Origin of the sequence: Glutamicibacter sp. 0426, assembly GCF_001906485.1 — a bacterium.
In the GTDB taxonomy this organism is placed as follows: Bacteria; Actinomycetota; Actinomycetes; order Actinomycetales; family Micrococcaceae; genus Glutamicibacter; species Glutamicibacter nicotianae.
Genome location: NZ_MPBI01000002.1, coordinates 344,974 through 572,838 on the forward strand (window position 1 = coordinate 344,974; position 227,865 = coordinate 572,838).

219 protein-coding genes, 3 tRNA genes, 3 pseudogenes and 1 riboswitch (2 of these 226 cut by a window edge) are annotated in these 227,865 nt (G+C 61.6%); of the genes and pseudogenes, 145 read left to right on the forward strand and 80 right to left on the reverse strand.

What is annotated here, in order from left to right:
* Positions 1-676, forward strand: the 3' portion of a protein-coding gene (locus BKX98_RS07050) for a penicillin-binding transpeptidase domain-containing protein (protein WP_073706677.1). The gene continues 1,238 nt to the left of window position 1, outside the view; only the last 676 of its 1,914 coding nucleotides appear in the window; the start codon falls outside the window, past its left edge; its stop codon occupies positions 674-676.
* A gap of 16 nt (positions 677-692) precedes the next feature.
* Here the strand turns inward: BKX98_RS07050 and BKX98_RS07055 are convergent, their stop codons facing one another.
* Positions 693-1,331, reverse strand: a complete 639-nt coding sequence (locus tag BKX98_RS07055) for a GNAT family N-acetyltransferase (protein WP_158024673.1) — start codon at positions 1,329-1,331, stop codon at positions 693-695.
* Between the two features lie 46 nt (positions 1,332-1,377).
* On the opposite strand from BKX98_RS07055, the gene BKX98_RS07060 reads away from it, so the two are divergent.
* The 5 genes from BKX98_RS07060 (at position 1,378) to BKX98_RS07080 (ending at position 6,268) form a co-directional block, all read left to right on the forward strand.
* A complete protein-coding gene (locus BKX98_RS07060) occupies positions 1,378-1,929 on the forward strand; it encodes a hypothetical protein (protein ID WP_083586679.1) in 552 nt (183 codons plus the stop codon).
* 84 nt (positions 1,930-2,013) lie between these two features.
* On the forward strand, positions 2,014-2,310 hold the full coding sequence (gene gatC / locus BKX98_RS07065; RefSeq protein ID WP_038989805.1) for an Asp-tRNA(Asn)/Glu-tRNA(Gln) amidotransferase subunit GatC: 297 nt from the start codon (positions 2,014-2,016) through the stop codon (positions 2,308-2,310).
* A 5-nt stretch (positions 2,311-2,315) separates the two neighbouring features.
* Entirely contained in the window at positions 2,316-3,854 is a 1,539-nt protein-coding gene (gene gatA, locus BKX98_RS07070) for an Asp-tRNA(Asn)/Glu-tRNA(Gln) amidotransferase subunit GatA (protein WP_073706680.1), read from the forward strand.
* Positions 3,855-3,859: 5 nt separating this feature from the next.
* Entirely contained in the window at positions 3,860-5,368 is a 1,509-nt protein-coding gene (gatB, locus tag BKX98_RS07075) for an Asp-tRNA(Asn)/Glu-tRNA(Gln) amidotransferase subunit GatB (RefSeq protein WP_073706681.1), read from the forward strand.
* A gap of 312 nt (positions 5,369-5,680) precedes the next feature.
* A complete protein-coding gene (locus tag BKX98_RS07080; RefSeq protein ID WP_073706682.1) occupies positions 5,681-6,268 on the forward strand; it encodes a GNAT family N-acetyltransferase in 588 nt (195 codons plus the stop codon).
* A gap of 169 nt (positions 6,269-6,437) precedes the next feature.
* Here the strand turns inward: BKX98_RS07080 and BKX98_RS07085 are convergent, their stop codons facing one another.
* Complete coding sequence (locus tag BKX98_RS07085; protein ID WP_073706683.1) at positions 6,438-7,385, reverse strand: GlxA family transcriptional regulator; 948 nt, start codon at positions 7,383-7,385, stop codon at positions 6,438-6,440.
* Between the two features lie 73 nt (positions 7,386-7,458).
* Here BKX98_RS07085 and BKX98_RS07090 point away from each other — a divergent pair, with 73 nt between their 5' ends.
* A complete protein-coding gene (locus tag BKX98_RS07090; RefSeq protein ID WP_073706839.1) occupies positions 7,459-8,031 on the forward strand; it encodes a cysteine hydrolase family protein in 573 nt (190 codons plus the stop codon).
* Positions 8,032-8,123: 92 nt separating this feature from the next.
* On the forward strand, positions 8,124-8,663 hold the full coding sequence (locus tag BKX98_RS07095) for a GNAT family N-acetyltransferase (RefSeq protein WP_073706684.1): 540 nt from the start codon (positions 8,124-8,126) through the stop codon (positions 8,661-8,663).
* A 17-nt stretch (positions 8,664-8,680) separates the two neighbouring features.
* On the opposite strand, the gene BKX98_RS07100 is transcribed toward BKX98_RS07095, so the two are convergent.
* A complete protein-coding gene (locus BKX98_RS07100) occupies positions 8,681-9,154 on the reverse strand; it encodes a DUF664 domain-containing protein (protein ID WP_073706685.1) in 474 nt (157 codons plus the stop codon).
* A gap of 166 nt (positions 9,155-9,320) precedes the next feature.
* Positions 9,321-9,749 (reverse strand): hypothetical protein, encoded by a 429-nt coding sequence (locus BKX98_RS07105; protein ID WP_073706686.1) that lies wholly within the window; start codon positions 9,747-9,749, stop codon positions 9,321-9,323.
* A 248-nt stretch (positions 9,750-9,997) separates the two neighbouring features.
* Between BKX98_RS07105 and BKX98_RS07110 the strand changes: the two genes are divergently transcribed.
* Positions 9,998-10,909, forward strand: coding sequence for an aminoglycoside phosphotransferase family protein (locus BKX98_RS07110; RefSeq protein ID WP_073706687.1), 912 nt, complete (start codon positions 9,998-10,000; stop codon positions 10,907-10,909).
* A gap of 168 nt (positions 10,910-11,077) precedes the next feature.
* Positions 11,078-11,380 (forward strand): hypothetical protein, encoded by a 303-nt coding sequence (locus BKX98_RS07115; protein WP_073706688.1) that lies wholly within the window; start codon positions 11,078-11,080, stop codon positions 11,378-11,380.
* 169 nt (positions 11,381-11,549) lie between these two features.
* On the opposite strand, the gene BKX98_RS07120 is transcribed toward BKX98_RS07115, so the two are convergent.
* Complete coding sequence (locus tag BKX98_RS07120; RefSeq protein WP_038989797.1) at positions 11,550-12,233, reverse strand: HAD family phosphatase; 684 nt, start codon at positions 12,231-12,233, stop codon at positions 11,550-11,552.
* A 30-nt stretch (positions 12,234-12,263) separates the two neighbouring features.
* Positions 12,264-12,710 (reverse strand): MarR family winged helix-turn-helix transcriptional regulator, encoded by a 447-nt coding sequence (locus tag BKX98_RS07125; RefSeq protein ID WP_038989796.1) that lies wholly within the window; start codon positions 12,708-12,710, stop codon positions 12,264-12,266.
* Between the two features lie 114 nt (positions 12,711-12,824).
* Here BKX98_RS07125 and BKX98_RS07130 point away from each other — a divergent pair, with 114 nt between their 5' ends.
* Both BKX98_RS07130 and BKX98_RS07135 read left to right on the forward strand, forming a co-directional pair.
* Positions 12,825-14,006, forward strand: a complete 1,182-nt coding sequence (locus BKX98_RS07130) for an MFS transporter (RefSeq protein WP_073706689.1) — start codon at positions 12,825-12,827, stop codon at positions 14,004-14,006.
* A 45-nt stretch (positions 14,007-14,051) separates the two neighbouring features.
* Positions 14,052-14,882 (forward strand): aldo/keto reductase, encoded by an 831-nt coding sequence (locus BKX98_RS07135; protein WP_073706690.1) that lies wholly within the window; start codon positions 14,052-14,054, stop codon positions 14,880-14,882.
* A 60-nt stretch (positions 14,883-14,942) separates the two neighbouring features.
* Here the strand turns inward: BKX98_RS07135 and BKX98_RS07140 are convergent, their stop codons facing one another.
* On the reverse strand, positions 14,943-15,551 hold the full coding sequence (locus BKX98_RS07140) for a GNAT family N-acetyltransferase (protein ID WP_073706691.1): 609 nt from the start codon (positions 15,549-15,551) through the stop codon (positions 14,943-14,945).
* Positions 15,552-15,643: 92 nt separating this feature from the next.
* Positions 15,644-16,809: pseudogene (locus BKX98_RS07145) on the reverse strand (MFS transporter).
* Between the two features lie 114 nt (positions 16,810-16,923).
* Between BKX98_RS07145 and BKX98_RS07150 the strand changes: the two are divergent.
* Positions 16,924-17,433 (forward strand): GNAT family N-acetyltransferase, encoded by a 510-nt coding sequence (locus BKX98_RS07150; RefSeq protein ID WP_073706692.1) that lies wholly within the window; start codon positions 16,924-16,926, stop codon positions 17,431-17,433.
* An 853-nt stretch (positions 17,434-18,286) separates the two neighbouring features.
* On the opposite strand, the gene BKX98_RS07155 is transcribed toward BKX98_RS07150, so the two are convergent.
* On the reverse strand, positions 18,287-19,192 hold the full coding sequence (locus BKX98_RS07155) for a LysR family transcriptional regulator (RefSeq protein WP_073706693.1): 906 nt from the start codon (positions 19,190-19,192) through the stop codon (positions 18,287-18,289).
* A gap of 134 nt (positions 19,193-19,326) precedes the next feature.
* On the opposite strand from BKX98_RS07155, the gene tdh reads away from it, so the two are divergent.
* The 7 genes from tdh to hutI all read left to right on the forward strand — a co-directional run bounded on the left by tdh (position 19,327) and on the right by hutI (position 27,677).
* The gene (gene tdh, locus BKX98_RS07160) at positions 19,327-20,379 is read left to right on the forward strand and encodes an L-threonine 3-dehydrogenase (protein ID WP_038989792.1); all 1,053 of its coding nucleotides are present in this window, start codon (positions 19,327-19,329) and stop codon (positions 20,377-20,379) included.
* A 31-nt stretch (positions 20,380-20,410) separates the two neighbouring features.
* The gene (locus BKX98_RS07165; protein ID WP_073706694.1) at positions 20,411-21,610 is read left to right on the forward strand and encodes a glycine C-acetyltransferase; all 1,200 of its coding nucleotides are present in this window, start codon (positions 20,411-20,413) and stop codon (positions 21,608-21,610) included.
* Between the two features lie 70 nt (positions 21,611-21,680).
* Entirely contained in the window at positions 21,681-22,697 is a 1,017-nt protein-coding gene (locus tag BKX98_RS07170; protein WP_073706695.1) for a LacI family DNA-binding transcriptional regulator, read from the forward strand.
* Positions 22,698-22,831: 134 nt separating this feature from the next.
* Positions 22,832-24,190, forward strand: a complete 1,359-nt coding sequence (locus tag BKX98_RS07175; protein ID WP_073706696.1) for an ABC transporter substrate-binding protein — start codon at positions 22,832-22,834, stop codon at positions 24,188-24,190.
* Positions 24,191-24,258: 68 nt separating this feature from the next.
* A complete protein-coding gene (locus BKX98_RS07180) occupies positions 24,259-25,398 on the forward strand; it encodes a carbohydrate ABC transporter permease (protein WP_038989787.1) in 1,140 nt (379 codons plus the stop codon).
* Positions 25,395-26,342 (forward strand): carbohydrate ABC transporter permease, encoded by a 948-nt coding sequence (locus tag BKX98_RS07185; protein WP_038989785.1) that lies wholly within the window; start codon positions 25,395-25,397, stop codon positions 26,340-26,342. The genes BKX98_RS07180 and BKX98_RS07185 overlap by 4 nt, the downstream gene beginning before the upstream one ends.
* A 135-nt stretch (positions 26,343-26,477) precedes the next feature.
* Positions 26,478-27,677: an imidazolonepropionase gene (hutI, locus tag BKX98_RS07190; RefSeq protein WP_073706697.1), complete on the forward strand. Its 1,200-nt coding sequence runs from the start codon at positions 26,478-26,480 to the stop codon at positions 27,675-27,677.
* A 180-nt stretch (positions 27,678-27,857) separates the two neighbouring features.
* On the opposite strand, the gene BKX98_RS07195 is transcribed toward hutI, so the two are convergent.
* Positions 27,858-28,484, reverse strand: a complete 627-nt coding sequence (locus BKX98_RS07195; RefSeq protein WP_073706698.1) for a bifunctional 2-polyprenyl-6-hydroxyphenol methylase/3-demethylubiquinol 3-O-methyltransferase UbiG — start codon at positions 28,482-28,484, stop codon at positions 27,858-27,860.
* A gap of 98 nt (positions 28,485-28,582) precedes the next feature.
* Between BKX98_RS07195 and tpx the strand changes: the two genes are divergently transcribed.
* Positions 28,583-29,080, forward strand: coding sequence for a thiol peroxidase (gene tpx / locus BKX98_RS07200; RefSeq protein ID WP_066139500.1), 498 nt, complete (start codon positions 28,583-28,585; stop codon positions 29,078-29,080).
* 110 nt (positions 29,081-29,190) lie between these two features.
* On the opposite strand, the gene BKX98_RS07205 is transcribed toward tpx, so the two are convergent.
* Positions 29,191-30,036 (reverse strand): phosphotransferase family protein, encoded by an 846-nt coding sequence (locus BKX98_RS07205; protein WP_073706699.1) that lies wholly within the window; start codon positions 30,034-30,036, stop codon positions 29,191-29,193.
* 96 nt (positions 30,037-30,132) lie between these two features.
* Between BKX98_RS07205 and BKX98_RS07210 the strand changes: the two genes are divergently transcribed.
* A complete protein-coding gene (locus tag BKX98_RS07210) occupies positions 30,133-30,915 on the forward strand; it encodes a CPBP family intramembrane glutamic endopeptidase (RefSeq protein ID WP_073706700.1) in 783 nt (260 codons plus the stop codon).
* A gap of 97 nt (positions 30,916-31,012) precedes the next feature.
* On the opposite strand, the gene BKX98_RS07215 is transcribed toward BKX98_RS07210, so the two are convergent.
* Positions 31,013-31,657 (reverse strand): VOC family protein, encoded by a 645-nt coding sequence (locus BKX98_RS07215; RefSeq protein ID WP_038989778.1) that lies wholly within the window; start codon positions 31,655-31,657, stop codon positions 31,013-31,015.
* A 172-nt stretch (positions 31,658-31,829) separates the two neighbouring features.
* A riboswitch (SAM riboswitch) is annotated at positions 31,830-31,949 on the forward strand.
* 92 nt (positions 31,950-32,041) lie between these two features.
* Here BKX98_RS07215 and BKX98_RS07220 point away from each other — a divergent pair.
* Together BKX98_RS07220 and BKX98_RS07225 are read left to right on the forward strand one after the other, a co-directional pair.
* A complete protein-coding gene (locus BKX98_RS07220) occupies positions 32,042-33,385 on the forward strand; it encodes a bifunctional o-acetylhomoserine/o-acetylserine sulfhydrylase (protein WP_066140316.1) in 1,344 nt (447 codons plus the stop codon).
* A 2-nt stretch (positions 33,386-33,387) separates the two neighbouring features.
* Entirely contained in the window at positions 33,388-34,533 is a 1,146-nt protein-coding gene (locus BKX98_RS07225; RefSeq protein WP_073706701.1) for a homoserine O-acetyltransferase, read from the forward strand.
* A gap of 80 nt (positions 34,534-34,613) precedes the next feature.
* On the opposite strand, the gene BKX98_RS07230 is transcribed toward BKX98_RS07225, so the two are convergent.
* The gene (locus tag BKX98_RS07230; protein WP_038989775.1) at positions 34,614-35,471 is read right to left on the reverse strand and encodes an SGNH/GDSL hydrolase family protein; all 858 of its coding nucleotides are present in this window, start codon (positions 35,469-35,471) and stop codon (positions 34,614-34,616) included.
* Positions 35,472-35,538: 67 nt separating this feature from the next.
* Complete coding sequence (locus tag BKX98_RS07235; RefSeq protein WP_073706702.1) at positions 35,539-35,937, reverse strand: SHOCT domain-containing protein; 399 nt, start codon at positions 35,935-35,937, stop codon at positions 35,539-35,541.
* A 334-nt stretch (positions 35,938-36,271) separates the two neighbouring features.
* On the opposite strand from BKX98_RS07235, the gene BKX98_RS07245 reads away from it, so the two are divergent.
* The gene (locus BKX98_RS07245) at positions 36,272-36,922 is read left to right on the forward strand and encodes an alpha/beta hydrolase (RefSeq protein ID WP_038989771.1); all 651 of its coding nucleotides are present in this window, start codon (positions 36,272-36,274) and stop codon (positions 36,920-36,922) included.
* On the opposite strand, the gene BKX98_RS07250 is transcribed toward BKX98_RS07245, so the two are convergent.
* A complete protein-coding gene (locus tag BKX98_RS07250) occupies positions 36,923-37,153 on the reverse strand; it encodes an RNA-binding S4 domain-containing protein (RefSeq protein WP_073706704.1) in 231 nt (76 codons plus the stop codon).
* A 180-nt stretch (positions 37,154-37,333) separates the two neighbouring features.
* On the opposite strand from BKX98_RS07250, the gene BKX98_RS07255 reads away from it, so the two are divergent.
* The 4 genes from BKX98_RS07255 (at position 37,334) to chrA (ending at position 42,012) form a co-directional block, all read left to right on the forward strand.
* Positions 37,334-38,719: a glycine--tRNA ligase gene (locus tag BKX98_RS07255; protein WP_066139473.1), complete on the forward strand. Its 1,386-nt coding sequence runs from the start codon at positions 37,334-37,336 to the stop codon at positions 38,717-38,719.
* A gap of 6 nt (positions 38,720-38,725) precedes the next feature.
* Positions 38,726-39,655, forward strand: coding sequence for a GNAT family N-acetyltransferase (locus BKX98_RS07260; RefSeq protein WP_038989766.1), 930 nt, complete (start codon positions 38,726-38,728; stop codon positions 39,653-39,655).
* An 80-nt stretch (positions 39,656-39,735) separates the two neighbouring features.
* Positions 39,736-40,749 carry a DMT family transporter gene (locus tag BKX98_RS07265; RefSeq protein WP_198934351.1) on the forward strand — a complete coding sequence of 338 codons (1,014 nt, stop codon included), beginning with the start codon at positions 39,736-39,738 and terminating at the stop codon, positions 40,747-40,749.
* 57 nt (positions 40,750-40,806) lie between these two features.
* A complete protein-coding gene (chrA, locus tag BKX98_RS07270; protein ID WP_083586700.1) occupies positions 40,807-42,012 on the forward strand; it encodes a chromate efflux transporter in 1,206 nt (401 codons plus the stop codon).
* Here the strand turns inward: chrA and BKX98_RS07275 are convergent.
* Both BKX98_RS07275 and BKX98_RS07280 read right to left on the reverse strand, forming a co-directional pair.
* Complete coding sequence (locus tag BKX98_RS07275) at positions 42,009-43,658, reverse strand: DUF5671 domain-containing protein (protein WP_073706705.1); 1,650 nt, start codon at positions 43,656-43,658, stop codon at positions 42,009-42,011. The genes chrA and BKX98_RS07275 overlap by 4 nt on opposite strands.
* Positions 43,658-44,122, reverse strand: coding sequence for a hypothetical protein (locus BKX98_RS07280; RefSeq protein WP_073706706.1), 465 nt, complete (start codon positions 44,120-44,122; stop codon positions 43,658-43,660). Before BKX98_RS07280 ends, BKX98_RS07275 begins: the two co-directional genes overlap by 1 nt.
* Before the next feature lie 85 nt (positions 44,123-44,207).
* Here BKX98_RS07280 and dusB point away from each other — a divergent pair, with 85 nt between their 5' ends.
* The 4 genes from dusB to BKX98_RS07300 all read left to right on the forward strand — a co-directional run bounded on the left by dusB (position 44,208) and on the right by BKX98_RS07300 (position 48,790).
* A complete protein-coding gene (gene dusB, locus BKX98_RS07285; protein ID WP_073706707.1) occupies positions 44,208-45,410 on the forward strand; it encodes a tRNA dihydrouridine synthase DusB in 1,203 nt (400 codons plus the stop codon).
* Between the two features lie 77 nt (positions 45,411-45,487).
* Complete coding sequence (locus tag BKX98_RS07290) at positions 45,488-46,771, forward strand: deoxyguanosinetriphosphate triphosphohydrolase (RefSeq protein ID WP_038989762.1); 1,284 nt, start codon at positions 45,488-45,490, stop codon at positions 46,769-46,771.
* Positions 46,772-46,780: 9 nt separating this feature from the next.
* On the forward strand, positions 46,781-48,664 hold the full coding sequence (gene dnaG, locus BKX98_RS07295) for a DNA primase (protein WP_038989760.1): 1,884 nt from the start codon (positions 46,781-46,783) through the stop codon (positions 48,662-48,664).
* 53 nt (positions 48,665-48,717) lie between these two features.
* Positions 48,718-48,790: transfer RNA gene (locus BKX98_RS07300), tRNA-Asn, on the forward strand.
* Positions 48,791-48,918: 128 nt separating this feature from the next.
* On the opposite strand, the gene BKX98_RS07305 is transcribed toward BKX98_RS07300, so the two are convergent.
* Entirely contained in the window at positions 48,919-49,746 is an 828-nt protein-coding gene (locus BKX98_RS07305) for a hypothetical protein (protein WP_073706708.1), read from the reverse strand.
* Positions 49,747-49,975: 229 nt separating this feature from the next.
* Here BKX98_RS07305 and BKX98_RS07310 point away from each other — a divergent pair, with 229 nt between their 5' ends.
* From BKX98_RS07310 to BKX98_RS07330, 5 genes are all read left to right on the forward strand, one after another.
* Positions 49,976-50,785 (forward strand): DUF4352 domain-containing protein, encoded by an 810-nt coding sequence (locus BKX98_RS07310; RefSeq protein ID WP_073706709.1) that lies wholly within the window; start codon positions 49,976-49,978, stop codon positions 50,783-50,785.
* 305 nt (positions 50,786-51,090) lie between these two features.
* Positions 51,091-51,318, forward strand: a complete 228-nt coding sequence (locus BKX98_RS16790; protein WP_073706710.1) for a hypothetical protein — start codon at positions 51,091-51,093, stop codon at positions 51,316-51,318.
* A complete protein-coding gene (locus BKX98_RS07320; RefSeq protein WP_073706711.1) occupies positions 51,311-52,831 on the forward strand; it encodes an ATP-binding protein in 1,521 nt (506 codons plus the stop codon). Before BKX98_RS16790 ends, BKX98_RS07320 begins: the two co-directional genes overlap by 8 nt.
* A complete protein-coding gene (locus BKX98_RS07325; protein WP_143181051.1) occupies positions 52,828-54,387 on the forward strand; it encodes an SLC13 family permease in 1,560 nt (519 codons plus the stop codon). Before BKX98_RS07320 ends, BKX98_RS07325 begins: the two co-directional genes overlap by 4 nt.
* Positions 54,388-54,444: 57 nt before the next feature.
* Positions 54,445-55,671, forward strand: a complete 1,227-nt coding sequence (locus BKX98_RS07330; protein ID WP_073706712.1) for a glycerate kinase — start codon at positions 54,445-54,447, stop codon at positions 55,669-55,671.
* Between the two features lie 9 nt (positions 55,672-55,680).
* On the opposite strand, the gene BKX98_RS07335 is transcribed toward BKX98_RS07330, so the two are convergent.
* The 4 genes from BKX98_RS07335 to BKX98_RS07350 all read right to left on the reverse strand — a co-directional run bounded on the left by BKX98_RS07335 (position 55,681) and on the right by BKX98_RS07350 (position 58,321).
* Positions 55,681-56,055, reverse strand: a complete 375-nt coding sequence (locus BKX98_RS07335; protein WP_038989752.1) for a PH domain-containing protein — start codon at positions 56,053-56,055, stop codon at positions 55,681-55,683.
* A 104-nt stretch (positions 56,056-56,159) separates the two neighbouring features.
* On the reverse strand, positions 56,160-56,597 hold the full coding sequence (locus BKX98_RS07340; protein ID WP_073706713.1) for a 6,7-dimethyl-8-ribityllumazine synthase: 438 nt from the start codon (positions 56,595-56,597) through the stop codon (positions 56,160-56,162).
* A 355-nt stretch (positions 56,598-56,952) separates the two neighbouring features.
* Positions 56,953-57,975 carry an LLM class flavin-dependent oxidoreductase gene (locus BKX98_RS07345; protein ID WP_073706714.1) on the reverse strand — a complete coding sequence of 341 codons (1,023 nt, stop codon included), beginning with the start codon at positions 57,973-57,975 and terminating at the stop codon, positions 56,953-56,955.
* A gap of 52 nt (positions 57,976-58,027) precedes the next feature.
* Positions 58,028-58,321, reverse strand: a complete 294-nt coding sequence (locus BKX98_RS07350; protein ID WP_073706843.1) for a helix-turn-helix domain-containing protein — start codon at positions 58,319-58,321, stop codon at positions 58,028-58,030.
* A gap of 46 nt (positions 58,322-58,367) precedes the next feature.
* Between BKX98_RS07350 and map the strand changes: the two genes are divergently transcribed.
* On the forward strand, positions 58,368-59,141 hold the full coding sequence (map, locus tag BKX98_RS07355) for a type I methionyl aminopeptidase (protein WP_038989739.1): 774 nt from the start codon (positions 58,368-58,370) through the stop codon (positions 59,139-59,141).
* Here the strand turns inward: map and bioD are convergent.
* From bioD to BKX98_RS07400, 9 genes are all read right to left on the reverse strand, one after another.
* Positions 59,138-59,854, reverse strand: a complete 717-nt coding sequence (bioD, locus tag BKX98_RS07360) for a dethiobiotin synthase (protein WP_073706715.1) — start codon at positions 59,852-59,854, stop codon at positions 59,138-59,140. The genes map and bioD overlap by 4 nt on opposite strands.
* Positions 59,851-61,029, reverse strand: a complete 1,179-nt coding sequence (locus tag BKX98_RS07365; RefSeq protein ID WP_073706716.1) for a cytochrome P450 — start codon at positions 61,027-61,029, stop codon at positions 59,851-59,853. The genes bioD and BKX98_RS07365 overlap by 4 nt, the downstream gene beginning before the upstream one ends.
* Positions 61,026-62,195: an aminotransferase class I/II-fold pyridoxal phosphate-dependent enzyme gene (locus BKX98_RS07370; protein WP_073706717.1), complete on the reverse strand. Its 1,170-nt coding sequence runs from the start codon at positions 62,193-62,195 to the stop codon at positions 61,026-61,028. The genes BKX98_RS07365 and BKX98_RS07370 overlap by 4 nt, the downstream gene beginning before the upstream one ends.
* Positions 62,188-63,549 (reverse strand): adenosylmethionine--8-amino-7-oxononanoate transaminase, encoded by a 1,362-nt coding sequence (gene bioA, locus BKX98_RS07375; RefSeq protein WP_073706718.1) that lies wholly within the window; start codon positions 63,547-63,549, stop codon positions 62,188-62,190. Before bioA ends, BKX98_RS07370 begins: the two co-directional genes overlap by 8 nt.
* Entirely contained in the window at positions 63,546-64,784 is a 1,239-nt protein-coding gene (gene bioB / locus BKX98_RS07380) for a biotin synthase BioB (RefSeq protein WP_073706719.1), read from the reverse strand. The genes bioA and bioB overlap by 4 nt, the downstream gene beginning before the upstream one ends.
* A 152-nt stretch (positions 64,785-64,936) precedes the next feature.
* Entirely contained in the window at positions 64,937-65,704 is a 768-nt protein-coding gene (locus BKX98_RS07385; RefSeq protein ID WP_073706720.1) for an ABC transporter permease, read from the reverse strand.
* Positions 65,701-66,492 carry an ABC transporter ATP-binding protein gene (locus BKX98_RS07390; RefSeq protein ID WP_073706721.1) on the reverse strand — a complete coding sequence of 264 codons (792 nt, stop codon included), beginning with the start codon at positions 66,490-66,492 and terminating at the stop codon, positions 65,701-65,703. Before BKX98_RS07390 ends, BKX98_RS07385 begins: the two co-directional genes overlap by 4 nt.
* Position 66,493: 1 nt before the next feature.
* Complete coding sequence (locus BKX98_RS07395; protein WP_073706722.1) at positions 66,494-66,865, reverse strand: DUF1048 domain-containing protein; 372 nt, start codon at positions 66,863-66,865, stop codon at positions 66,494-66,496.
* 2 nt (positions 66,866-66,867) lie between these two features.
* A complete protein-coding gene (locus BKX98_RS07400; RefSeq protein ID WP_038989731.1) occupies positions 66,868-67,212 on the reverse strand; it encodes a PadR family transcriptional regulator in 345 nt (114 codons plus the stop codon).
* Between the two features lie 210 nt (positions 67,213-67,422).
* Between BKX98_RS07400 and BKX98_RS07405 the strand changes: the two genes are divergently transcribed.
* Positions 67,423-68,070 carry a maleylpyruvate isomerase family mycothiol-dependent enzyme gene (locus tag BKX98_RS07405; RefSeq protein WP_143181052.1) on the forward strand — a complete coding sequence of 216 codons (648 nt, stop codon included), beginning with the start codon at positions 67,423-67,425 and terminating at the stop codon, positions 68,068-68,070.
* A gap of 109 nt (positions 68,071-68,179) precedes the next feature.
* Here the strand turns inward: BKX98_RS07405 and BKX98_RS07410 are convergent, their stop codons facing one another.
* From BKX98_RS07410 to BKX98_RS07425, 4 genes are all read right to left on the reverse strand, one after another.
* Positions 68,180-68,752 (reverse strand): NADPH-dependent F420 reductase, encoded by a 573-nt coding sequence (locus tag BKX98_RS07410; RefSeq protein WP_073706723.1) that lies wholly within the window; start codon positions 68,750-68,752, stop codon positions 68,180-68,182.
* Positions 68,753-68,954: 202 nt separating this feature from the next.
* Positions 68,955-71,303, reverse strand: a complete 2,349-nt coding sequence (locus BKX98_RS07415; RefSeq protein WP_073706724.1) for a GNAT family N-acetyltransferase — start codon at positions 71,301-71,303, stop codon at positions 68,955-68,957.
* Positions 71,304-71,313: 10 nt separating this feature from the next.
* The gene (locus BKX98_RS07420) at positions 71,314-72,660 is read right to left on the reverse strand and encodes a lysine N(6)-hydroxylase/L-ornithine N(5)-oxygenase family protein (protein ID WP_073706725.1); all 1,347 of its coding nucleotides are present in this window, start codon (positions 72,658-72,660) and stop codon (positions 71,314-71,316) included.
* Positions 72,657-74,177, reverse strand: coding sequence for an aspartate aminotransferase family protein (locus BKX98_RS07425; RefSeq protein ID WP_233125305.1), 1,521 nt, complete (start codon positions 74,175-74,177; stop codon positions 72,657-72,659). Before BKX98_RS07425 ends, BKX98_RS07420 begins: the two co-directional genes overlap by 4 nt.
* 325 nt (positions 74,178-74,502) lie before the next feature.
* On the opposite strand from BKX98_RS07425, the gene BKX98_RS07430 reads away from it, so the two are divergent.
* The 7 genes from BKX98_RS07430 to BKX98_RS07460 all read left to right on the forward strand — a co-directional run bounded on the left by BKX98_RS07430 (position 74,503) and on the right by BKX98_RS07460 (position 80,621).
* Positions 74,503-75,756, forward strand: coding sequence for an MFS transporter (locus BKX98_RS07430; RefSeq protein WP_073706726.1), 1,254 nt, complete (start codon positions 74,503-74,505; stop codon positions 75,754-75,756).
* A gap of 42 nt (positions 75,757-75,798) precedes the next feature.
* Positions 75,799-76,872: a glycosyltransferase family 1 protein gene (locus tag BKX98_RS07435; protein WP_073706727.1), complete on the forward strand. Its 1,074-nt coding sequence runs from the start codon at positions 75,799-75,801 to the stop codon at positions 76,870-76,872.
* Between the two features lie 139 nt (positions 76,873-77,011).
* Positions 77,012-77,087, forward strand: a tRNA-Asn gene (locus BKX98_RS07440).
* A gap of 272 nt (positions 77,088-77,359) precedes the next feature.
* Positions 77,360-78,205: a phage holin family protein gene (locus BKX98_RS07445; protein ID WP_052253506.1), complete on the forward strand. Its 846-nt coding sequence runs from the start codon at positions 77,360-77,362 to the stop codon at positions 78,203-78,205.
* An 86-nt stretch (positions 78,206-78,291) separates the two neighbouring features.
* Positions 78,292-79,203 (forward strand): DMT family transporter, encoded by a 912-nt coding sequence (locus tag BKX98_RS07450; RefSeq protein WP_066139382.1) that lies wholly within the window; start codon positions 78,292-78,294, stop codon positions 79,201-79,203.
* Positions 79,204-79,257: 54 nt separating this feature from the next.
* Positions 79,258-80,445, forward strand: a complete 1,188-nt coding sequence (locus BKX98_RS07455) for a glycosyltransferase (RefSeq protein ID WP_073706728.1) — start codon at positions 79,258-79,260, stop codon at positions 80,443-80,445.
* A gap of 99 nt (positions 80,446-80,544) precedes the next feature.
* Positions 80,545-80,621: transfer RNA gene (locus BKX98_RS07460), tRNA-Ile, on the forward strand.
* Between the two features lie 165 nt (positions 80,622-80,786).
* On the opposite strand, the gene BKX98_RS07465 is transcribed toward BKX98_RS07460, so the two are convergent.
* Positions 80,787-81,320 carry a M23 family metallopeptidase gene (locus BKX98_RS07465; protein ID WP_073706729.1) on the reverse strand — a complete coding sequence of 178 codons (534 nt, stop codon included), beginning with the start codon at positions 81,318-81,320 and terminating at the stop codon, positions 80,787-80,789.
* Positions 81,321-81,716: 396 nt separating this feature from the next.
* On the opposite strand from BKX98_RS07465, the gene rpsB reads away from it, so the two are divergent.
* The 6 genes from rpsB (at position 81,717) to BKX98_RS07495 (ending at position 87,363) form a co-directional block, all read left to right on the forward strand.
* Entirely contained in the window at positions 81,717-82,541 is an 825-nt protein-coding gene (gene rpsB, locus BKX98_RS07470) for a 30S ribosomal protein S2 (protein ID WP_038989721.1), read from the forward strand.
* 145 nt (positions 82,542-82,686) lie between these two features.
* The gene (gene tsf / locus BKX98_RS07475) at positions 82,687-83,523 is read left to right on the forward strand and encodes a translation elongation factor Ts (RefSeq protein WP_038990119.1); all 837 of its coding nucleotides are present in this window, start codon (positions 82,687-82,689) and stop codon (positions 83,521-83,523) included.
* Between the two features lie 203 nt (positions 83,524-83,726).
* Positions 83,727-84,449, forward strand: coding sequence for a UMP kinase (gene pyrH, locus BKX98_RS07480; RefSeq protein ID WP_038989720.1), 723 nt, complete (start codon positions 83,727-83,729; stop codon positions 84,447-84,449).
* A 78-nt stretch (positions 84,450-84,527) separates the two neighbouring features.
* Positions 84,528-85,085 (forward strand): ribosome recycling factor, encoded by a 558-nt coding sequence (gene frr, locus BKX98_RS07485; RefSeq protein ID WP_038989719.1) that lies wholly within the window; start codon positions 84,528-84,530, stop codon positions 85,083-85,085.
* Positions 85,085-86,629 (forward strand): phosphatidate cytidylyltransferase, encoded by a 1,545-nt coding sequence (locus tag BKX98_RS07490; protein ID WP_233125306.1) that lies wholly within the window; start codon positions 85,085-85,087, stop codon positions 86,627-86,629. The genes frr and BKX98_RS07490 overlap by 1 nt, the downstream gene beginning before the upstream one ends.
* A gap of 161 nt (positions 86,630-86,790) precedes the next feature.
* A complete protein-coding gene (locus tag BKX98_RS07495; RefSeq protein ID WP_038989718.1) occupies positions 86,791-87,363 on the forward strand; it encodes a DivIVA domain-containing protein in 573 nt (190 codons plus the stop codon).
* Between the two features lie 103 nt (positions 87,364-87,466).
* Here BKX98_RS07495 and BKX98_RS07500 read toward each other — a convergent pair whose 3' ends face one another.
* Entirely contained in the window at positions 87,467-87,970 is a 504-nt protein-coding gene (locus BKX98_RS07500; protein ID WP_073706730.1) for a MarR family winged helix-turn-helix transcriptional regulator, read from the reverse strand.
* Between the two features lie 39 nt (positions 87,971-88,009).
* Here BKX98_RS07500 and BKX98_RS07505 point away from each other — a divergent pair, with 39 nt between their 5' ends.
* Positions 88,010-88,960 carry a DMT family transporter gene (locus tag BKX98_RS07505; protein ID WP_073706731.1) on the forward strand — a complete coding sequence of 317 codons (951 nt, stop codon included), beginning with the start codon at positions 88,010-88,012 and terminating at the stop codon, positions 88,958-88,960.
* On the opposite strand, the gene BKX98_RS07510 is transcribed toward BKX98_RS07505, so the two are convergent.
* From BKX98_RS07510 to BKX98_RS07525, 4 genes are read right to left on the reverse strand one after another with little or no spacing between them, the layout of a single operon-like run.
* Entirely contained in the window at positions 88,957-90,432 is a 1,476-nt protein-coding gene (locus tag BKX98_RS07510) for a cation acetate symporter (protein WP_369826770.1), read from the reverse strand. The genes BKX98_RS07505 and BKX98_RS07510 overlap by 4 nt on opposite strands.
* Positions 90,425-90,832: a hypothetical protein gene (locus BKX98_RS07515; RefSeq protein ID WP_052253504.1), complete on the reverse strand. Its 408-nt coding sequence runs from the start codon at positions 90,830-90,832 to the stop codon at positions 90,425-90,427. The genes BKX98_RS07510 and BKX98_RS07515 overlap by 8 nt, the downstream gene beginning before the upstream one ends.
* 17 nt (positions 90,833-90,849) lie before the next feature.
* Positions 90,850-91,566 (reverse strand): LytTR family DNA-binding domain-containing protein, encoded by a 717-nt coding sequence (locus tag BKX98_RS07520; RefSeq protein ID WP_038989713.1) that lies wholly within the window; start codon positions 91,564-91,566, stop codon positions 90,850-90,852.
* A 29-nt stretch (positions 91,567-91,595) separates the two neighbouring features.
* Positions 91,596-92,777 carry a sensor histidine kinase gene (locus tag BKX98_RS07525; protein ID WP_073706732.1) on the reverse strand — a complete coding sequence of 394 codons (1,182 nt, stop codon included), beginning with the start codon at positions 92,775-92,777 and terminating at the stop codon, positions 91,596-91,598.
* Between the two features lie 197 nt (positions 92,778-92,974).
* On the opposite strand from BKX98_RS07525, the gene BKX98_RS07530 reads away from it, so the two are divergent.
* Together BKX98_RS07530 and BKX98_RS07535 are read left to right on the forward strand one after the other, a co-directional pair.
* Positions 92,975-93,319, forward strand: a complete 345-nt coding sequence (locus BKX98_RS07530) for a DUF485 domain-containing protein (protein ID WP_038989711.1) — start codon at positions 92,975-92,977, stop codon at positions 93,317-93,319.
* Positions 93,320-94,945, forward strand: a complete 1,626-nt coding sequence (locus BKX98_RS07535; RefSeq protein ID WP_052253503.1) for a cation acetate symporter — start codon at positions 93,320-93,322, stop codon at positions 94,943-94,945.
* Positions 94,946-95,031: 86 nt separating this feature from the next.
* On the opposite strand, the gene BKX98_RS07540 is transcribed toward BKX98_RS07535, so the two are convergent.
* Positions 95,032-95,505: an Lrp/AsnC family transcriptional regulator gene (locus BKX98_RS07540; RefSeq protein WP_038989709.1), complete on the reverse strand. Its 474-nt coding sequence runs from the start codon at positions 95,503-95,505 to the stop codon at positions 95,032-95,034.
* Between the two features lie 150 nt (positions 95,506-95,655).
* Here BKX98_RS07540 and pdhA point away from each other — a divergent pair, with 150 nt between their 5' ends.
* The 11 genes from pdhA (at position 95,656) to BKX98_RS07595 (ending at position 111,463) form a co-directional block, all read left to right on the forward strand.
* Positions 95,656-96,771, forward strand: a complete 1,116-nt coding sequence (pdhA, locus tag BKX98_RS07545) for a pyruvate dehydrogenase (acetyl-transferring) E1 component subunit alpha (protein WP_073706733.1) — start codon at positions 95,656-95,658, stop codon at positions 96,769-96,771.
* 14 nt (positions 96,772-96,785) lie between these two features.
* A complete protein-coding gene (locus tag BKX98_RS07550; RefSeq protein ID WP_073706846.1) occupies positions 96,786-97,775 on the forward strand; it encodes an alpha-ketoacid dehydrogenase subunit beta in 990 nt (329 codons plus the stop codon).
* Positions 97,775-99,139, forward strand: a complete 1,365-nt coding sequence (locus tag BKX98_RS07555) for a dihydrolipoamide acetyltransferase family protein (protein ID WP_073706734.1) — start codon at positions 97,775-97,777, stop codon at positions 99,137-99,139. Before BKX98_RS07550 ends, BKX98_RS07555 begins: the two co-directional genes overlap by 1 nt.
* A gap of 196 nt (positions 99,140-99,335) precedes the next feature.
* Positions 99,336-100,967: an ABC transporter substrate-binding protein gene (locus tag BKX98_RS07560; RefSeq protein ID WP_073706735.1), complete on the forward strand. Its 1,632-nt coding sequence runs from the start codon at positions 99,336-99,338 to the stop codon at positions 100,965-100,967.
* Positions 100,968-101,157: 190 nt separating this feature from the next.
* Positions 101,158-102,084 (forward strand): ABC transporter permease, encoded by a 927-nt coding sequence (locus tag BKX98_RS07565; RefSeq protein WP_038989703.1) that lies wholly within the window; start codon positions 101,158-101,160, stop codon positions 102,082-102,084.
* Positions 102,077-103,099, forward strand: coding sequence for an ABC transporter permease (locus BKX98_RS07570; RefSeq protein ID WP_223308906.1), 1,023 nt, complete (start codon positions 102,077-102,079; stop codon positions 103,097-103,099). The genes BKX98_RS07565 and BKX98_RS07570 overlap by 8 nt, the downstream gene beginning before the upstream one ends.
* A gap of 3 nt (positions 103,100-103,102) precedes the next feature.
* On the forward strand, positions 103,103-104,746 hold the full coding sequence (locus BKX98_RS07575; RefSeq protein ID WP_038989702.1) for an ABC transporter ATP-binding protein: 1,644 nt from the start codon (positions 103,103-103,105) through the stop codon (positions 104,744-104,746).
* A 437-nt stretch (positions 104,747-105,183) separates the two neighbouring features.
* Positions 105,184-106,992 carry an ABC transporter family substrate-binding protein gene (locus BKX98_RS07580; protein WP_038989700.1) on the forward strand — a complete coding sequence of 603 codons (1,809 nt, stop codon included), beginning with the start codon at positions 105,184-105,186 and terminating at the stop codon, positions 106,990-106,992.
* A gap of 140 nt (positions 106,993-107,132) precedes the next feature.
* Positions 107,133-108,650 carry an ABC transporter permease gene (locus BKX98_RS07585; protein ID WP_073706736.1) on the forward strand — a complete coding sequence of 506 codons (1,518 nt, stop codon included), beginning with the start codon at positions 107,133-107,135 and terminating at the stop codon, positions 108,648-108,650.
* 51 nt (positions 108,651-108,701) lie between these two features.
* The gene (locus BKX98_RS07590; RefSeq protein WP_038989696.1) at positions 108,702-109,766 is read left to right on the forward strand and encodes an ABC transporter permease; all 1,065 of its coding nucleotides are present in this window, start codon (positions 108,702-108,704) and stop codon (positions 109,764-109,766) included.
* Complete coding sequence (locus BKX98_RS07595; protein ID WP_073706737.1) at positions 109,763-111,463, forward strand: ABC transporter ATP-binding protein; 1,701 nt, start codon at positions 109,763-109,765, stop codon at positions 111,461-111,463. Before BKX98_RS07590 ends, BKX98_RS07595 begins: the two co-directional genes overlap by 4 nt.
* Before the next feature lie 346 nt (positions 111,464-111,809).
* Here the strand turns inward: BKX98_RS07595 and BKX98_RS07600 are convergent, their stop codons facing one another.
* Together BKX98_RS07600 and BKX98_RS07605 are read right to left on the reverse strand one after the other, a co-directional pair.
* A complete protein-coding gene (locus BKX98_RS07600; RefSeq protein ID WP_038989691.1) occupies positions 111,810-112,271 on the reverse strand; it encodes a GNAT family N-acetyltransferase in 462 nt (153 codons plus the stop codon).
* A gap of 69 nt (positions 112,272-112,340) precedes the next feature.
* Positions 112,341-113,015, reverse strand: a complete 675-nt coding sequence (locus BKX98_RS07605) for a TetR/AcrR family transcriptional regulator (RefSeq protein ID WP_223308907.1) — start codon at positions 113,013-113,015, stop codon at positions 112,341-112,343.
* A 183-nt stretch (positions 113,016-113,198) separates the two neighbouring features.
* Here BKX98_RS07605 and BKX98_RS07610 point away from each other — a divergent pair, with 183 nt between their 5' ends.
* From BKX98_RS07610 to BKX98_RS07670, 13 genes are all read left to right on the forward strand, one after another.
* Positions 113,199-114,353 carry an acyl-CoA dehydrogenase family protein gene (locus BKX98_RS07610; protein WP_038989689.1) on the forward strand — a complete coding sequence of 385 codons (1,155 nt, stop codon included), beginning with the start codon at positions 113,199-113,201 and terminating at the stop codon, positions 114,351-114,353.
* A gap of 86 nt (positions 114,354-114,439) precedes the next feature.
* The gene (dxr, locus tag BKX98_RS07615) at positions 114,440-115,654 is read left to right on the forward strand and encodes a 1-deoxy-D-xylulose-5-phosphate reductoisomerase (RefSeq protein ID WP_073706738.1); all 1,215 of its coding nucleotides are present in this window, start codon (positions 114,440-114,442) and stop codon (positions 115,652-115,654) included.
* Positions 115,651-117,000: an RIP metalloprotease gene (locus BKX98_RS07620; protein ID WP_073706739.1), complete on the forward strand. Its 1,350-nt coding sequence runs from the start codon at positions 115,651-115,653 to the stop codon at positions 116,998-117,000. The genes dxr and BKX98_RS07620 overlap by 4 nt, the downstream gene beginning before the upstream one ends.
* A 23-nt stretch (positions 117,001-117,023) precedes the next feature.
* The gene (locus BKX98_RS07625) at positions 117,024-117,323 is read left to right on the forward strand and encodes a YciI family protein (RefSeq protein ID WP_038989687.1); all 300 of its coding nucleotides are present in this window, start codon (positions 117,024-117,026) and stop codon (positions 117,321-117,323) included.
* A 115-nt stretch (positions 117,324-117,438) separates the two neighbouring features.
* Complete coding sequence (gene arfB, locus BKX98_RS07630) at positions 117,439-117,861, forward strand: alternative ribosome rescue aminoacyl-tRNA hydrolase ArfB (RefSeq protein ID WP_038989686.1); 423 nt, start codon at positions 117,439-117,441, stop codon at positions 117,859-117,861.
* A 122-nt stretch (positions 117,862-117,983) separates the two neighbouring features.
* Positions 117,984-118,538 (forward strand): NAD(P)H-dependent oxidoreductase, encoded by a 555-nt coding sequence (locus tag BKX98_RS07635; protein WP_073706740.1) that lies wholly within the window; start codon positions 117,984-117,986, stop codon positions 118,536-118,538.
* Positions 118,539-118,677: 139 nt separating this feature from the next.
* Entirely contained in the window at positions 118,678-119,844 is a 1,167-nt protein-coding gene (ispG, locus tag BKX98_RS07640) for a flavodoxin-dependent (E)-4-hydroxy-3-methylbut-2-enyl-diphosphate synthase (protein ID WP_038989684.1), read from the forward strand.
* 37 nt (positions 119,845-119,881) lie between these two features.
* The gene (locus BKX98_RS07645; RefSeq protein ID WP_083586685.1) at positions 119,882-120,694 is read left to right on the forward strand and encodes a DUF4081 domain-containing GNAT family N-acetyltransferase; all 813 of its coding nucleotides are present in this window, start codon (positions 119,882-119,884) and stop codon (positions 120,692-120,694) included.
* A gap of 262 nt (positions 120,695-120,956) precedes the next feature.
* Positions 120,957-121,661 (forward strand): hypothetical protein, encoded by a 705-nt coding sequence (locus BKX98_RS07650; RefSeq protein WP_143181054.1) that lies wholly within the window; start codon positions 120,957-120,959, stop codon positions 121,659-121,661.
* Positions 121,662-121,713: 52 nt separating this feature from the next.
* The gene (locus BKX98_RS07655) at positions 121,714-122,460 is read left to right on the forward strand and encodes a hypothetical protein (RefSeq protein WP_143181055.1); all 747 of its coding nucleotides are present in this window, start codon (positions 121,714-121,716) and stop codon (positions 122,458-122,460) included.
* A gap of 362 nt (positions 122,461-122,822) precedes the next feature.
* A complete protein-coding gene (locus BKX98_RS07660; RefSeq protein WP_038989677.1) occupies positions 122,823-123,563 on the forward strand; it encodes a hypothetical protein in 741 nt (246 codons plus the stop codon).
* 473 nt (positions 123,564-124,036) lie between these two features.
* Positions 124,037-125,824 (forward strand): proline--tRNA ligase, encoded by a 1,788-nt coding sequence (locus tag BKX98_RS07665; RefSeq protein ID WP_073706744.1) that lies wholly within the window; start codon positions 124,037-124,039, stop codon positions 125,822-125,824.
* A 59-nt stretch (positions 125,825-125,883) separates the two neighbouring features.
* Entirely contained in the window at positions 125,884-126,675 is a 792-nt protein-coding gene (locus BKX98_RS07670) for a TSUP family transporter (RefSeq protein ID WP_143181070.1), read from the forward strand.
* Positions 126,676-126,680: 5 nt separating this feature from the next.
* Here the strand turns inward: BKX98_RS07670 and BKX98_RS07675 are convergent, their stop codons facing one another.
* Both BKX98_RS07675 and BKX98_RS07680 read right to left on the reverse strand, forming a co-directional pair.
* The gene (locus BKX98_RS07675; protein ID WP_121866437.1) at positions 126,681-127,022 is read right to left on the reverse strand and encodes a hypothetical protein; all 342 of its coding nucleotides are present in this window, start codon (positions 127,020-127,022) and stop codon (positions 126,681-126,683) included.
* A gap of 552 nt (positions 127,023-127,574) precedes the next feature.
* Positions 127,575-128,648, reverse strand: a complete 1,074-nt coding sequence (locus BKX98_RS07680; RefSeq protein ID WP_143181056.1) for a hypothetical protein — start codon at positions 128,646-128,648, stop codon at positions 127,575-127,577.
* Positions 128,649-128,823: 175 nt separating this feature from the next.
* Between BKX98_RS07680 and rimP the strand changes: the two genes are divergently transcribed.
* The 5 genes from rimP (at position 128,824) to rbfA (ending at position 134,449) form a co-directional block, all read left to right on the forward strand.
* On the forward strand, positions 128,824-129,390 hold the full coding sequence (gene rimP, locus BKX98_RS07685) for a ribosome maturation factor RimP (RefSeq protein WP_038989669.1): 567 nt from the start codon (positions 128,824-128,826) through the stop codon (positions 129,388-129,390).
* Positions 129,391-129,392: 2 nt separating this feature from the next.
* Entirely contained in the window at positions 129,393-130,376 is a 984-nt protein-coding gene (nusA, locus tag BKX98_RS07690) for a transcription termination factor NusA (protein ID WP_038989667.1), read from the forward strand.
* A gap of 139 nt (positions 130,377-130,515) precedes the next feature.
* Complete coding sequence (locus BKX98_RS17395) at positions 130,516-130,836, forward strand: YlxR family protein (RefSeq protein WP_052253499.1); 321 nt, start codon at positions 130,516-130,518, stop codon at positions 130,834-130,836.
* 176 nt (positions 130,837-131,012) lie between these two features.
* A complete protein-coding gene (gene infB / locus BKX98_RS07700) occupies positions 131,013-133,913 on the forward strand; it encodes a translation initiation factor IF-2 (RefSeq protein ID WP_073706747.1) in 2,901 nt (966 codons plus the stop codon).
* Positions 133,914-134,014: 101 nt separating this feature from the next.
* Positions 134,015-134,449 carry a 30S ribosome-binding factor RbfA gene (gene rbfA, locus BKX98_RS07705; protein ID WP_073706748.1) on the forward strand — a complete coding sequence of 145 codons (435 nt, stop codon included), beginning with the start codon at positions 134,015-134,017 and terminating at the stop codon, positions 134,447-134,449.
* 118 nt (positions 134,450-134,567) lie between these two features.
* On the opposite strand, the gene BKX98_RS07710 is transcribed toward rbfA, so the two are convergent.
* Positions 134,568-135,668 (reverse strand): ScyD/ScyE family protein, encoded by a 1,101-nt coding sequence (locus BKX98_RS07710; RefSeq protein ID WP_073706749.1) that lies wholly within the window; start codon positions 135,666-135,668, stop codon positions 134,568-134,570.
* A 423-nt stretch (positions 135,669-136,091) separates the two neighbouring features.
* Here BKX98_RS07710 and BKX98_RS07715 point away from each other — a divergent pair, with 423 nt between their 5' ends.
* Complete coding sequence (locus BKX98_RS07715) at positions 136,092-136,538, forward strand: YdeI/OmpD-associated family protein (protein WP_052253498.1); 447 nt, start codon at positions 136,092-136,094, stop codon at positions 136,536-136,538.
* Between the two features lie 17 nt (positions 136,539-136,555).
* Here BKX98_RS07715 and BKX98_RS07720 read toward each other — a convergent pair whose 3' ends face one another.
* From BKX98_RS07720 to BKX98_RS07735, 4 genes are all read right to left on the reverse strand, one after another.
* On the reverse strand, positions 136,556-138,040 hold the full coding sequence (locus tag BKX98_RS07720; RefSeq protein WP_038990105.1) for a molybdopterin-dependent oxidoreductase: 1,485 nt from the start codon (positions 138,038-138,040) through the stop codon (positions 136,556-136,558).
* A 198-nt stretch (positions 138,041-138,238) separates the two neighbouring features.
* The gene (locus BKX98_RS07725; RefSeq protein WP_073706750.1) at positions 138,239-139,063 is read right to left on the reverse strand and encodes an anti-sigma factor; all 825 of its coding nucleotides are present in this window, start codon (positions 139,061-139,063) and stop codon (positions 138,239-138,241) included.
* Positions 139,063-139,644 carry an ECF RNA polymerase sigma factor SigK gene (gene sigK, locus BKX98_RS07730; protein WP_073706751.1) on the reverse strand — a complete coding sequence of 194 codons (582 nt, stop codon included), beginning with the start codon at positions 139,642-139,644 and terminating at the stop codon, positions 139,063-139,065. Before sigK ends, BKX98_RS07725 begins: the two co-directional genes overlap by 1 nt.
* 170 nt (positions 139,645-139,814) lie before the next feature.
* The gene (locus tag BKX98_RS07735; protein WP_038989659.1) at positions 139,815-140,477 is read right to left on the reverse strand and encodes a fasciclin domain-containing protein; all 663 of its coding nucleotides are present in this window, start codon (positions 140,475-140,477) and stop codon (positions 139,815-139,817) included.
* Between the two features lie 258 nt (positions 140,478-140,735).
* Between BKX98_RS07735 and truB the strand changes: the two genes are divergently transcribed.
* From truB to rpsO, 6 genes are all read left to right on the forward strand, one after another.
* Positions 140,736-141,659, forward strand: a complete 924-nt coding sequence (gene truB, locus BKX98_RS07740; protein WP_073706752.1) for a tRNA pseudouridine(55) synthase TruB — start codon at positions 140,736-140,738, stop codon at positions 141,657-141,659.
* Between the two features lie 17 nt (positions 141,660-141,676).
* A complete protein-coding gene (locus BKX98_RS07745) occupies positions 141,677-142,039 on the forward strand; it encodes a hypothetical protein (protein WP_083586687.1) in 363 nt (120 codons plus the stop codon).
* 9 nt (positions 142,040-142,048) lie between these two features.
* Complete coding sequence (locus BKX98_RS07750) at positions 142,049-142,516, forward strand: hypothetical protein (RefSeq protein ID WP_174787679.1); 468 nt, start codon at positions 142,049-142,051, stop codon at positions 142,514-142,516.
* Positions 142,517-142,580: 64 nt separating this feature from the next.
* Positions 142,581-143,534: a bifunctional riboflavin kinase/FAD synthetase gene (locus BKX98_RS07755; protein ID WP_073706753.1), complete on the forward strand. Its 954-nt coding sequence runs from the start codon at positions 142,581-142,583 to the stop codon at positions 143,532-143,534.
* Positions 143,535-143,539: 5 nt separating this feature from the next.
* A complete protein-coding gene (locus BKX98_RS07760; RefSeq protein WP_073706754.1) occupies positions 143,540-144,325 on the forward strand; it encodes a class I SAM-dependent methyltransferase in 786 nt (261 codons plus the stop codon).
* 107 nt (positions 144,326-144,432) lie between these two features.
* The gene (rpsO, locus tag BKX98_RS07765; RefSeq protein ID WP_013348393.1) at positions 144,433-144,702 is read left to right on the forward strand and encodes a 30S ribosomal protein S15; all 270 of its coding nucleotides are present in this window, start codon (positions 144,433-144,435) and stop codon (positions 144,700-144,702) included.
* Between the two features lie 139 nt (positions 144,703-144,841).
* Here rpsO and BKX98_RS07770 read toward each other — a convergent pair whose 3' ends face one another.
* Positions 144,842-145,579, reverse strand: coding sequence for a type 1 glutamine amidotransferase domain-containing protein (locus tag BKX98_RS07770; protein WP_073706849.1), 738 nt, complete (start codon positions 145,577-145,579; stop codon positions 144,842-144,844).
* Positions 145,580-145,882: 303 nt separating this feature from the next.
* Between BKX98_RS07770 and BKX98_RS07775 the strand changes: the two genes are divergently transcribed.
* Positions 145,883-147,553 carry an amidohydrolase gene (locus BKX98_RS07775; protein ID WP_073706755.1) on the forward strand — a complete coding sequence of 557 codons (1,671 nt, stop codon included), beginning with the start codon at positions 145,883-145,885 and terminating at the stop codon, positions 147,551-147,553.
* A 120-nt stretch (positions 147,554-147,673) separates the two neighbouring features.
* Here BKX98_RS07775 and phnE read toward each other — a convergent pair whose 3' ends face one another.
* Genes phnE through BKX98_RS07795 form a run of 4 tightly spaced genes read right to left on the reverse strand, consistent with a single transcriptional unit; the run spans position 147,674 to position 151,473 of the window.
* Entirely contained in the window at positions 147,674-148,549 is an 876-nt protein-coding gene (phnE, locus tag BKX98_RS07780) for a phosphonate ABC transporter, permease protein PhnE (RefSeq protein ID WP_073706756.1), read from the reverse strand.
* A complete protein-coding gene (locus BKX98_RS07785) occupies positions 148,546-149,322 on the reverse strand; it encodes a phosphonate ABC transporter ATP-binding protein (RefSeq protein ID WP_073706757.1) in 777 nt (258 codons plus the stop codon). The genes phnE and BKX98_RS07785 overlap by 4 nt, the downstream gene beginning before the upstream one ends.
* 2 nt (positions 149,323-149,324) lie before the next feature.
* Entirely contained in the window at positions 149,325-150,245 is a 921-nt protein-coding gene (locus tag BKX98_RS07790; protein ID WP_073706758.1) for a phosphate/phosphite/phosphonate ABC transporter substrate-binding protein, read from the reverse strand.
* Positions 150,246-150,273: 28 nt separating this feature from the next.
* Positions 150,274-151,473 (reverse strand): TIGR03364 family FAD-dependent oxidoreductase, encoded by a 1,200-nt coding sequence (locus BKX98_RS07795; RefSeq protein WP_233125307.1) that lies wholly within the window; start codon positions 151,471-151,473, stop codon positions 150,274-150,276.
* A gap of 168 nt (positions 151,474-151,641) precedes the next feature.
* Here BKX98_RS07795 and BKX98_RS07800 point away from each other — a divergent pair, with 168 nt between their 5' ends.
* The 4 genes from BKX98_RS07800 (at position 151,642) to BKX98_RS07815 (ending at position 155,884) form a co-directional block, all read left to right on the forward strand.
* On the forward strand, positions 151,642-152,400 hold the full coding sequence (locus BKX98_RS07800; protein ID WP_073706850.1) for a GntR family transcriptional regulator: 759 nt from the start codon (positions 151,642-151,644) through the stop codon (positions 152,398-152,400).
* 28 nt (positions 152,401-152,428) lie between these two features.
* Positions 152,429-153,121, forward strand: coding sequence for a phosphonatase-like hydrolase (locus tag BKX98_RS07805; protein ID WP_073706760.1), 693 nt, complete (start codon positions 152,429-152,431; stop codon positions 153,119-153,121).
* Between the two features lie 108 nt (positions 153,122-153,229).
* Entirely contained in the window at positions 153,230-154,327 is a 1,098-nt protein-coding gene (locus BKX98_RS07810; RefSeq protein WP_073706761.1) for an alanine--glyoxylate aminotransferase family protein, read from the forward strand.
* A gap of 171 nt (positions 154,328-154,498) precedes the next feature.
* Entirely contained in the window at positions 154,499-155,884 is a 1,386-nt protein-coding gene (locus tag BKX98_RS07815; protein ID WP_158024674.1) for a plasmid pRiA4b ORF-3 family protein, read from the forward strand.
* 49 nt (positions 155,885-155,933) lie between these two features.
* On the opposite strand, the gene BKX98_RS07820 is transcribed toward BKX98_RS07815, so the two are convergent.
* On the reverse strand, positions 155,934-156,950 hold the full coding sequence (locus BKX98_RS07820; protein WP_073706763.1) for a S66 peptidase family protein: 1,017 nt from the start codon (positions 156,948-156,950) through the stop codon (positions 155,934-155,936).
* Between the two features lie 178 nt (positions 156,951-157,128).
* Between BKX98_RS07820 and BKX98_RS07825 the strand changes: the two genes are divergently transcribed.
* Positions 157,129-157,530 (forward strand): DUF4282 domain-containing protein, encoded by a 402-nt coding sequence (locus BKX98_RS07825; protein ID WP_038989647.1) that lies wholly within the window; start codon positions 157,129-157,131, stop codon positions 157,528-157,530.
* 68 nt (positions 157,531-157,598) lie between these two features.
* On the opposite strand, the gene BKX98_RS07830 is transcribed toward BKX98_RS07825, so the two are convergent.
* The 4 genes from BKX98_RS07830 to BKX98_RS07845 are packed head-to-tail and all read right to left on the reverse strand — an operon-like array spanning position 157,599 to position 161,118.
* On the reverse strand, positions 157,599-158,000 hold the full coding sequence (locus BKX98_RS07830) for a universal stress protein (RefSeq protein WP_073706764.1): 402 nt from the start codon (positions 157,998-158,000) through the stop codon (positions 157,599-157,601).
* Positions 157,997-159,583 carry a tripartite tricarboxylate transporter permease gene (locus BKX98_RS07835; RefSeq protein ID WP_038989644.1) on the reverse strand — a complete coding sequence of 529 codons (1,587 nt, stop codon included), beginning with the start codon at positions 159,581-159,583 and terminating at the stop codon, positions 157,997-157,999. The genes BKX98_RS07830 and BKX98_RS07835 overlap by 4 nt, the downstream gene beginning before the upstream one ends.
* A gap of 21 nt (positions 159,584-159,604) precedes the next feature.
* A complete protein-coding gene (locus BKX98_RS07840) occupies positions 159,605-160,108 on the reverse strand; it encodes a tripartite tricarboxylate transporter TctB family protein (RefSeq protein WP_038989643.1) in 504 nt (167 codons plus the stop codon).
* Positions 160,105-161,118, reverse strand: a complete 1,014-nt coding sequence (locus BKX98_RS07845; protein WP_038989642.1) for a tripartite tricarboxylate transporter substrate binding protein — start codon at positions 161,116-161,118, stop codon at positions 160,105-160,107. The genes BKX98_RS07840 and BKX98_RS07845 overlap by 4 nt, the downstream gene beginning before the upstream one ends.
* A gap of 239 nt (positions 161,119-161,357) precedes the next feature.
* On the opposite strand from BKX98_RS07845, the gene BKX98_RS07850 reads away from it, so the two are divergent.
* Together BKX98_RS07850 and BKX98_RS07855 are read left to right on the forward strand one after the other, a co-directional pair.
* Entirely contained in the window at positions 161,358-162,959 is a 1,602-nt protein-coding gene (locus BKX98_RS07850; RefSeq protein ID WP_369826771.1) for an ATP-binding protein, read from the forward strand.
* A 10-nt stretch (positions 162,960-162,969) separates the two neighbouring features.
* Positions 162,970-163,644: a response regulator gene (locus tag BKX98_RS07855; RefSeq protein ID WP_073706765.1), complete on the forward strand. Its 675-nt coding sequence runs from the start codon at positions 162,970-162,972 to the stop codon at positions 163,642-163,644.
* A gap of 16 nt (positions 163,645-163,660) precedes the next feature.
* Here the strand turns inward: BKX98_RS07855 and BKX98_RS07860 are convergent, their stop codons facing one another.
* The 4 genes from BKX98_RS07860 to BKX98_RS07875 all read right to left on the reverse strand — a co-directional run bounded on the left by BKX98_RS07860 (position 163,661) and on the right by BKX98_RS07875 (position 169,224).
* Positions 163,661-164,521, reverse strand: coding sequence for a prephenate dehydratase (locus tag BKX98_RS07860; RefSeq protein ID WP_073706766.1), 861 nt, complete (start codon positions 164,519-164,521; stop codon positions 163,661-163,663).
* Positions 164,522-164,609: 88 nt separating this feature from the next.
* Positions 164,610-165,617, reverse strand: coding sequence for an NAD(P)-dependent oxidoreductase (locus BKX98_RS07865; protein ID WP_073706767.1), 1,008 nt, complete (start codon positions 165,615-165,617; stop codon positions 164,610-164,612).
* Positions 165,614-168,205: an alpha/beta fold hydrolase gene (locus BKX98_RS07870; protein ID WP_073706768.1), complete on the reverse strand. Its 2,592-nt coding sequence runs from the start codon at positions 168,203-168,205 to the stop codon at positions 165,614-165,616. The genes BKX98_RS07865 and BKX98_RS07870 overlap by 4 nt, the downstream gene beginning before the upstream one ends.
* The gene (locus BKX98_RS07875; protein WP_038989634.1) at positions 168,199-169,224 is read right to left on the reverse strand and encodes a 3-oxoacyl-ACP synthase III; all 1,026 of its coding nucleotides are present in this window, start codon (positions 169,222-169,224) and stop codon (positions 168,199-168,201) included. The genes BKX98_RS07870 and BKX98_RS07875 overlap by 7 nt, the downstream gene beginning before the upstream one ends.
* Positions 169,225-169,618: 394 nt before the next feature.
* Here BKX98_RS07875 and BKX98_RS07880 point away from each other — a divergent pair, with 394 nt between their 5' ends.
* The 3 genes from BKX98_RS07880 (at position 169,619) to BKX98_RS07885 (ending at position 172,465) form a co-directional block, all read left to right on the forward strand.
* Positions 169,619-170,938 carry a YjiH family protein gene (locus BKX98_RS07880; RefSeq protein ID WP_073706769.1) on the forward strand — a complete coding sequence of 440 codons (1,320 nt, stop codon included), beginning with the start codon at positions 169,619-169,621 and terminating at the stop codon, positions 170,936-170,938.
* Between the two features lie 129 nt (positions 170,939-171,067).
* Positions 171,068-171,319, forward strand: a complete 252-nt coding sequence (locus tag BKX98_RS16800) for a hypothetical protein (protein ID WP_141357491.1) — start codon at positions 171,068-171,070, stop codon at positions 171,317-171,319.
* A 171-nt stretch (positions 171,320-171,490) separates the two neighbouring features.
* Positions 171,491-172,465 (forward strand): ADP-ribosylglycohydrolase family protein, encoded by a 975-nt coding sequence (locus tag BKX98_RS07885; RefSeq protein ID WP_073706770.1) that lies wholly within the window; start codon positions 171,491-171,493, stop codon positions 172,463-172,465.
* 21 nt (positions 172,466-172,486) lie between these two features.
* Here the strand turns inward: BKX98_RS07885 and BKX98_RS07890 are convergent, their stop codons facing one another.
* Positions 172,487-172,798: a DUF1883 domain-containing protein gene (locus BKX98_RS07890; protein ID WP_038989631.1), complete on the reverse strand. Its 312-nt coding sequence runs from the start codon at positions 172,796-172,798 to the stop codon at positions 172,487-172,489.
* 316 nt (positions 172,799-173,114) lie between these two features.
* Between BKX98_RS07890 and BKX98_RS07895 the strand changes: the two genes are divergently transcribed.
* On the forward strand, positions 173,115-173,717 hold the full coding sequence (locus BKX98_RS07895; protein WP_052253492.1) for a hypothetical protein: 603 nt from the start codon (positions 173,115-173,117) through the stop codon (positions 173,715-173,717).
* Between the two features lie 100 nt (positions 173,718-173,817).
* Here the strand turns inward: BKX98_RS07895 and BKX98_RS07900 are convergent, their stop codons facing one another.
* The gene (locus BKX98_RS07900; RefSeq protein ID WP_073706771.1) at positions 173,818-174,861 is read right to left on the reverse strand and encodes an NAD(P)-dependent alcohol dehydrogenase; all 1,044 of its coding nucleotides are present in this window, start codon (positions 174,859-174,861) and stop codon (positions 173,818-173,820) included.
* Between the two features lie 445 nt (positions 174,862-175,306).
* On the opposite strand from BKX98_RS07900, the gene BKX98_RS07905 reads away from it, so the two are divergent.
* Complete coding sequence (locus BKX98_RS07905; RefSeq protein ID WP_073706772.1) at positions 175,307-177,538, forward strand: polyribonucleotide nucleotidyltransferase; 2,232 nt, start codon at positions 175,307-175,309, stop codon at positions 177,536-177,538.
* A 98-nt stretch (positions 177,539-177,636) separates the two neighbouring features.
* Here BKX98_RS07905 and BKX98_RS07910 read toward each other — a convergent pair whose 3' ends face one another.
* Positions 177,637-178,908 carry a DUF2254 domain-containing protein gene (locus tag BKX98_RS07910; RefSeq protein ID WP_073706773.1) on the reverse strand — a complete coding sequence of 424 codons (1,272 nt, stop codon included), beginning with the start codon at positions 178,906-178,908 and terminating at the stop codon, positions 177,637-177,639.
* Positions 178,909-179,218: 310 nt separating this feature from the next.
* On the opposite strand from BKX98_RS07910, the gene BKX98_RS16805 reads away from it, so the two are divergent.
* Positions 179,219-179,518 carry a hypothetical protein gene (locus BKX98_RS16805; RefSeq protein ID WP_143181058.1) on the forward strand — a complete coding sequence of 100 codons (300 nt, stop codon included), beginning with the start codon at positions 179,219-179,221 and terminating at the stop codon, positions 179,516-179,518.
* Positions 179,519-179,739: 221 nt separating this feature from the next.
* Positions 179,740-180,914: pseudogene (locus BKX98_RS07925) on the forward strand (IS3 family transposase).
* Between the two features lie 22 nt (positions 180,915-180,936).
* Here the strand turns inward: BKX98_RS07925 and BKX98_RS07930 are convergent.
* The 3 genes and pseudogenes from BKX98_RS07930 to BKX98_RS07940 all read right to left on the reverse strand — a co-directional run.
* Positions 180,937-181,533 (reverse strand): annotated as a pseudogene (locus tag BKX98_RS07930) (ISL3 family transposase); the annotation flags it as partial.
* Between the two features lie 328 nt (positions 181,534-181,861).
* Positions 181,862-182,662, reverse strand: coding sequence for a hypothetical protein (locus tag BKX98_RS07935; RefSeq protein WP_073706776.1), 801 nt, complete (start codon positions 182,660-182,662; stop codon positions 181,862-181,864).
* Entirely contained in the window at positions 182,662-183,888 is a 1,227-nt protein-coding gene (locus BKX98_RS07940) for a toxic anion resistance protein (protein WP_073706777.1), read from the reverse strand. Before BKX98_RS07940 ends, BKX98_RS07935 begins: the two co-directional genes overlap by 1 nt.
* A 196-nt stretch (positions 183,889-184,084) precedes the next feature.
* Here BKX98_RS07940 and BKX98_RS16810 point away from each other — a divergent pair, with 196 nt between their 5' ends.
* Positions 184,085-184,393 carry a hypothetical protein gene (locus tag BKX98_RS16810; protein ID WP_143181059.1) on the forward strand — a complete coding sequence of 103 codons (309 nt, stop codon included), beginning with the start codon at positions 184,085-184,087 and terminating at the stop codon, positions 184,391-184,393.
* A gap of 53 nt (positions 184,394-184,446) precedes the next feature.
* Here the strand turns inward: BKX98_RS16810 and BKX98_RS16815 are convergent, their stop codons facing one another.
* Together BKX98_RS16815 and BKX98_RS07950 are read right to left on the reverse strand one after the other, a co-directional pair.
* On the reverse strand, positions 184,447-185,226 hold the full coding sequence (locus tag BKX98_RS16815) for a DUF4352 domain-containing protein (RefSeq protein ID WP_143181060.1): 780 nt from the start codon (positions 185,224-185,226) through the stop codon (positions 184,447-184,449).
* A 314-nt stretch (positions 185,227-185,540) separates the two neighbouring features.
* On the reverse strand, positions 185,541-186,104 hold the full coding sequence (locus BKX98_RS07950) for a purine-nucleoside phosphorylase (protein WP_073706779.1): 564 nt from the start codon (positions 186,102-186,104) through the stop codon (positions 185,541-185,543).
* 121 nt (positions 186,105-186,225) lie between these two features.
* Between BKX98_RS07950 and BKX98_RS07955 the strand changes: the two genes are divergently transcribed.
* From BKX98_RS07955 to BKX98_RS07960, 3 genes are all read left to right on the forward strand, one after another.
* Positions 186,226-186,717 carry an S-ribosylhomocysteine lyase gene (locus BKX98_RS07955; protein WP_038989613.1) on the forward strand — a complete coding sequence of 164 codons (492 nt, stop codon included), beginning with the start codon at positions 186,226-186,228 and terminating at the stop codon, positions 186,715-186,717.
* A 142-nt stretch (positions 186,718-186,859) separates the two neighbouring features.
* Positions 186,860-187,252 carry a hypothetical protein gene (locus BKX98_RS16820; protein ID WP_143181061.1) on the forward strand — a complete coding sequence of 131 codons (393 nt, stop codon included), beginning with the start codon at positions 186,860-186,862 and terminating at the stop codon, positions 187,250-187,252.
* A gap of 176 nt (positions 187,253-187,428) precedes the next feature.
* Entirely contained in the window at positions 187,429-188,799 is a 1,371-nt protein-coding gene (locus tag BKX98_RS07960; RefSeq protein ID WP_369826772.1) for a M16 family metallopeptidase, read from the forward strand.
* A 70-nt stretch (positions 188,800-188,869) separates the two neighbouring features.
* Here the strand turns inward: BKX98_RS07960 and BKX98_RS07965 are convergent, their stop codons facing one another.
* Together BKX98_RS07965 and BKX98_RS07970 are read right to left on the reverse strand one after the other, a co-directional pair.
* A complete protein-coding gene (locus BKX98_RS07965) occupies positions 188,870-189,604 on the reverse strand; it encodes an alpha/beta fold hydrolase (RefSeq protein WP_083586691.1) in 735 nt (244 codons plus the stop codon).
* Between the two features lie 92 nt (positions 189,605-189,696).
* Positions 189,697-190,107 carry a hypothetical protein gene (locus tag BKX98_RS07970; protein ID WP_038989612.1) on the reverse strand — a complete coding sequence of 137 codons (411 nt, stop codon included), beginning with the start codon at positions 190,105-190,107 and terminating at the stop codon, positions 189,697-189,699.
* 194 nt (positions 190,108-190,301) lie between these two features.
* Here BKX98_RS07970 and dapB point away from each other — a divergent pair, with 194 nt between their 5' ends.
* Positions 190,302-191,060 (forward strand): 4-hydroxy-tetrahydrodipicolinate reductase, encoded by a 759-nt coding sequence (gene dapB / locus BKX98_RS07975; RefSeq protein ID WP_038989611.1) that lies wholly within the window; start codon positions 190,302-190,304, stop codon positions 191,058-191,060.
* A complete protein-coding gene (locus tag BKX98_RS07980; protein WP_038989610.1) occupies positions 191,057-191,509 on the forward strand; it encodes a tetratricopeptide repeat protein in 453 nt (150 codons plus the stop codon). Before dapB ends, BKX98_RS07980 begins: the two co-directional genes overlap by 4 nt.
* A 60-nt stretch (positions 191,510-191,569) precedes the next feature.
* Here BKX98_RS07980 and BKX98_RS07985 read toward each other — a convergent pair whose 3' ends face one another.
* The gene (locus tag BKX98_RS07985) at positions 191,570-192,742 is read right to left on the reverse strand and encodes a heparan-alpha-glucosaminide N-acetyltransferase domain-containing protein (protein ID WP_073706781.1); all 1,173 of its coding nucleotides are present in this window, start codon (positions 192,740-192,742) and stop codon (positions 191,570-191,572) included.
* 67 nt (positions 192,743-192,809) lie between these two features.
* Here BKX98_RS07985 and dapA point away from each other — a divergent pair, with 67 nt between their 5' ends.
* Together dapA and BKX98_RS07995 are read left to right on the forward strand one after the other, a co-directional pair.
* Positions 192,810-193,721: a 4-hydroxy-tetrahydrodipicolinate synthase gene (gene dapA / locus BKX98_RS07990; RefSeq protein WP_038989608.1), complete on the forward strand. Its 912-nt coding sequence runs from the start codon at positions 192,810-192,812 to the stop codon at positions 193,719-193,721.
* Between the two features lie 19 nt (positions 193,722-193,740).
* Positions 193,741-195,447: a ribonuclease J gene (locus BKX98_RS07995; RefSeq protein ID WP_073706782.1), complete on the forward strand. Its 1,707-nt coding sequence runs from the start codon at positions 193,741-193,743 to the stop codon at positions 195,445-195,447.
* A gap of 89 nt (positions 195,448-195,536) precedes the next feature.
* Here the strand turns inward: BKX98_RS07995 and BKX98_RS17025 are convergent, their stop codons facing one another.
* Positions 195,537-195,701: a hypothetical protein gene (locus BKX98_RS17025; protein WP_158024675.1), complete on the reverse strand. Its 165-nt coding sequence runs from the start codon at positions 195,699-195,701 to the stop codon at positions 195,537-195,539.
* Positions 195,702-196,046: 345 nt separating this feature from the next.
* Here BKX98_RS17025 and BKX98_RS08005 point away from each other — a divergent pair, with 345 nt between their 5' ends.
* From BKX98_RS08005 to BKX98_RS08090, 18 genes are all read left to right on the forward strand, one after another.
* On the forward strand, positions 196,047-196,874 hold the full coding sequence (locus BKX98_RS08005; protein WP_073706853.1) for an ABC transporter ATP-binding protein: 828 nt from the start codon (positions 196,047-196,049) through the stop codon (positions 196,872-196,874).
* Positions 196,871-197,557 (forward strand): ABC transporter permease, encoded by a 687-nt coding sequence (locus BKX98_RS08010; RefSeq protein ID WP_073706784.1) that lies wholly within the window; start codon positions 196,871-196,873, stop codon positions 197,555-197,557. The genes BKX98_RS08005 and BKX98_RS08010 overlap by 4 nt, the downstream gene beginning before the upstream one ends.
* Complete coding sequence (locus BKX98_RS08015; protein ID WP_038992621.1) at positions 197,554-198,282, forward strand: ABC transporter permease; 729 nt, start codon at positions 197,554-197,556, stop codon at positions 198,280-198,282. Before BKX98_RS08010 ends, BKX98_RS08015 begins: the two co-directional genes overlap by 4 nt.
* Complete coding sequence (locus tag BKX98_RS08020) at positions 198,279-199,181, forward strand: ABC transporter substrate-binding protein (protein ID WP_073706785.1); 903 nt, start codon at positions 198,279-198,281, stop codon at positions 199,179-199,181. The genes BKX98_RS08015 and BKX98_RS08020 overlap by 4 nt, the downstream gene beginning before the upstream one ends.
* Positions 199,182-199,409: 228 nt before the next feature.
* Entirely contained in the window at positions 199,410-200,429 is a 1,020-nt protein-coding gene (locus tag BKX98_RS08025) for an ABC transporter substrate-binding protein (RefSeq protein WP_073706786.1), read from the forward strand.
* Positions 200,429-201,676, forward strand: coding sequence for an MFS transporter (locus BKX98_RS08030; protein WP_073706787.1), 1,248 nt, complete (start codon positions 200,429-200,431; stop codon positions 201,674-201,676). The genes BKX98_RS08025 and BKX98_RS08030 overlap by 1 nt, the downstream gene beginning before the upstream one ends.
* A 17-nt stretch (positions 201,677-201,693) precedes the next feature.
* On the forward strand, positions 201,694-202,779 hold the full coding sequence (locus BKX98_RS08035; RefSeq protein WP_233125309.1) for an iron ABC transporter permease: 1,086 nt from the start codon (positions 201,694-201,696) through the stop codon (positions 202,777-202,779).
* A 30-nt stretch (positions 202,780-202,809) separates the two neighbouring features.
* Positions 202,810-203,607 (forward strand): ABC transporter ATP-binding protein, encoded by a 798-nt coding sequence (locus BKX98_RS08040; RefSeq protein WP_066139158.1) that lies wholly within the window; start codon positions 202,810-202,812, stop codon positions 203,605-203,607.
* Between the two features lie 79 nt (positions 203,608-203,686).
* Positions 203,687-205,090, forward strand: coding sequence for a mycothione reductase (gene mtr / locus BKX98_RS08045; RefSeq protein WP_038992614.1), 1,404 nt, complete (start codon positions 203,687-203,689; stop codon positions 205,088-205,090).
* A gap of 55 nt (positions 205,091-205,145) precedes the next feature.
* The gene (locus BKX98_RS08050; protein WP_143181062.1) at positions 205,146-205,619 is read left to right on the forward strand and encodes a hypothetical protein; all 474 of its coding nucleotides are present in this window, start codon (positions 205,146-205,148) and stop codon (positions 205,617-205,619) included.
* A gap of 340 nt (positions 205,620-205,959) precedes the next feature.
* Positions 205,960-206,208, forward strand: a complete 249-nt coding sequence (locus BKX98_RS08055) for a hypothetical protein (RefSeq protein ID WP_143181063.1) — start codon at positions 205,960-205,962, stop codon at positions 206,206-206,208.
* Positions 206,209-206,312: 104 nt separating this feature from the next.
* The gene (locus tag BKX98_RS08060) at positions 206,313-209,303 is read left to right on the forward strand and encodes a DNA translocase FtsK (protein WP_073706791.1); all 2,991 of its coding nucleotides are present in this window, start codon (positions 206,313-206,315) and stop codon (positions 209,301-209,303) included.
* A 5-nt stretch (positions 209,304-209,308) separates the two neighbouring features.
* Positions 209,309-209,914: a CDP-diacylglycerol--glycerol-3-phosphate 3-phosphatidyltransferase gene (gene pgsA, locus BKX98_RS08065; RefSeq protein WP_038992611.1), complete on the forward strand. Its 606-nt coding sequence runs from the start codon at positions 209,309-209,311 to the stop codon at positions 209,912-209,914.
* Between the two features lie 4 nt (positions 209,915-209,918).
* Positions 209,919-210,401, forward strand: a complete 483-nt coding sequence (locus tag BKX98_RS08070; RefSeq protein WP_073706792.1) for a CinA family protein — start codon at positions 209,919-209,921, stop codon at positions 210,399-210,401.
* 196 nt (positions 210,402-210,597) lie between these two features.
* Positions 210,598-211,011, forward strand: coding sequence for a helix-turn-helix domain-containing protein (locus tag BKX98_RS08075; protein ID WP_038992609.1), 414 nt, complete (start codon positions 210,598-210,600; stop codon positions 211,009-211,011).
* Positions 211,012-211,121: 110 nt separating this feature from the next.
* Positions 211,122-211,346, forward strand: coding sequence for a DUF3046 domain-containing protein (locus BKX98_RS08080; RefSeq protein ID WP_038992632.1), 225 nt, complete (start codon positions 211,122-211,124; stop codon positions 211,344-211,346).
* Between the two features lie 241 nt (positions 211,347-211,587).
* Entirely contained in the window at positions 211,588-212,640 is a 1,053-nt protein-coding gene (recA, locus tag BKX98_RS08085) for a recombinase RecA (RefSeq protein ID WP_038992608.1), read from the forward strand.
* Positions 212,641-212,738: 98 nt separating this feature from the next.
* A complete protein-coding gene (locus tag BKX98_RS08090; RefSeq protein WP_223308913.1) occupies positions 212,739-213,539 on the forward strand; it encodes a regulatory protein RecX in 801 nt (266 codons plus the stop codon).
* On the opposite strand, the gene BKX98_RS08095 is transcribed toward BKX98_RS08090, so the two are convergent.
* Positions 213,533-213,841 carry a hypothetical protein gene (locus BKX98_RS08095; protein WP_141357544.1) on the reverse strand — a complete coding sequence of 103 codons (309 nt, stop codon included), beginning with the start codon at positions 213,839-213,841 and terminating at the stop codon, positions 213,533-213,535. The two genes, BKX98_RS08090 and BKX98_RS08095, sit on opposite strands and share 7 nt — an antisense overlap.
* Before the next feature lie 172 nt (positions 213,842-214,013).
* Here BKX98_RS08095 and miaB point away from each other — a divergent pair, with 172 nt between their 5' ends.
* From miaB to dapF, 3 genes are read left to right on the forward strand one after another with little or no spacing between them, the layout of a single operon-like run.
* Positions 214,014-215,543, forward strand: a complete 1,530-nt coding sequence (miaB, locus tag BKX98_RS08100; RefSeq protein WP_073706794.1) for a tRNA (N6-isopentenyl adenosine(37)-C2)-methylthiotransferase MiaB — start codon at positions 214,014-214,016, stop codon at positions 215,541-215,543.
* 4 nt (positions 215,544-215,547) lie between these two features.
* A complete protein-coding gene (miaA, locus tag BKX98_RS08105) occupies positions 215,548-216,450 on the forward strand; it encodes a tRNA (adenosine(37)-N6)-dimethylallyltransferase MiaA (RefSeq protein ID WP_073706795.1) in 903 nt (300 codons plus the stop codon).
* A 32-nt stretch (positions 216,451-216,482) separates the two neighbouring features.
* Positions 216,483-217,418, forward strand: a complete 936-nt coding sequence (gene dapF, locus BKX98_RS08110; protein WP_073706796.1) for a diaminopimelate epimerase — start codon at positions 216,483-216,485, stop codon at positions 217,416-217,418.
* Between the two features lie 70 nt (positions 217,419-217,488).
* On the opposite strand, the gene BKX98_RS08115 is transcribed toward dapF, so the two are convergent.
* A complete protein-coding gene (locus BKX98_RS08115; protein WP_038992599.1) occupies positions 217,489-218,094 on the reverse strand; it encodes a class I SAM-dependent methyltransferase in 606 nt (201 codons plus the stop codon).
* Positions 218,095-218,421: 327 nt separating this feature from the next.
* Between BKX98_RS08115 and hflX the strand changes: the two genes are divergently transcribed.
* The 3 genes from hflX (at position 218,422) to BKX98_RS08130 (ending at position 223,263) form a co-directional block, all read left to right on the forward strand.
* Positions 218,422-220,083 carry a GTPase HflX gene (gene hflX / locus BKX98_RS08120; protein WP_369826773.1) on the forward strand — a complete coding sequence of 554 codons (1,662 nt, stop codon included), beginning with the start codon at positions 218,422-218,424 and terminating at the stop codon, positions 220,081-220,083.
* Entirely contained in the window at positions 220,076-222,073 is a 1,998-nt protein-coding gene (locus BKX98_RS08125) for an ATP-dependent DNA helicase (RefSeq protein WP_038992597.1), read from the forward strand. Before hflX ends, BKX98_RS08125 begins: the two co-directional genes overlap by 8 nt.
* Before the next feature lie 110 nt (positions 222,074-222,183).
* A complete protein-coding gene (locus BKX98_RS08130; protein ID WP_083586693.1) occupies positions 222,184-223,263 on the forward strand; it encodes a glycoside hydrolase family 76 protein in 1,080 nt (359 codons plus the stop codon).
* 56 nt (positions 223,264-223,319) lie between these two features.
* Here the strand turns inward: BKX98_RS08130 and lexA are convergent, their stop codons facing one another.
* Complete coding sequence (lexA, locus tag BKX98_RS08135) at positions 223,320-224,039, reverse strand: transcriptional repressor LexA (RefSeq protein WP_073706797.1); 720 nt, start codon at positions 224,037-224,039, stop codon at positions 223,320-223,322.
* Between the two features lie 258 nt (positions 224,040-224,297).
* Between lexA and BKX98_RS08140 the strand changes: the two genes are divergently transcribed.
* From BKX98_RS08140 to priA, 6 genes are all read left to right on the forward strand, one after another.
* A complete protein-coding gene (locus tag BKX98_RS08140) occupies positions 224,298-224,651 on the forward strand; it encodes a LysM peptidoglycan-binding domain-containing protein (RefSeq protein ID WP_073706798.1) in 354 nt (117 codons plus the stop codon).
* 80 nt (positions 224,652-224,731) lie between these two features.
* Positions 224,732-225,838: a histidinol-phosphate transaminase gene (locus BKX98_RS08145; protein ID WP_038992594.1), complete on the forward strand. Its 1,107-nt coding sequence runs from the start codon at positions 224,732-224,734 to the stop codon at positions 225,836-225,838.
* 22 nt (positions 225,839-225,860) lie between these two features.
* The gene (gene hisB / locus BKX98_RS08150; protein WP_013348471.1) at positions 225,861-226,481 is read left to right on the forward strand and encodes an imidazoleglycerol-phosphate dehydratase HisB; all 621 of its coding nucleotides are present in this window, start codon (positions 225,861-225,863) and stop codon (positions 226,479-226,481) included.
* Complete coding sequence (gene hisH, locus BKX98_RS08155; protein WP_038993703.1) at positions 226,482-227,117, forward strand: imidazole glycerol phosphate synthase subunit HisH; 636 nt, start codon at positions 226,482-226,484, stop codon at positions 227,115-227,117.
* Positions 227,118-227,119: 2 nt separating this feature from the next.
* Positions 227,120-227,269: a hypothetical protein gene (locus BKX98_RS17115; RefSeq protein ID WP_162989234.1), complete on the forward strand. Its 150-nt coding sequence runs from the start codon at positions 227,120-227,122 to the stop codon at positions 227,267-227,269.
* A 29-nt stretch (positions 227,270-227,298) separates the two neighbouring features.
* A protein-coding gene (gene priA, locus BKX98_RS08160) for a bifunctional 1-(5-phosphoribosyl)-5-((5-phosphoribosylamino)methylideneamino)imidazole-4-carboxamide isomerase/phosphoribosylanthranilate isomerase PriA (RefSeq protein ID WP_038993701.1) crosses the window boundary here: on the forward strand, positions 227,299-227,865 show its 5' portion. It continues 171 nt past the right edge of the window; the window shows 567 of its 738 coding nt (coding positions 1-567); the start codon lies at positions 227,299-227,301; the stop codon falls past the right edge of the window.

The following is a 227,865-nucleotide window of genomic DNA, read 5'->3' on the forward strand; positions in this document are numbered from 1 at the left end:
GGTCAAATGCCCGGCAACCACGGTGGTGGACGGAAAGAGCTTCAAGAACTACGACGGCTACCCGGCGTCCGCGGTAGGCACCATCCCGCTCTCCGAGGCGATTGCCCAATCCTGCAACACGGTCTTCGTGAACCAGGGGCAGGAGATCAGCGGCAAGAAGCTGGCCGACGCCGCAACCTCGCTCGGCTTGCTGGCCGAGGACGGCACCGGTACCGGCGCCGTGTTCGGTTCGGTGCCCGAGGATTCGACAGGCACCACCCAGGCCGCGAACATGATTGGCCAGGGCGTGGTGGAAGCCTCGCCGCTGGGCATGGCCACCGTGATGGCATCTATCCAGGCCAAATCCACCGTGCAACCCAAGCTGGTGCTCTCGCCTGAACCCGAGGCGACTGCCAAGCCGGCGTCTACGCTCACCGAAAAGGAAGCCGAGCAGCTGTCGGCGATGATGGCCGAGGTCGTGGACCATGGAACCCTGAAGGATTTGAAGGGGACAGGCAGCGGCAAGATCATCGGCAAGAGCGGCACCGCAGAATACGACAGCGAGAAGAACGCGCATGCCTGGGCCATAGCCGCCCAGGGCGATCTGGCCATTGCCGCATTCGTCGAGGACGGGGACGGCGGTGCCCAATCGGCCGGACCACTGGTGAAGTCCATGCTCCAGGAAGCTGCCAAGTAGCTTCGCGGGGTGCCGCTCAGCCTTGCTGGGCGAAATATTCGCCGGAGAGCAGGCTCAGCAGCACCTGGTCGTGGAATGCCCCGTCATGGAAGTACACCTCGCGTTGGCGTCCTTCCTGGATGTACCCGGAGTTTTCATAGGCCTTGATGGCCCGCTGGTTGAAGGCGGCAACGCACAGGCTGATCCGGTGCAGCCCCAGCTCGCGGAAACCGTAGGCTGACATCAGCTTCGTGGCGCGGGTGCCGAAGCCCTGGCCGACAAAGTCCGGGCCAATCATCACCGCCAGCTCGGCCGCGCGATGCGGCAGTTGTCCGCCATGCAGCGTGATGTGGCCGATGAAGCTTCCGGTGCCGCGCTCGAAGATGCTGAAACCGGCATCGCCGCTATTCGGCTCGTTGCGGCTCCACTGGGCGAACATGTCCATGAGTCCAGTCTCGGGGCGCGGCTTGATGATCCGCTGCTGGAGCACCGCCCAAGCCGGGTCATTCCACCACCGGGCCATGGCCGCGAAGTCCTCCGGCTCGGACTCGCGCAGTTCAACGGCGGCATCGCGCAGCAGGCGCTCGCCGTACTGCTGCGCCTGCTGGAGATCATTCCACGGCTCATCGGTGTGCATGGATCCATCGTAGGAGCTTTTGCCCGGACCAAGAACCATTGCGCCAACACTTGTGCCTAATACGAGCTGTTGACAGACTATGCTCATGGGAATCGTCTACAACACCACCATGTCTCCAACGAAGACCGAGCTGGTGACCGCCTGGCTGGCCAAGCAGGAGTTCTACACCGGCCAGGGCGCCCCGAAACTTGAGAACATCGGCGGATTCCGCCTCGAAGACCCGCAGGGCGAGGTCGGCATCGAGCTGAGCTTCTACGCCGACCACGCCGACACCTCCGACGTGGTCTACCACGTTCCATTGACCTATCGCGATGCCCCTATCGAAGGCGCGGAGCAGCACCTGCTGGGCACCAGCGAGCACGCGATCCTGGGCCTGCGCTACGTCTACGATGCCGCCGGCGATCCTGTCTTCCTCGCCCAGGCCCGCGAGCTGCTGGCCGGGAACGCGGTGCCGCAGCACCGCACCGAATCCTTCACCGACGATCCGCGGATCCGAGTCAGCGGGCAGACCGCCGGCAAGCAGGCGGTGATCATCCGCAAGCCGGTGGCCGGCGAACCAGCCGAAGCAGGGGTGATCGGGTTCTGGGAGAACGCCCTCGGGCAGGATCTGAGCGGTTTGGTATTGCGCACAGCATAATGAAGGCCCCGGAATAATGCGTCGGGCCCGGCGCGCAAGGGATAGACTTGTCTATGAAACCCAACCGCCATTCTAGGGAGATACATGTCTGCCATCAGCCGTGAGGACGTTGTGCATCTGGCACACCTTGCCCACATCGAGATGAGCGACGCGGAGCTGGACAAAATGACCGGTGAACTCGACGCTATCGTCGGTGCCATCGCGTCCGTCAGCGAAGTCGCCGCCTCCGACGTCCCAGCCACCAGCCACCCGATCCCGCTGACCAACGTGTTGCGCGAAGATACGGTGGGGCAGACGCTGAGCATCGAGGAAGTTCTGCTCAACGCGCCTGATTCGGACTCGGACCGCTTCAAGGTCCCGGCAATTCTGGATGGTGAATAATCCCAGTGAATGAACTGATCAAGCTTTCCGCCACCGAGCTGGCAGCCAAGCTGCGCGCCGGCGAGGTGACCTCCGTCGAAGCCGTGCAGGCCCACCTTGACCGCATCGCCGAAGTCGACGGCGCCCTGAACGCCTTCCTGCACGTGAACGCCGACGAGGCGCTCGCCGTGGCCGCCGAGGTGGACGCCATCCGCGCCGCCGGCGGTGCCGACGCCGAAGCCCTGCACCCGCTGGCCGGCGTGCCGATCGCCATCAAGGACCTGATCGTCACCAAGGGCCAGCCCACCACCGCGGCATCGAAGATGCTCGAGGGCTGGATGAGCCCGTACGACGCGACCGTGATCGAGAAGATCCGCGCCGCCAAGCTGCCGATGCTGGGCAAGACCAACCTGGACGAATTCGCCATGGGTTCCTCCACCGAGCACTCCGCCTACGGCGTGACCCGCAACCCGTGGGACCTGAACCGCATTCCGGGCGGTTCCGGCGGCGGCTCGGCCGCAGCCGTGGCCTCCTTCGAGGCACCGCTGGCCCTGGGCACCGACACCGGCGGCTCCATCCGCCAGCCGGGCGCCGTCACCGGCACCGTCGGCGTGAAGCCGACCTACGGAGCTGTCTCGCGCTACGGCGCGATCGCCATGGCCTCCTCGCTGGACCAGATCGGCCCGGTCTCCCGTACCGTGCTGGACTCGGCCTACCTGCAGGAACTGATCGGCGGGCACGACCCGAAGGATTCCACCTCGCTGCCGAACGCCCTTGAAGGCCTGGTGGCCGCCGCCGAATCCGGCGCCGCCGGGGACCTGGAGGGCCTGCGCATCGGCGTCATCAAGGAATTGACCGGAGAGGGCTACCAGGAAGGCGTGCAGGCGCGCTTCAACGAGTCGCTGGAACTGCTCAAGGCTGCCGGCGCCGAGATCGTCGAGGTCTCTTGCCCGAACTTCAAGTACGCGCTGGGCGCCTACTACCTGATCATGCCTTCGGAGGTCTCCTCCAACCTGGCCAAGTTCGACGGGGTGCGCTACGGAAAGCGCGTGCTGCCGGAAGACGGCCCGATGACCATTGAGCGCGTCATGGGCGCCACCCGCGCCGCAGGCTTCGGCGACGAAGTCAAGCGCCGCATCATCCTGGGCACCTACGCGCTGTCCGCCGGCTACTACGACGCCTACTACGGCTCGGCGCAGAAGGTCCGCACGCTGATCCAGCGCGACTTCGACGCCGCCTTCGAGCAGGCTGACGTGCTGGTCTCGCCGACCGCGCCGACCGTGGCTTTCGAGCTGGGCGCGAACGACAACGACCCGCTGGCCATGTACCTCAACGACGTGGCCACCATCCCGGCCAACCTCGCCGGCGTCCCGGGCATCACCGTGCCTGGCGGCCTGTCCGAGAACCTGCCGGTGGGCATCCAGTTCCTGGCTCCGGCCTACGAGGACGCCCGCTTGTACCGTGCCGGCGCGGCGCTGGAAGCGCTGCTCGAAAAGCAGTGGGGCCACTCGCTGATCTCGCAGGCACCAGCCATTGACACCGCTTCGATCGCGCAGGAGGCCTAGGCACCATGAGCAACTACACCGATGAACTGGTCGACTTCGACGAGGCGCTGGACCGCTACGACCCGGTTCTGGGCTTCGAGGTCCACGTCGAGCTGAACACCAAGACCAAGATGTTCTCCGACGCCCCGAACGCCTTCGGCGACGAGCCGAACACCAACGTCACCCCGGTGGACCTGGGGTTGCCCGGCGTGCTGCCAGTGGTCAACAAGACCGCCGTGGAGTACTCCATCCTGATCGGCCTGGCGCTGAACTGCCAGATTGCCGAGAAGTGCGGCTTCGCCCGGAAGAACTACTTCTACCCGGACACCCCGAAGAACTTCCAGACCTCCCAGTACGATGACCCGATCGCCCACGACGGCTGGCTGGATATCGAGCTGGAAGACGGCGAGGTCTTCCGCGTGGAGATCGAGCGCGCCCACATGGAGGAGGACGCCGGAAAGCTGACCCACATGGGCGGCGCCGCAGGTCGCATCCAGGGCGCCGACTACTCGCTGGTGGACTACAACCGCGCCGGCGTGCCGCTGGTGGAAATCGTCACCAAGCCGATCGTGGGCGCCGGCAAGCGCGCCCCGGAGCTGGCCCGCGCCTATGTGGCGGCGATCCGCGAGATCGTGAAGAACCTGGGCGTCTCGGATGCGAAGATGGAACGCGGCAACGTGCGCTGCGACGCCAACGTGTCGCTGATGCCAAAGGACGCGGACAAGTTCGGCACCCGTACCGAGACCAAGAACGTGAACTCCCTGCGCGCTGTGGAGCATGCAGTGCGTTTCGAGATCGAGCGCCACGCTGCAGTGCTGGATTCCGGGGCCAAGATTGTCCAGGAAACCCGCCACTGGCATGAGGACACCCGCTCCACCACCTCGGGCCGCCCGAAGTCGGACGCCGATGACTACCGCTACTTCCCGGAGCCTGACCTGGTGCCGATCGTTACCACCGCCGAGTGGGTCGAAGAGCTGCGCTCACGCCTGCCGGAGCCTCCAGCCGAGCGCCGCAAGCGCCTGAAGGCCGAGTGGGGCTACGCGGACAAGGAATTCCGCGACGTGGTCAACGCGGGTGTGCTCGACGAGATCGAAGCCACCGTGGCTGCCGGCGCAAGCGCTGCCGTGGCCCGCAAGTGGTGGATGGGCGAGATCGCGCGCCTGGCCAAGGCCGCGGACAAGGACATCGCTGATCTGGGCGTCACCCCTCAAACCATCGTCGAGTTGAACTCGTTGATCGAGGGCAAGAAGATCAACGACAAGATCGCCCGCCAGGTGCTTGAATTCGTCATCGCCGGCGAAGGCACCCCAAGCGAAATCGTAGAGAAGCGCGGCTTGGCTGTGGTGAATGACGATGACGCACTGGGCAAGGCTGTGGATGACGCCATGGCCGCCATGCCTGATGTGGTCGAGAAGATCAAGGGCGGCAAGATGCAGGCCATCGGTGCGCTGATGGGCCCTGTCATGAAGGCCACCCGCGGACAGGCCGATGCCGGCCGCGTGCGCGAGATCGTGATGGAGAAGCTGGGCCTGTAAGGTCCGCATTCTTGCAGCGGCGGCCCGTATTCCCGGTGGGGAGTACGGGCCGCCGCTGTCTCGTTTGGGCTTCTTCGTCATCGGCTCCCTGCTTGCACTGCATCGAAGCTGGCCGAAGGGCCGGCATCACGGCACTGCCGGGAAGCCGAGTGCTGGTTATCAAGCCGAATGCGGCTTGGCGGCAGCACGCGGATGGATTCGGAGAGGTCGAACCCGGACTCCGGGTTCGCTAGAGTATGCGTAAGCACATGCACAGGCCCCTCCGGGGGTTGGGTCGGATGCATTGAGCTGACCGAGGCTGAAGGAATCGCAATGATCGAAATCAAACGGGTTGATGCACTGGCCGGATTTCAGCCATCGGACATTGCCGCGGTGCTCGTCGGCGGTTTCGCCGAGGACTTCGCCTATTTTTCGAAGAATCAGGAAACGTTGGCGCGGGCGTTTGCCCACATGATCATCCCGGAACGTTTTTATGTGGCGCTGGTGGACGGGGTTCCCGCCGCCATCGCGAGCCTCACCGAAGCCGATCAGGAGTGCTTCACGCCGGACCGGAGCGAATTCCAGCGCCATCTCGGAACGTGGCACGGGCTGATCAGTTATTTCATCGTCCGCACGCAGTTCCTGGGAGCTTTCAAGGGGGCTCGGCCCGGACTGGCGGAAATCGGATTCGTGACTACCGCACCCCAATACCAAGGCCGTGGGGTGGCCACGGAGTTGATGAAGCACCTGCTGGCCCTGCCGTTCGATGAATTCGTGCTCCGCGATATCAAGGACACCAATGTCGCTGCGTTGTCGCTGTACCGCAAGCTCGGTTTTAGCGAGTCGGATTCGCGCCCGGCCAGGTTCGCGAAACGTGCTGGCTTTTCGCGCTACGTTTCTATGAACAGGAAAGCCGCATAGCCATCCCTGTGCCGCGCCGGGTTCCCTGACTTCGAGCAATACGAAGTTGCCACGGTGGTCGGCCGAAGCATTGCATTTCTGGCGATTGCAGAAGCTGATCTGAAAAGGGACCGGGCCAAGAGCGTTGGCATTTGCAGCCATGGCTGCTCCAGCGGCAAGCCTCAATCCTCTACGGACGTTGCTGGCGGAAAACTGCCGCGTGGCCCGTTGGGGTAATTCCCAAGCGGGAAGTGAAATGCTTGCGCAATAGATCGTCCGAAGCAAAGCCGACCTGCTGGGCGACGGCGCCAACCGGCAGGTCACTCTGCTCAAGCAGGCGTTGGGCCTCGCGTACCCGAAGATCATTGAGCCACGTAATTGGGGTCGTCCCGACCTTGTCGGAGAACCAGCGGTGAAAAGTCCGCGTTGACATAGCACAGACTGCCGCGAGTTCCTTGACGCTCCAGTGCTGTTGGAGATCCCTGCTGACCTCCAATTGCAGTTTCTCCACTGATGGCGAGGATTTGGCAGGAAGATTTGTATCCGCGTATTGGGCTTGTGTGCCCGGCCTGAACACTGGGGTGACCATAGCCTTCGCTATGGTCTGTGCGGCGTCGGCACCCCAATCTTGGCGGACCAAATGCAAAAGGAGATCAATTCCGGCAGTAACTCCGGCTGAAGTCCACACCTTGCCTTCACCGCAATATAAATCCCGGGCGCGGACGTCGACACTGGGGTAGCGGCGGGAAAGCTCATCGGCAAAACGCCAATGTGTCGTAGCCTGGCGCCCGTTGAGCAATCCAGCAGCGGCCAGGGTGAAGGCTCCGGTGCACAACGATGCCACGAGTACTCCAGCCGCTGCAGCGCGGGCCACGACCGCGACTTCCTGACAGGATGGTTCCGAATGCGGATTGTCGCTTCCAGGCACCACAAGGATGTCGAGTTCTTCGACAGTGGAGAAGTCGTGGGTACGTCGTATTGAGTGCACGGGGTCAAGCACCGTGACGGCTTGGGCCGCGAGGAGGCGCACTGCAGGTCGGGGGAGTCCTCGATCCGAACGGTCATCGTACACCTCGCGTGCCACGGAGATATCAAAAGCGCGGCGCGCCGGACCCACCAGAATTCCCACATTCGTCATGGCGCAATCTTATCGGACTATGTCATTCATGCCACTGGCCCGGTCCCGCCAGCACTGATGAACTAGAGGCATGATGAGAAATGACAAGACGGCATTGATCGTGGTTGACATGCAGAACGGCTTCTATGACGCTTCGTGGGGCAACACGGTCAATTACCCGGGATGCGAGAACAATGTCGAGCTGTTGCTGATGGCGTGGTCCGAACGGAAGATGCCCATAGTGATCGTCAGACACGATAGCATCAATCCGAGCTCGCCGCTCTTCTCCGGTGGGCCAGGAAATGCGCTTCAAGAATCGGTGGGAGCGGTGCCCGCGGACCTGGTCGTAGCAAAGACGGTGAACTCCTCGTTCTATGGGACCCCGGATCTGGAACAGTGGCTGCGCTCTAGCGGAATTGAGCACATAGTCGTTTGCGGGATACAAACCAACATGTGCGTCGAGACGACGGCACGCATGGGTGGCAACCTCGGGTTCGACGTCATTATTCCGCTCGATGCGACGCGCACCTTCGATCTGGCAGGACCTGATGGCACCGTCATTCCAGCAACAGCGCTGATGCAAGCCACGGCAGCAAATCTGCATGGCGGAGAATTTGCTCAGGTCCTATCCACTCAGGACGTTCTGGACTGGTTGGCGAATGCATGAAACTGGCCTGTATTCGCGCAATGGCCAACGCCTGCTTGGAGAATCCACCATCCTGCAAGCCATACCTCGGTCGAAGTGGATAGGCTTGGGCCATGAATATCTCGTTCACGCCGTTGGGTCCTGAAGACAGCGATGGCATTGTCGCATTTCTGCTCGGCAACAAGTTCCCCTTCCATGTCCGTCGAGACTGGACGCAGACGGAGCTGCGGGCACTGGTTGATGGCGGAAGATATTGGAACAGCGAGAGCCAAGGTTTCTGGCTCATGGGCAATGGCGATTGCCTGGGCATGGTTGTTCTTGAAGATCTGGAAGACGACACCCCGATGTTCGACCTCCGCCTTGCGGAGGCTTATCGGGGGCAAGGATTGGGTACGCAGATACTGAAGGAACTGTGCACCAAGGTCTTCAATGAGAACCCGGAGACTGTGCGCTTCGAAGGGCAAACCCGGGAAGACAACATTGCGATGCGCAAGGTGTTCCTGAAGTCCGGCTTCCTCAAGGAAGCCCACTACCGGATGGGCTGGCCAGCTGAAGACGGCTTACGATTGGCTTCGGTCGCCTACGCCATTCTCCGCCAGGACTGGGAGTCAGGAGAAACGACCGCCTTCGACTGGAACGATGTGCAAATCTGAGTTCTACACCCAGGGTTTCAAGAAGTGGGGAGGACCAGCACGTCCCGGGTGATTTCCAGATGCCCCAAGTGCTGGCAGAGCTCCTCGAATACGTGCAGCAGGACGCCCTCGCAGGTGGCCATCCAGTATTTACTCTCGCGGCCCGGAGGGGTGGCAGCCGGAGGCAGGTGCATCCGGGTGTGGGAAAGATCCGCGATGAATGCCGTTCTGGTTGCGTCAGCCAACTTCAACGCGTCCTGCTTCTCCATCTGCGCGCTGAATTCGGCATCCCTGTCGCGGGGAACGGCAACGCCCAGGTTCATTGTTGAAGACCAGCGCCGCATCATTCCGCAACAGTGCACCAGGATCTGAACAGGGGAGTTGCTGGCCTGGGCCGGCAGCGTGAAGTTGACCAACTCATCGGGAATGCCATGAACGGTATCGACAAGCTGGTCGAATTTCTCAAGCAGAAGCTGAACTAGGACTCGCTTGCCAGGCACCGATGAATTCATGTCCTGATTCTAGCTCAGGCTGTCCGGAGTCTCTGTCGAGCTTCAAATTCGGCAGGGGCTGTCGAGCAGCTCCAGGGCATGGAAGAAGATCTTCTTCCATACCCTGGAAATTTGCTGAGCAGCCAATCACTTCACCAGGAAATCAACGCACTTCTGCGCAACCTTGCTAGGAGGCGTGCTTCCCGGCATGAGGAGCCTCCAACGTGCTTTCCGGGACGTGCATGGATTCCTTGGAGCGGAAGTGCCCAATCAAGGCCAGCACCATGCCGCCCAGTGTCCACACGCCCAGCATCCACCGCTGCTGGGCGGTGGAGGCCTCGGGGAAGTAGCTGAGTGATCGAATGAGAGAACTTGAAGCACCTGAAACCATATGCTGCCCCATCGCACCCCATGGTGCCGCCAGGAATTGCCACGGCATGGTTGCGCCCGACCGCGGATTGCTGACGAACATCGTCTCCACGGCACTAAGTCCGATGCCCGCCCGGCCGAGCAGCGAGGTGCAGCCAACGATAAAGGACTGGACTGGACGCTGGATGTTGGCCACCGCGTCCAGAACGATCTCGCCAGCGGCGAGCTTGAATTGCCTTATTCGCATGACCGGATCGAGGCTGTGGCGTTGCTGCCAGACAGTTTCAGCATTGCCTGCCTCCCAGCCCCACTCACCCTGGGCATCTGACCAGTTGCATGGACGCCTGCTCTCCGAAAACCTGAGTGGATTGGAATGTTGTCTTTCCACCAGTGTTCTGATTGCATTCGATTCGCGCTTGACTGTGCGCCATTTCGGGCAGCGTGGCTAGCAGTGCAAGGTTGAGGTCTACGAATGAGGGCGATTACGATTGAGCGATGAACCTGCCACCGGCTAAGAAGACAGCCATGCCCGATGCTGAAGTGTCCATTGATCTGGCAATGGTGCGCGAGTTGATTGCGGTACAAGCTCCGCATTGGGCCCATGAAGAAATCAATTACTTGGCTACCGGTTGGGATAACGAAGTCTATCGTCTCGGAGATACCTTGCTGATTCGCTTGCCCCGCCGACAGCTGGGGGAGGACATCGGAGTCAAGGAACGGCGCTGGCTTCCACAACTCGCGCAAGACTCCGGGGTGGACATCGACCTGGCGATCTTTGAAGGGCAACCTACTTCCAGCTACCCCTTTACCTTTTCGATCTGCCCGTACGTTCCGGGTATAAGTGCAGCTCGGCTCAATCGAAAGGAACGCGATGAATACGCGCAGGAGTTCTCTGGTTTGCTGAAGGCTCTCCATCAACCCGCAAACTCGAAGGAGCCACGAAGCGATTTCCGAGGCTGCGCGTTGTCCCAAGTTGATGAGCGGACTCGGGAGCAAATCTCGACATTGGATCTGCCACTGCAGAGCGCGGCATTGGAACTTTGGCAGGAAGCGCTGGATGCGGATGCGTACGGGGGCAGCCCAGTGTGGTTGCACGGAGATCCGCATCCATCCAACACTGTTGTAGACGGCGGAGAGCCATCCCTGACCGTTTCTCTGATTGACTACGGTGACTTATGCGTCGGCGACCCGGCATCAGATCTAGGCATGTGCTGGATGCATTTCAGTTCCGCGGGCATCGGCCAAGCCTTCGAGGCATACGGCATCGCAGTGGGCAGCCCAACGTGGAGGCGAGCGCGAGGCTGGGGTCTGCGCTACGCCATGATGACCGCAAATCTAGGCGCCGACGATCTTCTGGGCATAGTTGGGCGGGAGACCCTGAAATCACTCTTGGGTAGTTCCGTGTAGGCGCACTCCAGATCCATCCGACCTGTCTCAGTCCGTCAGCTGAGTTCCAAATGACCTTAGGAATCCTGATCGGTCCTTTTGACGATAGAACGATTTCAACGTCAATCGTAGGATTCATAATCGGAGGTCGTCGGTAACGCCGCAGGAGTGTTTCCTTAGACTTGATTCATGGAGACCAGCAAGCGCCAAAAGTACGTTGATTACTTGGTGGGTGAACACGGATATGACGCCCGGGTAACACCATGGGGTATCTATATTGAATACCCCAATTTCGACGACAACGGCACGGCCGTCGTGAATTGGCGGGTTACGGAACACGAACTTGCTGGTTTGAACGGCATTCGAATGCCGAGAGGGTTTACCGGTGGCCAACAGTACGCATTTTCGGAATTGACAGCAGCTCTTCATGCATTCACTGGTTCACGCGGGACCATGCACGGGGCAAGTATGAGAATAGAAATAGATAACTGACAACGGCTACAGAGCCAAACCTCGACCAGTTATCAAGAACGTGATTTTGAGCCGAGTGCTCGATTCCGTTCGCGTGGTTGAGCTGGCGCTCGTGCCGCAGCAACGACTTCGCTCGAGAACCGTGGGGCTGGGTTGAAGTGATGTCCGGGTCTGGGAGGCATGAGCTCAGTTAATTCTGGGTGAGAAGTCCTGGCAACTGAGCCATGTCCGTGAACACGGCGGTGGCCCCCGCGGCCAAGAGGTTTTCCCTGGTGCTGCTGATAGGTCCGCCTGGGCAGTAGCCGAAGACCGTAGCTCCGGCCGCGACGCCTGCAGTTACGCCGGTGACAGTGTCCTCGATGACCGCTGCCTGGCTCGGATCGATTCCCAAGCCAGCAGCCGCTGCCAGATAGACATCCGGAGCAGGTTTGCTCCGCGCGCACTCCATGCCGCTGTAAACATGCTCGCCGAAGAATGGTGCCATTTTCGTCAGGGACAACTGCATCTCGACTTTTCCGCGGTCAGCTCCTGTGGCGCATGCAATTATGCCGTTGTAGTTTGCGGAGATGTGCTTCACGGCATCCAGAGCACCAGGTATGGCCTGCAAACCTTCACGTAGGGCAATATCTCGACGCTGCCTGAAGGCAGCGATCCACTGCTCATCAATTCGTACACCCGTATTCACAAAGATGGGTTCCCACTGGTCTTTCAGGGCCTTGCCGATGAAGATGCTGATGCATTCTTCCTGGCTGATGTTCCATCCCAACTCAATGAGCATTTCGCGGAGCACTGCGTTGGTGATGGATTCGGAATCGACCAACACGCCATCGCAATCGAACAGGGCGGCGGAGAATTTTGGACGCGACAAGGACATGGCTGGCTCTTCCTTCAAATGTGCGATTCGCTAGACTGCGGAGAATTCGTGAAGAATGCGGGCCAGAGGCGCCAGCTCAGGCTGTTCTTCGGCCTGTTTCAGTACGCGTTCCAACGTGGCATCGTGAATGGGCTTGGCTTTTTGATACAGCTCGTGGCCTGCGGGGGTCAGCTCGGTATAGATTCCACGACGGTCATCGGCGCACAGAACTCGCGAAAGCAGGTTGCGGTCTTCGAGCCGGGTGACCAAGCGCGTGGTTGCACTCGGGCTCAAGGCGGTGGCGCGGGCGAGCTGAGCCATGCGCATATGCCACCCATCCTGCCGATTCAAGGCGTCCAATAATGTGTACTCGACCACAGAAAGGCCGACCTGGGCAGTCAGATCCTTTTCCAGTGCGGCATCGATTAATCCGTGCAATGACGCCAAAGTGCGCCATCCGCGAGCACGGATTTCGACAGCATCATCTGCGATTCCCATGGTTCCTCCAACAAATACTTGCTTGCGCCTATTAGTTGCGTGTGCAACGATATTGACTATCGCGCAATAACAAGCGTGTGCAACTAATTTGTCCAGTCTATCAGGAGTATCGCTATGCCGCTCGGCCTTATTGCGTTAGCCATCGGTGCCTTCGGCATCGGGCTTACTGAATTTGTCATCATGGGCTTGTTGCCAGATGTGGCCGCCGACTTCGCCGTCAGCGAGGCAGCAGCTGGTTGGCTCATTTCCGGATACGCACTCAGCGTTGTGGTTGGTGCACTGGGGCTTACGGCGGCAACCATCCGCTTGCCGCGCAAGCCGGTGCTTGTCGGCCTGCTGGTCTTGTTTATCGTTGGCAACTCGCTCACCGCAATCGCTTCAACTTATGAAGTGGCCATGCTCGGCAGGGTCATCGCCGCCTTGTGCCATGGTGCCTTCTTCGGCATCGGCTCGGTTGTAGCTGCCGACATGGTGCCGGCCAACAAGAAGGCCGGCGCTATTGCCATCATGTTCACTGGCCTGACCGCAGCCAACGTCCTGGGTGTACCCTTCGGAACCCTGCTCGGCCAGCACTCAGGGTGGCGCTCGACCTTCTGGGCAATCTCCGGCATTGGCGTTCTGGCGCTCGTTGGGATTCTTGCACTGGTTCCGGCCATCAGGCACGCCGCCGAGGCAATCTCGCTGCGCAAGGAAATTGGCGCATTCACCTCGCTGCAGGTCTGGCTGTCCCTGGGCGTCACCATCCTGGGCTACGGCGGCATGTTCGGTGCCTTCACTTACATCGCCTACACCTTGACCGAAATTACCGGATTCAACGCAACCACCGTGCCTTGGCTGCTGATGCTCTTCGGAGTCGGCCTCTTCGCAGGCAACTGGATCGGCGGGCGCATGGCCGATAAGAGCATCGACCGCACACTGCTCTTCTTCATCTCCGCGCTGCTGGTGGTGCTTGTCCTCTTCGGATTCTTTGCAGGCAATCAGGTCGCCACCGTACTCGCTTTGCTGTTCATGGGCGGTTTCGGTTTCGGCACCGTTCCAGGACTGCAAAGCCGCATCATGCACTACGCCGGAGACGCGCCCACCTTGGCCTCAGGCGCCAACATCGGTGCCTTCAATGTTGGCAACGCCCTAGGTGCATGGGCCGGAGGACTCGGCATCGCGGCAGAACTCGGATACACCTCTCCGATCTGGATTGGTGCACTGATCACCCTCGTTGCGTTGCTCGTTATCGTTCTGGCCATGATCTTGGCCAAGAAGGCTTCAGTCGCATCGCCCCAGCTGGTCGCAGTCGGCTAATCCGCAGTTTTCCCCTCTCCCACAACCAATTTTTAGGAGCTAGGCATGGTTACCGCCATTCCAACCATCACCCTGAACAACGGCGTTGAAATGCCCCAAGTAGGATTTGGAGTCTTCCAGGTCCCCAACCAGGAAACCACCGACGCAGTGAGGTCGGCTCTCAAGGCTGGCTACCGCAGCATCGATACCGCCGCGATTTACGGCAACGAAGAGGGCGTCGGCAAGGCTTTGGCCGAGTCGGGCATTGCTCGCGAAGAACTGTTCATCACCTCCAAGGTCTGGATCGCCGACATGGGGTACGAACAGACACTTGAAGCCTTTGACGCAAGCCTGCGGCGCTTGGGCCTGGACTACCTGGACCTGTTCTTGATCCATTGGCCAGCTCCCGAAAAGGACCTCTACGTTGAGACGTGGAAGGCCTTTGAAAAGCTGTACGCAGAGAACAAGGTCCGTGCCATTGGCGTGTCGAACTTCCAGCCGGATCACCTGGACAAGCTGATCGCCGAGGGAACTATCGTTCCTGCCGTGAACCAGGTGGAATTGCATCCGGCGTTGCAGAACCGCGAGGTGATTGCCGCCAACGGGCAGCACGGAATTGCCACCGAAGCCTGGAGCCCGCTCGCTCAGGGAGCGCTGCTCGCCGACGAGACCATCCTGGAGATCGCGCAGGCCCATCAGGTGACTGCCGCCCAGGTGATCCTGCGCTGGCACCTGCAGCAGGGCCGGGTGGTCATCCCGAAGTCGGTGACCCCGTCACGCATTGCCGCGAACCTGGATCTGTTCGGCTTCGAGCTGTCCGTCGCGGAATTGGCATCCATTGACGCACTGGATAGCGAAGGGCGCACCGGCCCGCACCCGGAGACGTTCAACGGCTAGCGGCAGTTTCCACCAGGCCGTCCGTCCTGCGCATGGGGCGGGCGGCTGCACATGCTGCATTCAGGGCCTGGAGGCCATGCGGCGATCCAGTTCGTTGCGCACCTGCGGCCATTCGGCTTTCAGAATTGAGAACACCACGGTGTCCCGCAGGGACCCGTCCGGCATCCGCGAATGGGCGCGCAGCACGCCGTCCTGCTTGGCACCCAAGCGGCTGATGGCCATGCGTGAACGGAAATTCATCCAGTGCGTGCAGAACACCACGACCTCGCAATCCAGCGTTTCGAAGGCATGGTCCAGCAGCAGGCGCTTGCTTTCGGCATTGGTGCCTGAACCGTGGCTGCTGGCGGAGTTCCAGGTGTAGCCGATCTCCACCCGGGGCAGCACGAGGTCAATGCCGCAGTAGGTGGTCATTCCGATGATCCGGCCAGGCAGTCCGCTGACGGGATCATTGAGCCGGGTGGTGAAGGCCAGCATCGACCCTTCCGCCTGCAACGCAAGGCGCCTGCGGATTTCTTCGCGCATGTTCTCAGGACGTGGCACCGAGGTGTACCAGAGGTTCCACAACTCGCCGTCGCTGGCAGCCTGCACCAGACCGTCGTGGTGTTCCATGGACAACGGTTCAAGAGTGATATGGGCACAACGCAGGGTGAGTGGCTCAAGGGCATTCATGCCAATACTGTGCGCGCCGAAATACCATCGCGGCACCCCTGCGCTTCCGCCAGTTTCTGCGGTGGGATGGCATTGCAGGATCCGGGAACCGATTAGCCGGCGCTCTGCGGACGTTCCGCGGATGAAGCCGTGGAACGCATCATGCTGGCACCGCCTGCCGCCGCCAGAGCGCAGGCAACAGCCAGTGCTCCCAGGCCCAGCGGCAGGGTAGCCGCACCGGCCACCAGACCCACGAGGATCGGTCCGCCGGCATCTCCCACTTCGCGTCCGAGCTCGGCGCTGCCCATGGTGCGGCCCATGCGCTCTGTAGGCGTGGTAGCGGCCAAGCGTGCGAATCCGAGCGGGGTAATCAGGCCGACTCCCAGGCCGATTGCCGCCGCGCCCAGCAAGATCACCAGCAGTGACGGAACAGCCGCGAACAGCACCACCGCTGCAATCAGCAGGACCGCACCAGCCAGCATCAGGGTATTGGCCCGTGGCGGGGCGGCATCGTGGATCCGCCCGATCCGCGGCTGCACCACGGCCGAGATGACGGCCAGGATGCTGACGGCTCCCATGCCGAGGATCGGGTCGGCGCCGAGGCGGGCTGCGAGCAGCGGGATGAAGCCCACCGCGGCTCCCAGGATCGCGGTGGCAGCAGCCAACAGGAGCACCGGGCCAAGGAAGGCTGGTGCGGTGGATTGCTTCACCACGTCAGCTAGCGTGGCACGCTGCTTGGGCAGGACCGGTATGGAAGGCATGTGCAGGGCGGTCCACAGCGCTGCGCCCAGCGAGAGCACTGCCAGAACCAGGAAGAGCGCTGGCAGGCCAGCCCAGGTGATGAGGGCCGCTCCCAGTAGCGGACCGCCGGCATACCCGAGCCCCTTCCAGGAACCATATTTGCCGAAGTAGCGTCCGGCCAAGGACGGCCCGACCATCCGGGCTACGGCGGAAGAGGAAGCGGGGAGAAGCCTGCCGCTGCGGCTCCCTGAGCCAAACGCGCCATGGCGAGCAGCAGCGGGGAAGCAGCGAAGGCGCCGAGCAGCGAGGCCGCCGCAAATACCAGCAGCCCGCCCACGATTACCGGCTTCACCCCGATCCGGTCGCTCAGTGCGCCGAAGACCGGTTTCAAGATGACCTCGGCGATGTCGTAGGTCGCCAGGATGAGGCCAAGGGCGGCAAAAGTCAGGCCGAGATTATCGGTTTCGGTGCCCAGTGCCGCCGCGATGCCATGGGCGCCGAAAGCCGTCGTGAATCCTGCCAAGTACAGCGGACCCATGCCGCGTTTCTGATCAACCACGCCCCCAGCCTAACCACGGTGGCTTGGCGCGACGAGAAGAAACGCATGAATATATCGCTACGTTAGCTGCTGGAAATCATCGTGAAACGACTCATGGATATCGTGGGAACCATGACACTGACCATACGCCGTGCAGATTTCGATGATCCCCGATTGCCTGCTTTCCTTGCCGCTCATCGGGCCGACATGGCACCCCAGTCGCCTCCTGAGTCCCAGCACGCGCTGGACTTCGATGCGCTGAAACGTCAGGACGTCAGGTTGTGGGTGGGGACGGCCGCGGGCCAGCTCGCGGTCACCTGCGCATTGGCTCCATTGGTGCCGGGGCATGAAGAACTCAAGAGCATGCGCACTCACCCCGGGCTACGCGGGCAAGGATTCGCATCGCGGATATTAGAGCACGCTATCGCCGATGCCACCCAACGAGGCATCAAACGGATCTCGTTGGAAACGGGAGCCGCAGAGTTTTTCGCTCCGGCAAGAAAACTCTATGCCGTGAACGGGTTCGAGCCTTGCATGCCGTTCGGCCACTATGGCGAGGACCCGCACAGCATCTTCATGTCGCGTTCGTTGGCCCGTTCCGGATTGCAGAAAGTAATCGGCTAACGCGAAAGAGAATGCAGGGAGCGATCTCGGAGAATTAGCGACCGTTCCTATCTGATTCGAGACGGGATAGGCGATGCGAATCCCGAGTCCGCATGCTGCGGCAATCGACGTGAGCAAGTGCAGCGAGTCCGGCGCAGACCCATGCCATTGCGTATACATCGGAACGGTGTCCCGGGCATGCGTTGTGGAAGGCACAGGACAACGTGATGGACTTGTTCATGAACTGCCAGTCTCGGGTTTCGACTGTCCAAGTCCTTATGCCGATGCCGCTGTCGGCACGCCCGGCCGCGGTGACTAGCGCTCCGTAGGGAAGATTGCAACAGACCGGTATTGCTCTATGTGCAGCAGCTATTGCGTCATCGTACGGGGCAGGGTGAACGGACGGTAGCCAAAGACCAGGATCACCCGCTCTGCTCATGCCCGTGATGAAGTGCTGGCGGTTGCCGACCTGGGCAATAGCGAACCAGTCGACCCTATGGGCGTGGTGGTGAGAATCCTGAAGGGGCGGTGATGCCCCTGCGAAAATCCACATCGTCCAGTGTTCTCATTGAGGGCGGCAAAATTGAAGCGGCGAGTGAAATGGACGCGCTCACTTAGTCATGCTGCCAGAATGACGTCGATGAGATTACCGCCGTGCCCGTGGTGCTCACGCCGAATCGCTCTAGCGCGCAGCTGGGTGCAATGGCCAGATTCAAGGCACCCAAGCGGAGGTTCGTGAGCATCGTCCCAGGAAGCGGCAACCCCAGCCAAAGACCGGGAATTCCGGGTTGGCAATCTTTGGGGCATTCCTCGCGAACCCGGCTATCCCAGATCTGCTATGCGGTGTTGCAAGGGTTTGCGCGCTCGTGACCGGCTAGGCACCGACAAGCCCCTGGATGGCCTGCCGGATCGCCTCGATGACGTCCATGACTGGTTCTCTGTGGAGGTGCTCCGCACGAACCAGAACGTCGATTTGTCGACCGGCTGATAGGCCTTTGATTGGTCGTAAAGTCACTGTGTTGTCCAGTGACTTCCGTGCTGTATAGCGAGGCAGGATCCCGAGGCAGCCGCTGGCTTCAACCAGGGCTCCGGCGGTGGCGTAGTCATTGACCCGGTGCTCGATTCGCGGAGCTTGGCCGGCCAGTGCGGCAATGGTTTCCAGGACGTCTGCCGGCGAATAGCCCGAACGCGAAACGACCCAGGGCTCGTCGATGACCTGCTCGGGGGAGAGCTCCTTGAATTCGGCCAGCGGATGGTCCCGGTGGATTGCGACGTCCAACGGTTCGAAAGCCAGTGGTATGACGCTGATCCGGTCTTCTGGCCACGGGGCCGTATGCGGCATCCGGTGCGCCAGTACCAAATCGTACGTCGAGGTCAGGGCAGGAAAATCCTGCTGAGAGACGTCTTCGTCGGAAAAGCGCAGTGGTGGCAACTGGCCTTCCGGGTAGGTCAGCAGCGGGGCGAAGATGGTCTGCCCGATGGAGTGGAATCCTGCGATCCGGATGGGGGTGTCCCGTTCCTGTTCCTGGGTGCGGATTCTCGCTGAGACCTCTGCCAGGGTCGAAGCGACCGAGGCCGCTGCGGACGCCAGCAATTTTCCCTCTGCAGTCAGCACCAGCCTGCGTCCGTCCTTCTGGGTCAGGGGCGCAGGGAAGTTGCGTTGCAATTGCGCCAAATGCTGCGAGACCGCCGAAGGCGAGACGAAAAGGGCCTTGGCTACAGCATTAACGCTGCCCAGATCCGCGAGTTCACGCAGAATCCTCAACTGATGCAATTCCATGAAGTAAATACTAAATCGTTGGATCAGTAAATCAGTGATCTTCTAAGGTGTTACCTCTAGCTGTTGGGTGCGACACTTGAAGCGACCCCATGTCTGTCTTGCGCACAGCAGGTGCCCAATCCTAAGGAACCAGCATGAAAGCACTGTACAAGTCCGGCCCGCACGCGGGACTGGAACTCGTTGATCGCCCAGAACCGGAAACCGGCGCGCACGACGTGAAGATCCGCGTCATGACCGCTGGCATCTGCGGCACCGACCTGCACATCGAAGCCTACGACGATGCCGCCAAGGCCATGATCAACACCCCGCTGGTTCCCGGACACGAATTCTATGGCGAGGTCGTGGAGGTCGGCAGCTTCGTCCACGGTGTCAAGGTCGGCGACCGCGTCTCCGGCGAAGGGCATGTCGTGTGCGGGCTGTGCCGCAACTGCCGCGCCGGCCGCAAGCAGATGTGCATCAACGTCGACTCGGTCGGTGTCCAGCGCGATGGCGCCTTCGCCGAATACGTGGTCATCCCGGAAAGCAACGTCTACATCCACCGCGACGAGCGCATCACCCCGCTGCTCGGCGCCATCTTCGACCCTTTCGGCAATGCCGTGCACACCGCGCTGCAATTCCCGATGGTCGGCGAGGATGTGCTGATCACCGGTGCAGGCCCCATCGGCCTGATGGCCGCAGCAGTGGCCCGCCACGTCGGCGCCCGCAACATCGCCATCACCGATGTCTCCGAGCAGCGCCTGGAACTGGCCCAGAGCATGGGCATCGACCTGGCCGTGAACGTCGCGAACACCCGCATCAGGGAAGCGCAGCAGCAGCTGGGCATGGTCGAAGGCTTCGACTACGGCATGGAAATGTCCGGGCACAAGACCGCCTTGCCGGAAATGATCGAGAACATGAACCACGGCGGCAAGATCTGCATGCTCGGGCTGCCCAGCACCTCCATCGATATCAACTGGGGCAAGGTTGTCACCCACATGCTGACCCTGCGCGGCATCTACGGCCGCGAGATGTTCGAGACCTGGTACGCCATGAGCGCCATGCTCACCTCCTCGGAAGTGATGCGCGAGCGCATTGCCTCGGTGGTGACCGACTTCCTGCCGGCCACCGAATGGCAGCAGGGCTTCGAAGCTGCCCGCAGCGGCCACGGCGGCAAGGTCGTGCTCGACTGGACCGTTTTCCCAGGCTAAGAATTTCCCGGATCAACAAGGAGTATTTGCAATGTACACGGATCTCAAAGACCAGCTTGCCGCCGAACTGGACGAGCTGAAGTCCTCCGGCCTGTTCAAGGCAGAACGCCACATCGACTCGGCCCAGTCCGCGTCCATCCTGGCCGGCTCGCTGGGTGACGATGCACGGAAGGTGCTGAATTTCTGCGCCAACAACTACCTGGGGCTGGCCGATAACCAGCAGATCATCGACGCCGCCAAGTCCGCCATGGACGAGCGCGGCTTCGGCATGGCCTCGGTCCGCTTCATCTGCGGCACCCAGGACCTGCACCTGGAATTGGAATCCCGGCTCTCGAAGTTCCTGGGCACCGACGACACCATCCTGTTCTCCAGCTGCTTCGATGCCAACGGCGGCGTTTTCGAGTCGCTGTTCGGCAAGGAAGACGCCATCATCTCCGATGCGCTGAACCACGCATCGATCATCGACGGCATCCGCCTGTCCAAGGCCGCGCGCTTCCGCTATGCCAACCAGGACATGGCCGATTTGGAAACCCAGCTGCAGGCCGCCGCGCAGCTCAACGACGGGGCCGGTGCACGCCGCACCATCATCGTCACCGACGGCGTCTTCTCCATGGACGGCTACCTGGCACCGCTCGAAGCCATCTGCGATTTGGCCGACAAGTACAACGCGCTGGTCATGGTCGACGATTCCCATGCGGTGGGCTTCATGGGCGCCACCGGTGCCGGCACTCCCGAGCATGCAGGGGTCTCGGACCGCGTGGACATCTACACCGGCACCTTCGGCAAGGCCCTGGGAGGAGCCTCGGGCGGCTACGTCTCCGGCCGCGGCGAAATCGTCGCGATGCTGCGCCAGAAGGCCCGCCCGTACCTGTTCTCCAACTCGCTGGCCCCGTCGATTGTCGCCGCGACCCTCAAGGCGCTGGACCTGGTGGTGGATTCCGGTGACCTGCGCGAGAAGCTCCTCGAGAACGCCGCTCACTTCCGCCGCCGCATGACCGAAGAGGGCTTCGAGCTGCTCGACGGCGAGCACGCCATCATCCCGGTGATGTTCGGCGACGCGGTCAAGGCCGCAGAGGTGGCAGGCAAGATGCTGGAACAGGGCGTCTTCGTGACCGCCTTCAGCTTCCCGGTGGTGCCCAAGGGCGCCGCGCGCATCCGCGTGCAGCTCTCCGCCGCGCATTCGGCCGAGGACATCGAGGCTTGCGTGCAGGCCTTCGTTGCCAGCCGCTGACCAGCTCGGTTGGCCCGGCGCCGTGTTTCAATAGGGATGACGAGTTGGCATAACCAAAGGCGGAGGACTCATGGCTACCAGGGATGATGTGGCGCGCTTGGCCGGTGTATCTCCCAGTACCGTGTCCTACGTGATCAGCGGCCGACGCACCATTTCCGAGGCGACCAAGGCCAGAGTCGTGGCGGCCATGCGGGAGCTGAACTACACCCCGGATGCCTTTGCCCAGGGCCTGGCCGGATCCCGCCGGGGGATCCTTGCCCTGCACTTTCCCACCAGCGTGGACGGCTATTCCTCCACCGAGTTCGAATACGTCACCGCCGCCATGGAGCGTGCCCGCGCGCTGGGCTACCACATGCTCTTATGGTCCAATCCGATGACCGATGTCATGGGATTGGAAAGCTTGGTCGGGCAGAAGCTGGTGGCCGGGGTGCTGCTGATGGAAGTGTCGATCAATGACCCGCGCTTCGATGTCCTGCGGCGCGCGGGCATACCTTTCGCTTCCATTGGCCGTCCCGATGACAATGCCGACCTGTCCTATGTCGATAATGATTTCGCCGAGGCCGGGCGCATCGCGGTGGACTACCTGGCGAATCTCGGCCACCAATCCATCATGTACATCAACGTCTCCGTGGAAGACCAGGAGGCCGGTAACGGTCCGGCCATCCGCACGACCCGCGCCATCTCTGAAGCCGTGCGCCTCCGCGGCATGTCGATGCAGGAAGTCCCGGTGGAAAACAACGCGCGCGGCGGACGGACGGCGTTGGATGCCTACCGGGACCTGCACCCGCGCCCCACGGCGGTGCTGGCGCTCAAGGAATTCGCCACTGCCGGTTTCGTCAACGCCGCTGGCATGGCGTCGTTGCGCATCCCAGAAGACATCTCGGTAATTGCATTGGGTGTCGGCGATCGCTCGGCCGAAATGGTAGCCCCGGCACTGACCACGGTCGCCCCACCGGGCGAGGCGGTCTCCCATGCGGCGGTGGACGCACTGGTGCAGAAAATCGAAGGCCGTTCCCAGGGTGCCATGCAGCAGCTTATCGCGCCGCTGATGACGGTTCGCGACAGCACCGGCCCGGCTCCGCGCTGAGCATCCCACGACAATCTCTGGACGATCTACTTCCAGAGGTGTTGACGCGCGTCGATGACCTGCGTCACTATAGAGAGGATCATTCGTGCCAGGCCGCTTCACTCGGCAAGGTACTAGTCAACGTGGAGGGCATCATGAAGAAAGCACAACGCACGCTGAAGCTCGCGCCGGTTATCTCGATGGCAGCTATCGGCATGCTCCTGGCCGGCTGCTCCGGCGGGACAGACCCCAATGACCCCAACGCCTCCGGAGGCGGCGCAGCCCAGGTGGGCGAAGCCGACGGTGTCGTGGACATCTATGGCCCGGTCACCGGCATCGAAGCGGAACTGCTGGAAAAGTCGTGGGCCAAGTGGTCCGAGGAAAACGGCATCAAGATCCGCTACACCGGAGACAAGAACTTCGAATCCCAGATCGGGATCAAGGTCCAGGGCGGCGACACCCCGGATTTGGCAGTCTTCCCGCAGCCCGGCCTGCTGCACGCCACCGTGGCACAGGGCAAGGTGCAGCAGCTGCCCGAAGCAGTGCAGGCACAGCTGCAGAGCAACTGGTCCGAGGACTGGCAGAACTACGGCAAGGTCGATGGCGTGCAGTACGGGGTGCCGCTGATGGCCAGCGTCAAGGGCTACATCTGGTATTCGCCCAAGCAGTTCGAGCAGTGGGGCGTGAGCGTGCCTGAAACCTGGGATGAGATGATCGCCCTGGGCACCGAAATCTCGAAGAAGACCGATGAACCGGCTTGGTGTGCCGGATTCGCATCAGGCGAGGCATCGGGGTGGCCGGGCACCGACTGGATCGAGGACGCGGTGCTGCGCCAGTCCGGGCCCGAGGCCTACGACAAGTGGGTTTCCGGCGACCTGGAATTCACCTCGCCTGAAATCACCAGCGCCTTCGAGTCCGTCGGGAAGATCCTGCTCGACCCCGAACAAGTCAACGCCGGATATGGCGATGTGAAGTCGATCAACGCCACCGCCTTCGGCGATGTCGGTACGGCAGTGGCCAAGGGAACCTGCCCGCTGACCCACCAGGCCTCCTTCCTGGAAGGCTATGTCCTCGATTCCAAGAATGCCGATGGCGAGAAGGCCACCGTGGCACCTGACGGAGATGTCTGGGCCTTCGTCGCACCTCCAGCCAAGGCCGATGACCCGGTATCCATCGTCGGCGGCGGCGAATTCGTCGCAGCTTTCTCCAACGATGAAGAGACCGCCAAGGTCCAGGAATACCTGGCCAGCGCGGATTGGGCCAATAGCAGGGTCTCGCTCGGCGGCGTGATCTCGGCCAACTCCGGGCTCGATCCAGCGAACGCCAGCAGCGACCTGCTGCGCTCCGCCGTTGAACTGCTGCAGGATCCGAACACCACCTTCCGCTTCGACGGGTCTGATCTGATGCCCAAGAGCGTGGGTTCCGACTCCTTCTGGAAGGGACTGGTGGACTGGATCGACGGCAAGCCGACCGAGGAAGTGCTGGAGAACATCCAGTCCGGTTATGACTCCTAGCCACCAACTTGCAAGCCGCCAACGGCCGGGAATCCCGGCCGTTGGCGAGAAGACAGGAGCCTGAGACCATGACCGAATTCTTCCAATGGCTTGCCGGCGTCCCGCCGCTGATCCAGGTGCCGGTGGTGCTGCTTGCCTTCGCGATCCTGATCGCGGCGATCCTCGGCTTTGTCGAGATAGCAACCAATGGCGGACGCGCATTCGCCGTGGTGCGCTTCCTCGCCGCGGTCGTGGTTCCGGCAGCGATCCTGCTGGTCCTGGGGCTGTACAACTCGGTGATGTGGGTGGCCGCGCTGGCCGCCGTGCTCGGCGCGGTGCTGTTCTTCGCGGACCGGCGCTCGCGGCACGGTGCCGGCTCGCTGCTGCAGCTGACAGGGTTCCTGGCTCCGGCCATGCTGCTGCTCGCCATCGGGTTGATCTACCCGACGATCCGCACCGCCATCAGCGCCTTCATGGCCAATGACGGGTCGGGCTTCGTGGGCCTAGGGAACTTCCGCTGGGTATTCACCAGTCCCGATGGCCTGACAGCCCTGCTCAACACCCTGGTCTGGGTTCTGGTGGCGCCGGTGGTTTCCACCATCATCGGCTTGGCCTATGCGGTGTTCATCGACAAGAGCCGCGGCGAGAAGTTCTTCAAGCTGCTCGTGTTCATGCCCATGGCAATTTCCTTCGTGGGCGCATCGATCATCTTCAAATTCTTCTACGACATTCGCCAAGGCGACCAGATCGGCGTGCTCAATGCGATCATCACGGCATTCGGCGCCAAGCCGGTCGACTGGCTCGGGCTCGAACCGTGGAACACGTTGTTCCTGGTGGTCATCCTGATCTGGACACAGGCAGGATTCGCCATGGTGATCCTCTCCGCTGCCATCAAGGGCGTGCCCGCAGAGCAGCTGGAGGCGGCGGCCCTGGACGGAGCCAGCCCGTGGCAGCGCTTCGCCAATGTCACCCTGCCGGGGATCCGCTCCACGGTCATCGTTGTCTTGACCACGATTTCCATTGCCTCGCTCAAGGTCTTCGACATCGTCTCCTCGATGACCGGCGGCCGCTCGGATACGACGGTCCTGGCCTACGAAATGGTGCGCCAGTTCCAGCTTGGGGCCCGTACCGGTTACAGCTCGGCCCTGGCCGTCATCCTGTTCATCCTGGTGCTGCCGATCATCATCTACAACGTCAGGCAGCATAAGAAGCAGGGGGTCATGCGATGAGCACCGTCGGCGAATCCACTCGGCGCCTGATGGCGGCCACCGAGAAATCCAGCGGGAAACTGCGCAAGGCCACGACCTCCCGCGGCGCCACCATTGCGGCGTTCATCATTGCCGCAGTGTGGACCATCCCCACCTTCGGGTTGTTCGTCTCCTCCTTCAGGCAGGCTGATGACATCAAGACCACGGGCTGGTGGACGGCCCTGTCCAACCCGTCGTTCACGCTGGACAACTATGTGCAGGCCTTCGCCTCCGGCGACAGCCTTCCGCTGTCCAAGGCCTTCCTGAATTCACTGGTCATCACCATTCCGGCGGCGATTGTGCCGATCCTGATTGCCAGCTTGGCTGCCTACGCGTTCGCCTGGATCAACTTCAAGGGACGCAATACGCTCTTCGTGCTCATTTTCGCCCTGCAGATCGTTCCGATCCAGATGGCGCTGGTGCCGCTGCTCCAGCTCTTCTCGGACGGGGTGAAAATCGGCGGGCTGTATATCCTGCCAGGCTTGGGCGTCAACGGATTGGATGGCGCCTACGCCAAGGTCTGGATTGCGCACACGATCTTCGCCTTGCCCTTGGCGATCTTCATGCTGCACAACTTCATTTCGGAGATCCCGGATGAGGTCATCGAGGCCGCGCGCGTTGACGGAGCCGGGCACGGGAAGATCTTCTCGAAAATCGTCCTGCCCTTGTCGATGCCGGCCATTGCTTCCTTCGGAATCTTCCAGTTCCTCTGGGTGTGGAATGACCTGCTGGTGGCAACCGTATTCACCTCGGGTGGGGAATTGCCGATTACCAAGGCGCTCCAGGACCTCTCGGGTACCTATGGGCAATCCTGGGAGCTGCTTACCGCAGGCGCGTTCATCTCGATGATCATTCCGCTGGCGGTGTTCTTCGCGCTGCAGCGGTTCTTCGTGCGCGGCTTGCTGGCAGGCGCCACCAAGGGATAAACCTGCCCTGAAACAAGGCACAAGGGTGCCCGTCTGAAATTTCAGACGGGCACCCTCTTGTTTTGCCCCGCAGGCGGCAAGCCATAGGTAGGCTCGTGCCTGAAGGATTGGAATTACCACGAAGGCGGAGCGCTCATGGCAACCTTGTTGCTTACCAACATCGGACAGCTGACGACGGTTGACGCGAAAGGCAGCGTGCTGGAAGACGCCGCGGTGCTAATCGAAGATGGCCTGGTTGCATGGGCCGGCCACATGGCGCAGGCACCAGCAACGGCGCACGAGATCGATTTGGGCGGCCGTGCGGTGCTGCCCGGCTGGGTTGATACCCACAGCCATCTGATTTTCGGCGGCGACCGCGCCGAAGAATTCGTGGCCCGCATGGCAGGCCAGACCTACGCCGCCGGAGGCATCGCGGTCACCACCTCGGCCACCGGGCAGCTCTCCGACACGGAGCTGGCCGGCGTTGTGGCCGAACGCCGCCGTGAAGCCCTGGCCATGGGCACCACCTGGATGGAAACCAAGACCGGCTACGGGTTGACACTGGAAGAAGAGACCCGGCATTCCGTGCTCGGCAAGCCGCTGGTGGATTCACTGACCTTCCTTGGCGCCCACCTGGTTCCGGCTGGTTGGGATGCCGAGGCCTATACGGATTTGGTCACCGGACCGATGCTTGATGCGGTGGCAGGCAACGTCGACTTCGTCGACGTCTTCTGCGAACGCGGTGCATTCACCGAGGATCAATCGCGCCGGGTTCTGGAAGCCGCGCAGCGCAAAGGGCTGGCGACCAAGGTCCATGGAAACCAGTTGGGCCCCGGCCCGGGAGTGAAGCTGGCCGTAGAATTCGGCAGCCATTCGGTAGACCACGTGAATTACCTGGATGAAGGGGACTACAAGGCGCTCGCCGACAGCTGGGCCGGTTGGGATGCCTCGGCGCGTTCGGGCAAGCCGGGCACGGTAGCTACCTGCTTGCCCGCCTGCGACCTGTCCACCCGGCAGCCGCTTGCACCGGGCCGCGAACTGCTTGATGCAGGCGTGCGAATCGCGCTGGCGAGCAACTGCAATCCGGGGACTAGCTACACGAGCAACATGAACTTCTGCGTTGCTACGGCGGTGCTCCAGATGAACCTGTCCCTGGCTGAAGCCATCGAGGCGGCAACCTACGGAGGGGCGCTTGCACTCGGGGTTGCCGATCAGGTGGGATCCATCGAGGTCGGCAAGCGCGCAGATCTGCATGTGCTTGACGCTCCGGTTGCGGCGCATCTGGCGTACCGCCCCGGAATGAACCTGACGCATAGTGTGTATCGTGCGGGCGAACTCGTTGATCGACTTACGTGATTCCTCGGAAGCTGTTCTTCCAAAGGAGACATGATCCGGCCACCGGTGGGATAGAGCGATCATCTCGATTTTTAAAGTAGTTGGCTACGAAGTACCGTTCGATTTCAGGAAACGATTTCCGGAGTTGCAGAGCTTGTGCCCAATCCGGTAGCGGCTAGAGTTTCGAAGGGAATTACGACATTAGGAAGGCAAGACGAATATTCCGTCAGGCATCCCGAACCCGGACCGTTGCGCAGTCCGCGCATACACGCTCACGGACCACAGAGAGTCTGAACCGTAGGGGCCTAAATGCCAGTCCGCAAATCGGTGTACGAGCTTCAGCGAGGTTCCTTTGAGAATATCGGTCTGGTCCGTGGGGCCGCCATGGGCGTTGCTGGTGGTCCCAACGATGAGTACTCCATTTGAACGGATCACCCGATCGGCAAAATCGAATACGCTTCGCAGTTCGCCACGTGAAATGAAGGCAGGCACATTTCCGGTCATCAATATGGCGTCGTACTGTTCCGGCAGCGAATGCTCGTTGAGTGCACCCAAGCTCAGCTGGTCGGCTGATAACTGTCTGAACCAGCTTCCATCGAATAGGTCTTTTGCTACATCCAGAACTTGGGGCGTTGGATCTACGCCATAGGCATCATGTCCGCAGCGACGCAACGCATTGACGGTATTGCCAATCCCGCAACCGATATCGAGAATTCGTGAATTACGAGGAGAGAGCATGTCCGCGAAACGGGCAACTACGTCCAGATCAATCCCGTCCATTGTTTGAGCACGCATTTTCGCCGCGTATGAATCGTAGTTGGGGCCCATATCCACAGTTTTGCATGGATACAGGATCTGAACGACTTGTTTGCGCTAGTAGGCTGAAAATATAGCTCCGAATTAGGCATTCATGATAGACAAGACCTATGGCTAATACTGCTTTTAAGGGAACCCCTGTACAGACTATTGGTGATCTGCCAGCCGTTGGCTCGCAGGCTCCAGCTTTCACTCTCACCGACACCGGCCTTGCAGATGTCACCAGCGAATCGCTGGCTGGCCGTCGCGTTGTCCTGAACATTTTCCCGTCGGTTGATACCGGCGTTTGCGCTGCCAGCGTGCGTCGCTTCAACGAACTGGCTGCCGGCCTGGAGAACACCACCGTCGTGTGTGTTTCTGCTGACCTGCCATTCGCACTGGGCCGCTTCTGCGGTGCCGAAGGCATCGAGAATGTTACCGCTGGTTCGGTCTTCCGTTCCGACTTCGGTTCGGACTACGGAGTCACCCAGGTCGATGGACCACTGGCTGGCCTGCTGGCCCGTTCGGTTGTTGTGCTGGATGAGGACGGGAAGGTTGTTTACAACCAGATCGTCCCGGAGATCACCACCGAGCCTGACTACGATGCAGCTATCGCAGCCCTGAGCTAAGCAAGCATTGCACCCGATACGGTGAATGAGAGCCCGCCTGACAACATTCAGGCGGGCTTTCTTTACGCTCCAGATGGCTTGCTCATCGGCGGGTCAGGCCAAATTGCTTCCTATCCATTGATTGATTGCGCTGCAGTGAGGATGCGCGGACCAATCTTGCGCATGAGCTTGCCCATCTTCGGGTTGTCCGAGCGCGAGAGCGTATCCGATAACCGTTCAAGGCTCATGAGACCCAACCAGATTTTGGCCCGGTGCGCTTCCTCAGAGTTGGGAGCAATCAAATCCACCATTTCCAAACCATGCCACAGGCTCAGGTACGCGGTGTTCAAGGCAGGGTCCCACGCTGCTGCGAGGTCCCAATCCAAGATGCCAATCAGCTTCTCGTCAATCCAGTGCATGTTGTGGCCAGCCAAATCACCATGCACCAGTCCCGCTGGAACCTGCGCCAGAATATCGAGCTGATCCCAAAGTGCGGTTGCAGGAGCTCGAAGTTCCTCGGGCAGCGCATCGAAGCATTGCTGCTGCCGGGCTTGGGTCCATTCGCCACGGAATGAAAACGGTTTGGCCAGATGAGCGCTGATCTGTTCCAGCGGCACCTCGGCCAATTCCTTCACCAGCTGGCCCAGCACCTTTGGATCCCCGTAATGAGGCTCATGCGCGCTTCCGGGGATGAAGGACATGGCAACTGAGCTGAGCCCGTCGACATGCAGGATCTCGGAGACCGCCACCGCGATCTGATAGTTGAGCTGGCTTTCCAGCAAAGACAGCAGCTCGACGGTTCGCGGCATCTGTTCGGTCGCCGCTGGCGTGCGCGCCATGCGAATCACCGCCTGCGGATTGCCAATGACCACCTTGTGGAATTGTCCGCCTTCATTCACGGCCGCATCTTCCCACGAAAGATCGGGGCAGAGCTGGCGGGCGATTTGCAGTTCTCCACTCGTGGCAGGACGACTCATTCGTACCCTTCTCGTTCAGCTCGCTGGTGGTCTCACCTTCAGGCTATCGTAGGTTTGCCACGTGGCTACTCAGTACGCGCACAGCCAGATCGGCCTATGATCGAGAACGTGAACGCTGAACAAATTGAGCCGACGGCAACCCGCAGAACCCTCAGGTTCGAGATCATTTTGGTTCTCGCCCTGTCCTTGGGGCAGAGCGCGGTCTACTCGCTGCTGAGCTTTGCGGATAAAGTCACCAGGGCACCGTTGCGTGATCAGACGACATCGCTGAACAACCCGCTGAGCACACGCGAGTTCTTTGATTTCACCTACCAGCTTCTGGACATTGTCTTCGCGCTGGTGCCCGTGGTGCTGGCACTCTATCTGATGAAGCGCACGACCGGCCGAACCATCCGTGACATCGGCTTCGACATGCGACGTCCGGGCAAGGACACGATGCTCGGGGCGGGGCTGTTCCTGGCCATGGGCGTGGGGACGCTGGGCGTCTATGCTGCCGGACGGGCACTGGGCGTCACCACAGCACTGTCAGCAGCCAATCTCGGTGATTATTGGTGGAGCGTCCCCGTGCTGCTGCTGTCGGCTGTACGCCATGCAGTGCTCGAAGAAGTGCTGATGCTCGGCTTCCTGTTCACCTATGCCAAGAAGCTGAAGCTGGGACTGTGGAGCACCATTATCGGTTCTGCAGTGCTCCGCGGCAGCTACCACCTCTACCAGGGCGTGGGGCCGATGATCGGTAATATGCTCATGGGCATCGTCTTCGGCTGGGTGTACCAGAAGTACGGCCGGGTGATGCCGCTGGTCATCGCCCACTTCCTGCTCGATGCTATCGGCTTCGTCGGCTACGGGCTGATTGGGCCTGCCATCGGAATCGGCCAGTAGTGCCCGAAGGCCTGCGCCAGCGACGGAAACGCCATTAACGAAAAAGGTAGGTGGGGACGCCATTGTCCCCGCCTACCTGCGTTCGTTTCCGAGTTTCCTACAGCACCACGGTGCCGGACTCGGTTTCAAAGGTTACCGACATGATGCCCGGAGTGCCATTCGGCGCTTCATATTGCATGGTGACGGCGCCCAAATTGACGTTCTGCGGCTGGCCCAGCCAATCCAGCACCCGATCGCGTGAGCCGGCGATGGAGATCTGGCTGATCTCGCCGACAGGCTCCAGCGCCTTGGACGGATGCAACGGCTCGGAGCCTTCATCCCAGGAAATCAGGTACGGGACCTGCGGATCAGCGATCAGGCCCTTGATGCCGATTTGCTGCCAGGTAAGTTCGCGGCCATCCGGGAACTTGCGGTTCCCCGGCACGGACTTGCGGCCCAAGCGGTCTTCGGCACTGGATAGATCCTCCACCGAGACGCACCATCCCATCCATCCGCCGCCGAGCTCCGAGCGGGCGCGCACGGCCTGGCCGAAGGGAGCCTTGTCGCTGGCCGGGTGGTTCAGGACTTCAACCACTTCCAGGTACTGGCCATGCTTGAGCGGGAAGATGACATTGCGTGTTCCGAATCGTGGATGCACGCCGCCCTTGACGAATTCCAGTCCCAGGGACTCGGAGATTCTTTCAGCGGTTGGCAGCAGCCCGTCCGGGCCGCAAGCATAACTTACGTGATCTAGCCTCATCATGTGCCCATCATGGCAACATGTGATGCGAGTCTCTACTTAGGCTCCCCTAAGTGGGCTGATGTTATCGAATACTCTGCGGAAAATCTGCGGAATTCGCGAAATATGACCGATTGAGTCCAATCCTGGTCCACTGCGTTGCAAAGATCTTCGGTTTTCGGGCAAACTGATAGCAGGTCATGAGTTCCAGTAACAAGCCCCGGCTTACTGGGCGGCAACCCTCCAACCGCGGTGGGGTGCCCCGGGTGAAGACCTGGCCCTTGAATGCACAAGGCATCAAGGACAAGCGCGGGTTACCCCCTGGAAGTCGTTTCGATACGGTGCTTCCTGTCGGTGTCTTTTCAGCGGCGTACCCCCATAGTCATGAAACGCTATTTGGAGGAAACCATGAGCAACAACTGGTCATTTGAAACCCGTCAGATCCATTCCGGCCAGACCCCGGATCCGACGACCGGAGCGCGAGCTCTCCCGATTTTCCAAACTACTTCCTTTGTCTTCCCGAGCGCCGAGAGTGCCGCTGCCCGTTTCGCGTTGCAGGAACTGGAACCGATCTACACCCGTATCGGCAACCCGACCACCGACGCCGTGGAAACCCGCATCGCTGATCTGGAAGGCGGCGTTGGCGCGCTGTTGCTGTCCTCGGGACAGGCCGCCACCACCTTCGCCATCCTGAACCTGGCCGAAGCCGGCGACCATCTGGTAGCCAGCCCGAGCCTGTACGGCGGAACCCAGAACCTGCTCAAGCACACACTCAAGCGCTTGGGCATCGAAGTCAGCTTCGTCTCCGACCCGGACAACCTGGACGAATGGCGTGCCGCGGTGCGCCCGAACACCAAGGCCTTCTTCGGCGAAAGCATCTCCAATCCTCGGCAGGACGTGCTGGATATCGAGGGCATCTCGGAGATCGCCCACGAAGCCGGCGTGCCGCTGCTGGTGGACAACACCCTGGCCACGCCATACCTGATCCGCCCCATCGAGTGGGGCGCCGATATCGTGATCCATTCGGCCACCAAGTTCCTTGGCGGCCACGGCAATGCCATCGCCGGGGTCATCGTGGACTCGGGCAACTTCGACTTCGCCAAGGACGCCGAACGCTTCCCGGGATTCAACACCCCGGACGAGTCCTACAACGGCCTGGTCTTCGCCCGCGACCTGGGCATCAACGGCATCCTCGGCGCGAATCTGGCCTACATCCTCAAGGCACGCGTGCAGCTGCTGCGCGATCTGGGTTCATCAGTGGCGCCGTTCAATGCGTTCTTGATCGCCCAAGGCCTGGAAACCCTGTCGCTGCGCATTGAGCGCCACGGCCAGAACGCAGTGGAAGTTGCCAACTGGCTCGAAGCCCGCGAGGAAGTGCAGAAGGTCGCCTACGCCGGCCTGCAGTCCTCTCCGTGGCATGAGCGCGCGCAGAAGTACAGCGATCACGGCGCTGGCTCGATCATCGCCTTCGAGCTGGAGGGCGGCGCGGAAGCCGGACAGGCTTTCGTGGACGCACTGGTCTTGCACTCCAACGTCGCGAACATCGGCGACGTGCGCTCGCTGGTCATCCATCCGGCCTCCACCACCCACGCCCAGCTCTCCGAAGCGGAGCAGATTGCCGCCGGTGTGAGCCCGGGACTGGTGCGGCTGAGCGTCGGGCTGGAAAACATCAAGGACATCCTGGCCGATCTTGAGCTGGGCTTCGAAGCTGTTGCGGCCCTTGAAAACAAGGAATTGCAGGAAACCCTCTAGGCATGCCATCCATTGTGACTACTGAAGATACTCTGCGCGCCGAAGAGCTCGCTGGCGGACAAGACGGCATTTTGCGCCGTAGTTCCGTGGGGGAGTACCACTTTGAATTCGGTGGATACCTTCCCGACGTGGTGCTGGCCTACGAGACGTGGGGGAAGCTAGCAGCTGATGGCTCCAACGCGGTGCTGGTGATGCATGCACTCACCGGTGACGCCCACGTCGCGCAAGGCGATTCGCACAGCGCCGGCTGGTGGGAAGGCTTCGTTGGCCCCGGCGCCACGGTTGACACCAATGAGTACTTTGTCGTGTCCATCAACATGGTGGGTGGTTGCAATGGATCCACCGGCCCCTCGTCCTTGGACGAGCAGGGCCTGCCTTACGGCTCCAGATTCCCTTTCGTCACCATCAAGGACTCGGTGCGCCTCGAGGCGCGGCTGGCCAAGCAGCTGGGAATCGAATCCTGGCATGCGGTCATCGGCGGTTCGATGGGCGGTGCCCGCGCGCTGGAATACGCTGTCGAGTTCCCCGGGCAGGTCAAGAACCTGGTCGTGATGGCCTCTAGCGCCCAGGCGACTGCCGAGCAAATTGCCTTTGCGCAGGTGCAAACCCAATCCATCCGCTTGGATCCGCACTTCTGCAATGGCGATTACTACGGCAACGATGCCCGTCCTGACGCCGGTCTCGGCCTGGCTCGCCGCCTGGCCCACATCACCTACCGTTCCGAGGCCGAGCTGGAAACCCGTTTCTCGCGCAATCCGCAGGATGGCGAGAAGCCGACGGGCCAGCTGGACGGGCCGCGCGGGCGATACCAGGTGGAAAGCTACCTCGACCATCAGGCCAGCAAGCTGGTGAATCGATTCGACGCGAACAGCTATCTGGTGCTGACCGAGGCGCTGATGAGCCACGATGTTGCTCGTGGCCATAAATCCCTGGAGGCCGCCCTGGCGCGCCTGGAGAAGGTCAACGTGGTGGTTGCCGCGGTTACCACCGACCGCTTGTACTTCCCCGAGCAGTCGGTGAAGCTGGCCTCGTCGCTGGCCAAGCCGAAGCCGGTGCACTACATCGATTCGCCGATTGGCCATGATGGATTCTTGACCGATGCGACGCAGCTGGATGGGGTGCTTCGGACCTTGGTCTTCGGAGACTAGAATCTGGGCGAAATTTGGCAAGCCTTTAAAGACTGAAGCGGTTCCGCCAGTAATCGGCGGAACCGCTTCAGTCTTTCTTGCTACTTGGCGCTGTCGCCGGCACCGAGCGAGTCGTTGGGCTTGGCATCTGCGAACGGCGTAGCGGAAGGCCGTTTCGGGGTGATGCCGTCACCGGAGGACTGGTGACGCAGGCGGCGCAGCACCCAGGGCGCCAGATGCTCGCGGGCCCACTGCAGATCCTCCTTGCGTGCTTCGCGCCAGCTGCGCTCATCCACGACCGGAACGATGTCGGTATCCAGCTGATGCGGGACGTTCAGCGAGTCCAGTGCCATGGCGGCAATGCGCTGGTGGCCGATGGGGGAGAAGTGCAGGCGGTCAGGCGCCCACATCTGGGACTGGTGCAATTCCTGCAATGCCCACATGTCGGCAACGATGGCATCATGCCGGGCAGCGACGGTGCGCACGTTCTCGTTGTAGATCGCCACCTTGCCGCGGATGCTTCCAAGGACCGGGGTATCGCGGATATCGGGCCCGGTGAAGAGCAGGAGCGTGGCACCGGTGGCGGTGAGCTTGGCTACCGCGTCGTCGAGGATGTCGGCAATCTTGTCTGGATCGCCGCCCGGGCGCAGCACGTCGTTGCCGCCCGCGCACAGCGAGATCAGATCCGGCTTCAGATCGATGCAGGGATCGAGCTGTTCGGCAACGATCTGGCCGATGAGCCGGCCGCGGATGGCCAGGTTGGCATAGGAGAAGTCCGGGACGGTGCGGCTGAGCTCTTGGGCCAAGCGGTCGGCCCAGCCTAGGTGCCGTCCTGCGCTCGATGGATCGGGGTCGCCGATGCCTTCGGTGAACGAGTCCCCGATGGCTACATAGCGGCGCCATGGGTGGAGCGGGGAGTCGGCGGTATTTGACGGTTCAGAAGCAATATTGTTGGGCACGAATCCATTGTTACCAAAGGGTAACTTCTAGTCAATCATTCCAGAGGATGAATCGGTGGGCACCACTCTACCCGCCCAGGGCATCCCTGCGTGCTTGCAGGTACTCGTCGCGGGTAATGACTCCACGCGAGTGCAGCGAGTCGAGTTCGGACAGCTTGTCTTCAATGGATTTCTGCGGCGCCAGCAAAGCTGAATTCGCTGCTCTGGCCATCAGGTCGGTTTCCATGGTCAACGGATCGAAGCCGGCGCTCTTGGCTTTGCGGAAGTTGCGCACAATGACGAAGATGATGAATCCGGCAAAGGCGATGAAAAGCACGGAGAACAAGGGAAGGCCGAATGAAAACATCGTGTCGACGGTATCGAAGAGCGACGACGAGGTGCCGGGATCCAAATCGACGTAGCCGAGTTCAGCAAGATCCTCGGGTGCCAGTCCTGAAATTTCCTCGCTGTATTCGATTTCGCCCATGGTGCCATTGTCCTTTGCCGGTTGGAGCTTCTACCGGTGGGATCCCCAAGTCAGGTGGCCGTGAAGCAGTGAATCCAGTTGAACACGAAAAGCGCTTGAATGCCTAAGATAATTTTGGAGTTTTATTATCTTGTTACATGCCATGCGGATTTATGGAGGTGGAGAAACTGGTTTTCCATGCCGTTGGCAACCGCTCCACCGGCCCGCCCGTCGGCCACACGCAGGACTTTCACCTGCATCCTGGCGCTGCAGATCGCGATACCCGGGGAAACGATGGCAGCGCTTTGCGGAACCGCCGAATCGGCGCGGCGCTGTTCGATAGTCTTGGGGAACTATGACATACCAAGACCAGGCTCCGGTAGCCATCATCTCCCGCAACGACGAATCCCGCCTAGGAACTCCGCTGCTGGTGTTCCTGCACGGCTACGGCTCCAACGAGCAAGACCTCATGGGGCTCTCGCAGCACCTGCCCGAAGAATTCACCTACCTCTCCGTGCGCGCACCGCTGCCGGCAGGCCCGGGATACAGCTGGTTCCCGCTGACCCAGGAAATCGACTACTCCATCGAGTCGGTGGCCCGCAGCGTCGAAGCACTGTGGGCACTGCTGGAACCGCTGTCCCAGCAGCACTCGTCGATCACCCTGCTCGGTTTCTCCCAGGGCATGGCCATGGCCACCTCGCTGGCCCGCTACCAGCGCGATGCCATTGAAGCAGTCGTGGGTCTCTCCGGCTTTGCCGTGGATCCCAAGACCTTGGACATCTTCGATGACGCGAAGCTGGCGGACAAGCCGCTGCCGATGTTCTGGGGCCGCGACCTGGCTGACCCGGTGATCACCCGGGACAAGATCGAATACACCTTGGGCTGGGTCCCGGGGCATACCGTGTTGACCAGCGAAACCTACCCGCAGATCGGCCACTCGGTGTGCATGGAAGAAATCCAGGACGTTGCCGGCTTCCTCACCAAGGTCGTCCTGAAGAAGGGCTAGCTACGGCTGGGCGGTGACGCGCACGCATTCGCCGTTCACGCACACCACGTCGCCGGGGCGGATCTGCGCCCCGCGGCGGGTGTCCACCTCGCCGTTGACGGTGACAATTCCCTCGGAAATCATTTCCTTGGCGTGGATGCCGTCCTCTGCCAGCGAGGCGAGCTTGAGCAGCTGGCCCAAGCGGATGGATTCGTCACGGATTTCTAGGTCAAAAGCTTCATTGGCACTCATGGCTTCCATTCTTCCCTATATAACCGGCCTGCACCGTGGATATGGCCTAAAGGCGTGGAAGTTCACGCCAGCGTTACCTGATTCGGCTTCGTGCGCAAGGCGTTGAAACGATACCCTTGAAATGTATGTATTTTTCTACGGACCGCAACCAGCGGCCTCGTAAGTCCCATTGGAGTTGATATGGCGCCACAGTCCAAGCTAGACCAGGTTATTTCCCTCGCAAAGCGTCGAGGATTCGTTTTCCAGGCCGGTGAGATCTACGGTGGTTCCCGTTCCGCATGGGATTACGGACCCCTGGGCACCGAACTGAAGGAAAACATCAAGCGCGAGTGGTGGCAGAACTTCGTTCGCGGCCGCGAGGACATGGTGGGCCTTGACTCCTCGATCATCCTGCCCAAGGCCGTCTGGGAAGCATCGGGCCACGTAGCCACCTTCACCGACCCGCTGGTCGAATGCATCCAGTGCCACAAGCGCCACCGCCAGGACCACCTGATCGAGGCCTTCGAAGCCAAGAAGGGCCGTGCGCCCAAGGACGGCATGAGCGAGATCGCCTGCCCCGACTGCGGCACCAAGGGCCAGTTCACCGAGCCGCAAATGTTCTCCGGGTTGATGAAGACCTTCCTGGGCCCAGTTGATTCCGAAGCCGGCCTGGCCTACATGCGTCCGGAAACCGCGCAGGGCATCTTCGTGAACTTCGCCAACGTGCTCACCGCCAGCCGCAAGAAGCCGCCATTCGGCATTGGCCAGATCGGCAAGGCCTTCCGCAACGAAATCACCCCGGGCAACTTCATCTTCCGCACCCGCGAGTTCGAGCAGATGGAAATCGAGTTCTTCACCGCACCGGAAGACGCACCGAAGTTCTTCGACCAGTGGGTCAAGGATTGCTGGGCATGGTTCATCGACCTGGGCATCAAGGAAGAGAACCTGCGCCAGTTCGACGTGCCGGAAGACGAGCGCGCCCACTACTCGGCAGGCACCATCGACTTCGAATACCGCTTCGGCTTCGCCGGCTCGGAGTGGGGCGAGCTGATGGGCGTCGCCAACCGCACCGACTACGACCTGTCCAGCCACGCCAAGGCTTCGGGCTCCGAGCTGTCCTACTTCAACCAGGCCACCGGGGAACGCTACACCCCGTACGTGATCGAGCCGTCCTTCGGCCTGACCCGTTCGATGATGGCGTTCCTGGTCGATGCCTATACCGAGGACGAGGCGCCGAACACCAAGGGCGGGGTGGACAAGCGCACCGTGCTCAAGCTCGATCCGCGCCTGGCCCCGGTCAAGGCTGCCGTGCTGCCGCTGAGCCGCAACGAGAACCTCTCGCCGAAGGCAAAGGACCTGGCCAACGAGCTGCGCAAGCGCTGGAACATCGACTTCGACGATGCCGGCGCCATCGGCCGCCGCTACCGCCGCCAGGACGAGATCGGCACCCCGTTCTGCATCACCGTGGACTTCGACACCCTCGAAGACCAGGCAGTGACGATCCGCGAACGCGACACCATGTCCCAGGAACGCGTGTCCCTGGACCAGGTCACCGCCTACCTTTCCGAGCGCCTGAACGGAGCCTAGAGCCCGATGAACGAACTGGAATTCCGTCCCTGGCGTTCCGGCGACGACCTGGAGCTGCTGCAGATCTTCGGGGACCCGCGTTCGCCGCAGGCCCACCAGGACCGCACCATGCTGCGCGAGAACAGCGATGCGCCGTTCTCCCGCACGCTGGTGGCCACGGTTGACGGTGTGGCCATCGGTGCCGGCGTGGTATTCGCCTCCTCGCTGCATCCGCAGCGCCTCTGGCTCTATGTCGAGGTGGCTGCCGAGCAGCGCCGTTCCGGCGTGGGCACCGCGCTGGTGCATCAGCTGCGCCAGCAGATCCCGGCAGGCCAGGCGCAGGAGCTCAAGGCCCGCTACACCGTGACGGCCGGAGATCCGGCCACCGCGGCGGCCGGCTTCTGCCAGTCGCTGGGCCTGGGCGAAATCCAGGTCTCGCGCGATGTCGTGCTTGAACCGGGAGCGCTGGCCGAGCCGGTGTTCGACACCAACGACCGGGTGATCGAGGACTTGTCCACCGGCAGCGTCGAGCTGACCAAGCTGGTGATGGACTTCTACAATGCGGTGCACACCGATTGGGATCCGGCCAAGATGACCGTAGGCTCGGCGCAGCGCATGCTGCTCGATGAGCACACCGGCGCGCAGGGCGCACTGGTGCTGCGCGACAAGCCCAAGCGCGAGGGCGGCGTGCCGCTGGCCTTCGCGGTGAGCTACGTGCCGGCCCGCGAGAACGCCCCGACCGACGTGCTGGTGGGCCATAATCCGGCCTTCAGCGATGACGAGGTGGCCGAAGCGGTGCGCGACATGGTCGCCATGCTGATCCACCAGTACCCGGTGAAGCTGGAAGTCGACTCGTCGATGTTTGTCCTCTCCTCGCTGATCGACGCGTTGGCAGCGGTTGAGCAGGCCACCGTCATTTCCACGACGCATATCCTCGCCAGCGACGCGGCGAAGTAATGCCAGACAGAACGGGACCCGCCAGGCGGGTCCCGTTCTTGCGTTGCCGAGCCATCCTCCAGATCCCTGAAAGAACCCCGTTGACCACCAGCACCATCCCCGCCACGCCGGTCCGCACCGGCGGAAAGCTCCTGTTCATCCTGCTTGCCATCGCTTCGGGCCTGCTGCTGTGCGTGCAGTCGCGCATCAACGGGGCGCTGGGCGCGAAGCTGGGAGATGCCATGGCGGCATCAACCATCAGCTTCGGCGTCGGCTTGGCGGCATTGATCCTGCTGGCGATCGCCGTCCCCCGGGTGCGCAACACGGTGCGGCAGGTGCCGCGCGCACTGGCCCGGGGCAGTTTCCCGCGGTGGTACCTGGTGGCCGGCGCGGTGGGCGCACTGGTGGTCTTCAGCCAGGCCGCCGCGGTGCCGCTCATCGGCGTGGCGCTGTTCACCGTCTGCCTGGTGACCGGGCAGGCAATCGGTTCCATGCTCATGGACCGGGTGGGCTTTGGCGGGGCCGAACCGCGCAAGATCAATGCCCTGCGCATCCTCGGCGTGGTGCTGACCATTGCCGGAGTGATCTGGGCGGTCAGCCCGCGCGGCGCGGATGCGCAGCTCGCATCGCTGCTGGTGCCGATGGCGCTCTCGGCAGCCGTCGGCATGCTCATGGGCTTCCAAGCCGCCGCCAACGGCGTGCAAGCGGCAGCCTATGGCGGCGCCACGGCGGCAACCCTGGTGAACTTCTCCGTCGGGTTCCTGGTACTGGCGGCGGTGATGCTGGTGCGGCTGCCGGCCGGCGCGAAGCTGCATCCGCTGCCCGGCCAGTGGTGGTACTACATCGGCGGGCTGCTCGGCTGCCTGTTCGTGGGCATCACCGCGCTGGTGGTCAAGCGGCTCGGAGTGCTGGTCACCAGCCTCGCGGCGGTGGGCGGACAGCTGGCCGGCTCGCTGCTCATGGATGTGCTTTTCCCAGCCCCGGGTTCCTCCGTCACCGCGGCCACCGTCATGGGCACCGTGCTGACGCTGCTCGCCGTTGGCCTGGCCTCGATCTCCGGGGCGCGCAGCGCACAGGAATCCAGCGGACGCAGGCCGCTGGAAGTGCGCGAATAGCGTGCAGGGCGGTGGGTGTTCACCGTCCGTTTCCTTTCTCCGCCTATGCTGGAATCCATGGAATCACAGCAGCTGGACAAGGGCTCGGCCAGCGAAGTCTTCAAGGTCTTCCTCAAGCTCGGCCTGACTTCTTTCGGCGGTCCCATCGCCCACTTGGGATACTTCCGTACCGAACTGGTGGACCGGCGCCGCTGGCTGGATGACCAGCAATACGCCCAGCTGGTCGCGCTGGGCCAATTCCTGCCCGGCCCGGCCTCCAGCCAGGTAGGTTTCGGCCTCGGCCTGCACCGCGCCGGCCTGCCAGGGGCCTTGGCGGCATTCCTCGCCTTCACCCTTCCCTCAGCGGTTCTGCTCGCAGTCTTCGCCTTCGGTGCGTCGCTGTTTACCGGCCCTGCCGGAACCGGGCTGCTGACCGGCCTGAAAATCGTTGCGGTCGCCATCATCGCCCAAGCGGTGTCCGGCATGGCCAGGACTCTGGCACCTGACCGGACCCGTGCAGCGATCGCCGTGGCGGCCGCCGCCTCGGCTCTGCTCTTGGCTGGATCTTTCGGGCAGTTGCTGGCCATTGCCTTCGGCGCCGCGGCAGGCTACTTCTGGTGCCGTGATGCGGATTCGGGTCCAGCGTCGGCCCTGCGGTTCCCGGTCTCGCGGACCTTGGGGATCAGTTGCCTGGCGCTGTTCGCCCTCATGCTTGTCGGGTTGCCGCTGGCTGCCTGGGCTACCGGCTGGGATCTGCTGGCGTTCATCGATGCGTTCTACCGCTCCGGCGCATTGGTCTTCGGCGGCGGCCATGTGGTGCTGCCGCTGCTCCAAAGCGCAGTCGTGGATCCCGGGCTGATCAGCTCGCAGGATTTCCTCAGCGGCTACGGCGCCGCCCAGGCAGTCCCCGGACCGCTGTTCACCTTTGCCGCCTACCTCGGCGTCCTCGTTGAATCAGGCCCCGGCGGTGTGCTCGGCTCGGCCATTGCCTTGCTGGCCATCTTCCTTCCGGGATTCCTGCTGTTGCTGGGCGTGCTGCCATTCTGGAACCGGGTGAGCCACTGGCCGGCGGCACGTGCCATCCTGCGCGGCGCCAACGCGGCAGTGGTCGGCGTGCTGGCCGCCGCCCTCTACGACCCGGTCTTCACCTCGGCGATTACTTCCGCTCCCGCGTTCGTGCTGGCGTTGCTCTGCTTCGTCCTGCTGACCGTCTGGAAGACGGCGCCATGGATCGTGGTTGCCATCTCGGGGCTCGGGGGAGTGCTGCTGGGCCTTTTGGCCTAGGCCAGATCGGTGAACTGCACGGTGCCATCGTCGTTGGCGATGGCCAGCAACGGCCCGGACTCGCAGTCCAGATATTCTTCGATTCTCGCCAGCACCGACACCTCGGCCCGGTCGTCCAAGGCCGGACCGGCCGAAGCAACCCACGTCACCGACAGCTCGGGCCGCGCTACGAGCTGCGCGGCCATCGGCTCGGAAGCAGCTGGGCCAACGATGATCACGGCACGGCGCGTCACCGAGCTGTGGTCCACCGCGGATACGCCGGAAGCCTCGGCCTTGGACTGCTTGTCCGCACGCCACAGCACGAAGTGGTAGCCAGCCACGGCAGCGGTTGCGACCAGCCAGCCCAGCGGGGCACGCACGGTGTCCAGGAGGGAATCGAGGCGAGTCTCGGATCCCAGGTAGTATTCGAAAATCCGGTATCCGAGGACCAGCAGGGAAATCAGGGCGACCACGGAACTGGCTCCGAAGAACAAGACCAGGTAGACGCTGCGGGAATCCGCCGGCGAAGGCTTGAACGGCTTGAAATAGGCAACCCACACCGCCGCCCCGAGGATGAGCAGTCCCAGGCCATGGCCCAGCAATCCCGCCGAGTATTCCAACGTGACGCTGGCGGCGATTGCCGCGAAGAGCGCATTGACCACCATCCCCAAGCCGGTGGCCAGCACCGCCAGGCCGATCCCGCCAATCACCAGGCGCGCCGCGTCGACTACGGAGGCCGAGCGCAACCCGGTCCGCAATTGCAATTGGTGGTAGATCCAGATCACCGCGGCCGCCACCACGATGGCCAGCAGCTCTGGACCGCCGGCGAGGAAAAGCCCGGTGCGTTCCTGGGTGGTCCACGCTTGCGGCCACGCCCAGGAAAACAGCTTGGCGCCCGAGAGCAGGAGCGCCAGTGCCGGTGCGGCCAGTCCCAGAGCGATCAACAGGATGTCGTTGAAGGGATCGGACATTTTCTGCACGCGGCGCAATTTCCAATGCCAGAACCACAGTGCCGTGGAGCCAGCCAGCCAGATCAACGCAACCAGCAGATGCCGCATGCCGGTAGGACCTGCCAACGTGTTGTCCGGACGGACCAGGATTTCCAGTGCAGCCTTGAGCGTGGCCACTAGCGAGAGCGCGACGAGCACCATGCTGAAGTAGTTCCCCACCGCCGCGGCCAGATGCGCGAATTGCCGTGGCGCGGTCCGCGCAGCCACGAGCTGGCGGTGCTGCCAGGCGCACACCGCTCCCCATCCCAAAGCCGTGCCCAGGGTCGGCTGCCACGCCCCCTGAATGGAAGGGGCGACCAGTCCGGAGAGCACCGCCAACGCGGCGCAGCTGCTGGCAGCCAGTGTCGCAAGATACGCGGCCGAGGCCTGCAAGGACCAGATCGCCGAATCGAAGGCCGTCGGGTGGGCCAGCCGTTTGCTGATGGAGCGCCACAGCAACCAGGCCAACGGGATACCGACCAAGCTGAACGCCCAGGCCATCGCCAGATGTTCGGTGCTGACCTGCTGCGCATCGAACCCATGGAACACCGCGGTGAGCAAGGCGGCAAGGCCGGTGGCCACGACCATCAGCAAGATGAACAGCAGTCCGTGGAGGATCACCGGACGCAGCACGCTGCCGCTTCGCGACAGCGGCGCTGGAGCAGTAGTGGTGGCCATCAGTAGCCCATCTCCTCGGCGGTGCACAGTCCGACCTGCCATGGCATGCGGTCGATCAGCCAGGTCCCGTTGACCTTGCGCAGCTCGAAGGCATCCTCGTAGGAGGACAGATCCGGCCAGGGCAGGAATCTGGCATCCCCGGAATCGAACCTCGTGTGGACGGTAGCGCTCGCAGTGCCCACGGTGCTGCTGAGCAGCTGCACGTCCAGCGGCTGCGTGGCATAGGGCTCCGGATTGCACAGCGTCCTGGATTCGCCCTCCATGACATAGCCTTGCATGGCAGGCAAATCCCCGGCTTCGAAGGCCATCAGATACCGCTGCACGACCCCTTCGGGGGTGTTCTCCGCGTGGGCCTGTGGTGCCGGGCGCAGCGAAACCACGAGCAGCGCGGCTATAACCAAAGCCACAATGACGGCGGCCAAGGCGAGCAGAACCACCCGCGCCGCCGAAAATTTACTTGTCATTGCACCATTTTGATTGACAACGAGGCAATAAGCCAGCGTCTGCCGAACACAGTTTGATCAAGATCTCAGTTCCCGATTTGCGTTCATGCGAGACAATGGATGGGTGACGACCCTGACTGATGCGCCCACCAACACTCCGACCCTCAAGCTGCCACCGCTGCAGCTGGGCAAGCTGACCATTGATACCCCGGTGGTCCTTGCTCCGATGGCCGGCGTGACCAACCGCGCCTTCCGGCGCCTCTGCCGTGAATACGGCGGCGGGCTGTACGTGACCGAAATGGTCACCGCCCGCGCGCTGGTGGAACGCAACCCCGAATCCTTGCGCATCATTTCGCACGACCCCGACGAGGAGATTCGCTCCATCCAGATCTACGGCGTGGATCCGGCAACCGTGCGTGCCGCCGTGCGCATGGTGGTTGACGAGAACCTGGCGGACCACGTCGATTTGAACTTCGGCTGCCCGGTCCCCAAGGTCACCCGCAAGGGCGGCGGCTCGGCCCTGCCCTGGAAGACCGACCTCTACACCTCGATCATCGAAGCGGCGACCTCCGAGGCCGCCAAGGGCGATATCCCGCTGACCGTGAAGATGCGCATCGGCATCGACAAGGACCACGTGACCTATCTGGAGTCCGCCAAGATCGCCCGCGACCACGGCGCCGCCGCAGTGACCCTGCATGCGCGCACCGCTGGCCAGTACTATGCCGGCCACTCCGACTGGTCGGCCATCGCCACCCTGCGCGAGGCCATGGACGACATGCCGGTGCTGGGCAACGGCGACATCTTCAGCGCCGAGGACGCCATCGAGATGGTGGAGCAGACCGGTGCCGCCGGCATCATGGTGGGCCGCGGCTGCCAGGGCCGCCCATGGATCTTCGGCGACCTGCAGGCTGCCTTCGAGGGCCGCGCGGACCGTTTCCGTCCCGGGGTGCGCAAGGTGGCTGACACCGTGTACCGCCACGGCGAGCTGCTCACCGAGTTCTTCGAGGATGAGGGCAAGGGCATGCGCGATATCCGCAAGCACATCGCCTGGTATTTCAAGGGCTACCCGGTCGGCGGCGAGATCCGCTCGCAGCTGGCCCAGGTGCCATCCCTGGCCCGCCTGCGCGAACTGCTGGACCAGCTGGACCTGGACCTGCCGTACCCGGGCGAGGGCGCTGAGGGCACCCGTGGCCGCGCCGGCCACCCGAAGAAGACCCACGTGCCCGACGGCTGGCTGGATAACCGCGTGATGAGCGACGCCCACCGCGAAATGATCAAGGCCGCCGAACTGGATATTTCCGGCGGCTAGGTCCCATTCGCTGGCCACGGCTACGCCACTAGTGGATAACTCCGAAATGCAGGCAATCACTCACTAGACTGGGAACCATGACTCAGATCCCCGGATATACCGAAGCCGACCAGCAACGGTGGGTGCCTGAACCAGCAAAGAAGTCGTACCGCACCGCGTTCGAGCGGGACCGTGCCCGCGTGCTGCATTCCTCGGCATTGCGCCGTTTGAGTGCCAAGACCCAGGTTGTGGCACCGAACCAGAATGACTTCGTACGGAATCGGCTGACGCACTCATTGGAAGTGGCCCAGGTGGGCCGCGAGCTCGGTGCAGCACTGGGCTGCGATCCGGATGTCGTCGATACCGCCTGCCTGGCGCATGATCTGGGACATCCGCCCTTCGGCCACAATGGGGAAAAAGCCCTGGACAAGGTCGCCAAGGACATCGGCGGGTTTGAGGGTAACGCGCAGACGCTGCGCTTGCTGACCCGCCTGGAAACGAAGACCTTCAGGCACAATGGGCATTCGGCCGGGCTGAATCTCTCGCGCGCTTCGCTGGACGCGGCATGCAAGTACCCGTGGTTGAAGGCTGATGCCCCCGAAGTCAACGGCAAGAAGACCAAGAAGTTCGGCGTCTATGAAGATGACGCGACGATTTTCGCGTGGCTGCGCAATGTTCCGGAGGCCACCGCGGGAGCAGTCTGCATGGAAGGCCAGGTCATGGACCTGGCTGACGACATTTCCTACTCCGTGCATGATGTGGAAGACGCAATTGTCGGCGGCAAGCTGCAGCTGCGTTGGCTCAAGCAGGATATGCAGCGCGAGCGTGCGCTGCAGGTGACCAAGGACTGGTACCTGCCGATGACCGACGAGGCCGATATCGATGCTGCGCTGCGCCGCCTGGAAGCCAGCGAGGAGTGGGTTGCCCACTTTGACGGCTCGCGGCGTTCCATGGCCGCGCTGAAGGACATGACCAGCCAGTTCATTGGCCGTTTCGCCGCCGCCGCCATGGATGCCACCCGTGCCCGCTACGGGGACGGCAAGCTCACCCGCTACAACGCGAGCCTGATCGTGCCCGAGGAAACCGAGCATGAGATTGCCGTGATGAAGGGCATCGCCGCCAGCTACGTGATGACCTCCGAGGTGCGCCAGCCGCTCTACGAGGACCAGCGCACGCTGCTGGCCGAACTGGTTCAGCTGCTCTTCGAGACCGGCCGGGACAACCTGGAGCCGATCTTCGCAGCCGACTGGGAGGACGCCGCTGATGAGGCCGCGCAGCTGCGCGTGGTGATTGACCAGGTCGCCTCGCTCACCGACCTGTCGGCCACCGAGTGGCACTCGTATCTGGTCAAGGGCGAAGCCCCTGACGCAAAGTTGTTCTAGAAGGGAATCATGGCAGGGCTGATCAAGCGTGAAGATATCGACGAGGTGCGCAACCGCACCGACCTCCGTGAGGTTGTCGAATCCTATGTCACGCTCAAATCCGCGGGCATCGGCTCGTACAAGGGCCTGTGCCCTTTCCACGACGAACGCAGCCCGTCCTTCCATATCCGCCCGCAGCTGGGCACCTTCCATTGCTTCGGCTGCGGCGAGTCCGGTGATGTCATCGCCTTCATCCAGAAAATGGACCATTCCTCGTTCACCGAAACCGTGGAACTGCTCGCAGCCCGGATCAACTACGAGCTGCACTACGAGGATGGGGGACCGGGGCCGCGCCGCGAGGACTACGGCAAGCGCCAGCGCCTGGTCGACGCGCACAAGGTCGCCGAGGAATTCTTTCGCGCGCAGCTGGCTAGTGATGAAGGGGCCGCGGGCCGCGAGTTCCTCGCCGGCCGCGGCTTCGACGCGGAAGTCGCAGCCCAATTCTCCGTAGGCTATGCGCCCAAGGGCTGGGATTCGCTGCTCAAGCACCTGCGTTCCAAGGGCTTCGTCGATGACGAGCTGAAGCTCACCGGCATGTTTTCCGAAGGCAACCGCGGCATCTACGACCGGTTCCGCGGACGGGTCATGTGGCCGATCCGCGACCTGTCGGGGGCAACCATCGGCTTCGGTGCGCGCAAGCTCTACGAGGACGACCAGGGGCCAAAGTACCTGAACACCCCGGAGACCCAGCTCTACAAGAAGTCCCAGGTGCTTTACGGCATCGACCTGGCCAAGAAGCAGATCTCCAAGAACCGGCAGATTGTCGTGGTGGAAGGCTACACCGATGTGATGGCCTGCCATCTGGCTGGCATCACCACCGCGGTGGCCACCTGCGGTACCGCGTTCGGCACCGACCACATCAAGATTGCCCGCCGGCTGCTGCAGGATGACGGCACCGGAGGCGAAGTGGTCTTCACCTTTGACGGCGACGCCGCGGGGCAGAAGGCCGCGCTGCGCGCGTTCGAGGAAGACCAGCGGTTCATCGCCCAGACCTATGTGTGCGTCGAGCCAACCGGTGCCGACCCCTGCGATCTGCGGTTGCACCGCGGGGATGAAGCGGTACGCGAGCTCATTGAGCTCAAGCGTCCGCTGTTCGAATTCGCCATCCGTGCCGAACTGAAGAAATTCAATCTGAATACCGTTGAAGGACGCGTCCAGGCCTTGCGCCAGACCGCGCCGATTGTTGCGCAGATTCGCGACTCCGCCATTCGTCCGGCGTATGCCCGTGAGCTGGCCGGTTGGCTGGGAATGAACAACGAAGACGTCAACCGCTCGGTCGGCGCCTCCATCAAGCGCGCCCGGTTGCCGAAAAACGCTGAACTGCAGGCACCGCGCCCGCAACCAGGCGAAGCCGAACCGGCCATCCCGGCCGCGCCGGCCTTTGAACGCCCGGATCACCGTGACCCGGTGATGCGCCTTGAACGGCAGGCACTGGAAGTTGTCATCCAGCAGCCGCAACGGCTGAAGGACGAGCAATGGCAGGCGTTCTACGAGGCCCGGTTCCTGGCCCCGGCCCACTCGGCTGTCCACGACGGGATCGTTGCCGCTTCCAGTGCAGGAGCTTCGGCGACCTCTTGGGTTGAAGTGATCCGCAACGAAGTCCCGGAGCAATTGCGCAGCTTCGTCTCGGAACTTGCCGTGACCAGCATTCCGGCATCGGATGAGCACAGCCTGAACCGCTACTGCGCCGACATCATCAATGGATTGATTGAGCTTCAAATCACACACCGCAAGGCCGAGCTCATCGGCCGGCTGCAGCGTGCGGAAATGGAACCTGAGGGTGAAGAATATGCCCAGATCAACCGGGAATTGATGGAACTGGAAATGCGCCGGAGGATCTTGCGCGGGACCTAGGATCCCGATTTTGCAATCACGGGATTCTTGGGTAAAGTTATATCTCGTTGCAATCCTCCATAGCTCAATTGGCAGAGCATTCGACTGTTAATCGAAGGGTTACTGGTTCAAGTCCAGTTGGAGGAGCTTACAGAAAAGTTCCGGCTCGCATCTGCGAGCCGGAACTTTTTATTTTCGCCTGAAAAGCCCGAATCCACGAGCCGTGCATCGGGGCCTCGGGCCGGGCACGCCGGTGCAATTTTTCCCTGCAACAGTCAGTCCGCTGGGTTCCACAAGCGCCGGGATTCCAGATACCAGAAGTACGAGAACAACCCGATCTCGAACCATTCGACAATGAACAGTGCTTCCTCAATACCCAGTGCCAGCAGAATCGGCCAGGCAATCAGCCCCAGCAGCATCAGTACCAAGAGGACTGCATAGTGGGTCTTCTTGCCGCCGCTGGTATCCATGGAGCACAGCGGCCTATGATCCAGATGGCTTGCAATGGCGATGCCCATGGAGAAAATAAGCAGGAACGCGGCGCTGGCATGCACTCCGGCGAATTGCTCGCCTTCGATAGTCCGCCACAACAGCAGAAGAACAAAGGCGATCAGGACCAGGGTGCTGAGCAATCCCAGGATTTTGGTCAAGTTGCTCTGGAACAGCGCGCGGTGCGGAGCGTTGCTGGTCCGGAATCTCAGCCAGATGAAAACCACGCTGACGACGAGTACCGCAATGACCGATACCTGCACGGAGAAGATCAGCCGCCGCTGCTCGCCGATTGGCAGGTCTGCCAGCGTTTCTCCCAGCCTGGTGGGGACCACTGCAACGAACATGGCGTAGAAGCCTGCTAAATTCAGGGCAAAATCTTCCAGCTCTTCTCCGGTATAGACCACCAGCAGCACCCCGGTAGTCACCAGCATTGAGACGAAGAGGTCTCGTGCCGGTCCCAGGTAGTAGGAACTCAGCGAGTCTTCGATGCGCTGGTTGGCAATGCCATAGATGACAATCGCGACGACGAGGAGCAGGGGCACCACGAGCAGCATCAGGCGCACATAGCGCAGCGTGCTGCGGCCCGGAGAACGTTCGATTGAAGTGGCCATGACTGCATTCTGTAATTAATCGCCCGGGTTGTGCGAACGGCCCGCCAAGGGGACGAAAATTCTCGGCAGAATCGCAGGCAAAGAATTGCGGGAAGCTAAATTGTCGGTGCGCAATGACAAGCTCTTGAAGAGTCAACAAGGACTCCGAATCGGCTGGAGCAGTCATCCGCTTGAGCCGATCGCCGACTCGGTGCCAGCTGGGCGCCGTCTTCACTCGAAGGAAACTTTCATGTCTGTACAAAATCCGCTCGACCCGAACGTGGCGCCGCCGGCGCCCCAGGCCAGGACCACGGCTGGCAAGGGCCTGGGCATCGCGGCCCTGGTCGTGGGCATCGTTGCCTTGGCATTGTGCTGGGTGCCGATCGTCAACAACATCGCCGCGGTGCTCGGCTTCATTGCCCTGGTGCTCGGTGTCATCTCGCTCGTCGTCGCCTCCAAGCGCCGTGGCAGCAAGGGCTTGGGCATCGCATCGAGCATCATTGCCATCGTGGCCATCATCCTGGTCTTTGCCACCCAGGCAGCGTACGTGAAGGCGATCGATGAGGTTGCCAACGATATTGCCGACGCATCGGACGGCGAGGTGGCAGCCCCGGCGGAGGTCATCGAGCAGGCCGAAGATGAATCACAGGTACTGGCCTTGGGTGAGGCGGCTACCGTTGGCGAGTATTCGGTGAACGTCAGCGCAGTGAACCTGGACGCCGGAGCTCAGATCGCCAAGGCCAACGAGTTCAATGAGAAGGCCGAAGGCCAGTATGTGCTGGTTGACCTCTCCGTGGTCTACAACGGGGACGAAGAAGGTGATGCCTGGTTGGATCTGAATCCGGAACTCGTGGGATCGGATGCCAGCATTTACAGCACTTCCAGCGCGACCGCGGTCCCCGCGAAGCCGGGCATGGACCTGCCTACCTTGGCCAACGGCGGCAAGGGAAGCTACCAGGTAGTCTTCGACGTGCCGGCCGAGGCCGTGGAAGATGCGAAAATCCGCGTGAGCGAGACGATCTCGTTCTCCGATGAATCGGTGCTCTGGGCTACGAAGTAGCTCGCATTCGCAGAGGCTCCGCCATCCAATCAAGGATGGCGGAGCCTCTTTTCTTGTACCGCTTTTTCGCGCCGGCACCTCAAGAGCCTTCCATCCGCGGACCTCGTTGATTCCCTGCCTTCTTCAGTGGCCGAAGGCCAACCAGCAATTGTTACAGCACCAAGAACATGGAAATCCGCGGGATTGAACAAATCTTCATGAAATTCTCCGCGACTCAGAGCCCGGGGAAAGCGCGAGATCACGGGGTTTTCGAACGCTCTCATTTAATTCTCATGGGCGAGCCATGATCTTCTAACAAGTCCCTAATGACCCCCTCACAAGGGTTTTTTAATGTTCAAAACATGATTCGTCGCATACTTCTCATCCTCGTCGTGCTGGCCGTGCCAGCGGGACTGGCAGGTGCCAGCCAGGCTCTTGCCGACAAGGCCAATCCGCCCATCCCGCATCATGAGCCGATCGTTGTCCAGCTCTCTTTAGCCCCGGCGCCAAATGCTGCAAAATCGCAGGAGCAGGACGGCGGAAACCATGACTGACTCCCGGGAGAACCAAGGATCAACGGTTTCGGCGCGGCTGCGCATTGTCGGCTGGATCGTGCTGACTACTGCACTGGCGCTGCTGGCGGTCACAGTCTCGATGCGTTCGATCATGTCCGGCCAGGTTGCCGAGGCAGCCAACGTGGGCATCGCGCAGGAAATCGAGGAGTTCAGGACGTTCGCGGCCGAGGGGCTGGATCCGAAGACTGCCCGGCCATTTTCCTCCATGGGCGAATTGATGGAACGCTATCTGGCCCGCCAGCAGCCAATGGCCGGCGAAGCGATCATCGGCCAGGCCGACGGCCGGGTGCTCGCCGCAGGAACCGCCGCAAACCAGGCCGGGAGCTGGCTGGCTGAAGACCCGGCGCTCCTGGGACGGATTCTCAATGACGCGAAGACTTCTGGAATCCAGGAGAGCAACCATGGGACGGTCCGCTGGGCGAAAGCCGAGGCGAAGGACGCCTCAGGGGCCAATGGCGAAGGCCACCAGGCACACCTGGTTGTCGCGCACTTCATCGGCGGTGCTCAGGAAGAAGCCAACCGGCAGGCAACGATGCTCTTTGGCGTAGCAGCCGGGGGACTGGCCCTGACGGCGGGAATCGCCTGGCTGGCAGCCGGCCAGATCTTGCGCCCCATCCGCACCATGAGCGAAACCGCCGCATCGATTTCCGCCAAAGACCTCTCGGCCCGCGTTTTGGTGGAAGGACGAGACGACCTGGCGCAACTGGCCAGCACGCTGAACGCGATGCTCGACCGGGTTGAAGCCTCGCATCTGGCCCAACGCCACTTCATCTCCGAAGCCCGCGAGCACCTGGGCAGCCCGCAACGCCAGCTGGCCTCCGCCCTGCAGAAGCTGAATGAGGAAGATCTTCCGCGCAAGCAACGCAACGCCATCATCAGCACCGCGCACGACCATATTTCGCAAATGGGACAGACCCTTGCCGACCTGGACTTGCTGGCGCAAAGCTCCACCCCGAACTTCATCCAGCGGCAGATGATCTCCGTTGGCGAAGTCACGGCGGATGTCGCCGCGGCGGCTTCCCGTCCGGGAGCCTACCCGGACCGCCGATTCAGGATCGCCGAGTCCGCCAAGGCCCAGGCGTGGCTGGATCCGCTGCGCGTAGCCCAGGCCATGCACCAGCTGATCCAGAATGCGGTCGCGCATACCGAAGATGGCCAAAGCATCCGGATCGGTTCTGCCGCAGTCGATGGCATGGCCAGCTTCTGGGTTGCCAATGATGGACCGGCCTTGGACCCGGAAGAAGCCCGTGCCCTTCTGGAGAACTACCGCAGCGCACCGGGTACCGGCGAGCAGGGGTCCGGCATGGGTCTCGGACTGGCCGTGGTGAAAGCGGTTGCCGAAGCCCACGGCGGCACGGCCTGGGTGGAATCGGGACAGGGCAACGGGACCAGCTTCGGATTCTCCCTGCCGCTGGCCGACGCCGGCAATGGCAGCAGCTGCGAGGAAGACTTCGCCCAGTCCATGGCCAGCAGCCTCGGAGGCGAGGCATGAGCATCAAGCCAACCGCGCCCCACGCGGGATTCCGCTACACCGCCCAGCGGCCCATGGGCCAGAGTGCCGAACCGGGCAAGGCCGGCGCTGCACCAAGCCGATGGAGCAGGCAGAGCGCCGCGCGGATCATCGCCGCGCTGCTCCTGCTGGCCTTCCTTGCCTGGTGCGCCTACGGAGCCTTCGGCCCGGCGGCCGGAACAGCGCAGGCACTGCCTGCGCAAGGAGCCCTGACCCTGGCGGTCTTCGCCGTGGCCATCTGGCTCTGGATCTTCTCGCCGGTCGGCGATACCTACATCGCCCTGGGTGCAGCCGTGGTACTGGTGCTCATGGGGGTGCTGCCCGAAGCCGAACTGTTCTCCTCGCTGGGCGAAGACACCATCTGGCTGCTGCTGGCCGCCTTCGTGATCGCGGCGGGGATTACCGCCACCGGACTGGCGACCCGTGCCGCAGCCTGGATTGCCGCGGGCGCGAACACCCCGCGGCAGCTGATCCACCTGAGCACCGGGGTGCTGGTTGCCACCGCATTTGCGGTGCCCTCCACCTCCGGGCGCGCGGCCCTGGCCATTCCGGTGTTCATCGCCCTGGCCAAGGCCCTGGCGGATCGCCGCCGCGTCGTTTTGGCCCTGGCCCTGGTCTTCCCCTCGGTCATCCTGCTTTCGGCGGTGGCATCCTACCTGGGTGCGGGAGCGCACTTGATCACTAGCCAGATCCTCACGGCCTCAGGGCATGAAGGTTTCTCCTTCGCTGGCTGGCTGGTCTACGGCTTGCCGTTGGCTTTCGTTTCCTCTCATCTGTGCGCCGAACTGGTGCTGTGGATGTTCACCCGCGCTGAAGATCGTGCCCAGCCGCTGGCCGTGGGCATCGAACGGCTGCAGGAGCATTCGCCGGTGCCGCTGACCGGCCCGCTCACCGTAGGGCAATCCAGGGCAGCGCTGCTGGTCGCGGCGGTGGTGGTGCTCTGGTGCACCGAGCCGCTGCATCAGCTCCATCCCGCCATCGTGGCCCTGCTCGGCTCGTTGCTGGTCGCCAGTCCGGGATACGGCTCGGTCGGCTTGGCCAAGGCCTTGAAGGCGGTGCCGTGGTCGATGCTGATCTTCATGGCAGCGACCTTGACCTTGGGCACCGCGCTCGCCGGAACCGGGGCCGCTGACTGGCTGGCCCGCCGGATGCTTGGCCCGGTAGAGCAGCTCGGAGCTGCCGCCGCTTGGGTCTTCACCATTCTGGTGGTGGTGATCTCCGCCGCGGCGCATCTGGTCATCCAGTCCCGCTCGGCCCGCTCAGCGGTGCTGATCCCGCTGGTGGTGTCCCTCGCCCCGGGCGTCGGGGTCAATGCGGTGGCTATTGCCCTGGCATCCACCGCCGCGGCCGGTTTCTGCCACACCCTGACCAGCAGCGCGAAACCAGTGAACCTGTTCTCCGAGATCGAAAGCATCGAAACCTACAGGCCAGCAGACCTGCTGCGCCTGAGCGCGGTGCTCGGACCGCTCATGGTCCTGCTGGTCTTGGCCTTCGCCTTCTGGATCTGGCCGGCCATGGGACTGCCGCTGTTCCTCTGACTCACTTCAAAGCATCATTTCCAACGCATCCATCCTCACTGAATAGGACAAAGAATCATGGCACACGCACTTCCACAACGCATCCTGGTCGCACCGTCGGGCTTCAAGGAATCCCTCGACGCCGCAGCCGTAGCGGCAGCCATCGGCGCCGGCGTCCGCCGGGCATTGCCCGGAGCGGCAGTCAAGGCAGTGCCCATCGCCGATGGCGGCGAAGGCACCGCTGAAACCCTGGCCTGCGCTACCGGCGGCCAGCTGGTGCCGGTAACGGTCACCGGTCCGGTCGGCCAGCAGGTCCAGTCGCACTACGCGATGCTCGGCGGCGAGGCGGAGGGAACTGCTGTCGTGGAAATGGCAGCCGCGGCAGGCCTGCGGCTGGTTCCCCGCGACCAGCGGGATCCGGGAACCACGACCAGTTACGGAGTGGGGGAGCTGATCGCGGCCGCGATCGATGCCGGGGCTTCGAAGATCCTGGTGGGCTGCGGCGACTCGGGCACCTCCGATGGCGGCATGGGCGCATTGCAGGCACTGGGAGCACAGATCCTCGATGCCAAGGGCCGTGAGGCCAAAGCCGGCGGCAATTACCTCGGCCGCGTGGACCGGCTCGATCTCTCCGGCCTGCACCCGGCATTGGCCGCCGGGACAGTGCAAATCACGATGGCGTTGAACCAGCACAATGTGCTGACCGGACCGCGCGGAGTGGCGCGCGTATTCGGACCGCAGAAGGGCGCCACCGAGGAACAGGTGGAAAGCATGTCGGCAGGCTTCGAACGCTGGGCCTCGATCCTGCGCCGCGATGCGCTGGAGGCCGCGCGCTCCACCGATTTCGCCTTGGCCCCGGGAACCGGTGCTTCGGGCGGACTGGGTGCCGGGCTGGCCGCAGTCGGGGCGGTGCTCCTGCCCCGCTTCGAGGCGATCCTGGACTCGGGCTTGGCCGGCATCGATCTGGACTCGATGCTGCGCGGAGCGGACCTGGTCATCACCGCAGAAGGCGCCATCGACTTCCAGACTCCCAAGGGCAAGGTGCCTGCCGAAGTCGCGCGGCGCGCCTCGCTGCATGGCGTGCCGGTAGTGGCCTTGGCAGGAACGCTGGGCCGCGGCTGCCGCGACGTGCACGATATCGGCATCGATGCCATTGCCTCGATCATGCCCATTCCCATGACACTGCAGGAAGCAGTGGATGACGGGGAACGGCTGCTCATCGAAGCGGCCGAACGCTTCATGCGCACCATCATCCTGGGCGCCTCGATGGCCGCGGCACGGCTGAGCCCGCGCGAGGCGTGGTAAAAGGGTCCGCTACAAGACGTAGCCGGCGACCAGCTGCGACAGGGCACGGATATCCACCTTGCCCTTGAACTCCAAACGGACCTTGCCCAATGAGCTGAACCAGAGATCCAGTTCAGCATCCAGATCGAAGGTTCCAGCCGTTTCAACCGAGAACGACTGGACCTTCGAATACGGCAACGAGGTGTAATCCCGCTTCTTGCCGGTCATGCCTTGCACATTGACGGCGATGAGCCGCTTATCGGTGAACACCACGTAGTCGCGGGCGCCCTTGAAGGCGGCCTGCAGCTCTTCGCCAGCAACCAGCATGGGCATGATTTCAGGGGCCACCTGCGACAGGTCCCAGGGACCCAGTTTGAAGACGGAAGAATTATTGAAGTCGATCATGCACCGAGCGTACCGAGCGCGGGGGACAGGTTGGGAAAAACAGGCGTGCCGCATTGGCCAGTGAAATCTTGGCCAAGGCGGCACGCCATTTTCCGCGAATTACTCTAGAGCTCGATAGCTGCCACTGCCTGCACTGCACGGGCAGCTTCTGCACCCTTTTTCAGGAAATGCTCGAAATAGAAGGCCTGGTGCTCATCGTTCGAGTGGAAGTGGTGCGGGGTCAGACTGACCGAAAAGGTCGGCACGTCGGTGTCCAGCTGCACGCGCATCAGCCCGTCGACCACAGCCTGGGCCACGAAGTCGTGGCGGTAGATGCCGCCGTCAACCACTAGGGCCGCGGCCACCACTGCATCGTACTTCCCGGTCTTCGCCAGGCGCATGGCCTGAAGCGGCATTTCGTAGGCACCTGGTACGGCAACGACGTTGATGGAGCATTCCTGCCCGGAAGCTTTCATCTCGGCCTTGAACCCGGCAAGCGCCTGGTCAACGATATCCGCGTGCCAACTAGCCTTGATGAAGGCGATGTTCAATGGCTTGCTCATGAGTTACTCCCTGGATCTGCGTGAAATCTTCTTATTCTTTTGATCCACCCTAGTGCTGCAGGTCTCAATGAAATAACTGGGGAAGGAGTCGGCGTAACGATTCCCCCGCTTCAGTGCCAACCCAGTTGCGGGGCCACGTGCTTGAGCTCCGATTCGATGACATGTGCGTTGTTATCGACGCTCGGCTGGTTTGGAACTGTCGCGGCGAACCTTGATACGCTCCAGCCGGTGCTTCGAATGCTCTGCCATCTGGCTCTCCTGCACACAGAAAACCAGCCCGCGCCTTGCGGCAACGGGCTGATCATGATGTGGCTATGATGGCACGGTCAATCTAGGTGCACCATCCTTCGTTGTGCTACCGCCAACCTAATTGCGGAGCAACATGCTTGAGCACCGATTCGATGACGTGCGCGTTGTAATCGACGCCCAACTGGTTCGGAACGGTCAGCAGCAGCGTGTCGGCTGCGGCGATCGCTTCGTCCTCGGCCAGCTTCTTGGCCAGCTCATCGGGTTCGCCGGCGTAGGACTTGCCGAAGACCGCACGGGTCTTCGCATCGATGTTGCCCACCTGGTCGGAGCTGTAGCGGTCGCGGCCGAAGTACTGCCAGTCGCGCTCGTCGGTCAGCGCGAAGATGCTGCGGCTGACCGAAACCCGTGGCTCGCGGGCATGGCCGGCATCTTTCCAGGCTTGGCGGTAGAGCGCGATCTGCTCGGCCTGCTGGACGTGGAAAGGCTTGCCGGATTCATCGTCCTTCAGCGTGGAGCTTTGCAGGTTCATTCCCAGCTTCGCCGCCCATACTGCGGTGGCATTGGAGCCCGAACCCCACCAGATGCGCTCGCGCAAGGTGCTGGAGTGCGGTTCGATGCGCAGCAAGCCGGGAGGGTTGGGGAACATCGGCTTGGGGCTGGGTTCGGCGAAGCCCTCGCCGGAGAGCACTTCGAGCAGCCGCTCGGCGTGGCGGCGGCCCATGTCGGCATCCGATTCGCCTTCGCGGGGCTCGAAGCCGAAATGCCGCCAACCGTCGATAACCTGCTCGGGCGAGCCGCGGCTGATGCCCAGCTGCAGCCGGCGATTGGAAATCAGGTCGGCTGAACCTGCATCCTCGGCCATGTACAACGGGTTCTCGTAGCGCATGTCGATCACGCCGGTGCCGATCTCAATGCGGCTGGTCCGTGCGCCGATGGCGGCGAGCAGCGGGAACGGGGAAGCGTATTGCTGCGCGAAGTGGTGCACGCGGAAGTAGGCGCCGTCCGCGCCGAGCTCCTCGGCTGCGACTGCCAGGTCGATGGCCTGCAGCAGTGCGTCGGATGCTGAGCGGGTGCCGGATTGCGGATGGTCGGTCCAGTGGCCGAAGGACAAAAAGCCGATGTTCTTCATGCTTGGGGCAACAAGCGGCCGCATTCCGTTATTCCGCGGCGGACCAGCACGGCTAGCGGCGCAGCAGCCGCCTATCCGAAAGCCCTGCGGCCCTATCCGGCTCCGCGTCGTTCATGCTGGACCAGATGCTGTCCAGGGAAAGGTCCAGCACTGCTGCAATGGCGGCGATGGTTGAGAACGCGGGAGTGGCTACGCGTCCGGTCTCGATTTTCCGCAATGTTTCAGGGGAAAGCCCGGCCACGAGCGCGATATCGAGGATGGTGCGTTCCCCGCGCGCCCGCCGAAGTAGTGCACCAAGGTTCTTTCCCTGCTCGATTTCGCGGGGAGTAAGTGGCAATCTGACCATGGAAAAATTATAGTACCGGTAAAGTTTGACCGGTATAATAATTGGAATGATTGAGATACTCACCCCCAGCGAACTGGACCGCGCCCGGGACACCGGACGCCTTGTTGGCACCATCCTGCAAACGCTCAAGAACCGGGTCAAGGTCGGCACCAACCTCCTGGAAATCGACACCTGGACCAAGGAACTGATCGAGGAAGCCGGCGCGGAATCCTGCTATGTCGATTACGCCCCCGCCTTCGGCAATGGTCCCTTCGGCCACTACATCTGCACCGGTGTCAACGACGCGGTGCTGCATGGCTTGCCGTACGACTATGCGCTCGCCGACGGCGACCTGCTGACCTTGGATTTGGCGGTGAAGCTGCGCGGCATCGCTTCGGACGCGGCCATCAGCTTCATTGTGGGAGAGAAGCAGCGGGCAGAAGATCTCAAGATGATCGAGGTAACCCAGCGCGCCTTGGCCGCAGGTATCGCAGCTGCGGTCCCGGGAGCCAAGATTGGCGATATTTCCTTCGCCATTGGCTCGGTGCTCACCGCCGAAGGTTATCCGGTGAACCTGGAATTCGGCGGCCACGGCATCGGCAGCACGATGCACCAGGACCCGCACGTGTCCAATGACGGCCGTGCAGGCCGGGGCTACACGCTGCGCCCGGGCCTGCTGCTCGCGCTTGAACCCTGGATCATGGAAGACACCAGCAAGCTGGTCACTGATAAGGATGGGTGGACTCTGCGCAGTTCCACCGGCTGCCGCACCGCGCATACCGAGCACACCATCGCGATCACGGATACCGGAGCCGAGATCCTCACCCTGCCAAAGAACTAGCAGGGTCCAGGGCAAGGCCAGGCCAGTGTCGCGGCCGCTTCATGCAGGGCGGCGCGGCACCGGCTAGGATCGCGGACCAGGCCAGCTGGCAGCGCCCCGGCAAAATCCCAGCCATGGCCGGCGGCCATGTTCCGCAGATTCGCCAGATTTCGTTGATGCAGCGGCTCGGGGTGTTCCGGATAGCTGCCCAGCAGCAGCGTGCCCCGGGTGAAACCGCGTGTACCGCAGGCCTCCAGGGTCAATGCCGTATGGTTCAGCGTTCCCAGATCCGGGCGGGCGGCCACGACGAGGCTGGCCCCCACGGCCTGCGCCAGATCGGCGATGGTTTCCCCGGCCGCTGTCAGCTCCACAAGCAAGCCGCCGGCCCCCTCGATGATCACCACATCATGCGTGGCATCGAGCTCGCCGACCTGCTGCACGTGCTGGGCCAAGGTGGGCAGCACAGCAGCCGGATCCAGCCCAGCGCACAGCGCTGCATCCACCGGTGCCATCGGGTGGCGCAGGCGCACCCCTTCGAAGGCCGAGAGCTGGCCGGGATTGCCCAGCCAGCGTGCCACATCCTGGGCGTCCCCGGGTTCTGACTTGCCCAGACCGGTCTGCGTCGGCTTGTAGATGGCGACGCTGTGCCCGTGGGACAGTGAGCGGGCGGCCAGCACCGCGGTGGCTACGGTCTTTCCGACCTCGGTATCGGTTCCGGTCATTGCATGGATCATTCCAGCATCCTCTCTGCAGGGTAGGTGATGGGCACTGCGGGTGGCGCCTGGAATGACAGCAGATGGCCGAAGGGCACGGGCGGCCCATCGGCGACGGCCAGCGGCAGGCAGCGTGCGGTTTCGGAGAGCACCAGCTCGGTTTCCATCCTGGCCAGGGAAGCGCCCAGGCACCGGTGGATCCCGTAGCCGAAAGCCAGTGAATCATCGCCGGCGGCGCCGAGCTCGCCACCGGCCAAGCGCAGCACCAGCTGCTCCCCGGTGGCGAATTCCAGGTCCCCGATCCGCGTGTCCTTGAGGGCAATGCGCCGCCAGGTCGGCACCGAGGAGGCCCGGGCCAGCACCTCGCGCACCAGCCCCTGGGCCGCGGCCTCTTCCGTGCCCGCCTGGGCCAGGGCTTCCCAGCGATGATTATGCAACGCCGCATGCAACGCCGTCTGGATGAGCATCGAAGTGGTTTCCTGTCCGGCGATGCCCAGGAAATAAGCCAGCGAGCGGATCTGTGGTTCGGATACCCCGGCCCGGTGCAATGCGGCGTAGAGATTCCCATCGTCGCGTTGCACTGCCTGGTGCACCGATGCATCCAGCCAGCCGAAGTATTGCGCCGCGCTGCGGGCAAGCACCAGCTGCCGCTGCGCATCGGGCCAACCCCAGAACAGCTCCAGCGAGTCCCGGCTCCAGGCCTTGAGTGTCCCCAGCTCGGGCACCGGCACCCCGGTGAGCCGGGCCATGGCTTCCACCGGGATCACCGCTGCCAATTCGGTGGCCAGATCCGCCGATTCCCCCTTGCGCAGCCTGGGCTCGAGCTCCGCGCAGATCCCGCGCACCCGGTCCAGGATCGGCTCGCGCTGGGCACGGACCTTGGCGGGACTGAAGAATCCAGCGACAATCCGGCGCACTTCCAGATGCTCTGGGCCCGAAGCGCTGGCCAGCACCTCGGGAAGCGCGAAGCGCGCCCGGGCAAGGACCCGCAGCGCCGCAGGTTCCGGCTCCACCGCAGTGGACAGGGCATTGGCCGGCGAGAACTCATCGGGCCGCGCCAGGATGGCGCGGACGGTGTCCGGATCCTCGATGCTCCGGTAGCGCGCGTTGACAACGTCCGGGTAGGCCTCGGACAGCGGCCCGGCGAGCGGTGCCAGATCCAAAGCGCTCGCCGTCGTGGCTAAAGGGCAGCTCATGAATCCTCCTGGATGATGGCGCGGGCTACCGCGTGGATGGCTACAGACAATTCCGGGTGCCCGTGGTGGGCATGGGCGGTGAGCCGGATGCGGGAGATGCCATCGGGCACGCTGGGCGGTCGGAAGCAGGCTACCGAGATGCCCTGGACGGCCAGCGTTTCGGCCGCCCGGGCTGCGGCGCCGGCACTGGGCATCTTCACCGAGAGCACGGCTCCGGCTCCGGCTTCCACGCGGCCGGCCAGGGCCGGGTGGGCTTGCAGCTGGTCGCGGATCAGCAGTGCATTCTCCGCCAGTGCGCCACGGCGTTGCAGCCCGGCCAAGCGCAAGGCCGCCAGCGCTCCGGCTGCCGCGGCAGGGGTTAGCGCGGTATCGAAGATGAAGGTGCGGGCAGTGTTGACCAGGTGATCGCGCAGTGCCGCCGCGCCAGGCCCGCCCATGAGCACCGCGCCGCCCTGCGACCCCAGGGCCTTGGACAAGGTCGCCGTGGACACTACCCGTCCGTGGCCAGCCAGTCCGGCGGCCAGCACTGCGGAGCCTTGGCCGGTGGCAGCCAGCGAATGCGCTTCGTCCACCAGCAGCAAAGCGCCGAACTCGGCGCACAGGGCCGCCAGCCCGCGCAGCGGTGCGGCGTCGCCGAATACCGAATAGACGGATTCGACCACCAGCAGCACGCGGGGCATGGGGCGCTGGGCGCTGCAGTTGGCTTCCAGCAGGCGGGTGAAATCAGCCAGGTCGTTATGCGCTGCGGTGGCGACCTCGGCACCCGATAGCCGGGCGCCATCGATCAGGCTGGCGTGGGCATGCGCGTCGAGGATGAACAGGCTCCCCGGACCGCCGAGGGCGGCGAGCACCCCGAGGTTGGCGGTGTAGCCGCTGGAGAACACCAGGGCGGCTTGGCGCTGGGCGTAGTCGCAGAGCCCGGCTTCCAGCTCGCGATGCACCGGCAGGGTTCCGGCGGCCACCCGGCTGGCCGAAGCTCCGGCGCCGTAATCCAGGGCGGCCTGAGCGGCGGCCTGCCGGATATCGCGGTGCCCGGACAACCCCAGATAGTCGTTGGAAGACAAGTCGAAGAGCCCCGCCGCGGACGAGTCCTTGCGTTGCAGCCCCCGCCGCTGGCGCACCGTGGCGCGCGTGGCCAGCCAGGAGTCCCAACCCGGCTCAGCCATGGACCTGCTCCACGGCGCCCACCACGCCGCGGCCCAGTTCCGCGAGCTGTTCGGGGGTGCTGATATACGGCGGCATCACGTAGACCAGGTTCCGGAAGGGACGGATCCAGACCCCGCGCTGGACGGCAGCTTCGGTTACCGCGGCCACCTGGACCGGGGAGACGAGCGCAATGGCCCCCACCCCGCCCAGCACCCGCACTTCCTGCACCGAGGCCAGATCAGCGGCCGGTGCCAAGTGGGTGCGCAACCCGGATTCCAAGGTGGCGAGCTGCTGCCGCCACGGAGCGCGGTTGGGTGCGGTGCCCGGTTCCCCGGCGAGCAGATCCAGCGAAGCGCAAGCGACCGCGCAGGCCAACGGGTTGCCCATGAACGTCGGGCCGTGCAGCAATGCCGCGCCCGCCGAGCCCCCGCTGCCGGACAGGGCCGAAGCGATCCGCGAAGAGCACAGCATCGCCGCCAGGGTCAGGTAACCGCCGGTCAGCGCCTTGCCCACGCACATGATGTCCGGTTCGATGCCGGCATGCTGCACCGCGAACAGCAGCCCGGTGCGCCCGAAGCCGGTGGCGATTTCGTCGGCGATCAGCACCAGACCGTGGCGGTCGGCCAGCTCGCGCAGGGTGCGCAGCACCGCAGGGGGATAGATGTGCATCCCGCCGGCTCCCTGCAGCACCGGCTCGAAGACGATCCCGGCCAGCGTGGTGGCGTGGGCCGCGATCAGCTCGTGCGTTTCCTGTTCCCATTGCGCCAATTCAGCGGCTGAATATTCCCAGCCGCCGGCGGCGTCGCGGCGCGCCGCCGGAGGCTTGGGCAGGAACAGCTCGCCGGAGGAGCGCGGGGCGAACGCGGCATGCATGCCGTCCACCGGATCGCAGATGCCCATGGTGGCGAAGGTGTCCCCGTGGTAGCCGCCGCGCAGCGCGGCAAAGCGGTGGCGTCCGGTGCGGCCCGTGGCCTCCTGGTATTGCAGGGCGAGCTTCAGCGCGACTTCGACGCTGATCGACCCGGAGTCGGCCAGGAACACGTGGCGCAAGCTCTCCGGGGCCAGCGCGACCAAGCGTTCGGCCAGTTCGATGGCCGGCTGGTGGGTCAGGCCGCCGAACATCACGTGGCTGAAGCGCTCCAGCTGGCCGCGGGCCGCGGCATCCAGAGCCGGGTGGCGATAGCCGTGCACCGTCGACCACCATGAGGACATTCCGTCGATGACCTCCCGCCGGGTTCCTGTGGCGTCTTCCAGGACCAGCTGGGCGCCGTGCGCCTCGCGCACCGCATAGTGCGCGCCGGCATCCAGGGAAGCATAGGGGTGCCAGAGCAGCCCGGCATCCCTCTCCAGCAGCGTCGTTCCGGTGGCGATCATGCGTTAGGGCTCTGCGCGGTTCCGGCACCGCGGCGGCGCAGCACCGGTTCGGCGCTTCCGTTGCCGCTGCCGCAACCGGGGGCAGAACTGCCGCAGGGCGAAGAATCAGCAGCGGAGCAGCAGGAACCTGCGCAGCCAGAGGATCCGGCATTGCCGGCATCCGATGGCTGGCGCGCTGCATGGCCGGCGGCTTCGCGCAGTTCCGCGGCCAGCTGCATCGGGTCCTTGCCCTGTTGCCCGAGCACGACGAACCCGGCGTCGGCAATCATTGCCAGGTCGGCTTTCGCATCCTGGCCTTCGCTGGTCAGGTAGTCGCCGAGGAACAGCGAATTGGCTACTTCCAGCGCGGTGGCCTGCAAGGAGCGCAGGTGCATCTCGCGACCGCCGGCCATCCGCAATTCCTTGTCCGGGCAGGCCATGCGCACCACGGCCAAGATCCGCAGGCAGGCCAGCGGTGTCAGGTTCCAGGTCCCTTCCAGCGGGGTGCCATCGAATGGCATCAGGAAGTTCACCGGAATGGAATCGGCATCCAGCGCGCGCAGTGCGAAGATCGCCTCGACGAGCTGCTCTGGGGTTTCGCCCAGGCCGACGATGAGCCCCGAGCAGGGGGAGAGACCGGCGGCCTGGGACTGCTGGACGGTGGAGACGCGCTCGTCAAAGCTGTGCGTGCTGCAGATTTCCGGGTAGAGGGATTCGGCGGTATTCAGATTGTGGTTGTAGGCATCGGCACCGGCCTCCTTGAGCCGCTGGGCCTGCCCCTGCTTCAGGATGCCCATGCAGGCGCAGACCTCCACCTCGGGATGGTCTTCCTTCAGTGCGCCGATCATCGTGGCCACCCGGTCGACATCGCGGTCCGTGGGCCCCTTGCCGGAGGCCACCATGCAGACCCGCGAGGCGCCGCCAGCGATGCCCAGGCCGGCCTGGTGCACCGCTTCTTCGGGTTTGAGCCAGGTGTACTTCAGGATTTCAGCTTTGGAGCCCAAACGCTGCGAGCAATACGTGCAGTCCTCGGGGCACAGGCCGGACTTCAGGTTGACCAGGTAGTTGACTTTCACCGTGTTGCCGAAATGCTTGCGCCGAAGCAGTCCGGCCGCGTTGACCAGCCGTGTCGTGTCGGCGTCCGGCGTTGCCAGCAGGCCGAGGGCTTCTGCCTCGGTGAGCTGGTGGCCGTCGGCGATGCGGACGGCCAGCTCAGTGAAATCTGCGGTGCCGATGCGATGCGTGGAGATGCTCATGGGGTCCTTAGCGTGGTTGGGCGACTGCCTGCCAAGAATCAGCCAGTCCTGAACGGTGTTCAATTGCTGGCCTTAATCTAGCACGAAAAGCCCCTAACTTGAACAATGTTCAAGTTAGGGGCTTGCACTGCTCCGCACGCGGCATCTGCTGCTCAGCTGGTGGTCTTGCCCCGGTAGATCCGCGCGGCCAGCGCCCAAGCCAGGAGCGTGATGCCCGCCAGCCACGCCAGTGCTGCCCACAGCTCGGAGCCCACGGGGTCCTGCGATAGCAAGGCGCGCAGGGAATCGGCTATCGCCGTGATCGGCTGGTGCTGCGCGAACCAGGCCACCGGGCCGGGCATGGCCGCGGTGGGAACGAACGCCGAGGAAATGAAGGGCAGGAAGATCAGCGGGTAGCTGAAGGCGCTGGCACCATCCACCGATTTCGCGCTCAATCCGGCCAGCACGGCGATCCAGGTCAGGCACAGGGTCACCAGGCACAGCAGCCCAAGCACCGCGATCCACGAGGCAACGGAGGCCGAGGAGCGGAAGCCCATGGCCACGGCCACCCCCAGCACCAGCGCCAGCGAGAGCAAATTGGCCGCCAGCGAGGTGGCCACATGGCTCCAGAGCACGCTGGAACGGGAGATCGGCATGGCGCGCAGGCGCTGCACCAGGCCGTCTCGCAGATCCAGGAACAGCCGGTAGGAGGTGTATGCGACCCCGGAGGCTATGGTGATGACCAGGATGCCCGGCAGCAGGTAGTTGATGTACGGACCCGGGGCGCCAGTGCCGAGGGCACCGCCGAAGACATAGGTGAACAGCAGCATCATGGCTACCGGGGTGATTGCGGTGGTGATGATCGTGTCGGGGCTGCGCATCACGTGGCGCATCGAGCGGCCCGTGAGGATCCGGGTTTCACGCAGTGCTGCGATGCTCATGGCTGGCTCCCTTCGGTTCGCTGGTTGCTGCCGACCAGTTCCAGGAAGATCTCCTCGAGGCTCGGCCGCTTGGTGACCAGCTCGGTGGTGGCCGGCGGCAGCTGGGCCTGCAGCTCGGCCAGCGTGCCCTGCTGGATGATGGTGCCCTCGTGGAGGATGGCGATGTGATCGGCCAGGTGTTCCGCTTCATCCAAATACTGCGTGGTGAGCAGGATTGTGGTTCCGGACTCGGCCAAGCCGCGGATCAGCCGCCAGTCCTCGCGGCGAGATTGGGGATCCAGTCCCGTGATCGGCTCGTCGAGCAGGAGCACTGGCGGGTCGCCGGCCAGGCCCATGGCGATATCCAGGCGCCGGCGCATCCCGCCGGAGTAGGTGCCGGCGGGGCGGTCGGCCGCGTCCGAGAGGCTGAATCGCTCCAGCAGTCCGCTGGCGATCGCTGGCGGATCGGGCAGCCGCAGCAGCCGGGCGACCAGCAGCAGGTTCTCGCGTCCGGTCAAGACCTCATCCACGGCGGCGAACTGGCCGGTCAGGCCCAGGGACCTGCGGACCTGGGCGGGATTCTCGCAGGTTGCCGTTCCGCAGATCCGGGCAGTCCCCGCATCGGCGGGCAGCAGGGTGGCCAGGATCCGCACGAGTGTCGTCTTGCCGGCGCCATTGGAGCCGAGCAAGGCGAAGATGCTGCCAGGCTGCACGGCGAAGTCCAGTGAGCGCAGCACGGGCAGGTTCTTGAACGACTTGGCCAAGCCGATGACCTCGATGGCCGGTTCGGGGGCCAGTGCGGTGTTCATGTCATTGCTCCTTCGTCTCGTTTTCCGCTTCGGAGATGGCCTGTGCCAGGCGGGTGCGCTCCTTGTCGGTCCAGCGCTTGCCGCCGTAGGCCTGGGCGAAGTCGTCGGAGAACTCCGCCGGATCTTCGCCCAGCAGTTCGCGCAGCGAGGTGCCGTTGGCGGCCGCCCCTTCGAAGAGGTCTGCCAAATCCGAGTACATCGAGATCATCGTCTCGGCGTCGGTAATTCCGCTCTGGTTCATCAGGTAGCGCTGCAATCCCGCAGCGGCCTTCGCATAGGGCTGCGGCAGCTCCTTGAGGCGCGCCCGGCTCTGCTTGTACTGCTTTTTCTGTTCCAGCGATCCAGTGAAGGTTTCAATCCATTTGGCGACCATGATCAGTGCCCTTTCTTCGGAGTGGTTGGGTGGGGGAGGCTGTCGATGCGGGAAACGAGCAGGTTCCAGGTGCTCCAGAAATCGTCGAGCTGCTGCCTGCCTCGGGGGTTGAGGGTGAAGACCTTGCGTGGAGGTCCTTTTTCGGAGGGGACTTTCTCCACCGAAACCAGGCCCTTTTGCTCGATGCGCACCAGCAGTGCGTAGATGGTCCCCTCGGCCAGATCGGTGAAGCCGCGTTCGCGCAGTTCCGTGGTGATCTCGTATCCGTAGGCCGGGCGTTCGGCCAGGATCGCCAAGACGATCCCCTCCAAGGTGCCTTTGAGCATCTCAGTCATCTGCGAGGCCATGCTGCACCCCTCTCTACTTAGCGTCATTGAGTACAACTAGATAGTAGAACTAGGTAGCGGTATTTAGCAACACTTAGTACCGAAGGATTTCAGGGACTTTCTTCGGGGATCCAGAGAAGTGGGGGATGACCAGCGGCAAGATAACGAGGCACCCAATCCGGTATGCTCCTTGAAGCTGATCCGGAACTGGACCCGATGGGAAGGGCCACCATGAAAGATGCGAAATGGCACTGGGGGCTGGTTGATGCCGAGCGTGCAAAGCTGGCAGAAATGCTGGGCGGCTTGGCGCCTGAGCAGTGGACTGCCCCGTCGCTGTGCGAGAACTGGCAGGTGCGTGACGTTGCAGCGCATCTGGCGGCGGCCGGATCCACTACCACCGTCCACTGGCTGGCGAGCATGGCCCGCTCCGGATTCAATACCGGCCGGCACAATGAACGGCTGCTGCGCAAGCAGCTTGGGGCCAGTCCCCGGGAAACACTGGAGAACTTCAACCGTTCCGCGGCCAAATGCATTGCCCCGCTGAACTCGGTGACCGGTTTGCTGGGTGAAGTGGTGGTGCATGGGCAAGATATCGCCAAGGCGCTGGATCTGCCGCTGTTCCCGGATCCCCAGGTGCTGCGCGTTGTGGCAGAATTCTTCGCCTCCAGGGATTTCGCGGTCAACAGCAGCACCCTGGTCAAGGGGTTGCGGATATCGGCAGCCGATGATGATTTCAGCAGCGGGGCGGGACCCGAGGTTCGCGGCGGATTGCTCGATCTTCTCCTCGCCATGGCCGGCAGGAAACAGGTGCTCCCGCGGCTTGAAGGCGCAGGGGTTGAAGAACTCGACCGCAGGATCGCAGCGCAAGCGCGGACATAGGCAACTGCCAGCCAGAGGTGGGGAGTGCGGGCAGCTTTGTGAACGGCAATGCCCCGGCGGTGGACATTGTCCACCGCCGGGGCATGGTGCGCATGAGGGGTTGGCGGGGTTAGTTGACCCCGAAGCCTCCGGTCCAAGCGATCTTCTTGCCGGCAGCCAGGGAGATCTGCATGAAGCCGATGCCTTCCAGCTCGCGGGCGCGCTTGCTGGCGCCAGCGTCGATGGCGCGCAGGCCGCCGGCCGTGACCAAATCGGCCAGCTGGGACTTGGCATCCTCGTCATCACCGGCGATCAGCACGGTGGTCGGGGTGGTGCCGACCTTGCCTTCAGCGATGGTGGAGGCGAAGTTGGTGTTGAAGGCCTTGATCACGCGCGAGTTAGGCAGCGCCTTGCTGATTTCTGCGGTGGCCGAGCTGTCTGCCGGGACAGTCAGGGAATCGAAGGTCTCGAAGTTCAGCGGGTTGGTGATGTCCACGATGATCTTGCCCTCCAGCTGTTCGCCGCACTCGGCGATGATGCCTTCGATGGCTGGGTATGGGACGGCAAGAACGATGATGTCGCCGTAGGCGGCGGTGGCCGAATCGCCCGAGCCGAGCAGCTGGATGGTTGCCCCTGCCTTGCTGAAGACTGACGAGATGGCCTGGCCCATGTTGCCCTTGCCGATGATGCTGACGTTGACCATGATGACTCCTTGGAAATGTTGATTGAAGCTTTAACTAAATACTAGGAGCAATTGATTGAAGCGTCAAGTAATTTTCCAAAGGAAATTTCACCAATAGCCACCGTACTGCTTCTGGAATTGTGGATTGGGGCGTTGACTAGGCCAATGAACGGCAGTGCCGCCGCACCCGATCTGGGCACGACGGCACTGGGGAAAGTAAAGGTCAGGACACCGGGGCGGCCACGGCGGCCAACGGGTTCTCCAGATCCCCTGCGTAGAGCAGTCCTCCGGACTGGTCGGCCAAGTCGAGCATCTGCTGGTTATTGCGCAACTGCAAGCGGTTCAGGCAGGAGAGCGGGAAACTCTGTGCAAAGAGCCCCAGCTCGTCGAAGCGGCCAGCGAACTGCGGGTGCTGCCCACGGTACTCAAGCAGCCGATCCACCACGGTCTTCCAGAATCCAGCTTCGGACAGCAGGCCTTCGGCATCCAGCAGCGGGGCGAGGAAGCGGAAGAATGAATCGAAGACATCGGTGAAGACCGACAAGACCGGGTCCCCTCCGGTACGCACCCGGCGGATCTCCTCCGGCAACTCCACCCGATCCGACAGCACCGCAATCTCTTCGCCCAAATCCTTGAGCAGCACCTTCTTCACGACACCGTTTTCCAGCACCATGATTACGTTCTCGCCATGCGGCATGAACACCAGGTCATAGGCTGCCAGGCAATGCACCAGCGGAATCAGGTAGGCATCCAGATAGCGGCTCAGCCACTCGGCCGGAGCCAGTCCGCTGCGGCGGACGAGGGCGCCGGCAAAGGATCGGCCGGATGCATCGACGTGCAGCAAGCTGGCCATCGTGGCCAACTTCTCTTCCGGGCCGAGCAAGCTGATCGGGGACTCGCGCCACAGCGCGGCAAGCATCTTGCGCTGCGGATCGCTCTTGGCCGTGGCCGCTTCGAACTGCGGGTTGCGGTAGCCGACGGCCGCGATTTCCCGCAGCAGGGCGACCGGCTGGGTCGAGAGCACCGGATCCTTTGCAAACAGCTCGCCCAGCCACTGGTTGATGGCCGGAGTCACCTTCATGTACTCGGCACTCAAGCCGCGCATGAAGCCCATGTTCAAGATCGACATTGCCGTCTTGACGTAGTGGCGGTGCGGGGTGGACAGGTTGAAGAAGGTGCGGATCGACTGCTGCGCCTGGTATTCGTCGGCGCTGCTGCCGAGCCAGATCAATTGCTTGCGGGCAATGTCGTTGGCGAACGTGATCGACAGGCGGTTCTCCCACTGCCAGGGATGTACCGGAATGAACAGGTAGTCTTCGGATGCATAGCCGGTACCGAACAGGGCGGCCTCCAAAGCCTCGTCCAGTCGCTGGCGTTCGGCTGGATCCAGCTCGCTAGCCAGCAGGCCTTCGTAATCCAGCGAATCGATGGCATCGAACTGCGCCCTGGACTTGTGGGCCGCCGCCCAGCCAAGGTGCAGCGCGGCCCCGGTTTCGGGGGCGTACTTCAAGTAGTCGGTGCGTCCGATGCCCATGCGTCCATTGTTGGCAACGAAGCACGGGTGCCCCTCGGTCATCGAGGATTCGATGAGCTGGAATGATTGTGCGGCGCTGCCATTGAATTCGGCCAGCTGCGCTGAATCATGGGTTGCATGGACCTGCTTGTAGCAGTGGCTGCTCAACGTGGAGGAGAGCTCCTCCAGATAGGTGGGAAGCTGCGCTGGGGAGAGCGTGAGTTCCTCGGCGAAGAGCGTGATGAATTCGATGGCATCCGCGTCTGCCGCCAGCCAGCTGCCGGCAACGTAAACGTGGTGTTCCACAGACTGCGGTGAAACCATCCAGTGGTTCAGCTGGTAGCGCTGGGCGCTGAAGCTGTAGCGGTGCGCGTCCTTCTGGACTGAATATCGGTTCTCTCCATGCTCGGCAGGTTCCAGCAGGCGCTCATGCGAAAATTCGCCCAAGGCCTTGGCCAGAACATGGCGATTGGCGATATCCCAACGCACGGGGGAGAGGAACGAGGATTCCAAGCGGCGGCCGGTTGCGCTCTCGAAATCCTGGCGGGTGCAAATGGACAGCAGAGCCTGCTTGATCGAGCCGTCTGCCTCGGAAAGCTCCACTGGCCGTACCGGCCGGAAGCCGACGCGGGCATTCAGCGCATGGATGGCTTTGTTGCGCACGTCTGGCTCCACGATGATTCGTTCAGTTCCAGGCAGGGCGAACGCCTGGACCATGGCTGCGGCCAGCGCCTCCAGCGTGAACCCGGGCTGGGGGTTCGCTGCCTCCGGCGCCAGGAAATGCAATCCGCGATCGCCACGTACATAGTTGTACGCGTCGGCCAGTGGGGATGCGGCTGGGTCGTAGAGCTCGACCAGGAATTTCTCGTCGCCCGAAGCGTCGATGCCGAGGAGCACTTCGTATCCGGGGGTAGAGAGCAAGGTGCGGTATTCCGCTTCGATCTCCTTTTCGGTCGCATTGGGCATGCCCCAGAACGAGGCGTGTTCGGTGGCAATCCACGAATGAAGCAGCGCCGAATCGTCGGGCAGTGAAACGGGGCGGAAGGTGTAGCTGGTCATCGGTAAATCCTTAGGCTCGTGCGCTGGCATTGGAGGAAGTGGGCAGGCCGCTGAGTTCAGCGGCGCCGAATCGCTGGAAGGCGATCCGTTGCTCTACCGGGTAGACCTCGCGTCCAGCCAAGCGGTTGATGATGACCGAATTGCGGTAGGCGCCCATGCCGAGGTCCGGGGCGGTGAAGCCGTGGGTGTGCAATTCGGCGTTCTGCACGAAGATGTCCTGATCCAGCCCGATGGAATACTCGCGGTCGACATTGAATCGGCCGTCGGGGAGGTAGTCGATACGCTGGCTGATGCCTTCCAGGAAGTCCGGCGCGCTGGCACGGTAGCCGGTTGCCATGACCAGGTTGTCGGCAAGGAACTCCAAGTCTTCTCCGGTGCGTTCATGGTGCAGGCGGACGGCCAGGTAATCCGGGTCGGCGTCGATGCTCGTGGCAGCGCAACCGGTGCGCAGGTGCACATTCGGGGCTCCATTGACGCTTCGCTGGTAGAGCTCTTCATGGATTTCGTTGATCAGATCCGCATTGATGCCCTTGTAGAGCCCCTTTTGCTCAGCTGAAAGCACATCCCGCTGGTCCATGGGCAGGGAGTGGAAGTGGTCGATGTACTCCGGAGACGTCATTTCCAAGGTGAGCTTGGTGTATTCCAGCGGGAAATAGCGTTCCGAACGGGTTGCCCACACCAGATGGTCCTCGGCTGGCAAGCTGCGCAGCAGATCCAGGAAGACTTCTGCGGCACTCTGGCCGCTGCCCAGCACAGCTGTTACCTGCGGAGATGAACCTGGTGCCCGGGGCGAAAGGATCCGTTCGCGGTGGAACGCGTAGTCGCTGGAGTGCAGCACCTTGCCGCTGGCTTGCGCTTCCGGTGTGATGACAGGCGGCAGATAAGGCTGGGTTCCGGTGCCGAGCACCAATTTGTCTGCGGTGAAGCGGGTCAGTCCCGCGGCGGTGAGCACCGACAGCTGGTAGGTCCCATCGCGGTAGTCGGCTTCGAGCACCCGGTGCCCGAAACGAACGCTGCGGATATTTTCCGCCGCCCATGCCAGATAGTTGGAATACTCCTCGCGCAAGGCATAGAAGTCTTCGCGGATGTAGAACGGGTAAAGCCGCTGTTTTTCCTTGAGGTAGTTCAAGAATGAATGCTTGCTGGTCGGGTCCGCCATGGTCACCAGGTCCGCCATGAAGGGAACCTGGAGGTGGGTTCCGGGAAGCATCATCCCGGGGTGCCAGATGAACTCCTCTCCGGCTTCGAGCACGGCGACATCCAGATCGGCCAAGCCGTCGGTCAAGGCCGCAAAGCCCAGGTTGAAGGGGCCAGCTCCAATGGCGATGGCATCAAAGTGTTCGGCAGGTTGAATCATTTCTTCTCTCCAAGGGTGCGTTCGGCCAGGATGCCGGAACCAATGCGGCAGATGGCGTCGAGGATCTCGCTGATATCGGCCAGGGTCGTATTCGGATTCAGCAGCGTGAGTTTCAGCAGCCGCTTGCCCTTGACGGTGGTGGCGGCGATCATTGCCTCGCCGCTGGAATAGAGGCGCTGGCGGATCTGGTTGGCCAGTGCATTGTGCTCTGCCAGGTCCAAAGGGTGCTGCGGATCTTCAAAGGAGAAGACCAGCGTGCTCAGCTGCACATCGGCTGCCATATGCAACTGGGCGCGCATGGCCACTTCCTGCTGCGCGTCCTCGGCCAACGCAATGACCTGGTCGAACATGTCGCCCAGGCGTTGAGCCCCCAAGGAGCGCAAGGTGACCCACAGCTTCAGCGCATCGAAGCGCCGAGTGGTCTGCAACGACTTCGCCACCTGGTTAGGGGTGGCGTCGGCCTCCGCACGCGGGTTCAGATACTCGGCATAGTGTGCGATGGATTCCATGGAAGCCGCAGAGCGGACCACCAAGGCGCTTGAACCGATGGGCTGGAAGAACGATTTGTGGTAGTCGACGGTGACCGAGTCGGCTTGTTCAATTCCATCCAGCCGGTGGCGGTGGGAACTGGAGACGAGCAGACCGCAACCGTACGCGGCGTCGACGTGGAACCAAGCACCGATTTCCGTGGCGATGGCACGCAACTGGGGCAGCGGATCGATGGCCCCGAAGTCGGTATTCCCGCTGGTGGCGGAGATGGCCATGGGCACCAGGCCGGCGGCGCGATCTGCGTCAAGTTGCACGCGCAAGGCCTGTACATCCATGCGGTGCTGGGCGTCGGTAGGGATGGCCACGGCTGCGTCGTAGCCCAGGCCCAGGAGCATCGAGGCGTTTTGAATCGAGAAATGCGCGTCCTCCGAGCAGTAGATCCGCAGGTTGGCCAGCCGTTCAGGCAAAGTTCCGCGCAGCTTCGCGGTCGCGGTGTTCCGCGCGATCAGCATGGCTTGGAGGTTGGATTGCGTTCCGCCAGAGGTGAAGATTCCATCGGCCTGCCCGGCCTCGAAGCCGATCAGTTCGGCGGTGAACTCGATGAGCTTGCGTTCGATCAGTGTGGCTCCGGCGCTCTGGTCGAAAGTGTCCATCGAGGTGTTGATGCTCGTGACGAAGTTTTCGGCGGCGACTGCAGGGATCACGACGGGGCAGTTCAAGTGCGCAGCATACTTCGGGTCGTGGAAGTAGACCGCGTCGTTGAAGTACAACTCGTTCAACTCGGTGAACGAGTCCTGGGTCGAACCCAAGGGGCGATGCAGATCGACCAGGTCGATGCGTGCTTTCAGCTGCTGCGGGGTCGGTCCGGTTGTCGGCGCGTTGACCGATGCCAATCGGTTGGCCACACGTGAGATGGCATCACGTGATTCGTTTTCGTAGACGTGGACGGTGTTTGCGCAGAGCAACGCATCGTCGTAGATCGGCAGCGGCAGATCAGGTATTTGCAGGGTAGGCAGTGAGGCACCCAAGAGCATGCTCCTCAGATAGAGACAATCAATAGTTGGTCAGGCTCACCTAACAAGAATCTATTAACAACACACTTCAATTAGTTAATGCAAGCCGAGTAATTCGATGGATTCTCCCAGGGAAAAATTTCTCAATTTTCGCATCAATGGCACGTGGTTGTGGTAAGTTGCCCTCTGACCTGTATGTTGATGTTTCAATAATTAGCTCTTTCAATAGCGAAGCGGAGTAATCGACTCGACTTGTAGCGTTCAAGAAGTATCACTAATCGTTTGATTGTGTTTTCAGCGCAAGTATGTATGATCAAACAGTTGGAACAAGGGAGGGCAGGTGACTACGGTAAGCACACGGAAAGCCGAGCGATCCCAGCGTCTGCTCCTCGGGGCGAATGCCACTGACGCGGCAGGACGCTCGCTATCGGATATCACGATTGACCTGTTGTTCGTTGGCGCCCTCGGGGCAACCGCCATGCAAATGGGCATGCTCAATGCGCTTGGTTCCCTGGCCTTCGTGCTCGCAAGCATTCCCGCGGGCCATATGGTCGACAAGTATTCCGCGTTCCGTGTGCTGCGCATCGGTCTCGGGGCCAAGCTGTTCCTGCTGGGGTGCTTGGCGGTGCTGTCATCCGCAGACGCGCTATCGATCCCGATGGGAATGCTACTGTGCGCATTGCTTGGCATCTGCAACGTCTTTTCCGAAACGTCGCAAACCACTGCCGTCCCGCAACTCATCGAAGATGATCCCGAGAACCGATCAGCGGGCATTAGCAAGCCGATCGCCTCGCTGAGCGCGGCGGACCAATCCATGACAGTGGTTGTCCCGGCCCTTGCGGGAACCGGCTTCGCGCTGTGGGGAGCGCCGCCGCTGCTGAGCATCTCGGCGGCACTGGGCCTGCTGGCCTTGCTGATGGCGCTGCGTGTGCATTCCCATCGCCCATCGCAAGGCCCTGGTGGCACGCTCAAGCCGTCGGCCGAACAGGGCGGCATGCTCGCCGGCCTCAGATATCTTCTCCGGCATCGGCTGCTCTTGGCGATCACGGTTGCCGTGATGTTCTCCAACTTGGGGTTGGCCATCGGCTCGTCGGTGGAGGCGATCTTCATCATCAACGAGCTCGGCTTTGGCGAATTCGGGTACGGCATCTTCGTCTCGATTGGCGGCATCGGCGGGCTGATCGGCGCAGCAGTCGCAGGAAAGCTGGCTGGGAAGTTTCCGCCGGCAACGCTATTGGTCTACACCGGTTCACTGCAGGCGGCATTGACTGGCTGCGTACTGGCCGCAGCCTACGCACCGGAACTGTGGTCCATGGTGCTGCTGGGCACGTTCTCGTTGGGCTGGGGAATCATCGTGCTGCTCTTCAACATTGCAGCCTCCTCATGGGTCGTGCAGATCGTTCCCGAGCACCTGCTGGGACGAGTCCTCAGTGCACGACGGCTATTCACCTTTGGAGTGGTTCCCGTCGGCGGTTTGGCTGGCGGCGCAGTGGCCAGCGCATGGGGGATTGCCGCCGGACTGCTTGGCTGGGTTGTTGCCGCGGCCCTCTCGGTTATCAGCTATCTGGCGATGCGCGGCCCGGCAACCCGTTAGGCTGGACAGCGTAAGCACCACGAACTAAAGGCAACTGCGCACGTGAAACTCGTTATCGACGCTCGATACACCCGCATCACCCACCACGACGGCATCAGCCGGTACACCGCTGGGTTGATCGAAGCCGCCAGCAAAGTTGCCGACGTCACGATGCTGGTCAACGACACCAGGCAACTGGGTATGCTTCCAGATGTCCCGTATTTGAAGATTTCCGGACCCACCAGTGTGTTCGAACCGTTCGTGGCCTTGCAGGTCAATAAGCTCAACCCTGATGTCGTGTTTTCGCCCATGCAAACCATGGGGACCGTGGGGCGAAAATATCCCGTGATCCTGACCCTGCATGATTTGATCTACTACTCGCATCCGCACGCGCCGAAATTCCTGCCCCTGCCGATCCGTGCCGGGTGGTTCCTGTTCCACCAGGTCTACTGGCCGCAAAGAATGCTGCTGAATCGTGCCGACGCGGTAGCTACCGTCTCCAACACCACCGCCAAGCTGATGCGCAAGCATCGATTGACCAAGAAGCATATTGGCTTGGTGTCCAACGCACCGACGGGAAACTTTGCACGCCGGGACCAGGCGAAGCGGCCAAGGAAGACCCTGATCTATATGGGCTCTTTCATGGAATACAAGAATGCCGAGACGCTCATCCGAGGTATGGCGCATCTGCCCGACTATGAGCTGCATCTGCTCAGCGGGATCAGCGAACAGCGTCATGCCGAATTAACCAAGCTCATTCCTTCAGGTGCCACTGTGGTATTCCACCGGGGAGTCAGCGATGAGGAATACGAACGGTTGCTCAGCGAGTGCACGGCTTTGGTCACCCTTTCGCGCGAAGAAGGCTACGGCCTGCCACTGGTTGAAGCCATGAGCATGGGAACTCCGGTGATTGCCACCGACATGCCGATCTTCCGGGAAGTCGCAGAAGACGCCGCGCTGTATGCGTCGGCAGATGATGCGCAGGGTTTCGCGGACCAAGTACGCATCCTGGATGAGCCCGGAGCCTGGAAAGAATATTCGCAACGGGCTGTGGAACGAGCCGCCCACTACTCATGGGAGCAGTCGGCGCAGCAGCTGCTGGAGTTAGCCAGGTATGCGGCAGATCACAGAAAGTAATTTGCTTTGCAGTGGCGGTTGAGCACCTTGTCGCACGCGAATATTGGCGGAAAATCGGGGAAGGGAACGTGTGCTCCGCATGAGGAGCTGCCGATTTGAAAACCGGACTTGGCCAGTGCTAAAGTATTACTCGTTGCATTCCTCCATAGCTCAATTGGCAGAGCATTCGACTGTTAATCGAAGGGTTACTGGTTCAAGTCCAGTTGGAGGAGCCAAGAAAACCTCCCAGTTGCACCAGCAACTGGGAGGTTTTGCTTTACCCGAAAACAGTGGTGCCGGTGCGCAAAATTGAAGTGAAAACCCGGCAACGCCTGAATCTCCTATAACCACAGGTGATTAGACGATAGACTTTCGAATCGTTACCAGTTACACCCACAGCATGAGATAAAGCAGTGGGTTTTACGCCTGAAGACTGAGTCGTATGCGGCAACCGGGGTGTTAGCGTTTGTTGTACCGGTTGCTGAGCGATCGAGAATATGGAGAAACCATGTCTGAAGCTGAATCGACGCAAGCTGACGAAAGCCTTAAGTCGAGTGTCAAGAGTGCTAAGGCGCAGGTTGATGGACTCAAGGAGCTTGTTCCACAACAGCTCTCGGACGAGATCAAGCTTGCGACCACCGTGCTCAAGGGCAAGGGAATCAGCATTGGCATGGCCGCGGCGCTTGCAGGCGCCGCACTGCTCGTAGTGCTGCTCTTCGTCATTGCCGTAGTAGTAACCCTGGTCAACGTGTTGGCTCTTTGGCTGCCAGGTTGGGCTGCCGCATTGATCGTTGCAGGTTTCTTCTTGCTGATTGCCGCCATCTTGGGATTGGTCGGATATTCAAAGGTCAAGAAGGCACTGCCGCTGAAGCCGGAAGCAGCTATTCGCGGACTCCGCCACGATTTTGGCGTGCTCAAGGATGGCAGCGCCTTCGATGTCAGCACTCTTGACGAGCCGCTGAAGAAGAAGTCGGCTGAGGATGATGAGTCCGCAGACAAGAAGAAGGAACCGAAGCCGCCGGCACCGAGCGCCGATGAGCTGGTCCTTCGCACCAAGCGTCGCCGCCGCCAGATCCAGGCACTGCGTGACAACCTGGGCGAAAGCGTGCAGGCTCCGCTGGCCAAGATCGACAAGGTGCGTTCCTTCACCCACGGTGCTGGAGAAAAGTTTGCCGGGGCAGCGGCCAAGGCCAAGGGATTTGTCCGCCCTTCCTCGTCTTCGTCTTCCGAAGACCAATCGGAGGCTGACAGAGCCGGCTCGCACCGCGCTGAACAGGCACGTCCATATATCGTGATGGCAGGTTCCGGGCTGGCACTGGTTGCTGTTATCCGGGCACTGTTCAAGCGCTCCTAGGTCTTTCGCCGACGGAGCCGTGCATCGGCCTTAATACGCGTGCACCTGCCCCGTCATTTGAAAACTTAGGCTAGAAAGGCACTGACATGGTTTGGATCGCTATCGCAGCGGCACTATGCAGTGCCTTTTGCCTTGCCTTTGGCGCGCACTTCCAATCGCAGGCAGTACGCAACGCAGTCGGCGGGCTGGATCTGACGCTTAAGAATGTCGGCAAGCTGGCCAGCAATAAACGCTGGATGAGCGGTTTGGGCCTCATGGCCCTGGGCATGGCCTTGAACGTCTTCGCCCTGGCCAGCGCACCGCTGACAGTGGTACAGCCGATCGGCGCCATTGCACTGGTGATCACCGCTATGGTCAATGCCAAGGAAACCGACCTGACGATGAACCGTCCCACCGTACTGGCGATCATCAGCTGCATGGTTGGTTCGGTTGGGTTCGTGCTGCTGGCAGTCACGGCCACCAGCGGCAACCAGGAAGTGACTGAAACCGAAGCCCACCTGATTGAAATGATCCTGGCGGTAGTCGTCGCCATCGTGGGATTGGCCACCATCTTCTTCCACAAGAAGCTTGGCGCGTTCTTCTTCATCCTCGGCGCCGGTGTGCTTTTCGGATTCGTTGCCGTGCTGGTGCGAACCATTGCCATCGCCGTATTGAATATCGGCGACAGCAGCTTTTTCCAGCTGCCGTGGCTGGCTGGACTATCGGTGGCAGTCGCCGGGTTGCTCGGCTCGTACTTTGTGCAAAAGGCCTACTCAAAAGGGCCTCCAGACCTCGTCATCGCAGGGTTGACCGTGATCGATCCGATCATTGGCATTGCCATAGGAATCAGCATCCTCGGAGAGCTGCGTCCCGATGTCCCGGTACTGGTCACCGTGCTGATGCTGGTGGCTGCCGGTTTGGCTATCGTCGGCGTGACCGCGCTGTCCAGGCACCACCCCGACGTGATCGAACGCCGGAACAAGACCGAAGGCGAAAAATCCATGCCTGATTCCAAATAGACTGAAGCTGCAAATTTCTCTATCAAAAACTACAACGCGTGTGAACGCCGAAGGATGCCCGTGGCCAAGGAAAAACCGCTGACCATCGTCATTGCTGCTGACACTTATCCGCCAGACGTTAACGGAGCAGCGATGTTTTGCTACCGGTTGGCTACGGCGATGCATGCGCGAGGCCACCGGGTGCACGTGTTGGCAGCCCGTGGCGACAAGGGAAAGACCTATACGGAAATCCGCGATGAGGCTATTATCCATCGCTTGGAATCGCACTCGGTACCGACCCATGAATACTTCCGCATCGTGTTCCCGTGGGAAGTCAATAAGCAGATCAGCAAGCTGCTCTCGGATATCAAGCCCGACGTGGTCCACGCCCAGAGCCACTACATGATTGGCCAGCGCACCATCGCATGGGCGCGGAAGAACAACGTTCGCTCCATCGCGACGAACCATTTCATGCCGGAAAACCTGGACCCATTCCTGCCGTTCCCGCAATGGTTCAAGCGAATTGTCGCGCACAATTCGTGGAAAGACATGGGGAAGATCTTTGGCCGTGCGGATACCGTCACGACCCCCACTCCGCTGGCCGCCAAGGCCATGCGCGAACGGGCCAAACTGAATCACGTGCTCCCGCTGTCCAATGGCATTGAGATCGGCAACTACGAGCTGGCGGACGGGGAAGAAATCATCCGCAATGAGTTCCCTACGATCTTGTTCGCGGGCCGCCTCGCGGTGGAAAAGAACATCAACGAGCTGATCGAGGCTTTGCCTCTGATGAGCAAGGTGCCTGACGCCATCATCGAGATCGTCGGAGGCGGAGAGCAGCGCGCTCATCTGGAGAAGATCGCAGATGATTTGCAGATCCGAGACCGCGTCCGTTTCCTGGGACACGTCAGTGACGAGCAATTGCGCCAGGCCTACCTGCGTTGCGACGTATTCTGCCAGCCAGGCACCGCCGAGCTGCAGTCATTGGTGACACTTGAGGCGCTTTCGGCATCCAAGCCAGTGGTCCTGGCCAACGCGATGGCGCTGCCGCATCTGGTGGATGAAGGCGTCAATGGCTATATGTTCACGCCGGGTGATCGGCAGGATCTGGCCAACAAGCTGGACCAGGTTCTGGCCTTGGACGAGCAGCGCCGCGCCAAGATGGGTGAAGCTGGGCACGAAAAGGTGAAGAACCACGCGCAGGAAAAGACGATGAACTCCTTCGAAGCCCTCTACCGGGGCCAAGAAGTGAGCACCCACTAGCCGGAATGTCATCATTGGGTGCGCCAAGTCGGTGTTTCGGCTAGTGATGCCCTAGAATATTTCGAGTGTGGTTGCACCGCTTCGGCGATGGACCCATGTGGGGAGTTAGCTCAGTTGGTTAGAGCAGGGGACTCATAATCCCTTGGTCGTCGGTTCAAGTCCGTCACTCCCTACCAAGGCAGATCGTCCAGCAGCTATTGAAAAATGAGTTGCTGGACGATTTTCTTGTTCCCGGTTCCGCTCCAGTGCACAGCCTGATCCCGCTGGATGCACGGGTGTGTGAAGTAGTGCATTGGAGCCGGATGGTGATCCGGCTCGTGCGGCCCTCGAGCGATGCCGCGTTATTCGTTCAACGGCAAGAGAATCGATGGACGCATGTCGCGGATCAGCAATACCGGGTCGATATATTCTCCATCGAGGCGCACACCCCAGTGGATGCAACGGCCAGAGCAATGCGCCCCGGTTGCTGCCTGGCCCACCTTGGTGCCGGCCTCCACCCAGTCGCCCACCGAGACTTCAGCGGAAACCGGTTCGATGCTGGTCTTGAACCCGGAACCGTGATCGATAACCAGCACAGGCCGATCCACGATCACTGAAGCAAACGAGACCCGGCCGCGCTGCGGTGCGAAAACGGCATCACCAGCGCTGGCTGCCAAGTCCACGCCTCGGTGCCCGGGAAGCCAATTTTTCTCCGGTTTGTCGAAGGGCGCCAGAATTGCCGGTTCGCCAGCCAGCGGCCAGCGCCAGCCATTGGTGGCGGCAAGTGCGGCAGGTACCTGGACTTGCTGCGGCTCGGCGTCCGTGGGCGCGGCCGGAGGAAAGCTGAAGGCCAGCAGCAGAACCTGCAATCCTGCGAAGAGATACTTGATTTTCATCTTTCCAAGGTGTCCCCGGAACATGGATCATGGGCAACCGGGGGAACGGATTGTGGGCAAGGCAATGGGCTGCACATCACCGAAACCGCGGTGCGGGGCAAGGGGTTCTCTGTAGTACACTTGAAGCAGCAGTGTCCTGTCACAGGTGTGTCCAAAATTGGGTGCATCGGACAGGAGATTGACTTCGCGTATGAGTATTCACAGCTAAATCGGCTGTGGCCTGAGGTTCCAGTGGTCCGAGAGAATCGGTGGACCGAAGTCGAGATGCCAAGCATCAATCGGTACTCATGCTAGGGCGGATATCCACAATGGCTATCTGCATCAACCCGAACAACCAAGAGCAGTTACCGCGGGCGCACGCGCGCCCGGTCCGCCACTGCTGAAAGGAGTTGCGACATGCCAGTCGTAACCATGCGAGAGCTGCTTGACAGCGGCGTCCACTTCGGCCACCAGACCCGTCGCTGGAACCCAAAGATGAAGCGCTTCATCTTCACCGAGCGCAACGGCATCTACATCATCGACCTGCAGCAGTCGCTGTCGTTCATCGACCGCGCTTACGAGTTCGTGAAGCAGACCGTTGCCCACGGCGGCACCGTACTGTTCGTCGGTACCAAGAAGCAGGCTCAGGAAGCCATTGCCGAGCAGGCTAACCGCGTTGGCCAGCCATACGTCAACCAGCGTTGGCTCGGCGGTATGCTGACCAACTTCCAGACCGTTTCCAAGCGCGTTCAGCGCATGAAGGAACTGGAAGAGATCAACTTCGAGGACGTTGCCGGCTCGGGCCACACCAAGAAGGAACTGCTGCTGCTGAAGCGCGAGCTGACCAAGCTGCAGAACAACCTCGGTGGTATCCGCAACCTGACCCGCACCCCTTCCGCTATCTGGATCGTTGACACCAAGAAGGAACACTTGGCTATCGACGAAGCCCAGAAGCTGGGCATCCCAGTTGTGGCCATCCTGGACACCAACTGCGATCCAGACGAGGTTACCTACCCAATCCCAGGCAACGACGACGCAATCCGCTCCGTCAACCTGCTGACCCGCGTTGTTGCTGACGCTGTGGCCGAAGGCCTCATCGCCAAGAACAACAAGGCTGCCGGCAAGACCGAGGGTGCTGCTGAGCCAATGGCTGAGTGGGAGCGCGAACTGCTTGAGGGCGAGAAGGCCAAGGCCGAAGCTCCAGCTGCAGACGCTGCAACCGAGGCTCCAGAAGCCAAGTAGTCACCTCCGTGACTCCAGAAGTTTGCCTGGGCGCACTAGCGTGTAGCTCGAGGTGAACTTCACCAAGTCTTGTGGGACGGGCCGGAAATCCGACCCGTCCCATAAGCAAAATAAACTTGAAACTCCTAGCTGAATGGGATTGCACGTGGCAAACTACACCGCTGCTGATATCAAGGCACTGCGCGAGCGCACTGGCGCCGGCATGATGGACGTTAAGAAGGCACTGGACGAGGCCAACGGCGACGCCGAGAAGGCCATCGAGATCATCCGTGTCAAGGGCCTGAAGGGCGCTACCAAGCGCGAAGGCCGTTCGACTGCTGAAGGCCTGGTTGCTGCCAAGGTTGAGGGCAACGTCGGCGTGATGATCGAGATCAACTGCGAGACCGACTTCGTAGCGAAGAACGACAAGTTCATCGCACTGGCCAACAAGGTTCTGGATGCCGCTGTGGCTTCCGGCGCTGCAGATGCAGAAGCACTGCTGGCTTACGAGCTGGATGGGAAGACCGTTGGCGACACCGTCATCGAAGAGGGCGCAATCCTCGGCGAGAAGGTTGTCGTACGCCGTGTTGCACGCATCGAGGGTGCCAAGGTTGCTTCGTACCTGCACAAGACCAGCAAGGACCTGCCAGCTCAGGTTGGCGTCCTGATGGCTGTTGACGCTGACAGCGAAGCTGCCGCAACCGTCGCGCACGACGTTGCAGTGCACACCGCTGCAATGGCTCCTACCTACCTGTCCCGCGAAGAGGTTCCAGCTGACAAGGTTGCCGACGAGCGCCGCATCGCTGACGAAACCGCTCGCGCCGAGGGCAAGCCAGAAGCTGCACTCACCAAGATCGTTGAAGGCCGCCTGACCGGCTTCTTCAAGGAGATCGTCCTGGTTGACCAGGCTTTCGCCAAGGACGCAAAGAAGTCCGTTGGCCAGGTCTTCGAAGAAGCTGGCACCAAGCCAGTTGCTTTCGCACGCTTCCGCGTTGGCGCCTAGGCTTTGCAGCTCTAGGCAGTAGCCATACGCATTAAGCGAACCGCGTTCGGGGCAACCTGAGCGCACAAGATCAAAGGGAGGTGGGCACCGAGAGAAAACTCGGTGACTCGCCTCCCTTTTCTTGAGCCCGGATCTCACGATAGCTTGGGATCTGGGACGTAGAACCCCCAGCTTGATTCCGACCTCCAGGAGTAAGACACCTCATGCCAAGCACCCCAGAAACCAAACGACGCCGCGTACTGCTCAAGCTCTCCGGCGAAGTATTCGGCGGCGGCAAGATCGGCGTTGACCCAGATACCGTTCGCGGCATCGCCCAGCAGATCGCCCAGACCGTTGGCGAGGTCGAGGTGGCAATCGTGGTTGGCGGCGGCAATTTCTTCCGTGGCGCGGAACTCTCCGCTTCCGGCATGGACCGCTCGCGCGCGGACTACATGGGCATGCTCGGCACCGTCATGAACTGCCTGGCGTTGCAGGACTTCCTGGAGCAGTGCGGTGTTGAAACCCGCGTCCAGTCGGCCATCGCCATGGCCCAGGTCGCCGAAAACTACATTCCGCGCCGTGCCATCCGCCACATGGAGAAGGACCGCGTCGTCATCTTCGGCGCCGGCGCCGGATTGCCGTACTTCTCCACCGATACCGTGGCCGCGCAGCGTGCCCTGGAAGTCGATGCTGACGAAGTCCTGATGGCCAAGTCGGGGGTGGACGGCGTATACACTGCCGACCCGAAGACCGACCCAACCGCCACCAAGCTGGATACCCTGACCTACAGCGACGCCCTGGTCAAGAACATCCGCGTGATGGACCAGACCGCCATGACCATGTGCAAGGACAACAAGCTGGACATGCTGGTCTTCGGCATGGAAGGCGAAGGAAATGTGGCCGCCGCAATTCGCGGCGAGCGGATTGGCACCACCGTCACCGTCTAATCGGTGATCGTGGCTTAGGATTGAAGTAGATTTAATTTCCCGTAGCGGAAACACAGATGAAGTACTTGAGGAGTACCGGTGATTGAGGAAACGCTGGCGGATACCGCCGAAAAGATGGAACGCACCATTGAGGCCGCCAAGGAGGACTTCGCGACGATCCGTACCGGTCGTGCCCACCCAGGCATGTACTCGAAGGTCATGGTGGACTACTACGGTTCCCCAACCCCGCTGCAGCAGCTGGCTTCCTTCGCAGTGCCTGAAGCACGCACCATCACCATCACCCCATTCGATGTGACCGCTTTGCGCGAAATCGAAAAAGCTCTGGGCGATCCAGAAGTTGGCGCCAACCCATCCTCGGACGGCAAGATGATCCGCGTTGTCCTTCCGGTGCTGACCGAAGAGCGCCGCAAGGAATACGTCAAGCTGGCCAAGGCCAAGGGCGAGGACGCTCGCGTTGCACTGCGCAATCACCGCCGCAAGGCCAAGGATTCCATCGACAAGTTCGTCAAGGACGGCGAAATTGGCGAGGACGAGGGTACCCGTGCAGAAAAGGACCTCGACGCGCTGACCAAGAAGCACGTTGACGCAGTCGATGAGATCTTGAAGAAAAAAGAAGCAGAGCTGCTGGAAGTCTAATGCCAGGCTCGACAGACAACACTGAGGGCAACGCTTCGGCGGTGCCCTCAGTGGCATCCGGAGAATCCCAGCCCCTGACCCGACGTGAAGCTCGCGCGCGGCGCGAGGCCGCCGCCAAGGGGAAGAAACGCGGTTTCATGAAAAACCGCGGGGCAAAGGAAGCTCCAGAACCTGACACTGGAATCCAGGAACCGGTCAAGCCTGCACCTGCCACTGCGGTACCCGCTCCACCGGCCATGCCAACGCCGGTATCAGCAGTGAAACCGGATGCCGGAAAAGATGCCGCATTGCCGACCCCTCAACCAGCTGCGGCTGGCAGCCAGGCAGCCGCGGAATCGACCGGCAAGGCTGATACCGCCAAGGCTGATACCGGGCAAGCGAAAGAGCGCGCCAAAGCCGCTTTCAAGGCCGACCTGTCCAAGCCGGTGAAAGCTGAAGCGCAGGCACCTGCCATGCAGGCAGAACCAGCGAAGCCTGCACAGCCGGCGGCACCCGGAAAGGACAAGACGGTTCCGGACCCCGCGGCCGAAGATGACAACCCGGAGAAGGCAGAAACAGCCACACCGGAAGCCGCATCTGCGGCGCAGAATCCCGCGCCCGCAGACAGCAAGCTGCCTGCTCCGCCGGTATCCGATTCCACTGACCTTGCCGAGACCGGAGAACCCGACGCGGAAGAAGCAGATATCCCTGCCGAGCTGCTGATCGGAACCCCGGAACCGAAGAAGTCGCGTGCAGGGCGCAATCTGCCAGCGGCCATCGGCGTCGGCGTGCTGTTGCTCGGAGTCGTGCTGGTTGGCCTGCTGTGGTTCCACCCGTTGCTGGTCATCGCGCTGATCGCGCTCAGCTGCATTGGCTGCTGGGAGGTGGCCAGGGCTACTACCCATGCCAAGACAGCGGTACCGCAATTGCCGTTGTACCTGTCTTCGATCTTGTTGCCGGCCAGTGCCATCTGGGGCGGGGTAGAGGCACTCGGGTTCAGCTATATTGCCTGCATCCTGATCGCTTTGCTCTTCAGGCTGATGGATGGCGCCAAGGGAGCGGTGGCCTCGGTGATGAGCAGCGTGTTCATCATCAGCTGGGTGCCGCTGCTGCTGTCCTTTGCTCTGCTCATTCTCGATTCGGTCAATGGCCAGTGGCTCATCGCCACGTTGCTGCTGCTTGCGGTCGCCAATGACACCTTCGGCTACATCGTGGGCGTGCTGATCGGCAAGCATCCGATGGCGCCGAAGATTTCGCCGAAGAAGTCATGGGAAGGCTTTGCCGGATCAATGCTCGGTTCCATGGCAATCGGCGCATGCGCAATGCACTTCTGGATGGACATGCCATGGTGGACGGGTGTCATCCTGGCGTTCTTCACCACCATTGCAGCGACTACCGGCGACTTCTCGGAATCCATGGTCAAGCGCGAACTGGGCATCAAGGACATGAGCAACCTGCTTCCGGGCCATGGCGGAATCATGGACCGCTTGGACTCGGTCCTGTTCGTCATTCCGCTGGGTTACGTGATTTCACATGTGCTGGCGTGGAGTGTCGCAGTCTTCTGACCGCGTCCCCGGCCCGCGACGCCAGCGGGTGTGATCCGCTACCGGAATGCACTCGCTGGTGTGGCCATCAGGCCAACTATCGGCACAAGCCAATAGAATATGAGGGGTACCGCCTGAGTGCGGTGCCCAACGGATATCTCCCTAGAGAAAAAGGAACTGTCGTGTCGCAGCAGCAAGATGCTCCGTTTTCCCGCGTACCGGACTCGGAATTCGGCTACAACGCAAAGCAAGTTGATGCGTTCCTGAGCCGTGCCCGTGCCACCTTCAACGGTGGAGGAAACGACGACAGTGTGGTCACCAGTCACCTGATCCGCCGCACCACTTTTGCACCGCAGAAGGGCGGGTACCAGGCCCGCGAAGTCGATGGCGCGCTGGACCGCTTGGAAGATGTCTTTGCCAAGCGCGAGCGTGATGACTTGATTGCCCATCAGGGCGAAGAGGTTTGGCTGCAGCAGGTTGGCCGCCTGGCCGCGATCCTGCGTGGCCGCTTGCACCGTGCCAAGGGCGAGCGTTTCCGCCGTCCCTCGCGTTCCAACGCGTCGAGCTACAACATCGAGGACGTCGATCGCCTGTGCGATCAGCTCATCGACTACTTCGAGAACGACGTGCCGATGGCCGTTGACACCGTGCGCCGCGTGGAATTCCGTTCTGCGCAGGGCACCGATGGCTACGAGGAGTCGCAGGTCGATGCGTTCCTCGACCGTGTAGTCGAGCTGATGGCTTCGATCGACTAGTCGCCGCCACCGGCTCCAAAGCCATGCCGCGGTCGGCAGCGGGAAATTCTCTCCCGTTGCCGTCCGCGGCTTTTTGCATTCATAGAGGGAAGAACCGGACAGCTTAGAGGCCTGGCTGTTCGTGGTGGGCCAACCAGTCGCGCAGCATGTTCTCCAGCACCGGACGGTCGGCGGGGGAGAGCTGTTCCACGAGGCGCTTTTCGTTGCGCATGTGGGCGGCAAAGGCTTCGTCGATTTTCTCTTTGCCGGTGGCAGTCAAGGAGATCAGGCGTCCTCGACGGTCTTCACCGGACTGGGTCCGGGTGACCCAGCCATTGCCTACAAGCTTGTCCAGCCGCTTGGTCATGGCTCCGGTGGTCACCATCGTCTGCAAGGCAAGTTCGCCGGGAGTCAGGGAGAACGGTTCGCCTGCCCGCCGCAAGGTTGCCAGCACATCGAATTCGGCTTCGGTCAGCCCGTGTTCTGCATACACCGCACAGAGCTCTTCAGTGAGGTAATTGGCCAGCCGGTGAAGCCGTCCGATAATTCCCTGCGGAGCGGTGTCGAGATCCGGACGCTGTTCGGCCCACTGCTGCTGGATGCGCGAGACATGGTCATTGTGCTGCATTCCTTTATTATATCTTCCAAGGAAGCTAAAGTATCTTCCATGGAAGATACTTTAGGTTCTGCCGGAATCCGGCTGCGGACATTCGGATGGGTTGCGCTGACCGCGATTGCCCCGATCGCGTGGGGGTCCAACTACTACGTCACCAGGGAATTCCTTCCGGAAGACTCGGCGCTCTGGGGTGCGGCAATCCGCGCGTTGCCCGCAGGCCTGGTGTTGCTGGCGATATCCAGGAAACTGCCGCACGGCAGCTGGTGGTGGAAATCCGCGGTCCTGGGCATCCTGAACATCGGCGCCTTCTTCGCTCTGGTCTACGTGGTGGCGCAACTGCTGCCATCGGGTGTCGCTGCGACGACCATGGCGAGTTCCGCCGGTGTGCTCATGCTGTTCGCCTGGCTCATGCTCGGCGAGCGACCTGCACGCTGGCCGATGATCGGAGCGCTCATGGGATTCATCGGCGTGGCCGTCATGGTCTTCGATGCGCAGGGCGGCATCGATATCCGGGGCATCATCTCGTCCTTGGTCGCGATGCTCTGCTCAAGTGCCGGATTCATCTTGACCAAGCGGTGGTCGCAAGGGCTGCCGATTGTCCGGGCCACGGCCTGGCAGCTGGTGGCCGGAGGGGCAGTCCTGGTGCCCTGCGCGCTGCTCGTGCATGGAGCGCCGCCTCAGCTTGGTATCCAGGCGGCGGCGGGCTTCGGATATGTCAGCCTCGTCGCTACCGCGGCCGCATACCTCGCCTGGTTCACCGGGCTGCGCCAACTGCCAGCATCGTCCGTGGGCCTTATCGGCCTGCTCAATCCAGTCACCGGCGTCCTGCTCGGAACCCTACTGGCAGCCGAAAGCCTTGGGCTTCAAAGCATTTTGGGGATGGCCTTGGTGCTCGGCGGGGTCCTGCTGGGGCTGGCCAACGGCTCCCGGCGCAAACCGCTTCCCGAACCAGAGTTGCCGAGCCGCGACGCGCCTGCCGGGCAAGCGGTGAAGGGCTGCTAGAACTTCGCCCGCCAGTCCGGGACATGGAGCAGGGCCATGACGCGTTCAACGTTGGCTGGCACGCTGCGCTTGGTGCTGCGCGAAACGAAGATCATCACCAGGAAGGCCAGCGGAACGCTCCACGCCGCGGGCTGGCGCAAGAGATGGATCCAGATCTCGTCTTCCTGGGGCAGGAAGGTGCCGATCATCAAGGACAGCCCGCAGGAAATGCCGCCGGCCAGCAGGCCGGCAATCGCACCTCGCGCGGTCAGCGAACGCCACCAGATGCCTAGTAGCAGCAGCGGGCAGATCGTCGATGCAGTGAAAGCGAAGACGTTGCCAATGGCACCGGCCAAGGCCAAGGAATTGGTCACCACCGCAATCAAGACCGGCAGTGCGGTAGCCAGAACGGTAGAGATCCTGAACCCGCGCACGGTGCCGGAAAAGAATTCCTGCGACAGAGCGCCAGCGAGGGATACCACCAACCCGGAGGTGGTGGACAGGAATGCCGCGAAGGCGCCGCCGACCACGATTGCGGTCAGCGCGTCGCCCAGGAATCCTTCGAAAAGGCGTGAGGGCAGCAACAGGATGGTGGCATCTGTTTCATTGGTGGCCCCGAGCTCCGGGGTGTACAGCAAGCCCAGGACACCCAACGTCGTGGGCAACAGGTAGAAGGCCGAGAGCAAGCACAGCACAATCACCGTGGTGGTACGCGCTGCCTGGCCCGTCGGGTTCGTGTAGAAGCGCACCAGCACATGCGGCAAGCCCAGGGTGCCGAAGAGCAGCGCCAAGATGATGGAGACCGTCTCGTAGAGATTCATCGCATTCGCGGACTCCAGCTGCGCGTACAGGGCCTGCGCATGGCCGGAGGACGAATGCTCTGGGATGGCGCGCCCCAGCAAGAAGATCGTGGGGATGACCAGGGCAGCCAGCTTGAACCAGTATTGGAATGCCTGGACGAAGGTCACCGAACGCATCCCGCCGGACAGCACCGTCACGCAGACCACCGCCGCGACAATGACCGGACCTACCCAGCTGGGGAATCCGGTGGCAATGGAGAGGGTCAGGGCTGCTCCGTGCATCTGCGGAACGATATACAGCCAGCAGATCACCACCACCAGATAGGTGGTGAGCTTGCGCAGCATCGGGGAGCCTTCAAAGCGGATCTGCGCAAAGTCCGGAATGGTGTAGGCCCGGGAACGCCGCAGGGGAGCGGCAACGAACAGCAGCAGCATCAAGTAGCCGGCCGTGTAGCCGATGGGGAACCACAACCCCGATTGCCCCGAGAGCACAATCAGCCCGGCAACACCCAGGAACGACGCCGCCGAAAGGTACTCGCCGCCAATCGCCGAGGCATTCCACCACGGGCGCACGGTGCGCGAAGCGACGTAGAAGTCGGACGTAGTGCGGGACAGGCGCAAGCCATGGAAGGCAATCAGCATGGTCGTCAGGCAGACCAGCACCAAGGATGAAACTGACAGCAAGCTAGCCACGGCTGATGCTCCGATACCGTTCTTCATTGCGCTCGGCGGCCCTGTTATAGAGCATTCCAGCCACGATGATCAGCGGATACATCCCGATGCCCAAAACCCACCAAGGCAGCGGCAGGCCGAGCAGGCGGATGTCCTCGAAGACCGGCCAGAAGACGAGCAGCGCGCTGATGCCGACCAGCAGCGCCAGCAGGCCCGCAGCCACGGCGCAGGCCAGCCGCAGCTGGGAACGGATCAGCTGGCGAACATAGAACTCTTCTGCCGTGTGCTCGGGGCGGGCAGGGGAGACTGTCAAGGAGGCGTCTTGCGGAGCCTGCACGCGCACACGTTGCGGACGCTGTTCAGCGAATCGTCCGGGCGTTGGGGGCTCTTGCCGGCTGCTGTCTTGGGGAATCTGTTCCACGGAAGGCCAGCTGCTTCCTACAGCGGGCGGACGCGATTGGCGGCCAGGCGCTCACGCAGGTAGGGCAATGCGCGACGGGAAATGGGAAGCTCGGTGCTGTTGACCACCACGGCGGCCTTGCCAGTTTGCAGGCGCACGGTCTCGATCTTGTCCATGCACACCAGATAGGAACGGTGGATCCGAACGAAGCCGGACTCGCCCCACTGCTGCTCCAGATCGTTGAGCGGAACCCGGATGAGGTAGCTCGAATCCTTGGTGTGCAGGCGTGCATAGTCGCCCTGCGCCTGGACATAGGCGATGTCCGAGCGGGGAATCAGCTTGGTGATGCCGCCCTGGTCCACCGTGATCATTTCCGGCTTGGCAGGGGTATCTTCCACCAGTTCGCAGATGCGGCGCACGGATTCGGCCAGGCGCTGCGGGCGAATGGGCTTGAGCACGTAGTCGATGGCGGCCAATTCGAAGGCCTGCAGTGCCTGGTCCTCATCGGCAGTGACAAAGACGATGAGCGGGGGATTGGCGAAGCGGGAAATGACGCGGGCGATATCCAGGCCTGACAACGCAGGCATGTGGATATCCAGGAACAGCGCGTCGACCGCATTTTCCTCCAGCGCCTTCAGCGCCGCGGCACCCGAGGTGGCGCGGTGAATTTTCCCGATGCGGGAATCCTGGCTGAGCAGAAAAGCGATCTCTTCTACCGCTGGAAGTTCATCATCGGCAACCACCACGTTAATCATGCGAAAATTCTACCGTTTATCGGGATTATCTAAACATCGGACGCAATGGCGCTGGGTGGACGGAACTTCGGGACGCGCAAGGTGATCAGTGTTCCTGCCCCCGGCGCGGTCTCGATGACCAGACCATTTGAATTGCCGTAGAGCTGGCGCATGCGCAGGTCCACGTTGCGCAGGCCCACATGCATATTCGGGGTGTCGCCGGCCAGCACGCTGGCCAGCTGCTCGGGATCCATGCCCATGCCATCATCTTCCACGCTGATTAGCGCGTGCATTCCGTCCTCGGTGGCGGTAATGGAGATGACTCCGCCATCTGGACGTGCTTCCAGGCCATGGCGCACGGCATTCTCAACCAGCGGCTGCAGGGCCAGGAACGGAATCTGCGTGGGCAGCACCTCGGGGGCGATCTGCAGGGAGACCTTGATGCGCTCGCCGAAGCGGGCCTTTTCCAGCAGCAGGTAGCGGTCGATGGCTTCCAGCTCTTCGGCCAGGGTGGTGAATTCGCCGCGGCGGCGGAAGGAGTAGCGGGTGAAGTCCGCGAATTCGATGACCAGCTCGCGGGCGCGGGCAGGATCCGTGTTGATGAACGAGGCGATCGCATTCAGCGAGTTGTAGATGAAGTGCGGGGAGATCTGGGCGCGCAAGGCCCGCATCTGCGCTTCGAGCAGCATGGCCTTGGACTCATCCAGCTGCGCGGTGGAGACTTGCGCCGAAACGAAGACTGCCACCTCGGAGACGGCCCGCACAAAGCTGGCGCCTGCCCTGCGCGACAGGGCCGTCACGGTCCCGACACTCAGATCTCCTACGGTAATGGGTGCTGAAACGAAGTCCATGCCGGAAGAGCGCTCTACCTGGGTCTTGCCGGTCGCCAGCGCGCTTTTCGAAACGTTGGCTGCTGTCTCTTCATGCTCCGCAGTGAAATCGGCACCGGCATCGGTGGCCAGCACGTGGGTGGTGTCGGAGATCAGCAGCACCTGGCAGTTCAGCAGCCGGCGCAGCGCCTTGGCGCTTTTCGCCGCTCCGTCCTCGGTCAGGCCGCGTTCCAAATGGGGGACCGCAACCGACATGTGGTGCAGCGTCTTGTAGGTGGCTTCTTCGACGTCGGTGCCCATTTCCCGGGTGGAGCGGGAGATCTTGAAACCGAAGTAGCCGACAAGGGCGATTCCGACCAGCACGATGGCGACGATCAGGGTGACTTGCAGTGCTGGAGACATGTACCCCATCTTAGGGCCCCGCGAAATCCGTTGACCGTTCAGCGCGCCAAGGTGCGCCGTTGGGCGCAGAAAGCAGTCCGTTGAGCCACGAGCGGCACAGGCCCCCTAGTCGCCAAAGGATTAATCCCCAATAGTGAACTTAGTCACACAAGCGATGTGCGCTCAGTCACATCACCAACTCGCTCAAGGAGGGCATCATGAGTGCCAACCCGGAACACGACGTCTCTGCCGGCGTTGATTTCGTCAAGGAGAGCCAATCCGAGGAATTCCAGGAACTGCGCAAGACCCACCGCAGCTTCGTCTTCCCGATGGCCATCTTCTTCCTCGTCTGGTATTTCGCCTATGTGCTGCTGGCCGACTACTTCCATGACTTCATGTCCATCAAGGTCCTCGGCAATATCAACATGGGTATTGTTCTCGGGTTGCTGCAGTTCGTGTCGACGTTCGCGATCACCGCTGCCTACGTCAGCTTCTCGAATAAGAAGCTCGACCCGAAGGCAACCAAGATCCGTGAGCGCCTTGAGCGCGAGGGAGTGAACTAAATGAACCAGCTCAGCATCCTGGCCCAGGCCGCAGGCGAGTCGACCCAGGTCGGCAACCCCCTGGTCAATATCGCCATCTTCCTGGCCTTCGTGGGCGTCACCTTGGTGATCGTGCTCCGTGCCTCCAAGAACAACAAGACCGCAGCCGACTACTACGCCGGCGGCCGCTCCTTCAGCGGAACGCAAAACGGCACCGCCATTGCCGGCGACTACCTCTCGGCGGCATCCTTCCTGGGCATTGTCGGCGCTATCGCCATCCAGGGCTACGACGGCTTCCTCTACTCGATCGGCTTCCTGGTCGCCTGGCTGGTTGCCTTGCTGCTGGTCGCAGAGCTGCTGCGCAACACCGGCAAGTTCACCATGGCCGACGTGCTGTCCTTCCGCCTCAAGCAGCGCCCGGTGCGCATCGCTGCGGCGATCTCCACCCTCGCGGTGTGCGTCTTCTACCTGCTGGCGCAGATGGCTGGCGCAGGTGCGCTGGTCTCCCTGCTGCTGGGCATCGACGAGAAGTTCGGCCAGTCTCTGGTGATCGTCATCGTTGGCGCACTGATGATCCTCTACGTGCTGGTAGGCGGCATGAAAGGCACGACCTGGGTGCAGATCATCAAGGCCTGCCTGCTGATTGCCGGCGCGCTGATCATGACCGTGTGGACGCTGGCCCTGTTCGGCTTCAACTTCTCCGAACTGCTGGGCAAGGCAGCTGAAGTGGCCGGCAACCCGGAGATCCTGAACCCGGGCATGAAGTACGGCGTTTCGGAAACCTCCAAGCTGGACTTCATCTCGCTGGCACTGGCCCTGGTGCTGGGCACCGCAGGCCTGCCGCACGTGCTGATGCGCTTCTACACCGTTCCTACCGCCAAGGAAGCCCGCAAGTCGGTGGTCTGGGCCATCTGGCTGATCGGCGCCTTCTACCTGTTCACCCTGGTGCTGGGCTTCGGCGCCGGCGCGCTGATCGGCCCGGAGCGGATCCAGGCGGCTCCCGGCGGCGTGAACTCGGCGGCACCGCTGCTGGCCTACGAACTGGGCGGCACCGTCCTGCTGGGCCTGATCTCCGCGGTGGCCTTCGCAACCATCCTCGCGGTGGTTGCCGGCCTGACCATCACCGCAGCCGCTTCCTTCGCCCACGATGTGTACGCCTCGGTGATCGCCAAGGGCAAGTCCACCCCGGAGAAGGAAATGAAGGTGGCTCGCCGCACGGTTCTGGTGATCGGCGTCTTCGCCATCGCCGGCGGCATCGGCGCCCAGGGCCAGAATGTGGCCTTCCTGGTGGCACTGGCCTTCGCGGTGGCAGCCTCGGCAAACCTGCCGACCATCCTGTACTCGCTGTTCTGGAAGGGCTTCAAGACCCGCGGTGCAGTCTGGTCCATGTACGGCGGCCTCGGCTCGGCCCTGCTCCTGATCATCATCTCGCCGGTCTTCTCCGGTTCGGAAACCTCGATGATCCCGAGCATCGACATGGCGATCTTCCCGCTGGCCAACCCGGGCATCGTCTCGATTCCATTGGCCTTCTTCCTGGGCTGGCTGGGCTCGGTCACCGATAAGGGTGTCGAGGACATCACCAAGCAGGCGGAAATGGAAGTCCGTTCGCTGACCGGTGTCGGTGCTGAAAAGGCTGTCGACCACTAGCCGGGAAACCGGCAAAGCGCAAAAGCAGAGTTCCGGGAACCAGCCAGCAGGCTGGTTCCCGGAACTTTTTTTGCTGCCCTAGAGCGCTATGCGTTGCCGGAGAGCGAGTGCTGGAGCAGGGCGGTGGTGCGGTAGGGGACGAGCTCGGCCATGGACAGCGCCGAATCCGCGCGATTCACCCCGTCGATATGCAGCAGCTGGCCGTGCACCCGGAACAGTTCCTCGGCGTCCTTGGCAGCTACCCGCACCAGGATGTCGGCAGAGCCGGTGAGGCCGTGCGCCTCAAGCACCTCGGGGATGGCTTCAAGCTTGGCGGCAATGTCGCCCAGGCAGCGCTGGTCGACGTGCAGCTCGACAAAGGACAGCAGCCCGTAGCCCAGGACTTCGGGCGGGATGCGGCGGTCGATGGAATCAAGCACCTCGTTTTCCAGGCGGGTCATCCGCGTCTGCACTGTATTGCGCCCGAGGTTCAAGGCCGTGGCAATGGCTGCGCCGGTGCGCTTGGCAGCGCTGGAAAGCGCAAGCAGGATGCGCCGGTCGGTGGTGTCCAGAAGTTGCATAATGTGCACGTTAGCATCCTTAACGGCAATCAAACAGTGCGTTTTGCTCTAATTTTAAAAACACCATTGTGCATCCTGCCTTGCGTGAGTAGCATCACATTAAGCGGCGTTTGAGAATCAAAACCCGCAACCGACTACGTGAGAGTAAGGATGCCGATCGTGTCCACACAGCACATTGACGTAGCCGCCGGATGCCTACCCACGCATCAGCTGCTGAACGTCGACGGGAAACGAATCCCGGACGAAGAACTTGACCACTATCTCAAGGACCTCAAGGAAGCGGACCTTGCAGATTTCCTGCGCGACATGGTTGTCCTGCGCCGCATGGACAATGAAGCCACCGCCTTGCAACGCCAGGGCCAGCTGGGCCTGTGGGCTCCGCTGCTCGGCCAGGAGGCCGCGCAAATCGGCTCCGTGCGGGCCACCAATGACGACGACTTCATCTTCCCCTCCTACCGCGAGCATGGTGTCGCCTGGGCCAGGGGAGTGAAGGCAGAGGACCTGCTCAGCGTGTGGCGCGGAGCGCAGGCCAGCGGCTGGGATCCGAATGAAGTCAATATCGCCTGCCAGCAGATTGTCATCGGCTCGCAGGCCCTGCACGCCGCCGGGTACGGCATGGGCATCAAATTCGATGGCGGCAAGCAAGTCTCCGTAGCCTACTTCGGCGATGGCGCCACCAGCCAGGGCGACGTGAACGAAGCCATGGTCTTCGCCGCCAGCTACCAGGCGCCGGTGCTGTTCTTCTGCCAGAACAACCAGTGGGCAATCTCAGAACCTGTAGCCCTGCAAAGCCGCACCCAGATTGCCGACCGCGCCCACGGTTTCGGGCTGAAGACCTGGCGGGTGGATGGCAACGACATCCTGGCCGTCTACGCCGCCACCAAGGCCGCGCTGAACCATGCGCGCCATGGCCTGGGCCCGGCTTTCATCGAAGCGGTCACCTACCGCATGGGCTCGCACACCACCGCCGATGATCCAACCCGCTACCGCAAGAGCGAGCAGCTCGAAGAGTGGAAGGCCAAGGATCCCATCGACCGCCTGGTGAAGTACTTGCATGAGATGGGTGCCGATGTGCAGTCCTACGAGCAGCGCGCGCAGAACTCCGCCGATGACCTCGCCGCGAAGCTTCGCGCGGCGATCACCAGCATGGAAGATCCCAAGGCCGAAGAGCTGTTCACCAATGTGTACGCAGAAAAGCATGAGCCAACCGAACGAGCAGCCAAGAACTACCTTGACTACTTGGCAGATTTTGAAGGTGGAGAGTAACCGTGGCAACCACCATGCTCAAGGCGCTGAACAAGTCGCTGCACGATGCGCTGGACCAGGACGAGAAGGTCATCCTGCTCGGCGAAGACATCGGAACCCTCGGTGGAGTCTTCCGGGTCACCGATGGGCTGAAATCCAAATTCGGTGAGCACCGCGTCGTCGATACCCCGCTGGCAGAATCCGGAATTGTCGGCAGCGCCATCGGCCTGGCCTATCGAGGCTATCGCCCGGTGGTGGAGATCCAGTTCGACGGCTTCACCTACCCGGCCTTCGACCAGCTGGTGTCCCAGCTGGCCAAGCTGCACTACCGTTCGCGGGGACGGGTGAAGATGCCGGTCACCGTCCGCATTCCCTATGGCGGAGGAATCGGCTCGCCGGAGCACCACTCCGAATCGCCCGAAGCCTACTTCGCCCACACCGCAGGCCTGCGGGTCTTCGCGCCATCGAGCGTCGAGGACGCCTACTCCATGCTGCGCCAGGCCATCGCTTGCGATGATCCGGTGATCTTCTTCGAGCCGAAGCGCCGCTACCACGAGAAAACCACCGCGGAACTTCTCCCCCCGGCGCCCGATGCATCGCCCAAGGCAAAGATCGTCCGCCCCGGCGAGGACGTCACCGTGGTCGGCTACGGACCCACCACCTACACCCTGGTCGATGCGGCCAAGGCCGCGGAAGATGAAGGCACCAGCCTGGAGGTCATCGACCTGCGCACGCTGGATCCGCTGGACATCGACACCGTAGCCGAGTCCGTCAAGCGCACCGGCAAGCTAGTGGTGGTCCATGAGGCCAGCCGGACCAGCGGCATCGGCGCGGAGATCTGCGCCGAAATCACCGAGCGCTGCTTCGACTACCTGGAGCACGCACCCTTGCGCGTCACCGGATTCGACATACCGTATCCGCCATCGCGGCTCGAAAGCCACCACCTGCCCGACCTGGATCGAGTGATGCACGCGGTCGATACCGTGATGCGCCACCACGAGGCAACCGAAGGAGCTGCCAAGTGATGACCGCCCACACCTTCAAACTCCCCGACCTCGGCGAAGGGCTCACCGAATCCGAGGTGCTGAATTGGAAGATCAAGGTTGGCGAGCATGTTGCGCTCAACCAGATCATTGCCGAGGTCGAAACCGCCAAGGCAGTCGTTGAACTTCCCTCGCCCTTTGCCGGATTCGTCCAGGCCCTGCACGCCACCGAAGGCGAAACCGTGCAGGTCGGCGGTCCGCTGGTCACTTTCGACCAGGAGCCCGGCGGGTCCGGCGAGCAGCCGGCAGCGGCTGATTCGGCGCAACAGGAGCAAAGCAAGGCCGGCGAACGCACCCCCACCCTGGTTGGCTACGGTGCGCCGGCAGATACCGGAAACCGTCCGAAGCGCAAAGCCCGCGGCTCGCGCAACCCGGAAGCTGTGCCAGCACCTGCACCAGCAGCTTCGGCACCAGTTGCATCCCAGCCGGCTGACGGTCCGGGCACCCATGAACGTGAACAGCATGCGGTGACCAGGTGCACCCCGCCGGTACGCAAGCTGGCACGCGATCACGGGGTCGATATTTCGGCGCTCGCCGGCAGCGGCGAGGACGGCCTGGTGCTGCGCCGGGACGTCCAGCAGGCCATCGACTCCGCCGGTGCCAGCACGCCAGCGGCCAAGGACAGCGAATCCATGTCTTCACTAGGAGCGGATCGCCATGTGAAGATCACCGCGGTCCGCAGGGCCACGGCCAAGGCCATGGTGCAGTCGGCGTTTACCGCCCCGCATGCCACGGAGTTCCTCACGGTTGATGTCACCGAATCCATGGAGCTGCTGGAACGCATGCGGTCGCATCGACTGCTCAAGGATCTGAAGCTCAATATCACAACGCTGGCAGCGCTCGTGGTGACGAGACTGTTGAAGACCTATCCCGCGCTGAACTCGACGTGGGATGAAAAGGCTGACGAAATCATTGAATTCGGGTCAGTGAATCTGGGCATGGCCGTGGCAAGTGATCGTGGTCTGCTGGTTCCGGTGCTGAAAAATGCCCAAGCTAAGACGCTGCCAGTATTGGCTGCCGAACTCAGCGGGATTATTCTCCAAGGCCGCGAAGGAACATTGTCACCAGCCCAATTGACAGGTGGCACATTCTCCATCACCAACGTGGGGGTTTTCGGCGTGGATGCCGGCACCCCAATTCTGCCGCCGGGGCAGGCAGGAATTCTGGCACTAGGCCAAGTGAAGCGCAGACCTTGGGAATACCAAGACCAAGTTGCACTTCGCCATACCATGACACTGGCGTTGTCCTTCGATCACAGGGTGGTCGACGGCAAAGAAGCAAGCGAGTTCCTCGCAGGTGTCGGCTCGGTGCTGGAGGACCCCGGAATGATGAATATTTTTATTTGATTCAAAGTAAATCATGACCGGGCTGAAGTAAATTCAGCCGGGTGAATAAACCGATTTCAAGCATTACTTTCATGACTATTCATTGGTTGTTTCGCAATGTTTGATGTAATCTCATTCACTACGTGCTATAGCTCACGCTTGCCTGCACGGCTCTGCGAAATGCAGAAGCAGCAACGATCTGTTGAGGAGAAATAGGATGCGATACTCGCACGCATCTAAGGCTGTCGTTTTATCTGCAGCCTTGGCGCTGACCCTGTCCGCTTGTGGCGGCGGTTCGACCGAAACCGCCGGTGGCGAAGGTGACGGCTCGTATGTCGTAACCGCAAACACCACCGAACCGCAGAATGGCCTTCTGCCGGCTAACACCAACGAAGTTGGCGGCGGTCGCGTCATGGACCTGATCTTCACCGGCCTGGTCAGCTACGACGCCAAGGGCGCGCCGGTCAATGAACTCGCCGAGTCCATCGAAACCGAAGACTCCCAGAACTACACCATCAAGCTGAAGGCCGGACAGACCTTCTCCGATGGATCCCCAGTAACTGCTGCTTCGTTCGTGGATGCCTGGAACTTCGGTGCCGCAGCCAAGAACGCGCAGTTGAACTCGTACTTCTTCGAGTCCATCAAGGGCTTCGACGAGGTCAACAAGGAAGGCTCCAAGAAGGATGAGATGGAGGGCCTGAAGGTCGTGGATGACACCACCTTCACCGTCGAGCTGTCCCAGCCTGAGTCCGACTTCCCGCTGCGCTTGGGCTACACCGCATTCATGCCATTGCCTGAAGCGGCATTCGAGGATCCAAAGGCCTTCGGCGAAAAGCCAATTGGCAACGGCCCTTACAAGTTGACCGAATGGAACCACGACGTCAACCTGAAGCTGGAAGTCAACGAAAGCTACGAGGGCCCACGCGAAGCCCAGAACGGCGGCATCGACTTCAAGGTCTACCAGTCCACGGACTCGGCCTACAGCGATCTGCTCTCCAATAACTTGGATGTGCTGGACCAGATCCCGCCAAGCTCTCTGGCTTCGTACGAGACTGACCTGGGCGACCGCTCGGTCAACTCGCCATACGCCGGCAACGCAACCATCACCATCCCGGGCTACCTGGATCACTTCAAGCAGGGCGAAGAGGGCAACCTGCGCCGTGCTGCCATCTCCCGGGCCATTGACCGCCAGCTGATCATCGACAAGGTGTACCAGGGCGGCAAGGTCAAGGCCGATGACTTCACCGCACCAGTGCTCGAAGGCTACAGCGCAGACATTCCAGGCAGCGAAGTCCTGGACTTCGATGCAGCTGAAGCCAAGAAGCTGTGGGAACAGGCTGATGAAATCAGCAAGTGGGACTCCGGCGACGAATTCTCCATCGGCTACAACGTCGACGGCGCTGGCAACAAGGAATACGTCGAAGCTGTCGTCAACCAGCTGAAGAGCAACCTGGGCATCAATGCAGTTGCCCAGCCATTCTCGTCATTCAAGGAATTGCGCGAGAAGGTCACCAGCTACAAGATGACTGGTGCATTCCGTACCGGTTGGCAGGCCGACTACCCATCGCTGTACAACTTCCTTGGTCCGCTATTCGGCACCGGGGCTGGCTCGAACGATGGCAAGTACTCCAGCAAGGAATTCGATGACAAGCTGGCCGAGGGCCTGTCGGCCACGGATCCTGCCGAGGGCGCAAAGATCTTCAACGAGGCACAGGAGATCTTGTTCAAGGATCTGCCAGCCATCCCGCTGTGGTACCAGGCAGTCCAGGGTGGTTGGAGCGAGAACGTGGATAACGTCGAGTTCGGGTGGAACGGTGTTCCGCTGTACCAGCAAATCACTGGCAAATAAGTTCCCTTCAGCTTCCGACCAAGTCAGACCGGATAGAAGCTGAAAACGCGCTAAGGGAGACCCGAGAACAACAGGGTCTCCCTTTGGCGTGTTTGTCCTGCCTCGCAAAAACAAACGTCGAATTACTTATCGACGGAAAGAGGATGAAAATGGCCCTGTGCCCTCACGTGTCTCGAGGTGAGATGCAAGCATGTTAAGTTTTACCCTGAAGCGAATCTCGCAGCTGTTCCCGGTCTTCATCGGAGCAACGCTGCTAGTGTACTTCCTGGTTTTCGCCACTCCAGGTGACCCGATCGCCGCGCTTTCTGGTGGCAAGCCCATGAGCGATGCCACCAAAGCCGCCCTGACCGCGCAATACAACCTGGACAAGCCGTTCTGGGTTCAATATGGCCTGTATCTGAAGAACCTGGTGACCTTGGACCTGGGAACCTCGTTCTCCGGACAGGAAGTCAAGGAGATGCTCGCGCGGGCGTTCCCCGTCACGGCACGCCTGGCAATCCTCGCATTGGTGATTGAAGCCGTATTCGGCATCATCCTCGGCGTTATTGCTGGTATGCGCAAGGGCAAGCTGTTCGACTCGACCGTGTTGGTTGCGTCGCTGCTGGTCATTGCAGTTCCAACTTTCGTGCTCGGCTTCCTGCTGCAGTACGTGGTCGGTGTCAAGCTCGAATGGGCCAAACCTACAGTTTCCGGCGCGGCAACCTGGGGCGAACTGATCCTGCCCGCATTGGTGCTCGGCCTGGTATCGCTGGCCTACGTACTGCGCCTGACGCGTACTTCCGTCATCGAGAACAAGACCGCTGACTACGTACGCACCGCGACCGCCAAGGGCCTGAGTCGCAATCGCGTGGTTACCGTGCACATCCTGCGCAACTCCCTGATCCCCGTGGTGACCTACCTAGGCGCCGACTTGGGTGCACTGATGGGTGGCGCGATTGTCACCGAAGGCATCTTCAATGTGCCCGGTGTCGGCCACCTGCTCTACCAAGCAATCCAGAAGGGCGAAACCCCGACAGTGGTTGCAGTCGTAGGCGTTCTGGTGATCGTCTTCGTACTTGCCAACCTGATCGTGGATATGCTGTACGCACTGCTTGACCCAAGGATCCGTTATGCCTGAGAACCAGAACTTTAATCCCGAAGACGGCTTGCCCATCCGCAGCAACCGCGCCGGCAAGGTTTCCAAGTACAAGATCGAGCACTACGTTGCTCCGCTGGACGAAACCCCCTTGCAGGCGGTGGACTCGGTCAAGGAAACCGGCAAGCCATTGTCAATGTGGGCCGAAGCTTGGCGTTCGTTGCGCAAGCAGCCGCTATTCATCATCTCCACGATCATGATCATCGCGGTCATCGTCGTAGCTGCCTTCCCGCAGCTCTTCACATCGATTGATCCGGCTGGCAACCAGGCTTGCCTCTTGGAGAATTCCAACGAACCAGCACGCCCTGGACATATCATGGGCTTCAACCTGCAGGGCTGCGATATCTATGCGCGCACTATTTACGGCACGCGTGCCTCGCTGCTGGTAGGCGTTTTCACTACCCTTATCGTGGTGTTGCTTGGTGGCGCCATCGGCGCGCTGGCAGGCTACTACGGTGGCTGGGTCGACACGATCCTGGCCCGCCTGGGTGACATCTTCTTCGCCCTGCCGCTGATCCTGGGCGCCATCATCGTGATGCAGCTGCCGGCATTCCGCGAGAACCGAAGCGTCTGGACGGTTATCGTCACGCTTGCGATCTTCGGCTGGCCGCAGCTGGCGCGCATTACCCGCGGTGCTGTCATCGAGGCCCGCAATGCGGACTTCGTGAAGGCCTCGCGCGCTCTGGGCCTGTCCAAGTTCAGCGCGTTGCTCAAGCACGTGATTCCGAATTCCCTGGCACCGATCATCGTTGTTGCCACAGTGAACTTGGGTGTGTACATCGTGGCCGAAGCCACGCTGTCCTTCCTGGGCGTCGGGCTCCCACCTGACGTCATGAGCTGGGGCAACGATATTTCCTCGGCGCGTACCCAGCTGCGCAACAACCCGACCATGCTGATGTGGCCAGCGCTGTTCCTTTCGGTGACGGTTTTGAGCTTCATCATGCTTGGCGATGCAGTGCGTGATGCACTGGATCCGAAGGCCCGGAAGGGAGCCTAAGCAATGACTCAGAGTGCAACTCCAAAGCCGCTGCTGGAAGTCAAGGACCTGGCGATTACCTTCTCCACCCCTGACGGTCCGGTCCACGCGGTCCGCGACGCGAACTTCACCGTGATGCCCGGCGAAACCGTGGCCATCGTGGGCGAGTCCGGTTCGGGCAAGTCGACCTCGGCCCTGGCCGCTATCGGCCTGCTGGCCGGCAACGGCAAGGTCTCCTCCGGCCAGATTCTCTTTGACGGCGAAGACATTGCCCAAGCCAGCGAAAAGCGTTTCGTCGAGCTGCGCGGCAACCATATTGGCATGGTTCCGCAGGATCCGATGTCCAACCTGAACCCGGTGTGGAAGATCGGATTCCAGGTCAAGGAAACTTTGAAGGCCAACGGCTTGGCGGGGGACAACCCCAACAAGCGCGTGGCCCAGGTCTTGGCTGATGCAGGTCTGCCCGATCCGGAGACCCGTGCCGGCCAGTACCCGCACGAATTCTCCGGCGGGATGCGCCAGCGTGCGCTGATCGCCATTGGCCTGGCCTGCCGTCCGCGCCTGCTGATTGCCGATGAGCCAACCAGCGCGTTGGATGTCACCGTGCAGCAGCAGATCCTGGACCATCTGGACACCATGACCAGTGAACTGGGCACCGCGGTGCTGCTCATTACCCACGACCTGGGCCTGGCAGCCGAGCGTGCCGAAAAGGTCGTCGTGATGTACAAGGGACGCGTCGTCGAATACGGCCCGGCGCTGGAGATCCTGCGCAACCCGCAGCACCCGTACACCCAGCGCCTGATCAATTCGGCTCCGTCGCTGTCTGCGCAGCGCGGGGACAAGCACGAGGCCATTGTGGACGAGATTGAGCCGGGCAAGGCTGAACCGCTGCTGAAGGTCAGCAACCTGACGAAGGTCTTCGATATCCGCAAGGGCTTCGGCAAGAAGGAGAAGTTCACCGCGGTGGACAACGTTTCCTTCGAGATCCCCCGGGGCACCACGACTGCCGTGGTGGGCGAGTCAGGTTCAGGCAAGTCGACCATCGCCCAGATGGTGCTGAACCTGCTGGACAAGACCGAGGGCGAGATCATCTTTGATGGCGAGCAGATCGGCAACCTGAGCGAGAAGCACTTGTTCAAGTACCGCCGGCGTGTGCAGCCGATCTTCCAGGACCCGTACGGTTCCCTGGACCCGATGTACTCGATTTTCCGGACGATCGAAGAGCCGCTGCGCATTCACGGCATTGGCAATGCGGCATCGCGGGAGAAGAAGGTCAAGGAGCTGCTGGAGCAGGTCTCCATGCCCGCTTCCACAATGCACCGCTTCCCGAATGAGCTGTCCGGCGGGCAGCGCCAGCGCATCGCCATCGCGCGTGCCCTGGCCCTGCAACCGGAAATGATCGTGTGCGATGAGGCTGTTTCCGCGTTGGACGTGCTGGTTCAGGCCCAGGTGCTGGAGCTGCTCGATGAACTGCAGCGCGAGATGGGCCTCACCTACCTGTTCATTACCCACGACCTGGCCGTGGTTCGCCAGATTGCAGATAACGTCTGCGTGATGGAACACGGCAAGATCGTAGAGCAGGGAACGACGGACGAGATTTTCGATACGCCAAAGAGCGCTTACACCCGCAATCTGCTGGCTGCTATTCCTGGTGCTTCACTGATCTAGCAGCTCCGGAATCAACTGAGTGGGCCGGTGAAACCGAAAGGTTTCGCCGGCCCATTCGGCGCTTAATGTAAGCTCAACCGGCGTCATATTCAACGAATATTTCAGATTTAATGAAACTGAAACAAACGTTGCAAAAATGTTATAAATCACTCCGCGAGTCAACATGCGTGAAACAGTTGCCCGATTGATTTTTCCCAATCTGAAAGAAACCCTTGAAATCTCGGGGATGTGAGGTGCGTCTCGAAAACTGACGAGTAACAAGCGCATTGCGAATGACTCTCAGGGGCAGGGGGTGGCGGAGATCTGAAGCGCTTCTTTCTATATCCAAGCCAGAAAATTCGGGTTAGTCTATTCCTCAATGGATTGATCATGTGATCTGATCCACAGTGGATCCACCGATCCGGAACTCGTACCATTCAAGAACTCTAGGAGGCGAAATGCGGTTTCAGCGCGTTTCGAAAGCAGTAGCTGTAGGAGCTGCCCTGGCCCTGGCCCTGTCGGCTTGTGCTCCAGGCGGCGGAGACACCGGCGCAGACGCATCGAAGGATGCCAACGCAGGTGGAGGCAACGGCTCGGCAGAAGCAGCGAACAGCGGCAAGGCTGATCTCGGTGATATCACCACTGCCGACGACACCATCAACGTCACCGTGGGTGCACCGGAATTCATCAGCTACAACGGCTTTACTCCGAACACGTACTCCACCTACAACTCGGCGATCGTGGATCGCATGTTTGCCGGCTTCAGCTACTTCGGCACCGACGGCACCCTGTACCCGAACGAGGCTTTGGGCAGCTACGAAAAGGTCAGCGACGACCCGCTCACCATCAAGTACACGATCGCTGAAGATGCCAAGTGGTCTGACGGCACCCCGATCACCGTCGCCGACTCCGTGTTCGCATGGGCAGTGCAGAACCTGAACCTCAATGAGGGTTCCAAGGAAAAGCCGCTGTTCAACTCGGTTTCCGTTGATCTCGGCGACACCGTGCCAGAAGGCCCGCAGGGCGACTGGGACGGCAAGGAATTCACTGTTGAGTTCGCCGAGCCTGATCCGGACTGGGCTCTGCAGACCTGGATGCTGCACCCAGCGCATGTTGTGGCCGAGGAATCGGGCATGAGCACCGAAGAACTCGTCAGCGCCATCCGCGCCGGGGAGTCCGACAAGCTGAAGAAGGCAGCCGACTTCTGGAACGAAGGCTGGATGACCGACCCGGGCAAGCTGCCCGATGAGAAGATCTCGCCTGTATCCGGCCCGTACAAGCTGGGCAGCTGGAAGGCTGGCGAATCCGTAACTCTGGTTGCCAACGAGAACTACTACGGCCCTGCACCGGCAACCAAGGAATTGACCTTCCGATTCCTTGAAGACGCCAGCATGGTCCAGGCGCTGCAGAACAAGGACGTCGACGTCATCAATCCGCAGCCGACCGTGGATACGCTCGCGCAGCTGGAGAACCTGGGCGACGCGGTGGCTATCCAGAAGGGTGACACCCTGACCTGGGAGCACCTTGACTTCAACTTTGCCGAGGGCAACGCAATGACCAACCTGGAACTGCGCAAGGCCTTCGCCATGTGCGTTCCACGCCAGCAGATTGTTGACAACCTGGTCAAGCCGCTGAACCCTGACGCCATCGTGATGAACGCCCGCGAAGTCTTCCCATTCCAGGACAACTACCAGGAAGTAGTGGACGCATCCTATGACGGCCGCTACGACGAAGTGGACATCGAGGGCGCAAAGAAGATCCTCGAAGAGCAGGATGCTGTTGGCACCGAAGTGCGCATCGGCTACTCGGCACCTAACGAGCGTCGTGCCAACGAGGTTTCGGCCATCAAGTCCTCCTGTGACGAAGCCGGCTTCAAGATCGTGGACTCCGGTTCGGCTGACTTCTTCTCGCCAAATGGTGCACAGGATCGTGGCGACTACGAGGTAGCGCTGTTCGCTTGGGCAGGTTCCGGCCAGATCACCTCCGGCCAGAACATCTACGCCACCGGCAAGCCGCAGAACTTCGGCCAGTACTCGAACCCTGAAGTCGACGCCGCATGGGAGACCCTGGCAAGTTCGCTGGACCCAGCAGTCCACGCGGAACAGACCAAGAAGATCGAGAAGCTGCTGTGGGATGACCTGTTCGGCATCCCGGTATTCGCCCACCCAGGCTTGAGCGCCTCGGGTTCGGATATCCAGAATGTCCGCCACACCGCAACGCAGGACCAGATCGTCTGGAACGCCGAGCAGTGGGTACGTGCTGAGTAATTGCCCTAGGCAGCGTACTTGCACAACGTGAGCGAACACGTGCGGGGCCCGATCACAAGTCGGGCCCCGCAGTGTGTTCAAAGGTCCCCAACCGCAAGGGCCGGCTCACTTCCGTGAGATGAAAGTAGGACATTAGAACCGTGTGGAAATTTATCGCCAAGAGACTGGGCTCAGCGCTGGCAGTGCTGTTTGCCGCATCGCTCTTGCTCTACGTACTGGTTATCAATTCAGGCGACCCGCTCAAGGACCTCCGCGAAAGCAACGCGGATAACCGCGAGTACCTGATGGCCCAGCGTGTGGAATACATGAACCTGGATGCACCGTGGTACGGCCGCTACTGGGACTGGCTGACAGGTGCCAGCAAGTGCCTGATTGGCCAATGCGACCTGGGCCGGAATATCAACGGCGTAGAGGTCTCCGGCCTGCTGGCCAACGCCGCATCATCCACCTTGCGCCTGGTCGTGCTCGCTACGGTGATTGCCGCGGTTCTGGGTATCGCCATTGGCGTGCTGACTGCAATCCGCCAGTACTCCGGATTGGATTACATCGTTACCTTCCTGACCTTCCTCTTCTTCTCGCTTCCCGTCTTCTGGGCAGCTGTGCTGCTCAAGGAGTACCTGGCGATCAGCTACAACGACTGGCTGGCCGATCCGCAGATATCCGTGGGGACGTCCATAGCCATAGGCATCGTTGTCGGCCTCGTCCTGCAGATGTTCCTCGGCGGCTCGCTCAAGCGCCGTGGCATCACCTTCTTCGCCTCCGCGGTTTTCGTCCCGCTGGTGCTGCAGTACAGCCTGTGGCTGAATTTCTACCGCTACCCGCAAATGGGCCCGGCCATCATCATCGTGCTGACGGCTCTGCTGGCCCTGAGCGCCACCGCCATGAGCGTTGGCCTGAAGGAAAAGCGCGTGCTGTACCCGGCATTGATTACCGTGGTGCTGGTCCTGGCCATGTACTACGCGACCTTCTACATGCTGCTGGAGCCAAATGGCTGGATCCTCTTCTTCGGCCTGGTTCTCGCGGTAGTGATCCCGGCAGCCATCGGGCGTTTCATGGGAGGCCGCCTGCGCAAGGCAGCCATGTCCGTTTCCATCATCACCGGTGTCGCCGGCGCAGCGTTGACCGTTATCGACCACCTGTTCCGTGCGTGGCCCGGGTTCCTGGACGTCAAGGGACGCCCCATCGCGACCATCGGTTCCTCCACGGCCAACCTCGAGGGCGGCTTCTGGGACCACTTCCTGGATAACGGCACCCAGCTGCTGATGCCAACGATCCTGCTCGCGGTGATCTCCCTGGCCAGCTACTCGCGCTACACGCGTTCCTCCATGCTCGAAGTGCAGCGCCAGGATTACATCCGCACCGCGCGCTCCAAGGGCTTGAGCGAACGAACCGTGATCTTCCGCCATGCGTTCCGCAATGCCATGATCCCCATTGCCACCATCGCCGCCTTCGACTTCGCCGGCCTGATCGGCGGCGCAGTGATCACCGAGCGCGTGTTCGGCTGGAAGGGCATGGGCGAAATGTTCGCCACCGGCCTGGACCATGTCGACCCGGCACCTGTGATGGCGTTCTTCCTGGTTACCGGTACCGCCGCTATCCTCTTCAACTTGCTGGCGGATATCGTTTACGCCCTGCTTGACCCACGAATCCGAGTCTAGGAGGCATGAACCAATGAATATCCTTCATGCCTGCAACCCTAAGGACCAGCGATGAGCACCACGAATAACAACTTGAACGAGCCGCAAAACCTGTCTTCCGTGGCCGAGGTGGAAGACGCCAAGCTGGCTCAGATCCACGAAAAGCCGAAGAGCCAGGGACGCATCGTCTTCGATCGCTTCGTCAGCCACAAGCCGGCGATGATTTCCACGATCGTGCTGATCGTCATCACCGTTTTCGCATTCAGCTCCATCGGCTGGGGCCCGTTCCCCGGCTGGTGGGGGCAGAACTACTACCATGCCGGAGCGGTCGTGGACGGCGGCAAGCCGACGCTGAGCCTGGTTCCCACCTGGCTCGGCGGCGAAGGCTTCCGCATCGGCGAGCACCCCTTCGGGCAGGACTCTGTGGGCAAGGACTACTTCGCGCTGGTCATGAACGGAACGCAGAAGTCCATCATCATCGGCGTCGTCGTCGGCCTGGTCGCCACCGTCCTGGGAACCGTCATCGGAGCTGTTTCCGGCTACTTCCGCGGCTGGGTCGATGAAATCCTGATGCGCATTACCGACCTGTTCATCGTGATCCCGCTGCTGGTCCTGGCGGCAGTGCTCGGCAAGATGGCCGGTGCCTCCACCGGCTCCATCATCACACTGGCCCTGGTGCTCGGATTGGTGACCTGGACCGGACTGGCCCGACTGGTCCGCGGCGAAATCCTGTCGCTGCGCGAACGCGAATACGTGGCCGCAGCCCAGGCCATGGGCTCGAAGACCAGCCGCGTGATCTTCAAGCACCTGATCCCGAACACCATGGGCGTGATCATCGTGAACGCCACCTTCGCGATCGCCGGCGCGATCCTGCTGGAGTCCTCGCTGTCCTACCTCGGCTTCGGCGTGAAGGCCCCGGAATCCTCGCTGGGCTTGCTGATCAGCCAGTACCAGAACGCCTTCACCACCCGTCCATGGCTGTTCTGGTGGCCAGGCATGATCATCGTTGCCATCGCCCTGTCGGTGAACTTCCTGGGTGACGGCCTGCGCGATGCTTTCGACCCGCGCCAGGTCGGAAAGAAGCGCCGCCGCCGCGCTGGCATGTTCGCCCTTCCAACCCGCAAGGAGAAGCCATGAGCCACGCAGCACCAATGAATGAACAAGGCTCAGAAGACTTCGCACTGAGCTTCAACGACCTCAACGTCGTCTTTGCCACCGGCGGTGCCGACGTCCACGCGGTCAAGGGCTTGTCCTTGGCCGTCCGCCCGGGGCAGGTCGTCGCGCTGGTCGGCGAGTCCGGTTCCGGCAAGTCGGTCACCTCGACGGCGGCCATGGGCCTGCTGCCGGAAAACGCGAATGTCTCCGGTGCCGCCAAGGTCGGAAACGTCAACGTAGTTGGCCTGGACGAAGGCAAGCTGCGCAAGATGCGCGCCACCGATATCGCCATGGTCTTCCAGGAGCCGATGACGGCACTGAACCCGGTGCTCACCATCGAGCGCCAGCTGACCGAAGCGCTGGAACTGCACGACATCGCCTACGGCAAGGAAGCGACCGACCGGGCTATCGAGCTGCTGGAAATGGTGGGCATCCCGGATCCCGCCAAGCGCATCAAGCAGTACCCGCACCAGTTCTCCGGCGGCCAGCGGCAGCGCATCGTCATCGCCATGGCGATCTCCTGCGACCCGAAGGTCATCATCGCCGATGAGCCGACCACCGCACTTGATGTGACGGTGCAGGCCGAGATCCTCGATCTGCTGCGCGAGCTGAAAGACCGGCTGAATACCGGCATCCTGCTCATCACCCACAATATGGGTGTTGTTGCGGATATGGCCGATGAAGTGGCAGTGATGTTCCAGGGCAACCTCGTGGAGACGGGCACCGTGGATCAGGTATTGCTGCGCCCAGAGCATCCATACACCCAGCGCCTGCTGGCTGCGGTGCCCCGCCTGTCCACTCCGGCCGTTGTCACCACGCAGGCCGCTGCGCACAGCTCGGAAACCGCCCCTCCAGGGCGCGAGCTGGTTCTGGAAGCCAAGGACCTCGTGCTGGAGTACGACATGCGCGGGAAGATCTTCCGCGCCGTGGAAAACGTGAGCTTCGATGTTGCCAAGGGCGAAGTCCTGGGCATTGTGGGCGAGTCCGGCTCGGGCAAGTCCACAATTGCCAAGGCGGTGCTGGGCCTGTTGCCGGTAGCTAGCGGCACCTTGTCGGTCAGGGGCCACAACCTGCCCAAGCTTTCCCCGAAGGAAGCACGCAAGGTCCGCAAGGACATCGGCGTGATCTTCCAGGACCCGGCCGCATCCCTGAACCCGCGATTCCCGATTGGAGAATGCATCACAGAACCCATGGTGGTGCACAAGATCGGCAGCAAGGCCGAGCGCACCAAGCGTGCCGAAGAATTGCTCGATGCCGTGAAGATGCCGCGCAACGTGATCAACCGGTACCCGCACGAGCTTTCCGGCGGCCAGCGCCAGCGTATTTGCATTGCCCGTGCGTTGACCTTGAACCCGGAGCTGCTGATCGCCGATGAGCCGACCAGCGCCTTGGACGTGTCGGTGCAGGCAGTTGTCCTGGAAATGCTCCAGGAGCTGCAGCGGGACTTCAACTTCGCCTGCCTCTTCGTCAGCCATGACCTGGCGGTCGTGGACATGCTGGCGGACGCGGTCGTGGTGATGCAATCCGGCAAGGCGGTTGAGCAGGGCATGGTGGACACCGTGCTGCACGCCCCAACCCATGAATACACAAAGCGGCTGTTGGCTGCGGCACCTGTTCCGGATCCGCATGAGCAGGCAGTACGCCGAGAGGCTTGGCGCCTGCTGAACAACACGAAGTAGGCATTGCGCTGAACAGCGAATGGGGCGCGTTTCCAATATTGCCATTGGAAACGCGCCCCTTTCGCCCGCCATGGCATTTTGCGGTTGTCCGCACGTTGAAAGCGGTGCTTGCAGGCCCGCGGAAGACGGGAGTTGAGTACCACAGCGTTGTGCCCGGCAGGTTGGGTGAAGGCTCAATTCCGATGAACAGACGCCCAGCCAGCCTCCCGCGGAAACAACGTTGCCTTTCGCAGAACGAAGGCAACGTTGCGGCCCGCCGAGGGGCCAACTTTGGCTGCAGGACCGTGTTAAGAAGCAAGAGCCGGCTCTCAATTGAGAGCCAGCTCTTGCTTAATGCGTTGGGAAATTAATCCAGCTGCATGACGTTTTCGGTGACAACCTCTGCACGGGCGTTGGAGAAGATCTGCTCGGTGCCGATGGTCTTGAAACCGCGGCGTTCCAGGACCTTGATCGAACCCAGGTTGTCCTGGACCACGTGTGCGGTCAAGGGGCGCTTGGTGTATTCGGCAAGGAATGCTTCTACTGCGCTGGTGGTCAGTCCCTTGCCCCAGTACTTGGTCGAAGTCCAGAAATTGATTTCTGGTACTTCGCCGTCGAAGACCAGAATGGATCCAACGACTTCGCCCTCATGCTCGATGGTGCGAACTAGAACATTAGGATCGTTCAGAATCGAGTTCCAGTGGTGGTCGAATACCGCGCGGTCGGCTGGGTTACGCGCCTGATAAGCGGCCATGAGGTTCGCCTCGGGTTCTTGCTGGTGAGCGAAGAATGCGTCCAAGTCGGAAGGGCGGACTTCACGTAGCTGCACGATAAAGGCCTTTCAATCGTATGGGTCAGCGTGCCGGTTTCGGCACGCCAGGGAATAGTGGCTTGAAACCTACACTACCGGGGAAGTGAGCGCCGCGAGTGCCATATTGGACAATAACGGCTTCAAACCCGATTTTTTAGTCCTCGGTGAGTGAGCGGAATGGGCTGTTGAGTTAAGCAAGCCGAAGACAGCATGCGCACGGAACCGGTGCGACTGCTTGCTTCCGGTGGGATGCAATTTTGCCAATTCGGTAGTCCATAGCCCGATATAGGAGTTCTGGAGTTTGCGAACCAGTTCCAGCTCGGCCTTCGGCAACGATTTCAGGTCGCGGTCTTGGACCTGCAGGATATCCGGGCGGGACAGCGAGAAATCGGTGTGGAAATCCACCAAGCGCGACAGCACCTCCAGGGGAGTGCCGCCGGCTTCCGCCGCTGTGCAACCTCCGGCGTAGATGTCTTTGGACATGTCTACTAGCAGGGCGATAAGCACGGCCTGCTTGCCAGCGAAATGCCGGTACACTGCCGGACCGGAAATTCCGCAGGCCGCGCCGAGGTCTTCCAGGGAAACGCCCGCGTAGCCATTCAAGGCAAATAGCCTCGTGGCTTCGCGTAACAGCGCTTCGCGTCGTTCAGCTTTGGCGCGCTCGCGATCTGTTGGTTCATTGAGCGATTGATATTTGCTCGCCAACACCATCAACTCCTTACGTTTGCCAAGCCCAGTCTGGACAACTGTGACGGCTGCCACTACTGTCAAAAATGTAGCTGTTCTACCCACCCGTAGGCAGTGACCAGTTAATAAATATTAACCATACTCGTCGCAGCGTGCGCTTCCAAGAAACTCGCGCACCAAGCGCAGAACATGACCGCCATCGGATAATGCACACTCCGCAGCCGGTGTCGGTTCGTCCCTCAACGAAGAGAGAGCCTGATGATTGACCTCGAACTCGACGACCAGCATCAAGACCTGGTTGACATGGTCCGCGAATTCGCCCGAGAAGTCGTTGCTCCGCAGAGCGCGCAGAACGATGCGAACCATGCCTTCCCTTACGACATCGTCAAGCAAATGGGGGAGATGGGTCTCTTTGGACTTCCGGTCTCCGAAGAATTCGGCGGTTCCGGCGGCGACTACTTCCACCTCGCGCTGGCGCTTGAAGAGCTGGGCAAGGTCGACCAGTCGGTAGCCATCACCCTGGAAGCCGGTGTCTCCCTGGGCGCGATGCCGATCTACCGCTTCGGCAGCGAGGAGCAAAAGCAGAAGTGGCTGCCTGACCTGGCCGCTGGTGAACGTTTGGCCGGTTTCGGCCTGACCGAGCCGGGCGCAGGATCCGATGCATCAGCATCCTTGACCAAGGCGAAACTTGAAAGTGGCCAGTGGGTCATCGACGGCGCCAAGGAATTCATCACCAACTCCGGCACCGATATCACCTCCCTCGTCACGGCTACCGCAGTGACTGGCGTCGATGAAGCAACCGGTAAAAAGGAAATCTCTGCCATCATCGTGCCGACCGGTACCGAGGGATTCACCGCGGAAAAGGCCTACGACAAGGTCGGCTGGCGTGCCAGCGATACCCATCCGCTGAGCTTCAGCGGAGTGCGGGTTCCGGAGGAGAACCTGCTGGGCGAGCGCGGACGCGGATACGCCTACTTCCTGGAAATCCTCGACGAAGGACGCATCGCCATCGCCGCCCTGGCCACCGGCGCTGCGCAGGGCTGCCTTGACGAGGCGGTTAAATATGCCAAGACCCGTACCTCCTTCGGCCAGGCAATCGGCCAGTACCAGGGCATTTCCTTCATGATTGCCCGCATGGCCTCGCGCGCCCACACTGCCCGCTTGGCCTATTACGCGGCCGCGGCAAAAATGCTTGCCGGCAAGGACTTCAAGATTGAAGCCGCGCACGCCAAGCTGATTGCCAGCGAAGCGGCGATGGACAATGCAAGAGATGCTACCCAGATCTTTGGCGGGTACGGATTCATGAATGAGTCATTGGTGGCACGCCACTACCGCGATTCGAAGATCCTGGAAATCGGAGAAGGGACCACGCAGGTCCAGCAGATGCTCATTGCCCGCAGCCTTGGTCTCTGAACACCACCCGCAGGGAGCGCCGCATTCTGATTCCAGGGTGTGGCGCTCTTTGGGCGCTCACAGTTAAACGAACCATAATAGGTTAGGTGAGCTTCCATAAAACCTTCATTCCAGCCGGGCATCCCCGTCGAGTCAGCCTGATCGGTTCCACCGGTTCCATCGGTACGCAGGGACTGGACGTCATCGAAGAGGCATCCGGCCAATTCTCCGTGGCCGCCTTATCCGGCGGATATAACCTTGAACTGTTGGCTCGCCAGGCCATCAAGCACCGTCCTGCAATGGTCGGCAGCGCCGTGGAATCAAAGGATGAGCTGGCCGCGGCCATCCAGGAGGCCGCCGAGGACGCATCGGTGACCGGATACGAACCCGAGCTGGTGGTTGGCGCGCAGGCAGCCACCGAGGTAGCCGCGTTCGCCGAGGCCGACGTAGTGCTCAATGGCATCACCGGTGCCATTGGACTGGCTCCGACCATCGCTGCGCTGGAAGCCGGCCACCTGCTGGCCCTGGCAAACAAGGAATCCCTGATCATCGGAGGCCAGGTAGTCAAGCAGATCGCAGCCCCTGGCCAGATCTCGCCGGTAGACTCCGAGCACTCCGCCCTTGCCCAGGCCCTGCGCTCTGGTGCGCCGGAGGAAGTGGCCAAGTTGCTGGTCACGGCCTCCGGAGGCCCATTCTTCGGCTGCAGCTACGAGCAGCTGCGTGATGTCACCCCTGCCCAGGCACTGGCCCACCCGACCTGGGACATGGGGCGCATGGTCACCACCAACTCGGCCACCATGGTCAACAAGGCCCTGGAAGTCATCGAAGCCCACCTGCTTTTCGACGTGCCGCTGAAGAAGATCGAGCCCGTGGTGCACCGGCAGTCCATCGTCCACTCGATGGTGGAGTTCATCGACGGTTCGGTGATTGCCCAGGCATCGCCGCCGGACATGCGCCTGCCCATCGCCCTGGGCATCAATTGGCCGCATCGGGTCGACGGGGCCGCGAAGGCCTGCGATTTCTCCACCGCGGCCAGCTGGACCTTTGAACCGCTGGATGAAGAAGTCTTCAGCGCTGTGAAGCTTGCCAAGCAGGCAGCGTCCTCGTCGGGGACGCATATGGCCGTCTACAACGCCGCCAACGAAGTTGCAGTGGATGCCTTCCATGATGGAAAGATCCGCTTCACCGGCATCGTCGAGACCATTGAACGCGCACTGGACGCGTACACCCCGGTGAATGCCGAGCTGTCGGTGGAAACAGTGCTGGAAACCGATCGTTGGGCCCGCGCCCATGCAACGAAGATCATCGAGGCGGGCGCATGAGTGCATTGCTGTTCATCGGCGGCGTCGTGTTCATGCTGGTAGCCGTCGGGCTGTCCATCGCGCTGCATGAAATAGGGCACCTGGTGCCCGCGAAGCTCTTCAAGCTGCGGGTTCCGCAGTACATGATCGGTTTCGGCAAGACACTGGTTTCCTTCAAGCGGGGTGAAACCCAATACGGCATCAAGGCGCTGCCACTGGGCGGCTACATCTCGATGGTCGGCATGTACCCGCCACGCGAGCAGGTCGCTGCCGATGCTCCGGGGAAGAAGCCGAATCTCTTCCAGAAGGTCTTCGGCCAGATGGTCGATGACGCGCGTTCGCAGGCCAACGAAAACGTGCTGCCCAGCGATGAAGGCCGGTTGTTCTACCAGCTGCCGATCTACAAGCGCGTGATCATCATGCTCGGCGGCCCGATCATGAACCTGCTCATCGGGTTCGTGGTGATCGCCATAGTGCTCACCAGTTTCGGGCAGGCCACCCCGACCACCACGGTCTCCGAGGTGTACCAGTGCATTGCCAGCGCGCAGAACGCGGAGCAGACCGAATGCACCGACGAGGACGTCCCGGCTCCTGCCTACGAGGCTGGCCTGCTGCCCGGCGATACGATTACCGCGGTGAACGGCACCCCTGTCGCGCAAGCCGAGTGGAACAAGCTCACCGATGTCATCCGCGATCACCCAGGAGAGCCCATCACCCTGGAATACTCCCGTGACGGGCAGAGCCACACCACTGAGCTGACCCCGTACCTGACCGAGCGTCCGGCCACTGACGAGAACGGCTATGTGCTGCTCGATGAGCACGGCGAATACATCATGACCAAGGTCGGTTTCGTCGGGATGGGCTCTTTGCAACGCGACTTGACCCAGCCCCTGAGCGCGGTTCCCGGTGTGATCGGGGAGCAGCTGCTGAAGATCGGTGACGTCATCCTTCACCTACCCCAGCGCATGGTGGATGTCGCCCAAGCGGCCTTCGGCAATGAGGAACGCGACCCCAACGGGCCGGTGTCCATTGTGGGCGTTGGACGCATCGCCGGAGAGATCAGCGCCGAGGATTCCATCTCGGTCGCCGACAAATTCGCAACGTTGCTGTCGCTCGTCGGGGGCCTGAACTTGGCGCTGTTCGCCTTCAACCTGATCCCGCTGCTGCCGCTGGATGGCGGCCACGTGGTGGGCGCGTTGTACGAGGGGCTGAAGCGCATGTTTGCACGGATCTTCAAGATCAAGAAGGTCAAGCCGGTTGACACGGTCAAGCTACTGCCCCTGACCTATGTCGTCGTGGTGGCGATGCTGGTCATGGGCGGGCTCTTAATATATGCGGATATCTTCAAGCCGATACAACTGTTCTGAGACGAGAGAAATAAGCTGTAGACATGACTGTTTTTGCTGTTGAATACGCTTACGCCGAAAATTCCACCGAGCTGCGCGACGAACACCGTCCAGCGCACCGCGAGTACCTCGGGGGATTCCTTGGCGAAGGATCGGTACGCCTTCTGGCTTCGGGGCCAACTCCGGTCAGCGACGGCGCGCTGTTGATCTTCGCAGCCGAATCGCAAGTGGCATTGGAAGACGTGCTGTCCAATGACCCATTCCAGCTGGTTGGCGCAGTCGGCTCGGCCACCATCACAGAATGGAACCCGGTCATGGGCCTGCTGAAGGAATTCGCTTCCTAGGCGACAGGTTGCATGTGCCAGCCTCCGTTGTTCTGTACCAAGAACGGCGGAGGCTGGCTGCCTTAAACGGCATCGATGGCCCAGACTGGTAGGGGAGAAGAAAGGGGAGAGCATCATGGATGTGCAGATTACGCCGGCACTGGCGATCCCTGCAGCGGAGCTGAAATGGCATTTCTCCCGTTCTTCAGGCCCAGGCGGCCAGCATGTGAATACCTCTGACTCCCGCGTGGAGCTCGCTTGGGTGATTGGCGCTTCACGGGCATTGTCCGACTGGCAGCGCCAGAGGCTGCTCGAGAAACTCGGACCGCGCCTCGTGGCTGGAGCACTGGTCGTGACTGCCGCCGAGGAACGATCTCAATGGCGCAACCGCCAGATTGCGCAGGAGAAGCTGGGACGCATCATCGAAAAAGCCCTGGCCCCGGATGCGCCCGCGCGCAAAGCAACGAAAGCCACCCGGGGATCGCACCGGCGCAGGCTGAGCGCCAAGGCCAATCGCTCGGCCACGAAGCAGCTTCGCCGCAAGCCGGGAATGGACTGACCGGAGAAAGCGACTACTGTGTCCCATGTCACTGGAATCGGCGGAATGCCCGGTTTGGCGATGCGGTTGAAAGTAGATGAAGCGTCAGCTTTCTATTTATTCTGCCCCAAGGAGAACACCTTATGACCACCAAAGTCCTCACCCTCGTCGGTTCCCTGCGCAACGGTTCGACCAACCAGCAGCTGGCGGAAGCCACTTCGCACAACGCCCCCGAAGGCATGGAAGTTTCAGTGTTCAGCGGCTTGGAGAATATCCCGTTCTACAACGAGGACCATGACGTGGAAGGTGGCGTTCCAGCAGCAGCCCAGGCCCTGCGCGACGCAGCCGGCGAAGCAGACGCGCTGATGCTGGTCACCCCCGAGTACAACGGCACCATGCCAGCTGTCTTGAAGAACGCCATCGACTGGCTGTCCCGTCCCTTCGGTGCCGGTGCACTAAAGGACATGCCAACCGTAGTCCTGGGCACCGCCTTCGGACAGTACGGCGGCGTCTGGGCACAGGACGAAGCACGCAAGGCACTGAACATCGCCGGCGCCAACGTACTTGAAAACGTCAAGCTGGCCATCCCGAACTCGGTAGTGCGCTTCGCAGAACTGCACCCGAAGGACGACGCTGAAGTTGTCGAGCAGGTTTCCGGCGTGCTGAAGAGCATCAAGGAAATCGCCGCAGCCAACTAGGCTTTCGCAGGCTCCAGCTGCAAAATGACGGGAGAAAGGCCACGGTTCCCGTGGCCTTTCTCGCATCAATACCCGCTCACCGCGATACGGTGACATACTTGGAGTAGAGAAATACCCACAATCTATTCGGAGGCGTCCATTGACTTCGGTCAGCCTAGGCATGCCGGCAGGCCCACCGCCGGTACTCGCACCACGTCGTAAGACTCGCCAGTTCCAGGTTGGATCCGTAGGTGTCGGCTCCGACTCGCCGATTTCGGTCCAGTCGATGACCACCACCAAGACCCACGACATCAACGCCACCCTGCAGCAGATCGCTGAGCTGACCGCTGCCGGCTGCGACATCGTGCGCGTTGCCTGCCCAACGGACAAGGACGCGGAAGCGCTGAAGATCATCGCGATGAAGTCGCAGATCCCGGTCATCGCCGACATCCACTTCCAGCCGAAGTACGTCTACGCCGCCATCGAGGCAGGCTGCGGCGCCGTACGCGTGAACCCGGGCAATATCCGACAGTTCGATGACCAGGTCAAGGAAATCGCACAGGCTGCCAAGGACCACGGCACGTCGATCCGCATTGGCGTCAACGCCGGCTCACTGGACCGCCGCCTGCTGCAGAAGTACGGCAAGGCCACCCCTGAAGCACTGGTCGAATCGGCTGTCTGGGAAGCCTCCCTGTTCGAGGAACACGGCTTCCACGACTTCAAGATCTCGGTCAAGCACAACGACCCGGTGATCATGGTCCGCGCCTACGAGATGCTGGCAGAGCGCGGCGACTGGCCGCTGCATCTGGGCGTGACCGAGGCCGGTCCTGCGTTCCAGGGCACCATCAAGTCCGCGACCGCTTTCGGTGCACTGCTTTCCCAGGGCATTGGTGACACCATTCGCGTATCGCTGTCGGCCCCACCGGTCGAGGAAGTCAAGGTCGGCAACCAGATCCTGGAATCGCTGAACCTGCGTCCGCGCAAGCTGGACATCGTTTCCTGCCCATCCTGCGGTCGTGCCCAGGTGGATGTCTACACTTTGGCTGAGCAGGTTACTGCTGGGCTGGAAGGCATGAAGGCTCCACTGCGCGTGGCAGTCATGGGCTGCGTCGTCAACGGACCGGGCGAAGCCCGCGATGCGGACCTCGGTGTAGCTTCGGGCAACGGCAAGGGACAGATCTTCGTCAAGGGCGAGGTCATCAAGACCGTCCAGGAAGACCAGATTGTCGAGACTTTGATCGAAGAAGCCAACCGTTTGGCGGCAGAAATGGGACTGGACAATGACGAGAATCCTTCCTCGGGTTCTCCCGTGGTCTCCGTCAGCTAGAACTAGCCGACGAAGCGTCGAGGGAGCGCCGCGCATCTTGGGCCGTCGTGACACGGCCGCCCTCATCGAGTTGCTCGATCGCGACCCCGTCGCCAACATCTTCACCCGTTCGCAGGTGAACATCCACAAGTCAGCGGTTCCAGATGGCTTTGCCCATATCGTTGGCTTGGACGGCAGTGAAGGCCTTGAATCGGCATGCTGGGTGGGCGCCAATATGGCGCCCACCGCCATGCCGGAGGCCGATGCCCAGAAATTCGCCATGCATGCCATCGAGACCCGCCAGCGATTCGCCTCGGTCTTCGGCCCGGCGGAAACCGTGCTGGCCATGCATGAGGTCTTGCGGGACGGTCCGCAAGAAATTTTCGAGCTCCGGGCGAATCAGCCATTAATGGCGATCTCGCACAACCCGTCGGGCGTTCGACGCAATCGGCTCCGTCCGGCCCAGGTCCAGGAATTCGATCGAGTGCTGCCGGCCAGCGCAGCAATGTTCGAAGAGGAACTTGGCTATTCGCCGTTGGAAAACGGGGGAAGCTTCTACCGCAATCGTGTACGCCAGCTAATTCGTGACGGGCATACCCTCATGGACTGCGACCAGCGGGGCAACGTGATTTTCAAGGCTGACCTGGGCACGGTCACCGATGAAGTTGTGCAAATCCAAGGTGTTTGGGTGAATCCGATGTACCGCGGACAGGGGTTGGCTGCCGGCTACATGGCCTCCGCTGTGGACTACGCAATGCAGTTCGCGCCAGTCGTGAGCCTCTACGTCAACGATTTCAACACCGCTGCGATTAAGACATATCAGCGCATCGGATTTGAACAGGTCGGAACCTTCGCGACGATCCTGTTCTGATCTCCGAAGCCGGCGCCATGGAAAAGCGTTAATTTTCGAAGCCGACGATGCTGATTCGTTCGCAGATTCCTGTATGGCTTCAGCACAGCGAGCCTCGATGCCGTGGGGAATTGCAGCGCAACCCGATCGCGCGACGGGCGCCGCAATGAAAATGTCGACCCCGGCATTGTCCTCGTGATGTTTCGTCTTGCGCCCAACGCGGAAGCAACAATGCCCAGCGAATGATCCGCGGTCTTCTAGACTCGAAGGTGTAACGGCGACGGTGATGGGAAAATTGGTGGTTCGAGGCTTTGGCGCTAGAGCGCACTTGGGCGCTGCTATGTGCGCAGCAGTACTCCTGATGAGCGGGTGCAGCTCACCAGAAGCCGAAGTCGGCGCATCACCGGTAGCCCAGGTTCGCCTCGATGGCGCACAGCTGGAGAACCTGCTCGAGGAATTCGCCCAAGGAGAAAAGAATTCCGAGGTCATCAGCGACAAGCAACTTCGTGAGAACATTCCGCAAGCCCAGGAATGGATCGAGAACGTCAAAGTGAATCCCAGCAAATGCGGGGTCACTTTTGCTGAGCCAGTAGCCGATCAATTGAGGAACGCCACGATGGGCGCCGTTGAATTCGAGGACAGCTACCTCACGGTCGCAATCTACAAGGATTCTGAATTCTTGCAGGCCCAATGGGATGCCAAGACGGCGGCCAACGCTGATTGCGCGCGGTACACCGTAAAGCGGGGCAACGAGACTCGTGCCTATCATCTTGCCAAGCAGCCCATAGATTCTTCAGCAGGATTATCCGATGGGTATGTGATCACCAGCAGTGATGGGTCGTCGACCCAGCAGCAGCTGATCATTCGCACTGCCAGCTCGAATGTCCTTCTCGGCCTACAGCGCTCCACATCAGCGGGGAACACCGCGAATGAAGTTGAAGAAGCGTCAGAGATCCTTCAAAAGCTCATGGGCCAGCTGACCCAGTAGTTTATTTTTACGACGTCGTCGGCTCTTCGGCGGCAACAACGGAAAGCAGTAAATGACTAAGCGTTTAACCCTTTGGGCCCTGCCATTGGCGGTGAGCATGATGCTGGCCGGCTGTTCTTCAAATTCAGCTAGTGAACCTGCGCAATCGGCTGCTTCAACGACCTCCGTGGACAGCCAGAAAGAGGCTGCCTCGGATGGCGCGCTCACTGCCGAGCAGGTGAAATCCGTCGCTTCCAAGCTTATGGAAGGCGACAACGCAGTTCAGGTGGTCGGCAACGAGCAAATGCAGCAGCAACTGGAAATTGCCAAGAATGCGAAGGCTCCCAGCGGCATCAAGCCGGAGAAATGCGCCGAGTTGAATGCCAAGTATTCAGTCACCGACTTGACAGCATCCGTATCCGCAACGGCAACCAGCTCCTCGGAATCCGTCGGCAAGGTCGTGCAGGTCTTCTCCTTGACAGACGATGCCACCCGCAACAACGTTTCACAGGCGCTGACCCTGGATGATCTAGAGGGATGCGAAAACGTCACCGTTGAGACCGGTGGCGAAAAAATCGAAACTGAACGCCAGATCCTGCCCTTGGATGTCAAAGCTGACCAGTCGTTGACCATGTCGACTCAAATGGACGCAGGTGGAGGACAGCTATTGACCTCGGTCGTGGTGCAGGCGCTGCGGGACGGCGATTTCGTCCTGGTTACCTTGCAGACAGGTTCGCAGCAAGCAGCTGAGCTGGCCGCGCAAGCCGTGGAATTGACGGATCGTGCGTTCGCCGAAATCGACGCGGTTCGAAAGCAATAGTCGTATGTGCTCGGTGCCCCGACTCGCCAATATCAGGCGGTGCTGCGCGTAGGAGCGGGATGCCCGTGGCGGTAGCGACGCGGATAGTTTGCCGAGAAGCAATGCATCTTCCGAGTCACATTGAAGCCCCTGGCAGTTGAAGTGCGATTCGACTGCCAGGGGCTTGTCCATGTGTGGCACCTGCGGATTTCTCTTTGACTGATGCTTTCCTGGCAGTGGGTGGCGCTTGACCAGCTCTTGACGATTCAAGTGAACAGCTTGCCCAAGTCCATTCGCTGCAACACTCTCTTGTTGTCTTTTTATTTCCAACATATTGTGAAATGCTGGGGGTGGCTTATCATCACCATAGTGAGGAAATCACCATGAAAAAGCGTTCACTCTGGGTGCTGCCCGTAGCAGTTGCCCTGGCACTGACCGGTTGCAGCTCGAATTCGGGAACCGAAGGAGCTGCAGGCTCTTCGGAGGCCCCTCAGGAACAGGAAAGCACGGCAGTCCCGGCGCTGACCGCCGAGCAAGCCGCTGCGGTCGCCAAAACTCTCGGTGGAGACGAACCGAATGTGCAGGTTCTGGATAGCGCTGCGCTGAGCGCCTCGGTTGAAAGCGCAAAGGGACTGATCGATCAGATGGAGATCGAACCAGCGCAGTGCGCGGAATACGTTGCGCAGCAGGGAACCCAGGACCTGGACGGCGTCAACATGGCTGCAGCGATTGTCGTCGGCGAGGCCGGTGAGAGCAGCAGCTATTCGGTCGCTGGCTACGAGGATGCTGCCAAGCTGGAAGCAATCAACAAGATGGCAGATGCCAAGGACTTGCAGGGTTGCGAGGACTTCTCGATGAAGGTAGCAGGCCAGGAAGTTTCGGCCTCTGCCAAGATCCTGGATGCTGAGTCTGACGCAGACAAGACTATCGCTACCCACACCGCCATGACCATGAACGGTGCTGAAGTGCCGGGCGGTTCGTACCAGATTCAGGGCGTAGTTGGCGACAACGTCGTTGCCGTCTCCCACACCCAAACCACCGAACAAAGTGAAGACGAGGCTGTGAAGACTCTCGTTGATGAACTGAACAAGGCGGTTGCAGAGGTCAAGGCGGCGGCCAAGTAAGCTCGCTTCCGGTGGCGAATGCCCCTCTGGTTCCTGGACCAGAGGGGCTTCGCGCATTTGCATGGAAAATACTTCCAAAGTGAGGCAGCAGCTGCCGATGGATGGAGTGGTCTCAGACGAAGGTTCGGTTAAGAACCTGCTGATGAACCGTGTCCATGGCCAGTGGAGCGGCGCAATGTGCGGACACGCTCCGAGCAAGAATCAGTGAGAAACGCGCACCGAGGCGGTGTCTCGTTTAAAGTCACCTCCTCAATAAGCAAGAACCTTGCAACGCCCAGTAGTGGCCCAGAAGCGGGAGCAAGCTACTGAAAACGCAACACGGTTCCGCTCGACCCCTTGAATTTATTGGGAAGTCGCCGAAAGCTGTAGCATTGATTAAGGCCAATTTTCTGGCCAAAACCCATTTGATTTTGCATAGCTAGTCGGCATCCGGAAATATCTCTGAAGTCGACGGACGGAAAAGGACACCCCGAGTGGTTTTGAAGCTTTCCACTACCTTCTTGCGCACCTTGCGTGAAGATCCGGTTGACGCCGAAGTCGCCAGCCACAAGTTGTTGGTACGCGCCGGTTACATCCGTCGTGCGGCCCCGGGAATCTACACCTGGTTGCCGTTGGGTTTGAAGGTCCTTGCGCGTGTTGAAGCTATCGTTCGCGAGGAAATGAACGCTATCGGCGGCCAGGAAGTCCACTTCCCAGCGCTGTTGCCACGCGAGCCTTACGAGCAGACCGGCCGCTGGACCGAATACGGCGAAGGCCTGTTCCGCCTCAAGGACCGCAAAGATGCGGATTACCTCCTGGCTCCGACCCATGAGGAAATGTTCACCCTGCTGGTGAAGGACCTGTACAACTCGTACAAGGATCTGCCGGTCTACCTGTACCAGATCCAGAACAAGTACCGCGACGAAGCACGTCCGCGCGCGGGCCTGCTGCGCGGCCGCGAATTCATCATGAAGGATTCCTACTCCTTCAACATCGATGACGAGGGCCTGGACGAGGCCTACATGGCGCACCGCGCCGCCTACCTGAAGATTTTCGAGCGCCTGGGACTGGAAGTTGTCCCGGTCTTCGCGCAGGCAGGCGCCATGGGTGGCTCCAAATCCGAGGAGTTCCTGCATCCAACGGCTATCGGCGAGGACACCTTCGTGCGTTCGGCAGGCGGCTATGCTGCGAACGTCGAGGCTGTGACCACCGTGGTGCCAGAATCCATCGATTACACCAACGCACCTGCGTTCGAGGTCGTCGATACCCCGGACACCCCGACCATCGAAACCCTGGTGGCCGCGGCCAACGAGCTGCGCCCACGCGAGGCCGGTGCCTGGGAAGCCAAGGATACCCTGAAGAACGTTGTCCTGGCCGTGACCGACCCTGAAGGCAACCGCCAGCTGGTAATCATCGGTGTTCCAGGCGACCGCCAGGTGGACCTGAAGCGCGTCGAAGCTACCGTAGGTGCCCCGCTGGGCATCATCGGCGAGGTCCAGGTTGAAGCCGCTAACGGCGAAGACCTGGCCAAGCACCCAGAATTGGTTGCTGGCTACATCGGCCCGGGCAACGGCCTGGACAAGGCTGTTCTGGGTACCGAGGGAACCAGCGGCATCACCTACCTGGTTGATCCCCGTGTTGTATCCGGCACCTCGTGGATCACCGGCGCAAACGAAAAGGGCAAGCACGTCTTCGGCCTGGTGGCCGAGCGCGACTTCGGCTTTGACGGCACCATCGAGTCGGTCAACGTGCTCGAAGGAGATCCGGCACCGGATGGCTCCGGCCCGCTGCGCACCGAACGCGGCATCGAAATGGGACACATCTTCCAGCTCGGCCGCAAGTACGCCGAAGCACTGGATCTGCGGGTCCTGGATCAGAACGGCAAGCTGACCGTCGTCACCATGGGTTCTTACGGCATTGGCGTCACCCGTGCGGTAGCCGCGCTCGCCGAGGCGTACCACGACGAAAACGGCCTGGCATGGCCAAAGCAGGTTGCCCCAGCCGACATCCACATGGTTGTCACCGGCAAGGGCCCAGAGCTGCTGGAAGCCGCCGAGAAGCTGGCCGCCGAATTCGAAGCGGCCGGCCTGGAGGTCATCCTGGACGACCGTCCAAAGGTTTCCGCTGGCGTGAAGTTCTCCGATGCGGAACTGATCGGCATCCCAACCATTGTCGTGGTGGGCCGTGGCCTCGCAGAGGGCGTAGTCGAGGTCAAGGACCGTACCTCAGGCGAACGCCGCGACGTCAAGGTCGAGGACGTCGTTGGGGAGCTGTCTGCCTAAGAGCGCGGCAGCCGAAAACTGAATAGGGGAGTAGCGCGGTGCAAGAGATCTTGGAATTGCTGTCCGTCAACGGTGAACCCGTCTCCTTCTGGCCCCTGGCCTTGCTGCTTCTGGCAGCCTTGGGCGCTGGATGGATCGACGCGGTGGTTGGCGGCGGCGGCCTGATCCAATTGCCCGCGCTGCTTCTTTTCCCCGGCATCACTCCGGTGCAGGCGTTGGCCACGAATAAGCTCGGCTCGATCTTCGGGACTGCAACCAGCGCGGTGACCTACTACCGGCGCACCAGCCCGGATTTGAAAACTGCGATTCCGATGGCATTGACCGCGATGCTCGGGGCGTTCGGCGGAGCCGCGCTGGCAACAATACTTCCAGCCGAAGCGATTCAGCCCATCATCATCGCAGCACTCATTGCGGTGCTGCTCTTCACGATCCTCAAGCCCAAAGCGGGGGAGCTGTCGCGCCTGCGCTACACCGGGCATGGGCACTATCTGCGCGCCATCCTGATCGGGCTGCTGATCGGCGGCTACGACGGGATGATCGGGCCAGGCACTGGATCGTTCTTGATCATCGCCATGGTGACGGTGCTGGGCTACAACTTCCTGCAGTCCTCCGCCAAGGCGAAGATCGTGAACCTGTGCACCAATCTGGGTGCGTTGCTGCTCTTCGTCCCGACGGGGCACGTCTTGGTAGCCTTAGGCCTGGCCATGGGCTTGATGAATATGCTCGGCGGCTACCTCGGCGCGCGCATGGCCATCTCAAAGGGCAGCGCCTTCATACGCATCGTCTTCGTGATCGTCGTTTCGGCACTGATCATCAAGCTCGGTTCGGACCTGATCCTGGCCGGCAACTGAAAGGTCTAGCGGCTTCCGGCAGCTGATGTGCTAATTGGCGGGTAACCGGCATGATGCTGGACCTGTTGCGGTTCCATGGCATGAACCATGGAACTGGTCGGCATTTGCGCGATCCTGAAGGTCAGGAAGCTAGAGCCTAATGCGGCTTTGTAGAGTTGGGCAATTGTCGTGCGGGGTTCCAGCGGATCCACGGTCTTCAACGCGGTGGAACCGATTGATACGTACAAGAACCACAAATCGTTGTTCTCGGGGTCGAGGGTAGCGACCAGCACCGGAGGCTGATGCGCGGCTACGAGCGACATGACGTCGTTGACAGATTCTCCGGATTGAGCAATGACAATGGGCATGCCCTGAATCCAACCATGTGCGCTGAGCTGCGCACGACCTTGCCGTGAACTGATCACTTCGCTGACCAGTTCAGCTATCGTCGAACGCATGTATCGACCTGACATTTCACTACCTCCAATTGACGACCTAGCTGCAAGTGGTTAGTTCCCCAATAAGTGGAAGAAAGCGGAAATTTTCACTCCGTTTTAGCGGAGCTGAATGCCGAATCTTAAGCACTTGTTATTCACCATAGACCCTTTGGCAGTGAATATCGAGAGCAGTTGAGTAGGAATGAAATTCATGTAGTTACAGCTCCATTCGATGGTGGAGTGAATAGGGAAGACTGGTAACTGAAATTACGGTCGATTACGAAAAACCGGTATCGGGTATGCCAGTTTCAACGAGACGCAAGGTTAAAAACCACTGATCGTTGAAACATTGCCTGCTTCATCTCGACAGAAACGTCTGTTCCAACCCAGGCCATAATTCGCCGTGGAGAATAAAGGTTGTAATTATTTCGTGATAAATCAACGACGTGGGAAATATGCCAGAAAAATCTGCTGGAACTCAAGCTATTTCTTGGACTCGACAGTTTCCAAGAGACGGTAGTCACTACTTGATCCGTGCAGTTCGCGGAGAGCTTGGAATGCTAGGGCGGAAATTTCCAATCCAGCGGCGCCATCGGTATTTCCCGCTGCTACGACCAGCGCTTCAGCAAAATCTTCTTCGGCTGCTGCGGAGAGCTTGGCTAGTTCTTCCAGTCCGCCTTCGGGCAATGCATAGGCGGGCTCGCGCAGGTCTGCACACCGGTCGTCAACGACGTCGCGCAGGCCGCGAAGCTGATTTCCCAATTCGCTGCGCCGATCTTCAATGGCATCCTCGGCTGACTCAGCGCCACGAGCAGCCGTGAGCTGAAGAAGGAAATCCAGCGCGTAGCCGCGGTCCAGTGCACGGGCGACGGCCGTTGGCTCGATGTCCTGCGCTCCGGTGATTTCCATAGCCGGATCCAGCAGATCTGCATGCGGCAGGCAGGCTACCAGCTGGTCATTCTGCTTTTCCTCGCCCGCGACTTTGCTCAGCGGCAGGGCCAAGCCGTGGTCGCGCTCGTCACCTGATGATGCAACTGCACGGCGGGCATCCAGATTGATCTGGAAGGCAATCTCGGCCAGTTTCGAATCCCTGGGAAGCGACGGCTCCTCGAATGCAGGCATCTGTGCCGAGGCATTGGCGACATTCGTGGCAAGGGCAACCAGTGCGTCGGGGGAGTAGCGTTGCGGCAACGCCGCAGGTTCTTGGTCATCGAAACGCAATTCGCCGAGCAGCGCTGAACCCTGCGACAAGGAAGTTGCCAGTGCGGACAGCTGCGACGCGTTTTCCTCGGGTGCCAGTTTGGCCAAAGCCTGGGCCTGGGATGCCAGATCCGCGAGCTTTGCTCCCTGTTCCCACATCGTGCGTTGATCGGCGCTGGCCTCGCTGACTTGTTCGGGCAGTCCGTGCTCGACCAGAGCACCATGAAAGAGCGTGCTGCCTATTCCCCACGTCACTCCCACGGCAACTGCGCCAGCCAAGGCCGGAGCAATCCAGCCCGGAGCACGGCGTGCTTGCCTGTCGGAGCGAGGGGAGGAATAAGGCGTTTTTTCAGTCATAGCGTTTCGATCATGCCATGATCAACACAGGCAATGAGGGCATTGGCGGTGCCGCGCGCCAAGATGAATGGAAAATGGGCGTGAGTTCCTTCACCTGTGCCCGTTTGGATGTTCTCAATGAGCGGAACGCAATATAGGCTTAAAGGACAACATCGAATAGCGTGGGAGGATATCCATGACCGGAATGCCGGCCGATACCGAACAGGAAGCGCAGCGTCTGACTGCATTGCTCTCCAAAGACGTAGAATCCCACGGGCTTCTCTTAGAAGAAGTCACCTTGCGTCCCTCCGGCAAGCAAATGATCCTGCAGATCATCGTCGACAAAGCTGACGGGCATGAAACGCTGGATCTCGATGAACTTGGCGAAGTCACCACCACCATCTCCAATGCCCTGGACAAGGACGCCGTCTATGCGAATGCGGCTCCATACGAACTCGAAGTCAGTTCCCCTGGACTCTCCCGACCGTTGACTGCCCAGCGCCACTGGATCCGCGCCATCAACCGCATGGTCAAGCTTTCACTGGCGGACGGCACGAAGCTCCGCGGACGCCTGCTAGAGGTCAACGAAAATGACGTGCTGGTTGCCGAGCACCGCGAGCCGGCCAAGAAGGGCATGAAGGTCAAGGTGCTCGAACCTGCGACCCATGCATTTGAAAATATCCGCAAAGCAGTTGTCGATCCAGAACTGAACTTCGACGACGCGCTCTTGGACACTGTCGATACTGAAGATTTGGAGGGCTAAGCGTGGATATTGATATGAATGCGCTGCGCATCCTGGAAAAAGACCGCGACATCCCGATGGATGTCTTGATTCCAACCATCGAGTCGGCCCTGCTGCTGGCCTACAACAAGACCGAAGGTGCCATGCCTGGCGCTCGCGCGCATATTGAGCGCAGCAACGGCCATGTGGCGATCCTGGTGGAAGACCGCGATAACGCTGGCGTGCTGCTGGGCGAATTCGACGATACTCCTCACGGCTTCGGCCGCATTGCCGCTTCGACCGCACGCCAGGTGATCATGCAGCGTCTGCGGGAAGCAGAAGATGCGCAGGTCGTTGGCGAGTACGCGGCCCGTGTCGGCACCTTGATCTCCGGCGTCATCCAGCAGGGCTACTCCTCGCACATGGTGCAGGTCAAGCTCGGCGACTTGGAAGCGCTGCTGCCGCCGGTCGAGCAGTCGCCAGGCGAGAAGTACCAGCACGGCAACCGCCTGCGCGCCTACGTTGTCTCGGCCGAGCGCGGCAACAAGGGCCCGGCCATTACCCTGTCGCGCTCCCACCCGAACCTGGTTCGCCGGCTGTTCGAAATGGAAGTTCCGGAAATCGCTGACGGCACCGTCGCGGTCGAGGCGCTGGCCCGCGAAGCTGGCCACCGCACCAAGATCGCCGTGCGTGCAACCAAGGCCGGCGTCAACGCCAAGGGCGCCTGCATTGGCGAAATGGGAACCCGCGTGCGCGCTGTGATGAACGAGCTGAATGACGAAAAGATCGACATCGTCGATTACAACGAGGATCCAGCAAAATTCATCGCAGCGGCTCTGTCCCCGTCGAAAGTCATCTCGGTGGAGATCCTGGACGAAAGTGAACGCCGTGCCCGCGTGGTTGTCCCCGACTCCCAGCTCTCGCTGGCGATCGGCAAGGAAGGGCAGAATGCCCGCCTCGCAGCCAAGCTGACCGGTTGGCGCATCGACATCCTGGCCGCATCGGGCGGCAAGGAACCGCAGCTGTAAGCAGCTGCCGAAGAATTCCGGTTCAGCGTGCTGGACGCCTGGTTGCGTGTGAGCCGCATCTCATGCGCGCTATGGCGTCCAAACGCGCTAGACTAGTAGATGGCTCGTAATAACTTGGGAAGGTGGCGACGGCGCTCGCATGAAGCTGCATCAGCAACGCACGTGCATTGGCTGTCGAACCGTAACCAATAAGAACGAGCTGCTCCGTTGGGTCCTCAAAGACGGTGCACCGCTGCGTGCGGTGAATCTGGATCTGCAAGGTTCCGCTTTCGGGCGGGGCGCTTGGACCCACGGGACCGAAAAGTGTGTGCAGCAAGCAGTGCAGCGCCGAGCGTTCGCGCGGACCTTCAGATCCGCGGTAGACGATTCGCAGGTACTGCAGGAATTCACTGCATACGAAGATCAGTTGGCAGCAAGCCAGCTATCTGGCAAACATGATGAAAGCGGGTCAGAAATCTGATGGCAACCCGATGAGTCGGCAATGCTGAGCGCACAACGATGAATTATCAGTTCTGCGTGATCCACCGTGCGACGGAAGAATTTCACGAATTACACAGCTGATCTGCCAGACCGCTGATCCAAAGATTTATCTTTTGATACCGGGGTTTGAGCAGATCACATCGACACAGGAGAGATGTGGCTAAACCCCGCGTTCACGAGCTCGCCAAAGAGCTCGGAATCACTTCAAAAGAAGCACTAACCAAGTTGCAGGACATGGGCGAATTCGTTCGTTCCGCTTCCTCGACCGTTGAACCACCCGTAGCGCGCAAGCTGCGCGACGCATTCCCGGGTTCGAACGGTGCCGCCAAGCCAGCAGCAGCTGCGAAGCCAGCCGCCGCCAAGCCAGCGACCCCTGGAGCTCCAAAGCCGGCAGCTACCCCAGGTGGCTCGGCGCCGAAGCCAGGCGCCAAGCCGGCTCCGGCTCCTGCTGCACCAGCAGCACCTGCCGCTCCAACCGCGAAGGCAACCCCTGGCGCTCCATTGCCGGGTGCAGCCCCAGCACCGAAGCCAGGCGCCAAGCCGGCTCCAAAGCCAGGCGCTCCGCGCCCAGGCAACAACCCGTTCTCGTCCCAGCAGGGAATGCGCGGCGCTGAGTCCGGCGAACGCCGTGGCGGCGGCAGCCGCGAAGGCGGTCGTGCCCCACGTCCAGGCGCCCCACGTCCGGGCGGTCCACGTCCAGGCAACAACCCGTTCTCCTCGCAGCAGGGCATGCGCGGCGAAGGTGGCCAGGGCGGTCCTCGTCCGCCACGTGACGGCCAGCGCGGTCCACGTCCAGCTGGTGCTGGCGGTCCACGCCCGGCCCGCGACGGCCAGGGCGGCCCACGCCCGCCACGCGATGGCCAGCGCGGTCCACGTCCAGCCGGCGCAGGCGGCCCACGCCCAGCAGGCCAGGGCGCTCCACGCCCAGCTGGTGCAGGCGGTCCACGCCCAGGCGCCGGCACCACTGCAACTCCGCGCATGATGCCTAACCGCACCGATCGTCCAGCCCCAGCAGGCGGCGGACGTCCGGGTGCAGGTGCCGGCGGACGCGGTCGCCCAGGTGGCGGCGGCGGTGGCGGCACCGGTGGCGGCTTCCGCCCAGGCGCACCACGCGGCCGCGGTGGCGTTGGCGGCGCTTTCGGCAAGGGAGGCGCCGGTCGCGGCAAGCAGCGCAAGTCCAAGCGCGCAAAGCGCCAGGAATTGGAGCAGATGAGTGCTCCGTCATTGGGCGGCGTGAATGTTCCGCGCGGCACCGGTGACACCGAGATCCGTCTGCGCCGCGGCGCGTCGATCACCGATTTCGCTGACAAGATTGGCGCCAACCCGGCCGCGCTGGTGACCGTGCTGTTCCACCTCGGTGAAATGGCTACCGCAACCCAGTCGCTGGATGAGGCGACCTTCGAGGTGCTCGGTGAAGAGCTGGGCTACAAGGTGCTTGTCGTCTCCCCAGAGGACGAGGACAAGGAGCTGCTCGAAGGCTTCGGACTGGACCTGGAAGCCGAACTTGAGGCCGAAGGCGAAGACGTGCTCGAAGAGCGCGCCCCGGTCATCACCATAATGGGCCACGTCGACCACGGTAAGACCCGACTGCTGGATGCCATCCGCCAGTCGAACGTCATCGAGGGCGAGCACGGCGGCATCACCCAGCACATCGGTGCATACCAGATCAACCATGAGCACGAGGGCCGCCAGCGCGCGATGACCTTCATCGATACCCCGGGCCACGAGGCGTTCACCGCCATGCGTGCCCGCGGTGCCGAGGTCACCGACGTTGCAGTGCTGGTTGTCGCAGCGGACGACGGCGTCATGCCGCAGACCGTGGAAGCGCTGAACCACGCACAGGCTGCCGGCGTGCCGATCATCGTCGCAGTGAACAAGGTCGATAAGGAAGGCGCCAACCCTGACAAGGTCATGGGCCAGCTGACCGAGTACGGCCTGGTACCCGAGGAATACGGTGGCGACACCATGTTCGTGAAGGTTTCTGCACTGCAGAAGCAAGGTATCGAAGAGCTGCTGGACGCTGTCCTGCTGACCTCCGATGTCCTGGAACTGAAGGCGAACCCGGACAAGTCCGCTCGCGGCGTGGCTATCGAAGCGAACCTGGACAAGGGCCGCGGTTCGGTTGTCACCGTCCTGGTCCAGTCCGGTACCCTTTGCGTTGGCGACACCATGGTGGTGGGCACCGCCCACGGCCGTGTGCGTGCAATGTTCAACGAGAACGGCGAGAACCTCGACGTGGCACTGCCATCGCGTCCGGTACAGGTCCTGGGCATGTCCTCGGTTCCGCGTGCTGGCGACGGCTTCCTGATCACCGAAGACGAGCGCACCGCCCGCCAGATCGCTGACAAGCGCGAGACCGCAGAGCGCAATGCGTTGCTGGCCAAGCGCCGCAAGCGCATCACCTTGGAAGACTTCGACAAGGCTGTTGCCGATGGCAAGATCGATACCCTGAACCTGATCCTCAAGGGTGACGCTTCCGGTGCTGTCGAGGCACTGGAAGACTCGCTGATGAAGATCGAGGTAGGCGACGACGTGCAGCTGCGCGTGATCCACCGCGGTGTCGGTGCGATCACCCAGAACGACGTCAACCTGGCAACCGTGGACAACGCCATCATCATTGGCTTCAACGTCCGCCCAGCCGAGCGCGTGGCAGAACTGGCCGACAAGGAAGGCGTCGACATGCGCTTCTACTCGGTCATCTACTCCGCGATCGACGACATCGAAGCAGCGCTCAAGGGCATGCTCAAGCCGGAATACGAAGAAGTGGCCCTCGGTACCGCCGAGATCCGCCAGGTATTCCGCTCCTCGAAGTTCGGCAACATTGCCGGTTCGATCATCCGCTCGGGCACTATCAAGCGCAATTCCAAGGCCCGCCTGGTACGCGACGGCAACGTCGTGGGCGACAACCTGTCGATCGATTCGCTGCGCCGCGAGAAGGACGATGTCACCGAGGTCCGCGAGGGCTTCGAATGCGGTATCGGCCTGGGGTCGTTCAACGACATCAAGGAAGGCGACATCATCGAGACCTTCGAGATGCGCGAAAAGCCACGCGACTAATTGCCGACAGGCAATTAGCAGTGTGACTCACTGATTCGTGGGCGTTTGACCGATAAGCTTTGGTCAAGCGCCCACGAGTTTTGAACCATTAGGAGAAAACCATGGCTGATTCAGCCCGCGCCGCACGCCTGGCTAAGCGCGTACAGGTCCTCATGGCCCAGTCGCTGCGCAACGTCATCAAGGACGAGCGCATCGACAACGTCACCGTGACCGATGCCCGCGTCACCAACGACCTGCAGCACGCTACGGTGTACTACACCGTCTTTGGCGATGACGAGATGAAGAAGGACATCGCCGCCCTGCTGGAAAAGCGTGGCGGCGCCCTGCGCAAGGAATTGGGCCGGAACCTGACCATCCGCCTGACCCCGACGCTGGCCTTCGTCGCTGACGAGATTCCCGAGGGTGCCTCGCACCTGGAGGAACTGCTGGCCAAGGCCCGCGAGAAGGACGCTGAGGTCGCGGCCCTGCGCGAAGGCAAGGACTTCGCCGGAGACCAGGACCCATACAAGAAGGACGAGGACGCCGAAGAAGCCTAGGAGCTTCCCGGAATCCTTCCGCCCGGATGCAATGCTGGGGATCGCACCATGGTGCGATCCCCAGCATTTTTAATTCATGAGTTTCCGTCGCGGCAAGCCCTCCGGTGGATGCCGGTGATCAGCGGGCTATCCGGGCGCTGAGCAGGGTGCCCGAAGGCGTCAGGGCGTTGGCGGTGACCGCCACCCTGGTGCCGTCGATTGCCACATCAGAAGCCATCGGCACCGGCAGCACCGTCATGGACTCGCTGTGCCGGATGGCTCCCACGCCGCCACCGAAGAGCTCGGCCACGAACACCCGGCCGCGGTCATCGACCGCCACCCCGGTCGGGGCATTCAGCCCGGTGGCCACTAGCTGCGTGACCTTGCTGTGCAGGTTCATCCGGTAGACCTTGCCCTTCGACAGGCCCTCGCCCGGAACGCCGGGCAAGACGGCGTAGTAGAGCCACTGCTTGTGCACGGTGATGTCGGTAGGCACCGGCTGGGCCCAGTAATCCAGGCCCATCATGCACTCCGGAACGGCCAAGCCCATTTCCCCGGCCAAAGCCGCTACTTGCTCGGCGATCTTGATCGGCTCAGCCGGCAACGTCTTCAGCAGGGTGACCGTGCCGTCGGCTGCGACGTGGTAGAGGGCGTTGCCTCCGGCATCGCCCACGTACAGGCCGTTGGCGGCCGGAACGCTGGAGTACGGGTGCGAGTACACCTCGCCATGCGTCTGGAGGTACGGGGCCTGGGCCAGGCATTCGGGTGAGGCGTCACGTACGCCGTAGAGCGTCTGGCCATCCGGGTCGTGGGCCACCTCGTATTCGAACAGGTCCGCCAAGGTACGGGTGGATCCCTGGGCATCAATGGCCTTGACCAGTGCGGGCCCTTCGGCTTGCGGATCTTCATCCGTGCCGGCGAGGTTCTCGAAGTAATAGGTGTTGCCACGGTCATGCGAGACGCCCGCGATTTCCTTGCCGGGAGCCGATACCAAGACCTGGCGGGTGCCATCAGTTGAGATGGATGACAGGATTCCGCCGAAGGCCTCGGCGACAAGGTACGAGCCTTCGGGACCGAAAGCCACCTTGAGCGGACCGACGAGTCCCTCGGCAACGGACTGCACCGAATCAATGGACGGCTTGCTGTGCTCGGACGCACCGGCAGCGTGGGCCGGGGCAGCGACGAGCGGCACGGCAAGTAGCGATCCCGCCGCGAGGGCAGCGAGAACTCGGGATTTCATGGGAGATTCTCCTGGGAGTGCGAGTGAGCCGCGACCAGATGACGGCCGCGAAGAAGACGCAGACTTGAACCCGCTGAGTACCAGATGCTTCCAGAACCATGGCACGAGCCTGCTGAATCCGTGGAACACGGTCCTGGCGGCATCCCCCATGGATGTCGAGCCCAGCGGTGGCGCGTGGCAATGCGCTCATATGAATCGAACTCTAGGCCGGGGCACAGGGGTGGTCAAGGGTCCGTCGAGACTCATTTAAAGTGCTCGCGAACCCCGAGCGGCAGCTGGCCGTTCTGATGCTCTGGACCGGTGTGATGTGCTGGCTGACTCGTGCCGGGAGCACTCATGGAACCGTGCGGGCCCATAGACCCGGTCCGAGTTCGTGGGATAGCGTAGCCATCACCAGCATAAGCCGAAACAGGGGTCCCGAGAATGCCAGAATTCATCACCGTGCTCAGTGCCACCGGCGGGAACAACGTCGGAATTGTCGTTCCAGATGACGTCGTTGCCGGATTCGGCCGTGGCAAGCGCGTTCCTGTCTTGGTAACCATTGACGGGGGATATAGCTACCGGAACACCATTTCATCGATGCGTGGCCAGTTCCTGATTTCCTTCAACGCTGAAACCCGCGCTGCCACGGGCAAGGGCGCAGGCGATGAGATCAGCGTGAAACTCGAATTGGATGAAGAGCCGCGGACCGTCGAAATTCCCGAGCCACTGGCCGTGCTGCTCTCCGCCGAGCCGCAGCTCCTTGAAGCGTGGAACAAGCTGTCCTACAGCAAGCAACGAGGCCATGTGGAGCCCATCGTGGCTGCCCGCGGCGAAGACACCAGGACGCGCCGGGTCGAGAAAGCTATCAAGGCGCTGCGCGACGAATAGGGTGCTGGTGAGCAAGGCTACTGCACGGTGAACTGCAGACGCTGCCAACCACTGGCGCCATTGGGCACAGGGTTGGCTTTCTCGCGGGTCTGCATCTTGCCCTGCGCATCATAGGCTCGCACCGACGCCGCATGCATGCCCGGTGCCGCGTCCTTCCACACGAAGCGCCACTGCCGCCATGTATCCAGCGACGCTTCGGCGGCCAGCTGCGCATCCTCCCAGGGGCCGTCATCGATCTGCACCTGCACGCGTGAAATGCCCCGGGTCTGCGCCCAAGCAGTTCCGCCCAAGACAACTTCCCCTGCAGGGACCTCGGCGAAGGGCCGAGGCGTGTCGATGCGGGAGGACATCTTGATGGGACCGCGTTCAGACCAGCCGCGGGTAGTCCAATAGGCGGCCTTGTCCTCGAAACGCGTCACCTCCAAATCAATCACCCATTTGGTGGCCGAGACATAGCCGTAGAGGCCGGGAACCACCATGCGCACGGGGAATCCGTGGTCGAAGGGCAGCGGCTCGCCGTTCATGCCGATAGCCAGCAAGGCCATCCGGTCATCGGTCAGCGCTTGTAGCGGTGTGGAAGCGCTGAAACCGTCATGAGAAGTCGAAAGCACCATATCGGCGCCGGCCTGGGGAACCGCGCGCTCCAGCACCTTGCGCAGCGGGTAGCCCAGCCACTTCGCGTTGCCTACCAGATCTCCTCCGACAGGATTCGATACGCAGGTCAGGGTCAGATACGTTTCCACGAGTTCCTCGCCCAGCAGCTCGTCGAAGCCGATGGTGAATTCATTCTCCACCATGCCGTGCACGCGCAAGGACCACTGGTTCGGGTCGATCTGCGGCACCGACAGCGCGGTGTCGATGCGGTAGAAATCCTGGTTGGGAGTAACGAAGCGGGGCATATTCGCCTCCTCTATTTGCACTCCTTCGGGCAGGGCCTTGGCCTTCGTCCGGGCCGCTGGCAGGCGCAGGGCGTTGCGGGCGGCGACAGCCATATTGCGTGTAGCGGAGACGGAGGTGGACACCGCGGTGGCCAGTGCCGCGGCCGCCAAGGACAGGACCGCGCCGCGCAAGAATATTCTGCGGCTTGGGCCGGCAGCTGCCGTGCCCTGGCCGGGTTCGGGGACGGTGGCTGTAGCCAGCCGGGCCAGCCAATGAAGAGCTCCGATGCCGGCGACTGCGCCCAGCACCGTAGGGACAACATCCAGCAGGCTGGTGGACGCGCGGGCGGCCACAGCGCTGGCAAGCACCAGCGCCAAAGCAATGATGGCGGTGCAGGCCAACGCGAAACTCCGCTTGGCCAGCAGGCCGATCAGGGCAGAGAGCACCGCTGCCGCCACGCCGATGGAAATGAACAGCGCCAGCTTGTCATTGGTCCCGAAGGTGGCGATGGCGAAGTCCTTGAGCCATGGAGGCGTCAAGTCGATGATGGCAGACCCCAGTGCGAAAAACGGCGAGGAAGCACTATTGAAAAATGCCGAGGCCAACTGGGCGACGGCAAACATGAGCGCTGCCGAACATATTCCGGCTACCGCGTGGAAAACGTAAACCCTGCTGCCGCGCTTGTTCTTGAAGCCCACTGCCACTCACCTCATGCGTTTCGTTCCATGTTCCCCTCCCTAATGCGGGGGAACAACCACTCACAGTGTTTTCGGAACGGGACGCACAGCAGATTGGAACCGGCTACAAGATTTTCTGCGATCTCATAGCGACTGCAGCATGATGGGATCCGTCGTCGGGGCGGGGGAGCCGGTGGCCGGCTCGACGGTGATCCCGAAATGAGTGATCCCCTGCATCGGATCGGAAACCATGATCATGCCGTTGGCATCGCTGCCCGTGAGCATTCCTGCCGGGACTGCGCCGTCGGCGGAAATCAGCCACAGCTCGTACCCTTTGTCGCTGGACAGCTCCGGCATGCCCGAGGTGGAAACCGCCATCAGTCCTTCGGCCGCGGAATAGGACAGCGTGATCGTTGCCCCGTCATCCAAGGTCTGCGTCTTGGACTTGGCATCGGGAGCCCCCAGGATCCGGGCGAGCTCTTCCTGATGTTCGGCCATGGCTGCCATTTTGCTTTCCAGCTCGCGCTGCTCGGAATTCTGCTGGATGGCCAAGCCGCCCAACGCCGCCGCTGCCAGTAGCAGGACGCCGGCGGCCAAGGCGAAGAAGCGCTGGTTGCCGCGCGGTGCCCCGGGCTGCGACGCCGGGCGCGTAGCCGGGGTATCGGATTCACGTTCCGCACCAGCCGTGGAGCCACTGGCGGGGGAGCTGCCCGAGGCAGGCTCCTGGTCCTGGACGGGCGGCAGCTGCTCGGTGGCGCGGATAGCTGCCATGACATCGTTCTTGAGCCGTGCTGGGGGAGCAACCGGCTGCGCTGCCAAGCCGAGCAGTCCAGCAGTTTCCTGCAAGGCATCCAGCTCGTGGCGGGCCTGGGCGGCATCTGAGTCCTGGTGCGCGAGCTTGCCGCGGTCCTCGTCTCCCAGAGCTTCCAGGGCGAAGCTGTCGGTCCGCTCGTTCTCATGCTTTTCCATTACGCCACTCCCATCAGTTCTCGAAGCTTGCCCATGCCATCGCGTATTCGCGTTTTAGCGGTTCCCACCGGTACTTTCAGCAGCTCAGCGACTTCCAGGTGGGTGTATCCGCCGAAGTAGGCCAGCTGTATGGCTTCGCGTTGCGGTGCGCTGAGCTGTTGCAGTGCCCGGGCAACGCGTACGGTCTCGTCGTGCAAGATGGCGTTCTCTTCCACGTCTTCGTAGCTGTCCTGGAATTCCTTGATTCCAATGCGCAGATCCCGGGCTTGGCTCGCTTGGCTGGAGCGCACCCGGTCCACGGCTCGGCGGTGGGCTATGGTCAGCAGCCAGGATGCAGCGGTTCCGCGGGACGGATCGAAGCGCTTGGCCTGCTGCCACGCTTCGACGAATACTTCCTGGGTGACCTCTTCGCTCTGCGCCTGGTCGCGAAGCACCCGCAGCACGAGGCCGAAGACCCGCGATGCCATGGCATCATAGAGCGATTCGAAGGCAGATTCGGCCCCCAGCGCGACCTGCCGCAACAAGTCGTCTGGCGTTTGCACGGAATCGTCTTCTATGGCGTCGAGTCTATTGGAACTCATGAATCCTAGAGTCTCATGCATTTGTGCCTCAGCGGCGCTCTGCGGTGGCGTGGCGTTCGGGAAATAGCTGGGCTGAGGGAACCACGTTCCCGCAGCACCGGCGAAGGTGGTGCATGGAAGGTATTCCACGCACCACCTCCATGCCGGCGGACCTGCTGTTTCCGGGGGTGCTACTTCTTGGCCGGCGGCATCAGGACGGTGTCCACCAGGTACACGGTCGCGTTGGCGGTTTGCACGCCGCCGCAGATGACCGAGGCCCCGTTGACTTCCAGATCATCACCGCTGCCGGTGACTTCAAGATCCTCGCCCTGGACCGTTTTGTGGGTTCCGGGAAGATCAGCCGGTGCGATCTGGCCGGAAACCACATGGTAGGTCAGCACGCTGGTCAGGGTGTCGGCGTCCTTGGCCACTGCTGCCAAGTCATCCTTCGGAATCTCGGCGAAGGCGTCATCCACCGGTGCGAAGACGGTGAATTCGCCGCCGTTGAGCGTATCGACCAGGTCCACGTCCGGGTTCAGCTCACCGGAGACCGCCGAGGTCAGCGTGGTCAGCAGCGGGTTATTCGAGGCGGCGACGGCTACTGGATCCTGCGCCATGCCTTCTACCGAGCCATCACCGGTCGGGACTGCTTCGGCGTAGGCTGCGCAGCCTGGGCCAACGAGATTTCCGGCTGGATCCATGGCCGACTCGCTGGCCATCGGAGAGCTGCTTTCCGAAGCGGAAGCGGTGGGCGATTCCATGGTTTCCGAACCTGTCGAGCAGGCGCTCAGTCCCATGGCGGCGACTGCGATGAGCCCGAAGACTCCAGCGGCTTTGCTGTATGTGCGCTTCATGATTTTCTCCTTGCTTCGCCGCGACTATTGTCGTCGGTTCCTTTCCTGTCCGTGCGGAGCAGGCTGTCATGGAGCATTCGGTGCCGGATGCCTGGCGGATTGGAATCCCGTCAAAATAATTTTCCAGTCCCTCTGTGACGCGGCGTCCGGGCGGGTCTGCAGCCACGCTATCGGAGGGGGATTGGTCCGCACGTGGGATCTGCCACGCTTGGAACCCGCGGCAGGCTTATTCTCTGCACAGCCCATATACTGGAAGGCGTGAGTAAAGCCGGGCAGAACACGCAAGAGCAGGCATCAGGCCTCGTATTAGTCGACAAAGACCAGGGAATGACCTCCCATGACGTGGTGGGCCGCATCCGCCGACTCGCTGGGACCAGGAAAGTCGGCCATGCCGGCACCCTGGACCCGATGGCCACCGGCGTGCTGGTGATCGGCGTGAACAAGGCAACCCGCTTGCTGACTTACATCGTGGGCCACGACAAGACCTACACCGCCACCATCCGCCTGGGGCAGAACACCGTCACCGACGATGCCGAAGGCGAGATCATTTCCGAACGCATCGCAGCAGCTGTCAGCGACGAGGACATCGAACGCGAGGTGGCCCGGCTGCGCGGCGACATCCAGCAGACCCCGAGCTCGGTCTCGGCCATCAAGGTCGATGGCAAGCGTTCCTACGCCCGCGTGCGCGCCGGCGAACAAGTGGAGCTCAAGGCCCGTCCGGTGACCATTTCGCGTTTCGAGATCCACGAGGTGCGCCGCGAAAACGGCGGCAAGATCCTCGACGTGGACGTCACCGTCTCCTGCTCATCCGGAACCTACATCCGTGCGCTGGCCCGCGATCTGGGCGAAGCATTGAACGTGGGCGGGCACCTCACCGCGCTGCGCCGTACCGAGGTGGGCCCGTACAAGATCGGGCTCACCCGCACCTTGGAGCAGCTGGCCCAGGAATTCGAGATCCTCCCCATTGAAAAGGCCGCCGCGGCGCTGTTCCCCAACCGCACGGTCAGCGTCGACGAAGCAGTCGAGTTATCGTTCGGCCGCACCATCCCCGCCTCGCACTTGAGCATGGACATCGCCGAAGGCCAGACCGTTGCCGCGTTCGCGCCCAACGGCGTGCTCGTCGCGTTGCTGGAAGACAAGGGCGACAAGGCCCGTACCGCCTTGGTCTTCACCGCCAAGTAATCCCGAAAGGACCTGGCTTGATTGCCCTGAATGGATTCTTCATCGCCGGCGCGGTGGTCTGTGCGCTGGCGTTTCTGGTGGCAGTGATTGCAACAGCAATTCGCAAGCACCCGGATGACTGGGCGCTGATCGGCGCGGTGGCCACCGAGCTGTTCCTGATTGCCTACGGCATTGCGGCGGTGATCCGCCAGGCTGGCGGCAACGCGGTGCAGGGGGACCCGGTGGAATTCTGGGGCTACTTCATCACGGCGCTGATCATGCCGCCGATCGCCTTCTTCTGGGCCATCAGCGAGAAGAGCCGCTGGTCCAACGCCGTGCTGGCCGCGTCAGCCGCGGTCACTTTCGTTATGGTGTTCCGCATGGAACAGATCTGGCAGTAGGAGTACCCCATGGGTGAAAAGCAGCGCAACTCGCGCATCATGCAGGCCGCCGAGGCCCGCAGCGCCAACAAGGCTCCCAAGCCGAGCCGGTCCACCGGCCTGGGCCGCGTGATCATTGCCGTCTACGGCATCCTCGCTCTTGCGGCGACGGTCCGCGCGGTCTACCAGATCATGAGCAAATTCGACGAGGCTCCGATCGCGTACAGCCTGTCGCTGGTTTCCGGCCTGATCTACATCCTGGCCACGTTCTCGTTGTCCTCGGCCAAGCGTGGCGCCTGGCTGGTCTCTCTGTATGCGGTAGCCATTGAATTGGTGGGCGTGATCGTCGTGGGAATCCTGTCGCTGACCCACCCCGAAGAATTCGCGCATCCATCGGTGTGGAGCGGTTTTGGCGAAGGGTACGGATACGTTCCGCTGGTTCTGCCGCTCATCGGACTGTGGTGGCTGTACCGTAACCGTAATGAGCGTCACGTCTAAAGACGTGCAAGAATTACCTCGGTGGGTTTTCCATCCACCGCAGCAGAATTTCTGAAGGAGCAAAGTGCACTATTGGAAGGGCTTGGATGCCGTCCCCGCGGATATGGCGCCCACTGTCGTGACCATTGGCAACTTTGACGGTGTCCACCTGGGCCACTGCGAAGTGCTGGATGCAGCTGTCACACAGGCCAAAGCGCGCTCTGCACAATCGGTGGCAATCACTTTCGACCCGCACCCGGCGCTGGTGCACCGTCCCGAGAATGCTCCTGAATTGATCATGGGCATCGCCGACCGCATCGACACCCTGGCTAGCGTTGGCCTGGACGCCACGCTGATGATCCACTACACCCTGGAATTTGCGGATCAAAGCGCTGAAGAGTTCGTCCGTTCCATCATCGTGGAGAAGCTGAACGCCGTAGCCGTCGTTGTCGGGCACGATGTGCGGTTCGGCCGCGGCAATTCCGGAGACTTCGGCTACATGCAGGAGCTGGGAGCCAAATACGGTTTCGAGGTCATCGGCGTTGAAGACGTGGGGGATAAGCGGCGCTTGTCTTCGACCTGGGTGCGCGAGGAACTGGCGGCTGGCAACGTTGAGGCCGCCGCCGCGATCCTCGGCCGGCCGCATCGCATGCGCGGCGAAGTAGTGCATGGCCACGCCCGCGGACGCGAGCTGGGATTCCCCACCGCAAATCTGGATCCCGAAGCCACCGGGATCATCCCTGCCGATGGCGTGTATGCCGGCTGGGTCATTGATGAGGCCGAGGTGCGTTGGCCGGCGGCAATTTCCGTTGGCTCGAACCCGACCTTCGATGGTGTCTCCCGCGTGGTCGAGGCGCATGTGATCGACCGTCCCGAAGAAGGGGTGGAAGATTTCGACCTGTATGGCCAGCAGATTGTCGTCGAGTTCATTTCCCATCTGCGTCCGATGGTCGCCTACCGCGGCATCGAAGCCTTGATTGAGCAGATGACCGAGGATGTCGACCAGGCCCGTGCGGTACTGGCTGCCGAACGCCACTAGGAATCATGGCTGAAATACCTTCGTTGCCGCAACGCGCCTTCGTTGTGGGAGCACAGCGCCGCGAAGAATTGGCATCGGCGTTCCAGTCGGATGCCGAAAGCTATGACAAGATCCGTCCTTCCTATCCCCAGGAAGCGCTGGATTTCACGTTGCAGCACCGACCGGCAACTGCGGTGGATATCGGTTGCGGTTCGGGGATCTTCACCGAGCAACTGGTTTCTGCAGGCTTGGAAGTCACCGCCGTAGATCCGTCCGCGGACATGCTCTCGGTCCTGTCCAAGCGCCTGCCGCACATCGAGGTGGCCTGCGCTGCTGGTGAAGCTACCGGTTTGGCCGCTGACAGTTTTGATCTGGTGACCTATGCGCAGGCATGGCATTGGGTTGACCACCCGCAAGCCAGTGCCGAAGCGGCGCGCTTGCTCCATGACGGCGGTTGGCTGACGTTGCTGTGGAACCAGCTGGATGTCACCGTTCCCTGGGTGCACCGCTTGGCACGGATCATGCATGCAGGCGACGTGCACCGGCCCGAGCTGGAGCCGCCGCTGGGACCGCAGTTCCAGAAGCCGGAGCATGGCATCTGGCATTGGTCCATGGAGCTGGACTTCCACGAGATTATCGAGCTGACCAAATCACGCAGCTACTACCGCAAGTCCTTGGACACCACGCGGGCCAAGGTCGAAGCGAACCTGGCATGGTACTGGCATGAGCATTTGGGGCATGAGCCAGATAAGAAGGTGCAGGTGCCGTATCTCACCCATGCTTGGAGGTCCCGCCGGCGTCCCCGTCGGTGATATGATTGACGATGGTTCTCGCTGCAGTCCGCGGTTGCGAGTTTCCCCTGTGAATGCCTCGGCGTTCGCACTGACTTATGAACGCGGTCCAACTCTAGGAGTTTGTTATGGCATTGGATGCCACTATCAAGAACGAAATCATCAAGGCTTACGCTACCCACGAGGGTGACACCGGTTCGCCTGAGGTTCAGATTGCCGTCATGTCCCGCCGTATTTCGGACCTGACCGAGCACCTGAAGATGCACAAGCATGACCACCACACCCGCCGTGGCCTGATGGCTCTGGTTGGTCGCCGTCGTCGTATGCTCGGCTACCTGAAGAACACCGACATCGAGCGTTACCGTTCGCTGATCGAGCGTTTGGGCCTGCGCAAGTAGTCCTTGGCTTCAGAGCAAGAAAATCCCCGCCTCCGTCTCAGGAGGCGGGGATTTTTCTTGTCCGGCAGGGGAAGATCCGCTTAGCCGCGGTTGGGCGCGAGCGCTGTCCGCGCTGCTCCAAGCGGCGTCGCGTCACCGCTTACTCTGCCTTGGCCTCAGTTTCTGCTTCGGCTGCCGCGGCCTCTTCGGCCTTTTCCTGATGGATCACCTCGGCCAAGAGCTTTTCCATCTCCTTCGCGACCCCGGCTGCGGACGCCGGGTTCTGCCCGGTCACCAGTCGTTCGGAGACTTGAACATTCTCTTCGAAGTTATCGGCGGCGATATGCGTAGCGCCTTGCTCGGTGAGCTTGTCTGCGAGGAAGAATGGAATGATCTTGTCCTTGCCGACGGCCACCTCTTCGTCGTTGGTGAACGCTGCAACGGTCTTGCCGCTCAGGAGCTTCAGGCCATGATGCAACTCGACATCCAGTAGTCCAGCTGGTCCGTGGCAGACGGCGCCGACGACGCCACCCTTGTTGTAGATGTCGCTGACCACCTTCTGCAGGCCAGCATTGCCTGCGAAGTCCCACATGGTGCCGTGGCCACCCACGAGATACACCGCGTCGTACTGCGCAGGATCCACCACCTCGACACGTGCCGTGTTGTACAAGCCGGCACGGGTCGTTTCATCTTGGGTGAACTGCACCTGGATCGGGTCATCCTGGTCCACCGTGTCGCGCGGGGGCTGTCCGCCCTTGATGGACGCAAAGTCGACGAAGTGCCCGGAATCCCGGAACACCTTCCATGGGTGCGCGGCCTCGGCGACGTTGTAACCGGTAGGCTCCTTGTCCTCGCCGATTTCGGAAACGCTGGTCAGGACCATGAGGATTTTCTTCAAGGTGTGCTCCTTTCGCATTCGTCCTTCCACCCTTGTACAACCTGCAGGCTGTCGCAAGGGGGACGCACAAGTTGCCAGCATGTTGTGCGGAACCATGCACCAAGATGTGAGCTAACGGAACCTTCCCTGGCCTGCAATTCCATGTGACGTTGGCGTGCAATGACAACGAATCCTGCGCGCAAAGCCAACATCCCAGGTGCGGACTTTGCCAGAATGAATGCACCCGCCGGGCGGCCGCCCGCCTTGCTTCCAGAAGGTTGCACAGGCCATCCGCCACGGGTCCCTGTCGAAAGGAATGCATTCGTGAACACAGTCCCTGACCTGATTATTTTCAACGGCACCATTCATACGCTGGATCCGCGAGACAGCATCGCCACAGCGATGGCGGTCAGTGAAGGAAAAATCGTCGCGCTTGGCGATGATGCCCTGGACCTGCGCGGGGAAGAAACGGAGATGATCGATCTGGGCGGGGCCGCGATCATGCCCGGGCTGATGGATGTGCACAACCATCACATGCTTGCCGGGCAGATGGACCTGTTCGAGCTCAACGTGGCGCCGTCGCTCACCCTCGATGAGTTCCTGGAAGCCGTAGCGGCATGGTCGCAGAAGCTGGACGCGGACCAGTGGGTTATCGGCGGCAGCTGGGGCTCGAGCCTGTTCAGCGAGCTCAACACACCCCAGGCGCTGGAGCGGCTGGATGAGGCCACCGGTGGACGGCCGGCCTTGTTCAAGGACGATGCAAAGCACAACCGGTGGGCGAACAGCCGCGCAATGGAATTTGCTGGCATCACCGATGCGACCGTTGACCCCGACGGCGGGAAAATCATGCGGGATGCAGAAGGGCGTGCCACCGGTGTGCTGCTTGAAGCCGCCGGAGTCATTGTCGAGCAGGCACGCGAGAGCTTGAGCCCGACACCGACCTCGCAAGTGGCCGAAGCCGCTGCACGAGGCATGGAAATACTGCATTCCTACGGCATCACCGGATTCCAGGATGCCGCCGCCTCCTTGCAGCTAATGCAGGCATTGAAAGAATTGGACGATGCGGGGAACCTGCACGCCTGGGTGGTCACCAGCATGCAGGCCAACGACTTCATTTTCGGAACCCATCCGCTGGGCGAGGGGATCATTGCGCAGCGTGAGCCAACCAGGTCCGCCCACCACCGTCCGGATTTCATCAAGATCTTCCTCGACGGCGTCCCTCCGGCCGGTACCGGAGCCTTCATCGAACCGTATCTGGAGGGCGTGGGTTTCCCGGAATGCCATTGCGGCAGCACGACCATGCCGCCAGAAGAACTCGAAGGCTGGCTGATGAGCACAGCAGTGCGGGGCATTTCAGCAAAGATCCACTGCACCGGCGATGCCTCGGTGCGACTGGTCCTGGACACTATCCAGAAGGTGCGCGAGGCTGGCTTAAGCGAGCCGAAGTACCATATCGCCCATGGCCAGTTCATTCACCCGGACGACCTGCCGCGCTTTGCAGAATTGGAAGTCACCGCGGACATCTCGCCGTCATTGTGGTTCCCGGGGGTGATCGCCGAAGCGATGAAACTGGTCCTTCCCGCCGAACGGGCATCCAGGATGCACCCGAACAAGACCTTGCTGGCCAGCGGGGCGCTGGTTGCCGGAGGCTCGGACTGGCCGGTGAGCGTCTCTCCGAATGCCTGGGAGGGAATCTACGGGTTGATCACCCGCAAGGATCCTACCGGGGCGTTCCCCGGAACCCTCTGGGAAGAGGAAGCGGTGACCTTGGCTGATGCCTTGCGCATCTACACGATCAATTGCGCCAAGGCCATGGGGCTGGAGGAACTGACCGGATCGCTGGAAGTAGGCAAATCCGCCGACTTCATCATGCTCTCGGCGGACCCGTTCGAAGTGGCCCTCGACCAGTTGCCGCTGATCACTGCGCAGCAAACCTGGTTCAGCGGGCAGAAAGTCTATGACCGTCTTGAATCCTTGAGCGTGCCGGTGAGCTAGACGCAGGCCCGGTAAGCTGAAAGCCGCCCAGACGCCAAGAGCCCCAGCTGGTGTCCGTGATCCTTTCCGGATCATGGACACCTGCTGGGGTCGAGCGAGTTTTGCCGCTTGTTGTGGAGGCTAGACAGCCAGCTTCCGGCGGATGAAGCCCGATGCCTGGTCAACCACGATGATCAAGAGCAGGACGATGATGATATGCGTGAGCATCGTATCGAACTGGAAGGACTTGATCGCCTGGTTGATGAGCAGGCCGATGCCGCCGGCGCCGACCAGGCCCAGAACCAGCGAGGAACGGACATTCACATCGAAGCGGTACAGCAGCAGGCCAACGAACTGCGGGATGACCAGTGGCAATGATCCATGAGCCAGCTGCTGCAGTCGTGATGCGCCGGTGGTGGACAGTGCCTCTTGCGGACCCTGATCGGTTTCTTCCAGGGATTCGGCCCAGAGCTTTCCCATCACGCCGGTGTTGTGGCAGATCAACGCCAGCACACCGGCGAACGGACCCAGGCCCACCGCGGTGACGAAGATCAGTGCGAAGACGATATCGGGTACTGCACGGAAGAACGACAGGATGCTGCGTGCGGTTTGGTAGGCCAGCGGATGCGGCGTCGTTGTCCGGCAGGCCAGCACGGCGAGCACCAGGGCCGTGGGAATGGAGAGGGTGGTGCCCAGCAGGCCGATCCACAAGGTGACCAGCGTTGCCTCCAAGCCAGGTCGGATGACTTTGTCCCAGCTCAGATCCGGCGGGAATGCATCGCTGATGAAGCGTGCCATACCGCGCCAGCCTTCCACGAGCAGCGCCGGATCGAAGTCAGTTCCGGTGATGGCCAAGTAGTGAAGGACGGCAATCACGGCAATTCCGGTTGCCCAGAGGGTGCGGCGGGTCGTCTTGTGCGGATCCTTGGGCAGTGCCGGTGCCGTCTTTGCCGCGGCCTTGTGCGAAGTTCGTTCCACTGCCTGCTCCTTGACGCGGCTTGGGGTATGGAGGCTCATGCTGCAATCCTTTCGGGGGAGTAGAGAACATCCAGGAAGTCTGTGCTGAGGTTCTGTACGGGGCCGTCGAAGGCGATGCGCCCGTGCAGCAGCCCGATGGCGCGGTCTGCGTACCTCTGGGCAAGCACTGGCTGGTGCAATACCGCTGCCACAGCGAGGTTTTCTTCGTGCGCCAGGGTAGCGAGCAATTCCATGATGTTCTCGGCCGCATGCGGGTCCAGGGCGGAAACCGGCTCATCGGCAAGCAGCACCGAGGCACGCTGGCACAGTGCCCGGGCGACGGCTACACGCTGCTGCTGTCCGCCAGATAGGCGTCCGACCTTGTCCAGTGCCCGGTCAGCCATGCCAACCCGGTCCAGGCAGGCCATCGCTTCTTGGCGCAGTTCTCGCGAAAAGAACGCGGGGGAGAGCGATCCCAGGCCGGAGACGCGGGACAGGGCACCGGCGCAGACGTTGTCCAATGCCGTGCGGCGGGGCACCAGGTGGATCTTCTGGAACACCATGGCTGCCCGGGATCGCGCACGGGCCAGGTCGCGGCCATGCAGATCAGCGAGGTGGACGCCATCCAATTCGATGCTTCCAGTGTCCGGATTGGTCAAACCGGCGACGCACTTGAGGGTGGTGGATTTTCCGGAGCCATTGGCACCCAGGAACGCCACGAGCTCGCCGCGGTTGACGGAGAAATCGACGTCATCAAGCACGCGGCGCTGGTTGAAGGTCTTGGCCAGGGACTTCACCGAGAGGGCTGGGCCGGTATTCAGCGTAGTGTTCATCGCTAGATGTCATCCTCGGTGAGACCCATTTTGGATGCCAGGTCGAACAGTGGTGCGTAGGTCTCCTTGGTGACTTCCAACAGCGGGCCTGGAGGGGAGACATCCAGGAAGGCACCGACCTGTGCGATGTCTTCCTTGGGCAGGTTCAGCAGCGCGTCCTTGACGGCCTTCTTCAATTCAGGGTCGGCATCTGCGCTGATGGTGATCGGGTCATTTGGGATGGGGTCCGACGTCCAGATCTGGCGGTAGTCCTCCGGGTTGAAGGTGCCTTCTTCTTCGGCGACTGCCTGGGTCTGCGAGTTGAGCTGGGCTGCGTCGACGGTTCCGTTGGTCAGGGCGAGCAGTGCTTCGGGATGGCCACCTGCATAGTTCAAGTTGACCTCCGACTCGGGAATGCCAGCAGTCTTCAGCGCGTAGCGCGGCAGGACATCTCCGGATGTCGAGCCGACGCCGCCCAACGCGAAGTCCTTTCCGCGCAGATCCTCGAGGGTCTTGATCTCTGAATCCTTGGCCACCCAGATGCCGCCGGTGTAGGTGCTCAGTTCGCCTTCGGAGGTGCCGAAGGATACAAGCGGTTCAGCTCCAGCCTGCTGGCTGGCGAACACGTATCCCACGGGGCCGAATTGGCCCAGGTCCAGTTTTCCATTGCGCATTGCCAGTACTTCTGCGGCGTAGTCCTCGACAACTTGCACCTCGACTTCGCAGCCGAGCTCGCGTTCCAATGCGTCGGCGAGCACGCCGTAGGCAGGTTCCAGCTTGGCAGGGGCCTCATAAGGCTCGATGCCGAAATTGATCGGGCCGTCGGCGCAGAACGCCGGGGTCTCGGAATTGGCCTGCCCATCTGCCTGGGCGGACCCGCAGGCGGTGAGGGCCAGCAGGCCCAGCGAGACGGCAGAGAATTTGATCATCGGGGAGATCTTCATGGTTTGCTCCAAGTGTTCTGTTGCTGCGTTAGGCGGTGATTGGGGAAGCAGTCGCCGGGAGGGCGATTTCGTTGACGTTCTTATCGGCCAGGCCGAAGGACAGGGTCATGCCGACACCGGCGGTGACGGAGACGATGGTGATGGCGTCGGCAACATTGCGGACCAGCAAGGGGCCGATAGCGCTGGACGCGTAGATTCCTTGCCAGCGTTCAAGCACTTTCAGCTCGGTGCCACGCAGGTAGCCGCCGATAGCCGAGTGCAGGGTCTGCGAGGTGGATTCCTTGAGGAAGGGAGTTTGGGTTGCGGCGTAGCTGTGGGAATCTCCCAGGAGCAGGGTGCCGTCGGGCCGTTGGGTGAACATGACGTTCGCCTGGATGTCCAGCAGCTCGGGGTGTTCGGCGAGGACTTCAGCCTGAAGGGCCTTGGCCGCCGGCACCTCGGTGAAGGCTTCGTAGCGCAGCATGGAGGTGGCAGTAAGCACTGCAGGCTTCAGCTCCAGGTCCTCGGATGCTTCTGCGCGGAGCATCTGCAGTGCACAGCGGGTGATCTGGTGCTCTTGCGCGACCTGCGGGAAGAGGTAGTCCACGTCGTGCCCGACGCAGATGAAGACCTGGTCGGCCTCGAAGCTGCCGCGATTGGTTTGCACGCTGGCCCGGCGTTGCTTGCCGGCACCGAACCCCAAGGCGCTGGTGTTGAACTGGACGCTGCCAGCAACGTGGGCATCAACCCACTGGGCCAGCTTGGCTACCGTGGTGCGCGGATCGACCCGGAGATCATCACGCAGGAACGCTCCGCCGAGGATGCCTTCTGCGCCTTCGCGTCCGAGCTGTTCGGCGACGTCCTGCGCGTTGAGCATTTCGACCTGGCCGGTGTCGCGGCGCGCGGACAGCTCGCGCAGCACCTGCAATTCTGTTTCCGTCGTGGCGACCACAACGGCACCCGATTCAACGGCCCAGAAACTGGCCCGTTCAGCGTAGTCGAGCCATAGTGGGCGGCCCGACTGCGCGAGGTCGTAGAGTTCTCCGGACTGTGCGGTGATGCAGCAGTGGCCGAAGTTGCGGACCGATGCACCGACGGCCTCATGGTCGCGGTCGACGACGATGACGGACAGGCCTGCGTCCAGGGAACGGGCGGCATGGGCCATGCCGACAATGCCTGCGCCGATAACCAGCACGTCTGCCTGGTTAGTGCCTGGTTGGGTTTGCGGGGAAGTTTTTTCGTTGCTCACGACAGTGATCATCCATGCTCGAAAGACAGGGAATCAAGCCAGATCTGCACTTGTCTGTACAAGTTTTCCAAGTGTTCAGAATGAGGCCTATTCGTTCATATTCAGTTCACCAAAATGTCACATGAATCGCTGATTTATCGGTGAAACGGCTTGTATGATCAAGTGGTGATGGAGAACAAGAAGCAACCCAAGTACCAAGCTCTCACCACCTGGTTGCGGCAGGAAATCGCGGCCGGCACCTGGCATGAAGGAGACGTCCTGCCCAGCGAGTCCGAGCTCTGCGCACGGGCTAATGCCTCGCGCGGCACGGTTCGGCATGCACTCGCCCAGTTGCGATCGGAGGGACTCATCGCCGGCGGGCAAGGCAAGCCGCCTATCGTGGCGCAGCAGGTTCAATCCCAATCGTTCACCACGTTCATGTCCTTCACTGACTGGGCGCGTTCCATCGGCTTGGAAGCTGGGCAAGACACCAGGGAACTGGCGCAGCGCCGGCCCGAAGCCTTCGTATCCGAGCAGCTTGAACTCGACGAAGACGCCAAGGTGGTGCAGCTCCTGCGCCTGCGTTTGCTCGACGGGAGCCCGGCGATGCTGGAGCGGACCAGCTTTCCGCAAGAAGTTGGCCGGTTGCTCTTCGACTTCGATACGGACAGCGGGTCGATTTTCGAGTACCTGCGCGAACAAGGGGTTGACCTTTACCGCGGAAAACACACCATTGATGCGGTGGCGGCCGATGAAGTGGACGCGCAGCTGCTCGGCGTGCCCGTCGGCGCCCCTCTGCTGCGCGAGCAGCGCGTGACGTCTTCCAAATCGGGGCAGAAACTCGAGTTCTCCGATGACCGGTATCTGCCCCACCTTGCCAACTTCACCATTGAAAACACCAGCGAGCAGCGTGCCTCATTAAGCCGTGTGCGAAGCATTGCTGGCTGAAACAGAAAACACGACGAAAAGAGAAGAAATGTTTGAACTCATCGCCTGCGATATGGCTGGAACGACCATTGACGAGCATGCCGACGTCTACCGGGCATTGGAGAATGCTGTGCGCGAATTCGGCGTCGAGGTCAGGGAAGAAGACCTGCAGCATTGGATGGGCGCCGAAAAGAAGGAAGCGATCAAGGCGCTGATTGAACTCGGTGGCGGCAGCGCGAGCGATGAGCAGGTTCAAGCGCAATTCGACCGTTTCCGCGAGCTGCTGCTCGGTTATTACCAGGAGAACCCGCCCGTTGCCCTGCCAGGAGTCGTCGAAGCGCTGCAGCACTTGGCTGCCAGTGGCACGAAGATCGCATTGACCACGGGTTTCTCACGCGATGTCGCCGATATCATCCTTGACGGCCTGGGCTGGAAGGTGGGTCCTGGCGAGCTTCTGGATGCTGTGGTTGCCGGGGATGAAACCGCCGCCGGGCGCCCCGCTCCGTACATGATCCATCGCGCCATGGAACTGACCGGAGTCCGGGATGTAGCCACGGTCGTTGCCGCCGGGGATACCGCCAATGATTTGCTGGCCGCCCACCATGCGGGAGTCAATGGGATCGGCGTGCTTACCGGCAAACTGGGCCGCGAGGACCTGGAGCGGCACCCGCATGCCGCCATTCTCGAGTCGGTCGCAGAGCTGCCAGAGTATCTTGCGGCCATCGAGTCCGAGGCTGCCTAGTCCCTTGCGAAAATTTTGCAATGCGGAAGATATGTTTCGTTTTGCCGTGAAATGAGGGATAAGCTGGGCTCTAGTTGGAACATCCCATTGAGATGAAAGAGAGTCGTCATGAGCAAGACTGTTCTTCAGCGCCATCTGTTCGGACCAGGTCCCTGCAACCCGTACCCAGAAGCCACAGCGGCACTGGGCCTGCCGCTGCTGGGACATTTGGATCCGGAGTTCATCGCCCGCATGGACCGCGTTGCCGATGGCTTGCGCACTCTCTGGGGAACCAAGAACTCCCGCACCCTGCCGCTGAGCGCGACGGGATCAGCCGGCATGGAAGCCGCGTTCGTGAACACCATCAATCCGGGCGACGTTGCGGTGATCGCCATCAACGGCCTGTTCGGCGAGCGCATGTGCGAAGTTGCCTCGCGCGTTGGCGCGGAAGTGGTCCGCGTTGAGCATGAATACGGAACTCCAATCGACGCCGAACGCGTTGCCGCAGCGCACCCGAACCCAACCGTCATTGCCGGCGTGCATGCCGAAACCAGTACCGGCGTTGTTTCCAATATTGCCGCGCTCGGAGCAATCAAGGGCGACGCCCTGCTGATCACCGATGCAGTGACTTCCATTGGCGGCATGCCAGTGCTGGCAGATGAATGGGGCATCGACGTCGGCTATGCAGGCACGCAGAAATGCCTCGGCGTGGCTCCCGGCCTGGCGCCATTCACGATTTCGGACCGTGCTTTCGAACGCCGGGTCCAGAAGCCGCAGTCCTGGTACCTGGATCTGGGCTTGCTCGGAGGCTACGCCACCGGTTCCACCGGAGGGCAGCGCACCTACCACCACACCGCGCCGGTCGCGATGGTTGCTTCGCTGGAGGCGGGCATCGACCGGATCATGGCCGAGGGCCTGGAAGCAGTGACTGCTCGCCACCAGGAAGCTGGCGGGTTGCTGCAAGCTGGCTTGCAGGAAATGGGCTTGGAGCTCTTTGCCCAGGAGGGGTTCCGCCTGCCGCAGCTGACCACCGTCTACGTTCCTGAAGGCGTTGACTCTGCGAAGGTCCGCGGCTACCTGCTTGACCGCTTCAATATTGAAATCGGCGGCGGCGTGGGCAAGTACGCGAGCACCGTGTGGCGCATCGGCATGATGGGCCCCAACGCGAATCCGGGGTCGGTGGCGTTGCTGCTGTCCGCGCTGAAAGAAGCGATCGCCAAGGCCTGATCGCCCACTTTTGCTGTCGAGGGACCCGCCGGGATTTGTCCGGGCGGGTCCCTCGACCTTTTCGCGGATGCTTGCCGCGTCTTCTTCCGTGCTCGCCGTTCTGGATTCGGGCAGTGGGCAGATACGCTCAAGACCATGACTGGTGCGATTTCACTGCAACGAATGCTGACCGTGCGAATCGAACTTGTCGGGTCCGACCCGTTGATCTGGCGCACCATGGACATGGACGACAGCCTCATGCTCGACGAGGCGGGACTGGCCCTGCAGTGCGCGATGGGCTGGGAGCACGCGCACCTGCAGGCCTTCCACAGCATCAACCCGCATCTCCGATCGCGCACCGACGAGGCCATCACCTGGTACGAGGAACAGAGCCGGCTGGAGATCGGACTGGGCGAAGCCCAGGAGACCACCACCCTGGGCCAGGCGCTCAAGGCGGCGGAAGGTGAACTCTACTTCGAATACGACTTCGGCGACAGCTGGATGCACAAGATCACGGTGGTGTCGCAGCACGCCAATGCGGCTGGCGATCCGCCCTACCGGGTCGTGGACGGCGAGCTGCGTGCCCCGCTGGAGGATAGCGGCGGAATCCACGGCTGGTACGAGAAGCTGGGCATCTTCAACGGCAATCCAGCGCCCGACAGCTGGGAAGACCTCGAGGACGATGAAGCGGAGCAGATCATCGCCTGGATGCACTGGCGCGGTGGGCGCTGGAATCCGTTCAATCCCGGAGTCTTCGATGCCGAAGTAGCCGGTCGGTGCTTGGAACTGCTCGCCGCCCAGGGCGCCGGCTTCAATGGCCTGGGCCGTTGGTTCGAGTCGATGGATCCGGAGTTGCGCCTGGCCATGTCCGTACCTGCCGCCCAAATCGGCCTGGGCTTGCAGCCGGCCGGCGGGCCGCCGCCGTCCTGGTTCATTCAGCTGGTGCGGCCCTTCACGGTGCTCGCAGAGCTGTGCAGCGACGGGCTGATTCTCACCAAGGCTGGCTGGATGCCGCCGAAAGTTGTCGGCGATCTCGTGGAACGTTCAGACCTGGAAGGCATCGACTTCGAAAGCGGGTCCTCCAAGCGCGAAAACAACATGCTGACCGTGGCCAGGATTCGCGAAGCTGCGCAGCGCATGGGGCTTCTGCGCAAGGCCAAGGGAGTGCTCACCACCACCCAGCGTGGGCGCAAGCTCATGGATGATCCGACGGCGATGGCGGAGCACATGGCCTCGCGCCTGGCACAGTACAAGGGCAATGATGTTCGGGACCGGAACATCGAGTGCGACTCGACGTTCGCCGGGTGGTTCATCCGCGCCGGTGGGTACATCCCGGATCGCATGCAACGCTACTCGGCGCAGCCAGAGTTCTTCTTGGACAGGTCCGAGATCCTGGAAATTTTCGGCTACTGGGACCCGAACCAGCAACGCCCGGTCAACGGCGAATCGTGGCTGCCCAGCGTCGAAGAGTGGTACCTGGTCGAACGGCTGCTGGAGTACCGGCTGCACCGGGAGGACAAGAAGGAAGAGCTCAACCCGCGGCTGGCCGAGCTGTCCCGCTACCTGCTGCAGCACTAGAAGCACGCGGGAGCATCAGGTGCTCCGCCCGTGCGGCTGGGAATGCCTGCTAATCCAGCTGGTGCGCCTCGTGGGCAAAATCCATGCGGGGCACCAGACCTCGGGCTTCGAGCCGGGCGATGCCGCCGATGGGGATGGTGAACATCGGCGAGGTATGCCCGAAGTCGAGGTTGGCGACCACCGGCACAGTGGAGAGCAACGGATGCTTGGCAACGATTTGTTCCAGCAGGTCACGCGAAATGCTGGATTCGAGCTGGAATCGGCCGATGGCAAGGCCGCGGATTTTCTCGGCTCCAGGAATCTGCAGCAGCGAGGCAAGGCTGCGCGCGAATTCGTGGACGTCCGCGGCGCCGTCGTCCTCGACGAATAGCACAGCCCCGTCCAGGGACGGCATGAACTCGGTTCCCTGCAGCAGCCTCAGCGTGCCCAGGTGCCCGCCGATCACCATGCCCGTGGCAGCGCCTTCGTTCAGGATCCATGGTCCGCTGCTTGCGTTGACGCTGCGATTGTCCTGGTCCATGAACCACAGGTCGTCGGTGAATTCAGTGGCGTGCTCGATGCTCCAGGCATGCTCGTGGGTTGCGGCCCGGAACCACTGGCCGGTCGGCTCGAAGTGATCGCGCATGCCGAAGCTGGACCAGTGCGGGCCGATGTAGGTCACTAACCCGGTCTTGGCGTGCACGGCGTTGGCCAGCGCAGTGAAATCCGAGTAGCCGCAGAAGACCTTGGGGTTGGCGGCAATGAGCTCCCAGTCGAGGTAGGGGAGCAGTTCGTTGGAATTGAAGCCGCCAATGACCGAGATGATCCCTGAGACAGATGCATCAGCAAACGCGGCGTGCAGATCGGCCACGCGCGATGGAATGGGCGAGCTGTCGAAATCGTCATTCTCATCCACGTGCTCGCCGAATTCCAGCTTGAGCCCCATGGCATCGAAGCGTTCATTGACCCACTGCGTATTGTCGAATTCCATCACGAAGGTGCGGGAACACGAGGGTGCGATGACCCTGACGGCGTCTCCGGCTTGCAATCGGGCAGGGATGACGGTCGGCTTCAGTGGGCTTGGCATTCCACCAGTCTAGGCCCTGGCGTAGCTTGGGGGAATAGCTGCAGTGACTGTTCGGGAATTGTTGGCGAAATTTTTTGCAACAAATGATGATATTCCGCTCCAGCTACTGTGCGATTCCTGAGAAATTCGATAGCGTGGGCGTGACAGCACGATTTCTCTAAAGAAAGCAGGAAATACGGTGAAGTCCCTCTTCGACTTGGATTTCAGGCAGTTCATCACGCCATCGATCATCAAGATCGTCTACATCTTGATCATGGTCCTGTTGGCTATCGGCTACCTCGGACTGGTGATTACCGGGTTCATGGCTGATGCAATGCTCGGCTTCCTGATGCTCTTGATCGTCGGTCCATTGGTGTCCCTGGTCTACCTGGTTCTGGTCCGTGCAAGCCTCGAATCCTTGCTGGCGCAGATCCGCACCGCGGAGAACACCACTGAACTGGTTCGCCTGGCCGGCGGCATCCCGCCGGCAGACGGCGGCTACCGCCCGCACCCGGGAAATCCCCCGGCTCCGCAGCAGCCGCAGGATCCAACTGCCAATGGCGGCAACAACACTCCGCCAGCCAACCCCTACCAGAAGTAGGGTTAGAGGCCGATGGCCCGCACCACTGGTGCGGGCCATCGGTCGTTTCGCGCGAAGGACTGGCAGGATTACCAGTCGCTGGATGCCTTCAGCGAGAGCACCGGGCAGGAGGCTTGGAGCAGGATCCGTTGCGCGTTGCTCCCCATGAGGAACTTGCCCATGGCCGTGCGCTTGCGCAGACCGATCACGATCAGCTCGGCACGTTGCGCCTCGGCGATGTGCAGGATCTGGTCTGCCGCATCGGCTCCCTGGGAATGGCGTTCAATCCAGAAATCGATGCCTGCCTCAGCAAGCCGGGCTTCCAGTTCGTGATACTGCTTCGCATCAATGAGCCTGTCGTCTACCAGCTGGTCGCCTTTGGAGGAGTTCACCACGATCAATCGCGCCTCGTTGCGCCTAGCCTCGATAATTGCCCGTTCCAGGGCGGCTTCGCCTTCAGGAGAGGGGATGTACCCCACTACGATTGTCATGATTCATTCCTTCCAGCACCGTGGCTGTGCTCATTGCGGTGGGCAGGCTCTGCCAGCTCGGTCTGGTCGCCGCCAGCTGCGTTTTCGCCCAGCAGGGCTTCTGCAACGTCCGACCCGGTTCCGCGCTTGCGCCGGATGATGGAGATCAGCACCGGCAGCAGGAGCAGGAAGGCGATGAGCACGTAGATGCCCACGGCCAGCGGCTCGCTCCACAGCCCCGAGACCTCGCCGGCACTGAGCTGGAAGGTCTTGCGCAGCTGTTCCTCGGCCATGGGGCCGATGATGACACCCAGAATCAGCGGAAGCACCGGGAGGCCGAAGCGGCGCAAGGCGAAGCCCAGCAAGCCGATGATCAGCAGCAGCCAGAGGTCGGCGACCTGCATGTTCACCGAGAAGGCACCGAGCGTAGCGAAGAACAAGATGCCCGCATACAGGTAGGGGCGCGGGATCTTCAGCAACTTAGCCCATAGCGGTGCCAAAGGCAGGTTGATCAGCAGCAGCAGCGTGTTGCCGATGAACAAGCTGGCAATCAGCGCCCACACCAAGTCGGGCTCATTCTCGAAGAGCAGCGGACCGGGCTGGATGCCCTTCATGGTCAAGAACGCCAGCATCACCGCAGCGGTGGCATTGGTGGGCAGGCCCAGGGCAAGCATTGGAGTCAGCGTGCCAGCGGCCGAGGCGTTGTTGGCAGCTTCCGGGCCGGCAACGCCCTCGATGGCGCCGTGGCCGAACTCCTCCGGATGCTTGGAGAGCTTCTTCTCGGTGACATAGGAGAGGAAGGTCGGAACTTCGGCACCGCCGGCAGGCAGCGCGCCGAAGGGGAACCCGTAGGCGGTGCCGCGAAGCCAGGGCTTCCACGAACGCTTCCAGTCTTCCTTGCCCATCCACGGGGCACCCACCGGAATGGTGCGTGCAGGGCTGGTGCGCAGGTGCGCGGCAATCCACAGCGCCTCGCCAATGGCGAAGATCGCCACGGCGACCACCACGATGTCCATGCCGTCGACCAGTGGCGCGAAGCCGAAGGTCAGGCGGCTCTGCCCGGAGACCGGGTCCATGCCGACCAGGCCGATGGCCAGGCCCAGGCCCAGGGCGGCGAAACCGCGGATCTTGGAAGAACCCAGCACGGCGGTCACGGTGACCAAAGCGAGGACCATGATTGCGAAGTAGCTCGGTGCGCCCAGGCTCACGGCGAACTTCACGACGATCGGGGCAACGGTCACCAGCAGCGCGGTGCCGATGGTGCCGGCAACGAAGGATCCGATGGCCGCGGTGGCCAACGCTTGCGCGGCCCGGCCCGCCTTGGCCATCTTGTGGCCTTCGATGGCGGTGATGACTGTCGCGGATTCGCCGGGGGTATTGAGCAGGATCGAGGTGGTTGACCCGCCGTACATCCCGCCGTAGTAGATGCCCGCGAACATGATCAGCGCACTGGAGGTTTCCATGCCGAAGGTCAGTGGCAGCAGCAAGGCCACGGCCATGGCCGGGCCGATGCCCGGCAGCACGCCGACAGCGGTGCCCAGGAGGACTCCGGCGAAGGCGAAGAGCAGGTTGATCGGGGTCAGCGCCGAGGCGAAGCCGCCCATCAAGAGGTCAAGAGTTTCCACTTACAGCACCCCCGAGAGGATTCCGGCCGGAAGCTTGATGCCCAGGCCAAGGTAGAAGCCGTAGAAGGAGCCGAGAGCCAGTGCGAGGGAAATGACCAGGGTCAAAACCCAGCGCCGGGCGCCCAGGCAGGTCGCCGCACCGAAGAACATGATGGTTCCCGAGATGACCCAGCCGGCCCAGTTCACGATCAGCAGGTTCAGCACGAAGACGCCGATCAGCGGCAGCAGGACCTTCCAGTCCGAGGGCTGGCTCAGATCCACGTCTTCGCCTTCTTCGCCCTCGGCGAGGTTTCCGCGCATCACGGTAATGGCCAAGGCAATGGCTGAAAGAACAAGAATGCCCGAGACGACGTAGGGCAGGGCCTTGGGGCCGACCACGTCTGCCTGGGAGTACGTCACATGCAGCTGCGACGCATCAACAAACACGATGATTCCGACGAGAAGAAGAAACGCGGCGAACAGGAGTTCGACGCGTTTCTTCTTTGCGGTGCTTACTTCGCTCACGCCAGACCCAGGGTCTTCAGGACGTTGGCAACGCGCTCGTCCTGCTCGGTGAGGAAGGCCGAGAACTCATCGCCGGTCATGAAGGCATCGCTCCAGCCGTTGGTCTTCAAGGCTTCCTGCCATTCGGCCGAATCATGCATTTCGGTGATCAGGTTGACCCACTTGGCCTTGTCCTCTTCGGAGATCTCCGGCGGAGCCACCAGGCCGCGCCAGTTGGAGAACACCAGGTCGATGCCCGATTCCTTCAGGGTTGGAGCGTCCACGCCTTCGAGGCGCTCCTCGCCGCTGGTGGCCAGCACGCGCACGGATCCCTCTTCGATCTGCTGCATGTACTCGCCGGCACCGGAGGCCGCGAAGGCCAGCTTGTTGCCCAGGATGGCAGGCAGCAAATCGCCGCCGCCGTCGTAGGATACGAAGTTCACGTCCTTGGGATCAATGCCCACGGCTTCGGCCAGCTGCATCGGCAGCAGGTGGTCCGGTCCGCCAGGGGAGGAGCCGCCGCCGACCGAGAGCTTGCTCGGATCCTTCTTCCAGGCCTTCACCAAGTCATCGATGGTCTTGTATGGCGAATCCTTGGACACCATGATCGCTCCGGGCTCTTCGATGAGCTTGGCAATCGGCGTGGTCTCGGTCAGCTTGGCGTCGGTTTCGTTGGTGTAGCTGGCACCGACCACGCCCAGGCCCATGAGCATGGCCAGATCGCCGTTGCCCTTCTCGTTGACAATGCGGGCCAGGCCGACGGTACCGCCGGCACCTGCAAGGTTGAAGACTTCTGGGTTGCTGGCCAGCGACGCGTCATCCATCACCTTGGCAGCAACGCGGGCGGTGGTGTCGTAGCCGCCGCCTGGGGTGTTCGGCACCATGATGCGAAGGTTCGCGATTGGGCCCTTGGACTCTGCAGCGTCGGTGCTGGAGGTCTCGGAGGTCACGCCGCAGCCGGTGGCGGTCAGTGCAAGCGCGGCAGCCGCGGCCAGCGCCGTCAGCGCACGGAAGGACTTGAATGGTTTCATGTTGACTCAGCCTCTTTGCTTTCATCGGGGTTGCGAGTGATTCCAACCTATGTGCGATGGTGAAGCAAGTCACTCTTGCGTACTCAAAGAAAATACTGTTCATTGTGTAACCAGAAATTGTGATCTGAACCATTCAAATCTTCGATAAGGTAGCACAGTGCCAGCTGCAAGCCGCCCAGCGGGGGTTTGCCGTGGGCGCAGTGGAATTCTGGAATTTTGGGGGCGAGGCAATGAAGTCCATGCGTTTATTTCTCGCTCAGCTGTACCCGCGCCGCAGGATGACCCTGGCCGGACAGTACCTGGTCCTGCAACTGCTGATTATCGCCGTGGTGCTCGCAGGAGTCATCACGGTCGCGCTGACCCAGGCCACCAATAACTTCGAGAAGATCGAGGGGCGCCGCAGCCTCTCGGCAGCCGAATCGCTGGCCGCCAACCCGCTGCTGCGCGTTCTGCTTCCGCAAGCGGAGCCGGAAATGGGCTCGGCGTTGCCTGCCATGGGTGAATCGGTACGCAGCACCTCGGGATTGCAATTCGTGATCATCGCCGATCCCCAGGGCACCGTCATCACCTCCAGCTACCCCGATGAAGTGGGAACCTCGATCCTGCACCCCGAATCCGCTGTCGCCGAAGGCCGCGGATGGACCGGGGAAATCTGGCGCAATGGCAACCATGTGCTGATTGCCCAGGTACCGGTGCTGGATGACGACGGGAAGATGGTCGGCATTGTCAGCGCAGGCCAAAGCTATCCCAGTACCGGCGAAATGATCCAGGATATCGCTCCCAGCGCCTTGGCCACCCTGCTCATTTCCCTGGTGCTGGGCACCACCGGCTCGGTACTGCTCTCCCGCAGGGTCAAGCACCAGACCCGCGGGATGGAACCGGGCGAAATCGCGGAGCTGTTCGAGCACCGAGAGGCCCTGCTGCACGGAGTCAAGGAAGGCATCATCTCGGTGTCTCCGGACAGCCGGGTGATGCTGGCCAATGACATCGCCGTCGAGCTGCTGCAACTGCCCCATGACTGCGTCGGCAAGACCCTGGACGAATTGGAGGTGGCGCCGCAGGTGCGGCACGCGCTGAACACCAGCCAGGAGCAGCCCGACCGCCAATTCCTTGTCGGCGAGCGGGTCCTGGTGTTCAACCGCATGCCGGTCAAGACCGCCAGGCGGGACCTGGGCTCCGTCACCACCTTCCGCGACAAGACCGAACTGACCCTGCTGGAGCAGGAACTGGGCGACAGCAAAGCGACTGCCGACATGCTCAGGGCGCAGACCCACGAATTCGCCAACCAGCTGCACGCGATTTCCGGGTTGATCCAGCTCGAGGAATACGACGAGGTCATCGGCTTCATCGATGGCGTGAGCTTCAGCCGGAGCAAGATCTTCGAGGACGTCTCCGCCTGCATCGCAGAACCCACGATTGCCGCGCTGCTGATTGCCAAGTCCAGCGTCGCTACCGAACGCGGGGTGCAGCTGGCGATGGTGCCGAACTCGGCCTTGGGCCGGTGCGAGGACCAGCTGGCGCGGGATCTGACCACGGTGATCGGCAATCTCGTCGACAATGCGATGGACGCGGCCATCTCCGCATCCACGCCTCAAATCAAGGTCGGCATCGAGGAAACCAACGAGCTGGTCCGCGTCATCGTGAGCGACAATGGAGAAGGGATCGCCGAAGATGCCATCGACGAGATCTTCACCCAGGGTTTCTCCACCAAGGACAGCTCGGTCTCCGGCGGCCGGGGCTTCGGCCTGGCGATCAGCCGCCTCGTGTGCCGGCGCCGCGGCGGGGAGCTGGCCGCAGCCAGTGACCACGGTGCCCGGTTTACCGCCACGCTCAGGAAGTAGGAAGCAAGAAGTGATCAAAGTACTGGTGATCGACGATGACTTCATGGTCGCCAAGGTGCACGCAGGGTTCGTCAACAGCGAGCCGGGATTTACCGTGGTCGGCGTGGCGCACTCCGCGAGCGACGCGCTCAAGGCCGCCGCCGCGCTATCTCCGGATCTGATCTTGCTCGACATCCACTTGCCCGACATGAACGGACTGGACCTGTTGCAGCGTTTGCGCGAAGTCCAGCCGGAACTCGACGTCCTGGTGATCAGTGCGGCGCGGGAAATGGAGACCGTGCGCCGTGCGCTGCGCGGAGGGATTGTCCACTACCTGATGAAGCCCTTCTCGCGCGAGGACCTGCGCGAGCGCCTGGAGCACTACGCCAAGACCTACCAGCCGCTGGGGCAGGCCACCGACCAGGAACTGCAGCAGGCCGACGTCAACAGGCTCTTCGGCCTCGCCGGACAGCAGCGCCGCCCGCTGCCCAAAGGCTGCAGCGCCGAAACCATGGAGCTGGTCCAGAACATCGTCAAGGAAGCCGCCGAACCCATCTCGGCTACCGAAACGGCTGAAAAGCTCGGAACCTCCCGGGTCAGCGCTCGCCGGTACCTGGAGTATCTTGCCGAAGAGAACTTGGCGCAGGTGAATCTGCGCTATGGCGGAGTCGGCAGGCCCGAACGCCGCTACTCCTGGCGGGCATAGTTCCCCAGAACCTGGCCTAGACGAATGCCGCCGAATTGCGTTGACGATGCTCGCTGGCCGCATAGGTGCCGAGGATCTTGATTTCCCAGGTGAAGAATTCCAGCTCTTCCAAAGCCAGGCGCACCGGCAAATCCTCGGGGTGGCCCTCGATGTCCACCATGAAGGTGGTGGCGGCGAAGGACGAACCGACCATGTAGCTTTCCAGGCGGGTGATGTTCACGCCGTTCGTCGCGAATCCGCCCAATGCCTTGTACAGGGCGCTGGGCACGTTGCGTGCCTGGAACACCAAGGTGGTAATCACCGAGTCCGGAAGCTGCGAACGGTGCGGCAATTGCTGCTCGCGGGCGAGCACTACGAAGCGGGTCGTATTCGTCTGGTCATCTTCGACCCCGGAGGCCAGTACCTCCAAGCCGTACAGCTCGGCCGCCATGGGAGGTGCGAGCGAGAGCTTGGCAGGATCATTCCAGTCGCGCACTTCGCGCGCCGAACCTGCGGTATCGCCGGCAATCACCGGGGTCAGCCCGTGCTCGCGGATGACCTTGCGGCACTGGCCCAGCGCATGGATGTGGCTATGCACTTCGGTGGCTTCGGCGATGCTGCTGCCAGGCAGCCCGAGCAGGTCGAAGCGGATCCGCAGGTAGTGCTCGCCGACAATGTGCAGATCGGACTCGGGGAGCAGGACGTGGATATCGGCAACGCGGCCGGCAATGGAATTCTCGATCGGAATCATTGCCAGCTTGGCCTCGCCGTTTTCCACCATGGCGAAGGCATCTTCGAAGCTGGCGCACGGAATGGCTTCCATCTCGGGGAAACGCTGCATGCAGGCCATGTTTGAGTTGGAGCCGGCCTCGCCCTGGTAGGAAATCTTCTTGCGCATTGAACCAACATATCCCAGCGCCATGGCGGGGCCGGAATCGGAGAAAGCAGATGACGTCGAGGCGGCTGCCGGGCGCCTTGCAGGCCAATTAGTTCCGGTAGTGCGCGGTGAGCTTCTGCAGTCCCTCGTCGATGGTGACTTCAGGTTTCCAATCGAGAACCTCGTGGGTTTCGCGCTGGTCGAACCAGTGCGCGGTGGACAGCTGCTCGGCGAGGAAACGCGTCATCGGCGGCTCATCGTGCACGAGGTTGCGCGAACCGGCGGCCAGCCACAACTTCTCGATCACTGAACCGGCACCGCGGGCCAGCCAGCCCGGAACGTTGAGCTTCGGGGCAGGGGCCCCGCCGGCCTGGCAGATGCCGGCAATCAATTCGCCCACCGGACGGGGTTCGCCATTGGTGACTACCAGGGCACGTCCATGGGCGTGGTCCATGCGCTCCAAGCCGCGAACGATGGCAGCCGCCGCGTTGTCGATATAGGTGGTGTCGATCAACGCCGCGCCATGGTCCAGCAACGGGAGCCGTCCGGCCTTGGCCCGCGCGATGACCCGCTCCACCAGCTGGGTATCGCCTGGCCCCCACACCACATGCGGGCGGATGGCTGCCACCCGGAACTCGGGCGAATCGTTGCCCAGGGCCTCCAGCTCGGCGGCCGCCTTGGAACGTGCATAGAATCCACGCGCCTGCTGCGGATCGGCTTCGCCGGCCCCGGCACCGGCCAGCGAATCGCCAAAGTGGGCTACCGATGGCGAGGAAACGAAAACGAAATCCTTGACGCCTGATTCCTTGGAGGCATCCAGCAGATTGCTGGTTCCGTCGATATTCGTGGCGACGAAATCCTCCCACTGGCCGGTAAAGGAGACTTTTGCCGCCAGATGGATGACTGCATCCATGGACTTTACGGCAGCAGCCACGGCGTCCAGATCCGTCAGCGAACCGCGGACTTCGTCGGTGGCCCCGGCCGAGGCGCCACGCTGGAAGGTGCGCACGTGGTGGCCCTTGTCGCGCAGCAGCTGTGCCACGGCGCCTCCGAGCATGCCGCTGGCGCCGGTGACCAGCACGCGGCGCGGGGTCGAAGCAGTTTCAGGAGCACTCACGGGTTGCGGATCCTTCCACCGGCGAGTGTAGCGGCGGCCCAGCCGGCTAGCGCGGCACGGTCAATCTTCGAATTATGGCGGATATCCGTCGGCAGGTTGGGCACTACCAGCACGGCTGCCACGTCGGTGCCGGTGGCAGCGACCGCGGAGCGCACCTGGCGCGCCAGTTCGCTGCTGGCCGGGCCCGGCTTGCGGGCCGGGGGCACGGTCTCCATGACGACGACTGCTGCCTGGATTCCGTCGGGTCCCACGCCAACCAGCGCGGCACGGCCGGCCCCGGCGACCGCCTCGGCAGCGTGCTCGGCGGCCACCGGGGTAATCGCGCCGGTGGCGGTGCGCAGCACATGGCCCAGCCGGCCCTCGACCCAGAGCCGCCCCTGGTCATCCAGGTGCCCGACATCGCCGGTGCGATGCCAGCCGGGGATCGAGCTGCTGTGCTGTTCGGTGATCCACAAGCGGTCGTAGCGGTCCTTGACGTGCGGCGCACGAACCAGGATCTCGCCTGTGGCATTCGGGGTGAATTCCGGCTTATCGCCGGCCACGCCCAACGCATCAATCGGCGCGATGGCAACCGTGGCCCCGGCGACAGCCGTGCCGACGCACACGCCATTGCCCTGGCCGGCGGTGCGGATGCCGGGAAGGTCGATATCGGTGACCGGCAAGGCCTCGGTCATTCCATAGGGGGTGTGGACCTTTGCCTGCGGAACCAGTTCCTGCACCTTGGCCAGCAATGGTTCGGGGATCGGTGCCCCGGCCGAAAGCATCAGCGAGACCCCTTCCAGGGTCTTGCGCTGGACCTGGTCCAGCGCATCCTTGGTTTCCAGCACGTTGGCCAGTGCCGCGGGTGAGGCGAAGACCGTGGTGGCGTGCACGGCGGCGGCCGCATCGGCCAAGGCGGTGGCGGTCAGGGTCCGCGGGGCGGTCACGTCCATGTCGGGGGTGACCGAGGTGGCGCCCAGCGCAGGACCCAGCAGCGCGAACGGCGCGAAGCCTGCCACCAGCGCGGAACCGGCCTTCAGGTTGTAGGTTTCGCGCAGGGTATCGCGCATGGCTGCCAGCTGGCGGTGCGTGTACACCACGCCCTTGGCCGGGCCGGTGGAGCCGGAGGTGAACAGCACTGCCGCGTCGGCATCCGGGTCGGCCGGCTCGAAGGCCGAGGATCCGGTGGCTGCCTTGCCGCCGGCTGCATAGAGCTCGGGCAGGGTGTGGGCAACGCCCAGCAGCTTGCGCTTGGCAGCTGGCAGGTTGTCTGCAGAAATCCTGGTGCCTGGCCAGCCGAAGAGCCGTGCGCCGGTCAGGGCACGCTCGATGCCGATCAGGAAGCGGGGGCCGGAACCCTTGATGGCGCGTCCCATGCCCTTGGCGCCCAGGCCTGCATCAGCCACCACGATGACCGCGCCCAAGCGCAGGCAAGCATAGATCAGCGAGGTCAGCTCGATGCCCGGGGGCACCAGCAGGTTCACCCGGTCTCCGGCCTTCACCCCGATCTGGCGCAAGCCGGTGGCCAGGGCGTTCACCCGCTCACCCAGCTCGGCCCAGGACAGCGAGCGCGCAGGGTTGATGTCCACCACAGCTGCCGAATGGTCATTGGTGCGCGAATCGAGTTCGGCAAGCATCGGACGGTAATCGCCCAGGGATTCGGCCCGCGAAGTGTTCCTGGATTCTTTCTCGCCGGCAAGCCACTGGAAGATCGGGGCGGCGATGTCGTTGTCCTCGCCCACCAGATGGCTGGAGCCCTCGAAGCGGTGCACCTGGGCGTGCGGCAGGCGGGAGAGCAGATCGCGCAGGTACCGGTCGGAGAAGACCGGGTCCTTCGGGCCCCAGAGCATCAGGGCCGGCACCTTCAGCGAGCGCACGGCCTGCGAGATCTCGTCCAGGGCAGGGCGGCTCGGGTGCTCGGGGGAGAAAGGGATATCGGCGACAAAGTTGGCAACTCCATCGCGCTTCGCGGCGCTGGTGTACGGGGCCATGAAGGCCTTGCGGACCTCAGGGGCCAAGGCCGGTTGCGCCAACGAGTGGGTGACCCGCAAGAAAGCAGGGGAGGTCTTGGTGCCCCAGGAATGCACCGCAGGGTGGGAGGCGAGTTTCAGCGCGGCGGGAAGCTCGAAGCCTGCCGGGTGGATTGCGGTGTTCGTCAGCACCACGTTTTCCAGCTGCTCCTGATGGGAGACGGCCCAGCCCAGGGAAATGATGCCGCCCCAGTCGTGGCCCACGGTGGTGACCTTGCCGGTCAGCCCCAGCGCGCCGGTCAGGTCGCCCAGGTCGTTGACCCGGTCGGCCAGGCGGCGGAAGGTGCCGGTCCGCTCGGAGAAGCCCATGTCCAGCTGGTCGACTGCCACCACGCGCCACGGCAATGAGTGCGCGCTGACGTGGTTCAGCAGGCTGCGCCAGAGGTAGGACCAGGTGGGGTTGCCATGCACGCACAGCAGGGTGCCGACCGGATCGATGCCACGTTGCTGGAGTTCTTCATGGTTGTCCAGGATGTGCCACCGGTGCGTGCTGCCCGGGGTGTCAACCTGCGAGGTGGACGGCACTTGAAGATACGTCGAGTAAATTGCATCTACACCGGGGAACAGCTCGGTCACCAGGCAATCTCCATCATCGCGGTGTTCAGGCCGGAACCGACGCCCATGCAGAGCACCCGGTCGCCCTTCTTCAGCGAATCAGCTTCCTGGGACAGGGTCATCGGCAGGGAAGCCGGACCGACGTTGCCCCACTTGGAGAACGTGATCGGCACGCGGTCCTTGACCAGTCCGACGGCCTTGATGATGGCGTTGGTGTAGGACTTGGACACCTGGTGGGTGACGTAGCGGTCCATGGATTTCCAGTTCCAACCCGACTGATGGGCTTCGTTCCAAGCGTTCACCACCAGTTCCAGGCCGTTGTCCAGCAGGCCCTTGGTGTCCGTGTACATGCCCGAGGGGCCTCCGACGCACAGTTCGTGGTGCTCGGTGCCGGCTCGCGAGACGCCGCCGAGGATGCGGTGCGCATCCGGGTGCGCATCGGCCGGGCCGATGACCGCAGCCGCGGCACCGGAGCCCAGGGTCAGGGTGGCGAATTCACGCATGTAGTCATCGCGCGTGGAATTCTCGGCGTTCAGGCGCTGGAAGGTGGTTTCCTGGGTCGGCTTGGAATCTTCGCCGGCAACAATCAGGGCGTACTTGATCTGGCCCGAGTCGATCATGTTCGCCGCCAGGCTCATGCCATTGACGAAACCGAGGCAGGCGTTGGCCACGTCGAAGTTCATGGCAGAGGAGGGCAGGCCCAAGCCGTTGTGCACCTTGGAGGCCACCGATGGTTCCAGGTTGCGGCGGGTCACCGACGTGTTGATGAGCAGTCCGATGCTGCTGGCGTCGACACCAGCGGCATCCAGGGCCTTTTTGCCGGCCATGATCGCGGCATCGTCAAAGCCGACACCGTCGGACCACCAACGGCGTTCCTTGACACCGGAGACACGTTCCAGAAGCTTCTTGGACAGGCGCAGGCGTTTCAGGCTAGGAGCCAGCCGCTCATCGAATTCTGCCGAGCTCACCACCTCTGGTGCGAGAACGCTGTTCACTGATAAAAGCGCAACGTTGTGGTGCTTAAAGGTGGCATTGCCGTTCAAAATGGTGCCTTCGTTTCTGCTGGACTATCTATATGCTGCGTACTGCGTTGAAACGTCTGTGCCGATGGGAAAGTGCCCAGGGCTGCGTATGTATACTCCCTAGGTTATTCCCTGCATCGCGCCAAGACGTACTTGAGCGCGAGTTTTCAGCCGAAAGCTAGATGCAGGATCTATGCAGACTATATCGATCCTACAGACTAGTCCTATGAGAATCATGAAAAGTGGGCCGGTCATCCTGTGGGCTTTCTTCCATCCGCACAGCTGATCGAAAGCAAGTCTGAAACCCCGGACATGAAAAGCGATCCAGCTCACATTCACGGTCGAAGATCGCGTTGTATTGGATATCGCATCGATTCATTTTGACGGCCCTGTCCTCATCGAAAAGCGGTATCCAATGACAACTTCAAGCGTTGAAACCCAAGGCACGTTTCCAGTCGTTCTGCGATTCATGGTCTACAGCCTCGTCGGCATCGTGTTCTTCTTCCTGCCCATCACCATCAACGGCAAGAGCACCATCCCGCTGGATCACCTGATTACCTGGATCCAAACGGCCGCGGCACCGGTGGTTCCGTACATCATCTTGCTGATGCTCGTCTGCGGAACGGTTCTTCCCTTCGCCACCGGTGGCTGGAAGGCATCAAAGGTCCGGGGCGTCTTCGCGTTCTTGAACATCCTCGGCCTGGTTGTCGGCTGCTCCCTGCTGTTCGACTTCGCTCCAGCATGGCTCAACGATCCGGACATGGGGCCGTTCCTGCTGGAAAAATTGGTGATTCCCGTAGGCCTGATCGTTCCCGTGGGGGCCATCTTCCTGGCCTTGCTGGTGGGCTACGGCCTGATGGAATTCCTCGGCGTCTTCTGCCAGCCGATCATGCGCCCGATTTGGCGTACCCCAGGCCGTTCGGCCGTGGATGCCGTGGCGTCCTTCGTTGGCAGCTACTCGCTGGGATTGCTGATCACCGACCGCATGTACCGCGGTGGGCGCTATACCGGACGCGAAGCGGCCATTATCGCTACCGGCTTTTCCACGGTGTCAGCCAGCTTCATGGTGATCGTTGCCAAGGCGCTGGATCTGATGGACCACTGGAGCCTGTACTTCTGGCTGTCGCTGGTCGTCACCTTTGCGGTGACTGCCATTTCGGTGCGCATTCCGCCGCTGAGCCGGGTTCCGGACACCACGTACCTGGGCATGGAGCACGACAAGGAACAGGTGGTCACTGGCAACCGCGCACGCGTGGCCTGGAACGAAGCTCTGGGAGCCTCTCGGCGGGCACCGTCGCTGGCCAAGAACATCGGCGCCAATGTGTGGGACGGACTGAAAATGGCGATGGCGATCTTGCCATCCATTCTTTCCGTCGGACTGCTCGGGCTGGTGGTGGCACGCTTCACTCCGGTCTTCGACTGGCTGGGCTACCTGTTCGTGCCCTTCGCCTGGATCGTCGGGTTGGAAGATCCGCTACTGGCCGGCAAGGCGTCGGCGACCGGCATCGCCGAAATGTTCCTGCCAGCGACCCTGGTTGCGGGACATGAATCGATCGAGCTGCGCATGGTGATCGCCATTGTTTGCGTCTCGGCGATCATCTTCTTCTCGGCACTGGTGCCATGCGTCCTGGCAACGCAGATTCCGCTGAACATCCCGCAAATGGTTGCCATCTGGTTCGTGCGCGTTGTCCTGACCATCCTCATCGCGACACCGATCGTGCGCCTGCTCTTGTAGGTGGGCTGGGCAGCTTCCGCCCAGGCCTGTTGCTGTCCCAGCTTTGCGAAGCCTGAATGCCGTTGCATCGCATCGGTGATCCGTCGTTGAATGGTCGGATCGATATGAAGGAAGGTAAGGAAGGCTCCCATGAATCATTTAGACGAATCAGGTGTTCCGATGCAGGGCGATCCGAGTATTCCCGACCAGCCTGAGCCTCCTGCGCAGCCGCCGGCTCCCGACGCACCGCCAAGCCCATCCCACCCGGATGCGCCGCCGAGCCCTTCGCACCCGGATGGCCCGATGGCGCCTCCAGGCCCGCTGGATCCCACGCAACCGCCACCGGGGCACCCCTCAGACCCGACGACCCCGCCATCACCTGGATTCGCCCTGACACCGTGACCCAAACCAAGACGGCCAATGCCCTGCAGGAACCCGGTTCCTGCAGGGCATTGGCCATTTGTGGCTGCGGTAATCCGAAACCGCGCGGACTGCCATGGTGTCGCTGCGCATCGGTACAGTGAACCTGGGCAGTTCTTCGCTGCCTTGGCGACCACCCATAGAAAGGCACGCATGGCATATCCAGTAGAAGTGCTAGATCGGATTCTCGGGGTCATGACCGGCATGGCTGCCGGCGACGCCCTAGGCGCGGGCTATGAATTCAATGCGCCGTTGCCCGATTCCGCGCAAGTGGACATGATCGGCGGAGGGCTGGGCAACTTTGCACCCGGGGAGTGGACCGACGATACCTCGATGGCGATAGTCGTTGCCCAGGGCCTGCTGGGTTCCAACGGCAAGCTTGATGGCGCCGCAAGCGATTACATGGTGCGCGAATGGGCCAGATGGGCGGTGAACGCACCGGACATCGGCAACCAGACCCGTGCCGTCCTCGCCTTCGCCCAGAGCACCGCGTCTGCTGACGGGAGAACTGAACCCAACACCGCAGACGCGCTCGCCGGTTCCGAGCAGATCCACAGGCGAACCGGCCGCTCAGGAGGCAACGGCAGCCTGATGCGCACAGCACCGGTTGCCCTGGCTTATCTGTCCGGAACGCCTGCCGCCGCATTCGACGCAGCGGCGGCCATCAGCAAGCTGACCCATTTCGATGACGAAGCCGCTGAAGCGTGCGGTCTGTGGACCGTCGCCATTCAGCACGCGGTGCTCACCGGAGAACTTGATATTCGCATCGGGCTTGAGCTTCTCAAGCCAGATCGCGCCCACGTGTGGGAACAGCGCATCGGGCAGGCCGAAACCCAACGGCCTCGGGACTTCGGCAACAATGGCTGGGTTGTTGAAGCATTCCAGGCGGCCTGGAGCGCCATCACCACCGCCGATGCGGTGGACGGGAAAGCCCGCTTGGTTCCGGTGGTGGAAGCTGCCGTTCGCGGAGGCGTGGATACCGACACCGTGGCAGCCATCGCCGGATCGCTTATCGGCGCGGCCACTGGCTTGGAAAGCGTCCCGGAGCAGTGGGTGGAGATGGTCCACGGCTGGCCAGGAATGCGGATGCAGGAGCTCGTTGATATTTCAAACGATCTTGCAGGCTAAGTTCCCGGACCTGCCGTCCGGCTAGTCACGGGAAGTGCGCCTCGCCTCCAGCTTCTGTGGAGGTACGACGCTGACTTCGTGGCGTACCCCGCGCACGCCAAGACCTGCCAAATCGATCGCGAGAAACCAGGGCCCGGATTTGGGCACCTTGATCCGGTAGGGTGCCCGGCGTGCCAGCCCACCGTACGATTCGAATTTTTCTCCGTCTTGGAATGCCGCGAAATTCTCTGGATCCATCAATCGGAGATTGGCCGGACCGCTGAGCGTCACTGCCAAGATAGTTCCCCGTTCAAGGAACTCCCAGTAGTACTCAGCGAAATTGGGTTCCGTCAATGCCTGCCTCCGGGGTTCGGATGATCCGCCGATTAGCAGACCCAGACCTATTAACCCAGAAGATGGACCGTCGCGGCAACGGGAACCAGCTTCTGGGCAAGAGCTGGTGGCCAACACGACTCGGGGATTAGGCATGGGAGGCTAGGCCACCTCATCTGATGCCAGAGATGCCACAGAACCTTCTGGCCATCTCGATTTCAAGTTCCGTCAACCAGCCAAGCGGCGGATTGTCCGCTACCGGGGATACGCTATTTGCATGGGATAAATTCCCACGCAATTGGGGGCCGTGACGGCCAAGAATAATAAGGCAAGATTCATGGATATTTTGACCGGCATTGGCCTTGAACAACTTCGACTGTGGATTTGGATTTTGGTGCTGGCCTTTGCCGTCGCTGTGGGTTTATGGCGCCGGCGCCAACTGGTGGCTGTCGCGCTTGCCTCGGTGCTCCTGTTCGCTACTCTCAACGCCGGCGCCGGGATCTATATCCTGAAACGGCTGGGTGATCCGCGGTGGACCGCAGGCGAGCCCCCGGTGAGCGCACCGGAACTATCCGGAACCCCGATCGTGGGCCAGCAACTGGTTCCCCTGGAATCGGCTTTGGAAGCAATCGCCGGGGGAGTGAACTCCTTCTGGGAATTCAGGCAGGCCCTGCCGGTGGCTCTCGACTTCTTTACGCGCAGCGGCTGGGCACTGCTCGTGGCCATTCCATTGATCATTGCCATTATGATCCGGACTTTCCGGGCTGCCCGCCGGCGCCGGAAGGAGATGCTGAATCTCCGCGGTACGGTGGTGCAGCTGCAGGCCGAGCTCGCCGAGATAAAGGCGATCTTGCCCGCGCCCGCCACAACAGCAGGTGTCACGGAGCTCGGGAACCAAACGGGCAGTCCCCGCACGCGACGCTCGCGCCGCGGCGAATAGCCGCTAGTCCGGCAGAAAGGAAACGGCGCCGGTTCCGCCCTGCAATGCAGAGGCAGCACCGGCGCCGTTCCCGTGATGCGCGTGCGTTGGGATCGCTAGGCTAGGCCAGCGTCGCGGTATCGATCACGAAGCGGTATCGGACGTCGGACGCCAGCACGCGCTCGTAGGCCTCGTTGATCTGCGTGGCATCGATGACCTCGATTTCTGCGCCAATTCCATGTTCGGCACAGAAGTCCAGCATTTCCTGGGTTTCTTCGATGCCGCCGATCTGCGAACCGGCGAAGGAACGGCGTCCGCCGATCAAAGCAAAGGCGTTGACCGGCAATGGTTCAGCCGGCGCGCCAACGTTGACCAAGGTGCCGTTCACGCGCAGCAGTCCGAGGTAGGAGCTGATGTCGATCGAGGCGCTGACGGTGTTGATGATCAGATCGAAGCTCTTGCGCAGATCCTTGAAGGTGTTCTCGTCGCTGGTGGCCCGGTAATCGCTGGCGCCCAGCTTCAGGCCGTCCTCCCTCTTCTTCAGCGATTGCGACAGCACGGTGACCTCAGCGCCCATGGCACTGGCGAGCTTGACTGCCATATGGCCCAAGCCGCCGAGTCCCACCACGGCAACCTTCTTGCCCGGTCCTGCACCCCAGTGCTTCAGCGGGGAGAAGGTGGTGATGCCGGCGCAGAGCAGGGGTGCGGCGACATCCAAGGAGATGCCTTCGGGGATGTTCAAGGCGAAGTTCTCGTCAACCACGACGTGCGTTGCATAGCCGCCCTGGGTCATGCTGCCATCACGGTCGAGCGAACCGTAGGTTCCCACGCTCTGCTCGCAGAACTGCTGGTCGCCAGCCAGGCAGTTTTCGCATTCCATGCAGGAATTGACTAGGCAGCCCACGCCAACGCGATCGCCCAGCTTGTGCTTGGTGACTGCTGAGCCGACTTCGGTGACGATGCCAGCTATTTCGTGGCCCGGGACCAGCGGATAGTTCTGGTTTCCCCATTCACCGCGGACCGTGTGGATATCGGAGTGGCAGATGCCGGAGAACTTGATGTCAATCAAGACGTCGTGCGGACCTACAGCACGGCGCTCAATCTGTGTCGGGATGAGTCCTTCAGCCGCAGAGTGCGCTGCGTATGCGTTGACCATAGTTGCCATCAGGGTATTTCCTTTGTCTTGCGGGTTGCGACTGGCAATGTTCTGGGCTGCGGCGATCGCCGCAGTCCATCAGGGCGTGGCCCATGGAGAACAACAATCGGCAGGCTATGAATAATCCCGGTCTGAGTAAATTTCCTTCCTCCGAGTTCGCGGCATGCAGCGGAGCCGGGGCCAGCACGCGCCCATCGCTCAAGAACTGCGTCTTTTGCCAATTCCCGGTAGGCTAGTACATGGGTCTGCATGTTCTGTGCGGGCCCCGAATGAAAATAACTCCCAGGACTGACTGACCGTTGGTCCCGACCGCCAGTTTCCCGGTCCTCGGTAGTGACTTTCGCTAGGGCAAATAGCTGCCCCAGCGCGGGTCTCGATCGAAGACCAGATCTGGGTAGGGCTATACGGTTCGCTCATCCACCATGTGGGAGCGATCGAAAGGAGCACCCCCTTAATGGAGGGTCCAGAAATCCAATTCGCCGAAGCGCTGATCGACAACGGCCGCTACGGTACCCGCACCATTCGCTTCGAAACCGGCCGCCTCGCCAAGCAGGCTGCTGGCTCGGCAATGGTCTACATCGACGAAGAGACCGCGCTGCTCTCGGCAACTACCGCCGGCAAGCACCCGCGCGAAGGCTTCGACTTCTTCCCGCTGACCGTGGACGTCGAGGAGCGCATGTACGCTGCCGGCCGCATCCCGGGCAGCTTCTTCCGCCGCGAAGGCCGCCCATCGACCGAAGCCATCCTGGCTTGCCGCCTGATGGACCGCCCGCTGCGCCCAGCCTTCGTCAAGGGCCTGCGCAACGAGGTCCAGGTTGTCGTCACCGTCCTGTCCATCGAGCCGGATGAGCTGTACGACGTCGTGGCAATCAACGCTTCGTCGATGTCCACCCAGCTGTCGGGCCTGCCATTCTCCGGCCCAATCGGTGGCGTTCGCGTTGCACTGGTTGACGACGGAAACGGTGCGCAGTGGGTTGCTTTCCCTAAGCACTCCGAGCTGAAGAATGCTGTCTTCAACATGGTTGTTGCCGGCCGCATCGCCGGCGATGACGTTGCCATCATGATGGTGGAAGCCGAAGCTACCGACAACGCTTGGGAACTGATCAAGGAACGCGGCGCCCAGGCTCCAACCGAAGAGGTTGTGGCCGAAGGCCTCGAGGCTGCCAAGCCATTCATCAAGGTCCTGTGCGAGGCCCAAGCTGACCTGGCAGCCCGCGCTGCCAAGGAAACCGTTGAGTTCCCAGTCTTCCGCGATTACGAAGAAGATGCCTTCACCGCTGTCGAGGCTGCCGCTTCGACCCGCCTGGCAGAGATCTACACCATCGCTGACAAGCAGGAGCGCGACAACGCCGCAAGCGACTACAAGGACGAGATCCTGGCATCGCTGGCTGGCGAAGGCAACGCTTTCGAAGGCCGCGAATCCGAAATCTCCAAGGCCTTCGGTGCGGTGACTAAGCACATCGTGCGCCAGCGCATCCTGACCGAGCAGATCCGCATCGACGGCCGCGGCCTGGCTGACATCCGCCAGCTGTCCGCCGAGGTCGAGGTGCTGCCTCGCGTGCATGGTTCGGCCATCTTCGAGCGTGGCGAAACCCAGATCATGGGCGTCACCACCTTGAACATGCTGAAGATGGAGCAGCAGATCGACTCGCTGTCCCCAGTGAAGTCCAAGCGCTACATGCACAACTACAACTTCCCGCCATACTCGACCGGCGAGACCGGCCGTGTTGGTTCGCCGAAGCGACGCGAAATCGGCCACGGTGCACTGGCAGAGCGCGCGCTGGTTCCAGTGCTGCCAAGCCGCGAGGAATTCCCATACGCTATCCGCCAGGTCTCCGAGGCACTGGGCTCCAACGGCTCGACCTCCATGGGCTCGGTCTGCGCCTCGACCCTGTCGCTGCTGAACGCCGGCGTGCCGCTGAAGGCCGCTGTCGCAGGCATCGCCATGGGCCTGGTTTCGGACACCGTTGACGGCGAAACCCGTTACGCTGCCCTGACCGATATCCTCGGCGCCGAAGACGCCATGGGCGACATGGACTTCAAGGTTGCAGGTACCTCCGAGTTCGTGACCGCGATCCAGCTGGACACCAAGCTGGATGGCATTCCGGCTTCGGTGCTGGCCGCCGCGCTGACCCAGGCTCGCGAAGCACGCCTGCACATCCTGAACGTGCTGAACCAGGCCATCGACGCTCCGGATGAGCTGAATGTGAACGCCCCGCGCATCATCTCGGTGAAGATTCCAGTGGACAAGATCGGCGAGGTCATCGGCCCTAAGGGCAAGATGATCAACCAGATCCAGGAAGACACCGGCGCTGACATCTCGATCGAGGATGACGGCACCGTGCTGATCGGCGCAACCAACGGCGAATCCGCCGAGGCTGCCCGTTCGGCCATCAACGCCATCGCCAACCCTCAGGTTCCTGAGGTCGGCGAGCGCTACCTGGGCACCGTCGTGAAGCTGACCACCTTCGGTGCGTTCGTTTCGCTGACCCCGGGCAAGGACGGCCTGCTGCACATCTCCGAGCTGCGCAAGATCAACGACGGCAAGCGTGTCGAGGACGTCGAAGACGTCGTCGGCGTTGGCCAGAAGCTGCAGGTGGAGATCACCAAGATCGATGACCGTGGCAAGCTGTCGCTGGCTCCAGTCGTCGAGGAAGAAGCTGAAGAAGCAGTAGCTGCTGAGTAGTCTTTAGATTCCTGCAGGAAAACCCCGATTCACTTTGGTGAATCGGGGTTTTCCTTCTCTTCAGACCAGCTTGATTGGCATGGCTGGCAGGTCAGCGCCTACGCGGGTGCCGCATCCTTGCTGATGCCGGTGGCGTTCAGCGCCTCGAAGTGCAGGACTTCAACCTCGCGGCGATCCTCCTCCAGCTCCAGTGCCCGCTCGGCCCGGGCGAAGGAATCCTTTGCCTGAGCCTTCAAGACTGCCGTCCAGGGGGCATCGGAGCGCGCAATCAGGGCACCGAGTTCCTTTTGGATCCGCATCATGACTTCGACGTCCGAAGCGCCATCGCGCGAGGTCGCCCGGAAGGCATCCTGGAGCATGTCCTGCGGCTCAAGCAGGCGAAGGTGGACCCGCCCGGCGTCCGGGGAATCCGGAATCCTTGCCTGCATGGCGATGTCCAGTACGCGGTGCGTTGCTTCCAGGACCTCGATGGCGGTTCCCGGATCATTGATTCCGGGGGAGAGCGACTTGCTGGAAATTTCCGACAGCGCGAGCAGCCCGAGCCGCGGGTCCTGTTCGAAAGTCCGGTGGTTGGCGATCACGAAGGCCCGCTGGATCGCTTCCTGGCTCTCTTCCGACACCTTGCCGCTCAGGTACGCAATGGGGTGCCCGGCAAAGATCCTTGAGCCTGGGCGGCGTTCGACCCAGAACTGGCAGTTTTCCTGCTCGGCAATGCGCTGCAGAGCTGCCACGTCGACCTTGACCACGAATCCTGGATGGTCGCATTCCAGCGGGATGGCAGTCGTAGGCGGATCAACCCACAGCCGTCCGCCGAGCAGCGGCTGCTCGGCGTAGTCCGACATGGCCTGTGAGGCGGCATCGCCGACCCGGTCGATGATGTCGGCCATGCGGCCGAAAGTGGTGAGGAACGAGATCCAGCGCAGCAAGGTCACCAGCACCACGGCAATGACCAGGATGGTTCCCAACAGCAGCAGCGCTTTTTCCGAGCTGGAATAGACATCCAAGGACAACGCGATGATCCCGACGATGGAGAATGCGAAAGCCCCCACGAAGGTAGACAGGGCAGTATGCGAGGTCCGGTCGGCAATCAGCAGCTGGATGGAGCGGGGAGTACCGATTTGCGTGGCAGTGGAGTATGCCGAGACCATCGTGGTCAGGGAAAACGTCGTGACAGCCAGCATCGACGTGGCCAGGATCTGCAATAGCGTCGCGGCGGCATCGTTGCCGAGCGCTTCCAGCAGGTTCGCCGGAATGAGATTGCCCAGTGCTGGTGCGGCGATGGCCAGAAGGATTCCAGCTACGGTGAATACTGTGGCCCGGAACCAGATTCCGCGCAGCGACTGCTTTGCGTAGTTCAGTGCTCTTCCCATGAATCCTCCTTATGCCCCCCCGTTCGCAGCATGAAGGCATTACTTTCCTAGTCGGCCGCTCAAAGCGGTGGCGGCTGAGCAAGACATTTTCTTGAGGTGAGTTTACGCCAGGGAGCCCCGGACTCACTGCTACGTCGAGCCTTTTCAACGATAACTTGCGATACGATCCCGAACGAACAAAGCCGAGGATGCACCGCTCCACTTCCGCTTTTGCGCAACGGCTAGCAGAATATACCTACTTTCAGGAACCGAAGTTCAGAGTCGCTTTCCCATTCCTAATGGTTAACGGACTCCGATACACAAAGAGCTGGTGGATGAGATGGGTACGAAGACATTTATGGTATTTCTCGCTAACAAAAATCAACATACCTTCGAACATGAGGACTTTGTATTGATCGATGACAAGAGCCCCGTTCCTAACTTGCCGGGCGGTCCGCCAATGCTTTTCATGGCAGGAAAAGATGCGCCACCAAAGATCAACGAGACAGAAGATAGCTCCGAAAGGTTCCACGAGACAACAGTCAATGTGCAATCGCGACAGTTTACAGTGTTGTTACACGGCATCGCAGCACTCGATCCGTGCCCGGGAGCGCGGTCTGCGTGGCGATGAGCAGTACAGATAACTCCGCCCAATACCTTGGCCTGCCGCCCGGGTGGCATCGGGTCAAGCACGCCCCCGCACACCCGCGAGGCAGGGGAAGCGTCCGCTGGCGCGGTGAAAATCTGCCGCACCACCTCATGGGCTTTCATGTCTGGGTCTGCTGAAGGTTTGGTTGACACTTCGACCGCATAACCCAGCTAAGGTTATGCTCAAACGAAGGAACAAAAACCATGCCAAGAATCTTCACCGAAGAATTCAAGAAAGACGCCGTCGCTCTCGTCGAATCGGGGATATCCCAGAAGCAAGTCTCCGCGGATCCGGGCGTCTCAAAGACCGCACTGCAAACCTGGGTCCGCGATGCCCGCTACCAATCCCACGGCATGACCCCATCCTCCGATGCTGACGAACGCAAGGAAATGTCCCAAACGCTCAAACGCATCCGCGAGCTCGAAATCGAGAACGAAGTGCTGCGCAACGCCGCAGCCTACCTCTCCCAGCCGCATATCCGTTCCCCAAAATAATGGGCCCGCATCAATCAAGAATTAGCCGCCAGAACAGGTAGGAAACATATTCAAAGTGGCAGTGGCGTGTCGGGTCTTGGGATTCAGCACCCAAGCGTACTACAAGTGGTTGAAGAACCCTGTCTCCGCCCGGGAAATCGAAGAGCGGGAGTTGATCGGCAAACTGCACGAGCTTCACGAGGAAGATCCCGAGGGCGGGTACCGGGTGTTGGCCGATGATCTAGAAGACGCCGGATACCAAATTTCCGAGCGCCGGGTCTGGCGATTATGCCGCAAGGCAGGGATCCGCTCAGTGATCAGCCAACGCCAGCGCAAGCACGTTCCGGCGGGCCCTGCGGTGCATGACGACTTGGTGCAGCGGAACTTCACCGCCGAACGGCCTAACCAGTTGTGGCTGACCGATAACACCCTCGCACGACACGGGCGAGGGAAAGCTATACCTGTGCGCGATTAAGGACGTGTTCAGTAACCGGATCGTGGGGTACTCGATTGATTCGAGGATGAAGGCCCACCTGGCCGTCAACGCCGTGGAAATGGCTGTGGCGCACCGTGGCCACCCGCGCGGAGTCACAGTCCACAGTCACCGCGGCAGCCAGTTCCGGTCCAGGAAATTCACTCAAGCGCTGGAGCGTCACGGGCTGGTCGGTTCGATGGGCCGGGCCGGGGCAGCCGGTGACAATGCGGCCATGGAGTCGTTTTTCAGTCTGTTGCAGTAGAACGTGCTGGACCGCCGCTGGTGGTCCTCCCGCCAACAACTTCGCCTGGCCATTATTGGATGGTTGGAGGGGAAGTATCACCGCAAGCGGAAGCAACGACGTTTGGGGAAACTGACCCCGGTTCAGTTTGAGGCTAGAATGATCGAGTCTGTCGCTCTGGCAGCATAAACCTTGGTGTCAACCAAACCTTCAGCAGACCCGTCCCAGTGCCATCGCAGACCGCGGTCAGGTCCACGATCACCGTCACGTACTTGTCCCCGGTGCGGGTATGCCGCCAGACATGCTCGTCAACACCGAGTACTTTGACCCCGTCAAACCGTGCCGGGTCACTGATGAGCAACCGTTGTCCTTCGGACAGTACTGCGTCGTTGGCGGTATTCCAGGCCACTCCGAGGCCTTCGGCAATACGGGAGACGGATAAGTGCTGGCAGACCAGCCCGGCCAGCGCCCACATGAGGCCGGTGCGGCTGATTTTCTGGCGTGGCGCCACCGCGCCGGAGAGGTCCTCGCGCCACACATGGTGGCAGGTGATGCACCGGTAGCGTCGGTGCTTGATGACCAGAACGGTGGGCCGCCACCCGAAGGGTGCGTGGGCGATGCGTCGGATGACTGTATCCCGCGGTGAGCCTTTGCACCCGCAGCTGCGGCACCACGGATCCGGGGTGGTGACTTCGCAGAGGATTTCGGCTTTCGCATCCGTGATGTTCTGGCCGATCGCGGTCAGCCCCAAGTCGTCGAGGCGGGTGAAAGTCGTGAGGTCCGACGCGGTGAAGGTAGACTGGTGCACTGTCGAGGTCTTTCGATGATGGGTAGTGTGGTAACTTCCATTCTTCGCGAAGACCTCGACTTTTTTAGGTTTTCGACATGCCCGGGATCCGGGGTGCTGGGTTCAGCTGGCTACACTCTTATTTCTGAAGAGCCACTTTAAATGTTGAAGTGTTACCGATGTCCTGAGAGAAAACAAGCTTAAAAGTTAAATGGAGGCATCAAGTCTCACTGATGCCTCCATGCAGTTTCGTCACCGATATCTCCGGAAGCGATAATTTAGAAATTCAATCTTGCATCCTCGGAATTCTAATCCTCTGCTATGAGTGAAACATTTCCGAATATGAGATTTACTTTATTCCAAAGTCGAACCCATCCTGAAGATGGTGCCCAAAACGCTCTCTTAGGAAATTACCCGTCGTGGTCAAATCCACAGAGGATTGCCGGTGGCGAGTAGCATAAAGCGTTTCAGCTTGCGCCTCAAGTAGCTGAAGCTGTTCCATCAGTTCTTCATTTGGTGTCTTGCCGTTCGGCTGCCGGTCGTCGACCATACTCAGTGGTATGGCGAGATATCCCTGCAGGACGGCAGGTAGGTACTCTCTTACGACGGCTCTCAGCTCGTATTGAAACCGTACGTCGGAACTGGGATCCAGATTTTCGGCATCAATAATCGAGTCCAACAACTGGCAGGTCTCTAGAATGGTCACATATGTGTCAGCGGGAAGCCGATCCTTATTCTGTTTGGCTCGTGAACTTACGACTTTCAGAGCACTTGACAATGTCTCGGGGCTCTCCGACGTCGAAGGAGCTATTGCGTGCCCCTTGCCGGCTTCGGATACAAGGGTCATTTCAAAGGAATGGTGTGGTTTTTCCACTTGCGCTTTCTGACTACGCTTAGGGAGCCAGAGATCACGAAGCATATAAGATCGGACCGCTGCGAACGCCATTGACCCTAAACCAGCAAATGCTGAAATATCGCCAGGCAGAGAAAGAGCGATAAAGAAGACCACAGCATAGATGCTGCCCTCAAGAATCACCTTCTTATTCTTGGCACCCAGTCCGATTAATAGTACGAGGAAGGCAACCAGCGGAAAAAGGAGAACCACAAGTCCTATTTTGACGATGTTCCCTGGTGTAAGGCGTGACAACACTATGCCCTTTCTACGGCTGAAGTGGACGCGTCCGCAGCGTGGCTACGCTCAATCTGACGTTGCGCGCGGAGGACCTGGCCCTCCAACGTCTGGACAGTCTGTTTCATCGACTGTGCAGACTCAATCTTGTACCTGTCGATCTCGTCCATAGCTTGGTAAACATTGTCGAATGCTTGTTGCAGCTTATTCGGGTCAACTGTTGCACGGGTAGCATTCATATGTATAGCGGTGCCCTGCGAGCGAAGCAGCTCGGAGGTCGATACGATTATGTCTGACGTGGTTGAGTTGAGGGCATCGATCTGGGCTAGCACAATTTTCTGTTGGGCCAGAGCCTGCGCGACTATGACTGCCACTCGTAGCGCGGCGAGAGTGGTGTCGAGTGCACGATCCACACCTTTAATGAGCTCCGAATTATTTTTCTTGACAACGTCGAGCGCGAGATATCCCTGAACGGATACCGCTAACTGGGTTAACAAATCTTGGTGGCGCTGTCGGACGTAAAACAGGGCATCGGCTTCCAAAGTTGCGGCATCCTCTGTCTTGCCGTCGTTTCGTAGTCCTGCAATCCGCTGTTCAAGTCCGCTCCCTAAGTGGCTTGCGAGTACAGCGTAATTGGCAAGTTGGCCCATCGATGCCCAAAGTCCATCTCGTTCGGTTTGGACGGCGGCATTGTCTTGGCGAAGTTCGTCTTGCCCACCTTTTAGAGCCTTTGTAATGGCATCGAGTTGTTCTTGTGCCGACTCGTACTTCATGAAATATCGTTGTACTGCCCCACCTCCGGGGAGGAAGCGGAAGATGCGTTTACTTCCACTTAGATCATGACGCTTTGGGTCTAGCTCGGTAATGATTTGGCGAAGCTCCACCAGGGTCTTTCCTGTGCGCGATGCTGGATCTTCTCCACTAGCCGCGAGGGCAGCAGCTGGCCTCTTTAGCATCCGGTTGGATGCTGAGGCTGTGGCCTGCATTGTGCCTTCGCCCAGATGGGTCAACTGTGCCAATTTCCTCTGGAACTCTGGGCTCTGCAAGGAGGCAGTTAGGAGGTCATCAAGAAAAGCCTCGGCAGTCTTCGCATGTTTCTGTTGTGCTTCAGCATCTACCAAGATGATGCCGCCGACCTTCTCAGGAGCATGAACCTGAACCTCGGCTGGCGGTGCCGGTGGTACCAGCGCCAGTGGATTATCTACCTGTGGGGATGCAGGTGAGCCGAGGTCGAGCGGGTTCTCCATTGATGTACTCCTTGGATAGTTCTGAATCAATTAATAGTCTACTCGGGTATACTTGTAGATAACAGTAATTAACTCAATCTATTCGCGGTTTAATGAGTAAAAATTACCGTATCTGCCTGTTGCGAAAATTGCAGTCGTTACGAGAACGGGTCCTGACGCTCTGGAATGCGATCATACGAGTTCCGTCTCCCTGTTCATGATCCAGACCATCAGGGAGATTGCCCTGGCCATCGGGATTAGAAATCAGGAATCGCGCTGGCCACCAACTGCCCTAAAATCTCTGGATTCTCCACAAGCGATTTCTAGTTCCCATAAGGGACTTGTTCCCATTGGTCTACCAGTTCTTGAATTTTGCGTGAAGGATCAACGCTACGACTGGATGCTCCATTTCATGGTCGCGTCAAAAAAGTTACCAACCGCAAAATTGAATCGTTCTTATGAATCCGCAGTGTCGTTAAGGGAACACGGCCGCATTTCAGGGGAACAGATCGCCATCAGGCAGTAGGTTACACATCTTTGTTCAGTCCAGTCATCCGAGCGTAGGCTCCAGATAGAGTCTTACTTTAGGGGTTGGTCGAAAGCTACCGTGGTGTAGTCAAAGTTGGATTCGTCTGCCGGATCTCGGAATTTAAACTTAGTTGCGGCGGCATCTTGTGGAATTAAATAGATGTAACTCATGTCTGCTTCAAAGCCTGGTTGTAACGCCTTATTGCATTCAGGGTTATTTTCCAAGTAGTAAAGGTCGTCGATCGCGTCGAATTCGCGGTCATTGGAATCTAGGGCCTTGGCATCGATGGGCCAAGCGCAAGTCAGATCCATGGAGACGTTACTGCTATTTTCGACTTTGGTGTCTATTCGCAAAAACTTGCCACCCTCCTCAGGCTTTTCATGGGTAACCTTGCCGTACTCTGTGCCCGTTTCGTAGCCAGTGCGATTCATTGGAATCGTTTCGACAATTTCGGCCTTTTGGACAGTCAGAGACACGCCGCCATTAACGAGTTTTTGCCCGATCTTTCCATCGTTGTCATTCACTGATTCGGCCACGTCTGTAGTCGAAGGGGATTTTCCATCGAAGTCCGGATCGGAATCGACTGCGGAAGAATCTGCGTTTCCGGAAGCGTCACCACTGACATGGGGAGAGGCTGACGGATCTCCGGATCCACAGGATGAAAATGAGAAAATCGTTGCATAGTCTATGACAGTGCAAGCTGCGGTAACGAATCCGCCTCCAGTGTTTTGCTGGTCTCCATTTTGCTGAGCATCACCAGATGCACACGAAGTTAAAGACAAAATAGCCGTAAGGCTCAATGCGGTGCCCGCCAGTAGCTTGTTTTTCAAAGATTCCCCTGATTGTGAACAAGGAATCGAGACTAATTCCCTGCGTCCGAGATTGGAGTGGAAGTCCGATTTGTTCGTGGATGACTAACTAATCGTACTATCGAATTTCGCCAAAACGATAATCAGAAATGTTTGCATACATTGTCTCAAAGTCTCTCAGAAAATCATTACTCTAGTTTGAGACATGAGCCTGTCCAGTAGAGCGAAGCTTTCATTGTTGTCGAAAGCATCGCATTCGTCATAGAAATCGCCAGATCTGCCGTTGCTGCCGACCTGTTAGGCAGCAGTCCTCTTGCTTCACTGAGTTGTTATGGTTAGAAGATCAGGCGCTTGTCGAAGAACTCGCGCAGCTGGACGCTCTTCTGCTTGGCGATGTCATCCCATTCGTCGATCGACGCCGAATCATCGGCGTAATCGGAGGGGATCTTGAAGATCTGCAACGGTACGTTGAACCGCTGGCAGATGCTGGCGTAGGCGTAGCCTTCCATATCGACCAGCGAGGCGCCCAAAGACTTGATGTGGATGCGCTGTTCGTCATTGGAAACAAAAACGTCACCGGTAGCCATGGTGGCCTGGAAATCAGGAAGCAGAATTTCACCTGCGGGATCCACATCCGCCGAAGGCAGCGGGAAATCGTGCTGGATCAGCTTGGTGACCTGGTAAATGGTGTCCAGGCTCGGGCGATCTTCACCGGCATGACCTACAACGCCGGCGGTGCCCAGTACTACAACGTTCTTGATGTTGCCCTCAGCGAGCACTCCAGCCAAGGCTACCGATGCGTTGATCTTGCCAACACCGGAAACGAGGTGCTCGACATCTGCAAAGGCTACGGCTTCGTCTGCGTGCGCAAAGACGAGCAAGGACTTCTGGTCCGACATGAACTTCCCCTCTAAAGAAATCGGCTCGGGGAGTGCTGCCCCGAACGTCCTAAGAAGTCTATCGGTTACCTCCTTCACTGAGGTCTCGATTCGCCAGACGGTGAGCAGATAGACTTTGCATATGAGTGATATTGAACTTGCTGAAGTTGAAAGCTTTGCACTGGACCACACCAAGGTGAAGGCGCCGTATGTGCGCAAAATCGGGGTGGAACACGGTCCCAAGGGCGATGCCATCACCAACTACGACATCCGTCTAGTCCAGCCAAACCACGGCGAGATTCCAACGGCTGGCCTGCACACCATCGAGCACACCATGGCTGGTTTGCTGCGTACCCGCATTGATGGCCTGATCGATTTCTCCCCATTTGGCTGCCGCACCGGCTTCCATATGATCCTGTGGGGCGAACCGACCCCGGCGGTTGTCGCCGCTGCTATCAAGAGCTCGCTGGAAGACATTGCCGAGAAGGTTACCTGGGAGGATGTTCCGGGAACCGAAGCCGTGAGCTGCGGCAATTACCGTGACCATTCACTGCACTCGGCTCGCGAATGGGCGAAGGTCGTCTTGGAACAAGGCATTAGCCTTGACGCGTTCGATCGTTCCAAGATTGCCTAAGCAGTAGCTTGTGAACTGGAAATCCCGTGTGTTCTGTTGGGGACGCGCGGGATTTTTTCTTGCTTGGCTGTTTCCTGGCCTGGCAGAAAGGCAGGCGCCAAGCCGTAAATAAGCCGCAGAATCACTGCGAGCAGGCGCTAGCATGAAGACCATGCGCAGAGTTCTTTCCTTGGCATCAGTACTGGGCGCCATGTCGTTGGCTGTTAGTGGATGCATGAATTTCGATGCGGCAAGGACATCCAGCATCGGCAAGGAATGCCAATCGGCAATCCAGCGGCAGAACCAAGCCTGGTCCGATCCTGAATCATCCCAAGAGATGATCGGCGAAGCCGAGAAAAAGTCGCTTAGTGCTTGCAAGGACCTCGATGAGTGGAGCACTGCTGTCTCCTATAATCCCGGATCGATGGGATATCCGGAATTGAGTACAGAAGATGCCGCGAACACCGTTTACCTTGCCTGTGCCTCCAGCGACCCAGCGCGGCGGACCCCAGTGTGCGCTGATGCCGCGAAACGCGGATATCTCGATGCGACATGACCTGCAAATCTGCATGACGGTATTTCGATAGCAGCGGTTCGATCTCGTAATCTCCCAGAATGTGATGGCTCCATCACCAATGAGCTATTGCCTTCAAATAGCGTTTCTATGGGAGAATGAAAGACAGTGTACTTAGCTTGAAATCGCTATTCTCGACGAATTAAGGACGTATATTCGTGGCCATGATTCCATTGCCGTTGCATTCGGTGGAGACCACGCAGTTTTCTCCGATTGACCCGGCGGACCCGACGTTGGTCCACCGCGGCGAAGGCGGCTCTGAAGTCCGGCGCAGCATCCTGCCTGGTGGCGTACGAGTCCTGACGGAAGCGATGCCCGGACAGCGGTCCACTACTGTGGGATTCTGGGTTCCGGTCGGTTCCCGCGACGAGGAAGCAGGACACTACGGCTCCACCCACTTCCTGGAGCACTTGCTCTTCAAGGGCACTGCAAAGCGAACCGCCTTGGAAATTGCCCAGTCCTTCGACGCAGTGGGCGGCGAATCGAACGCAGCCACCGCCAAGGAATCGACCTGCTATTACGCCCGGGTGCTTGACACGGATCTGCCGATGGCGCTGGAGGTCATCGCTGACATGGTCACCTCAGCGGTGATCGATCCGCAGGAACTGGAGCAGGAGCGCGGGGTGATCATCGAAGAACTTGCCATGGATGCAGATGACGCGATGGACGTCGCCCACGAGCGCTTCGTTGCCAACGTCCTGGGCGATCACCCGCTGGGACGGCCTATTGGCGGAACTCCAGAAGAGATCATGGAGATCTCCCGCGAGGCAGTCATGGAGCACTACCGTGCGCACTACCGCCCAAGCGAGCTGATTGTTACTGCCGCAGGTTCCCTGGAGCACGACAAGCTGTGCGAGCTGGTTCTCAAGGCGCTGGCTGAAGCTGGCTGGGAACTGGACCCGATGGCAGTGCCGGAGCCACGCCGCATGGGCGAGCCGGCACAGATCACCTCGAAGGCCGGGCTGGACGTCATCAACCGCCCGGGCGAGCAAGCCAATATCATCATGGGCTGCTCGGGCATCACCGGCCACGACGACCGGCGCCAGGTGCTAGCGGTGCTGAACGCTGTGCTCGGCGGCGGCATGAGCTCCCGCTTGTTCCAGGAAATCCGGGAGAAGCGCGGACTGGTGTACTCGACCTACTCCTTCTCCGCCGCCTATACGGATGCCGGATACTTTGGCATGTACGCAGGTTGCGCCCCGGCCAAGGCGGCTCAAGTTATCGGGTTGCTCGGCGACGAGTTGGATCGCTTGGCCAAGGACGGCATCAGCGAGTCTGAATTGGCGCAGGCCAAGGGCCAACTATCCGGGGGAACGGTGCTGGCCTTGGAGGATCCCGGAAGCCGCATGTCCCGTTTGGGCCGGGCAGAAATGATTACCGGCGAATTCCAAGATATCGACGAAGCCCTGTCCCGCGTCAATGCAGTCACTGCCCAGGACGTGCAGCAACTGGCTCAGGAACTGGCGGCCAAGGATCGTGTGATCACCGTGGTAGGACCGTTTGAGAATGAAGCCGCGCTAGGCCTCTAGAATCCACTGGCAGTGCCCCTTGGACCGAATCTGCCGAAGTCGATTCACGGGGCATTGCCGTTTTATTGGTTCAAACCGCGGCTTCTACTAGCGCCGCAAGCTCGGGCGCGTGGGAGAAATTGAAACCATGCGCACCATGGCGCATGACAGCAAGCTTGGCCTGCGGAGTTTTGGCGACCAAGCGAAGACCGAATTCCGGGGGAGATAGCGGATCCCGGGTGCCGCATACGACATCAACCGGGCAGTGCACTGTGCGGAGCAAATCGATGGTGGAGTAATCCAGCATCTGGGCACAGCTTTTGGCCCACCAGGGGATACCGCAACGCAGGTAGTCGACGAGCAAGATTGCCTTCACCGAGTTCAACTCATACGGGAAATCCTCGAAGAGCCGGCGTGCCTGCCTGAAGAGCGTCGCCTCGCGGTCGTTGACCGCTGGAGCTGCAATGATCAGGTGCTTGACCAGGTCGGGCCACGCGCGGGCCAGCTCAATGGAAACCTGCGCACCCATGGAATGCCCGAGGACAATTGCGTTCTCAACCTTCAGCTCGCGCAACGCCAGTGCCACCTCGTGTGCAAAACGCGGTACGGTCACCGGGCGGCCATCATCGAGATTCTTGCCATGGCCGGGCAGCTCGGGAACGATCACCCGATGCTTCTGCGCCAAGATGTTTGCCAGCGGAGTGAAATAGCGGCTGGAAGCCCCGAGCCCATGCAGGAGCACCACGTCGGGCCCCTGGCCTGCGACTCGAACCGAGAGCCTGGTTTTCAAGGATTCGGGCAAATGCCCAAAGTACTCGTGGCGCACGCCAGCCTTTCATCGTGCGAAAAGTGCGCACATACTATCGGTAGGGAAAATCGGCACACTCGCCAGAAATGGCGAGACGAGCACCAAGGGAGCTAGCCGCCCACCCCGGTCGAATGCTGATTAATGGCGGAACGGAGATCTTCCGGGAAGAGTTCCTTCACGTCTTTTTCGTAGTCGGAACCGTCACTTGGACGACGCAGTTCTTGCCCGTCGATGCGGAATGGGAAGGCGTCGGCTTGAGCCGCGGCATCCGCGGATTCCTGGCTATCGGGTGCGCAGGTAGCCCAGCCGTAGGTCGTGGAATCCTCGATTCGGAAAACTTCTACCTGGCATGTCGGTGATTCGATAACTGTTCCCTGCTCTTGGACGATATCGATGATTGATGCTCGTTCGTCATCCGACAGGGTGATCGGTTCGCTGCCAGAACCGCAGGAAGTGCATGCGAAGGTCGCGGCGAGGATTGCACCGATGCCGAAACCGATACGCTTAATTTTCTGACCCATGGCCCTGCTCACTATTTGGGAACTCCTGACACATATTTTTCCCCTATTTGCTGGGCAAAACAAGTTGGACTGGCCGTAGGGTGCCTCCGCAATGATTTGCCGACTGCTCCCTGCTGAGAAGCCGTTGCAAAACTCGAGAGAGATCACGTCATCGTTGGCAGGACTGGTGCGTTCAGGAGGATAGGCTTAAGCCCATGAGTGCACAGATCAAGGTGGCCGTGCTCGGCGCGGCAGGACGAATGGGCTCGGAAGCGGTCAAGGCCGTGACTGAGGCTGCAGACATGGAACTGGTTGCAAGCTTGGGGCGAGGCGACGACCTGTCGCAGATCCTTGAAGCCGGAGCAACCCACATCGTTGACCTTTCCGTGCCAGCTTCCACCGAAGACAATGTGCGTTTCGCCGTTGAGCATGGACTGCATGCGGTCGTCGGCACCACCGGCTGGGATGATGCCCGCCGGGCAAATCTGGAAGCGTTGCTGAGCGAGCATCCCGAAGCCGGTGTGCTGATTGCGCCCAACTTCGCCCTCGGCTCCGTGCTGGCCAGCGCGTTCGCTGCCACGGCTGCGAAGTACTTTGAATCCGTCGAGATCATCGAACTGCATCACCCCAATAAGGTGGACGCTCCCAGCGGCACCGCGGTGCGTACCGCTGAACTGATCGCCAAGTCGCGTGAGGCCGCTGGGGTACCTGCCAGCCCTGATGCTACCGAGACCCAGCTCGACGGTGCCCGCGGTGCAGTTGTCGATGGAATCAACGTCCATTCGGTCCGCTTGCGTGGCTTGGTAGCCCACCAGGAAGTGCTCTTTGGCGGACCCGGCGAGCAGTTCACGTTGCGCCATGATTCCTTTGACCGTGCCTCGTTCATGCCGGGCGTCCTTCTGGGCCTGCGCACCGTTGGTTCCCGTCCGGGGTTGACCTATGGGCTCGACGGCTACCTGGAGCTGGGCCAGTGAAAACCAAACTCTGGGTAGGCGGCATTCTGCTGCTGTTCGCGCTGTACATTGGCATGACATTCACCCAGGCCATCCGACTGCTGAATACCGGGGAGCTGGTCGCCCAGATCATGGGCATTGCGATCTTGGTGATTCCTGCCTTGTGCGTCTGGATACTGATTCGCGAAGTGCTCTTCGGTTTACGCACCGAGAAGATGGGCAAGGCCTTAGCCGCTTCAGGTGAGCTGCCAGAAGATCTTCCCCGCATGCCATCGGGACGCTTCATCCGTTCGGCGGCCGACGCGGATTTCCCCAACCACCAGCGGGACGTGGAAGAGAACCCGGAGTCATGGAAATCCTGGTACCGCCTGGCGCTGGCATATGAAGCCTGTGGCGATAAGCCGCGGGCTCGCAAATCCATGCGTACGGCGATCACATTTTGGCAAGCCGATCAGAAGGTCAGCCAGTAGAAATCACGAATACCAGCATCTTGTCGATGGCCCGGGCTCGCACGAGCCCGGGCCATCGTTCTAGAATTTCGTCTTCGTCTCGGGATCGGCGTCAGCTCCGCTGAGTACCCTGACGCCATATTCCAACGGGCCGGATGCTCTGCTGAAGCCGAGCCAAATTCCGCAGACGGCAGTCGCTGAACAGAGAATCCACCAGATGGCCATCGGATCCATGTTCTCTTTCATCGCTGGCAGCAAGATGATGTGTCCGGCATACAGGGTCAGTGGCGCGCGGCCGGCTCCCGCCAGAATCCGGCCCAGCGCGCCGAGGCGGCCAATAATCAGCGACAGCAGGCCGATGATTGCGGCGGCGCAGGCGGCGTTGTGCAGCGTGGACAGCAAGGAATTGCTGTGGCCGGTCGGCAACCAGAGGTAGGCGGGATTATCCAAGAACGGATCGAGATTGGTGCCTGGCAAGCGCGCGGTGGTGATCATTGTTGGAACGAGGGACAGATCCAGATCCAGTTCACGGGCTATGATCGCGGCATTCTTCATGCTTACCAGATGTCCCGCTGCATAGGTCGCCGCGGCGATGAGCGTCCCGGCCGCGGCAAGCAGACCAGCGGTTCTCGTGCTGTGAAGATTGCATCTTCCGATGGCTATTCCCAGCAGGCCGAATCCGAACCAGATCATCAACGGGTAGTATCCGGTGACGACCAGATCCTTGAGGAGCAATTGCGGGGCGAAAAGGTCGCTGAAGGTTGGATTATGGCCCAGGGCGTTCCCCATCCAGCTGCCGGCCAGGGGCCGCCAAAGTGCCGGCATCAGCAGCAGCCACAAAGCTGAGACTACCCAAATGGTTATTCTTGAGAGCTTCAGAGCCAGCGGAAGCAATAGAAATAGTAGCCCATAGTGGACAAGGATGACTGCGATGGCTTCATTTATTGACCCAATTGCCATTCCGAGCACGGCAATAATTAATGCTCTCAGCACAAGGACTGAGTAAACCTTAGGGTGGGAGAAGCCCTTCCGGGCCAAGGATTTCGAGAGCAAACACAGGGATAATCCGGCCAGCACCATGAACAGGACCGATGCCCTGCCGGAGGCGACAGCCCCGGTAAACGTTGGGGAGTAGGCGGGTGCGCCGCTGATTTCATACAGTGCGAAGACGTGCGCGGCGAACATGCCGAGGATGGCGGCAAGCCGCGCCGCATCCACGCCCAGCAGGCGCTGGGAACTACCCGAATCGTTCATGGAATCATCGCACCACGAATAGTTCCGGGGATGCCAATGCAACATGCGCGAGTGTAGATTTAATCCCATGGCTACAAGTGCAATTGATAAGCAGGCATACCCGTTCGGAACCGTGCTGACCGCTATGGTCACGCCCTTCGACGAAGCGGGTGAAGTCGATTACGCGTTGGCCGCAAAACTGGCAACGAAGCTGGTTGATGATGGCTGCGACGGACTAGTTGTCACCGGCACCACCGGCGAGACCTCGACCTTGACCGATGAAGAGAACATCGAGATGTTCCGTACCGTCGCCAAAGCGGTGGGCGGCCGGGCCGCGGTGCTGGCCGGTTCCACCACGAACGACACCCGCCACTCCATCAAGCTTTCGCTGGCAGCCAAGGAAGCGGGCGTCGACGGTGTGCTGTTGACCACCCCGTACTACAACAAGCCAAGCCAGGCAGGCGTCATCGCCCACGTGAAGGCCATCGCCGAAGCTGTTGAGCTGCCCATCATGCTCTATGACATCCCTGGACGCACCGGCATTGCGCTGGCACCGGAAACCATTATCGAGCTGGCCAAGATTCCTCAGGTCATTGCGCTGAAGGACGCCAAAGCGGATTACCAGTCCACCACCACCGTGCTGGCCAACACCGATCTGCACGTGTACTCGGGCGATGACGGCCTGACCCTGCCGCTGATGGCGGCCGGTGCAGTCGGCGTGGTTTCGGTCACCGCTCACGTTGCAGCCGCCAAGTACCGTACGCTAGTTAATGCAATGCATGCAGGAGATCTGGCAACTGCACGCACCACACACTTTGAGCTGGACGCGATCCAGCGCGGCATCATGGGCCACATTCAGGGCGCCGTTGCCGCAAAATATGGACTTCACTGGCAGGGTGTCCTGCCGAACACCGTCGTCCGGCTGCCGCTGTTGGCACCGTCGGACGCAGAGCTAGATGCCATCCGCGCGGACCTACGTGAAGGTGGATGGGATCTGTAACGAAAGGGACTAACCACATATGACTGAGAGTTCAGTAGGCAAGGCTGACGCTGCGCGTATGCAGGCTCCGGCGAAGCTGAAGAAGGGGACAATGCGCATTGTTCCCCTCGGCGGCTTGGGCGAGGTCGGCCGAAACATGACCGTATTCGAACTCAACGGGAAACTGTTGATCGTCGACTGCGGCGTGCTCTTCCCCGAAGAGCACCAGCCTGGCGTGGATCTGATCCTGCCGGACTTCTCCTACATCAAGGACCGCCTGGACGACGTGGTGGGCCTCGTGCTGACCCACGGCCACGAGGACCATATCGGTGCTGTTCCTTACCTGCTGCGCCTGCGCGAAGACATCCCTTTGTACGGGTCCAAGCTGACCCTGGCCTTCGTTGAAGCAAAGCTGGCAGAACACCGCATCAAGGCCAACACCAACATCGTGGTGGAGGGCGAGATCGCGCAGGTTGGCAACTTCGAATGCGAATTCGTTGCCGTGAACCACTCGATCCCCGACGCCCTGGCAGTATTCCTGCGCACCGAGGCCGGCACCGTGCTGCACACCGGCGACTTCAAGATGGACCAGCTGCCGCTGGACGGCCGCATCACCGACCTGCGCCACTTCGCGCGTCTGGGCGAGGAAGGCGTGGACCTGTTCCTGCCGGACTCCACCAACGCCGAAGTCCCGGGCTTCACCGTGGCCGAACGCGAGATCGGCCCGGTCCTCGAAGCCAAGTTCGCGCGCGCCCGCCGCCGCATCATTGTCGCGTCCTTCTCCTCGCACGTGCACCGTGTGCAGCAGGTGCTGGATGCGGCCGCGATGCACGGGCGCAAGGTTGCCTTCATCGGCCGCTCGATGGTGCGCAACATGGGCATCGCCGAACGCCTGGGCTACCTCGACGTTCCGCAGGGCGTGCTGGTCGATCTGAAGCAGATCGACTCGCTGCCGGACCACAAGGTCGTGCTGATGTCCACCGGTTCGCAGGGCGAGCCGATGGCCGCCCTGTCCCGCATGGCCAACGGCGAGCACAAGGTCCAGATCAACCCGGGCGATACCGTCATCCTGGCCTCCAGCCTGATCCCGGGCAATGAGAACTCGGTCTTCCGCGTGATAAATGGCTTGATGCGCTTGGGGGCAGAGGTCATCCACAAGGGCATGGCCAAGGTCCACGTTTCCGGCCACGCATCGGCTGGCGAATTGCTGTACTGCTACAACATCCTGCGCCCGAAGAACGTGCTCCCGGTGCACGGCGAAACCCGCCACCTGATTGCCAACGGCCGGCTGGCCGCGCAGGCCGGTGTCCCGGAGGACAACGTGCTGCTGGCAGACGACGGTTCGGTTATCGACATGAAGGACGGCGTTGCGAAGCTCGTCGGCCAGGTCGAATGCGGATACGTCTACGTTGACGGCTCCAAGGTCGGCACCATCACCGACGATGACCTGAAGGACCGCGTCACCTTGGGCGAGGAAGGCTTCATCTCGGTCATCACCGTGATCAACCGCCAGAACGGCACGATCATCTCCGGCCCGGACATCCACGCACGCGGTGTGGCGGAAGAGGACTCGGTCTTCAACGAGATCAAGCCGAAGATTGCAGCCGCGATTGTGGAAGCAGTGGGCAACAACCCGAACCACACCACGCACCAGCTGCAGCAGATCACCCGCCGCGTGATCGGCTCGTGGGTATCGCGCAAGCTGCGCCGCCGCCCAATGATTGTTCCGGTAGTGCTCGAAGCCTAGACTTCCGGAATTATTGCCTCGAACCAATTATGGTTCGAGGCAATAATTTTTTTGGACAGCTCCAGCAGTGCCTGTGTAGAAATTCAGTGTCATCCAACGAAACTCAAGAATGCAGGCTTCGGCCAGTCAGGCCGTTCGATTGCCGGAGCAGGACTTTGAGGCACGACGTGCCCCGTTTGCGCGTCCATGACAATGACCGAATCCCACTGGTCCGCATCGATCCGCTCCAGCACCTCCCCGGTGCGAGTGTCCATGATAACTGCGCTGTCCCAATGACCGGTTGGGGTAAAACCTTGCGTGTCAGCGATTGCTGGTGACGAGAGAGCCAAGGCAACATTTGCCAAAGCGGCAGTAGCCATGAATTTCGAGCGTTTGTGCAATGTATTCTCCAAATGCCGTAAAAATGCTTTTGGCTCAGTCTACCGACATTCTGGTAGGAATACGGTAAGCGCCAAACTGTTTGAAGCTGAATGATTCCCGGCATTGGGTGCTGTCACAGCGCTTTTGAGGCAGAATTGGGCTCAACGCCAGCTCAAGGAGACGAAACATGCTCAAACATCGCACAAGGTTCGGAATGAAACCGCCGAGGAGGAATGCGCATGATTGAGTTCGAGAACGTCTCGAAGCACTATCCGGATGGCACGGTTGCCGTCAAGGATTTCAGCCTGCAAATTCCGGCACACCGCACCACAGTCTTCGTGGGATCCTCAGGCTGCGGCAAGACGACCTTGCTGCGGATGGTAAACCGCATGGTTGATCCGAGCGATGGAGTGCTTCGGATCGATGGGGAGGACATCACCAACAAGCCAGCGGTGGAACTGCGTCGAAGCATTGGCTACGTCATGCAGAACTCGGGACTCATGCCGCATTTCACCGTCGCGGAGAACATCGCTACCGTGCCGCGGCTCCAAGGCATGTCCAAAGCCGCGTCACGCAAACGAGCCCTCGAACTCATGGAAACCGTAGGTTTAATTCCTGCGCAGGCCGACCGCTATCCGCACCAACTCTCGGGAGGCCAGCAGCAGCGAGTCGGTGTCGCCAGGGCACTTGCCTCGGACCCGAACATCCTGCTCATGGATGAGCCCTTCGGCGCGGTTGACCCTATCGTTCGCGCCGAGCTGCAAGAAGAATTGCTTCGACTCCAAAGAGAACTCGACAAGACCATTGTCTTTGTTACCCACGATATTGACGAGGCCTTCCTGCTGGGAGACCAGGTAGTGATTCTGGCGGCCGGCGCACAGAAGCTCCAAGTAGGCAGCCCCAGTGAAATTATTGAGCATCCAGCCAATGATTTCGTCGCCTCCTTCATCGGTGCGCAGCGCGGGTCCCGGGCATTGAGCCTGAAGCAGACGGAACATGGAACCGTCCTTATCGATGCGCAAGGTCGGACGCAGGGCAAGCTTGTCGAGGACGGAACAGTCCAGTGAACTGGATCCTGGAAAACCTCGGACTCATTGGGTCGCTTTCGCTGGAGCACCTGCGCCAGTCCGTGATAGCAATCGTTCTCGGATTCGCTGCGTCGATCCCGCTGGGTTGGGTGGCCTGGAAATACAAGCTCCTGCGCGCACCAGTCGTGAGCCTCACTGGATTGCTCTACACGATCCCTTCATTGGCTTTGCTGATGATACTGCCCGTGCTCACCGGGATGAGCGCGATCAGCGAAGCCAACTTGATTCTAGCTCTGGCGATCTACGCGGTCGCCATCATGGTGCGCAGCGTGGTCGACGGGCTGAACTCGGTCGACCCGGCAACCAGGTCGGCGGCGACGGCCATGGGCTACGGAACGGCACGTCGTTTCTTTGCTGTTGACCTCCCGTTGGCCGGTCCCGTGGTTCTGGCCGGATTGCGCGTGACCGCGGTCAGCACGATCTCGTTGGCGACGGTTGGCATCCTGGTCGGCGTCACCAACTTGGGCTACTTGTTCACCAACGGCTTGCAGCGCCGCATTATCGAGGAAGTCCTGGCCGGCATTATCGCAGTGGCAGCGATCGCCCTGCTGGTCGACCTGCTGTTGCTTTTGGCGGGTCGTTGGCTGATGCCGTGGACCACGGCGAGCACCTTGAAGCGGCGAACGCCGGCGCCGAAGTCCACTGAACAGGCGGGATCATGAATCTGATTTCCGATGCGCTGTCATGGATCTTCGCAGCTGAACAGTGGCAGGGCGATGGGGGACTGGCTGCCCTGCTGGGGCAGCACCTGCTGTTCACCGTGCTGGCAGTGCTGATCGCTGGCGTGATTGCCATCCCCGCCGGATGGGCAATCGGGCACACTGGCAAAGGGCGCGAAATTGCGGTCGGCATCGCCGGCATTGCCCGGGCGGTGCCATCCTTCGGCTTGCTGATCCTGCTGGTGCTGCTGCTCGGTGTACTGCACAAGCCAGAAGCGGCCCTGCTGACCTTCGTTGTGCTGGCGATTCCATCACTGCTTGCGGGAGCCTACACCGGCTTCGAAGCCATTGACCGCAAAACCATTGACGCTGCCAGGGCCGTGGGGATGACCGAATGGCAGATACTCTTCAAGGTCGAGATTCCACTAGGCCTCGCCCTGCTCGTGGGCGGGATCCGCTCCGCGGTGCTTCAAGTAGTGGCCACGGTAACTGTTGCCGCCTACGTGAACCTCGGCGGCCTGGGCTTGCCCATCATCACCGGACTGAACCTGCGGCGCTTCGACATGGTCCTGGGTGGAGCCTTGATGGTTGCGGCGCTGGCCCTTGTGCTGGACTTGGCATTTGCCATGGCCCAGAAAGCTGCCGTACCGCGCGGTCTGGGTGCGCGCACGAAGAAGAAGTTCCACTATACCGATGACCAAATCACCCTCGAAAGGGAAATGTCATGAACAGGAAGCAGTTTTTCTCCACAAGCGCTCTCGTGCTGGCTGGAAGCCTGGTACTGGCCGGATGCTCCAGTGCGGACCCGCTGGCCACGGAAAGCGATGCCGCCCAGGATGGCGGAACAACGGTCGTGGTAGGTTCGCAGGCCTACTACTCAAATGAAATTGTCGCCGAGATTTATGCCCAGGCACTTGAAGGAGCCGGCATGGAAGTAGAACGGCAATTCAGCATCGGGCAGCGCGATGCCTACATGCCTCAGCTGGAAGACGGAAGCATTGACGTCTTCCCTGAATACACGGGCAACCTGCTGCAGTTCTACAAGGAAGACACCGAAGCACGTTCCTCCGAGGAAGTCTATGACGAGCTGAAGAAGTCCTTGCCTGAATCACTCGCGGTGCTCGAAGCCGCCGAGGCTTCGGACCAGGACTCCTATACGGTGACGAAAAAATTCGCCGAAGCCAACAACCTCACCAGCATCGAGGACCTTGCCGGCATCTCCGAACCATTGACCGTGGGCGGCCCGCCCGAACTTGCTGAGCGCCCCTACGGCCCCAAGGGCTTGGAAAGCACCTACGGCGTGAAGGCGGAGTTCTCTGCAACGGGCGATACGACCGTTGAAGACCTGGTCGCCGGCACGGTGAACATTGCCAATGTCTTTACCGCCGATCCGCGCATCCAGACCGAGGACCTCGTGGTTCTGGAAGATCCGAAGTCGCTGTTCCTGGCATCAAACGTGGTGCCATTGGTGGCTGCTGATCAATCCGAGGAATTGGAGGAAGTCCTCAATCCGGTCAGCGAGAAACTGACGGCGCAGGTTCTGGTGAACCTGAATGTCCAAAGCACCGTGGACAAGAAATCGGCAGCCGACATCGCTTCGGCCTGGCTGGCTTCCGAGGGACTCTAGCCCGCAATCCAGCACAGAAAAGCAGCATCACGGCAGCCGTGCCGCCCGTTCAGTATCGGGCAGTGCGGCTGCTTTTCATTGCCCGAAAACGGCTTGGGCTGGGAAGAGCGCGGTGCTGACATATTTTGACAATTGATAATGATTCTCATTAGTGTTTAGCGTTGTTGGCTGAGGACTCGCTGGAATTCGGCGGTCGACGCCCGCCTGCCATGAATGGAGCACTGATAGATGAAAAAACTCAACCCCTGGAAGCTGGCCGTGCCAGTTGCAGTCTTGGCTTTGGTAACCGGGTGCAGTACGCCGGCCGGATCCGCCAGCGGCGCGCCGCAGGGTGCCGAGACGACAAACCTTGTCCTAGACAGCTGCGGAAGGCAAGTAGTCTTCGACAAGGCCCCGGAAAGCGTTCTCGCTGTGGGCTCGGAAGCGCCAGCCCTATTGACTGCCGCTGGAGCGGGAGACAAGCTCACGCACTACGCAGGCAGCATGCAGGTGCCTTTCGACGAAGAAACCATGGCGGTGGTGCGCAAGGCCGATCGGATCACCGAAGACTCCCATGACGTCTCCTACGAAATGATCCTGGCCTCGGGTGCGGACGTGGTGATCGGAACCGATATCGCAGCCGGAATCGATCTGGATTCGTTGGCAGAGCGTTTGGAAAGCGCCGGAGTGAAGATGCTGACCGTCAGCGGGTACTGCGCTGGATTCGAGGATCGATCCACCGGAGGACTGAGCGGTTTCGACCAGATCTACAAGGATGTGGAATCCTACGGACAGCTCTTCGGCACCGAACAGGTAGCCGCCGGCTCGGTGAAGGACATGCGCTCCCGCGTCGAGCAGGCAGCGCGCAATGCCAAGCAGGCCAGTGGGCAGCGGGGCGTGCCGTTGTACGTGCCCGTCTCCGGCACCTTGGGGTCATACGGCCATGAATCCCTGATTGCCGAGCAGATGGAATTACTGGGCATGGAGAACGTCTTCAGCGACGTTCCCAAGCGCTACTTCGAGCCCTCCACCGAAGAACTCGTGAACAGCTCAGCCGACAAGGTCTTCGCCATGTACCTGCCGACCGGGTCCTCGAACTTGGAAACGGACCAGCAGGTCATCGACGAGCTGCGCAACCGCCCCGAATTGGCGGGTTTGCCCGCCATTGACCAGGACAGCGCCATTGTGCCGCTGAACTACTACTATTCCTCGCCCGGTCCGCTGGCCGTGGACGGGGTCGAGCTGATCGCCGACCGGCTGGCTCGTTGATGAGCCAGACCGACCTGCATACCGCGCACCAATTGCCCAGCGAACGGCGCATTATCGCGGAGATCTGGCCTGCGCTGCTGGCCTCGGCACTGGGCTTGCTGCCCTTCACGGTGCTGAGCACCTTCCTGGTGCCCATCGCGGACTGGGCCGGGGCCGGCTACGCCGAAACTGGAACCCTGCGCGGGCTGGCCGGCATCGGCGCTGTGCTCGCCGGAGTTGCGCTGGCCCCGCTGATCGGGCGCATCGCCCCGGGCGCCGTGGCCGCCGCGGCGCTGGGGCTGATGGGTCTGGCAGCCATCGTGGGAACCTTTTCGGGACCGGCCGCGCTGGCGGTATTCTGCCTGGCCACCGGTGTATCCAACGCCTTGCTGTATCCCGCGCTGTCCACCGCGGCCGCGGACCGGTTCGGCACCACGCCGGCCGCCGGCCGGGCGGCCACCTTGGTGATGACGGCCCAGACTTTGGCTTCCACGGTGGGCGCGCCGCTGCTGGTGCTGCCGGCGCTGTTCTGGGGGTGGCAGGGCAATCTGGTCGCCATCGCCGTGTTCAGCATCGCGCTGATCCCGGCGGTGCTGCGCTACGGCCGCCGTGGCGCTGGGCACGCCGGGGACACCCCGGCCCCTGCCCGGCTGGGCTACCTTGCGGCCTTCCGCACCCTGGCTGGGGTGCCCGGCACTCGGGTTCTGCTGCTGGTTTCCTTCGGGCGCGCCGGAGCCTTCATGGGGCATCTGGCCTTCCTCGCTCCGCTGTACGCCCAGAAATTCTCCCTGGATGCCAATTGGTTCGCCTTCGTCTGGTTGGTCAGCGGCGGGGCCTTCTTCCTCGGCCACCTGCTGGCCGGGCGAATGCTCAATACCGAAGACTCGCCGGCCCGCACCCGTGCCGTGATGGTTATCAGCCTGGGTATTTCGCTCGTGGCGCTGTCCGGGGTCTACCTCGCTCCGGTGCTGCCGCTGGCGGTGGCCGGCACAGCGGTGCTTTCGGCCAGCCACGCGGTGGTCTCGGCCGCCGTGATGAGCCTGCTGGTGAGCCGCTGCACGCAGGTGCGCGGCACCGCGCTGAGCCTGAACGCGGCCGGAATGTCCCTGGGCTTGTTCCTGGGCACGGCGGCTTCCGGCGCGGCGCTGGCCGGCTCCGGCTACCTGGCCGCCGCTGCCGTGCTGTGCGCATTGACACTGGTGGCGCTGGCTGCCGCGCTGACCCTGCGCACCCCTTCCCCTGCCAAAACCCTGGAAAGGCAACCATGACCCCGTTGGATTCTGCAGTGCGAGCACACCGGGAGCCGCTGGCCGGTTCAGGCGATGATCTGGATCATGACCGGCGCGCCCGGCACGCATGGCTGTGGATTTGCGCGCTGCTGAGCGTGTTGCTGGTCTCTGTGCCGGTGGCCGTAGGGCTCGGCCCGGTGGCCATTGAGCCGGGCACCGTCCTGCAGATCCTCAAGGCGCACCTGTCCGGGGCAGCCGGCTCCGGTGCCTTCAGCGCATCGGATGAGTCCATTGTCCTGCTGCTGCGCGTTCCGCGGGTCCTTCTGGGCGCCGCCGTCGGCGCCGGGCTGGCCCTGGCCGGGGTGGCGCTGCAGGCGCTGACCCGCAACATCCTGGCTGAACCGTACCTGCTGGGCGTGACCTCCGGGGCATCCACGCTCTCGGCGGCCTCGATCCTCTTCGGAGCGGCCGCCGGCATCGGAACGGCCTCGCTGGCGGCCAGCGCCTTTGCCGGGGCGTTGGCCGCGGGGATCTTCGTCTACCTGCTGGCACGGGTCGGCTCCGAGATGACATCCACCCGTCTGGTCCTGGCAGGGGTGTCAGTGGGCTATGTGCTGCACGCGCTCACCTCGCTGCTGATTTTCGCTTCGGATGATCCCAACGCCGGGCGTTCGGTGCTGTTCTGGACCTTGGGTTCCCTGGCGCAGGCTACCGGGCAGTCGGTCATGATCACCTGGGTCGTGGTGCTCGGGACCGCCACGCTGCTGGCCTATTGGTCGCGGCCGCTGGACGCGCTGGCCATTGGCGATGGCACCGCGCAGGCACTGGGCATAGCTCCGGCCAAGCTGCGCGCGTCCGTGATGGTCGTGACCGCGGTGTGCGTGGGCGCGCTGGTCGCCTCCTCAGGCGGCATCGGGTTTGTCGGGTTGGTGATTCCGCACGTGGCCCGGCTGTGCGTTGGATCGACGCACCGGATCCTGATACCGGTCGCTGCGTTGCTCGGTGCGGTGTTCCTGGTCTGGGCCGATGTGCTGGCCCGGACGGCCATGGCGCCGCAGGAGTTGCCCCTGGGCATCGTGACGGCGCTGCTCGGTGCCCCATTGCTGTTCGCGCTGGTTCGCAAGCTCAATGCGGTCCAGTAGGAATCACGAATCTGGAAGAAGGCAAGAAGAATGATTACTGCTACCGATATTTCCGTGGGCTATGGCGGAAAGCTGGTCATCGAGTCGGCAGGGCTGCAAGCCGGCCCCGGGGAAGTGGTCGGGCTGATCGGCCCCAACGGCAGCGGCAAGTCCACCCTGCTGCGCACGCTCTATGCGGCGCTGAAGCCCACCGCCGGTCTGGTGCTTGTCGACGAGCGTCCGGTCACCGAACTGCGCGGCAACGAACTGGCCCGCAGGATTGCGGTCGTGGCCCAGGAAACCCCCACCGAATTGCCGGTCAGCGTCGCCGAAATGGTGCTCCTGGGCAGGGCACCGCACCGCAAGGCGCTGGCCGCCATGTCCCGCGAGGACCACCGGGCAGTTGCCTCGGCGCTGGCCCGGGTCGGCGCCCGGCACCTGGCCGACCGCCGCTACTCGACCCTCTCCGGGGGCGAGAAGCAGCGCGTGCTGGTGGCCCGGACCTTGGCCCAGCAGGCCGAGCACCTGCTGCTGGACGAGCCCACCAACCACCTCGACATCCGCTACCAGCATGAGCTGCTGCGCATGGTCGGAGAACTGGGAACCACCACGGTGGTGGTGCTGCACGACCTGAATTTGGCGGCCCGCTACTGCAGCAAGCTGGTGCTGCTGGCCAACGGCGGAATCATCGCCGCGGGGACGCCCCACCAGGTGCTGGCGCCCGAACTCCTGCTGCAGGTCTACGGGATCCATGCGCAGCCGGTGCTCGTGGACGGGATCCTGCAGCTGGTGTTCAGCCTGGCCGATGAGCCAGAACTGCAACATAGCGGAAGTCCGGTTCCCGGATGATAGCCTGCCCGGTAGGCAAGCGCTGTCAGCGCGCCTGCCTGCCGGGCCCCAAGCATTGACCGTGAAAGGTACACCTGCCATGACGTCTTCCGCCGCTATCGAAGCAGACAAGCACTACGATCTGATCATCCTCGGCACCGGATCGGGCAACTCCATTCCCGGTCCCGAATTCGACGGGCAGTCCATTGCCATCATCGAGAAGGGCGCCTTCGGCGGCACCTGCCTGAACGTCGGCTGCATCCCGACCAAGATGTATGTCTATGCCGCAGACGTCGCCTTGGAAACCAGGGAATCGGCACGGCTGGGAATCGACGCCCAAGTCAATTCCGTGGACTGGCCCGGCATCGTCAGCAGGGTCTTCGGCAAGCGCATCGATCCGATCGCCCAGGGCGGCGAGGAGTACCGCCGCGGCGAGCAGACGCCGAACATCGACGTCTATGACCAGCACGCGCGTTTCGTCGGCGAGCGCACGCTGCGCACCGGGCAGGGAGCAGAAGCCAAGACCATCAGCGCGGACCAGATTGTCCTGGCCGCCGGTTCGCGCCCCTTCATTCCGCAGGAAATCATTGATTCGGGGGTGCATTACCACACGAACGAGGACATCATGCGCTTGGCGAGCCAGCCGAAGTCCATTGTGATCATCGGCGGCGGCTACATTGCCATGGAGTTCGCCCACGTCTTCGAGGCGCTGGGCACCAAGGTCACCATCCTGGCCCGCTCCGAGCTGATGCGCCACCTGGATGCCGACCTGCGCGAGCCCTTCAACCAGCTGGCCGCCGAACGCTATGACGTGCGCATGGGACGGACGGTGGCCAGCGCCGTGCAGGAAAGCGACGGGGTGGTGCTGACCCTGGATGACGGCTCCACCGCCAGCGCCGAGGTGCTGCTGGTAGCGACCGGGCGGGTGCCCAACGGCGACCAGTTGGACCTGCAGAATGCAGGCATCGCCTCGGACGACGGGCAGGTCAGCGTGGACGAATACGGCCGCTCGACTTCCGCTGAAGGTGTCTGGGCGCTGGGCGATATTTCCTCGCCCTTCCAGCTCAAGCATGTGGCCAACGCCGAGATGCGCGCGGTGCGCCACAACCTGCTGAACCCGCAGGACATGGTGAAGATGCCGCACGAGCACGTGCCGGCCGCGGTCTTCACCCACCCGCAGATCGCCTACGTCGGGATGACCGAAGATCAAGCCCGCGAGGCCGGGCATGATGTCACGGTCAAGGTGCAGAAGTACGGGGACGTGGCCTACGGCTGGGCGATGGAAGATGGCACCGGCATCGCAAAGCTCATCGCCGACCGGGACACCGGCAAGCTGCTCGGTGCGCACTACATGGGCCCGCAGGCCTCGACGCTGATCCAGCAGATGATCACAGTCATGGCCTTCGGTCTGGACGTGCGCGAGGTGGCAACCAAGCAGTACTGGATCCACCCGGCCCTGCCGGAGGTCACCGAGAACGCGTTGCTCGGCCTGGATTTCTCCTAAAGTCCCTAGCTAACCGACAATTTGAAATACGGCTAAGCCGTCGTACGCTTGAGCCATGAACGCAAAAACTGCCGCACCAGTGTCATCGATCGCCTCGCGGATCTTCTTGATCGCTGGTGCGGCAGGAGCGCTATTCGGTGTGCTCGCGTTGCTCGCGCTCTTCTGGGAAGTAGTTGCCGGAGGATTCCAGCCAGGCTCGGCTGCTGCAACTTTGCAGATTGTCGCGATCGCTTGCGGCATTGGACTGGCAGTGGGGTTGCTGTGCGCCTCAGGAATATACGTCGCCCTGGAAATCCGCGCAGTGCGCAATGAGGGTGGCAGCCCATCCCGGCAAGCAGCTTCCGCGGCACTTGGCGCAGGCATTGGCGGTCTGCTGCCTGCGTCGATTCTGATACTGATGGGCGGTTCCGCGGGACAGTGGGGCTTGCTGAGCTTGATCGCCCTCGGGTTCCTGTCTGTTTGCAGTGCCACCGGGTACCTCATTACCGCGGGCCTGAACTGCCACCATCAGCGATCCATGGGCTTCTGAACCGCTTCTAAGACAATGCTTTCAGCCGTACACCGCATCGATTGGAAGCCAAGCGCCGCTTTTCCCGTCTTGAGCCGATGCGCTCGCTGGTTTTCGCTGCATTCCCGTGAACCTTGAGTATTGCCCTGTTGCAACTCATATCTCCTTAAAATTACAACAAATATCCGCAATATAGCCATGTCAATTAATATCTTTTTCAGGTTTCTACGCTTTAAATCCAGAAACTATTGATATTGACCGTCTGCTGTGGAACCGTGAGTACTGCGCTGGCGCGTTCGGCTGCTGCAGGGTAGCTGTGCCCGCGCGACGTCAGAATCACCGAAATCTCAAAGGAGAGATCATGAGTATGAAACGTCGATTCACATCGGGCCTGATGGCCTTGGCGCTCGCTTCAGGCGTTGGTCTGGCCCTCGCGCCAGCTGCCCAAGCCGACACCCAAGTGACCTATGGCTACAGCAGCTATCAAATCTGCAATGCCGTCAAGGGTGCCAAGGTGCGCGTCTTGCAGGATGCGAACTACACCGTCTACAGCGCATCGTGCATGCGCCATGGTAGTGGATACATGATGGTCATCAACTACGACAAGTAAGTTGATCCCCTTGCTGGGTACGTGATCATTCTCTAGCCCTCGCCAAACCCTGTGCAGACGTGTAAATTCGGGGTGCATCCAGCGTATGGCGATACCCTTGGAGTATGGCCCCACGTACCCAGTCTCAGGGGACGAAGAAGACTGCGACGCGCAAACCCAAGGCGTCCAGCTCCTCGTCCTCCAAGAAAACGCCCGAGAACCCGGATGCGGAACTCGCCCTGCCGCTGCGCGCAATCCGCAGCGTGTGGATGGGCATTGCCCGGATCTTCGGCGGCGCGTTCCGCCGCATTGGCGGAACCGTCAAGCCTGACTACGAGCTGCGCCGCGACGGCACCGGCTTGTTCCTCGCGCTGATCGCGATCATTGTCGCGGTCATCGAATGGTGGGGCCTGCGCGATGCCGGCTGGTTCGGCACCGGCGTGCACGCTGTCGCCGGCGGCACCCTGGGCTTCATGGCGGTGCTGCTGCCGGTCATCCTGTTCATCGGCGCCTTCCGGCTCTTCCGCTACCCCGAAGCTGTCACCGCGAACAACCGCATCGGCATCGGGCTGCTGATCATGACGCTCTCCGGCTCATCGATCGCCTCGCTGGCCAACGGCTCGCCGGCGGTCACCGACGACTTCGAAGCGCTGTGGAATGCCGGCGGCATGGCCGGGTCCATCCTGGGCACCCCGCTGGGCCTGCTGATATCGGTTCCGGGCGCCATGGCGGTGTTCATTTTCCTGGTGTTCATGTCGATCCTGATCGTCACCGCCACCCCGGTGATGCAGATCCCTGCGCGCGTGCGCGCCGGCTACAACCGCCTGCTCGGCCAGGACCCGGATACGCCGCGCGCCACCCGGGCCACCGCCGCGATGGAACTGGATGCCACCCGCGAGGACCACGACCAGTCCTACCTCTATCCCGAGGCCGAGGCCGAGGCCCCGGCACCGAAAAAGAAGAAGCCGGGCTTCTTCGAGCGCCGTGCAGCCGCCGCCCGCAAGGTCACCGAAGTCTACGACGTGGATGGGACGGAGCACTCCGACCGCTCCGGCGATATCGCCTACGACCAGGCGGTCATCGGCGAGGATGATCCTGCCACCGACGCGATGCCTGCGGCCAGCCGCAACTCCGGCAAGATCTTCGACGCCGACGAGGCGGCCACCCAGGCCATCGCCCGCCCGCAGCTGGATGGCTCCGGCCCCGCCGATGCCAGCGAAGACGCCGCCACAGTGGCGATCCCGAAACCGGCCGGCCCGCCGCCGGGGGTCAAACGCCCCACCAAGGCCGAGGCCGAAATGGCCGAGATCATGGCCAACATCGGGCTGAAGGCCGAACCCGAAGCCACCACCTCAGCGATGGACCAGGTCTCCTCGCGCGCCGCCGGGCTCGGAACTTCCCCGCAGGCGCCGATCCCGGCGCGCAGCGAGCAGCTGCAGCTCTCCGGGGATGTCACCTACACCCTGCCCGAGGAGCACTACCTGCCTGCCGGCCCGCCGGCCAAGGAAGCCTCCGAAGCCAATCAGGTGGTGGTCGACGCGCTGACCAACACGCTGCAGCAGTTCAAGGTCGACGCGCAGGTCACCGGCTTCTCGCGCGGCCCGACGGTGACCCGCTACGAGATCGAGCTGGCCCCGGGCACCAAGGTGGAGAAGGTCACCGCGCTGTCCAAGAACATCTCCTACGCCGTGGCCTCCTCGGATGTGCGCATCCTCTCGCCGATCCCGGGCAAGTCCGCCATCGGCATCGAGATCCCGAACACCGACAAGGAAGTCGTCGCCCTGGGCGACGTGCTGCGCAGCTCCAACGCCCGCAAGTCCGAGCACCCGATGGTGATGGGCGTGGGCAAGGACGTCGAGGGCGGCTTCGTCGTGGCCAACTTGGCCAAGATGCCGCACCTGCTGGTGGCCGGCGCCACCGGCGCGGGCAAGTCCTCGTTCGTGAACTCGATGATCACCTCGATCCTGATGCGCGCCACCCCCGACGAGGTGCGCATGGTCATGGTCGACCCCAAGCGCGTGGAGCTCACCGCCTACGAAGGGGTGCCGCACCTGATCACCCCAATCATCACCAACCCGAAGAAGGCCGCCGAGGCCCTGCAGTGGGTGGTCCGCGAAATGGACACCCGCTACGACGACCTGGCCAACTTCGGCTTCAAGCACATCGACGACTTCAACAAGGCGGTCAAGGCCGGCAAGGTGCACCCTCCCGAGGGTTCCAAGCGCGTGCTCAAGCCCTACCCGTACCTGCTGGTGATCGTCGACGAGCTCGCCGATTTGATGATGGTAGCCCCGCGCGATGTGGAAGAGTCCATCGTGCGCATCACCCAGCTGGCGCGTGCCGCCGGCATCCACCTGGTGCTGGCCACCCAGCGCCCGTCGGTGGACGTGGTCACCGGCCTGATCAAGGCCAACGTGCCTTCGCGCATGGCCTTCGCCACCTCTTCGGTCACCGACTCCCGCGTGGTGCTGGACCAGCCCGGCGCGGAGAAGCTGCTGGGCCAGGGCGACGCGCTGTTCCTGCCGATGGGCACCTCCAAGCCGATGCGCGTCCAGGGCGCCTGGGTCACCGAATCGGAGATCCACCGTGTCGTCGAGCACGTCAAGAGCCAGCTGCAGCCCGAATACCGGGACGACGTGATCCCGGCCGCCGAGAAGAAGAAGCAGATCGACGAGGACATCGGAGACGACCTGGAGCTGCTGCTGCAGGCCACCGAGCTCGTGGTCACCAGCCAGTTCGGTTCCACCTCGATGCTGCAGCGCAAGCTGCGCGTGGGCTTCGCCAAGGCAGGTCGCCTGATGGACCTGATGGAATCGCGCGGCGTGGTCGGCCCTTCCGAAGGCTCCAAGGCCCGCGACGTGCTGATCCAGCCGGACGACCTGCCGATGGTGCTGGCCGCGATGCGAGGGGACGATCCGGCCACCAGCACCCCGTCGGCCACCGAGGCGGCGCTGGTCGCCGAGGCCAATGTGAACCATGCCGAGCCGGTCACCGACTATGCCGAGGACCTGGTCGCCAGGGATCTGGAGGATCGCCCGCAGGCCGTGGACTACTTCGACGGCTCCGATGACGACGATTCGGGCGAGGACGCCTGGAACCTGACAGGAAGAAACTGATACCCATGAGCGAGCAAGCTGGCCGCAGTGCCCAGCCACCGGTACCGACGCTGAACATCGCCAACGTGCTCACCACCATCCGCATCATCATGGTGCCGTTCTTCATCTGGGCGCTGATGGCGGACAACCACGAGCAGGGCCTGTGGCGCTGGGTCGCGCTGGCACTGTTCGTAGTGGCCATGTACACCGACAAGCTCGACGGGGACCTGGCGCGCAGCCGCGGGCTGATCACCAACTTCGGCAAGATCGCCGACCCGATCGCGGACAAGCTGCTCACCGGCTCGGCGCTGGTGTGCTTCTCGATCCTGGCCGAGCTGCCCTGGTGGGTCACCATCGTGATCCTGGTCCGCGAATGGGGCATCACCCTGCTGCGCGTGGTGGTCATCCGCTACGGCGTGATCGCCGCGAACATGGGCGGGAAGATCAAGACCGTGCTGCAGGCGATCGTGATCGGGGTCTACCTGCTGCCCTACACCCACACCATTGACTGGCTGGGCACCGCGGCCTGGTACCTGATGCTGCTGACCCTGGCGGTCACCGTGGTCACCGGCATCGAATACCTCATCAAGGCCGGCCAGCTGGTGGCGGCCGCCAAGAAGCGGGAGCAGTGACGCCATGAGGCCCACCGCCCCCGAGGTGATTGCCATGGCCATCGACGGCGCCGTGCAGCTGGCGACCGCGGAATCGCTGACCGCCGGAATGATCGCCGCGCGCCTGGCCGAAGTTCCCGGTGCCTCGGCCGTATTGCGCGGGGGAGTCGTCAGCTATTCCTCCGAGGTCAAGGCCTCGCTGCTGGGCGTCGACGAAGCACTGCTGGCGGCCAACGGATCGGTGGATCCCGAGGTGGCCCGGCAGATGGCCGTCGGCGCGCAGCGAGCCTGCGGCGCCGACGCGGCGATTTCGGCAACCGGAGTCGCCGGCCCTGAGCCGCACGATGGCAAGGCCGTGGGCACCGTGTATATTGGATGGGCCATGGGAGACAAATCCGGATCCGAGGCCCACCACTTTGTGGGGGACCGGGCGCAGATCCGCGAGCAGAGCACCCAAGCGGCACTTCACCAGTTCGCTGCCATCTTGGATAAAGCTTCTTCACAGTAAGACACGAAATACTTTTCTTCCTGGGATATTACGCAAAAATCATCCCGGATGTGGCGTAGCTCGCATTTATGTGATTAGGGTGAACGTACGGGAACAAAATCGTATGACCTGTCGTTGTACGAATTGCAGGGCCGCAAGGATGGCCCCCGTATTTGATTAGATCTTCGAGATGGACCTAGGAGCAGAGGCTAAATTCATGGTCAAGCAACCCGTAACTGTCAATGGTGTCGTCCGTTGGCGCGATATGGGAGAAGCCCATATGGTCCAGCCCGAGAAGGAGGAGCACAAAATGGTAGTACTCCGTCATGAAATCGGCGATGTCCTGCGCGACGTCCGCCAGCGCCAGGGTCGTACCCTGCGCGAGGTTTCGCACAGCGCACGAGTTTCCCTCGGATACCTGTCCGAGGTTGAGCGTGGCCAGAAGGAAGCCTCTTCGGAGCTGCTCTCCTCAATCTGCGTTGCGCTGGAAATCCCATTGTCATTGATGCTCCGTGAAGTATCCGAGCGCGTTGCCCTGGCAGAGGGCATTGCGATCCCGGATACCGTCCCGACGGATATGGCCGACGAGTTTGCCGCCAAGGGCAACAGCAAGCCACTGGCCTCGGTCTAGCATCATCTTTTCCAGGCCGCCGCTACTCAGTAATCGAGACTGCCGGCAGCCATGCAAGGAGCCTGCGCGAAATGCGCGGGCTCCTTGCCTTTGCGTGGGAGAATTATCAGGTGAAAATCAGCGATTTCTGGCGAAATATGGAAAACGAGTTCGGCCCGCGGTACTCCCGCGTGCTGGCCGATTCCATGGCCCTGACCGAACTCGGCAGCCTGACTGCGGCACAGGCGCTCGATAGGGGCATCAAGCCCAAGCAGATCTGGGAAGCCCTGTGCCGGGCGCAAGATGTTCCGGCTGAACGCTGGCTTGGCGTGGATATCGAGCCGAAGCAATCGTAGGGATTCCATTCGAATACCCATGCAGTAATTCTTCGAACACGCCGTGTTGAATTTCGAACACCTGTTCGGATAGGGTTATGCTGGAAACAACGCAGGAAACTGCGCAAAGAACTTAAGCACTGGGATTGTCCACACTTCTGGGCTATCGGAGTCCAAAGTGTCGGTGGGCAAGCATACTGTCTATTGCAGGACAAAAATCATGAGCAAGTACGTAGCAGGCTTGCAAGAGCAAAGGTGAACCATGGCAGCAAAAAATGATCGGGAAAAGGCGCTAGAGGCTGTCCTGGGCCAAATTGACAAGGCCTATGGCAAAGGCTCGGTCATGCGCCTGGGCGACGAAACCCGCGCACCCATTGAAGTAATCCCTACCGGCTCGGTTGCCCTGGATGCCGCCCTTGGCATTGGCGGATTGCCACGCGGCCGCGTGGTGGAGATCTATGGTCCGGAATCTTCGGGCAAGACCACGGTTGCCCTGCACGCAGTCGCCAGCGCACAGAAGGCCGGCGGCGTCGCGGCATTCATCGATGCCGAGCACGCGCTGGATCCGGAATACGCCAAGAAGCTGGGCGTCGACACCGATGCGCTGCTGGTCTCCCAGCCGGATACCGGCGAGCAGGCACTGGAAATCATGGATATGCTCGTGGGCTCCGGTGCACTGGATATCATCGTCATCGACTCCGTGGCGGCACTGGTTCCCCGCGCCGAAATCGAAGGCGAGATGGGCGACAGCCACGTCGGCCTGCAGGCTCGACTGATGTCCCAGGCATTGCGCAAGATCACCGGCCGCCTCTCGGCCTCGAAGACCACCGCAATCTTCATCAACCAGCTGCGTGAGAAGATCGGTGTCTTCTTCGGCAGCCCGGAAACCACCACAGGTGGCAAGGCGCTGAAGTTCTACGCTTCGGTGCGCATCGATATCCGCCGCATCGAGACCCTGAAAGAGGGCACCAACGCGGTCGGCAACCGTACCCGCTGCAAGATCGTCAAGAACAAGATGGCTCCTCCTTTCAAGCAGGCCGAGTTCGACATCCTGTACGGCCACGGCATCTCCAAGGAAGGCTCGCTCATCGACATGGGCGTCGAGCACAACCTGGTCAAGAAGTCCGGTGCCTGGTTCACCTATGACGGAGACCAGCTGGGCCAGGGCAAGGAAAACGCCCGCCGCTTCCTGCGCGACAACCCGGATCTGGCCAACGAGCTCGAACGCCAGATCCTGCAGAAGCTCGGCGTCCTGCCAATGGAAGAAGTTGAAGAAGACGAGACAGAACTGCGAGTCGTCGAGGGCGATCAGTAGTGGCCTCAGGCTTCCAACGACGTAGCGTCCGACCCGGAAAGAATTCCGGGTCGGACGCTACGTCCGTTTCCAAAGAGTTCCAGGGCGACCTCGAAGACATGCCGGACTGGGCCAGGCCCAGCCCGGAAGAATTGGAAGCCCAAGCGGCTGGGGAATCAGCCAAGCGGGACCGGGCGGCTCAGCGGGCATCCCAGCGCGCTGCGGCGCCTGCAATGCCGGCCGGCAGCACCTCGCGAACCATTGCCAGCTTCTCCGAGCAGCCGGCGAAACCGGGCAGTATCGAAGAGCTGCGCGCGGCCATGGAGCAGATTGTGGCTGCGCCCGCGCCGGCCAAACCGTCGAAGCAGGAACGCCGCGAAGCGCGCGAAGCGCGAAAAGCTGCCCGCCAAGCGGGGGAGCCTGAAGAGCTCAGCGACGACCAGTGGCGGGAAAAGGCGCGCGGAATTTTGCTGCGCCAGCTCACGGCCAGCGACAAGACCGCCAAGCAGCTCAAGGACAAGCTCCTTGAGAATGAATGCCCGGAAGACATTGCCGATGAGGTCATCGACCGCTATGCCGAGATCAACCTCGTGGATGATGAACGCTTTGCGAAGTCCTGGGTCGTTGCCCGCGCTCGCTCGCGTGGATTAGCCCGCGGTGCGATCAAGCGCGAGCTGCGCACCAAGGGGGTGGACGACGAGCTGGCCGCTGAAGCGCTGGAGCAAATCGATGACGAAGCGGAGGAGCAGCGAGCCCGCGAACTGGTGCGCGCGAAGCTGCGTCCCGAATCCATGGGCGCCGATCGGGACAAAGCCCTGCGCCGGCTCGTGGGGATGCTGGGCCGCAAAGGCTACAACGGCGGCATGGCGTTCAAGGTCGCCCGCGAGGAATGGGAAGAGCGCTTCGGCAATCGCTACTGATGTCGTTTCGGATGCCGCCCTGGTGCGTTTCTCCGGCGCTCAAGCCAATCGTCAATGCCCTGGTAGGCCCAGAGGCTCAAGACCAGGACCCCGGCAAGCATCGAGCCGACACCGATATTGAACAGCAGGCTGTCGGTTTGTCCATCAATGGGCGGGATGATGCCAATAGCGATCGGGATGGCGAGAAGGAAAAGCGCGGATAATCCTGCCATCCACCAGTGGAAGATCTTCATGCCGCGCGACAACCGCAACGGTCGGTACTTGCCGGTTTTCTGGTGCTTGCCTGGCGAATGGTTTTCCACGGATTGCCCTTTCATACGCCGAATCAGCTATCGAAAAGCCTATTCCTTTTCCTGGCCTTCCACCCGAAGGCGCGCACCGACGGCCACTAGGCCGTAACCGTGAAGGCAACCAGGAGTCCAGCGGAGGCTCGCCTACATTTCAGCGGCACCCGATCTTCGGTAATCTTTAAGGGTGACTGAGCAACATACCTTGAGCAACATCGGCAGCGAAGAACTACCCCGTACCTATGAGGTACGTACCTTCGGCTGCCAAATGAACGTCCACGACTCCGAGCGCCTCTCTGGCCTGCTGGAAGATGCAGGGCTGAGCCGCAAGCCGGAAGAGCTGGCCGAAGAAGTCGCCGACGTTGTTGTCTTCAACACCTGCGCAGTGCGTGAGAACGCAGACAACAAGCTGTACGGGCACCTGGGCATGCTCAAGAACCTGAAGGCTGAACGCCCCAATATGCAAATTGCCGTCGGCGGCTGCCTTGCTCAGAAGGACCGCGACACCATCATCAAGAAGGCCCCATGGGTCGACGTGGTTTTCGGCACGCACAACATCGGCTCGCTGCCCACGCTGCTGGCCCGCTCGCGCCACAACCAGAAGGCGCAACTGGAGATCCTTGAATCCCTGGATGTCTTCCCCTCCACGTTGCCTACCCGACGCGAATCCGTGTACGCCGGCTGGGTCTCCATCTCCGTAGGGTGCAATAACACCTGCACCTTCTGCATCGTCCCTTCCCTGCGCGGCAAGGAGCGGGACCGCCGCCCGGGCGAGATCCTCGCCGAAATCCAGGCCCTCGTAGACGACGGCGCCATCGAAGTGACCCTGCTGGGCCAAAATGTGAACTCCTACGGCGTGGAATTCGGAGACCGCCTGGCCTTCGGCAAGCTGCTGCGCGCTTGCGGTGAAATCGAAGGACTGGAACGCGTGCGCTTCACCAGCCCGCACCCGGCGGCCTTCACCGATGACGTCATCGATGCCATGGCGGAAACACCTAACGTGATGCCGCAGCTGCACATGCCGCTGCAGTCCGGCTCGGACAAGGTGCTCAAGGACATGCGCCGCTCCTACCGGTCCAAGAAATTCCTCGGGATCCTGGACAAGGTCCGCGAACGCATCCCGCATGCGGCAATCACCACCGACATCATTGTCGGCTTCCCGGGCGAAACCGAAGAAGACTTCCAGGCCACCCTCGACGTGGTTGAAGCGTCGCGGTTCTCCTCGGCCTTCACCTTCCAGTACTCCAAGCGTCCGGGCACCCCGGCAGCCGACCTGGACGAGCAGCTTCCCAAGGCAGTGGTGCAGGAACGCTATGAGCGCTTGACGGCGTTGCAGGACCGCATTTCCAAGGAGGAGAACGCGAAGCAGCTGGGCCGTACCGTGGAAGTCATGGCCACCGAACAGTCCGGACGCAAGGCCGAAGAGACCCACCGTCTCTCCGGACGCTCGCAGGACCAGCGCCTGGTGCACTTCTCGGTACCTGAAGGTGCCCAGGCCCCGCGCCCTGGCGACCTGGTAACCCTGCCGATCACCGAAGTGGCGGCATTCCACCTGATCTCCGATCCCACCGTGGACCAGTACTCCCTGCGCCGTTCGCGCGCCGGGGATGCGTGGGACCGGGCGCAGGCCGAAAGCTGCGGGGTTCCAGCGCCGGCGGCCAACGGATCGAAAGGCCGCACGAGCTTGGGCATGCCGACGTTGAAAGTGCGCAGCTAGCCATATGGCCACTTCGAACCTGCCGGTGATTGCCATCGTCGGCCCCACAGGTACCGGCAAGTCGGACTTGGCCATCGCCGTGGCGCAGGAACTGGGCGGGGAAATCGTCAATTCCGATGCCCTGCAGTTCTACCGCGGCATGGACATCGGCACCGCGAAGCTGCCGGTGAATCAGCGTGGCGGCATCGAGCATCACCTGCTCGACACCATGGGCATCACCGAGGAAGCATCCGTTGCCGCCTTCCAAGCCGAAGCCCGCGACCACTTCGCCCAAATCCGTGCCCGCGGCAAGGTTCCGGTGATGGTCGGAGGCTCGGGACTGTATGTGCGGGCGGCCCTTGATGTCATCGATTTCCCGCCGACAGATCCAGACGTCAGGAAACGGCTGGAGGCCGAGGTCGAGGCTCAAGGAGACGGATCGCTGCGCCGCCGGCTGGCCGAGGTTGACCCGGTATCCGCAGCACGCAATCTTGACTTGCGCCGCGCGATCCGCGCCCTTGAAGTCCACGAGATTTCCGGTCGGGCCTTCAGCTCCTTCATGCCGCAACGCGAGTATGCCGCTCCGGCAATCCAGATCGGCTTGAACTACGACCGCCAGGCATTGCATGAGGCCTTGGAAACCCGAGTGCACAAGATGGATGCCATGGGATTGGCCGCGGAAGTCGAGGGACTGCTCGGCCAGGGATTGCGCGACGGCAAGACCGCCTCGCGCGCCATCGGCTACCAGCAGTACATCGACTTCCTCGACGGGCAGATCACCCGGGACGAAGCCATTGACCAGACGGTCATTGCCACCCGCAAGTTCGCGCGACGCCAAATCACCTGGTTCAACGCAGATGAGCGGGTCAACTGGCTGAACCCGCTGGAACCTGGGCTGCTGGAAAAAACACTGAAGATCATCGGCTAGCCAACGTACGAACGAAAACTCTAGGAGCATTGATGTACCGCACCGAATTAGGTCAGCTGGCTGGACAACGTTTCGCCAAGGGCCATGCCACCGGCAACGACTTCGTGCTGATTGCCGACCCGGAAGCGCAGCTGGATCTCAACGCCGAACAGGTGGCGGCCCTGTGCCACCGCCGCTTCGGCGTTGGCGGTGACGGGCTGATCCGTGCCGTGCCCACCTCCAAGGTTCCCGGATACGAAGGGCAGTTCCTGGAGCATCCCAAGGCCTACTGGTTCATGGATTACCGGAACAATGACGGCTCCATCGCCGAGATGTGCGGCAACGGCGTACGCGCCTTCGCTCACTACCTGATTGCCGAGGGGCTCGTGAGCCTCCAGGTCGGGCAAAGTTTCCAGATCGGCAGCCGTGCCGGCGTCAAGGAAATTACCCGACTCGCTGATGGCTACGCGGTGAACCTCGGCCCCTGGGGATTGATCTTCGAGCAGGAAGCCGCGGAAAAATCGGTGGACTCCATGGTCAAGCCCAGAGGCTGGGAGCAGGCGCTGCCGGCCTTGAGCATCACCATGGGCAACCCGCACACCGTAGTTGCCTTGCCAGACGTCCAGATGCTTGAAGAACTGGACCTGTTCCAAGCCCCAGAGGTTTCTCCCGTCCCTGCCAACGGCACCAACGTGGAATTCGTGGTTCCTTCCGAGCCGCTGATCGAAGAGGACGGGGTTGCCCAGGTCCAGATGCGCGTCCATGAACGCGGGGTCGGCGAGACGCTCTCATGCGGTACCGGTGCGTGTGCGGCCGCGGCAGCCGTACGCTACTGGGCACGCAGCACCGCGCTGATCAACCAGTGGGCTGTCAAGGTGCCCGGCGGTGTCGTCGGCGTTGAATTCCGTGGCAATGCAGAGGGCGGCGAAGATACGATCCTCAGCGGCCCGGCAGACCTGGTTGCCCGCGGGATCATCGGTTCGGAGTAGACCTGATCGGCTCTATAGCAAAAATCGCAGAATAGCTTCGCGAGCTATTCTGCGATTTTGCTTTTGGCAATTAGGCCGGACGCGCTACCTTCAGCACGCGGAAGGCCTTGGCGGTCGCTTCACGGGTGATCTTCCAATCCGAGGGAAGCTGCTCAACCAGCCACTTCTGCAGCGAATCGCTGCCTAGGTTCTTCTGCACCACCATCCATGCCTCGCCACCCGGGGCCAACCGCGGCAACCACAGCATCAGCAATTCATGCAGGGCATCCTTGCCGATGCGAATGGGCGGGTTCGACCAGATGGTGTCGAATTGCAGGCTCGGATCCACGGACTCAGGGGTGCCGACAACTACGTTGGACAAGCCGAGCGCCGCGGCGTTCAAGCGGGCCAGGTCGATGGAACGCTCATTGACATCCACGCCGTAGACCTCGGACTGCGGGGACTGCTCGGCGGCGGCCAGGGTGATGGGTCCCCAGCCACACCCGATATCCAGAATGCGTCCGCGAGGGGTTGGCACGTACTGCAACAGCACCGCCGTTCCCTTGTCCAGACCGGCGGGGGAGAAGATTCCCGAGGCCGTCTGCACCTTGCGCAACGAGCCGTTGAGCTCGACTTCGATGGTGCGCCGTTCATCTGCCGAGGCCGGGCTGGCGGTGAAGTAGTGATCCGAGGTCATAGGCAAAGCTTATCGCCCAGTACGGATACCCCAAAGATCAGCGTCGGCAACGTGAGCAAGGCGATATGGGCGTGAGCAGATATCACTGATAGAGTTTTCCCTATGACTTTCATTTTCGTCTAATACGTAGCCCTCTTGGTTACCCGCGGTTCCACGAGCTGGCCGCGCAGTTCTTGCGCGCCCACCGGGCTGAATCAGCAGACGGCAAAGTCATTTCCCATTACCTGGCAGTTCTTCTTTCCAGAACCCCGCACACGCCTTTGCTTACCGGTAACCATGCATTCACCTGTTTGCCCATAGACCTTTACTCCTTGCAAAGGACCACGAATGTTTGATGAACCAACCGAAACTGAACGCGCCACGTCGCAAAGTGGGGTCCACCCGCACTATTCTGGAAAGCGAAGTACTTCTAAGGAGACCATGACTAACTCCGAGTCACACGAGCACGATTCGGCATCGATGGATGATGCCCAGATCCAGGCCGCCATCGATCGAATTCTCGCAGCCGATGATGCGCAGAGCCCGCAGGTTCAGCACTTCGGCGAAGAAGAGAATTCCATTTTCGCTGGCCAGGCTACTGCACTGAACCGTTTTTCCTCAGGCCTCAGCAATTTCGACGGGGACCAGGAAGATCTGGAGGATCGCCGCGCGCTGCGTCGCGTCGCAGGCCTGTCCACGGAACTGGAAGACGTCACCGAGGTTGAATACCGCCAGCTGCGCCTGGAACGCGTCGTGCTGGCGGGCATCTGGAGCGATGGTACCGTCGCCGACGCCGAGAACTCCCTGCGCGAGCTCGCCGCCTTGGCGGAGACCGCAGGTTCCGAAGTCCTCGATGGCCTGGTGCAGCGCCGCAGCAAGCCGGACCCTTCGACCTTCCTCGGCTCGGGCAAGGCCGAAGAGCTGCGCGGAATCGTTGCGTCAACGGGTGCCGATACCGTGATTGTCGATGCAGAGCTGGCGCCATCGCAGCGCCGCGCCCTGGAAGACATCGTCAAGGTCAAGGTCATCGACCGCACCAGCCTGATCCTGGACATCTTTGCGCAGCATGCCCAATCGCGCGAGGGCAAGGCCCAGGTTGAACTGGCCCAGCTCGAATACCTGCTGCCGCGTCTTCGCGGCTGGGGCGAATCGATGTCCCGCCAGGCCGGTGGCCGCGTAGGTGCCGCCGGTGGCGGCATCGGTTCGCGTGGACCGGGTGAAACCAAGATCGAGATGGACCGCCGCCGCATTCGCGACCGCATGGCGAAGCTGCGCCGCGAGATCAAGGCCATGAAGCCTGCGCGTGAAGCCAAGCGTGCCAACCGCAAGCGCAATGCGGTTCCAGCCGTGGCCATTGCCGGCTACACCAACGCCGGCAAGTCATCGCTGCTCAACCGCTTGACCAACGCCGGGGTGCTGGTGGAGAACGCGCTGTTCGCTACCCTGGATCCAACCGTCCGCCAGTCGGCGACCGAGGACGGGTTGACCTACACGCTGGCCGATACCGTCGGCTTCGTATCCAACCTCCCGACCCAGCTGGTGGAAGCCTTCCGATCCACGCTGGAGGAAATCGCCGATTCGGATCTCATCCTGCACGTCGTTGACGGGTCCCACCCTGATCCCGAAGGGCAGATCCAGGCCGTGCGCACCGTGCTCGGCGAAGTCGACGCGTTGAACATTCCAGAGATCATCGTGGTCAACAAGGCCGATGTGGCTGACCCGTTCGTTATCGAACGCATCCGCAACCGGGAATCCAACACCGTGGTCGTCTCCGCGCACACCGGTGAAGGCATCCAGGAGCTGCTCGAAAAGATCAGCTCATCGATTCCACGCCCCGGCATCCAGCTTGAGGTGCTCATTCCCTACAACCGCGGGGATTTGATCGCCAAGCTGCACCAGAGCGAATCAGAGATCTTGGAAAGCGAACACCTGGAGGAGGGCACCCGGATGATCGTCAAGGTGCGCGATTCCCTAGCTGCAGAGTTGGAGACCTTCAACCTTCATGGATAAGCAAGAGCAGGCCCTGGGGCTCCTGGAGGCCGCGGTCACTTCCATGGGCGGTGCCATGCGCACCGGCCAGCAGGAAATGGTCAAGCATGTGGTCAGCGCGCTGGAAGATGAAAAGCACTTGCTGGTGCAGGCAGGCACCGGCACCGGCAAGTCGATGGGCTACCTGATTCCGGCATTGGCCCACGCGCAGACCAGCGCCAAGCCGGTGATCGTCTCCACCGCGACCTTGGCGCTGCAATCGCAGATTGTCGGCCGTGACGTGCCGCGGTTGCTCGAATCGCTCAAGGGCAAGCTCTCGCGCCCGATGGATGTGGCCCTGCTCAAGGGACGCTCGAACTACCTGTGCCAGTACAAGCTCGGCGGCGGGTACCCGGATGACGAAGGCACGCTTTTCTCGATGGATGAGCCGGCAGCTCCTGCCGGCACCACCTATTCGCCGTTGGCCAGCGAGGTCATGAAGCTGCGCGAATGGGCTGAAGAGACTGAGACCGGTGACCGCGATGAGCTGGTGCCCGGGGTCAGCGACAAGGCGTGGAAGCAGGTCTCGGTTTCGGCCATGGAGTGCTTGGGGTCGCAGAAGTGCCCGATGGCTGATGAATGCTTCTCGGAGATGGCTCGTGCCCGTGCCGCGGAGGCGGACGTGGTCATTACCAACCACGCCCTGCTGGCGGTATCGGCCTTCGAGGGGCTTTCGGTCCTCCCGGACTTCGAAGTCGCAATCATCGATGAGGCCCACGAACTGCAAGACCGCGTGACCAGCTCGGTGTCCGGGGCGCTCTCCGCACGCATGGTGCTCACCGCGGCAGGCGGCGCCAAACGCCATTGCGGAGTGAACGTGGACGAGATGGTCAAGGCGGCGAACCGCTTGGAGAAGTCGTTGACCGGTGTGCCCACGGGACTGCTGGAACATGGCCTGCGCGAAGACATGGGCATCGCCCTGAACGACATCGTGGAACAGGCCCGGCTGGCGTTGGCGCTGTCCAAGCCCGAAGCCAATGCACCGGCTGACGGCGGACGACAGACCGCCCGCTCCCAGCTGCAGGCGGTGATGGACGATGCGATTCGCATGCTCGAATCCGAAGAGCGCCGCGAGGTGCTGTACACCACCCGTCCGCGGGAGTTTGTCGAAGGCCGGGGCTACGTCGAAGCTGACGAGACCCAGCCAGCCACGTTGAACGTTGCCCCGTTGTCCGTTGCCGGCAAGCTGCGCGAAGGGCTTTTCGACGGGCGCACGGTCGTCTTGACCAGCGCTACCTTGGCTATCGGCGCGCAGTTCGACTCGGTCGCAGGCTCCCTGGGTCTGATGGGCGCCGGGGCTCCGTCCTGGACCGGCGTGGACGTCGGCAGTCCCTTCGATTACCCGAAGCAGGGCATCCTGTACGTAGCCAAGCATCTGCCCAAGCCGGGCCGCCAACTGGCCGCCGAGACGCTGGATGAGATCGAGGATCTCATCAAGGCCTCCGGCGGCGGTGCACTGGCTCTGTTCACTTCGAAACGCTCCGCCGAAGAAGCGGCAAGCATCTTGCGCGAACGCCTGGACGTGGAGATCCTGTGCCAGGGCGAGGGCAGCATGAAGTCGCTGGTCGAGCAGTTCAGCAGCGAACGCGACACCTGCCTGTTCGGAACCATGACCCTGTGGCAGGGCGTGGACGTGCCAGGAGATTCCTGCCGGCTGGTCATCATCGACAAGATCCCGTTCCCGCGCCCGGACGATCCGATCTCCAAAGCCCGTTCCGAGGACGTGGCCAAGCATGGCGGCAACGGCTTCATGCAGGTGGCCGCCACCCATGCGGCGATTCGCCTGGCCCAGGGCGCTGGACGCCTGATTCGTTCGGTCGGGGACAAGGGCGTGGTGGCGATCCTCGATTCGCGCATGGCCACTGCACGGTACGGCAGCTTCTTGAAAGCGACGCTGCCGCCGATGTGGCCGACTGTCGACAAGAAGGTCATCACCGGAGTTCTCCAGCGCTTGAACCCGGACGGGAAATAGCCGCAGCCAGAGCATGAACTTGAGCTGTCCTTGGACTTGGGGCAGCTCAAGTACTTTAAGCACTATCAGCAGGATGGTTGGATATGCACTAAGGTCTGTGAGAAGAACTGATGCCGCGTGAACCGGAAGGCACCATGGAGTCCATGCAGGAATTGGCACACCAAGCCGCCATCGACACCCACCAGCGTTTCGGACGGCGCCTCTTGCGGCTGCCCGGAACCTGGATTGGGCAGAGCTACAGCAGGGCGCACCGGTTGCGCGACGGAAGCTTGCTCAGCGATCTCAATGGCTGCGCGCACCCGTTTTCGGAGTGGAACTATTGGTGGCAGGCGCATTATCTGGATGCCATCATTGATGACGGCCACTCCTATCTGGCCGCAGGCGACGCGGAATCGGCGCGTGCCGAGCTGGCCCGGGCCAATCATCTGTTGCGTGGCATTCGAATTCGCAACTTCGGGATGCTGCCCAACTACTTCTTCGACGATATGGCGTGGCTTGCCTTGGCCAGCGGCCGTCTGGCGCAGTTCACGCTGGCCGTGAGGGGAGAAGGAAACCACGCTGCTCAGACTGCAATGCGGGTGCTGGGAGAACAGCTTCAAGCTGGCATGGACGAGGTGCTGGGCGGCGGCCTGTACTGGTCGAAAAAACGGGATTTCAAGAATACGCCGGCCAATGCGCCGGCGGCACTGTTCTTCGGCCGAACCGGACAGAAGGACACCGCACGGCAGGTTCTCCAATGGCTGGAGAAGAACCTGTTCAGCGCCGAGCGTGGGCTGTATTTGGACGGGCTGCGGTTGGCCAGCCAGGGGCATACGGTGGAGCCAGCGATCTATACCTATAACCAGGGCACGGTGCTAGGCGCGTTGCTTGAGCTTGGCGAGCCAGCCGATCTGGCTCACGCCCAGGTGCTGATCGATGCGACCACGCACTCGCTGTCTTCCGCGGCCCGAGTACTCGCGTTCAACCGCGGGGGAGACGGGAACCTTTTTGCCGGAATCCTGTGCCGGTATCTGGCCCTCGCCGCGAAAGATCACCGCTTGGAAGCACCAAGCAGGGAGCAGGCCAGGCAACTGGTCACGGCAACTGCAGGCCATCTGATCGACCAGGAACCGCGCCGGCTCTCGGCGGCAGTCCAGCGCTGGATGATCTTCGCCGCGGCCGCCCAGATCGAGCTCGAGGCCGGCGAGTAGCTGATTAAACGAAAATTGCGCTGGTGCCAAGCACCAGCGCAATATCCACACGAAATCTAGAGTGAGCGCATGACCGAGACGACCCGTCCCATGATCTTTGCTGCATCACCCAAAATCGGTTCGTAGCGCGAGTTCTGTGGAAGCAGCCAAGTATGCCCATCACGCTGCCGGAAGGTCTTGACGGTCGCTTCCTCGTCCAGCAGGGCTGCGACGATGTCGCCGTTGTCTGCCGTCTGCTGTCGGCGGACAACTACCCAGTCGCCATCGCAAATCGCGGCGTCAACCATTGAATCGCCGGAAACCTTGAGCATGAACAGTTCCCCGTGGCCCACGAGCTGACGAGGCAACGAGAAAACATCTTCGACGGACTGTTCTGCCAGGATCGGACCGCCAGCAGCAATACGGCCAACCAGCGGAACCATGGTGGTGTCAGCAGAAGTGCTCAGCTCAATGATCTTGGCGTCTTCGCTGGCAGCCGGCTCGACCGGCTCCGAGACCTCGGCCTTTTCGGCATCGTCGGACAATTGCAGCGGAAGCAGGATTTCCATCGCGCGCGGACGGCGTGGGTCTCGACGGATATAGCCGAGCTTTTCCAACTGGCTCAACTGGTGGGTCACGCTCGAAAGACTCTTGAGTCCGACAGCGTCGCCAATCTCACGCATCGATGGCGGATAACCGTTCTTGCCGATAGACCGCTGGATCGTCTCAAGGATCTTCTTTTGGCGAATCGTCAGCGAACGTGCATTCGATCGGGGAGTGCGTTGTGATGCTGACATGAGATTTTGCCTTCCCTAGCAATCATTCGAAAGTTTGCGTGTCCAAACTGTCGGAGCTAGATGGTGAGATGTTTTCATTGCTCGTCTACTTCGAAATCTTAGTAGATAAGCGAGCTTCTTTCAAAGATTTGTTCGAAAACTTCTGGACAAGTTCCGCGAATCTCTGTTAGAACAGATATACGAGGTTCGAACAAGTTTTCGAATCCGTTCTTTCGAATAAAAATTCGCATCACTTGAATTTCTTGAGGAGACAACGTCATGGCTACCGTCGCACTTGACTCAGATCAGACCCAAGCGCCGCTGAAAATCCGCATCAACCGCCGCGGTTGGGCTGTGCTGGTGGGGATGCCCGTTTTCGCACTCACGATCGCTGCTGCTTTCTTCTTCTCCATGTTCGCCTCTGACGCGCATGCCGCGGCAGAAGATCCTGCTGGGGTTGGAACCATCGATGTCACCGTGATCCCCGGGGATACGCTATGGAGTTTGGCTCGCGACTATGCCACCGGTTACGACGTGACTTCCGCAGTTGGCCACATCGCGGAGCTCAACGCCTTGGACGGCAGCGAAATCCAGGTTGGAGATACCTTGTCGATTCCGGTCATTGCCGGCTAGCTTCCCCCGCTGTCTAGAGTTTGTTACCTGCAGCCGTAGCGGATTCACTGGCGGACTCGCTGCGCACGTAGACTTGATGCGTGAATGACCGCAGTGAACTTTTGAGTCAGCTGCCCTTGCGTGAGAATCTCCGCGGGCTATCCCCTTATGGCGCACCGCAAATTGACGTGCCGATCCAGTTGAACGTCAACGAGAACACCCATCCGTTGCCACCGGTAGTCGTAGACGCCATTGCCCAGGAAGTGGCCAAGGCAGCGGCAACTCTGAATCGCTATCCCGACCGCGAGTTCACCGAGCTTCGTGAACTTCTTGCCGATTACCTCGGCCACTCGCTCACCAAGGAGAACATCTGGGCCGCGAACGGTTCGAATGAAATCCTGCAGCAGATCCTGCAAGCCTTCGGTGGTCCAGGCCGTACCGTGATGAGCTTCGGCCCCACCTACTCCATGTACCCGCTGTTGGCCAGTGGTACTGATACCACCTATATCGCCGGTGAACGCGCCGAGGATTTCACCCTGTCCGCCGAATCTGCAGCCGCGCAGGTCCGCGAGCACAAGCCGAATATCGTGTTCCTGTGCTCGCCGAACAACCCCACCGGCACCGCCCTTGGCCTTGATGTCATCACGGCCGTGTACGAAGCCATGAGCGAGCACAACGGCATGGTGATCGTTGACGAGGCGTACGCCGAATTCTCCTTGGCCAGCACCAAGTCCGCACTGAGTCTGCTTGAAGGCCGCCAGCGATTGATCGTCTCTCGCACCATGTCCAAGGCATTCGGCCTGGCCGGCGCACGCGTCGGCTACCTGGCCGCCGCGCCAGAGGTCACTGATGCCATCCGCTTGGTGCGGCTGCCGTACCACCTGTCGGCCGTGACCCAGGCAACGGCGATCGCCGCCTTGAAGAACATCGAGTTGCTGCTGGCGCAGGTCGAAGACATCAAGTCCCAGCGTGACCGCATCGTCGCGCGCTTGAAGGAACTGGGCCTGAAGCCATCGGTCTCCGACTCCAACTTCGTCTTCTTCGGTGGCGTCGAAGACCCCCACGCTATTTGGGAAGGCCTGTTGGAAGCCGGCATCATCATCCGCGACAATGGAATTCCGGGGACCTTGCGTGTTACGGCCGGAACCGAATCAGAAACCACAGCCTTCTTGGAACGACTTGCCGAACTGCTCGGCTCGCAGAAGTAATCAAAGACAAGCGAAGGAAGACATGTCTGCCGAATTGATTGGCGCACGTCGCGCCCGCATGGAACGCGTGACCAGCGAATCGTCCGTATTCGTTGAATTGGATCTCGATGGAACCGGCGTCTCGGAGATCAGCACCTCGGTGCCGTTCTATGACCACATGCTGACTGCGCTCTCCAAGCATTCGCTCATCGACCTCACCGTGCGTGCTACCGGCGATACCCACATCGATGTCCACCACACCGTTGAGGACACCGCGATCACCATCGGCGAAGTGCTGCGCGTGGCGCTGGGCAACAAGGCAGGCATCCGCCGCTTCGGCACCTCCTACGCTCCGCTGGACGAGGCGCTGTCCCGTTCAGTCGTCGATGTCTCGGGCCGGCCATACCTCGTGCACTCCGGCGAGCCTGCTGGCCAGGAATACCACTTGATCGGCGGGCACTTCACCGGCTCGATGACCCGCCACGTCTTCGAAGCCATTACCTTCCACGCACAGATCTGCGCTCACATCGAGGTGCTCTCGGGCCGCGACCCGCACCACATTGTCGAAGCGCAATTCAAGTCCTTCGCCCGCGCCTTGCGCGAAGCCGTAGAGCGCGATGAGCGCATGGGCGACAAAATCCCATCCACGAAGGGTGCCCTGTAAGTGGAGAAGAAAACAGTAGTTGTCCTGGACTATGGTTCGGGCAACGTCCGTTCCGCCGTGCGCGCCTTGGAAGCCGCCGGCGCCGAGGTGGAACTGACCGCAGACCCGAAGAAGATCGTGGCTGCCGACGGACTGGTAGTCCCGGGAGTCGGCGCCTACGCCTCGGTCATGGAGCAGTTGACCGCAACCGGTTCCCTGCGCTGGATCGGCCGCCGCATCGCCGGTGGCCTGCCCGTCTTGGGGATCTGCGTGGGCCACCAGGTCTTCTTTGAAGAAGGCGTGGAGCACGGGGTGAAAACCGAAGGCATCGGCGAATGGCCGGGCAAGGTTGAACGCCTCCAGTCGGATGTCATTCCGCACATGGGCTGGAACACGGTGCGCCCGCCGGAAGGATCCAAGCTTTTCGCAGGCATCGAGGACGAGCGATTCTACTTCGTGCACTCCTACGCTGTGCAGAAGTGGGAATTCGACGTCACCCAGCCAGCGATGACCCCGCCGCAGGTGACCTGGTCGACGCACGGGACGCCATTCGTGGCCGCCGTCGAAAACGGCCCGCTCTCGGCAGTCCAGTTCCACCCGGAGAAGTCCGGCGACGCTGGCGCACAGCTGCTGCGCAACTGGTTGGGGACACTCTAGGCATGTGGAGCCTCATCTTGGGTGTTATCGGGGCCTTCCTGATCGGCGGGGCCATTTCGCTGAAGAACCAGAAGGCCCATATTTCATGGATCATCGCGCTCTGGGTGCTTGCAGGCATGAGCCTGATCGCAGCCTGGGCCCTGACCTACTAACCACTTTTTACTTCTTCACTAAGGACATCATGAGCGAGCAACCAATCCTCGAACTCCTGCCTGCGGTAGATATCGCCGGCGGCCAGGCAGTGCGCCTGGTCCAAGGCGAAGCCGGTTCCGAGACCGGATACGGCGACCCGCTGGAAGCAGCGCTTTCCTGGCAGAACGCCGGGGCCGAATGGCTGCACCTGGTCGACCTGGACGCAGCCTTCGACCGCGGAAGCAATGTCGAGATCGTCCAGCGCATTGCCAAGGAACTGAACATCAAGGTCGAGCTCTCCGGCGGCATCCGCGACGACGCCTCCCTGGAACGTGCACTGGAATTCGGCGCTACCCGCGTCAACCTCGGTACCGCCGCACTGGAAAACCCGGAATGGACGAAGCAGGCCATCGCCCGCCACGGCGACAAGATCGCCGTGGGCATGGACGTGCGCGGAACCACCTTGTCCGGCCACGGCTGGACCAAGGACGGCGGCGACCTGTGGGACGTCCTAGCTCGCTTGGAAGACGCCGGATGCGCCCGCTATGTTGTCACCGACGTGACCAAGGACGGCACGCTGCGCGGTCCAAACGTCGAACTGCTGCGCGAAATCGCT

Excerpts from the sequence above, each read along its gene's own strand:
- BKX98_RS07055 (WP_158024673.1), bottom strand. The coding sequence starts at position 1,331 with ATGGTTCTTGGTCCGGGCAAAAGCTCCTACGATGGATCCATGCACACC.
- BKX98_RS07060 (WP_083586679.1), top strand. The coding sequence starts at position 1,378 with ATGGGAATCGTCTACAACACCACCATGTCTCCAACGAAGACCGAGCTG.
- gatC (WP_038989805.1), top strand. The coding sequence starts at position 2,014 with ATGTCTGCCATCAGCCGTGAGGACGTTGTGCATCTGGCACACCTTGCC.
- gatB (WP_073706681.1), top strand. The coding sequence starts at position 3,860 with ATGAGCAACTACACCGATGAACTGGTCGACTTCGACGAGGCGCTGGAC.
- BKX98_RS07080 (WP_073706682.1), top strand. The coding sequence starts at position 5,681 with ATGATCGAAATCAAACGGGTTGATGCACTGGCCGGATTTCAGCCATCG.
- BKX98_RS07085 (WP_073706683.1), bottom strand. The coding sequence starts at position 7,385 with ATGACGAATGTGGGAATTCTGGTGGGTCCGGCGCGCCGCGCTTTTGAT.
- BKX98_RS07090 (WP_073706839.1), top strand. The coding sequence starts at position 7,459 with ATGAGAAATGACAAGACGGCATTGATCGTGGTTGACATGCAGAACGGC.
- BKX98_RS07095 (WP_073706684.1), top strand. The coding sequence starts at position 8,124 with ATGAATATCTCGTTCACGCCGTTGGGTCCTGAAGACAGCGATGGCATT.
- BKX98_RS07100 (WP_073706685.1), bottom strand. The coding sequence starts at position 9,154 with ATGAATTCATCGGTGCCTGGCAAGCGAGTCCTAGTTCAGCTTCTGCTT.
- BKX98_RS07105 (WP_073706686.1), bottom strand. The coding sequence starts at position 9,749 with ATGCGAATAAGGCAATTCAAGCTCGCCGCTGGCGAGATCGTTCTGGAC.
- BKX98_RS07110 (WP_073706687.1), top strand. The coding sequence starts at position 9,998 with ATGAACCTGCCACCGGCTAAGAAGACAGCCATGCCCGATGCTGAAGTG.
- BKX98_RS07115 (WP_073706688.1), top strand. The coding sequence starts at position 11,078 with ATGGAGACCAGCAAGCGCCAAAAGTACGTTGATTACTTGGTGGGTGAA.
- BKX98_RS07120 (WP_038989797.1), bottom strand. The coding sequence starts at position 12,233 with ATGTCCTTGTCGCGTCCAAAATTCTCCGCCGCCCTGTTCGATTGCGAT.
- BKX98_RS07125 (WP_038989796.1), bottom strand. The coding sequence starts at position 12,710 with ATGGGAATCGCAGATGATGCTGTCGAAATCCGTGCTCGCGGATGGCGC.
- BKX98_RS07130 (WP_073706689.1), top strand. The coding sequence starts at position 12,825 with ATGCCGCTCGGCCTTATTGCGTTAGCCATCGGTGCCTTCGGCATCGGG.
- BKX98_RS07135 (WP_073706690.1), top strand. The coding sequence starts at position 14,052 with ATGGTTACCGCCATTCCAACCATCACCCTGAACAACGGCGTTGAAATG.
- BKX98_RS07140 (WP_073706691.1), bottom strand. The coding sequence starts at position 15,551 with ATGAATGCCCTTGAGCCACTCACCCTGCGTTGTGCCCATATCACTCTT.
- BKX98_RS07150 (WP_073706692.1), top strand. The coding sequence starts at position 16,924 with ATGGATATCGTGGGAACCATGACACTGACCATACGCCGTGCAGATTTC.
- BKX98_RS07155 (WP_073706693.1), bottom strand. The coding sequence starts at position 19,192 with ATGGAATTGCATCAGTTGAGGATTCTGCGTGAACTCGCGGATCTGGGC.
- tdh (WP_038989792.1), top strand. The coding sequence starts at position 19,327 with ATGAAAGCACTGTACAAGTCCGGCCCGCACGCGGGACTGGAACTCGTT.
- BKX98_RS07165 (WP_073706694.1), top strand. The coding sequence starts at position 20,411 with ATGTACACGGATCTCAAAGACCAGCTTGCCGCCGAACTGGACGAGCTG.
- BKX98_RS07170 (WP_073706695.1), top strand. The coding sequence starts at position 21,681 with ATGGCTACCAGGGATGATGTGGCGCGCTTGGCCGGTGTATCTCCCAGT.
- BKX98_RS07175 (WP_073706696.1), top strand. The coding sequence starts at position 22,832 with ATGAAGAAAGCACAACGCACGCTGAAGCTCGCGCCGGTTATCTCGATG.
- BKX98_RS07180 (WP_038989787.1), top strand. The coding sequence starts at position 24,259 with ATGACCGAATTCTTCCAATGGCTTGCCGGCGTCCCGCCGCTGATCCAG.
- BKX98_RS07185 (WP_038989785.1), top strand. The coding sequence starts at position 25,395 with ATGAGCACCGTCGGCGAATCCACTCGGCGCCTGATGGCGGCCACCGAG.
- hutI (WP_073706697.1), top strand. The coding sequence starts at position 26,478 with ATGGCAACCTTGTTGCTTACCAACATCGGACAGCTGACGACGGTTGAC.
- BKX98_RS07195 (WP_073706698.1), bottom strand. The coding sequence starts at position 28,484 with ATGGGCCCCAACTACGATTCATACGCGGCGAAAATGCGTGCTCAAACA.
- tpx (WP_066139500.1), top strand. The coding sequence starts at position 28,583 with ATGGCTAATACTGCTTTTAAGGGAACCCCTGTACAGACTATTGGTGAT.
- BKX98_RS07205 (WP_073706699.1), bottom strand. The coding sequence starts at position 30,036 with ATGAGTCGTCCTGCCACGAGTGGAGAACTGCAAATCGCCCGCCAGCTC.
- BKX98_RS07210 (WP_073706700.1), top strand. The coding sequence starts at position 30,133 with ATGATCGAGAACGTGAACGCTGAACAAATTGAGCCGACGGCAACCCGC.
- BKX98_RS07215 (WP_038989778.1), bottom strand. The coding sequence starts at position 31,657 with ATGATGAGGCTAGATCACGTAAGTTATGCTTGCGGCCCGGACGGGCTG.
- BKX98_RS07220 (WP_066140316.1), top strand. The coding sequence starts at position 32,042 with ATGAGCAACAACTGGTCATTTGAAACCCGTCAGATCCATTCCGGCCAG.
- BKX98_RS07225 (WP_073706701.1), top strand. The coding sequence starts at position 33,388 with ATGCCATCCATTGTGACTACTGAAGATACTCTGCGCGCCGAAGAGCTC.
- BKX98_RS07235 (WP_073706702.1), bottom strand. The coding sequence starts at position 35,937 with ATGGGCGAAATCGAATACAGCGAGGAAATTTCAGGACTGGCACCCGAG.
- BKX98_RS07245 (WP_038989771.1), top strand. The coding sequence starts at position 36,272 with ATGACATACCAAGACCAGGCTCCGGTAGCCATCATCTCCCGCAACGAC.
- BKX98_RS07250 (WP_073706704.1), bottom strand. The coding sequence starts at position 37,153 with ATGAGTGCCAATGAAGCTTTTGACCTAGAAATCCGTGACGAATCCATC.
- BKX98_RS07255 (WP_066139473.1), top strand. The coding sequence starts at position 37,334 with ATGGCGCCACAGTCCAAGCTAGACCAGGTTATTTCCCTCGCAAAGCGT.
- BKX98_RS07260 (WP_038989766.1), top strand. The coding sequence starts at position 38,726 with ATGAACGAACTGGAATTCCGTCCCTGGCGTTCCGGCGACGACCTGGAG.
- chrA (WP_083586700.1), top strand. The coding sequence starts at position 40,807 with ATGGAATCACAGCAGCTGGACAAGGGCTCGGCCAGCGAAGTCTTCAAG.
- BKX98_RS07275 (WP_073706705.1), bottom strand. The coding sequence starts at position 43,658 with ATGGCCACCACTACTGCTCCAGCGCCGCTGTCGCGAAGCGGCAGCGTG.
- BKX98_RS07280 (WP_073706706.1), bottom strand. The coding sequence starts at position 44,122 with ATGACAAGTAAATTTTCGGCGGCGCGGGTGGTTCTGCTCGCCTTGGCC.
- dusB (WP_073706707.1), top strand. The coding sequence starts at position 44,208 with ATGCGAGACAATGGATGGGTGACGACCCTGACTGATGCGCCCACCAAC.
- BKX98_RS07290 (WP_038989762.1), top strand. The coding sequence starts at position 45,488 with ATGACTCAGATCCCCGGATATACCGAAGCCGACCAGCAACGGTGGGTG.
- dnaG (WP_038989760.1), top strand. The coding sequence starts at position 46,781 with ATGGCAGGGCTGATCAAGCGTGAAGATATCGACGAGGTGCGCAACCGC.
- BKX98_RS07305 (WP_073706708.1), bottom strand. The coding sequence starts at position 49,746 with ATGGCCACTTCAATCGAACGTTCTCCGGGCCGCAGCACGCTGCGCTAT.
- BKX98_RS07310 (WP_073706709.1), top strand. The coding sequence starts at position 49,976 with ATGTCTGTACAAAATCCGCTCGACCCGAACGTGGCGCCGCCGGCGCCC.
- BKX98_RS16790 (WP_073706710.1), top strand. The coding sequence starts at position 51,091 with ATGACCCCCTCACAAGGGTTTTTTAATGTTCAAAACATGATTCGTCGC.
- BKX98_RS07320 (WP_073706711.1), top strand. The coding sequence starts at position 51,311 with ATGACTGACTCCCGGGAGAACCAAGGATCAACGGTTTCGGCGCGGCTG.
- BKX98_RS07325 (WP_143181051.1), top strand. The coding sequence starts at position 52,828 with ATGAGCATCAAGCCAACCGCGCCCCACGCGGGATTCCGCTACACCGCC.
- BKX98_RS07330 (WP_073706712.1), top strand. The coding sequence starts at position 54,445 with ATGGCACACGCACTTCCACAACGCATCCTGGTCGCACCGTCGGGCTTC.
- BKX98_RS07335 (WP_038989752.1), bottom strand. The coding sequence starts at position 56,055 with ATGATCGACTTCAATAATTCTTCCGTCTTCAAACTGGGTCCCTGGGAC.
- BKX98_RS07340 (WP_073706713.1), bottom strand. The coding sequence starts at position 56,597 with ATGAGCAAGCCATTGAACATCGCCTTCATCAAGGCTAGTTGGCACGCG.
- BKX98_RS07345 (WP_073706714.1), bottom strand. The coding sequence starts at position 57,975 with ATGAAGAACATCGGCTTTTTGTCCTTCGGCCACTGGACCGACCATCCG.
- BKX98_RS07350 (WP_073706843.1), bottom strand. The coding sequence starts at position 58,321 with ATGGTCAGATTGCCACTTACTCCCCGCGAAATCGAGCAGGGAAAGAAC.
- map (WP_038989739.1), top strand. The coding sequence starts at position 58,368 with ATGATTGAGATACTCACCCCCAGCGAACTGGACCGCGCCCGGGACACC.
- bioD (WP_073706715.1), bottom strand. The coding sequence starts at position 59,854 with ATGATCCATGCAATGACCGGAACCGATACCGAGGTCGGAAAGACCGTA.
- BKX98_RS07365 (WP_073706716.1), bottom strand. The coding sequence starts at position 61,029 with ATGAGCTGCCCTTTAGCCACGACGGCGAGCGCTTTGGATCTGGCACCG.
- BKX98_RS07370 (WP_073706717.1), bottom strand. The coding sequence starts at position 62,195 with ATGGCTGAGCCGGGTTGGGACTCCTGGCTGGCCACGCGCGCCACGGTG.
- bioA (WP_073706718.1), bottom strand. The coding sequence starts at position 63,549 with ATGATCGCCACCGGAACGACGCTGCTGGAGAGGGATGCCGGGCTGCTC.
- bioB (WP_073706719.1), bottom strand. The coding sequence starts at position 64,784 with ATGAGCATCTCCACGCATCGCATCGGCACCGCAGATTTCACTGAGCTG.
- BKX98_RS07385 (WP_073706720.1), bottom strand. The coding sequence starts at position 65,704 with ATGAGCATCGCAGCACTGCGTGAAACCCGGATCCTCACGGGCCGCTCG.
- BKX98_RS07390 (WP_073706721.1), bottom strand. The coding sequence starts at position 66,492 with ATGAACACCGCACTGGCCCCCGAACCGGCCATCGAGGTCATCGGCTTG.
- BKX98_RS07395 (WP_073706722.1), bottom strand. The coding sequence starts at position 66,865 with ATGGTCGCCAAATGGATTGAAACCTTCACTGGATCGCTGGAACAGAAA.
- BKX98_RS07400 (WP_038989731.1), bottom strand. The coding sequence starts at position 67,212 with ATGGCCTCGCAGATGACTGAGATGCTCAAAGGCACCTTGGAGGGGATC.
- BKX98_RS07405 (WP_143181052.1), top strand. The coding sequence starts at position 67,423 with ATGAAAGATGCGAAATGGCACTGGGGGCTGGTTGATGCCGAGCGTGCA.
- BKX98_RS07410 (WP_073706723.1), bottom strand. The coding sequence starts at position 68,752 with ATGGTCAACGTCAGCATCATCGGCAAGGGCAACATGGGCCAGGCCATC.
- BKX98_RS07415 (WP_073706724.1), bottom strand. The coding sequence starts at position 71,303 with ATGACCAGCTACACCTTCCGCCCCGTTTCACTGCCCGACGATTCGGCG.
- BKX98_RS07420 (WP_073706725.1), bottom strand. The coding sequence starts at position 72,660 with ATGATTCAACCTGCCGAACACTTTGATGCCATCGCCATTGGAGCTGGC.
- BKX98_RS07445 (WP_052253506.1), top strand. The coding sequence starts at position 77,360 with ATGTCTGAAGCTGAATCGACGCAAGCTGACGAAAGCCTTAAGTCGAGT.
- BKX98_RS07450 (WP_066139382.1), top strand. The coding sequence starts at position 78,292 with ATGGTTTGGATCGCTATCGCAGCGGCACTATGCAGTGCCTTTTGCCTT.
- BKX98_RS07455 (WP_073706728.1), top strand. The coding sequence starts at position 79,258 with ATGCCCGTGGCCAAGGAAAAACCGCTGACCATCGTCATTGCTGCTGAC.
- BKX98_RS07465 (WP_073706729.1), bottom strand. The coding sequence starts at position 81,320 with ATGAAAATCAAGTATCTCTTCGCAGGATTGCAGGTTCTGCTGCTGGCC.
- rpsB (WP_038989721.1), top strand. The coding sequence starts at position 81,717 with ATGCCAGTCGTAACCATGCGAGAGCTGCTTGACAGCGGCGTCCACTTC.
- pyrH (WP_038989720.1), top strand. The coding sequence starts at position 83,727 with ATGCCAAGCACCCCAGAAACCAAACGACGCCGCGTACTGCTCAAGCTC.
- BKX98_RS07490 (WP_233125306.1), top strand. The coding sequence starts at position 85,085 with ATGCCAGGCTCGACAGACAACACTGAGGGCAACGCTTCGGCGGTGCCC.
- BKX98_RS07500 (WP_073706730.1), bottom strand. The coding sequence starts at position 87,970 with ATGCAGCACAATGACCATGTCTCGCGCATCCAGCAGCAGTGGGCCGAA.
- BKX98_RS07505 (WP_073706731.1), top strand. The coding sequence starts at position 88,010 with ATGGAAGATACTTTAGGTTCTGCCGGAATCCGGCTGCGGACATTCGGA.
- BKX98_RS07520 (WP_038989713.1), bottom strand. The coding sequence starts at position 91,566 with ATGATTAACGTGGTGGTTGCCGATGATGAACTTCCAGCGGTAGAAGAG.
- BKX98_RS07525 (WP_073706732.1), bottom strand. The coding sequence starts at position 92,777 with ATGTCTCCAGCACTGCAAGTCACCCTGATCGTCGCCATCGTGCTGGTC.
- BKX98_RS07530 (WP_038989711.1), top strand. The coding sequence starts at position 92,975 with ATGAGTGCCAACCCGGAACACGACGTCTCTGCCGGCGTTGATTTCGTC.
- BKX98_RS07535 (WP_052253503.1), top strand. The coding sequence starts at position 93,320 with ATGAACCAGCTCAGCATCCTGGCCCAGGCCGCAGGCGAGTCGACCCAG.
- BKX98_RS07540 (WP_038989709.1), bottom strand. The coding sequence starts at position 95,505 with ATGCAACTTCTGGACACCACCGACCGGCGCATCCTGCTTGCGCTTTCC.
- pdhA (WP_073706733.1), top strand. The coding sequence starts at position 95,656 with ATGCCGATCGTGTCCACACAGCACATTGACGTAGCCGCCGGATGCCTA.
- BKX98_RS07550 (WP_073706846.1), top strand. The coding sequence starts at position 96,786 with ATGCTCAAGGCGCTGAACAAGTCGCTGCACGATGCGCTGGACCAGGAC.
- BKX98_RS07555 (WP_073706734.1), top strand. The coding sequence starts at position 97,775 with ATGACCGCCCACACCTTCAAACTCCCCGACCTCGGCGAAGGGCTCACC.
- BKX98_RS07560 (WP_073706735.1), top strand. The coding sequence starts at position 99,336 with ATGCGATACTCGCACGCATCTAAGGCTGTCGTTTTATCTGCAGCCTTG.
- BKX98_RS07565 (WP_038989703.1), top strand. The coding sequence starts at position 101,158 with ATGTTAAGTTTTACCCTGAAGCGAATCTCGCAGCTGTTCCCGGTCTTC.
- BKX98_RS07570 (WP_223308906.1), top strand. The coding sequence starts at position 102,077 with ATGCCTGAGAACCAGAACTTTAATCCCGAAGACGGCTTGCCCATCCGC.
- BKX98_RS07575 (WP_038989702.1), top strand. The coding sequence starts at position 103,103 with ATGACTCAGAGTGCAACTCCAAAGCCGCTGCTGGAAGTCAAGGACCTG.
- BKX98_RS07580 (WP_038989700.1), top strand. The coding sequence starts at position 105,184 with ATGCGGTTTCAGCGCGTTTCGAAAGCAGTAGCTGTAGGAGCTGCCCTG.
- BKX98_RS07590 (WP_038989696.1), top strand. The coding sequence starts at position 108,702 with ATGAGCACCACGAATAACAACTTGAACGAGCCGCAAAACCTGTCTTCC.
- BKX98_RS07595 (WP_073706737.1), top strand. The coding sequence starts at position 109,763 with ATGAGCCACGCAGCACCAATGAATGAACAAGGCTCAGAAGACTTCGCA.
- BKX98_RS07610 (WP_038989689.1), top strand. The coding sequence starts at position 113,199 with ATGATTGACCTCGAACTCGACGACCAGCATCAAGACCTGGTTGACATG.
- BKX98_RS07620 (WP_073706739.1), top strand. The coding sequence starts at position 115,651 with ATGAGTGCATTGCTGTTCATCGGCGGCGTCGTGTTCATGCTGGTAGCC.
- BKX98_RS07625 (WP_038989687.1), top strand. The coding sequence starts at position 117,024 with ATGACTGTTTTTGCTGTTGAATACGCTTACGCCGAAAATTCCACCGAG.
- arfB (WP_038989686.1), top strand. The coding sequence starts at position 117,439 with ATGGATGTGCAGATTACGCCGGCACTGGCGATCCCTGCAGCGGAGCTG.
- BKX98_RS07635 (WP_073706740.1), top strand. The coding sequence starts at position 117,984 with ATGACCACCAAAGTCCTCACCCTCGTCGGTTCCCTGCGCAACGGTTCG.
- BKX98_RS07655 (WP_143181055.1), top strand. The coding sequence starts at position 121,714 with ATGACTAAGCGTTTAACCCTTTGGGCCCTGCCATTGGCGGTGAGCATG.
- BKX98_RS07660 (WP_038989677.1), top strand. The coding sequence starts at position 122,823 with ATGAAAAAGCGTTCACTCTGGGTGCTGCCCGTAGCAGTTGCCCTGGCA.
- BKX98_RS07675 (WP_121866437.1), bottom strand. The coding sequence starts at position 127,022 with ATGCCCATTGTCATTGCTCAATCCGGAGAATCTGTCAACGACGTCATG.
- BKX98_RS07680 (WP_143181056.1), bottom strand. The coding sequence starts at position 128,648 with ATGACTGAAAAAACGCCTTATTCCTCCCCTCGCTCCGACAGGCAAGCA.
- rimP (WP_038989669.1), top strand. The coding sequence starts at position 128,824 with ATGACCGGAATGCCGGCCGATACCGAACAGGAAGCGCAGCGTCTGACT.
- BKX98_RS17395 (WP_052253499.1), top strand. The coding sequence starts at position 130,516 with ATGAAGCTGCATCAGCAACGCACGTGCATTGGCTGTCGAACCGTAACC.
- rbfA (WP_073706748.1), top strand. The coding sequence starts at position 134,015 with ATGGCTGATTCAGCCCGCGCCGCACGCCTGGCTAAGCGCGTACAGGTC.
- BKX98_RS07710 (WP_073706749.1), bottom strand. The coding sequence starts at position 135,668 with ATGAAATCCCGAGTTCTCGCTGCCCTCGCGGCGGGATCGCTACTTGCC.
- BKX98_RS07715 (WP_052253498.1), top strand. The coding sequence starts at position 136,092 with ATGCCAGAATTCATCACCGTGCTCAGTGCCACCGGCGGGAACAACGTC.
- BKX98_RS07720 (WP_038990105.1), bottom strand. The coding sequence starts at position 138,040 with ATGTTTGCCGTCGCCCAGTTGGCCTCGGCATTTTTCAATAGTGCTTCC.
- BKX98_RS07725 (WP_073706750.1), bottom strand. The coding sequence starts at position 139,063 with ATGGAAAAGCATGAGAACGAGCGGACCGACAGCTTCGCCCTGGAAGCT.
- sigK (WP_073706751.1), bottom strand. The coding sequence starts at position 139,644 with ATGAGTTCCAATAGACTCGACGCCATAGAAGACGATTCCGTGCAAACG.
- BKX98_RS07735 (WP_038989659.1), bottom strand. The coding sequence starts at position 140,477 with ATGAAGCGCACATACAGCAAAGCCGCTGGAGTCTTCGGGCTCATCGCA.
- BKX98_RS07750 (WP_174787679.1), top strand. The coding sequence starts at position 142,049 with ATGGGTGAAAAGCAGCGCAACTCGCGCATCATGCAGGCCGCCGAGGCC.
- BKX98_RS07760 (WP_073706754.1), top strand. The coding sequence starts at position 143,540 with ATGGCTGAAATACCTTCGTTGCCGCAACGCGCCTTCGTTGTGGGAGCA.
- rpsO (WP_013348393.1), top strand. The coding sequence starts at position 144,433 with ATGGCATTGGATGCCACTATCAAGAACGAAATCATCAAGGCTTACGCT.
- phnE (WP_073706756.1), bottom strand. The coding sequence starts at position 148,549 with ATGAGCCTCCATACCCCAAGCCGCGTCAAGGAGCAGGCAGTGGAACGA.
- BKX98_RS07785 (WP_073706757.1), bottom strand. The coding sequence starts at position 149,322 with ATGAACACTACGCTGAATACCGGCCCAGCCCTCTCGGTGAAGTCCCTG.
- BKX98_RS07790 (WP_073706758.1), bottom strand. The coding sequence starts at position 150,245 with ATGAAGATCTCCCCGATGATCAAATTCTCTGCCGTCTCGCTGGGCCTG.
- BKX98_RS07800 (WP_073706850.1), top strand. The coding sequence starts at position 151,642 with ATGGAGAACAAGAAGCAACCCAAGTACCAAGCTCTCACCACCTGGTTG.
- BKX98_RS07805 (WP_073706760.1), top strand. The coding sequence starts at position 152,429 with ATGTTTGAACTCATCGCCTGCGATATGGCTGGAACGACCATTGACGAG.
- BKX98_RS07810 (WP_073706761.1), top strand. The coding sequence starts at position 153,230 with ATGAGCAAGACTGTTCTTCAGCGCCATCTGTTCGGACCAGGTCCCTGC.
- BKX98_RS07820 (WP_073706763.1), bottom strand. The coding sequence starts at position 156,950 with ATGCCAAGCCCACTGAAGCCGACCGTCATCCCTGCCCGATTGCAAGCC.
- BKX98_RS07830 (WP_073706764.1), bottom strand. The coding sequence starts at position 158,000 with ATGACAATCGTAGTGGGGTACATCCCCTCTCCTGAAGGCGAAGCCGCC.
- BKX98_RS07835 (WP_038989644.1), bottom strand. The coding sequence starts at position 159,583 with ATGGGCGGCTTCGCCTCGGCGCTGACCCCGATCAACCTGCTCTTCGCC.
- BKX98_RS07845 (WP_038989642.1), bottom strand. The coding sequence starts at position 161,118 with ATGAAACCATTCAAGTCCTTCCGTGCGCTGACGGCGCTGGCCGCGGCT.
- BKX98_RS07850 (WP_369826771.1), top strand. The coding sequence starts at position 161,358 with ATGCGTTTATTTCTCGCTCAGCTGTACCCGCGCCGCAGGATGACCCTG.
- BKX98_RS07860 (WP_073706766.1), bottom strand. The coding sequence starts at position 164,521 with ATGCGCAAGAAGATTTCCTACCAGGGCGAGGCCGGCTCCAACTCAAAC.
- BKX98_RS07880 (WP_073706769.1), top strand. The coding sequence starts at position 169,619 with ATGACAACTTCAAGCGTTGAAACCCAAGGCACGTTTCCAGTCGTTCTG.
- BKX98_RS16800 (WP_141357491.1), top strand. The coding sequence starts at position 171,068 with ATGAATCATTTAGACGAATCAGGTGTTCCGATGCAGGGCGATCCGAGT.
- BKX98_RS07885 (WP_073706770.1), top strand. The coding sequence starts at position 171,491 with ATGGCATATCCAGTAGAAGTGCTAGATCGGATTCTCGGGGTCATGACC.
- BKX98_RS07895 (WP_052253492.1), top strand. The coding sequence starts at position 173,115 with ATGGATATTTTGACCGGCATTGGCCTTGAACAACTTCGACTGTGGATT.
- BKX98_RS07900 (WP_073706771.1), bottom strand. The coding sequence starts at position 174,861 with ATGGCAACTATGGTCAACGCATACGCAGCGCACTCTGCGGCTGAAGGA.
- BKX98_RS07905 (WP_073706772.1), top strand. The coding sequence starts at position 175,307 with ATGGAGGGTCCAGAAATCCAATTCGCCGAAGCGCTGATCGACAACGGC.
- BKX98_RS07910 (WP_073706773.1), bottom strand. The coding sequence starts at position 178,908 with ATGGGAAGAGCACTGAACTACGCAAAGCAGTCGCTGCGCGGAATCTGG.
- BKX98_RS07940 (WP_073706777.1), bottom strand. The coding sequence starts at position 183,888 with ATGGAGAACCCGCTCGACCTCGGCTCACCTGCATCCCCACAGGTAGAT.
- BKX98_RS16810 (WP_143181059.1), top strand. The coding sequence starts at position 184,085 with ATGATCCAGACCATCAGGGAGATTGCCCTGGCCATCGGGATTAGAAAT.
- BKX98_RS07950 (WP_073706779.1), bottom strand. The coding sequence starts at position 186,104 with ATGTCGGACCAGAAGTCCTTGCTCGTCTTTGCGCACGCAGACGAAGCC.
- BKX98_RS07955 (WP_038989613.1), top strand. The coding sequence starts at position 186,226 with ATGAGTGATATTGAACTTGCTGAAGTTGAAAGCTTTGCACTGGACCAC.
- BKX98_RS16820 (WP_143181061.1), top strand. The coding sequence starts at position 186,860 with ATGAAGACCATGCGCAGAGTTCTTTCCTTGGCATCAGTACTGGGCGCC.
- BKX98_RS07970 (WP_038989612.1), bottom strand. The coding sequence starts at position 190,107 with ATGGGTCAGAAAATTAAGCGTATCGGTTTCGGCATCGGTGCAATCCTC.
- dapB (WP_038989611.1), top strand. The coding sequence starts at position 190,302 with ATGAGTGCACAGATCAAGGTGGCCGTGCTCGGCGCGGCAGGACGAATG.
- BKX98_RS07985 (WP_073706781.1), bottom strand. The coding sequence starts at position 192,742 with ATGAACGATTCGGGTAGTTCCCAGCGCCTGCTGGGCGTGGATGCGGCG.
- dapA (WP_038989608.1), top strand. The coding sequence starts at position 192,810 with ATGGCTACAAGTGCAATTGATAAGCAGGCATACCCGTTCGGAACCGTG.
- BKX98_RS07995 (WP_073706782.1), top strand. The coding sequence starts at position 193,741 with ATGACTGAGAGTTCAGTAGGCAAGGCTGACGCTGCGCGTATGCAGGCT.
- BKX98_RS17025 (WP_158024675.1), bottom strand. The coding sequence starts at position 195,701 with ATGGACACTCGCACCGGGGAGGTGCTGGAGCGGATCGATGCGGACCAG.
- BKX98_RS08005 (WP_073706853.1), top strand. The coding sequence starts at position 196,047 with ATGATTGAGTTCGAGAACGTCTCGAAGCACTATCCGGATGGCACGGTT.
- BKX98_RS08015 (WP_038992621.1), top strand. The coding sequence starts at position 197,554 with ATGAATCTGATTTCCGATGCGCTGTCATGGATCTTCGCAGCTGAACAG.
- BKX98_RS08020 (WP_073706785.1), top strand. The coding sequence starts at position 198,279 with ATGAACAGGAAGCAGTTTTTCTCCACAAGCGCTCTCGTGCTGGCTGGA.
- BKX98_RS08025 (WP_073706786.1), top strand. The coding sequence starts at position 199,410 with ATGAAAAAACTCAACCCCTGGAAGCTGGCCGTGCCAGTTGCAGTCTTG.
- BKX98_RS08030 (WP_073706787.1), top strand. The coding sequence starts at position 200,429 with ATGAGCCAGACCGACCTGCATACCGCGCACCAATTGCCCAGCGAACGG.
- BKX98_RS08040 (WP_066139158.1), top strand. The coding sequence starts at position 202,810 with ATGATTACTGCTACCGATATTTCCGTGGGCTATGGCGGAAAGCTGGTC.
- mtr (WP_038992614.1), top strand. The coding sequence starts at position 203,687 with ATGACGTCTTCCGCCGCTATCGAAGCAGACAAGCACTACGATCTGATC.
- BKX98_RS08050 (WP_143181062.1), top strand. The coding sequence starts at position 205,146 with ATGAACGCAAAAACTGCCGCACCAGTGTCATCGATCGCCTCGCGGATC.
- BKX98_RS08055 (WP_143181063.1), top strand. The coding sequence starts at position 205,960 with ATGAGTATGAAACGTCGATTCACATCGGGCCTGATGGCCTTGGCGCTC.
- BKX98_RS08060 (WP_073706791.1), top strand. The coding sequence starts at position 206,313 with ATGGCCCCACGTACCCAGTCTCAGGGGACGAAGAAGACTGCGACGCGC.
- pgsA (WP_038992611.1), top strand. The coding sequence starts at position 209,309 with ATGAGCGAGCAAGCTGGCCGCAGTGCCCAGCCACCGGTACCGACGCTG.
- BKX98_RS08070 (WP_073706792.1), top strand. The coding sequence starts at position 209,919 with ATGAGGCCCACCGCCCCCGAGGTGATTGCCATGGCCATCGACGGCGCC.
- BKX98_RS08075 (WP_038992609.1), top strand. The coding sequence starts at position 210,598 with ATGGTCAAGCAACCCGTAACTGTCAATGGTGTCGTCCGTTGGCGCGAT.
- recA (WP_038992608.1), top strand. The coding sequence starts at position 211,588 with ATGGCAGCAAAAAATGATCGGGAAAAGGCGCTAGAGGCTGTCCTGGGC.
- BKX98_RS08090 (WP_223308913.1), top strand. The coding sequence starts at position 212,739 with ATGCCGGACTGGGCCAGGCCCAGCCCGGAAGAATTGGAAGCCCAAGCG.
- miaA (WP_073706795.1), top strand. The coding sequence starts at position 215,548 with ATGGCCACTTCGAACCTGCCGGTGATTGCCATCGTCGGCCCCACAGGT.
- dapF (WP_073706796.1), top strand. The coding sequence starts at position 216,483 with ATGTACCGCACCGAATTAGGTCAGCTGGCTGGACAACGTTTCGCCAAG.
- BKX98_RS08115 (WP_038992599.1), bottom strand. The coding sequence starts at position 218,094 with ATGACCTCGGATCACTACTTCACCGCCAGCCCGGCCTCGGCAGATGAA.
- hflX (WP_369826773.1), top strand. The coding sequence starts at position 218,422 with ATGTTTGATGAACCAACCGAAACTGAACGCGCCACGTCGCAAAGTGGG.
- BKX98_RS08125 (WP_038992597.1), top strand. The coding sequence starts at position 220,076 with ATGGATAAGCAAGAGCAGGCCCTGGGGCTCCTGGAGGCCGCGGTCACT.
- BKX98_RS08130 (WP_083586693.1), top strand. The coding sequence starts at position 222,184 with ATGCCGCGTGAACCGGAAGGCACCATGGAGTCCATGCAGGAATTGGCA.
- lexA (WP_073706797.1), bottom strand. The coding sequence starts at position 224,039 with ATGTCAGCATCACAACGCACTCCCCGATCGAATGCACGTTCGCTGACG.
- BKX98_RS08140 (WP_073706798.1), top strand. The coding sequence starts at position 224,298 with ATGGCTACCGTCGCACTTGACTCAGATCAGACCCAAGCGCCGCTGAAA.
- hisB (WP_013348471.1), top strand. The coding sequence starts at position 225,861 with ATGTCTGCCGAATTGATTGGCGCACGTCGCGCCCGCATGGAACGCGTG.
- BKX98_RS17115 (WP_162989234.1), top strand. The coding sequence starts at position 227,120 with ATGTGGAGCCTCATCTTGGGTGTTATCGGGGCCTTCCTGATCGGCGGG.